The organism is Veillonella sp. VA141, from assembly GCF_003992175.1.
Taxonomy (GTDB): Bacteria; Bacillota; Negativicutes; order Veillonellales; family Veillonellaceae; genus F0422.
Genome location: NZ_RQVM01000005.1, coordinates 1 through 179501, shown reverse-complemented (window position 1 = coordinate 179501; position 179501 = coordinate 1). Strand labels below are relative to the sequence as shown.

Here is a 179501-nt window from a genome sequence, read left to right as displayed (position 1 = left end):
TTCTAATAGTCGTCAAGAAATATTAATAAGCTTATATATTTTATTGATGCATCTAATAAGCCATAAAAAGGAGCTACTATGCAAATATTTGATATAAAAAATACAAATTTTGAATAATTTTTAATTTAAATTATATCATATACCATAACTCTTATTGACGGGTATATTTTCCTATAGTATACTGTTACTAGAGAAAACGTACTGACCTTACGAGCGAAGTACACCACTCGTCAACCTAAGGGTTGGCGAGTTTTTTTTTGGAGGTTTTATCTATGTCGAAACCATTTACATCTCTCAACTCTTTATTGCGCTTAATGCGTAAAAGAAATATTTCAATAAAAAAAGGGACTGAAGGAAGCAAGGTTAAAAATATTCTTTCAAGAGAAAATTACTACTCCGTTATTAATGGATATAAGGATATATTTCTCGATCAAACGATTACTGAATCTTCTGGTGATGATTATTATATTTCTGGTACAACATTCTTCCAAATTTATGAGGTATATTGTTTCGATAGAGAATTACGTCACCTACTACTTCGGTATCTATTGCAAGCTGAAAAAAATCTTGCTACTAAACTTGCCTATCATTTTTCTGATGAGAATAAAGCGGAATTTAGCCATTTAAATATTAATAATTTTTCTAAATCAGATCTCCACACTACAACAAGACTTATATCCATATTATCAACAGTTACTCAGAAAAACTCTAAATTTCAAGACTCTGGATTTTATCACTACCTAACAAAACATCAATCCTTGCCTTTATGGGTCTTAGTCACTAAGCTAACTTTTGGTGAATTAACCTATTTTTACAAGTCTATGCTTCCAGTTCTTCAAGAGAAGGTACTAGGAAATATCCTAGATGACTATCATTCAGAGTTTGGCTTTGAAGTTTCTTTACCAACATCAACATTAATCAATAATTTCAACGACATGCTAGATACATTAGTTTCCTATAGAAATATTTGTGCTCATGGTGATAGGCTATATAATCATCGTGTTAGAAAAGGTAAACATACTCGTAAACTCTTATTTTTTCACCTAACTACCCCAAAAGGTAGTGAAACATCATTATGGGGTCTCATTTTAACATTGCGACTATTTTTGCCTTATCATGATTATAAATGTATGATACAAAATATGGTAAATAGCCTAGCTACTCTTTCAAAAGCTATTCCACAACAACAATTCAATTCGCTTCTTAATAAAATGGGACTTACACTGCAATGGAAGGATTCACTACTTTCATTAATTTAATATCCAGATAGATAGTATCCCTATTGATATATTTTATGGGCCTATATATAATAGAGACAAGATAAGTGCAATCATCCCTCAGGGGACCTGTATGGAAAATAACCTTCTCTATTATGTAGAGAGGGTTATTTTTTTACAGGAGTTATATTATGGCAATGAAACGTGCAAATGGAACTGGGTCCGTTTATAAAATGAAGCATAAGAAATTACGCAAGCCATATCGTGCTATGGTCTATATTGGACAGGATTCTAACGGTAAAAACATCCGTAAAACGATTGGTACCTTTGCTACACAAAAAGAAGCCTATGACGCTATTTCAAATTATGTATACGACCCTATGAAAGTGCATCGTGATACAGTTCCCTTCTATCAATGTTGGGACTGGATGTTACTAGAAAAGCAACGCCAAGGTATAGATATAAAGAAAGGAAAATTTGAAGCTGTGAAACCTAAACTTTCCAGTATTTGGTCTATGCCTATAAAAGACATTCGATTAATTCACTTACAGAACATCATTGATCAATACAAACATTTAGGACGTTCTTCCCATGATGCTATTTATAAAGCTATCAATGGTGCTTTCAAAGAAGCTATTAAGAATGATATTATCACAAAGAACTATGCCCTAGATATTACACTTCCTCCTGCCATTAAATCAAACATACATAAACCATTTACACCAGAGGAGATTACCATATTATGGCAACATACTGATGATATCCTTGTACGTGTAATCTTAATCTACATCTATACTGGAATGAGACCTATTGAGCTCTACCAGGTGAAGCTAGAGAATGTTAATCTAAAGGAACAATATCTAATTGGCGGTTCAAAAACTACTGCTGGTAAGGATCGTATCATCCCTCTAGCTGATTGTATTATGCCATTTATAAAAGAAATTTATAGCAAAGCACATTTCTCACGTTCAGAAACATTACTACCACCCAAATTAATCCCTACACGCTTATCAAGGCCTATAGAGCGCCTATGTAAATCATTAGGACTCTCTGACCATAAGCCACACGATACACGCCATACGTTCATCACCCTGGCTCGTAATGTCGATATGGATATATTCATTCTAAAATCCATTGTGGGACATACTCATAGTGGAGATGTAACCAGTGATGTATATACACATAAGACAAGAAAACAATTTGTAAATGCTGTTAATACACTACCAGTGAAGTTTAGCGAGGAAATGATGAGTATGGTTGAATAACAAAAAATGCCACCGCATAATACGGTGGCTTTCTTCGTGTAGTATGCTATTGTCAGCAGATAGCTTACTGTTTCACTATGTGCCTCAAGTTATCTTAAGAGGCTTTCTTTTTCTTAGATGGAACCCAAAAGCGCCAACATGTATAGCCATAATCACTGGCTACCATTCGCTTGCCCCATCGGTTTGTGTATTCTTTACAGAATATATACATAAAGGCCTCCCTTCTGGGCTGTTGCAAAACCTTTATGTAAATGCTAAAATGAATTTGGTTATATTTATTTTAGTCTGACACATTTACGTTCAGATTTTGGAATCCATTATAGATTCCACTGCACAGCCCCAAGTAATCAGCCACTTGGTGGCTGTTTTTTTATTCTAATCATTTATTTCCTCCTATTCTTTTGAACTGAAGCCGCCTCTATACTAACTCCATACTGTGTCGATATATCAAATATATCCATATGTTTTATATATTGGAATGGAGCTAGTAATTCTCCAGCAAATGCATTCGCTTGCCATTCTGGATCCATATATGGTGGAATCGTACCTTCGCTTCTTGTAAGAACTATGTCTTCTTTTTGATGTAATAATATATGACCTAACTCATGTGCAATGGTAAGTCTATCTCGACCATAACCTTCACAGGCTCTATTGTATACATCCTCTCGTATTCGTATTATATTTTGTCCTAAGACAGACTCACCATGCCTCCTCCCCAATTCAGATTCAGAGGTAACTTCAAACTCTATCCCTAATGAATGAGCCTTATGTTCCAATAGTCTTACGATATCTATAGGCTCATCTACTGGAATATCTAATAGTGTTCTTAGATTGCTACAAATAGTTCGAATATTCTTTAATGTTAATGGTTTTACATATAAGCCTGCCATATATTACATCACCTACTCTTCTAAAATTTGGCGGATTTTCTCAAGCTGCTCATCAGTCAACTGTTCAAATTGTCTTGCTAAAGATAAAACCACAGTCTTCTGCGATTGATTTGCTGTATTTAAATTAATTTCTACATTTTTTCTGATGCTATCTTCTGCTGCAAATAACTTACCTTCCATTAAATCATCTAAGTCATATTCAGCAACAATTGTTCTTGTCATATTAATAGGAATCGGACGGTTACCATTTTCAATTGATGATAAATAAGCTGATGTAATTTCTAACTTACCAGCCATGTCTTTTAATATTTCATCATGATCTATCCTTATTTTCCTTAATAGCTTTCCATACTCCGTAACCATACATATACTTCCTCCCTAGAGCGATATTTATTTTCTCGCTTGCTCACCAAATTTACTACGTTGTTAATTTTACAATTTTTATTGTTAAATGTCAACTAATCATATTGTATTTTCACTATAAAAAAAGAGCACAGCTTGTAGGCTGTGCTTTTTACGTTTAAAATAAGTTTTCCTCTATTGGCTCTTCTGTATGGATGACATCAAGTACTTTTATAATTTTAAATAGGGTACAAATTAAATCATAACCTTTTCCATATTGCATTTTTACTTCCATTAATACTTTCAGAGAGTCACCTGGCACTAATACAATCTTACCTGTTTTATACCGCTTTAACCAATCATCATCTTCTATATGTGCAGAAATTTTACTTTTTCCTAATCTAAACTCCCACTTAGAGTTTCCCATAAAATCTACCTTGTGTATTTTTAAAATAAAGGTGTTCTGATTAATTACTTCATGTTTAGCTAATGAATCCGTAACATCATCATCCACGTGCAACTCTTTAGGAATTGAGATAGTATGTACGCTACCACCTATTTCCGCTTCAAATTTAACACGATCAGTTGGTCTCATTGTATCCACAGCATCTGTAATCCTTGCCATACTAGTGATAATACTTTCTCTGTCTACTTGAGTATAGCACCCCAATGTACTTGTACCTGTATCCTGTGCATATGCATCAATTTCTTTTTCTAATTGATCTAATTGATGAGTTTGTATTGGTTCATTTTGACTAATGGCTTTCAATATAGCATACTTAGTTTTCACCAAGAATGCTCCTATAATACGTTTAATATCACATTTTTCTAGTCCTTCATCAGGTATAGACTCAATAACAGACCGTAAAAATATCTTAATTGAACCTTGTTCAATATTATCTAGTAATACAACTGGCTCTATATCTTTTGCTATACACCCAACTAGTTGTTTATCCGTATACTGTAACCCTTCTATTAATTTTGCTATCCCTAAAAAGATTTGTTCTGGGTTTGATTCCAACTTTTCATACTCTACAGTAATACAAAATTGATTATCCTTATATCGGTTATCCATAATTACCAACACCTTTCTAGATATAATTTTAGTACTCATAAGCCATTTTGTATAGAGAAATCTAACATGATTCTATAAAATAAAAAAGCACAGCCTTTTATAGCTGTGCTCTTTCATTAATGCTCATTAGTTAAAATTTTTGTTAATTTACTTATCCAGACAGAAATAAGATACTCTAAAATTCTTTGCATCACAAATAATCTAATTACTATGAATTATTAAAACAAATCCCTAATAATTAGATGTGTAAATTTAATTATTTTTATATTCATTCTGATTTCTGTAATATTTATCATATGAAAAGGTTGTGCAACGGTTGTGCAACCGTTTTATTTTTCACTTACTTTAGGGTATAAGTGAGAAAAGTAGCACTCTCAAAAACCTTTGTAGAGTGCTACTTCATCACATCTCTAACTACTCAATATTGAGAATTGAATTGTGATACACATCTTGTACATCATCTAAGTCTTCCAGCATGTCTAGTACTCGTTGCATATTCACTGCATCATCACCCGTTAATTCCATATTTGTATCTGGAACCATTGTGATTTGTGCCATGTCTGTTGCAATGGATGCTTCTGCTAAGGCAGCTTCTACAGCATCGTAATCTTCTGGCAATGTGTAGATAACGAATACATCGTCTTCTACTTTGATATCTTCTGCGCCAGCGTCAAGAGCCAATAATGTCAATGTTTCTTCATCATTGCCTTCTTGGGGAATCACGAATACACCTTTGCGTTTAAACATCCAGTTAACAGAGCCACTTTCACCTAGGTTACCGCCACGTTTGGAGAAGGCATGACGCACATCAGCTGCTGCACGGTTACGGTTATCTGTCATCACTTCTACAAGGATAGCAGCACCGCCTGGGCCGTATCCTTCATAGGTAATTTCTTCGTAATTGTTCGCATCCCCTGCACCGGCACCTTTATCGATGGCACGTTGAATATTATCCTTAGGAATGTTATTTTCACGAGCTTTTTGTAGCGCCAACTTCAAGCGCATATTACCTGTTGGGTCTGTACCACCAGCTTTCACAGCTACTGTGATTTCACGACTAATTTTTGTGGTAATTTTTGCTTTTAATGCATCATTTTTACCTTTTCTATGTTTAATATTTGACCATTTAGAATGTCCTGACATTGTGTCCTCCTATTTATTCCACCACGCTTCGCCTCGCAAGCGGTCTAATATAATTGATACGGCACTACGAACTGAAAGGTGATTGTACTCTCCATGTCCATAGATGGGTTCTAAGATATAATCGAAATCTTCCATTGTTTCTTTCGTCATACCATACCCCGTTCCAAATAATACTACCACAGGACGGCTCTCACTTTCAAGTGATTTACGGAGCGATGCATAGGTAATAGTATTATCATAGGTCCGTGCATCCGTAGTACACACGATTGGCGTCTGTCCTTCTAATTCCGTCACCATATTGATGGCTTGTCGAATGGAATTGACAAGTTCCACATGTTTGAAAGCATCTTTTCTATCCGGATTATAAGTACTGCCAAATCCCGTTTTCCAATGACTCATCACGGTTTCTGCCAATTCACGTTGGCTCGGTACATTGTGAATGATGAAATACCGTTCCACATCGTAGGTTGTAGATGCTCTGGCAATATCATGGATATCGTAGTTTGTGATGGCCGTCGTGATCACCTCACCATGTTTATTCATAATGGGATAATGAACGAGGCCGATATATAAATTCGCCATTTATTTCCTCTTTTCCTCTGTGAAAGTAGACTGAACTAAGATTCTTTCTAATAGCGCTTGCTCTTCTTTAGATTTGGATCTTTCCAGCAATCGATGTAATGTTTTAACTTCTTCTGCTGTTAACTTACGATGTAGTAAATCTTCTCGTAGCAGAGCTGTTCGTTTGATTGACTCTTCTAGTCGCCACTGCTCAATATTTTTATGATGACCACTCAGCAATATATCAGGTACTACCATACCTTTGTATTCCTGTGGTTTAGTGTATTGCGGACACTCAAGAACAGGATGATAAAAGGAATCTTCTATAGCCCCTGAAGTAGCACCTAAAACGCCAGGGATCATGCGAGCCACTGCATCGGCTACCACCATAGCTGGTAGTTCACCGCCAGTTAACACATAATCTCCAATAGATATAGTTTCATCCACTAAGTGTTCTTCTACTCGATAGTCAACTCCTTCGTAGTGTCCACAGACAATGACAAGTTGATCATAGGTGGACAATTCCCTTGCTTTTTCTTGTGTAAATGGTCTCCCTGTAGGCCCCATAAACACAACATGGCGTTTGTGGCTCCCCTTTGTACAACGATGTTCTTCTATGGGAATCTGCAACACATGCTCTACAGCCTCAAAGAGAGGAGGTGCTTTCATGAGCATGCCCGCGCCACCGCCATAAGGAGTATCGTCCACTTGACCATGCTTGCTATGAGAAAATTCTCGTGGATTTGTCACTTTCATTTCTAATCGATTTGCCTGTAAGGCACGTTTGATGATGGAATGTGTAAAAAAGGCATCAAAAAACTCTGGAAATAGCGATATAATATCTATTTTCATGGACTATGCACCTCCTTTCTAGTCAATACAATACTGTATAACATATTAATTCTATTCAGACTTATGCTACTTATTTATAAAGTGTTACGGTGTACTACCAATCTATCTATAGATACTCTTTTATAATTAACATGGATGTAATAATAACATCGTGTTATACATAAATTCCGACTAATAGATATAATTTCTTACACCTTAATTATACTATTCGTCACCGTCATATGAGATAACAATCGATCTGTTTCATCAAAGATATTAATCATCCATACATGATTTCGACCACCTTTGTGTAACAATTGCCCACGTGCTACGACATATCCTTCACATCGTTTCGGTTTCACATGATTAGCCGTTATGGATTGACCTACAGCTACTTTTCGTTCAGCCGAATCTAAGTCCACGCTTTTATGGCTCGATGTTGATTCTTGTGCCAATATAGCATTAGATGCCATGCCTGCTAATACTTCTCCATAGGCTAAATACACGCCACCGTTAACGAATCCAAAGGGTTGTGCATGAAACGATGAAAGCTTCATAGTACTTTGAAAGGCCTGTTCAGTACAGTGAAATGTCTCTATCTGTAATTGTTCTAATAAAGAGGTTTCCTTCATACTATGTCCTTTCTACTGTGTGAATCAAGTCTTGTCGCAATATTTTCCCCATGCTATTTTTCGGTAATGCATCAAAATATATCATTCGTTTCGGTACTTTATACTTCGCTAAACGACTGAGTAGATATTGTGATATATCTTCTTCGGAACAATTTGTTACCACGCATAATACAGGTACTTGTCCCCATTTAGGATCTGATACTGGGATAACTGCACATTCTAAAATACCGTTCATTCCATATAGGACATCTTCGATTTCCTTAGGGTAAATATTCTCGCCCCCAGAAATGATGATGTCTTTTCTACGGTTTAAAAGATATAAAAATCCATCTTCATCTACGTAACCAATGTCATCTGTATTAAAAGCTCCTTTAATAGGTTCTTTATTAAGGTATCCTTTCATCAGCATCGGGGATAAAAGCCACACTTCTCCTACACCTTCTTCATCAGGATTGCGAATTTCAATAGTAACACCCTGTAAAGGATAACCCACAGAGGCTAATTTATTTGGATGCTCCTGTATACTAAAGGTAGTACTTTGAGCAAAAGTTTCTGACATGCCGTACGTCTTATAGACTGGTAGATTTCGTTGTACGCACTCTTGTAACAGTGGCATAGGAATAAACTCACCACCTAGTAAGATAGCCCGTAAAGTTGGTGCTTGTATGCGTTCTACTATGCGTTGTAACACTGTGGGCACCAAAGATACCATGGTCACATCTTCTGTTTCCAATGCCTCTAGTACGACTTGTTCCGAGAACTTTTCACGAATTATGGCTCTTGTGCCATTATACAAAGTACGCAAAATAATAGATAAGCCGCTGACATGGAACATAGGGAGCACTACAAGCCAATTGTCATGTTCCTCCACACCAAGCACATTCGCAGAAGCTTTCACATGAGCCTCTATCTGTAACCACCGTACAGGGACTGATTTGAATTTGCCTGTTGTAGCACTAGTGTTGATAATACAAAATACTTTTTCATCAGTTGGATTCCAGTCTAGATTTTCGTCATTATGCATAGGAGAAATAGCCTTGAAGTCAGTGTCTATGCATGTAGAAAAGCATAAATACTGTCGGTCCACTTGATTATGGCTATACTCATAAGTAGAAACATCCGTGATCTCCATGTCATCGGCTACCTTCTGTGCTCGCAACATCTGTGTCATTTTTTCTGACATCAATAAAGTGCGAACTCCTGTGCTTTCCATCTGTTCTGTTACTTCTCGTTCAGTCAGATTCGTATTCAGCAACACTGTTTCTATACCCAATGCAGAAAGAGCAAATAGGTGTATCGCCATGGATACTGAATTTTCAGCCCATAAAGCAATACGACTCTCCCCTCGAAGATGAGGAGCGAGTCGTTTTGCTGTAGCTATTGTTAGAGTAAACACATCACCATAAGAATATTCATTTAAGAAAAGCCTCTCTCTATGGGTGTGTGCTCGTTCATATAACCACTTCATAGCCTAATCCATTAAGGGAATTTAGGAAACTGTTTGAAATTAGGCTTACGCTTTTCTTTAAATGCATCGCGACCTTCTTTACCTTCATCAGTTGTGTAGAACAATAAAGTCGCATCCCCTGCAAATTGTTGTAAACCAGCTAAACCATCTGTATCCGCATTGAAGGAAGCTTTCAAGAAACGAAGTGCCATTGGAGATAATTGAAGAATTTCTTCACACCATTTCACTGTTTCTGCTTCTAATTGATCAAATGGTACTACTGTATTTACAAGCCCCATGTCTAAGGCTTCTTTTGCAGAATATTGACGGCATAAGAACCAAATTTCACGAGCTTTTTTATGGCCCACTAAACGAGCTAAGTAACCTGCACCGTAACCAGCGTCGAAGGAACCTACGCGAGGGCCTGTTTGACCAAATTTTGCATTTTCAGATGCGATGGAAAGGTCACACACGATGTGCAACACGTGACCACCACCGATTGCAAAACCATTCACCATAGCGATAACAGGTTTTGGAGTGATGCGGATCAAATGTTGCAAATCCAACACATTTAGACGAGGAATTTTGTCATCCCCTACATAACCGCCATCACCACGAACACGTTGGTCACCACCGGAGCAGAACGCTTCTTTATCTTCTCCTTGACCGTGGTTAGCACCAGTTAAAATGATAACGCCTACTTCTGCGTCTTCACGAGCAATCGTGAAAGCATCGATTAATTCCATTACTGTTTTAGGGCGGAATGCATTGCGCACTTCTGGACGATTAATTGTAATTTTTGCAATTCCATTATATGTTTCATAAATTACATCTTCGTAATTACGATCTAATACTTTCCAATCGAATTGACTCATAGTTACCTCCAAAATGATTAGCTATTGTCTATAAACTCTAAAGAATATTATATCAAATCTAGTAATAAATTTATAGCACTTCTACAGATTTGGTACAGCACGATGTGCCATAGCCACAGCAATTTCATCTAAATGCAATACGCCGACCCCTAAATAGATGGCTACACTTAGATGCTCTTGACTACGTGCAATGCCTACCTTGCCACCTACATTAAGACCGACACATTTATTTTTTAGTTGCTCTAAGGCTTGTGCCGTAGCACCTACAACAGCACCTTTGCTAACATGATTATCTTGAATCAACTCTTGTCGCTCCGCTGCTACTACGGCCCGTTCAATTATTTTAGGAATAATCTCTGTGAAAGGCCCTCCAAAATCTACAGCACAGCTACGAATCCCAAGAGATTCAAATTCTTTCCTCAAAGTCATCTCTTCAGCTCGGCTTTCAGAAATGGCAACATGTAATGCAGCTCGCCCAACACCAATACTCGTTTTTTCCATACCCTATGTCTCCTCTTAAGAATTATTCTATTCTTAAGTATATCGTATATTGATGTATGTTACCATAACATTTTTATGAACTACATACTATATTCTTTAAACATACATGAAGAAGCAATTAACTCTCTTACATATAAAACAGCTGCACAAGATATACTTCTTGCACAGCTATTCAAGAGACATCGTAAATAACAGAATAGGATATAAAGGATACTATCACCAAGTAACTCTGTCATACATAGGAGTTACCTTAGAATACATTACTATTAGTTACCCACAGCTTCTACCATAGAACAAACGTACTTATATAATTGTTGTTCACCATTAGGACCCCACTCTCCAATTTGTTTCACAATGGCACTGCCTACGATGGCTCCATCAGATACTGCGGCCATCGCCTTTGCTTGTTCCGGCGTGGAAATACCAAAGCCAACAGCTACAGGAATATCTGTGTATTGACGAACTTGTTCTACGATGCTAGCAATGTCTGTTGTAATGTCACTGCGCATACCTGTTACACCAAGAGATGACACACAATACACAAAGCCTTCTGCTTGACTAGCAATCTCCTCAATTCGTTGCTCTGAAGTAGGTGCAATTAATGAAATGACAGCAACGCCATGAGCTTTTGCTTGATGGGATAATTCTTGTTTTTCTTCCAATGGACAGTCTGGCACAATGACACCTTGGATTCCCACTTCTTCACAGCGTGTCATGAAGCTTTCAACACCATACACATAGATAGGGTTCAAATAGGTCATGAACACAAGTGGTATGGTCAACGGCTCTGTACCGGTGCGCAAACGTTTTACCATATCAAAGATATCATCTGTTGTAATGCCTGTGGATAGAGCGCGCTCACTGGCGGCTTGAATGACAGGACCTTCTGCTACAGGATCAGAAAAAGGAATGCCAATTTCAATCAAACTGGCCCCCGCCTTCGCCATAGTACGAATGTATTTCTCTGTGGCATCAATCCCTTGGTCACCGGAAGTAATGAAAGGGATAAATGCTTTCTTTTTGAAAGCCTCTGCTATTGTTATCTTATTCATGTAAATTCACCCCTCTATATCTCGCCATAGCTGCTACATCCTTATCACCACGTCCGGATAAGCAAATGATGATACTTTCATCAGGACCTAACGTAGGTGCCAATCGCATAGCATGGGCTACGGCATGAGCACTTTCAATAGCTGGAATAATGCCCTCCATACGAGACAGATATTCAAAAGCATCCACTGCCTCATCGTCTGTTATGGGCACATATTGAGCACGGCCACTGTCATGTAAATAGGCATGCTCTGGACCTATTCCTGGATAATCCAAACCTGCTGAAATAGAAAATACAGGTGCGATTTGTCCATAGGAATTTTGACAGAAGTAAGATTTCATACCATGGAAAATACCTACTGTACCTTTTGTCATGGTTGCTGCATGTTCTTCTGTATCAACTCCTTTGCCAGCCGCTTCACAACCGATGAGTCGTACACCTTCATCCTGAATGAAATGATAGAACATACCAATGGCATTACTACCGCCACCAACACAAGCTAATACGGCAGCAGGTAATTTACCTTCTTTTTCTAAAATTTGCTCCCGTGCCTCACGACTGATGATGGACTGAAAGTCACGTACCATCATAGGGAACGGATGAGCCCCCATAACAGATCCTAAGACATAATGGGTGTCCGCCATTCGATTGGTCCATTCCCGCATCGTTTCAGACACAGCATCTTTCAGGGTACCTGTTCCAGAAGTAACCGGATGCACCTTAGCACCTAATAGTTCCATCCGGTATACGTTTAAAGCTTGTCGTTCACAGTCTTCTTGACCCATGAAAATTTCGCATTCCATGCCCATTAACGCCGCCACTGTGGCAGTGGCTACACCATGTTGACCGGCACCCGTTTCTGCAATCACTCTCGTTTTACCCATTCGCTTAGCCAGTAACATTTGACCTAACACATTATTTAATTTGTGCGATCCTGTATGATTTAAGTCTTCCCGTTTTAAATAAATTTTAGCACCGCCCAAATCTTTTGTCATTTGTTCTGCAAAATATAGTAGGGACGGACGTCCGGTATAGGACACATGTAAATCTTCTAATTCTTTAATAAATTCAGGATCATTTTTATACATTTCATAGGCTGCTTCCAGTTCAATGATGGCATTCATTAATGTTTCAGGCATGAATTGTCCACCAAATTCGCCAAAATAGCCATGGCGATTTGTTGTCATAGTCTATCTCCTTATCTGTTTGTTACTATCTTAACGATCTGTTCCATAGTTTTCATTTTCTTAGCATATATTTGTTACCGTCTTAATAATCTGTGCCATAGATTTTATTTTCTTCACATCTTTTTGTCCATTTGTCTCTAGACTACTACTCATGTCGAGCCCATAAGGCTGCAGTCGACGAATGGCACGAGCTACATTGTGTAATCCTATACCTCCTGCTAGGTAGTATGGAACTTGCACATCATCAAGTAATGACCAATCGATAGTCTTACCGGTGCCTCCACGTTCTTCCTTAGAGTAGGCATCTACCACCAGTCCATCGATGGGAGCTTGTTTCCATGGCAAGATATCTTCTTTACCTTGCACTTGTATAGCTTTCCAAATCTCAATGAATTCTAATTGTTCTTCCTGTAATTGGATCCGTAATGTTTCAATATATGTTACAGTTTCATCTCCATGTAATTGCACTACTGAAAGTGGTACTGCCTTTGCAATCTCTACAATAGTACGTATCGTTTCATTCACAAATACGCCTACCCGTGAGCAGCATTTGTTACCGCTTGTAGGGTTTACGCTATCTTGCAAACTTTTCGTAATAGATTGGGCTTGTTCTACCGTCACTTGTCGTTTGCTGGGTGCAAAGACAAAACCCACATAGTCTGGTTGTGTCTCCAGTAATACAGGAACTGTATCTTCTTGGGTTATGCCACAAAATTTGACCTTAACCTCATAGCTAGATTGAGTAGCTTCATCTACTGTTGGTGCACTTGGTACCTCTATGTTAGATGTATCTTCTGTTCCGAACCTGTCTCGTTCTGTATTATTATGTATAGAGTATTTCGGTCTGATAGGTCCATACAATTCAGCTAATTTAGCAATTTTATCGTTAGATCGCATAAAGCTTTCACCCATAAGTGCAGCGTGAATCTTGTTGTCTCGTAACCGTTGGATATCTGCGGCTGTACCTAGGCCACTTTCAGAAACGAAAATCACTGAATCATCCACTAGCTTTCGTAGGCGAATGCTATTGTTCACGTCCACCGTAAAATCTTTTAAATTTCGGTTATTGACCCCAATGATGCGGGCCCCTATATTCACTGCTCGCAATACTTCCGTTTCATCGTGAGCTTCTACCAAACAAGATAGACCCAAACTATCTGCCAACTTATGAAAGCGAGCCATTGTTTCATCATCCAAGATAGCGGCTATGAGTAAAATAGCTGAGGCACCCCACAGTTTTGCTTCATAAATTTGATATTCATCGATAATAAAGTCCTTTCGTAATACAGGAATTTGTACCGCTTCAGCAATTTCTTTTAAATATTGAGGGCTACCTAAAAAGAAATCTGGTTCTGTCAACACGGAAATAGCAGCCGCCCCTACCATTTCGTACTCCTTGGCTATCTCTAAATAGGGAAAATCTTCTGCAATTATCCCTTTTGATGGAGACGCTTTTTTCACTTCACATATAAAATTAAAATCTAATTCTTGTAATGCCAGTTCAAAAGGAAAGTCCTTCGTAATAGGCATTCTTTCTACTTGCTGTTGCAACTCTGACAAGGGTAAATTATCTTTTGCGTCATAGACCCGTTTTTCAGTAGCTGCTACAATCTTATCTAATATCATAACTATTTCTATCCTATTATTCTGGAATAACCTTATTATCATAGTATGTATATGCCAAAACACTTTCCGTAGCATTCATATATCTAAATGATATGGGTAGGAATTACTATATTTGTACTATTTAGTTACCAAGATACCTAAATACGTTTTAGAATCTACTATTCCTAAAGAATATCTCCCGCTTTATAAATATATTGACAATCACGGCCTATTAAGCATTTTGTGATGCTTTCACAAATTTTGAAAGTGCCTTTGCTCCAGCACCAGAATACAATAACTCTTGCACCGTTTTAAACGCATTCTCTAAGGTTACCTCTCCCTCTTTGGCTAAATAGTATGCCATCCCCGCATTAAGTATCACTGCAGTAGCACGCCCACTTCTATCTTTACCCTCTAGTAAAGTACGGGTGATCTCAGCATTCACCTGTGCATCACCGCCCACAAGTTCATCTGCTGTAGCATAAGTGAATCCATAATCCTTTGGATCTAATTTATAGGTCTTGAATTCGCCATGGTCAATTTCACATACTGTGGTTGTCCCTGTGGCAGTAATTTCATCAAGTCCGTCACTACCATATACCACGGCACCACGATACACACCTAAGTTCGATAAGACCTGTGCCAATGGTTCTACTAGGGACCGATCGTACACACCCATAAGCTCTACCGTAGCACCCGCAGGGTTTGCCAAAGGCCCTAAAATATTAAATACTGTTCTAACACCCATAGCTTTTCGTACAGGTCCAGCATATTTCATAGCTTCATGGTACACAGGGGCAAACATAAAGCAAATATTCGCTTCCTCTAAGACCTTTTTATTTTGCTCTCCATTGAGTTCCAATTTCACTCCCAATGCTTCTAGCACATCAGCGGCACCACAGTTACTAGATACACTACGATTCCCATGTTTGGCGATAGGGATACCCGCTGCAGCTAATAGGATAGCAGATGTGGTAGAAATGTTGAAAGTACTACTGCCATCGCCACCGGTACCTACGATTTCTATCACTGTATTGTCATGTGGTACGGACCCTGCTTTTTCTCGCATCACTTCAGCAAAGGCTGTAATCTCTGTCACGCTAGGTCCTTTCGCTTGTAAGCCACCTAAAAAAGCTGCCATAGGCACTTCCTGTACATCGCCGCTCATAATCGCATTCATCGTTGCTTTTGCCACTTCATAGGGCATATCTTGCCCCTCTGTGACGAGGCATATTGATTGTTGAATCATACTCTATCTCTCCCTTATATAATCTTATGGTGTTCCAGGAAATTCTTAACCATTTGCGTTCCCTGCGGTGTCAAAATAGATTCTGGATGGAATTGCACTCCATACATCGGATGTGTTCTATGTTCCATGGCCATAATTTCTCCATCTGATGTGCGAGCTGTTACCACTAGTTCATCTCCTAATGTATCCTCCAAGACCGCTAAAGAATGATACCGTGCTACTGGGAATTCTTGAGGAATATCTTTCCATAATATGGATGGATAACATTGGGTCGCCACACTTTGTTTACCGTGCATCACTTCTTTCGCATACCCTACGGTAGCTCCGAACACTTCGCCCATAGCCTGATGGCCCAAGCAGATACCTAAGATGGGAAAATCACCTCGGCATGTTTCTAGTAATTCTTCGTACACACCTGCATCCTTTGGTCGTCCCGTTCCTGGTGAAAGGATGACACAGTCTGGTGCAAGCTCTCGAATCTCTTTCACTGTCATTTCGTCACTGCGGATGACTTTAATGTCTTTCACTAAAGAACCGATTAATTGATATATATTGAAAGAAAAACTATCGTAATGATCGATAAGTAATACCATGTTACACCTCCTGCGCCAATGTAATGGCTGCTACCATAGATTGTGCCTTGTGAATAGTTTCATTGTACTCATTTACTGGTACACTATCTCGCACAATGCCACCACCAGACCGAACAAAGACACGCCCCTCTTTTGCCATAGCCATACGAATGCCAATACACACATCCATATTGCCGGAGAAATCTAAGTATCCTACGGCACCGCCATAAACACCACGAGGGCTTTTCTCTAATTCTTGTAGAATCTGAATGGCACGAATTTTAGGAGCTCCCGATAAAGTACCTGCCGGCAAAGTAGCGCCAATAGCATCTAAAGCATCAAACTCTTCTCGTAAGGTCCCTTTCACGGTGCTTGTTAAATGGATAACATGAGAAAATCGTTGAAGTTGATGAAGTGCTTCCACTTGAACGGATCCGAATTCACAAACTTTACCAATGTCATTACGACCTAAATCGACGAGCATATTATGTTCTGCTAATTCTTTTTCATCTTTGCTTAACTTAGCCTCTTGTGCTCTATCTTCCTCTTCATTCTTGCCCCGTGGTAATGTGCCCGCAATCGGGAATGTGTAAACGTTTCTATCTTGTAATTTCACCAGTGTTTCTGGAGATGCCCCAGTTAATTCCACAGACTTACCACTCATGTAGAACATATACGGAGAAGGGTTCATCGTTCTTAGTACACGGTATGCATTGAGCAAACTACCCTTGAACTTAGCTTCTCTACGGTTGGATACGACCGTTTGAAAAATATCTCCTTCGGTGGTGTAATGTTGCGTTTTTCGCACCACCTCTTGGTATTCTACGGACGTAAACTCAGAGGTGAATTCACTTTCCAGTACACCACGTTCGATATCAGCTTCTTCGCCATCTTTCACCAAGTCTGCCAAGGCTTGTAGTTCTAATTGAGTTCGCTCATAATTCCGTTCTATATCATCTGTACGTACATGACCGATAATATAGATTTTATTTTTATAATGGTCGAAAGCAATGACTTTATCGAAGAGCATAAGATCTACATCGTTCACCATACTAGTATCTGTATCACTAATATGTTGATCTAAAGTAGGCTCAATGTAACGTATGTATTCATAGGCGAAGTATCCCACAAATCCACCTGTGAAAGTTGGCAATTCTTCTACTCTAGGGCTTTTATATTGACTCAATATATTTCTAATCTCTTCCGCTGGATTATGACATGTAAATGTACGTGTCATATCTCCTTTGATCGTCATCGTATGGTTTTTGCATGTTACTTCTAACAATGGATTATACCCTAAGAAAGAATATCGCCCCCAGTGATGGGTGTTGTCTGCACTTTCCAATAAGAATGTATGAGCGCTCACTTTTTTTAATGCTTTCAGTACGGAGATAGGTGTACGAATATCCGATAATAACTCCACATACACCGGTACTATATCATATCCTTGTCCCAATTGTTTTACGCTTTCTAATGATGGTTTCATAAATCCTCCTGCAATAAAAAAACTCGCCCTAGACGTAAATGTCAAGGACGAGTTCATATGCTAAATAACTGCACAAATGCGCAGAAAGATTCATATAAATCGCGGTACCACCTTGTTTGAATGCATGCATTCCCCTTTGCAGGATACTATCATATCCCTCACGATTAACGCTCATGACACGTTATGCTATACTAGGACAATTGTCCGTTCCCCATACCCTCGGTGGTCCATTTAATAGACTGCGTTCTGCGGGGCTCTCAGCTACCCCCACTCTCTGGAAGTGCACGTTCTATTTTTATCTCCACCTCATCGGTTTGTTAGGCGAGTATTAAATTATGTATCAAATATTATCACACTAAAATACATTTGTCTATTGAATAATAACAATTTTCTATAATTTTTATAGGAGTATCCTGTATAACCTATAGATACTCCCTATAGATACGGAAATACTAACTCTAAAAGCTATTTATCTAATATCTACTTTTTACATTTTCTAGCATTAGAAATATAACTTGTAGATACCATAATAAAGTAGTTGTAAACCCTTATATTATCTCATTGATCCTATATCTTATACTAATCGCTTTAAAATATCTACCTCTACCTGTCCAGGTGCTGATGCTTGTCCCAGTGTGCCAAAGGTCAAACAATTTCCAAACACATGGCCACAAGCCCGTGTCATCTGTCCTAATTTTCCCATAGACATAGTAATCCGTGGCAATTGTGGATACCGTTCACTTAACTCCTTTGTAAATTGTAACACTGAAAGTACATCATCACTCGTAGTTGGCATCAAGGCAAACTTAATCACTGCGGCTCCTGCTGATATCATTTGTTCAGCATAGAGATGCAATGTATCTCTATTCAAGGTTTTATGGAAATTATGATAACTCATCACCATTTGTATCTCTTGTTGATGGGCTTGCTTAATAACTTGGCCCATTGTATCTGTATAGGCAAACAACTCAACATCGATAGCTTGCACTAGGTCTTGATCCACAATTGCTTGTAAAAGGTTACAGTAATTCTCGTTACTTAAGGACGTTTTTCCGCCCTCAGCTAAGGTACGCCATGTAAACAATATCGGCATTTTTTCATATCTGAAATGCACTTCTTCTACCAAGTTTACTATTGTTGGTATGTACTCTTGTTCAGATATATGGGAATCCTTCATCCACATATCTGGACGCAACTCAATGAGGTCTACCTCTGCTTGCACTGCCTCTTGCACCTGTGAAAGAATCTCCTCGATACTCGGTCCCACAATAGGAACACAAATACCATATCGCTCTCCTTGTATAGGGCCTTGTTGTTTTGATTTCATAGTATTCCGCTCCTAATTATGATCTATGCATATATATAACAATGCATTACTACAAGTATTTTTTAACAATAAAAGCATATGTCATCAAGTAGATCGAATCATCCTTAAGGAATAGCTCGTAATGCTTACTATGTATGGTAACTATAGATTCTATAAAATAACTTCTACCAATACACCCAATAACTAAGTTATCTTTGGACATGTTTATTGTTACTACTACTATACCACATAAGCACAATACACTAAAAGCCAAATCAAGATGAGCATTCATTCATGATTTGGCTAATACAACTATTCTATCTGTATGTGTACATCATATTCAGTAAAATACAAACATGATAAACTTGCACTACTACTAAAATAACTATTGCTCTGCTTTAGTATCAGGTGGCGCCGTCTTCACAATAAACGCAAGGGCTATGACATGGCCTATCCACACGGCTCCCATAATATACAATGCTACAGGCATATTGCGCATACTATAAGCTCCAATACCCAGTAAAATCGACACGGACACTAAAATATTAATTTTAGTGCGCAGTGGCATGCCACTTTTATTTTTAAACGGCTCTACGTAATTTGCATAAAGTTTAGAGTTTACAAACTTCTCATGGAATCGTTTAGAACCTCTAGCAAAACAAAATACAGCAAATAAATAAAACGGTACCGTTGGTAATAATGGCAATACAATTCCCAAAGACCCTAAGCCAAAGCTAATAGCACCTAATACAATCCAAATATAACGAATCACACCCGTTGATTCTTGTACTTCTTTTGTTACTGTTTCTTTCACTTGTCACCCCTATATAACGTATATTCTAATACGTTTATTCCATATTTAAAATCCCTATTCCAATAGCCATTCTATCACATTTTTTTGTTGTATTCCCTCATAAGATGCATTGCTATTAATCTCATCCAAAGTAAGCAAAAATTTCGGATGATAGTCTTTCACCTCAAATAAAGGCGTTAGTTCTCTGTCTAATGTGGTAGGATCTAACACACTTTGACTCACTTGATAATACTCAAATAGTCCATGTTTCTGAGCTACAAAATCTATTTCACCATTTTTTAGGATACCGACATGAACCGTATAGCCTCGGCGCAATAATTCTAAATACACCACATTTTCAAGAATGTGACCTGTATCTCGTCCTGTATTAGGTACGAAAAATCTTCTCAGCCCAGGATCAACTAAATAAAATTTAGAATATAATCTAAGCAGTTCTTTCCCTCGCACATCAAATCTAGACGCTTCATAAATTAACAATGCATCTCTCAGTGCTGCTATGTACCTTTCTACAGTACGACTATCTACCTTTCTACCCATACTAGTAAGAGAATCAGCTATCTTTTTAGGTGTTAATAAACTTCCCACGTTGGCTGCAATATACCGAATAATACTTTCTAATATTAAAATATCGCTTCCCTTTAAGCGCGTCATAACATCTTTCAACACTACAGAATTGACTATACCTTCTAAATAGGTACGTAGCATTTCATCATGCCCAGCATATTCTAGTGTCCCTGGAAAACCACTTTGCTCTATAAATAGACGATACAAACCATTCAAAGATAGATTCGTTGTCTCTTTGTGTGCTTCAACAAACTCTTTAAATGATAAAGGTAACATATCTAGCTGAACATATCGACCCGCTAATAGTGTAGCCATTTCTGAAGACATAAAGTACGCATTAGATCCTGTAATATAGATATCTACATTATCTTTAATATAGAAACTATCTACCACACGTTCGAACCCTTGCACATGTTGGACCTCATCCAAAAATATATACATTTGTTGATTAGGAATTATTTTGGACTTTATGTATTCATACAACTGTATATAATCCGTTAAGTCCCTGTATTCCAAATCTTCAAAGTTAATGGCGATGATTTGATTTTCTTTTACCCCTTCTTGTAGTAACTCTTGTTGAAAGAGATAAAATAGAGTTGATTTACCACATCTGCGCACGCCAGACACAATTTTTATAACGCGTTTTTCTCTGTGATTTCTCAGAAACTGTATGTACTTTTCCCTATTAATTAGCTTCATGTCTACTCCTCTATCATTTGTGATACCTTTCAATACAATGAAAGTGTTATTCATACTCTCAGCATATTGCAAAAATACATTACAATGCAATCTTTAGTATAATTTTAACTAAGATTGCATTTGATTGCAATCTTTATTTTAAATAAATTACTTTTTGCATTCCGATGTAATTTTTATTCTATAATAGACAATTTTTGCGTTTCAATGCAATCTTTAATCGCAATGTAGTTATTATATCACAATATAATTTTGGATACACAGAGAATGACCCATACCATTAGATAGCTTGCAATCCCTTGTTCCCATACTAGTACACATAGCACGATAATAGAGGATAGCTAACTTACATCGTTAACTATCCTCTATGGTTTATCATAATGTACTGAATGCCAGTCTATCTTCCTATGTAGTTATACACAGGCATAGTCCAACATCTATAAGAATTCTATTCCTTTATCTTAGAACTTGTACGTACCTTGGATACGAGTGTAGTTACCTAATTTAAAGTTTTCTCCACCGTATAATGTATCACGTTGTCCAATACCTTTTGCATCGAATGTGTAGAATGCTTCTACTAAGAAATCTTTTGCTGGTACATATCCACCACCTAATGTGAAGCTTCGAATACCATCTAAGTAACGATCTGGTACAGCCCCTGTGCCATTACCACCTAAGAAAGCACCATGCCCGAAGTATTTGTAGTCAATAAATGCATTCCAGCTACCAGGACGATAATAATCAGATTGACCTACATCGAAACGAAGTGCCCAGAAGTGTGGAGTACCACCTGTTCTATGACCTTTTAATTCAAATTGAGGGTTACCTGCTGGATTATCATATACTTTACCTGCTGTAGATTGATAGATACTTCCGCCATTCATATAGCGACCGAAGTCAGTTCTATTTTGACCATAGTCGAAAGATACAGCTGTATTATCACCAATTTGGTATTTTAAGCCTAAACCAAATACATTTGCTAAACGACCAAAGCTGCGAGACTCATTTCCGTTATCGCTTGTATAATGTACAGTATGATTTTCATGGCCCGTAGAGCGTAAGTACCAAGCTGTGACACCTAATTTATTATTTACTTGTTGACGATATTGGATAAAACCAGCACGTTTAACCGCAGGAATCACATCACGTTGGATGACAACACCCTCTGTTGGAATCACTTTACCTGTCGCATTACCTAAGGCTTCACGAGGAAGTTTACTATAGTGGTCAGCTTCTGTTAAAGTTTTTCTCATATTATCAAAAAATGATACTACCATTCTTGAATATGTATTAGAAGTTCCTGTTAACAGACCTCGTTGACCAGAATGAGCTTTATAAATGTTCTCATAAATAAAACGCTCTTTTAAGTTACTAATAGCTTGATCATCAAGTACTATAGATTTATTTGTAGCTGATTTATAAATAGAAGCTATTTTATCTTTATTAGTATCAAACCATTTTGTCAGATATGTAATACCACCATTATCTAATAACCCTGGAGTATTTAATGGTATATCAAATAATGCTTTATCTTTATCACTTAAATACCCAGTTGGATCAACAGAAACTTTTTCATCCATATTGCCATTTTCTAATACTGGTAATTTGACTTCAGGAATCTCAATTTTAAGTTTATTTTTTTCTGATAAAGCATAACTATATCCTTGATTAGCTAAATCAGTCATTCGTTTTAAAACTTCAAATTGTTTATCTATAAATGGCTTACGTATTTCATTTCTTTTCGCTTCTTTACTATCTTCTTTACTATTCTCTAAATCATTACGTTTACTTATAAATCTATTTTCTTCATCAATCACAGATTTATATTTTACTTTTAAATCTGACTGCTCTTTAACTAATTCTGTTCTTTTTTCAAGCAATGCATTGTATTCATCTTCAGGTAGTGGTTTTCCTCCCCACTCAGGATCTCCATCTGGGTCTCCCACTTCAATGTCATCGTTAAGCTTATTAATCTTAGTCTCTAAATCAACTTTTTTATCGTTATATTCCTTGTAAGCATTAGATTCTTTAAATGTATTTAATTCATTAGTTATCTCATCAATTTTAGAGTTTATTTCTTCTCCCGCATTATTAATAACATCTGTAGCTGCTTCTACTGCTTTTTTCTCAGCTTCTTTTATGACTTCTAACTGTTTATGGAATCCAATGGTATCTCCAGCATTTTCAATATTAAGCTCTTCATTACCGCCACCTGAGCTAGTTTTAACTCCCATAAATTCATCAACAGTTGGAGCTCGTTTAAACGAGTTATAAATAGCATGTGTATAGGCAGAATCTGTTACCCCTGTGCTATGTGAGAAATCACCGTAGCCCACACGAACTTGTTTTGTATCATTTGTCCAAACACCACGAACACCATCATATTCTTTACTAAACCAATATCCTGTGACGCCCATTGGTTCCGTCATACGACCAGCTGTTAAGTCCCATTTATTGGTATGTTTAGTTACTGTCGCTTCATCAATACGTTGATGATTGAATCCTTTTGTCACTTTTAATTGGTGATCTGTATCTACACCACGTTGACCACTGGCACTAGCTACCACGCGCACATCTACATCTTTGCCAATACGAGCATCCACTCCTGCACGAACTCGTGATGTAATACCGTGATTATTTTCATCACGAAGGTTATCTGCTGCGTCATCCTCAATATAGCTTGTAGCTGTTACACGACTAGTTGGACGATCAAAACCTAAATGGCTATCCCAACGATTTCTAAAATCACCAACAACCTCTACGCCGGCTTTTTTATCTACATTAAAGTCACGATGAATGAAAGTATTCAAATGGTCTACCACTTGTGTTTTCACTTCTACTTTCGCCATATTTGGTTGACTCTTATCTGTAGTCGCATCTGCACCAAATTTTAAATTAATACCCATACGGAATTGACGTGTAGACAAGGCACGATCATCATCTCGATGGTTGAACAAGTTGTTAATACCAAAGTATACACGAGAGTCTTTATTGATTTTCTTTTGAACGATCATATTCCAAATTCCATATGTTTTACGTTCATACATATCGCTAGTACGACGATCGGAGCCAGAGTAGGAAATTTCAGATTTACCTTCAATTTTCTTAGCTTCTTTTATAACGGGATCAAGTACGATAGCATTTGTATTTGGATCTCTTTCGTAGGCAGTACCAGACGTCATATATCCGCCACCGCCAGATACGGAATTACTATCTAACATATTGATGTAGTAATCACTCCAAAGACTACCTGACCATCCTGTTTTTTCATCTTCGTAATCCACGCCGATACCAATTTTGTGAGTCGGTTTATCTAACAATTGACGTGGCATATCTGGATTACTCTTATTCACAGCATGCAAGAATGTATATCCAAAACGAGCTTTCCATTTATTGGAAAGTTTTTGTTTCAATTCCCATTCAAGACCAGTAATTTCAGCTTTACCAATGTTTTTAAAGCTGTAAATCATATCAGGCGCATATAAGAATTTATAGATACCACGTTCCGTATTTTCATTCAAATCTGTGTGGAAATCTAACACATGGCCTGTATTATAAGCAGTTATATAGTTTTTGATATTATTTCTAAATACAGTCAATTTACTGTACGTATTTTTATTTTCCCCTTCAATGGAGGCATCAAAATTTAAGGATTTCTCTGGTTTTAAGTTAGGATTTCCTTGCCAGTACCAACCTAATCGTGCTTGACCACCATTTAAACTGAACGCCGTAATATGGGATGGGAACATTTCCCAGTTATAGAATAACTCACCCATCCCTGGTTCTACATAGCTACTACCTACGTTTGCTTTGAAACGACGATGTGCATTTCCATTCAAGTTATGAGTTAAACCCATATTGAAAGATACGTTAGAACCAAATAAGCTACTATGATCTAAACGCGCAATTGGAGTTAACATTGTGTTTTTATTCAACTGCCAAGTATCTTGCACAAATAGATATTGTTTGTTAATCGTACCAGTACCAACCGTTTGTTTATTAATACGCTTGTTCTCTTCTTCTTTGAAAGTTGCACCATTTAATTTGATGATAGCACTGAGTTTAGGATGTACTGTTTTATCATAATAATACAATGGTAATTTTTCTACATCAGAGCTATAAATTCTATCTCTCCAACTAGTTGCTGTCGCATTATTTTCATCAATGGCTGCTTTATTTTCTGCCATTAATGTGGCAGCAAACTCCATATATTTGGCATAAGCTTCAGGATATTTTTTCTTTAATGTATTATCTGTTGTTCCAAAAATCCAAGCTTGAGAGTTTGCCGGATCTCCTTCCGTCAACTTCTCTTTATAATTCAAGAAATCTTCATAGGTAAACTCAGGTACTTTACTGTTTGGATTGGATTTATCAGTGTTGTACCACTCTTTTTCCTTATTTCGTTCAATAATGCCATCTTTGCCTTTACTGAAAGAATAGTCATAAATATTAGATTTTGGATTACCATTACGATCTACAGATAAGCTCTTATCATAATCCCATGGATCTATATCACGCACATAGGTATGCGGTGCATTTTTCAAACGGCTACCTGTACCTGTTTCACGAGACATACCAACACCATAGGATACTAGGTGATTATCGTTAGCTTGGATATCTCCAGAAACTCCAAAATTCCATTGTCTGTGGTCAATATTATCTGTGTATTCTAAAGTGTTTTTACCTTCATAGGTACTTTTTCCATAGTCACTGCTCAACGTTAAATCGTTTTCATTGGTACGAGTATAGTTAACTTCCGCTTTCCAATTGGAAACATCGTCTCTACCTTCATAGGTCAAATTCATTGTATTACGATTTAGGTCACGTTTATAGTGCATTTGTGGCACCATGAAAGAATCACTATTTTTCACATAGCGCTCTAAATCTTCACGATAACGATCTAGCTTCATACTGATCGTTTGATTATCTTTCACATCTATAATACTAGCCACACCTACATTGGCATTTGTACCATAATACCGTAAAGAATTTTTTAGGAATCCATGATCAACAGTATCATCAGCTCCTAGTGCAGATTGTCTAGGGCTTTCACTAGCATAGATTGGCATAATATCTCGTTTGCTACCGAAGATATTCACTTTAACCTTACCGATTTTACCAGAGTCAGCTCGGACAAATACATTATTAAAAGGTAGAATATCGCTATTCCCTTTTTCACGAATACCTTCAAAGTTAAATTGTAAACCTGCTTTATTGCGTGGTTTATTCGTGATAACGTTAATAACACCACCCATAGCATCAGAGCCATATTTAGCACTAGCAGCACCTTGTACGATTTCAATATGGTCTAGATTTTCTGTACCTAAACGTTGCAATTCATCGCCTGCACCTTGGTATTTTGCCAAATCACCCATCACAGGCTGACCATCTACCAAAATTAATGTATGACGAGGTTCAGCACCACGAATGGATACACCAACTCGACCCATAGCATCTACAGTACGACTCACACCAGTTTCACTAAATACGATATCCTCGGCAGATTTCGCTTGCTTAGCTTCAATATCTTTTTTAGTAATAATTTGCACTTGTTGCGAATTATACTTCGCCTCTTCTTGTGCACGATTCGCTGTAACATATACAGACCCTTCTGCATGTGCTACAGTCGGAACTAGAAAACTTGCGCCCCCAATCCATGTAGCAATGGCACAGGAAAGCATAAAATATTTATTTTTTGCTTCGCTTTTCCTTGTCATTGGTATCCTCCTATTAGAACAAAACTCTCTTAGTAATGAGAAAATAAGTCAAATTATTACAATTGTACCTTGTATTGATAATCTTTTTCTACTCCAAAAAGCTCCTAACTAATCCATTGCGACATTTGAAGAATTATTTTATTAAATTTTTGATTTTTATACTTTAATAAATAAATTCTTATAAAACTGTAATAATTTTTCATTTTAACAAAAAAATATTGATATTATTTTAACTTTATCTATTGAATAAGTAAGATAGACTAGCTTTATAACATATAGAAAAGCTATAACTAATTGAGTATATACCTCAAATAAGTTATAGCTTTTCCTATAGGTATTTCACTCTTTATTCAATAAATAACTGTTATAATATATACACTTAGCTATCATTGCATGTAATTTAAGCAAAATACTATGTTGTTGTTAATTAGAATTTGTAAGTACCTTGGATACGAGTGTAGTTACCTAATTTAAAGTTTTCTCCGCCGTATAAAGTATCACGTTGTCCAATACCTTTTGCATCGAATGTGTAGAACGCTTCTACCAAGAAATCTTTGCGAGGAACATAGCCACCACCCAATGTAAAGCTACGGATACCATCTAAGTAACGATCTGGTACAGCGCCTGTACCATTGCCACCGAAGAAGGAACCGTGAGCGAAGTATTTGTAATCCATAAATGCATTCCAGCTACCAGGTCTTGTGAAATCAGATTGTCCAAGATCAAGACGAGCTGTCCAGAAGTGTGGTGTACCACCCATGGAGTGACCTTTTACCGTAAAGTCTGCAGTACCACGAATATGATCGAAGTTGGTATGACCGTTCATGTAACGACCAAAGTCACTGCGGTTGAAACCATAATCTAAGGAGATAAGAGCATTATCACCGACTTGATATTGTGCACCGATGGCAAAGATATTAGCCAATCGTTTGCTTGTGTATGTATCATTAGTAAAGTCTGGAACTTCAGATGTTACATCGCCATAAATTGGCTCTGCATACCAACCAGTCGTGTAACCAGTGATTCCAGTATGCGTTTCCATCTTAGTTTTCGCATGACCGGCTTGCATTGTGTGTTCATTATTGTTCAAGGAACGTAAGAACCATGCTTGAATACCTAATCGTGGATTGATTTGCGTTTTATACTGAGCAAATAATGCCTTATCAATGGCTGGAATTACATCACGTTCCAATTTCAAACCAGTTACTTTTATTGGTTTGCCCACTACTTTTTCTAAGGCAGCACGAGGTAATGTATTACCTTGTTCAGAATCTTTAACTGCAGATAGCAATTCTTTTAAGTATTCTTTCGCGATAGCTGGTAATGTAGTCTCACCATATTCACTCTTATCGGATTTAAAGTTACCACCTTTTAATTCTTCTACTACATTATAGTCAAGAATTTTATCACCTTTAGGCCACTCAGATTCGCCTTTTTTGAACACTTTTACTACACGTTTAAATTTGTAATCTTTTACTGGATTAGAGTATTTGGCAGCTTCTGGTTTCCATGAGTAAATCTTCTTGTAATACCCATTTTCCATACTAAAAATATCCATATTTTTCATAGCAGAGTTGTTATTATCTCTGTCATATACATAGATTTCATTCCAGTTAGTTTTAGCTAATAATTCAGCTGCTGCTAAATAGCCCTCTTCTAACTGTGCTTTATGTGCATCAATATAGTCTGGTGTTAAAATCGTCGGATCAGCCAATGGAGATGCCATTTTTTTATTTAACGCTTCTTTTTCTGCAACTTTTAATTCATATAAGACTTTATTTTTTTCTGTTTTGAATTGTTTTTCAGCATCAGAATCATTAGGACGAATTTTATCTTCACTATACGTAATATTAGGAGTATAATTGTTCATATTTACTTCTAATAAAGCTGTATTATGATTAGCGTCTTCTACTTCATATAAAACTTTCATGGTTTCAGGATCTTTTTCCATTCTGTAACCCATGGATTTACCTTTTAAAAGTTCTGGATACGCTTGATTTAGAATCTTAGCCATACGTTGGATGATTTCAACTTTTTTTGCATCTTTTTCTGCATCCGTTGCATTCGGCATAGATGCATCTACGTTTGCCAATTGCTCTACAAAATATAGATTTTCATTTTTACCTTTAAATTCTTTGAGGTATGTGTCCATTGGTGATCCTTCACCAGGTACTTTTTTACCATCTACTTCAGGTACAATACCCCATTTATCGGCTAACATTGCTTTATCATTGTCATATGCATATAAATGATTTAATCCGATAAACTCTTCTAATGTTGGAGCTCTAAAATATGTAGAGTACGTACTATGGTTATAGGCGGAGTCTGTAATACCCGTACTTGCTTTAAAGGAACCAATACCTGTGCGGAATTGACTTCTTTGGTCCGTCCATACAGCACGAACTCCATCAAATGTTTTATTAAACCAATATCCAGTAGCACCCATGGATTCAGATAAGCGACCAACAGAGAAATCCCAATGTCCACCAGAATGTGTAACATCTAAGTTTTCTAATCGTTGTTTATTTAATCCTTTAGAATTAATTGTCGTATTAGCTGTATCAATGGAATGAGTTCCACTAGCACTAGCAAGAATTTTTACATTTGTATTGTCATTAATTCTTGCATCTACACCAAAACGGATACGTTGTTCTAATCCATGTTCTTTTTGATCTTTTAGATTATATTCTGCATTACCTACATAGGATGTACTTGTGTACAAGGATTGTGGACGTTCAGAACCTCCGTGCGCCATTAAACGTGTACGATAATCACCAATAAATTCAGTACCTTTTTCTTTTTTAGCATCAAATGGTCTTTCTAAGAATTGATGCTCACGTCCCATATCATCGCCATTCACAGTAGCTATAGCTTTATCTGCATGAACTTTTGTAATAGGAGTTGTACCATTTATACCATTTGTTGATGCAGGATTTTGCATCTTCGCATCTTGAGCTTTACTATCTCCACCTGCGCCGAATTTAAGATTTACACCAAAACGATATACGCGAGATTGTGTTGCTCTATCATCATCACGATGATCAAAGATATTATTAACCCCGAAATACACTAAGGAATCATTACCAAACTTACGTTGTACCATGGCATTCCATGTACCGAATGATTTCTCTTCGTAGTCATTAGATACATTATAGATGGCACTATCGGAATCAATACCACTAATCCAGTAGTTGGAACGATTTTTTTGTGTATTACTATCAAGCATTTTATGATAATAGTCTGCCCACAGTTGTGCATTCCACTTCTTAGTTTCATAAGTAATACCGAAATCGATTTTGTTAGTTGGACGGTCTAATAAATGGGCCGGCATTGTAGGATCAGATTGATTCAACGCTTGCAAACGAGTCCAGCCAAAACGTGTACTCCATTTAGAACCAAATTTATGTTTCCATTCTAACTGCACACCTGTAATTTTTGCTTTACCAATATTTTTAAAACTATAAATTAAATCTGGTGCTTGCATCCATTTATCTTGTTTTGATAATTGTGGTGCCCAGTCTTGTAATTCTCCTGTAAAGTATACGGACATATAGTTACGAATACGGTTTTGGAAAACGCCAATGCGAGCGTAATCATTTTTACCTTCCCCTTCAAAACTAATGTCGATATTTTTAGATGTTTCAGGTTTTAGGTTTGGATTACCTGCCCAATACCATCCCATTTTTGCTACACCTTGTGCTACTGGATTGGATGCGAACATTTGCCAGTTATACCATAATTCACCCATGCCAGGTTCAGAATAACCAGTACCAATATTCGCTTTCAAACGACGATGAGCATTAGAGTTTACATTATAGGTAGCACCAAAATTCCAAGATACATGGGAACCAAATAAACTACTCTTATCGATACGAAGCGTTGGTTGAACTAATAAATCTTTGTTCACTTGCCATGCATCAGATAAGTAATAATTATTTTTTTTAACACTGCCTTCACCTTCCGTGATACGTTGTTCACGTTCACGATATTTTTCTAAGAATTTGACACCTTTATATTTTGGGGCTTTCGCACGTTCTGCTGGATCTAAGGATTCTCCTTGTGTAAAATATTTAACATATACAGAAGATGCATTCAAGTTATTTTCTTTTTTGAGAGCATCATTGAATTCGACAATTTTCTTCCAATGCGCATCATCTACACCAAAGTCGGATAAATTATTATAATAAGAAGATGGATCTGTAGATCCATTACCATCTAACTTGTGCTCCCGCAAATATTCATAGGTAATCGGTGGAATATCGCTTTCTTTTTCTGCGCCATAGTATTCATAATCTTTATCCCAGATTGGTAAACCATCTTTACTTGGTTTAAATTTGTAATCATGGATATGAGAATAAATACGCAAGCTATTGTCACCAGGTCGACGTTCTAAACGATCCACGCCTGCTACTAATAAATTTTTATCATAATCCCATGGATCAATATAGCGAGTTTTCACATTAGGAGAACTTTTTAGTCGACTACCAGAACCTGTTTCTTTAGTTTGTGCAATACCCCAGCTTAAAGTGTGTTTATCCCCAATTGCAGAGTTTGCATTGAAACGGATATCTGTTTGACGATGGTCTACATCATCAATATAACGTAATTCGTTTTTACCTTCATATTGGGAACGACCAATATAGTTAATTAAAGAAACATCATTTTCATTGATACGAGAATGATTTAATTCTAATTTCCAATCGCTGGCACCACCACGACCATTCCAAATCATGTTCAATGTGTTACGGTTACTATCACGTTTAAAATGACGTTGAGGCTCCATTGGTGAGGTACTATTTTTAACATCTCGTTGTAAGTCTTCTGTATAACGATTTAAACGTACCTGAATGTTGTGATCTTTATTGATATCATAAATACCATTAAAGCCGATATCAGAAGTATCACCGTAGAAACGAAGTGCATTAGGTTTGAAGTCGCCTTCTAGTTTATCACCAGTATCTCTTCTTTCTTTTGTAGCATATACTGGTAAAATATCACGTTTACTACCAGAAATAGCTACACGAACCTTACCCATTTGTCCAGAGTCAGCTCGCAAGAAGAAGTTGGAATTACCATAACCAGTTTCTCCACCTTTTGCACGAGATCCTTCTCCATTGATTTGGATAGTTGGTTTTTTAGCCGCTTTTTTAGTGATGATATTAACAACACCACCAATAGCATCAGAACCATATTTAGCGCTAGCAGAACCTTGTACGATTTCAATACGTTCTACGTTCTCTGTGCCTAAGCGCATAACTTCATCTGCTGCGCCACTAAATTTAGCCAAGTCGCCTAGTACGGCTTGACCATCTACTAAAATCAAAGTATGGCGTGCTTCTGCACCACGAATGGACACGCCTACACGACCCATAGAATCTACAGTACGAGATACACCACTTTCAGTGAAAATGATATCTTCTACTGATTTAGCTTGTTTTTGTTCAATATCCTTTTTAGTAATAATGCTCACTTGTTGTGAGTTATATTTAGCCTCTTCATGAGCTCTATCAGCGGTAACATATACAGCCCCCTCAGCTTGTACTGAATTAGAATACATTAAACCTGGTAGCGCTATCCATGTAGCAATCGCACATGATAGCATGAAGTATTTTTGTTGCTTTCTACGATTTGTCGTCATTGCAATCTACTCCTACATACAAAAAAAATTAACACAAATAATAACACAAATGACAAAAAATATCATTTTGCTTTTATTTTATACTAATTTATCTATCAAATCCACTCCGAAACGTTTTCAATTAGCCCATTTAGTTATGTTTTTTGTAAATATTTCTCATTTTTATAATGAGCTACGTATATAAATTAGGTTTATTAGCATATATTTCTATCGCTCAACAAAGGGTACATATAAGTCTACCTATATACGTATAACCATTACATACTCTTATAAGTTGATCCATTAAAGAGTATTATAGTCCTTTCTATTTTAAAATCACATGAGTGTCAATACATAAAATGCCTAATGAGTACTAGATACGCACTCATTAGGCATCAAAAATAATCATTTACATTACATCATGGATGTATTGAATAAGATAATATTAGAATTTATATGTTCCTTGAATTCTTGTATAATTTCCTAGTTTAAAGTTTTCTCCACCATACAATGTATCACGTTGTCCAGTCGCTTTTGCATCAAATGTGTAGAATGCTTCTAGTAAGAAATCCTTACGAGGCACGTAACCGCCACCTACGGTAAAGCTACTAATGCCATCTAGGTAGCGATCTGGCACAGAACCACTGCCATTACCACCAAAGAATGAGCCATGATCAAATCGTTTATAATCGATAAAACCATTCCAACTACCTGCACGTTTATAGTCAGATTGACCAATATCAAAACGTACTACCCAGAAGCTTGGATTTCCACCCATTGTACGACCAGTTGGTGTAAAGTTAATACTACCTGGAACATAGTTATACACGGTGCGTCCATTCATAAATCGACCAAAGTCAGTTCTGTTTTGACCGTAGTCAAAGGATACAGATGCATTACCTGTACTATATTTTGCCCCAATACCTACTACATTAGCCACACCTTTGAAAGTTGTACTTGATGTACCTAAGCCACTAGCAAATTGTACTGTGTTTGTATCATTGCCCATAGAACGCAAGTACCACGCAGTAAGGCCTAATTGTTTACCTACCATATGGCGTAATTGTACGTATCCTGCTCGTTTAATCGGTGGAATTACATCACGTTGTAGTACGATACCTTCCGCTGGAATGATAGCGCCAGTGTATGGAGTGAAAGCTTCTCGTGGTAATTTACTATGTCCATCTGTTGCTTCTAAAGCACTTACAATTTCATTGAAATATTGCGCTACAAGATATGGATACATGTCAGATTGATATGTTTTAGCAATAGATGATTCACCAGGAGTACCGATAGCAAGGTAATTCATTTCATAAAGTTTATCGCCTATGTTATCTAACAAGCTACTCTCTGCCTCAACTTTTACTACCCCTGCATTAAATGAGTTTTTAGCAATCGCTTCTGCTTGCTCTTGATAACCTTTTAGGATGGATTCTTTATTCGCTTTAAACCATTCTTTTAAAAATTCTTTTTTATTATTTCCCAAAACCTTCATATCAGTTAATTTTAATTTAAAGATAGGGTTATCTAAGTTTGCACCACTCGGACTGATTGCTTTAGTAAAGGAACTTTCCTTATCTGGCCCATCCACTACAGGTTGATCATCTGGTCCATATACTAGTTCTCCATCATCATCATACTTATAGCTTTTTTCTTTACCAGTTAGTCTATAAGTTATTTCTGGCAACTTAATCGGAACCGTAATTTCTTCATCCGCCTTTTTAGCTACATTATATTTCTTAAAGCCTTTATCATGTCCATATGCTTTAAGGACAATCTCTTGCATACGTGCTACTACATCATATTGGGCATCGATATTGGCATCTAGTTTAGCAGTTACTTCTTCAAGTTCTTTCGTTTTAGCTTCAATATCTTTACGATACTGCTCTTTCTTTTCAGGTGTGTCGGCAATGTATTCATTATCCATTTCATCCTTCAACGCAACAATATCGCTAGCAAATGTTACTTTTTTCTCACTTAAGGATTTGTAATCTCCTTGTAAGGCTTTTAACTGTTGATAGAAATTAATCGTATTCGGCGCATCTTTCACAACTTTTTCAATTTTTGCACCACCTACTAATTTTTTCTCTTCTTCAGAAAGACCCGTGTAATCAAAAGTTGTTCCTACGAATTCATCCACAGTTGGAGGACGTTTGAATTTAGTGAAAATTGCATGGGTGTATGCAGAATCTTCAATACCTGTACTATGACGGAAATCACCATAACCAATACGCACTTGATCTTTATCGCTAGTCCAAACACTGCGTAGTCCATCAAATTCCTTATTAAACCAATAGCCGGTCATACCAAATTTCTCAGTCAATCGACCGACACTGAAATCCCATTTAGCATGATGGTTTGTGACATCTATTGTTTCTAAACGGCTATGAGAAAGTCCTTTAGACCCTGTTGTGACATGCGATGCATCGACGCCTTCTTGACCTTGTGCTGTAGCTACTACTTTTACATTCGTATGATCGCCCACACGAGCATCAACACCTAAGCGTAAGCGACTATGGAAGCCATGTTCATTTTTATCTTGTAAGTTTTTCAATGCTCCATCACTAATTGAACTTACTGCTGTCACACGGTTTGCTGGTCTATCACTGCCTAAGTGACTGTCACCACCAAAGCGGATATCTCCCACTACAGTAGCCCCTTTTTCTCGATTTTGGTCAAATTGAGATTCTAATACTGACGGCGTTAGAGCTTCTTGAGCTTTAGATGCACCATGTTCTGTGATTGGAGTTGTTCCATTCATTGCTACAGCCTTCGCATCAGTATGTTTAGAAGTACTAGAACCATCGGAACCAAATTTTAAGTTCATACCAAATCGGAACTGACGTCCTTGTAGAGCACGATCATCATCACGATGGTTGAATACATTGTTCATGCCAAAGTATACAAGAGAGTCTTTATCGATTTTTTTCTGTACAATCATATTCCAAATACCATAGGTTTTCTTCTTGTACATATCCGCTGTTTTTTTCGTATTGAACTCGTACGTGATAATAGACTTATCGTTATTTTCTGGATTTACCTGTGATGTAATATAGTTACCACCACCAGCAACAGAGTTGCTATCTAACATACCATAGTAGTAATCAGTCCAAATATTGCCACTCCAGCCACTTACTTTATCTTCTAATTCCAATCCTAAATCGAGTTTATGCATTGGTTTATCCAACAATCGTTTCGGCATATCTGGATTTGTTTTATTTACTGCATCTAAATATGTATAACCTACTTTCAATTTCGCATGGTCATTCAACCGTTGTTTGACTTCCAACTCAACACCATTGACACGAGCTTTTCCGATATTGCGGAATGTATAAAGCATATCTGGTGCATGCGCATATTTTGTAGCACCAAAATAAGTACTTTCATCTAAATATGGATAGAAATCCATTAAATGTCCAGTATTAGCAATGGTCATATAGTTGCGAATTTGATTGCGGAAAGCCGTCAATTTCATATAGGTATTTTTATTTTCTCCTTCAAAGGAAATATCTATATTTTTCGACTTTTCAGGTTTTAATGTTGGGTTGCCAATCCAATACCAACCTAAACGAGCACGTCCACCAGACAATGGAGCCACATTCGTTACCGTAGGTCCAAACATTTCCCAGTTATAGTATAATTCACCCATACCTGGCTCTGTATAACTAGTACCAACATTGGCTTTCAACCGACGATGTGCATTCCCATTGACATTGTGTGTAACACCCATATTGAAAGTCATATGAGACCCAAATAAATCACTATGATCTAAACGTACAATTGGTTGTAACAAAGTATCTTTGTTGATTTGCCATGTGTCTTGCAAGAAGAAGTGCTGTTTCCGTAATCTTGCACTACCCATGGTTTGTTGGTTAATGCGTTTATTGTATTCATCTTTGAAATGACCGCCATTAAATTGAGGTCGTACAATTTTGAAAGACGGATCTTCCATGTAATAGAATAAAGCTAAATAATCTTTATTTATTACAGGTGGTTTGACCCCATCAATGGTTTCAGTACCTTGATGACCTGGTCCATATTTAGCAATCAGTTCTTTATTGTACGGAATTTCATTTAATTTATCATTAAATGCCTTGAATCGTTTCAATGCTTCTGGGTTACGGGATTCCATATTGTTTGGTGTATATCCAGAGTTATACACAAGTCCATGGAATGCAGCTGGATCTAATCCTGCTTCTGGGTCAAGATAGTTTTTGAAATCTTCATAGGTAAATTCTGGTATACTTGTTTTATCTGTATGATCATAACCATACCACTCTTTTTCTTTATCCCAACGTAATACGCCTTCTTCATTTTCTTTGAAAGAATGACGATAGATTGTACTCTCTGGTTTACCATGTTTTACAGCTAAACTTTTATCATAGTCCCATGGATCAATGTTTCTAACCCATGTATGAGGTGCACTTTTTAGACGGCTACCTTCGCCACTTTCAGTAGTATATCCAAAACCATAAGAAAGTAAGTGATTATCATTAGCCTGTGTGTCTCCAGTGATATTAAAGCTCCATTGTTTATGGTCCACATTGTCCACATAGTTCAATGTGTTTTTACCTTCATAATTACTACGACCATACTCACTTGTTAAGGTTACATCATCTTCTTTTGTACGAGTATAGTTTAATTCAACCTTCCAATTGCTTTTTTCATCTTGTCCTGCATAGGAAAGGTTACTTTTATTTCTATCTAAATCACGTTTGTAATGAACTTGTGGTTCATCTTCGGAGTTTGTACGTTTTACAAAACGTTCTAAATCTTCGTTATAACGGTCTGTTGTAAAGGTAAACGAATTATTTTGATTCACATCATAAATTGCAGACAATCCTAAATTGGAGTTTGTCCCATAATATCTTAGGGAGTTTTTAGGAAATTGTTCATTGACAGTAGCGTTACCAAATGGAACTTCTTTTCTTTCTTTTGCAGCATATACAGGAACGATATCACGTTTACTACCATGAATATTGACACGTAATTTACCTTGTTGACCAGAGTCAGCACGCATAAAGAAGTTACTATATGGGAACAAACCTTGATCGCCACGGGAACGAATGCTTTCACCATTGATACGGATATTCGCATTTTTATTTGGTTTATTCGTAATTACATTGATAACACCACCAATAGCATCGGATCCATATTTTGCACTCGCAGCGCCTTGGATAATTTCTATACGTTCTACATTTTCTGTACCTAGTCGTTGTAATTCATCACCTTGACCTTGGTATTTTGCAAATTCACCCATCACTGGCTGCCCATCTACAAGAATTAATGTATGACGAGGTTCAGCACCACGAATCGATACACCGACACGACCCATGCTGTCCACTGTACGACTCACACCAGCTTGTGTAAATACAATATCTTCCACAGATTTAGCCTGTTTTTGTTCAATATCTTTTTTAGTAATGATTTGCACTTGTTGAGAGTTATATTTTGCTTCTTCTTGTGCACGGTCTGCTGTAACAAACACAGATCCTTCTGCCTGTACAGGTGCTAATCCACCAAGTAGATACCAAGAACAAGCCATCCAACTCATGACTGCACCAGTAAGTAAACGTTTCTGATACGGCTTAGAATAATGCATAGCATTCCACCATCTTCCTATAAATACAAATAAATTTGATAATATTAATCATTTGTATTATAGACCTAATCAATTATCACATCTACTCCATATGGATTTCAAATGCTCCATTTGATTCACGAATTGTAAAATTATATTTATATTTTAAACTATAAGTTCATGATATATACTTAGATCATATCTAACTTTCATGATTATATATTTATATTTCATTGACACTTATCACAGTTGAGATTATAATAATAGTAAGTATGAATAGGGAAAATAAGTATTCATGCTTTTGGGTATATTCTAGTTTTAGGTAAGGAGAATTATTATGAAGTTCTTTTCTAAAAGCGCTATGGTTGCAGCATTAGCCGTAACTGCAGCTTTCGGCGTTTCTCAATCTACTGATGCGGCGTACATGTTAAACTCTGAAGTAAAAGATGCAACTCCAGCATTACAAGAAGCTGCTTCCATTGGTGTTCGTACATATGAAAATCCAATGATGAAAAACGCAATGAATAAAGATGCTATCGTAGTTATGTCCTTTGGCACTACTTTCAAAGATACTCGTGCAAAAACAATTGATGCAACAATCAATGAAATCAAAGCACAACATCCAAATGTTAAAGTAGTCACTGCTTTCACATCCCATATAATTATTGATCGCATTAAAGCCCATGAAGGTATTACATACCCTACTCCAGAAGAAGCATTAGACCAATTAAAAGCTGATGGATACACTCGTGTTGCTTTAACAACATTAAATATGATTCCAGGTATGGAATATAACTATGCTGGCGCTGTATTCAACCATCATAAACAAGATTTCAAAAAAATGACATTAGGTTTACCTTTAATGTACTGGATGGGACAAGAAGAACAACGCGATGATATTGAACAAGCATTAAAAGCATACTCTTCCCAATTCCCTATGATCCAAACAAAAGATTCTGCTGTATTGATCATGGCTCATGGTACTCCAGATCCATCTAATGCGTACTATGCAGTAATCCAAGATCGTATCGATTCCATGGGATTCCAAAATACATACCTTTACACAGTTGAAGGATGGCCAAACCTTGAAACAGTAATCCCTCAATTAAAAGAAAAAGGTATCAAACACGTTACATTAATGCCATTAATGATGGTAGCTGGTGACCATGCAAATAACGATATGGCTGGTGACGAACCTGATTCACACAAAAGCATCCTTATGAAAGAAGGATTCACTGTAGATACTTATATCCATGGTGCTGGTGAAAACCAACAAATCCGTGATATCTTTGCTGAACGTGCTTCTGAAGCATATGATGCATTAGTAAAATAATCGCAATCACAATAGTATAGTATTAAAATTTAGGGGGATACGATTCGTATCCCCTTATTTGAAAGTTAAGACCCATGAAAACATATTTAAAAATTTGTAGTGCTGTTCTACTCTCCACTTCTCTTTTACTAGGTGGATGTACGAAAACAGGTCCTACTACAACAGAAACAACTCGTACTGTATCTTACCAAGATCAGTCCTACACAATTCCTACTAACCCATCCAAGGTGGTAGCGCTATCTAATTCTATTTCCAAAATGATCTATGCTGTAGGTGGCAAAGCCATCGCTCGTGTTGAAAGTAATGAAAAATTACCTAGTGAAATTGAATCATTACCAAGCATAGGCCATACAGCCAATCCTAATATGGAACAATTAGTAGGATTACATCCTGATTTAGTATTGGGTTTACCTAGCCAACATGAAAAATTTAAAGGGCAGCTAGATAGCAATAATATTCCATCTATTCTAATTAATTACGATGGCATCAATGATAACATTCCACTATTAACATTATTGGGCAATATTTTCCATACAGAAGATAAGGCCAAATCTGTCATCGAAGATTACAATAAAAAAATCGATACAGTGAAAGCCTCGATTCCAAAAGACAAACCAGTCAAAGTTGCTGTATTACGAGCTACTGGTAAATCGGTAACAGCAGAAACTCCACTAGCAATCACGGCATCTATGGTTCGTGAATTAGGCATCACCAATGTAGTAGAACAACATTTGAAAGATAATGTGACTTCTAAAACAGTGCCTTATTCCTTAGAAACATTAACAGTAGATAACCCGGACATAATCCTTGTTGTTACCATGGGTAAAAAAGATGAAATTAATGCAACCTTTGCCAAAGAAATGACTAGCAATCCAGCTTGGAATCAATTACAAGCTGTGAAAAATGACAAAGTTATTTTCTTACCAGCCCAATGGTTCTTATTGAATCCAGGACTAGAAACACCAGAAGCTATGGCTGAATTAGTTAATATTATCTATGGTGTGAAAGTACAATTATAAGCGATAAAATGCATGCTAACGTATATAGTAACCTATATACTGTATAGCATGCATTTTAATTTGCAACTCTATCTTCTCAACAGTTATTTCTTCATGCAGTACCAATCCAACCATATCCTTGCACTGCCATATCTATAAAGTGATTCATGAGCAATGTTCCAAAGAGCGAATCGACCCTAGAAGCAAATCTCTAATGTTTACCTCACAATATACATCTCTACTTCTTTGACTTATCTCCTATTCTTTTCATTTCTATCTTATTTAATTTTTCAAGTGATAACATTTGATTTCTTGCAAGCTTTCTTAGTTCTATCATTCTTTCTTTTTGTTCTAAACCTTTCTCAATGAGGATTGCATTGTAACTTTCCATATTAGCTAAAACTAATAATTCATTTAAGGTTGCATAATCTCTCATATTACCTTTAAAGTTTTTATTTTCATCTCGCCACTGTTTAGCCGTTTTATCAAATAAGGAAACATTTAACATATCTGCTTCACTTGCATATTTATAACCTAACTGACTGTCCGTTAAATCATTTAGTAAATATATTTGAATAGCATCAGTATGAATTTTATAGTTTATTTTTGATATTTCACGATGTAAATTCCAAGTGAGTGATAATTTTGAAGTTTCATCTTCTTTTAGTCTTTGGTAATCTTTAATGATATAAAGTTCAAATTCAGCTGAGATCCAAGAAGCGAATTTAAAAGCAATATCTTTATGTGCGAACGTACCACCACCTCTACCAACTTTTACAAATAAGCCTTTGGCATTTGTAGTCGTTGCCCATTTCTGTGGAGATAATGTAAAGGCATTGCTACCTGCTTCTTTTAAAAACCCCTCGAATTCGAGGGGGTTAAATTCTGGATTATTTAACTTCTCCCAAATTCCTAAATTTTACAATCATCTAAATATTAGATAACTCTAAACAACACATAGATTATTTATTTTAAGAGTTTAAATTTGTAACGTTATTGTATCATACAATTATTGATTTATATACTAACACCATCAGTACATCTCCCAAATCACAAAAAATCGACATAGCCATGGTTATGACTATGCCGATACACAAAATGATAGCTCTCTTGTTAAGTTTTGCTCAAGTACTACAATAACCCCTGTATGCGTATATAAGGAAACTCCCCTACTTCTACATCTGTTCTAACAGCAAATACTTTTTCTAGTAATTCTTCTGTCATCACATCTTTTGGTGTTCCATCGGCCAAGATATGACCTTGATAGAGTACACCGACTCGATGGGAATATTGTGCGGCCTGGTTCAATTCATGAAGAACCATTACAACTGTTAACCCTTCACGGCGATTTAAGCCTTGTAATAACTCCATAATCTCCAACTGATGATTAATATCTAAATATGTGGTTGGTTCATCTAAAATCAATACCTTCGGCTCTTGAGCTAATGCCATGGCAATCCATACACGTTGCCGTTCCCCACCAGACAAGGAAGATACTAGCTGATTCCGCAAATGGCTCACTTGTGTGGCCTCTAAAGCAGCATCTACTACTTCTTTATCATGAGACCCTTGTTGCTTCCACCAAGATTGGTAAGGGAATCGACCACAGTTGACGAGTTCTTCTACTAACATATCTTTTGGGATAGATGGTACTTGTGGTAAGAATGCCATATATCTAGCTAATTCTTTATTAGAATAGACCTTTGCTTCTTTCCCTGCAATTTGGATAGTTCCCGTACTTTTAATAGCACTAGTAATAGCATGTAATAAGGTACTTTTACCACAACCATTAGGGCCGATTAAGGTAGCGATTTCACCTTCGTACACAGTCCAATCGATGCCTTTTAAGACTTCTTTTTCACCGAAGGAGACACGACAATCTTTCACAGAAATTACTGGTTTCATTAGTCATCCCTCCTCAATAAATACAAGAAGAATGGAGCCCCGAAGAAGGCCATAATAATGCCTACTGGAATTTCAATAGGACTAAATATAGTGCGCCCTACAGTATCACTTATGACAAGAACAAAAGCTCCTAAGAAGGCAGATCCTGGCAATAAGAAGCGATAATCTGTGCCCAACATCATGCGTGCAATGTGCGGAATAATCAATCCTACGAAACCAATTAAACCCGCTACTGAAACGGCACTGGCTGCTAATAATGCTGCCACAGCAGTCATCATAAACCGTGTTTTTTCAACAGCTAAGCCTAAACTGCGTGCTGTTTCATCACCTAAGCTGAGTATGGTCAATCGTTTTGCCCCTAAGAAAGCAAATATCAAGCCCCCTATGGTATATGGAATTAAGACATACACTTGTGGCCAACTACGAGCGGCAAGACCGCCTACCATCCATAATAGAGCCCCTTGTACACGATCTCCATAGAATACGAGAAGGGCAGATATCATGGACCCTAGGAATGCTGCTACGGCTACCCCAGCCAAGATAATACGACTTGGACGTATACCCTGTTTCCAGGCTAAGGCATACACAAGTATGGCCGCTGTCAAAGCGCCAATAAAGGCAATAAATGGCACCGCATATTCTAGGTAAGGAAATAAAATTAATACTATGACACCAGCTAATCCTGCGCCTGAGGAAACCCCTACAATTTGCGGATCTGCTAATGGATTTTTCATAACTGCTTGTAAGATAGCACCTGCTACAGCTAGATTCGAGCCTACTAGGGCCGCGACTATATTTCTCGGCAAGCGAATGTTCCATATAACTAGTGAGTTCGTATCAGATAATGTGGGAGACCACAATGTATGCCAAATTTGAGCCAATGTAGTCTGGGCGGACCCAAATACTAATGATAAGATGAGGGCAGCAATCGCTGCTGCCCCAAACACTAGAACGAGAAACATACGCCATGCATTGCGTGTTTGACTCGTTCTATTCATTATTTCTTTTCTTTTCCTTCAACAAATAACATGTCGTTACGTTTTACATCTGTGTAGAACAATGCGTTAACAACGGATGCAGCAATGGAGCTACCACCTTTGTTACCTTGAATTGTAATGTAAGGAACTGGAGATACTTCTGCCAAATAATCTTTAGATTCTGCAGCACCTACGAAGCCTACTGGAATCCCGATGATTAAAGCAGGACGAATACCTTCTTCTAAGGCAAGACGCAATACTTCGTATAAAGCAGTTGGTGCATTACCAATTGCCACGATTTGGCCTTCTAACTGTTTACCGAATGTACGCATCGCAGCAATAGAGCGTGTTACGCCTAATTCTTTTGCCATTTCAGCCACTTTTTCGTCACGAATTAAGCAATGTGCTTCACTGTTATGAAGTTTCAATGCTGGTTTAGAAATACCTGTACGCACCATTTCTACGTCAGTGTAAACATGAGCGCCATTGTTAACAGCTGCAATTCCTGCCGCTACAGCACCTTCACTAGTACGGAATAATTTTGCATATTCTACGTCACCAGATGCATGAATGGTACGAGATACCACACGAATTTCGTCCTCAGTAAATTCCATATCTTTAACATATGGATAGATAATTTCCATACTTTTATCTTCAATTGCTTTAGGGTTTTTAATGTAATCCATCGTAATCCTCCCATAGGGTTTTAAATTCTTCTACTGTTGAAATCGTCACTGCTCCTTTCGCCGGTGTTGGGCGATCGATAACAATGACATGAACATCTAAATCGATAGCAGCTTGTAACTTAGTGTCTGAACCTCCTACAAGGCCAGAGTTTTTCATGACTACTACTTCTGCTTTTGTATCTTGGAACATGACCTTATTCATGTCATAAGAAAATGGTCCTTGCATAGCAATGGTATATTTAGGTGATACTCCCAAATCTTCCATCATTTGTAGCACTTCCGCCGTCGGTAATACACGGGTCCATACTTCTTTATCTTGTAAAGCTTCAGACTTGGCAAAGACATGCATCGTCTTACTACCTGTTGTAAGATATACCACCTTACCTAGTTCACCTGCTAAAGTAGCTGCCTCTTCTTCATTGCTCACATGATGTAATTTATCATACTCTGGCAATGGCACTTCTTTCCGTTCAAATCGAATGAAAGGAATTTCCATATCTGCGGCAGCTTCGCGAGCTGTGGCGGTCACAATCGCCGCATAGGGATGGCTCGCATCAATGAGCATCGTTATGCCTTTATTTTGTATGAGAGCTTTCATCTCCTCTAAATTCAAGCGTCCTTCATGGACTTCAATGCCTGGATGGGATGCTAATTGTGCCCCGTATTGGCTAACCACAGACACCAACACAGGTAATCCTGTATGCTCTTGTACTGCTACCGCCAAATTACGGCCATCTAGCGTACCCGCTATGACCCAAATCACAGTTTATATCCTCGCGGCGTAATGATTTTACCATTTTCCACATACGTTTGGCTGTTACCAATGATAACTAATGTTTGCATATCGATTTCTTCTTTGTGGAAATGTTCTAAATCAGAAATAATAATATGTTGACCTACACGACCTGCTTTTTGGACAATGCCTACTGGCGTTTTAGGGTCACGATGTTGCAATACTAGTTCACGTACTTCATCTAAATGTGTGACACGTTTTTTACTGCGTGGGTTGTATAAAGCGATAACCATATCACCTTCGGCACATAGAGCTGCACGTTTTTTGATTAAGTCCCATGGTGTCATCAAATCGCTCAAGCTAATAACAGCAAAGTCATGCATCAATGGAGCACCTAACACAGCTGCTGCCATGTTTACAGCACTTAAACCTGGTACGATATGTACAGGAGGGCGTTTTTCCTCTGCCACTTTATTAGCCAATTCGATAACAAGTCCAGCCATACCGTACACACCAGGGTCACCACTGGATACTACCACCACTTTATAACCTTCTACAGCTAAATCCACTGCTTGTTGGCAACGATCTACTTCTTGCATCATGCCTGTTCCTACAGTGACTTTGTCTGCTACAAGGTCTTTAATCAAATCTAAATAGGTAATGTAACCTACTACACGGTCAGCTTGTAGAATCGCTTCGCGTGCTTCTGGTGTCATGAATTCTGGGTTACCAGGTCCGATTCCGATGACTTGTAATGTACCTGTGCAATGGCTACGGTTGTTCTCGGAAATATTGTTTTGTGTTGCAGTAGCTCCTGCCCCTGCGCTAGTAATAGTGCTGTCGTTTCGCATACGTTTCCTACTCCTATTGTTTGTTTAACAAAATTTGATTCAATAATTTGTGCCTCTTCAATACAAGGGGCCATTTCTTCTTGTGTATAAAATTGAATAGGCCATTTGAGCTCTTCCATGGCTTCCAATAATCCTATTTCATCGGCTTTTACGATAACTGAGGCCGCTCCCTTAACACTTAATGGGGATCGTCCTACATTTTGCAATGATTCTGCTACAGCTGAAAGTATCAATTCTTTCGGTGTATCACGGCGACATCCGATGCCCACCGTCATAGTCGGTGGTCGTAGCACCAGTGTAACACCTATACAATCAATAGTTCTATCTGTAATGACAACCTTTGGCTCATCCCCCCATGGGAATGCTTCCTCTGGATGAAAGAGAACATAGTCCACTTGATGTGCTTGTACAGCCCTTTCAAAGTCATCTGCTAAAGTACTATCCAAATAATATTTAACAGCATCACCATTGACGATAGATGCATTCACCTTGATAAGCATAGAGAAGTCTTCTACCTTGGCGCCTATCTTACGAGCCAATACATCTGGTGCGGGCAACTGATTTACGTCTGTAGCTGTCGTAATCACCGGCGTAGCGCCAGTAATCATTGCCACTTCGCTAGTCCATTCATTGGCACCACCTAGATGTCCAGATAATAGGCTAATCACAAAGTGACCACCTTCATCTATCACCAAGATAGCTGGATCTTCCGATTTATGCTTGATGAAAGGTGCAATCATACGCACTACAATGCCTGTGGCCATAATGAATAAGATACGGTCATAGTCTTTCCATAACTGTTCTATATGCATTTTCAAAGAAGAAAAGGATATGGCTGTGTCTCCACTTTCGCGCTCTACTTTTTCATAACAGTCCACCACATGTTCCTGTATATAGGCACTGCGTACTTGTTGGCCTAGTTTAGCCCCACGTTTTGTAACAGATACGATAGCAATCTTCATTACTTAGCATCTCGATACATATGAGCAAAGCCTTTGTCATAGAGTTTAGATAATTCATAATCTGTATCCAGTACACGGCTTACTACAATCATAGCTTGGCGGATAACGCCTTCTTCTGCCACCACATCAGCAATCGTTTCTAAAGTACCACGAATGATGCGTTGGTCTGGCCAAGATGCTTTCACAACGATAGCCACTGGTGTCGTTTTATCGTATCCACCTTCAATTAATTCTGCTGCCACTTTATCAATCATTTGTACAGATAAGAAAATGCACATAGTAGCGCCATGGCTAGCCAACATAGATAATTTTTCTTTTTCTGGCATTGGCGTTCTGCCTTCCATGCGAGTGATGATCACAGTTTGGGTTACATTTGGCAATGTGTACTCTTGTTGCAAGGCTGCTGCTGTTGCTAAGAAGGAGCTTACCCCAGGTGTTACATCATAAGTGATCCCCATTTCTTTCAAAGCATCCATTTGCTCTTGGATCGCTCCATAGATAGCTGGGTCACCTGTGTGTAAACGCACTACCGTTTTACCTTCTGCCACTCTAGCTTTTGTGACTGCTAATACATCATCTAAGCTCATAGACGCAGAATTATGTATTTCACAGCCTTCTTTACAAGCTTCTAAAATTGCTGGATTCACCAAGGAACCTGCGTAGATGACTACGTCTGCTTCTTGTACTAATCGATATCCCTTACGAGTAATTAACTCTGGATCGCCAGGACCTGCGCCTACGATATGTACTTGTGCCATATTATGCCTCCTGTTTTACTGCAGTTACGATAAAAATAGGGCTCAATGGATTTAACAAATGGTACGGGCCAGCCTTTCTAAAACGGCTCACTTGCATTTGAAACCCTTCATAAGTATACGGTCTACCTTTTAGTTCTTTTAAAATGGTATATCCTGTTTCCATAGTCACAGCGGTTACTACAAGACGACCTCCCACTTTTAACAACCGTGTGGCTTCGTCCATAATCGTCCCCATACCACCAGCGCTACCACCGATGATAACAGCGTCTAATTCTGGTAAATCTTCCATACCTTCTGGCGCTTTTGCCTCAATAATTGTTAAGTTTTTCACGCCAAATTTTTCTTGATTTTGGCGAATTAAATCTGTCGCTTTTTCAAAGCGTTCAATCGCATACACATGTCCTTTAGGAGCTCCTAAAGCGGCCTCGATAGAAATCGAACCTGTACCGGCCCCTACATCAAGGACAACGCTATCTTCTTCAATGCGAGCTTCATTCATGACAACCATGCGAATTTCTTTTTTCGTCATCGGCACATCGCCACGAATAAATTCCTCGTCTTCAATTCCAAAAAAATGTCTCATCCTAATACCACCATTACGGAGTGGCCAAAGCCCTCCAATGTCTGTAATTCTTCTAATGTACCGCGTTCAATACGCTCATCTTCATAACTCAATCGTTCACAGGCTGCCGCTTTTGTATCCTTCGGCCAACCATGCTCTTCGATTAAATATCTTGCAATATAGGCAGGATTTTGTTCAGGATCTGTTAAGAATCCTAATTTACGTCCTTCTGCATAATACAAATCTTTTTCCTCTGGTCGACGACCGTGAAAGCTCATTAAATCTGCATTGTGCCATACTTCTCCAAGTCTAGCAAAAGCAAATGTCATGGAACTAATACCCGGCGTCACATCGATAGGATTGTTAGGGAATTTAGTTTTTAAGTATGGCAATAAAGAATAATATCCTGTATCACCGCTGACTAAGACTACAATGTCATTGGATTGTAGTTGCTGTCCCATCCACTCTGCCATAGGTGCTAGTTTCGCAATAGGAAAGGTTTCCTGACCTGGCTGAGCAAAATCTTCTAATGCTCGCTCACTTCCTACCAGAACTTTAGCCTGCTTGATTAGATGTAATCCTCTAGGTACTACATACTCTGGGTTCCCAGGGCCAATACCTACGACATACAAGGTATGTGCCATGATTCTTCTACTCCTATTTTCTTCGCTACCTCATCGATGGCTAGTATAGTGCCATCTAAGGTAGATATGATAATGCCAACCTTTGCATCTTGCGCAATATAACGCATAGAGCGCAAAGACGCTCGATCCGCTACGCGCTGGTAAATGCCCTCCAAGTGTTCTCGTTCGATAATTGGCATGGCAGCCTCTGTTGTGCGACAGTCCATCAATTCTTCACAAACTTCTCTAGATGCCCCTTCTAAGGCCGCATAAGCTACAATCGTTTCCATACGTCCATCACTCATACGATTATGGGTATGAAAGCTACCGCTAGCTAATTTAATAATTTTGCCAATGTGACCAATGATAAGGATATTTTTAAATCCAATTTTGACACATTGTTCTAACATAAAACCAATAAAATTACTTGTTTCTGCCATTTGATTGATAGAAATTCCTAGTTGTTCTTTTGCGATCTCTTGACCAATACGCCCCGGCACCAGGATGGCCGTTGTATAGCCTGCTTCTTTCATGACACGCAATTGCGGCACTAGGGAGTTTTTGAACCCTTCTTCACTCATTGGTTTTACAATACCTGTTGTACCAATGATGGAAATACCACCTTCAATACCAAGAGTGCCATTCAAGGTCTTTCTAGCTAAGGTCTCCCCCGCTGGTACGGATACTTTCACATGAATGCCCATGCCCTTTGGTACGAGCTCTTCGAACACATAGAAAATCATCGTTCTAGGCCCGGGATTGATAGCAGGTTCTCCTACAGGTAAGGCTAGACCCGGCTTGGTCACTATACCCACTCCAAATCCAGCTTCATACGTAATATTTCCCGATTGATTTAATGTTACCGTGGTCACAATATCTGTACCATGTGTGACATCTGGGTCATCCCCACCATCTTTCACAACGGTTACCATAGCCTCAGTAGGCGATATTACTTCTACCTTCGCAATAGGCACAGTAATGAATGCATCTTGAGGATTTCGTATAGAAACTTGATCTACAATTTCTTCTTCAATGAGAGCAAGGAGTCCAGCTTTTACCCCTGCTGTTGCACAGGAACCAGTGGTGTATCCACCACGCATATCTTCTACGTTCATAGTCCCTCACATGATAAAATAGGAGCATCCATTGGGTGATGCTCCTTTATTTAATTAAGATCGGAAATTCACAAATTGTAATTCCACAGGTAAATCTTGTTCACGAAGCATAGTAATCACTGCTTGCAATTGATCTTTATCTTTTCCCGCTACACGTACTTGGTCTTCCATAATTTGAGCCGTCACTTTTAATTTCATATTTTTAATTAATTTGACAACATCTTTAGCCACCTCTTTAGAGATACCATTCTTAATAGTCACAACTTGACGTACAGTGCCACCAGATGCTGGTTCGATTTTACCATACTCTAAATTTTTAATGGCTACATTACGTTTTACCATTTTACCTTTTAGGACATCGATAATGGCTCCTAATTTGTACTCGTCATCACAATGAATTTTAATGGTATCCCCATCATGTTCTATATCTGCTTTGCTATTACGGAAATCATAGCGTGTACCGATTTCTTTCTTCGCTTGATTTACTGCATTATCTACTTCTTGCATATCCACTTCGGATACAACATCAAATGAACAATCTTTAGCCATATAAACCTCCAATACATATTTACATGAACAGTTTAATTATACCCTACTTCCCTTATATTTTCTACCTTTGTAGTACCTTTTATTATAGCTTTTAGGAATGTAGTATACGTTAAAAAAATACCTAATGAATACAGCTTTGATTCCTCTATTCATTAGGTATCTTATCATCATGATATAAACTTATTTTACACCGTCTTTAGTGCGTTCGAAACCTACTTGCTCTGCAGCGATTTCATATAAAGCAATAGATACAGGATTTTCTGTTCCTACTTCACCTACAAGGGATGGATCTCCATCTGTCAATTCACGAGCACGCTTAGCTGCTAATGTTACCAACGTGTATTTGCTGTCCACCTGTTTTTCTAAATCTTTTAAATGCGGTTCTACCATCATAATGAAAGTCTCCTTTATCTACTTACTATATTATTGTTGTCCTTGTTCATTGCTATACCGTTTATAAATATATTGAATCTTTTCTTTGTTACGGCTAATCTTGCATGTTTCAGCCCGTAAGATAGAAGCTGTTCGTTCAATGGCATCTTCCAAATCGTCATTCACCACAATGTAGTCATAACGATGTGCTAATGCTAATTCTGAACAAGCTAAAGATAAACGTTTATGAATCACTTCTTTATCATCCGTACCACGACCATGCAGACGAGATGTTAACACATCTAAGGATGGCGGCACAACATAAATAAAGACAGCATCGCTGTAAGATTCTTTTACCTTCATAGCTCCTTGAATATCAATCTCCAAAATCACACTCTTGCCTTCTTCTAGTAAGTTCATGACGTGCTCTTTCGGTGTACCATAGTAATTATCGTACACTTTTGCATATTCTAAGAATGCATCTTCTTTGATTAATTTTTCGAATGTATCTACATCTCGGAAGAAATAGCTAACGCCCTCTTCTTCCCCTACTCGTGGTTGACGTGTGGTCATTGATACAGAATAGACCAAGTTTGGCATTTGTTTACGGAGTTCTGCACAAATCGTGCCTTTTCCTGCCCCAGATGGTCCTGAAATGACGATTAATATTCCTTTATCAGACATGATAACTCCAATACTACTTACACATTATTCTTTATTCTATATTCTGAATTTGCTCTCTTACTTTTTCTAACTCTACTTTCAACTGTACAACTGTATCTACAATTGTAATTTCATTCCCCTTAGATCCCATTGTATTGACCTCACGGTTCATTTCTTGTAACAAGAAATCTAACTTGCGTCCAATAGGTCCTTCTTCCTCAAGGATTTCCTTTAATTGTACCACATGTGAGGCAAATCGGGCAATCTCTTCTGAAATATCTACTTTATCTGAAAGTATAGCCACCTCTTGCATAAACCGTTCTTCTTGAAAATCTACGCCCACTTTATCTAGCATAGTTTGGATTCTTTGCAATAATCGCTCTTCATGGTGCGCTAAGGCTACATCTCTTCGACTTTCCATATAAGCGAATAATGTTTCAATCCCTTGTAAGCGTTTCGTAATATCCTCTTTCATCGCTATGCCTTCTTTGGCACGCATTGCAAGAACACCGTCAATGGCCAACTTTGTTGCCTCTTCTAAAGATCGTCCCATCGCCTCTTCATCAGTAGGCGGTTCTTCTACAGAGATCCAATCCGAAGAAATGGACATAATTGCCGATAGAGGAACCTCTTTCACATCTGCATAGAATCCTTCATCTACCAAAAATTGTTTAATCTGTCCACATAAGGCACGGTTCATAGATAATTCTTTCTCTTGCTCGCCGGACTCTTTGTATAAAATAGACACCTCTACCTTACCACGTTGAAAAGCAGATTGGATTAGGCGTCGAACTTTGTCTTCAAAGATATTAAATTGTTTAGGACTTTTAATTGTAATATCACAATATCTTGTGTTTACCGTTTTAATCTCTACTTGGAAACTTCCTGTTTCTGTAGTCACTATGCCGCGACCAAAGCCTGTCATACTGTTCATGGATTTACCTCGCGCTTCCGTTCTATTTCTTACCTTTCAGTATAGCACGGTAAGAGTAAAAATAAAACGTTTTATTTGCTCTAATCTATATCTACCATAATGTTAATATAGCTAGAAATTTTATTTCACTGCTAATTCAAATATGCATTATTCTTCTCTTATATATCGCTCTCAGTGAAACATTAAGTTTAACGATGTCTCTATTCATCTATATTTTGGGTGTCATACCTTTAATTCAAAACCTACCTATATCTCCTAGTACTAGATTAGTGTATACTAGTATAGTGATAGTTTTTAAATTTTTCTCTTACTAATAGATAGTATAAGAATATGGTATCCTTAGTAAGGTACCATGTAATGCCAATCATTTTTGTAATCTTATAAATAGCTATGTCTTTTGTATAATATCGAAGTATGATTTCACTGATACGTTACACTTTCAGATATAACAATACACCTATAATGAAAGGATTCCCATGAATTTAGATGGTTTAACCTTGTCTGTATTAATACGAGAACTGAACGACCAAGTTGGTAATGGTCAAATTCAACGTATTCAGCAGATTGATAAAACAAGTATACTTTTAAAAATCAATACACCTACCACAAGTCCATACTTAGTGATTACTGTAGGCAGTGCTCCATCCATCTATATAACAGACAAGATTGTAGATGCTCCCAAGGAGCCCACATCTCTTATAATGTATTTACGGAAATACATTGAAGGAGCTCGTATCACAAATATTGAGCAACTACACGGAGACCGTATCATCCGCATCACCGCCGACAAATTAGGCTTAGATGGTTCCATCCTTGTAAATGAAATCTATGTAGAACTAATGGGCAAATATTCCAACTGTATATTTGTGCAAGATGGCACCATTTTAGAATCCCTTGTTCATGTCACACCACTTATGAATCGTGTTCGGTCAGTAGCTCCTAAATTACCTTACGAGCTACCTCCTAATACATCTCGTGTGGATCTTATGCAGTTCTCCGGTCCGGAGATAACACAATTACTCCAATCTTTTTCACAAGACACAGTGGGCAATACCATTCGTCATATCTTCAATGGCTTTGGTCCTGTCCTATTAGATGATCTATGTTATCGTATGGGGCTAACTCCTACGACACCGATGACAGCGGAGCTCATCAATAGCATCACCGAAGGACTTACTAATTTGCAATCCCAACTTCTTAGGGCACAAGGATTATTGCAATACACCACGGCTACTGGTAAACGTTTGTTAACGCCTATTCCACTCTGTGAAAGTTCTCCCCACACCATTGTTGATACTATCCAGTATCCAACAATTTCTGAGGCCCTTTCACAGGATGTGGCAAAGCTAGGAGCTATTCATACAGCAGGAAAAGAGTTAGAAAAAATTATCTCCGCCGCTATCAAAAAAGAGGAAGGTCGTCACGAAAAAATAAAAGCTGAACTAGACGACACATCCAAAGCGGATATGTATAAATCCTATGGGGATTTGCTCATGATTTATAGCTACTTGCCCCACCACTATGAATCGGAAGTGACAGTACAAAATGTATTATCTGACTCGGCTGAAGATATTACAATCCCATTGGATCCCCCATTATCCATTACAGAAAATGCGCAGGCCTATTATAAACTATATCGTAAGATGAAAAATCGTACAAAAAATGGTCAATACCGACTAGAACAAAGCTCCATGCGCCTTTCTTATTTGGAATCCATTCAATACAGTTTATCTTTGGCCACGACCAAACAGTCTGTTCAAGAAATTCGCAGTGAATGTGAAAGTGCAGGCATCTTGCGTCAATCTAAAAAGCCGATTCCTTTCAAGATTAAAAAAGACAATTTCTTGCATTTTACCATTCCTAATGGTGACGTATATGTAGGGCAAAACAACCAGCAAAATGAGTACCTTACCAACCGTTGGGCTAAACCTAATGACCTATGGTTACATACACAGCATATTCAAGGATCTCATGTTATCTTACGTTCAGATATAGAACCAGATATTAAAATGATTGAAGCCGCTGCGCAAATCGCTGCGTACTTTAGCAAAGGAAAAGATACATCTAAAGTAACCGTGGACTACACCTTAGTGAAGCACATTAAAAAGCCACCTGGATCTCCTTTGGGATATGTCATATTTAATACCCACAACGACATTGTGGTAGAACCGAAAGTACCTAAGGGGTATACAGAAAATCACTAGTTTATCTTATGTACAAGTTTGAATATTCCTTTGTAATCTAATGGTAACCAATGATTTTAACAACATAATCAAAATATAGAAAAGGCTGTAAGCATTCATATCGTTTGCTTACAGCCTTTTTATTATTCTAATTCATATCGTATGAACTTCACTATCACTCTCGTACATCAGACTATATTCAGGTTCTTTTCCATCTATATAATCTAAAAAATATTTTAGAGGGTTAGATATTATCCAAATTATAGCACAAAGATGATAGTTTAACGAGTTATATATAATAACTTAATAGTTTATCCCAATACATCCGCCATGGCTTTCACTGTTCGTTCGATGGCGATATCTATGGTCTCTTTATCAATGGTTAAAGGGGGATTAAAGTAAATGACATTCCCCAATGGTCTAAGTAGTAATCCTCTATCTAATGCTTTTTTGTAGATTTGATAGCCCATGCGCAAGGAGCCATCAAAGCCTTCTTTTGTTTCTTTATTGGTAACAAGTTCGATGGCATTTATTAATCCCATACAACGGATTTCTCCTACATTGGGGTGATTCCCCAAGGCTTTCACTAAAGCATCATGTAAATAGTTACCCATTTCCTCAGCTTGTTCCAAAATATGTTCATCTCGCAACGTATCTAGTACTGCCAATGCTGCGGCACAGCCCAATGGGTTACCACTATAGGTATGACTATGCATGAATGCTTTCATCGTATGGTAATCATCGTAGAAGGCCTGATAAATTTTTTCAGCTACTACTGTAATTGACATCGGCATATAGCCACCAGTCAATGCTTTAGAGACAGTCATAATATCTGGAGAAACTCCTGCATGATCAAAGGCAAATAACTTGCCTGTACGACCAAATCCTGTGGCAATTTCATCAGCAATCAGTAACACTCCATAACGGTCGCACAGTTCACGTAGTTTACGTAGGTATTCTGGCGGATACATTTTCATACCTGCACACCCTTGAATCAACGGTTCTACAATCACCGCTGCTAATGTGGAACCATGCTCTGCGAAATCTTGTTCCATATGCTCAAAACATTCACAGGAACAAGTTTCACGAGTTTTATCATAAGCACAACGATAACAGTCTGGTCCTTGAGTGTGAACAGTTTGATCCATCAACATTGGCTTATAAATTTCAGCAAACAAATCCATACTGCCTACCGATAAAGCACCAATGGTTTCACCATGATAGCTCTCACTGAGGCATAAAAATTTCTGACGCTCTGGGTGACCTGTTTGATAGTGATATTGGAACGCCATTTTCAAAGCACATTCTACAGCACCAGACCCATTATCACTAAAGTGAAACCTTGTTAGTCCTTCTGGTACTACTTCTTTCAATCGTTCGGACAAAGTGATAGCCGGACGATGACTAAAGTTAGCAAAGATAACATGTTCCAGTGTATCTAATTGGTTTTTAATCGCCTCATTGACCTTTGGATGGCAATGACCCAATAAATTACACCACCAAGAACTGATAATATCTATGTATTCTTTTCCATCTACATCATATAAATAGCAACCTTTTGCATGGTCGATTACAATGGGTGGCAATGTTTCATAATCTTTCATTTGAGAACATGGATGCCAAATTAATTCTAAATCCTTTTTTGCCCAATCTTTCATGTGTATACCTATACCTCTCTTATAATTATCTAATTATGCATGAGGATTCACAACATCCTCGTAACAATTTAACATAGTGTCCACATCCATATGCAAGGATGTTTCACCTGGTCTTATTCGATCTAAGACAGGAATCCCTGTCAATCGTTCTATCATTATACAATTATCTTCTTCCATAGGATTTCCTGTATATTGATTTACGATAATTCCTTTTACGGAAAAACCTTTGGATTGCAAATAATGGATTGTTAACACTGTACTATTAATCGTGCCAAGTGCTGCGGTAGCTACCACAATGGTTGGCAGGCCTAAATCTTTTACTATATCTTCTAGCATATATAGCTCTGTATCTGTTACATATAGAGGACAAATTATTCCCCCACTACCTTCTACAGTTGTATAAGCATGTGACCTAGCGACGTTACAGAAATTTTGGTTCACTACGGTTCTATCGATAATTTTTCCTTCATGACGAGCCGCTAAATGGGGAGATACGGCCTCATCAAATACATAAGATAGTAAACTTTCATCCTCCTGTGAAAGTCCTGCCACTTGTTTTACATAGCCTGCATCGCTTTCAGAAATGCTAGGAGCTCCACTAACCGCTGCTTTATAATATGCCACATCATGGCCAGCTTCATGAAGTTTTTTGAGCCATAAAGCAGTGATATATGTTTTACCTACATCTGTTCCTGTACCTAATATATAAAGGCCTTTTGGGCTTTGATTTGTTGTCATGATTTTATCCTTTCCTACATTATTCATCACCTATGTGACTTTTACAAATATCAACATAAGGTGCATACCAACGTGTATATGCACCTTATATCACATCTGTTATGTATACTATCGTTTTAAAATCGGAAGTAATCGTTTTGCAATCACTGCTGCCAAGATACAAAGGAAAATATCTGGAATCACTGGCAATGCAAAACAGTAGATAAATAATACATCTAGTCCAATTGGTTTTGCTAAGTATAGATCCATAATTTCATATAAGTAGACCATGCCTAAGGCATATACTATAGCTAAATTCACAAAAGAAGCGGTTAACAATGTTTTGAAAGTCACAACTGTTGCTTTTTCTATCATACGACCCGCCATAAAAGCACCAATAGCAAAGCCTACAAGATAGCCAAAGGTAGGTTTGAAGATGTACATAAATCCACCACCTTCAGTAAATACCGGCACCCCTACAAGACCAAGAATGATGTACATCGCCACACTCATACCGCCTAATCGACTTCCCAAGATTAAACCAGCTAATGTGGTAAAGAGCAATTGCAAGGTAAATGGTAAATTAGGAATAGGAATCTTAATAAATGCCCCTACTGCTACCAAAGCCACAAATAATGCGGTCATCGTAATTTGTCTTGCACTCATCGCTCCTGTTACATTTGTTTCTTCTTTCATGATAGGACCCTCCCTTGAGCCACAACATAAGATGATAAAAAATGTCTTTCAAGTAGTATTAAAACACTATTGCTTTTTATTGTCAACTCCAATATAATTACTAGGAGTTTACAATAAAAAGAAACGACCTATCCTATCATATATCATGATAGATAGATCGTTTGTATATTATTAGATACATCAAAGATTTATAACTATACTATACTAAATATATCCAAAAGTTAATACTTCCTCCACGGGGTTGTAAAGATTTAATGACTGCACGCTATTTATTTGCAATTAACCGTTCCACCACAGGAATTTGAGCCGTATCTTCTTGTTTCCACGTTAAAGGCACCACAGATATATATCCTTCTTTGATATGTCCCACATCGGTTGGTTTATCTTCCTTATGGAATCCTTGGTCGCCTACAATCCAATAGTACTCTCTACCCTTAGCATCTTGGCGCACATCAATGACATTCGTATACTCTTGAAAGCCTTGATGGAATACTTTCACTTGCTCCCAACCAACAGGGCCTTCTTTTAGGAAATTGACATTTAACAACCCTTCATATTTTCCTTTTTCGTATATAACTCTGATAAAGTCAGTAATAAAAGGCAATATTTCCTCCATACGTTTGACGGTATATTTCTCAAGAGATAAAGCCAAAGATGGAATATCGTACATCAACCCTTCTAATGCGGCACCTACAGTACCTGAATACACCGCATCAGATCCTAAGTTAAATCCATGATTAATACCAGATACAACTAAGTCAGGACGATCATTTTTTAATAAATAAGATAAAGAAAACTTCACGCAGTCTACTGGCGTGCCCTCTACAAAGAGCATTCTTGGGTTGTCACCCTCTTCACTCATCTCTTTTGCTCGAATCGGCACTTGTACCGTTAACGCACTAGATTTTGCACTTTGCTCCACCTTAGGTGCCACCATTGTTACTCGATGGTGCTTTGCTAATTCCTGTGCTAATCCTTGTATAGCTGGGGCCCATAAGCCATCGTCATTTGTTAATAAAATATGCATAGTATCTCCTATCTAATAGTAATATTACATATACTATTGTATAGTAAATTGACTAATATTTCTATATTTGTAAGATTCCGAATATATTTATTTTAGAATTATATCGAACATAAAAACGGCTAGTCCAATCTCAGGACCAGCCGTTACTTTGTTCGATATTATTCTATTATTCTTCAATAGCTGAGATTTTATCCACACGTTTTGCATGGCGACCGCCTTCAAATTCAGTGTGCAACCAAATGTCAACGATATCTAATGCCAAACCTTGACCGATAACACGTTCACCCATAGTGAGTACGTTAGCATTGTTATGCTCGCGACTAGCATGAGCAGAGAATGTATCATGACATAATGCCGCACGAACCCCTTTTACTTTATTCGCTGCAATACCGATACCGATACCTGTACCACATGTCAAAATACCACGATCAAATTCACCAGCTGCTACAGCTTCTGCCAATGGTTTTGCCACATCTGGATAATCCATAGAATCTGTAGAGTAAGTACCAAAATCTTTGTACTCAATACCTTGTTTTTCTAGTAAGCCTTTAATAGCCTCTTTTAAATGAAATCCACCATGATCACAACCAACTGCTACTTTCATTTTGTCCTCCTTTATTTAAAACGTTGTTCACCTTTTAATTACTTATGTAATTCAATCCCTTTTCGTATATGACGTACAATCTGTTCCGCTGTTTTAGTATATATTTCTTGAGATTGTCCAAATGGGTCTTCCACATCCCCAACTTCTCCACCAAATTCAGCAAGGGTCATAATTTTTTTGCTATCAAAAGGAAATTGGCGAAGTAATATTTTTTTATGATCTTCTGTCATTGCCAATACATAATCTGCGGCTTTCACAAAATCTACTTTTAATGGGCGAGAGCTGTGTTCGCTAATATCTTCGCCTACTAATTCACGAACTGCCTCCACAGCTTCGTCGCTCACCTTAGCTCCAGGAACACAAAATAATCCTGTGGATAAAGTCACTACCTCTATACCAAGCTCACGCCCTACAGCACGGGCAATTCCTTCTCCCATAGGACTACGACAGGTATTTCCTGTGCAAACAAATAATAAATTCATAAGTACCTCTACTATACTTTAAAGCTGATTACACTATTTAATGTAGTCTAGCCAACACTTTTACAAAACAATTAATAGAAACCATATCTGATATATATCAATACACCAATATTCACAACTAATACACTCATCCCATCAAGCGTTTCAAACATCCTTAGATATATTGTACATGACCACCACTAGCCTTCTCTAAGCGATTCATAACGGCCACGCCAAGTCCTACCGGTGCACAGCCTTCTACAATTAATGTATCCACACCAATATCATTGAACTGTAATAAACTATCGTATAAACGGTTGGCCAATGCCATAGGTTCTGCATGTTCACCATATACAATGATATCTACTGACAGTGTAAAGTTGGAAAGAACTACATTTAAATTTTCCAAGGTTTCCTCTGACAGTAATAACCCAATTCTCGTTTTTCCCTTACAATCTTCTTGTAAAACAGGTTCTTGCTGAACCATCTTATCTATGATGTCTTTCATATGTTCTGCTACTGTTAATGACTGTCCCACAAGTACTTGTACAGGCATATCAGGGGCATAATGGCGATATTTCATCCCTGGCGCTTTCGGCGCCTCTGTAGGATCATGCAATGCCGTATCATATACCACATGATCCGCCACCATTTCTAGCATCTCTTTTGTGACACCACCGGGACGTAGGATAATTATCGTATCATCTTCGACTTGTACGACTGTAGATTCTACGCCAATTTCACAAGGCCCTGCATCTACTACAGCATGAATACGTCCTTTCATATCGTGTAAGACTGCTTCTGCCGTAGTCGGACTTGGCCGACCTGAACGATTGGCACTAGGCGCTGCAATAGGCACACCCGCAATACGTATCATCTTACGACACACCTCATGGTCTGGGCATCGTAATGCCACCCGAGAAAGTCCACCGGTCGCACGCTCTGGCACTAGCGCAGACTTTTCAAAGGTAATCGTCAAAGGACCTGGCCAAAAGGTATCCATTAATCTTTGTTCTAAAGGAGAGATATGTTTAACTAAACGGTGTACCATAGACTGATCACATACATGTAAAATTAAAGGATTATCAGAAGGTCGCCCCTTTGCAGCATAAATGCGATCCATCGCATCTGCTGCCAGTCCATTAGCTCCTAAGCCGTAAACCGTCTCCGTAGGTATAGCTACTAAATCGCCTACACGAAGCAAAGTGCCCGCTAACTCCATATCATTTGCAGTTAATAACTGTGTCTCAATATGATCTAATGTTTCCATATCGTACCTCCTTTCCTATGCACTATTATATCACTATTTACGTTGTATCTTCCAACGCACTTCACGAATAATACCAGCTATATCATGTTGATACACTGGTTCTCCATAGCATCCTGTTTCTACGGCTATCTTTGATACAGCGTCTTCTTGACCTTGTCCAATTTCGATGGCAAGGTATCCACCGTCTTTCACAAAACGCCAACCTTCACGAATGATAGGAATATAAAACTCTAATCCTGTAGTTCCTCCATGAAGGGCAATATGAGGTTCATGTAATACTTCTTGAGATAATGTGTTCATCTCTGCGGTAGTAATATATGGTGGGTTTGATACAAGCACATCAAATATACCTTCTAAGAATGTTTGTTGCTCATCAAATAGAGACTTACAAGCATCCAATACCGCACTATATTCAGTACCTTTGCCTACTTTCACCTGTTCTAATAGTTGCTTTATATCACTTTCACAGAACCTTGAAACATCGGCTAATTCTAAGGATACGCGATTCTCCTCAGCTACTGCTAATGCTTTGTTGGAAATATCTACACCTACACCAGTGGCATTGGGCAAATAATGCAATAGACTTAACAAAATGGTCCCGGGACCAGTGCATAAGTCTAAGATGCGTGGCGATGCATCCACATCATAAAGAGCTAGTATATCCTCAATTAATGTTTCCGTATCAGGACGGGGAATCAATACATGCTCGTTCACATGAAAGTCTAACCCCATAAATTCTTTATGCCCTGTAATAGCGGCTACGCTATACCCCTTCGCACGCTGTACCACTAGAGGTCGATAGGCATCTAATTCAGCTTTGTCCAAAGGGCGGTCAAAGTTGACATATAAATACATGCGGTCACATCCCAAACTATGAGAAAGCAGTACTTCCCCATCCAAGCGGCTTGATTCTATGCCTTTGGAGCGAAAATACTGCTCTGTCCATTGGAGCATGCGACTAATAGTCCATAACTCATTATCCATGTTGATTTGCCTCTTGCATTTTAGCGGCTTGTTCTGCTGTAATGAGGGCTTGAATTAATTCATCCATATCCCCATTTAATACTGCATTTAATTTGTATAAAGTTAAGTTAATACGATGGTCTGTCACACGACCTTGTGGATAGTTGTACGTACGAATACGCTCGGAGCGATCCCCTGTACCCACTTGGCTTTTACGGTCTGCTGCCATAGCGGACGTCGCTTCTTGCTCTGCTTTATCTTGTAATTTAGCACGCAATACACGCATTGCTTTTTCACGGTTTTTGAGCTGAGAACGCTCATCCTGACAAGCTACCACAATACCAGATGGTTTGTGTGTAATACGGACAGCTGACTCCGTTTTATTAATGTGCTGTCCACCTGCACCAGATGCACGGTATGTATCGATTTCCAAATCTTTTTCATTGATTTCGATGTCGATATCTTCTGCTTCTGGTAATACCGCAACAGTTACAGTAGACGTATGGATACGTCCAGAAGATTCTGTATCTGGAACACGTTGCACACGGTGTACGCCACTTTCAAATTTTAACTTAGAATATACACTGTCGCCTTCGATGGAAAATACGACCTCTTTGAAGCCCCCTAATTCAGGCTCGTTCGCATCGATGATGGTACATCTCCAGCCTTGTGTTTCTGCGTACTTTGTAAACATGCGGAATAAATCTCCTGCGAACAAAGCTGCTTCATCACCACCGGCACCACCACGAATTTCGACGATAATATTTTTATCATCGTTCGGATCTTTTGGTAATAGCAAAATATGTAATTCTGCCTCTAATTCATCTCGACGAACTTTTAATTCATTCAATTCTTCTTGTGCCATAGCACGGAAGTCTTCATCTAGGCTTTTATCACCTAGTACTTCTAACGCTTCTTCAATGCCGGCTAAGACTTGTTTATATTGACGGAATGTGTTCACTGTATCCGTCAATGACGCATGTTGGCGAGTCAGTTTACGCCATTCTTCTTGGCGAGCAATCACATCTGGGTCAGAAATGCGCTGTTCCAAGTCTAAAAATTTATCTTCAATCACTTGCAGTTTATCTACTAACACGGTGACTCCTTTCTAATCTTCTTCGTAAGCATCTTCTTCACTAGGTCGCACAGATTGTAAGGCACGAATGGCCACTTCAATTTGGTCATCCTCTGGCTCTCTCGTAGTCATATATTGTAGGGCCAAACCAGGAGCAATGATGGCTTTCATGAGTGGATGCTGTGTCCGTCCAGCTAGGCGAATCAATTCATAGGAAATTCCAGCCACCACTGGCATCAAGGCTAATCTAGATACTATACGTTCCACTAAATTAGGCCAACCTAGAAATGCGAATACAACAATACTCACTACCATGACGAATAATAAGAAATTAGTACCGCACCGTGCATGTAATCTAGAATGATTTCGCACATTTTCCACGGTTAATTCCATATCATTTTCATAGGTGTGTATCGTTTTATGCTCTGCTCCATGATACTGAAAGACACGCTTAATATCTGGAGTGAGTCCAATAGCAAAAATATATAATAAAAAAAGGATTAAACGAATAATTCCTTCATATAAATTCAATATCATATGATCTGTGCCTGCACCTGGCATAAATTTTGCCAACCATGTCGGTAAGGCGATAAATAATGCTGCTGCAATGAGTACAGATACAGCCATAGTGATGGCAATTTCTTTGTTGGATACCTCTTCCTCTTCTTCTCCAGAGGCCTGTGCCGAAAAGGATAAGGCTTTCATACCAATCACTAAGGATTCAAATAAAGCTACTACTCCACGCAGAAATGGCAACTTTAATACGGGATACTTGTCTTGGATAGATTTCGTAGGTTCTTCTTTAACCGTGATGGTTCCATCTGGTTTTCGACAAGCTGTGGCCATAATCTTAGGACCACGCATCATAACCCCTTCAATGACAGCTTGTCCACCTACATATTTTTTTACTCGTTCCTGAGTCATAGGGTCTCCTGTAAAACAAATATAGGCAGAGCCTTAGCTCTGCCAATTAATTTGTATAGGTTATTTACGTAATTATTTGCCGTAACGTTTGTTAAATTGTTCGATACGACCGCGAGCTTTAGCCGCACGTTGTTGGCCTGTGAAGAATGGATGGCAGTTGGAGCAAACGTCCACGCGAAGATCACCTTTAACAGAACCAGTTTTGAATGTGTTTCCACAACCGCAAGTTACAGTTGCTTCCGCATAATTAGGATGAATTCCTTCTTTCATGTATATACACCTCTTTTCAACGTCTAAACTTTTCCTATAGATTATATCACGAATGCTATACTCTATGCAATACTAGGGACTATGACTTATTCAGATTTTTCTGCTTCTAATTTTTTAGCCTCTGCTCGTTCTTGTTTTGCTTCTTCTAAAGCTTCTTCTAAATCTACAGAGTTTAAGATTTCTTTTAGTTCTAAAATCTCTTCTAATGTCAAGGTTACACCTTTTGTCATTTGTGAGTAATCTTCATCCCAAGCGCGGATATCGAATTTAGGATTGTAACGTCCCCAGCTTGTGCATGTTAATTGCTTTTTCATGCCATCTTTATTTTCTGAAAGTGTACCTAGTACTTTATAAATTGAATAATTAACCACAGCCATGATTAGCCCTCCTCTGCTTCTGTATTCGTTTCTGTTGGCACTGGTACAACCACACTAGCTAGTGTAGCTAATGCATTGACCCAGTTTGTTTCAGCTTGCGCTTTTTCTGTTTCATATTGTTCTAATGAAGTGCTAAAGCTTGTCGTAAATGTAGCCAACGCCTCTTCTTTCACCACTTGACGACGACAACTACCCATTAATTGTAATAATGCAGGTGTGGTAGTTACCATGGACGCTAATGTACGTACTACTTGTTTTCCTTCTTCACTATTGAAATACGTATACCATAAGAATGGTGCACTTGGATGGTTAAAATACCAACGATATTTTACCGTATCATCTTGTAAAATAGATTGTTCCATCGCAGTTTGTACGGCTTCATCCTCTGGGGATGCCCCTAAAGGAATCCCCCCCTTTTGTTCCAATGTAACAGACACATCGATGCCTTTCATAGATACTTGTAAATAATATCCCTCCAATGCTTCAAACATGCGTTGCATGTATGTTGGAATACGATAGTCTCCATGCATATATCCATCTTCACCCATGGTTGGATGTTTTGGATTCATACTTACTTGTACACCATATAGTGAAAGTCCATAGTGAGCCAAACTAAATGTTTCCATAGACGCCAAAACTTCGTGAGGCAATGGAATGAAGTTGGTTTGCTTATACCCATCTTCAACGATTTCACAAATGGACAAATCTACTTTTTTCACAGGTCCTAAGCCATAGCGGAATTCATAGGTTTGCAATGGGGCCCATTCTCGAACGACTTCTAAATGATTTTGAAGAATCATGAACTGTAAGGCTACTCGATTCATATTCAATTGATCTTGTACGGCAGACACTGGAATGAAGTAACGTACAGTGCCTTTTTCGCTTACATTATTCACACGAGCCGCCATTTCTTCCATCGTCGTTACTGGTGCTGTGAACATGCCAGATGTAGCTGCTACAATGTGGTCAAAGATGACATCTTCTGGCCATTCATTGATAACAGGCGCTAGTGGGTATAAACTGCGGAATAAATCATAGCAACTTTCAGAAGCTGTATAGAAGAGCAAACGATCTGTGGGAAGTGTTTGCATGATTTCTTCTGCGATAGCTGCGTATTCCTCAAAATAGGCAAAGAGAATGATTCCCTCTGTATTCTTATGGAAGTCGATAACTTCTTGCATCGGTACAGACCACTGGCGACCGGCAGACACTCCTTCATAATAGCCAGTAGCACTGATGAAGTCCATCAATTCTACACTAAAGGAAATGCCGTAAATTTCCTTAAACCCTGCTTCATCATAGGGCAAGGGGCCAAACATATCTACTGTAGATGTTTGAGCAAGCTCAAATAATTCTTTCGGTGTAATGCCCCACTCACGGACTTCACCACTTTGGGAAATGATTTGATCTAATACTCTAAATCTTGCTATTTCTTGTACGATAGCTGGTCCTGTAATACCTACTTTTGTAAAAGTCTCAATGAGACGTCTCATTTGTTCTGTCATATTATACCTTCCCCGCCGATTGGCATACATCATATAAAGGGCATTCGTCACATAATGGTTTTCGTGCTTTGCAAATCTTTCGGCCATGCCAGATCAGCCAATGATGTGCGGCACTCCAGTGTTCCATAGGAATTGCTTTTTTCAGTTTCTTTTCTACTTCGTCTGGTGTTTTACCCTTGGCTAAACCTAACCGATTGGACACTCGGAACACATGAGTATCTACAGCAATGGCTGGTGTATCAAATAGAATGGACACTAATACATTAGCAGTCTTACGCCCTACCCCTGGCAATGTGACTAAGGTATCAAAATCTCGGGGCACTTCACTATTATATTGTTCCACTAAAATTTTGCATGTTTCATGAATATGTTTAGCTTTAGAACGATATAACCCGCAATCTTTAATGAGCGCCTCTAATCCAAGTATACCTAATTCATACATGTCTTTAGGATCGCTATATTTCGGAAAGAGTCGTTTTGTTACAATGTTGACTCGTTCGTCAGTACATTGTGCAGATAATGCAACTGCTACTAGTAATTCAAAAGGCGTAGTAAATTCTAGTGCCGGTTTTGCATCATGGTAGACTTCTCCCAATATTCGTATTTGCTCTGCCTTGATGGCTTTTGTGATTCGCATCGGAGTCTTCTCCTCTAAGATGAAAAAACTATATAAATTGTGTTATAATATAAATCTACAATGAATATCATCAGTTAGATACTTTCATCTAACACTAATATATAGTGTATCATACCATAAAGAAAGTCTAGTAACAAATAAGGAGATTATCTATGACAGAACAAGAAAAAAAAGAAATGACCATGGAAGAAGCATTAACACGCATTAATGCATTGGCAGCGAAAAAAAAATCTGGTCAAAGCTTAACAGAAGAAGAGTTAGCAGAAAAAAAAGATTTATATGAAGTGTATTTAGGTTTTATCCGTGCCCAAGTGGTACAACATTTGGAATCTATTGAGTTTGTAGATGCTGAACCTGAAGCAGATACTGTGGAAGTGGATGTAGATTTAGACACAAAACACTTACGGAAGAAGCATTAATATGTCTCAATACACAGAAAAGGATTTGCGCATTTTAGAAGAACCCTTTGTGGAAATCAGAAAAAAGGTAAAAATTCTACTTCGTATGGGCTGTTTATTATCTGAAAATGGAGCCAATGCGAACCAAATTGTTCGAGATATGCATCGCGCAGCCGCATATATGGGAATTCCAGCAGATCATCTTCATATCCATATTGCCTACTCTAATATTTTGATTAATATTCATAGTCCAGAAGATTGCTTTACATCCTTTAGAAATGTCCAATATTTAGGAGCTAATATGGATATTATTTCCTCCATTAGTGTCTTAACTTGGACTGCATTACGTAATGAGTATACTCTTGATGAATTTTCCCAAAAACTCGAAGAGATTGCTAAAAAAGATCCTCCCCATTCGGACGCCACATCTGCCATCTTTGCAGGATTTGCCTGTGGTGCTTTTCCTATCTTATTTGGGGGTACTATTATCTCTGCATGGATTACAACATTCTGCGCTCTCCTTGGATTTATTATACAATTGATATTAAAACGTTTTCAAATTAATGGCTATATCAGTATCGCCTGTGCTGCTGCGGTATCTTCTGGATTAGCCTTTCTATCCGGATGTATTTTTGACTCTGCCGATGTGATCTATGCTATGATTGCTTGCACATTGTTTATGGTTCCTGGCATTCCTCTCATTAATACAGTCGATGATTTGCTAAACAACTACATTTTGGCAGGAATATCTCGAGCTGTACATACGTTACTCATTGTGGGTAGTATGACTGTAGGGATTAGCATGGCTCAATACTTCAATCATTCTTATGATTTCACCCATTTAAGTATTGTTCCAGACAGCATTTCCATTGTTTTATTAGGTGCTGCCGTTGTGGGTGCTGCGGGCTATGCTGTGATGTTTTATACTCCAAAGCGTCTACTCCCACTCATAGGTATTGGTGGCCTCATTGCTATTTTAGTAAAAAATATGCTCATATTATACTTAGGATTTTCTGTGTTTGGCGCTACTTTTATCGCTGCTGCTATGGTCAGTTTATTTTCTCTGAAAGCAGCTCGTTATTCCCATACATCCTCTAAGGTATTGGCGATTCCATCAGCGATTCCTCTTGTACCTGGCGTATTTATCTATCGATTTTTATATGCCATGTTACATATTAATTCTCTCACATCTGCAACCTTAGTCGAAGCCATTCAAAGTGGAGTCACTGCCATCCTAATCATCATATCCATCGGTGTAGGCGTTGCTATTCCTTCTATTCTAGCTGGTAAAATATTAGATGCTAGAAAAGAGAAAAAACTAGAAAGTTTATTAGATAAACGGTATACATAAGAAAAGGACTGATATCTCAAAGATATCAGTCCTTTTTGTGTATTATAGATGAGCTTCTACAGCTGCTTTTAATTCTTCTAATGGAATGAAACCGATTTTGCGATCTACGATTTCACCATTTTTGAAGATAGCAAAAGTAGGAAGAATTTCAATTTTGAAGAATTGTGCCAATTCAGGTTGTTCATCAGTGTTTACTTTTGTTAATGTCACTTTGTCGCCTAAGGCAGCTGCCAATTCATCATATACTGGCATCATGCGAACACAGTATCCACACCATGGTGCCCAGAAATCTACAACAGTTACTTTATCATTTGTTGCTACTACTTCTTTAAAATTTGCAGATGTTACATCAATAATTGCGCTCATATAAGCCTCCTATTAAATTTGAATCAATACACAGTCTTGAATCACTTCAAGACCTAATTCAGTTGCCTTTTTCACTACTGCCGGTTTATCCGCACCTGGTTGTAGCCAAACGGTCTTAATCCCTAATTCTTTACAACTATCTAGAGCTTCTAAACCAACTTTTTCTGGCACAACAAAGTCCACTACGGTAGGTACTACTGGCAACTCATGCAAGCTTGGATAGCATTGTACGCCATCGATAGATGTAATATTAGGATTCACTGGATACACTGTATATCCTTTATTGACAAGATGTTTGAAAATCTTATATCCGAACTTATCGGTTCTTGTTGTGGCACCTAAAACGGCCCACGTTTTTTCTTGGATCGCTGTTTCCATTGACATACGTATCACCTCGTTACTGTACTATCATACCATAATATCGAAATTTGTCAATTTAATTGTATCTTGTTTTAATAGTTTCTTTGGAATTGTAATCTCCAATAGTTCTGAAAGCCCTATGTGACCGCTAAGAGGTAAGTCCCCCTTTGTGAGTAATCCTGTTTCTAATGCAAACCATGCCCACAATCTCTCTGGTGTAGCCCCTTGGTTCTGCAGATCACGTATGGTTATACTTTGTTGCCGTTTAGACAGACGATACCCTTCTGCATCCACTAGCATAGGGGCATGACCATATTGCAAAAAAGGAAACCCCAAGGCTTGGGCCAGCGCAATTTGATGACCCGTCACAGGCAGTAAATCATTACCACGAACTACTTCTGTGACACCCATTTCATAATCATCAATGACCACCGCCAAATGATAGGCAATCATTCCATCCCATCGCTTTAACACGATATCATCATTACAAGATTGGATTTCATAATCTATCGTGCCTCGATATATGTCCAGAAAGGATCCTTTTATATTCTCCATATGAAATCGCCAAGAAGGAGGTCTTTCACCTATGGTCGGCTCATGGGTTAAACAATATCCATCGTACACATGATGGGCTTCACCTTGATGAGGAGCACTACTGATTTCCTGTAAACGCGCTCGATTACAATAACATGGATATAACCGTTTTTGGCTACGTAATTCTTGTAAATATCTCTCATATATATCCAAACGTTCGGATTGATACGTAGGTGCTTCGTCCCAAGTAAAACCAAGCCAAGATAAATCTTCTAGTATATGATCTGCATAGATTGGTTTAGATCGTTGTGTATCTACATCTTCTATGCGCACTATATATTCACCATCTTGATGCCGTGCAGACCAATAGGACAAAAATGCTACCCACAAATTCCCTACATGCATATGGCCTGTAGGACTGGGTGCAAAACGACCTTTCATAGAAACCTCCTAGGCCTCTTCGCTAAGGTGTTCCCACCTCTCATAGAGAGCCTCTAACTGTGATGTTGTATTGGCTAACTCTTGAGACAATCGTTCATATTCTGATATATCTCCTTGTATAGATGGGTCCTGTAGCTGTACCGTATACATTTTAACTGTCGCCTCATACCTTGCAATATCTGATTCTACTTTGGCTAATTCCTTTTCCAGCATAAAAGAATTCGTTTTCTTTTTAGGGGCTGTCACTGCTTCTGAATAGCTAGTATCTTGTTCCTCTGTTATAGCAGCCTCAGATATACCTTTATGTATCTCACCATTAGAATCAGTACTCACTGCTGTACCTCCAGCATTGTCGGCCTTTCCTGCTGTATTGCTGGACATATTGTTGCGTTTCATCTGCTCAACTTCTAATCGTTGGGCTGCTAACACTGATCGTTCCAACATTTTTTCTTTATAATACGAATAATTGCCATGAAACTCTTCAATGCCACCATTATCTAAGACCACAATGCGTTTTGCCACAGCATCCAACAAATATCTGTCATGGGAAATAATGAGCAATGTGCCCTCAAACTGTTGTAAGGCTTGCTCCACTGTTTCTCGTGTAGGGATGTCTAAATGATTTGTCGGTTCGTCAAGGATTAAGAAGTTACGGCCTTCTAAAAATAACTGTAATAAAGCTACCCTAGCACGTTCTCCACCAGATAAATCTCCTATTAACTTGAATACATCATCACCTCTAAATCGAAAGGCACCTAATACGCTACGAGCAGATTCTTCTGACATATCATAAGGAGCCATGATCTCTTGTAACACAGACCAACTAGGGTGTAATTCTTCATGTTCTTGCGAGAAATATCCTGTCTGTACACGATTTCCAGTTGTAATCGATCCATCCAGTGTATTAAGTTCCCCCATAATTGTTTTTACAAAAGTCGATTTTCCAGCTCCATTCGCACCAATTAAGCCTACCACATCTCCTCGACGTAAGGTCGTTGTAATATGTGTAGCCACTGGATGTTCTACATCATATCCAATGGACACATCTTCCACCATCAACACTCTGTCTGCACTCATTTCTGCCTTAGGAAAGGTAAAAGCAAACTCTCTATCTTGGTCTGGTGCCTCTAATCTTTCTAGTCTATCTAACTGTGATTGACGACCACGAGCCATTTTAGATTTTATGCCTGCTCGATATTTGTCAATATATTCTTCCGTTTTACGAATGTGTTCCTGTTGCTTTTCATACGCACGTTGATACGCCACTCGTTGCTGCTCTCGTTGTTTCAAGAACTGGCTATAATTACCTTTATAGGTATGCACTTTATGATGAGATAATTCTACCACTTCTGTCGCCACTTGATCTAAGAAATATCGGTCATGACTGATGATGACAATGCCACCTTTATAGGATTTTAAATATCCCTCTAACCACTCTAACATTGGCATATCTAGATGGTTAGTAGGCTCATCAAGAAATAAAAAATCAGGACGACGCACCAAGGCTTTCGCCAAGTTAATACGCGTTTTTTGTCCCCCAGAAAATTCACTGGCTTTCTTCTTTAAATCTTCGTCACTAAATCCTAACCCATAAGCAATACGTTGGCTTTGTTTTTCATAATCATAGCCACCAAGCCATTCTAATCGCTCTTGTAAATAGGATAAACGACGCAAGTCCTGTTCTGTGGCATCTCGATTTTCTAATTCTGTCGTTAACGCTTCTAACTGGGATTCTAAGTGCTGTACATCAGCCCAAGCCGTTTGAATTTCTTCTTCTAAACTAGCATCACCTAAATTTACATCTTGCTGTAAATAGCCTATAGTGATACTACTGTCTTTCACAATGATCCCCTCATCATGTTCTTCTATGCCTAGTATGCATTTCATCAACGTCGATTTACCTGCCCCATTCGGGCCAACTAAAGCAAGACGCTCTCCTTGTCGTATGGTAAAAGATACATTAGAAAAGATTTCTCGTATCCCAAAGGATTTCCCTAGTTTTTCTATTCGGATCTGTTCCAAAATACTTCCCCTATCCTATTTCTGTTCCCTATACAAAAGTATTACCATTACATGGTATCTAAAAAATATACCATTTATCTTAGTAAATAATATAGGTAGTTTATAAACTAAGTAATACTTCTTGTAAATGATTCGTCAAAGCTTGTTCAAATTTATCTATCGTAGTTGCGTCCAAGTCATGTGTAATTCCTGGATAGCCTTGTTGTCTAGTTTCACCAAAAAATTCATTGCGGAATGTATTATAAAATAAGACCACTCCTGTTTCCTCATTATCTTTGATATAGGTGCCAATAATATAGGAACCATTAATCATATCTAATGCAGTATGAGGTGTCACATCTAAATGATATTCTGCGATTGTTTGTGGCAATGCCTCTGTATAATTCCACTGATGTATACCTTTTTTCTTGTATTCGTACACAAATCCTTCTTGGGGCGCCATAAATCGTGTCATCATAGATGCTTTATAGTTGGCCTTTAGGTTCTCCATAAATGGGGTTAAAGACTCACGTATAAAAGCAATATCTACAAACTCTACTAAAGGTACTGTAATACGTACCATATAATCCCCTACTTCCGTATCATAGAGAACTGACCAACGCCAATTTCTATCATTTGTATAATAAAAGATACTATATACAGTAGATGATAAGGCTTTTTGTTCCACCACTAAGTGAAAGTCTCCAATAGTGGATTCTAACCATGATAAATCGAGGGTTTCACATTCTTTTATGATTGTATCCATGAACTCTTTCCTTATCGTAGTTGACTATATAATGCTTGATACTGTGATTCATGAGCTATCACGCGTTTTACGTAATCTTTTGTTTCTGGAAATGGTATTTTGTCTATATCATCAAAATTATCATCCCAGCCATAGGTCTGCATCCATTCCTCCACATGACCACGTCCTGCATTGTAGGCTGCTAAGGCTAAGATTTCGTTACCTTTAAATTCTTCTAATAAATATGATAAATACCAAGTCCCTAATTGTATATTCGTGTTCGGTTCCTTAATATCTTGGTCAGACAGGCTAGACTGATTTAATTGTTCTCCAATCCAGTGCGCTGTTTCTGGCATTAACTGCATCAATCCTATAGCCCCTGGTAAAGATTTTGCATTCGTATCAAATTTACTTTCCGTATAGATAACAGCCGCAACCATAGATGGTCTTACATGGTAAGTAGATGCATTTTTCATTACCGCGCTTTCATATACTAACGGATACGCATACTGTCTAGCTAAATAGGGTTGTCCATATTGCACATAATAGGCCGTAAGAACAACGATTAGCCAAGCAAATGCTGTGGATACCCTCATAGTTCCTCCTTCTGAAAGTGAATTTTCGCTGTTTTCCACAATTTACGTAATTGTTTTTCTAATTCTTTCATAGTCCCAGAATTATCGATGACCACAGTACTTAAATCACGTTTTTCATCTAAACTCATTTGACTACGAATTCGATCCAGTGCCTCCTGTTCAGAATAAGCGTTTCGTTTCATCAAACGCTCTAGTTGTGTCACAGGGTTTACGTACACAAGCCAAATCTCATCCATCTGTGTATGCCAATCTGTTTCAAACATCAATGGTATATCATAAATAATAGCCTGCTTTCCTTTTGCTTCCCATTCTTCTGTCAATTCTTGTATACGATGTCTAATATGGGGTTGCAATATAGAATTGATGGTCTCCAAGGCTTCTGGATCAGAAAATACAAGGCTACCAATATAGGCACGATGTAACGTACCATCTTCTAGCACTGTATTAGGTCCAAAGGCCTCTACCAATTCCTGTAAACCTGGTGTCCCCGGCTCTACTACTTCTCTAGCCACTACATCTGCATCAATATAGGGAATACCTTTTTTTTGTAACCATCGTAACACTGTACTTTTACCAGAGGCAATACCTCCTGTGAGTCCGATTTTATACATATTTACCCCCACATTTGATTCTAGTCATACTCAACTATTATTATACACAAATACATTGTATAGAAATTCTATAAACCTACTATTTTACATCTGCCCAGTTCTGTGCACTGTGCACATCTACCTGCAATGGCACTCGTAATGTCACTACTTGTTCCATACAATTACGCAACAGAGTTTCTACTTGCTCTTGTTCCGATTCTACTACTTCTAGCACTAGTTCATCATGTACCTGTAATAAAATACGAGATTGCAAGCCTTGCTCTTCTAGCGCTTGTTCTACTTGGTTCATGGCTAACTTAATAATGTCGGCCGCTGTCCCTTGAATTGGTGTATTCATAGCTGTACGCTCCGCAAAGGATCGACGGTTAAAGTTACGGCTATTAATATCAGGTAATGGGCGAACACGGCCAAACATAGTGCGTACAGATCCAGTTTCATGGGCTTCTTGCACCATGCGGTCCATGTACCCTTTAATTTGTGGATAACGACTGAAATATAACTCAATATATTCTTTTGCTTCTGCTCTCGTAATACCTAAGTCACGCGACAAACCAAAGTCACTAATACCATAAATAATACCGAAGTTGATCGCCTTTGCATGGGAACGCTCCAGCGGCGTTACTTCTTCTAAGGATTTACCTAATACTTCTGCTGCTGTAAAACGGTGAATATCTTCACCATTTTGGAACGCTTGAATTAAGGCAGGATCTTCTGACAAGTGCGCCAAAATACGTAATTCTATCTGAGAATAATCGGCACTGACGAACATATCATATCCATCATGAGGTTTAAATAAAGCTCGAATTTCTCGGCCTTTTTCACTGCGTACAGGAATGTTTTGCAAATTTGGATCAGAACTACTTAAACGACCAGTAGCTGTTACCATTTGATTAAAAGAAGTATGAATTCGATTAGTATGAGGATTCACAAGTCCTTCAAACCCTTCTAAGTAGGTAGATACCAATTTTACCACTGAACGATAGGCCAAAATTTGTTCAACAATTTCATGGTCATTTCTGAGCATGTCTAGGACTTCAGCATCCGTAGAATAACCAGTTTTTGTTTTCTTAATCACTGGCAATTGTAATTTTTCAAACAAGATAACACCCAATTGTTTTGGAGAATTAATGTTGAAAGTTTCTCCAGCCAATGTAAATATCTTTTCTTGTAGTTCACTAACCTCTACTTTGAAGCGTTCCAATGTAATGTGTAATTGGTCTACATCCATGTAAATACCATTTTTTTCTAGTACACATAGAGTACGTAATAATGGCAATTCAATATCTCGATATAAGTCCCACACACCTGCTACTTCCATCTCTTCCGTAGCCTTCTCGTGCATATGGTATAAAGCTTGTGCTTGTAGAGCCCACTCTGTTTCATTTTCCGTAGCAGGAATGGAAGGTTGTCCAAAACGTTCGCATAAATAAGTCATACCATAGTTTGCTCGTGTAGGATCGAGTAAATACGCCATTAATGTGAGATCTTTGATATGAACAGTTTCTTCTTTCAAAATTGAAATGCGACCTGTTGTTTCAGTACCTAATACTTCAAATAATAATTTTGCATTATCTGTAACCAGTTCCCTGGCCCCTTCAAAGACTGTTTCTAAATGCCCTACATCTACAAATCCATTTACAACTAATTGGGCATCCCCATTATATAGATATAAGGCTTCTATCGTCCTAAATGGATGTTTTCCAGCTTCTTTCAAGACAAGGCTAATCACTTTATCTTCGTAAAATTCTCGTGGCACTTCTGTGACATGAGTTAATTCAATTTCTTCTGCTGGTGGAGCTAAGAATTGATCGAATAGAGTCCCTTCTTCTGCCACACCCATAGCCTTTAGTAGTCTTGGTGTTACTGCGTGAAAACCTAACTTTTCAAATAAAGGTGTCACTTCACCACGATGTACAGCAGGAACAAATTGCTCTAGTTCATAAGGCATATCCATATCTGTTTTGATGGTAGCTAGTTGATGCGAAATGAACGCTAAGTCTTTGTTGTCTACTAAGCGTTCTTTCAGTTTTCCCTTTTGTTCCTCAATATGCTCATATACACCTTCTAAAGTACCATATTGATTTAATAGTTTAAGGGCTGTTTTTTCACCAACGCCAGGTACACCTGGAATATTATCTGAAGAATCTCCCATAAGAGATTTCATTTCAATAACCATTTGAGGCCCATACCCATACAGTTCTTCCATATTAGCCATAGTCACATGAAGCATATCAGTGATGCCCTTTTTCGTTAAAAACACACTGGTATACTCATCGACTAGTTGTAGGTTGTCTCTATCACCAGTAATGATATGAACAGCAAGGTCTGATGAGCCCCATTTTTTGCTCAACGAGCCAATGATATCGTCGCCTTCAAATCCTTCTTCTTCAATGACAATGATACCTAAGGATTCTAAGACTTCACGGATCAAGCTAAATTGTGGACGCAATTCATCTGGTGCACTTTGACGAGTTCCTTTATAGTCTTCGTAAATATCCATACGGAATGTTTCTTTACCTTTATCAAAGGCAACTGCAATGTAATCGGGATTGATTTCTTCATACAGTTTTGTAAGCATTGTTAAGAATCCATACACAGCATTGGTAGGAACTCCTAGAGCATTTTGCAGTGGTGGAAGTGCAAAAAATGCACGATATAATAAACTACTGCCATCTATAACCATTAATTTTTTCATATAAGCATCTCCTATTAATAGATTTATGTATCCTTAATTATATCATATTTCCTGCTCTCATGAGTGATGAAAATAGAGGTTATTTCTGTGTAAAGCCTTGCTATATAAGCCAATATTCCTTAGAGTAAATATAAAAATAGTTGCAAAACTGTACGCCCTATGATATACTACTTTAGTAATAATACAGTAAATCACAAGGAGGTGACTCAATTGCCAAATATTAAATCCAGTATTAGAAGCGTAAAAACGGATGCTGAACGTCGTGCGAAAAACTCTGCTGTAAAATCTCAAATTCGTACAGCTACTCGTAAGACTGTAGAAGCTGCTCAAGCAGGCGCTGTAGAAGAAGCTAAAAAAGCACTAGTTCATGCTACAAGCGTAATTGATAAAGCAGCCTCCAAAGGCGTTCTTCATAAAAATACTGCAGCTCGCAAAAAATCCAATTTAGCAGCTAAAGTAAATGCTCTATAATGAACTCTAAAAGAGGGTTAACAAGGAGAAATACCATTTCTCTTAGTTAACCCTCTTTTTTATATATCACCTCAATATTCTAGATCCACCGTAAGATACTAGTATGTATGCATGTATCTACTGATTCTAGTATTCCTCTATAAAATTATCAAGGCAATTATAACAAAAGGAGCTACTTTCATAGCTCCCCTCGTCGCATTCGTTCAAGTTTTTCCGCCACATCCCCATCAATATGTGCACCTAATTCATTACGTTGTAATGTCATAGCATCACGTTGATGATAACCTGTATATCGTTTACGTTCTTCTTGTTTAGCTAAGTCAATTTGATGACGTAATTCACGTGCTGATATGCGTAATCCTCCAAATCCTAAAATTTGGCTTTGTTCTTCCCCATCACTTGTTACGACGTAGATTGTCTTATATTGACCCTTTTTATTAAATACTTCACGCTCAATATAGGCATCTGCCGTCTCATGAGTACCCGTAAAGACCTCAATAAAATCTGCAGATATACGCTGTTCATCTGCTGTAAAAGGTGCGTGCTTACCATCAAATACAAGAATAATTTTATATCCCTTATAGGTCCCATAATTGAGTAATCTATGACGTAATTCTAATCGGGCATGTTCTAAAGACTCCTTACTGAGTGATTTCAAGTCAGCCCAATCAAAAATAACATTATACCCATCTACAATTAAAATATCTTTTTTCATAGTATACCTATTATCGTTGACGTCTCGCTTCATATAAAAGAACCGCTGCTGCTACCGATGCATTTAATGAGTTAATGGTTCCAAACATGGGAATCGTTACCAATACATCACACAATTCCTTTGTCAATCGACTTAGACCTTTTCCCTCATTACCAATGACCAATACAATAGGACCTGTCATATTGACATCATACATCACAGTCCCATCCATATGAGCTCCCATCACCCAGAAGCCTTGACTTTTTAATTGCTCAATGGTCTGTGCAACATTGCCAATTTGTACCAATGGAATCGATTCTACAGCCCCTGCAGATGTTTTGCTAACGGTAGCATTAATAGGCGCATTATGACGTTTAGGAATCAATACAGCTGTAGCACCTACACATTCAGCCGTACGAATGATAGCACCCATATTATGAGGGTCTTCCACACCATCCGTTAAAATCAACAACGGATGCTCTTCCGTACACTTGAGCAATACATCTTGCAGCTCTTGAAACTTCACCGCATTCACCAAGGCTACCACACCTTGATTCGGCACATCACTAGGATACTTCTGTAAATCCCCTTCCTTCACGCGACGAACCTCAATACCCTTAGACCTTGCCAAACCCAATATCTCCGAAAGAGAGCCACCTTGCTTACCTTCTGCCACTAAAATACGATGAATCCCTCGATCCGACTTCAGCGCCTCACGCACAGCATTACGACCTACAATAAACGTATCCATGAAAACCTCAAACCTTCCCAACAGTAATACCACCTATATTGGTTAATCTATTACCATTACATAGCATCTATGTCATATCATTATAATCTATAAAAAATAGCCACTACTAGCTATTACTTTATTATACCACTAAAACAAGACAACTCCCAACATAACACATGAGCGCCCCCCTGAAATGTTGTCACACCCACTAGTACAACGAAAAAAAGACATATTCTATGCCATGTCACGTTCAACTGTCGTTAATTAAGAAAATACAAGAAGAGCACGGTGTGCCCCTGAACAAACATCATGAAATGCCGTTTGAGAGGAGGTATACCGTGCTCTTCCCTTTCCTCTAAGCGACACCCGCTGAAACGTTGTCATCCTATATACTTTTAGAGAAATACGCCATAGACTTCCAAGAAGATATATTTGTATCTGCTATAAGAAGTCTGTAGCTTTTTGATGATTAGCTAAAGACCTAGAAGAGCACGGCGTGTTCCTGAAGAAACATCATGAAATGCCGTTTCTGAAGGAATATGCCGTGCTCTTCCATTCCACAGATTAAGAAAACGCCACAGACTTCAATACAAGTTAATTAATGAAAGCCTATGGAGTATTTATATTCATGCTACATATGTGACAACGTTTCAGCAAAAGCGAATTCCATGAGAGTAGTAAGTCTCTCCTCATCCCCCTTGCGATAGGTATACCCCAACAACGCCTCAAAGGCTGTACTCATGCGGTATTCCTGTACACTGGCACTTTTCGGTACATGCACATTACTATTACGAGCCCGTTTTGCCACTAATAACTCTTCCTCTGTCAGAGTTGGCTCTAATGCCTGTAATACTTTCGCCTGTGCTTTTGCATTGATAAATGACGTCACTACATCATGAAGTATTTGTGTTTTTGTAATGCCCGTTTCTACTACACGATTTCTGATAAATAAGGTATATACACCATCCCCAATATAAGCAAGCATAAGAGAGTCCTCTAAAGGACCCTCTTCATTTGCTTCTACTTTCACTGAAGATTTTAATTTATCAATCGCCATAGATCGTAGCTGTTTATATCGATTAAAGTTCACGTTTTTTCCACCGTGCCCCTTGTGGGGAATCTTCGATGACAATTCCAATATTGGCCAATTCATCACGAATGGAGTCTGCAATGCCCCATTGTTTTTGCTCACGAGCACATTGACGAATATTCAAGATTACTTCCATTAATTGATTATATTCTTCGTTACTAGTTTCTTGACCTTTCCAGCCCTCTTCTAATAAACCTAGAATATCTAACATCATTTTAAAGATTTCTTTAACTTCACCAATAGTGCTATGGCATACAGTGCCATCACAGCTTTGAACAGATTGGTAATAGATGTTAATTTCTTTTGCCAAACCATAAATTGGTGCTGTTGCTAACGCTGTATTGAAATCATCGCTCATAGCTGCTTCAAACTCTTCTTTATAATTACGAGCATTTTTCAATAATTCTGCTGCTTCCAGTTCACACAATCCTTCTGGACGACTTTCTAAGTACAGTAAGTTGTCAATCACGGTTTGGAATCGTTCAATAGCCTTAGTCGCTTCATCTAAGCGTTCATCACTGAAGTCCAATGGACTACGATAATGTGTGCTCAACAAGAAAAAACGCAATGCATCTGCACTATATTGTTCTAAAATATCTTTCACCAAGAAGAAATTGTTCAAGGATTTACTCATTTTTTCTTGATTAATGGTAATGAAACCATTGTGTACCCAATAACGTACAGCTGGATGGTGTTCAGAGCATCCTTCAGATTGGGCAATTTCATTTTCATGATGAGGGAAGATTAAGTCAGATCCACCGCCATGGAAGTCAAATTCTTCGCCCAAATATTTTTGACTCATGGCAGAACATTCAATGTGCCAACCTGGTCGACCTTGCCCCCAAGGGCTTTCCCAGAATGGTTCGCCTGGTTTTGCCGCTTTCCATAAAGCAAAGTCCATTGGATTTTCCTTACGGTCATCTACATCTACACGAGCACCAGCTTCCATATCGTCTAAAGTACGACCAGATAGTTTACCATAATGCTCAAATTTCTCTACACGATAGTACACATCACCATCTACTGCATAGGCATAGCCATTGTCGATTAATGTAGTGATCATGGAAATAATTTCTTCCATATGCGTAGACACACGAGGATATACATCGGCACGACGCACATGTAATGCATCCATTACATCATAGTATGCATCAATATAGCGATCAGAGATTACATTCCATGCTACCCCTTCACCATTAGACGTATTAATGATTTTATCATCCACATCTGTAAAGTTTTGTATATATGTTACTTTATAGCCTACATGGCTCAAATAACGACGAATGGTATCCCATGTCACAAAAGGACGTGCATTACCAATATGAGGATGATTATATGGTGTTACACCGCATACGTAGATGCTAACTTCCCCTTCTTTCACAGGTTGGAATACTGATTTTTCACGAGTCATCGTGTTGAAAACGGTCAGTTCTCTCATTAGAAATAGCCTCCTTGTATGCACTTAGCCTAAACGGCGAAGTACTTTTTCTTTGCCAAATAAGGTAATAATATAATTCAAGTCAGGACCATGCATTTGACCTGTGGTAGCAATGCGAATTGGCATAAATACAAATTTGCCTTTTAATCCTGTTTCTTTCATAATCGCTTTGATTGCTGCTTTCACAGCATCTGGGGTAATCTCATCCATAGCTTCAATTTTTTCTTTGAAAGCCTTAATTACTGTTGGATACGATTCTTCTGCTTTCACAGCTGCAATCTCTTCTGCATGTTCTGCATCTTCTAGGATATCATCTTGGAAGAATATATTTACTTCATCTACGATTTGAGCACCATAACTAATATGGTCTTTCACGCAAGTACAAAGCATCGTGAGCCATGCTTGTTCCTCTGTAGACGGACTTTCACTAGCGTAGCCAGCTTTTACCAAATGAGGTAAACATAATTCATATAATGCATCTGGTGTCAATTGTTTCATATAATTGAAATTAATATAATTCAATTTATCAATATCAAAGACAGCTGGATTTTTTGCCACTCGATCCATAGAGAATTTTTGACACAACTCTTCCTTAGTGAATAGTTCTTCCTCACCTTCAGGAGCCCAGCCTAGTAAGGCTAAGAAGTTCACAATTGCTTCTGGTAAGTATCCCAACTCACGGTATTGTTCAACAGAGGTAGCACCATGTCGCTTACTCATTTTTTTGCCATCTTTGCCCATAATCAAGGAAATATGACCAAATGTTGGTACATCCCAGCCCAAAGCTTTATAGATCACGATTTGACGTGGTGTGTTAGATAAATGTTCTTCCGCACGGATAACATGAGAAATACCCATTGTGTGATCGTCTACCACAACGGCATAGTTATAGACAGGAATTCCATCGGATTTAACAATAACGAAATCTCCAATACCATTAGACTCAAAGGATACATGACCACGAACCATATCATCAAAAGCTACTGTTTCATGCAACGGAACACGTAAACGGATGGTTGGTTTACGTCCTTCTGCTTTGTAGGCAGCTTTTTGTTCTTCCGTTAAATGATGACAATGACCATTATATTTTGGAGTTTCACCACGACCTAATTGCTCTTCCCGAACGGAATCTAATTCTTCTTGGGAACAATAACATTCGTAAGCATGACCAGATTCTAACAATTGTTGTGTTACTTTTTCGTAAATATCTAAACGTTCTGTTTGGCGATATGGACCATGTTCGCCCCCTACGTCAACACCTTCATCCCAGTCCATACCAAGCCATTTAAGAGCAGCCTTAATGTTTTCTTCGCTTTCACGAGTAGAACGAGCTTGGTCAGTATCTTCCACGCGCAATAAGAATGTACCTTGCTCCTTGCGAGCTAATAAATAGTTAAATAATGCGGAACGAGCTCCACCAATATGAAATGGACCGGTTGGACTCGGTGCAAAACGAACTTTCATGAGTTATAACTCCTCTCTTTCATACATTGAAACAACAGCTTGTGCGGCTATACCTTCTGTTCTTCCCAAGGCACCTAACCCTTCATTTGTCGTTGCTTTAATACTAATTCTACTAAGAGGGATACCTAAATCCACACTTAGATTTTCTTTCATTTTTTCAATATGAGGTTTCAATTTTGGAGCTTCTGCAATGACCATGATATCTGCATTGTAGATTCCAAAATTTGAGTCCTTTAATAATTGTACCACTTTTTCTAATAATAGCCTACTAGAAATCCCTTTGAAAGCATCATCTTCTGGAGGAAAATAATACCCAATGTCTCGCATACCTGCAGCCCCTAGCATAGCATCCATAAGGGCATGAATCAACACATCCGCATCAGAATGCCCATCAGGACCAATAGGGCTATCGATAGTTACCCCTCCTAATACACAAGGTCGTCCCTCTTTGAAACGGTGGATATCATAACCATAACCAATACGCATCATAGATTCTACTCCTAAATACTTCTTAGCAATTGCCACATCTTCAGGGACTGTTAATTTAATATTTTTTCTATCCCCTTCTACAATGTGCACTGGGTTTCCTTGAAACTCTACTAAAGACACATCATCGGTTCCTTTATATCTGTGTTCTTCCGCATATACATAAGCATCTAACAAAATAGCAGTTTGAAACCCTTGTGGTGTTTGCATTCCATATAATTCAGAACGTACTAATGTTTCTTCTACATATCCCTCTGCATTCACACGTTTTATCGTATCTACTACAGGAATGGCTGGCACTGCAGCTCCATATACTTTAGCCCCCTCAACCACTCGATGAGCTAACTCCTTGTTCGCTAATGGTCTTGCACCATCATGCACTAATACAATCTCTGCTCCATTCGATACTTGTGAAAGTCCAGCAGCTACAGAGTCTTGTCGTTCTGCACCGCCAATCACATATTGTACCATCCACGGTACCTGCATAGCTTCCACTTGTTCTTGAATAGAGAGTTGATCTTGTTCCGATACAACCACAATGACTTCTTCTAAGCCTTCCCATTGTTTCATGTGATGTAAATTCCATTGTAACACTGTATACTGTCCCAACGGCATACACACTTTATTCTCTGTATAGCCCATTCGGCGTCCTGCACCTGCTGCTAATAAGATACAACTAATCATGGTACTCCCTTTCTAGGAATTTGATTCCTCTACACGGGCAAAAATCATTCGTCCCGCACTGGTTTGTAATACAGAGGTAACTACTACATTTACTGTTTGATCCACATAGTCTACACCATTTTCCACAACAATCATAGTACCGTCATCTAAATAGGCAACTCCTTGATGTGGTTCTTTACCAGCTTTCATAATACGTACTAGTAAGGTTTCACCACTCGTCATTTTTGGCTTAATAGCATTTGCCAGATCATTCAGGTTCAACACCCCAACTCCTTGCAATGTAGCTACTTTATTCAGATTAAAATCATTAGTTATGAGCTTCCAATGTTTATCCATACTAAGGCGAATCAATTTCAAATCTACTTCTGATAGATCTTCATAATCAACATCTATGATTTCCATAGATTCTGTTAATTTTTCACGCATTGTCTGTAGTAAGTCTAACCCTCGTCTGCCTTTATTACGTTTCAAAGTATCCGCAGAATCAGACAATTTTTGTAATTCTTCTAGTACAAATACAGGCACTATGAAAGGACCTTCCAAAAATCCTGTATTCACAATATCTAAAATTCGACCATCAATGACAACCGATGTATCTAAGACCTTAGCAGAACAAGTTCGGATTTCTTTTACTTTTGATTCTTTAGGTGATCTACCCTTATTGAGCAATCCTCTAAACGTATAAGATACCATAGCTTTATATAAGTCTGGCCCTTTATCCATCCCCAAACGAATCCCTATATATCCCAATACAGCACTAAGCGCGATAGGTAAATATGAGCCAATAATTGGTACACGCTCAAAAGCCATACTAATTAAATTAGCAATAATGAGTCCAAATAATAATCCTATCGTGCCAGCTACTAGTTGTTGACTAGGAACTCGACTTAAAATACGTTCAATTTGTTTTGCTACTCTTAATCCTATACGCAAAATAAACTGGGACACTAAATAACCGATAAAAGCTGCTAGTAAGATACTTATGGTATAGTACAATATCATCACTGCAGAGATTCCAAATACACCCATTTGCAGCATCTTTTCATCCCATATAGATACCATAAGTGTTGATAGTGCATCTGCTCCGACGTACCCCATACTGCCAAATAAAATAGCAATAGCATAGCGCAATAATTTATAAATCATATGGTCACCTCCTCTTTTTTTAGTATACTATCCCTACGTGTAATTCTAATGAATACTTCATAGTAAAGACTTCGCACATAGGGTTAGAAAATACTTTTCATCACTTCTTGAATACTAGTCACCCCTTGTATGGAGATACCTTCTTGTATTCCTTTTAATTGTTTTACATTCCCAGCAGGAATCACAAATTGTTTAAATCCTAATTTCTTAGCTTCCGCAATTCGTTGTTCTATACGTGGAATACTACGAATATTACCTGTCAAGCCTACTTCGCCTAATATCACCATATCTGGAGGTACAGGCTTGTTTTTTAAGTTAGAAATTATGGCTACTGCCATGGCTAAGTCACAAGCCGGTTCATTAATTTTTAAGCCCCCAATAATAGTAACATACACATCTTTGTTACCTAAGGTAAAGCCACAGCGTTTTTCTAATACTGCTAGTAGTAAAATCAGCTTATTTAAATCATACCCAATAGCGGTTCTCCGTGGCATACCAAAGGCAGTGGATACCACTAAACTCTGCACTTCTACCAAGATAGGTCGTACTCCTTCTAAGTATGCCATTATGGCAGAACCCGTCTCTTCTTCTGAGCGCTCTGCTAATAGAGTAGCTGATGGGTTGAGGAGTTCACCTAACCCTTCTTCTTCCATGGTAAATAATCCTGATTCCGATGTAGATCCAAATCGATTTTTAATTCCTCGTAAAATACGAAATTGATAGGACCGTTCTCCTTCAAAATACAATACTACGTCTACCATATGCTCTAACATACGAGGTCCTGCGATAGTACCATCTTTGGTAACATGACCAATGATGATGACTGGAATGTCTTGATCTTTTGCAAAGCGTAACAATCTAGCTGTACATTCACGAACTTGACTGACACTTCCCGGTGCAGATTCTACAGAACCTACATACATAGTTTGGATAGAGTCAATAACAAGTAACATTGGTTGACTTCGTTTAGCTTCATTCAATATGGTATCTAAATTAGTTTCTGCTTGCACTAAGAGATTGGAAGAATTGATACCTAGTCGATGAGCTCTCAGCTTTAACTGCATATCTGATTCTTCTCCAGATGCATATAGGACTTTACCTGACTCTTCTGCAATACGACCAGACACTTGTAACAGTAAGGTAGACTTACCAATACCTGGGTCCCCACCTAGCAAGATTAACGCACCAGGTACAATACCCCCGCCAAGAACACGATCAATTTCTCCATATCCAGAAGTAATTCGGGCAATAGCACCTACCTCAATCTCTGTCAAAGCCTTGGGCTTGTTATCCTCATCTTCTACCGGTCGATAAGACGCTACATGCTTTGTTTTAACTTCCGGTTGCAGTTCTTCCTCCACCGCCGTATTCCAAGCACCACAAGCAGTACAACGACCAAACCATTTTGATGATTCATTTCCACACTCTGAGCAGAAAAAAACTGTTTTCTTTTTAGCCATATATACCCTTTCTTATAAAAATAATGCGCGTCACTGAAAAGAAACGCGCACTACTCTTCGGGCAACACCGTTTATTTCGTACCGAAAATACGATCTCCCGCATCACCAAGACCAGGTAAAATATATCCATGGTCATTTAATTTTTCATCTAATGCAGCTACATAGATGCGTACGTCAGGATGCGCTTTATTCACAACTTCTACACCTTCTGGGGCTGCTACTAGACACATTAATTGAATTTCTTTAGCACCTTTTTCTTTCAATAAAGAAATCGCTGCTGCTGCACTACCACCTGTAGCCAACATTGGATCTGTCACGATAATGCGACGATCAGCCAAATCAGATGGTAATTTGCAATAGTACTCTACTGGTTGCAATGTTTCTGGATCACGATACATACCTACATGACCTACTTTTGCCATTGGCATTAATTCCAACAAACCATTCACCATACCTAAACCAGCACGAAGGATAGGCACAATACCCAATTTTTTTCCTGCAATTTGTTTACCAATTGCTTTCACCAATGGGGTCTCTACTTCTACATCTTCTAATGGCAAATCACGTGTGATTTCATAACCCATTAACAAAGCGATTTCTTCTAATAATTGGCGGAAATCTTTTGTCCCAGTTTCTACGGATCGAATCAACGTTACTTTATGTTGAATCAAAGGATGTGTCATTACATTTACGTTCATCTTACTTACTTCCTTTTTATTAATTACGCATACATTGGATATTTTTCACAAAGTGCTGCTACACGTTGCTTAGCCTCTGCTAATACAGCAGTATCTTCTGGTTGTTTCAATACTAAAGAAATGATGCTTGCAATTTCTTTCATATCTTCTGCATGTAAACCTCTAGTTGTTAACGCTGGAGTGCCTAGGCGGATACCAGATGTAACAAATGGGCTTTCTGGATCAAATGGAATTGTATTTTTATTACATGTAATACCTACTTCATCTAGTACATGTTCAGCTACTTTACCAGTTAAGCCAACAGTACGTAGGTCTACTAATAATACATGCGTATCAGTACCACCAGATACGATAGTAAAACCTTCTTCTTGTAACGCATCAGCTAATGTTTGGGCATTCACAATGATTTGTTTTGCATATTCCTTAAATTCTGGTTGCAATGCTTCACCAAAAGCAACTGCTTTGGCAGCGATGACGTGCATCAATGGACCACCTTGAATACCAGGGAAGATAGATTTATCAATCGCTTTAGCATATTCTTCTTTGCACATAATCATACCACCACGTGGTCCACGCAATGTTTTATGTGTAGTGGTAGTTACAATATCAGCATATTCCACTGGATTTGGATGCAATCCTGCTGCCACTAAGCCAGCAAAGTGTGCCATATCCACCATGAAAATTGCGCCTACTTCATGGGCAATATCTGCCATGGTTTTGAAATCAATTTGACGGGAATAAGCACTGCCACCACCGATAATCATTTTAGGCTTATGCTCTTGCGCAATTTTACGCATTTCCTCATAATCAATGCGACCTGTTTCTGCATCTACGCCATAAGGAATAATATTAAAATACTTACCAGATACATTCACTGGAGATCCATGTGTTAAATGTCCACCATGGGATAAATTCATCCCCATAATAGTGTCGCCTGGCTCTAATAAGGCAAAGTACACGCCAAAGTTTGCTTGAGAGCCAGAATGAGGTTGTACATTCACATGTTCTGCGCCGAATAGTTGTTTCGCTCTTTCAATAGCCAACTCTTCTACCATGTCGACATATTCACATCCACCGTAATAGCGTTTATGTGGATATCCTTCTGCGTATTTATTTGTCAATACGCTACCTTGTGCTTCCATCACAGCTTGAGACACAAAGTTTTCCGATGCAATCATTTCTAATTTATTGCGTTGACGACCCAACTCTAATTCAATCATTTCTTGAACTTTAGGGTCTTGCTGTTTTACATAGCTCATGGTAACCTCCTGTGAAAGAAACATTTTAATCTATCTTTTATTATAGTAATAATCACAGCCTTTTGCAAGGTAAATTAGTGAATCACCTAACCGTGCTTAGAAGGCAGTACTCATCTGTATTCCTAGGACTCGATATGGCACTGTAAAACCGTTTGGCACTTGTAACGGGGTGGATAAGAATATATTATAGTTAGCACTTCCATAGTGTCCTTTCATACCAATCGCTCCGCCCCATAACGCTGTACCCAATATATCTTCCGTAGATTTTCCGTATACTTTACCATAATCTAAACCTACATACACTGTATGATTCTGATTTAATGATACATCTAAGGTGTTCCGTACATAGAACCCTCGTTCTGCGGCTAGATTTCTATCGCCGGTAAACCCACGCACCGTATACCATCCACCAATGGTAAAGAACTCACTACTGTAAAGATTACTATTCGTATACTGTCCTTTCGCTTCCATTGTATAGGTTGCTTTCCGGTTCCAAAGAGTCATTGTACGCTGATAGTTCACTTTCCCCGTATATATATGATATTGTGTAGTGGCTTCTCCTAAATGATCAGTAGGACCAGGGCTAGCCCACCAAGGAACACCCTTTTCATATTGCACTAACCAATCTAGACTTCCATTCTTGCTATATCGTTTTTGGTGTATTCCTATAGACCAAGACGTGGTATTTCTCCGTTGCACATCAATTTCACTACCATTGATAAAAGAATGCCTTGTCTTATGCGTAAGACCTTGCACTAATTCTGTAATCTGTTGACTATTCCTGTGCAATACGTGTTTCCATCGTAATTCACTGCTAGTAAAGTTACCGCTAGAAATAAAAGGTTTAATGGCATAGCCAACCCGTTGTTGATAGTCTGAATTAGAATGGCTAAGGGTAATGCTATCATTTCCAATAGGTAGTTGGTATGATACATAACTGGATTTACTTGTATTGATGCTATCTGAGTATCTAGATCTAGTTAAGCTATAGTACAAGGTATCACTACGGTCTAATGGTCTACCTACCGTGATGGACACATTCCCTTGAAAGCGTCCTGTTCCTTCATTACCGAAATTATCAAATCCTGTGGTGACCTCTACTTTAGACCTATTTTCTATCTGAAATACCACTATAGATGTACCTAACTTACTTCCCGGTTGTAACTGTACCGTAGCCTTCTGATGGGGCACTGTATTTAGATTATCTACCGTTTGTTCTATCTTCCTTATATTTAAGATATGCCCCTTATGAAAGGCTATTGCGTTTGTATAATTACCTGCCACGCCCTTAAATTGTATTTCTTCCACGGTTCCTACCAGCAAGGATAAGCGAAGTGTGCCACTTCCTATATTTTGAGGCTCCATATAGACCTTAGAGGTAACGTAACCTCTATCTAGTAATGCTGTATTAAGTTCCTGCAACAAGGTATTAATTGTTTCTACCCCATACGATTGATGTTCTTTCTTAGCCACCATGGTTTGCAGAAAACTAAACTCTGGTGGAACCTGTGAAAGTTCAATATGATGAATTAAAAATTCTGGTGCATAATTGGATAGTAGATTCACCTTTTCAGATACTTTCTCTTCTGTAATAACTGTGAAAGCTGGGGGTGTCTTTTGCTCTACATGAGATATAGAACGCTCCATCTGCTCTAGCAGTTTACCTTGCTCGTCTATAGTATTAGCATGAACACTATGAGAAAGCGCCCCTATACACAAACAAGCAAGGCCTGTAACTATTTTATGATTTGTCAATCCTAGACTCCTTCATATTAAAATTTGGCATACTCATTTTCTGGAACAATAGATGCTATCTTCTCTTCAGACAAGTTAGGACTCTTAATTCCTAATTTTTCATAAGACCAAAGGTCAAAGAGTTCATTGTCATAGGCTTGTTCTGCTAATACATCGTAACCAAAGTTATTGGAAATATGCATTTCTTCATCTAACATATAGGAGAACACCGTCCACGGTTCAAGATGGCAAGCAATAAATGCATTTCGCATGTAATTTGACCACAGTGCCAGTTGTTCCATTGTCGCATCATAAGTCGCCTTGGAAACCACTTTACGGTCTACCATATCCTCAAAAGTAAGGTATTCACCGTCCACAATGATATACCCTAGTTGACGACATACCGTTCCATCATTCTCTACATATAGATATACCCGATGATATGTACCTGGTAAGATAGAATACAAAATATCGTAACTATTTTGAAGATATTGTGGAATCAAATCATGAATATCTTCCCCTGTAAATTCTATAGCTGGATCTACACTAACCACTTCTTCTTCCTCCTCTTCAATAAACTGAGACATATCTATGTGCATAGTCCCTGTGATACATCCTTCATGGGGTGCTACTGCATGCGTAAGCAGTGGTTCCCCATCTGGGGAGAAATATCTTTTTTCCCAAGCTTCTACTAAAGCTAGCTCATCAGTAAAATTATCTTCTGTGACATTGTCATATACATAAGAGAGTTCACCGGTGGAAACGTCGAAAATGTAGTCAATAGATGTATACATTTTGCTGCAAATACGATGCAACTCATCAATTTCATCAATACTTCCTTTTAATGAGATAATTAACTCTTGATATGTACACATCTTATCATTAGATTGTATATTTCTAATTCGTGTCCAGTTATTATCTATAGTATTAATGTAAAGACTAAGTTTCCAATTTTCATGCAGCCTATCTAAATGAAAGTATAGTTTTTTAGTTTTACTAGGCAAATACCTATTGATATACATAATTTGTTTATAGAGCAAGTTCTCTAGCAAATCAGGTATTTTAAGAGTTTTTGTTCTACGCTGTAATATTCTTTTAGGTTGTAAACTGTACTTATCAATATACTTTTCTGCTTCTATTTCCTCCTCCCTTATAAATCCCTTTGTATTTCCTACCTCTACATATGACCATAAAATATACGGTGTATGTGGATATTCATAGTTACCATACAAATCTTCGCTATATGTATATCTAGAATCTCCATTTTTTCCAATCTCAATATTCAGTATATTAAGAGTGTGCACATTATCCTTATTCTTAAACTTATATACTTTGAGAAAATTATCCACTAACATATTAAAAAATGACCTATCTCCAATACGTTCAGAGGAAAAACAAAATAGCTCTCCCTCCATGATATATGTTCCATCCTCAAAAGTAATTATGTATCTTGGTGCTAAACTTGACCTCCAGCACTGTCCAAAAAAAACTAAACTTTCCCAATTATCTTGTAACAAAATATTTAATCTATCTTTTAGTAAGTCAGTCAACTTAATTGCTACTTCATCTTTCATTTCTTTTACAAACATATATTCATCCTCCATTAGGAAGAAACTGAATAACCTCAGGATTGTCATCTACTTTATATATAACATCAAATCCCGTTGGTCGCTTATTAACTTCTTCGTATTTAACATCAATTGTAACTTCTACTTTTTTACCTTCATTTAATCTTTTATACCAAACCCTTTCTAATTCTCTATATTCTACAGTGTTCACAATTTTATCCATCGCAACTAGATTATCTAACTCTCCTGATCCTCCAAAGATTTTAGCTATTAGATGCCCACCATGGTCACCTGGTAATCGGTCATCACCACCTGCTTTTAATTGATCCCCCTTATTTCTCACGCCATCTTCTAATCGCAATTCACCTTGGGCAGCCTTTATACGCCCTAATTCATCGGTTTGGTAATAATATCCTTTACTCTCATATACAATATTCTCTTTTAATTGTCTAGTTCCCACTCCTGATTTATATTGTTCACCATTTCGATAAATATCTGGACTATCAGCTAAGCTTGTTGTGTTCGTAGTAGAGCTTGCTGTTTCAGTAGTAGATTGTTTAGGGGATACTCATAGATTTCTATATAACATCTAGGTTTTAACTATTATTTAGAAGTATTGTTTATTTTCCATTCCTCTTCATATATTCTTTAATTAAGGAATCATTTAATTCACGGAGTCCTTGTGCTACTTTTTTTCCATCTTTATAGTATAAATGAGATTTTTCTATAGGCAATAAATATTCTTCAATATTATTCAATTTCTTAAATAACAAATAAAAAGTATTTAGATCTTCATCATCCATATCTTCAAAACTTCTTAAAAGAGTAATATCATCTAAATACCCATATCTTAATTCCTCTATACTAGAATAAAATGTGCCTCTTCCTTCTACATTAGCAATATAATTTTTTTCATATTCCACATTTAAGACTTTAATGATATGTATACCTACCCCTAATTTTATCTTTGTATATCCTGATAATCCATAAGTATATAAATAATCATCTTTTACAACATATCTATATATATTATTTTCTATAGTAAGATTATTAAAATAATCTCTTAATTCATAGAAATAGTTTATTTCATATCGAAAAAATGTTTTTGTATCCATATACCGATGAATATTTATATAAAGATACAGTGGAGCAATTATAGCTATAATTATTAAAATCCAAGCATATACCTTTCGCATTTCTAATTACCATCTAAAAATAACTTGCCTAATATTAAATGTTACATCATACGTCGTTTTATAGGCAAAAATTTTTTTCCTTTTTGACTGTTGTAGAATATATGCATCTTTAAGAAATGCAAATTTAGACTCCTTCTTATCATGATCCCAATTATCTACAATAGCAATGTTTGCATGTATTTTATCTCCTTCAATTTGATACGATACTATTGAGATTGCCCTTCCATATGCTAAAGCATTATCTAAATTATCTAAATAAAATGACCTAGAGTCATTATAGGTAGGCATAGTCACCTTAGAAAAAGCTGTATTAATCCATGCATGATGGAGTATATCCAAATTTAATTCATCATTTTTAGATAACGTTTTGTTAACTATTGATTTGTTATTTAAAACATACACACGAAAATCTGGCTTAATCTCTTCAACATGATCTATAATATCTTGATAATTTTCAGGCTCCATAAATAATCCTAATAGCTCCGTTGCTTGCGGAAATATATTTGCCTTTTTATTCCATCGGTATGTGTTCCACAAGTCATTTTCTGCTCGATTTATGGTCTTTTCATCATATGGATTGCCTTCCTCTTCCATAGCTTCATATTGTGTTTTAAATGCTGTAACTATAACATCATATTCATTCTTACGTGTGTCTGTTGCATGTTTATCTAACAAAAATTCATTCCACTTAATCCCATAATGACTGATGCTTCCACCTAGTTCTCCCGTGCCTCCAGCAAGTTTATCTGTTGCATATCCCAAGGCATAAGCTAGCCATTGTGCTTTTGCTGGATCATGATTAGACGACTCTAGTATAGCTGGTGCTAGGAGTTCAGATAGTCCACCTGTTGCAGTGCCTACACGTGTATTACCATTCACCATATTAGCACTTATATTACCTACTATGGCATGTAATGCCACTTTTTCTGATGAGCCTTCCTTCCAACCGGCCATATCAGAGATATGATGAATCGCTTCATTGGCATATTTGTTAAATAATTTAGTTAGTTCTTGTCGTTCTTGTATGTCTTGTTTATTGAAAATAGTATCCAATGCTTGAAGGCTGTGATTAATGTCTCTATTAATTTGACTTACATCCACCTTAGGATTCTCTACATCAATCGTTCCAGGTGCAATAGCAGATCTAGTCACACTGTGTACTTCTTTTCTTTCACCTGGCAACATATTAGGTAATAGACCTACTTGATTATGCAAGCTATTGACATACTTGAGGTAGCTTGTATACTCCTTATCTTGATTCAACTGTTGTAAACGTTGTATCTTAGCTGGAATGCTAAGATTTTTATCTGTGACTATAGCATTCTTTCTATCTTTAATATGTTGCAAAGACTTCCTGTATTGTACGTCAGATAGATATGACACTCCCTTAGACCCATAGGTATACTTCGCCCTATTCTCCATATCCTTCATAACTAACTGTTTTGTTTTCAGTGTATTCGTATCTGTTTTACTAGATAACAGAGCTCCTTCTAATGTGGTCGTGTTGCCTACAGATATGTTGAATCCTGTATGTCCTGCATAGAGTCCAGACTGGTGGATTACAGAGGTGTATTTGCTATCTATATCCGTCCGTTGCAAAGAACTTTGTAACGATTTGAATGCACCTTTCTTGGATAGGTTAAGCCCCATGCCACCAGACGTAGTATGGTCTGTATAGTCATGTATGTCTTGTACCGAGTGAATCTCTAGATTTCCACCCACATTTGCCTCAATAGCCTCTCCTTTAAGAACACCATCCTTGATGTTCAAATCCTGTTTTGTACTTACTCCGAGGGTATTCGTTGCAGTTATCTTCGTAGGATCATGAACTATGTCTGTACCTGCTATACTACCTTTACTACCACTGGCATTAACGGATATATCGGAGAATCGATGTTGTAATACATCATAGGAAATACCTAGAGAACCTTGCTTCTGTTTCACATTCTGTGTCATCTTAGAGGTTGTTTCTTTGCCCTTCACATAGATACTATTTGCCGACTCTAAGGTAATGTCCTTGCCTTGTACATCGCTTCCTTCTATGCGGATATCATTCTTCTTAGTGGTAACACGAATATGTCCATCGGATACAACGGTCGATCCTTTTGCTATCTTACTATCTACATTCGTAGAAGCTTCGCTTCGTTCTGTGCCTAAAGATAGATTGAGGTGTAAACTCTTGGCTTGGTCTTTCAGTTTAGATTTTTCTATAGATGTCTTAGCATCGTCATAGGTTTTGTAGGCTAATAAGGCTTGCAATCGTTCGTCTTTTACAGAGTTTGCTCGTGTGAGTGTACCTACTGCATTGGTTGTGGTATCTACTAAGCGATTCGACAAAGAGAGAGTAAGCCCACTTTTAGAAAATCTATGTGTTTCTCCTGTATGGGATGTGGTATAACCATTACGGATTGTCACACCAGATCCTTGAACCTGAATATCTCCTTTAGATGTTACATCACTAGCTTCTATTTGTGCCGTGCCTATAGCACCTAAGGTGACAGAACCAAAGCGACTTCCAATCACACTGCCTTTGGCTACACTGCTCTTAACATCATAGGTATCTGCTTGTTTTTGTGTACCAATGGTAAGGCTAAGACCTCCATTACCAAAAATACCAGATTTATGTACTTCCTCACGATGAGTGGCACCAGATTCTTCCTGTGCTGATGTAATTGTCAAATTACCTTCACTCGTAACCATAACATCTGCATCCCCCACTATATGGCTGGCTTTAACTAGTACGTCTTGCTTACCATCTACCTTAATAGTACCGCTGGAAATCGTAGAGCCCACTACCGTATCTGTACGTCTATGGTCATAGGTATCCCTTGTAGTAGATGACAAGAACCCTCTATCTTTTTGATGTACTTCAGATAGTGTTTCATGGTGCTCAGTACCATGTTCAATAGAGACTCGACCAGCTTGTACGTCTACAAGCCCCGTTTTACTATGTATGGTGCTTGCTTTCATGGATACATTGTTATCCATACGCACCTTAACACCAGCTTCTCCTTCAATGGTCGCTCCTAAATTCTGTTCATCTATGACCATCTTACGGTTGAAATAGTCACTACCTCTAGCACCCACAGCTACATCCGACAAAGTTCTATCTGTTACATTCGTAAGGGTTAGAGAGTTCCCTGTAAGGTCCACTGTGTGTCCTATCATGCGAGAGCCTTGTAACGTGATTTGTCCCCCTTGCACTTGTACCGTATGTCCTTGTACGGTACTGCCTAGGTACTTAGTGGACTCTAGGGTCACTCCATTACCTATGTAGCGATTTTGTAAGGCACGAGCAGAGACTTGTATATCTTTCCCTACTAGACTCACCGTACTACCACCTTGTATAGTAGCCCCTACAGAGTGTATGGTATCTCCTTGGATATGGATACCGCCATCACTAGTGATACTTGCTGTGCCATGTGCTGTATCTTGTTGACTTCCCAATAAATTATTAGTCGTTACCTGCGTTTCATTACGGATATCCTTTCCTTCTATGTGAACACCATCTTTACCATGTATACGACCCGAAATATTTTCTAACATATCTGTTCGTATAGACACTAGATTACCATTCATAGACCCACTGAGGTTTCGTACATGATTTCCTGTAATGGATAGAGAATCCTTTGCTTGTATGCTGCCTGTATTATCTACTTTTTGGCTTATTACCTGCACATCTTTACCTAAGACGATACTACCATCTTTGCGCAAATCTCCCGGTTGTAACATGCTGTTAGGTATCCCTGAAAGTAAAGACTGATCATGACCTGTATATTTCATAAGGGTATGACCACTTTGACGGAGTTCTTCTTTCGCTATTTCTTGATCTTCATATCCATTGCGCAATCGATTGTACACTCGTTCTGGGTCTGCTTGTAATCTAGCAACCATATAGTCACTAGACAAAAATTGCTTTTTATCTGTATATAAGGGATTCTCTTCTACCTTAGCTACAGCAAGAGGGTCCGTCGTCATGTAGAGTTGTTTTGATGGTTCCAACACGGGGGTCACTAATTTGGAAACATCTGTAGGTGCCACCGCAGTTTCAACTTTTTTATCTCGTATGGCATAAGTTGTTCCATCTGCCTCAAGTGTTGTATTGGTAAATGCATTAGACTGGATGCTCGTAGTTCCGTGACTGCCTAATACGGCAATACGTTCACTGGATGGACTACTTTCAGCATCAAAGATTGTATGATGTTCATAGGGAATATCTGTATGTCCATAGACCCACTTTTTACGTTTCCACCAACGCTTTTTCTGTTTATATTTCCAATAATGTCTATCGCGGCCTATATCATCATAATGAACTGTCCCTTGGTATCCTGTGTTGGTAATGGAATCTGCCGTAACTTGTAAGCCATCCTTCGCCATAATCTGGCTGTATGTATTTTGAACAGTTTGCCCCGTAATATGGATGGTGCCATCGCTAAGTATTCTAGATGTAGCGGTTTCTTCTTCTATGGTTCCTATATGAATCGTTCTATGGTATTTTCTATCTGCCTCATAATAGTTAGGCTGGTCTAGATGCGGTATGCCCTCATACTTATCTTCTTCTGAAATGGTCCACCCAGTCTTAAACACATCCTTATGATTCTGTATCTTAGGGGCTGATATAGTAAGATCACCTTTGACAATGACATCAGAGGACCTATTTTCAAAGCTCTCTTTTCCCAGTACATAGGCGTTACCTTTTATATACATATCTGAACCAAAATAGGAACCCTTGCTGTTGATATTCCGAATGTGGCGCCCTTGCACACGCAAATTACCTAACACATGCCACAACCCATCTGTATTCGTCACATCTTCTTTCATATCTATCTCTGCATCGTTTTTTGCAAAGAGAATGCCTTTTGTATTAGCAAAAGTATTCCCTTGTATCTGCAAGGTATCCTTCGCAATGATTGCCCCTGTATTTGTATTTTCTAAGGCGTTCACACCTAAGCGTATCGTACCATGACTAACTACATGAGATGCATCATTTTGTAGCGCATCTCCCGTGATATGTAAACTGCCACCAGCTTCTAATACAGAGGAATTGCTATTACGAATATGGTTTGCTGAGATATGTACACTCTGATTCGCCTTCATAATACCCTTATCTTGTACAAGCTCGTTTCCAGTAAATTGGAGCGCGTCTTTACTTTCCACAAAACCTGCATTGTGCATTGTTTTGGCAGATATATGCATAGTATCTGCTGCTATATTCCCTGTATTCTCTAAGGTATCTGTGTCAATACGAAGGTGACGACCCCATAGTTCACTGTGGCGGTTACGTAGATGGTCACTGATAAACGTACTATCTACTTGTTGTCCCCCATAGCCCTTTCCTACTATGTCTATGTAAGATTTTCCTTGTAAGGTCATGTGAGTGCCATTAATTACACCAAATCCGTTGACGGTCATACCATTGGGGTTCACGATGACCACATCCGCTGGATTCCCTGCCACTTCTATATATCCCTTCAACGTAGATGGGTTCGTAGAAGTGACCTCATTGATGATAGTTTTAGCCCCATTCCCAGATAAGAACATATTTTTATCTATGTAACCAGCTAACTGAGTTTTTGTATATTTCGTAGCATTATTAAGAATAAGACCTCGGTCTTTCACATTAAACTGTGTATATGCATTGTGAGAAACACCGTTTCCATCAACACCGGTAATGTGTAGGATATCTATGCCATTCCTCGTCGTATCTAGAATCGGTTGACGATTCTTGGGGGCATTCACATCTACAGTAATGGGTAACTCTTCTTGTGTATCCTCTACGACAACCTTGCTAGGTATATGAGGGATAGGTTGTATAGTAGGCGTATGTAAAGGATTCTCTAGTGTTGGTTTTGGAATATCTACAGGCGTTTCAGGCGTAGGTATTTGCGATTCTATATGCAGTTTATCTTTTGATACTACTTGTATATGGTTTCGATCTACTTCTACCTGTTTCCCACGTACAGTGATCTCCCCAGACTGAGAGCGTATGCCGCCTTGATACACAATAGAGTCAGTACCTTGAATCGTTATATTCTCCGTACTGGAAATCACTCCCTGTCCACGAAGATTGGTCACATTCGCCTCAATCTGTTTTCCTTGAAGATTCCCATCGTTGGTAAGTGTACCGCTTTGTACTGTCACTGTTTCATCACCCACAAGGGTGCCACGATTATGGAAGTCTTGGCTACGAATCACTACTTCTTTGGCACTGTGAATACTTGTAGGCTCTTGCTGTGAACCACCTTGTTCAATGGTGAGATTTCCCGCTGTATCAATATGTAGGTTCCCCGCTATGGCATCGATAGAGCCACTGATATTAACACCTAATCCAGATTCTGTACCGATTAAAGAAATGGTATTTCCATACATGCCACCAAGAGCACCTACATCTAAGGCAACCCCTGTAGGTGTACTTTCCCCAGATTTCATGGCTGTTACAGTTCCATCCGCATAGTTCACTGTGTTACGTCCTGTGACAGCACGAATAGAATCTTGTGCCACCACATCTGCATTGATACGTATCGTCTTTGCTAATAGGTCTACCTTTGAAATAGGGGTATATGAGTTAGCTCCACTTTGTTCTGTAGGTGCATTGATGGTCCCTGTTACCTCAATGTTTCCTTTCTCAATAACAAAGTTTTCTAACCGACCATCTACCATGTGTGGGACACCTGTAGTAAGCGTAGCTTTTGGGGTGTTAATAAAATGAACTCCTTTAATAGAAATCCCGTTAGGATTAGCAATGACCACATCTGCTGGCTGTCCTACTACTTCAAAAGTTCCTGCTAACTGTGATGTAGAAGTCCCTACTACTTCGTTGACAATAAGGCTCGCAGACTCTCGTAAGTTAGGGTTTGCATTTACAGGACCAATCTGAGTGCTAACTGTAGGTGTAGTGGCGTTGTTAAAGATAGCCCCCGTATCTGTAGAAAAGGACTCATACCGATTATGGGATACACCATGTACTGGATTGGCAATCTGTAAAACGGGGACAGACTGACTATTGTCCACCATGACCTCTTGACTGACAATACCCTGCGCCGCATAGGTCCCTAATTGCAAAGACAACGTAATCCATAACGTTAAGAGTTCTTTTCTTTCTTTTTTCATATCAATACCCCTATTATATAACGACCATATCCCAAAAACCTGATATGTTCTATGCTTTCATCATATCATACATAAAAGGATTTTTGGAATAGTGAATGCGTATATATGGTATTTTGCCTTTCTTATTTACTGAATTACCCTAGCGGTCACTAAAATATATAATTCTACTTCATCTTTTGTTTTACGACTATGTTGAAATAGTTTCCCAATCAAAGGAATATCTCCCAAAATAGGTACTTTTTGCCATTGTCGCACGGTACGTCGATCCATCAATCCACCAATGACCAATGTTTCTCCATCAGGTATGCGCACTCTTGTTTTCGCTTGCCTTGTGGTAATGCGATAAGCTTTCATTTCAGGGACCAAAGTAGGGTTACTCACTTCAGCTTCCACAATAGTATCAATGTGATTCCCCTGTAATACATAAGGTTTGCATAATAACCGAATACCCGCCTCTTCATAGCGAATACTGGTTCTCGTGACACCATTTTGAATAGATTCTACTGTCACCGGCACGCGTTCACCAATAAGTATGCTTGCTTCCTCTCCATTAAGAGCTACAATACTAGGTCTTGCAATCAATGCCATACGACTACTTCCTTCTTTAGCAGATACTGTAGGGTGCGCTAAAAACGAATACGATGTGCCCTTAGGAATATGACCGATATGAACATTTCCTTCCACACCTGATTCAGATTTTCCATGCATGGAAAGCCCTGAACTTTGTAATCCAGGAAATGACCATTGTATCCCTAGTTCTTTAGCATAGCCTTTTTCCATTGCCAATACCGCCACATCTAACTGTACTTGTTTTGGCATAGCATGCCAAGATCGTAGTAATTTTTCTACTTCTAAAATTTCATGAACCGTTCCATAATAAATCACTTCATTCGTGCTTGGCATCACTTGTACATGTTCTTTAGGTACTACAGACAGAATCAGATTGCTCAATTCCTCAGGCGTTCCTATCTCCGCTACGATTCGACGCACATGTCGACGTTCTTTTTCTTCATGGCGCCCCTCTACAATGAAGGTACCACCTTCTTCATAGACTAAAAAACCTAACTGTGATCCCAACTTAGTAATGGCCTCTTGTCCTGAATTTTCTTGTACTTCTAAAGTAACCTTCCCCTCTAATGTATCTAATCCTACTACTGAAAGTTTCTCCGTCCTAGCTATGGTTTGCACCAATGTTCGTAAAGGCATATCTTTAGCCATAATATGTACTGCCTCTGCAGGGAAAATTCCTAAAACTATCATTATCACCGCATAGGCTATTCCCCAGCGATAGATAGCTTGATGGATATGGATTGCTACATTCCTTTTAAAATAATTTACTGTTTTAATCCACATATGTATCTCCTTCCTTTATGTTTCTACTTCTTACTCAACATATTTTTTACCCTTCCTTTATTCTATCCATTGAACAGAACTGTTTACTTGAACTTGTACCTTTGTATCACGAATCGTATGCACCTGTACCTCATCAACTACATCTCCTTCATACACAGTATGAGTATTTCCATTAATATCTAACACAGCTACAGGTACCTCTCCTTGTATAATGCCCAACAGTTGTACTTGCATCTCTTTTACATGTCCTACCTCATGTCTCGCATGCGTGTTTCTACCAATATCGTTGCTATAGGCATGTACAGCGTATCCTTCCATACTATTTTTATTACCTTTTCCTTTCCTGTTCATATTGTCCATGTTACTTCTATCTGCACTTAGTACCGCTGTTGGAGTAACTACAGACAATTCCTTTGAAAAAGTATCTAGTAAAGGATAGGGTCGTACTACATTCCGTATTGGAAAGACAAGTTTCCCCTTATCTGTCTCTCCTTCTAGAGATTCGCTCTTTTTTTCATGTTTCTTCCCCCTATATTTTTTCTCACCTTTTTCAGATGTATGAGTGACTGTTACTGAAGAATCTTCAAATTTCTCTTTTTTATTTTTTCCTAATGCATCATTTTCACGATGTGACTGTATAGGACTTTCTAATTGTTCAACCTCCGACCAAACAGACTCTCTCCAACCTAGATAGCAAATGAGGCACAATAAAACGGTCGCCCCGAAAACGAGACGACCGTGTGTACTTATATACTTCATTATGCAATTGTAGAGGTCTTGTGTAGATGATACTTTCATCATGCCCTCCTATATACGATTAATATCCTTTAGGATGTAATTGATGCCAATTCCAAGCATCACGAATCACTTCTTGTACTGTACTGTGAACTGGTTTCCAGCCTAATTTTGCATGAATCTTTTCTGAAGATGCAATTAATGTACCTGGATCCCCAGCACGACGTTCACCGTAATCAACACGGAAATCGACACCTGTTACTTCTTTAGTAGCCGCTACAATTTCATTTACACTAAAACCATTACCTGAACCTAAGTTAAATACGTCTGATTCTCCACCATTATACAGATATTCCATAGCTAGAATATGAGCAGAAGCTAAATCATTTACATGTACATAGTCACGTACACAAGTACCATCCGCAGTATCATAATCTGTACCAAATACAGTGATGGATTCACGCTTACCTAAAGCTGCATCAATAATAAGTGGAATTAGATGTGTTTCTGGTGTATGATCTTCACCAATTTCACCAGATGGATCAGCACCTGCTGCATTAAAATAACGTAGTGCTACAAATTTAAATCCATAAATTTTGCTATAGTCACGTAGCATATCTTCAATCATCAATTTTGTGCGACCATACACATTGGTTGGACTCCATTTCGCATCTTCCGTAATAGGTACTACTTCTGGTTCACCATAGACAGCCGCTGTAGAGGAAAATACCAAACGATTTACACCATGTTTACGAGCAGTTTCTACTAAACGATAGGACCCTACTACATTATTTTCATAATAGATAGATGGATTTACCATGGATTCACCAACTTGGGAATGAGCTGCAAAGTGCATAATGCCATCAATTTTATACGTATCTAGAACCTCACCTAATGCAGGGTCTGTAATATCCATTTCATAGAACGGTACTCCTGCAGGAATCGACTCCTTATGACCTCGAGATAAATTATCTACAATCACCACTTGATGACCTGCTCCTAATAAGGCACGTACTGTATGGCTACCAATGTACCCTGCGCCACCTGTCACTAAAATATTCATTCTTACTTCTCCTATGCTTTTGAAAGTTTAGGTCCTAATAATTTTTTATACACTTCTACGCCTGGTTGATTGAAAGCATCCACCCCTGCCAATTGTCCTTCAAAGTAGATGGCCCAGCACATAGTAAACATCAATTCTCCCAAGTGGAAGGCATTCATGGTTGGAACTTGGTAGGTCCCATTAAATCGTCCATCACTGGCTAAGGACTCTGCATTAGATGCCAAGGCCGCACGATTGATAAATCCTAAGTCAAGACCGGCTAAAGCTTCTAGTTTACTATATTGGTCATACATATGTGGCACTGTTAGATTCACATGCCAATTTTCTACATCTACAAAAGATACAACTTTATCATAGCGACCTTCTTGATGTTCCTGTGTTTGGGCATGCATGTCTGTAGTACCTACCGCTACAATTGGAGTACGACCATAGTGTCCAGATTTATCATCTTTTTCTTTACCTAAGGATTCCGCTAATAATTGTACATACCATTCAGATAAGGATTTCAAACGATCTGCATAAGGCATAAATACTTCAATATGACGACCATATTGTTCAGAGCCAATATATTTTAACACAGCACTTAACAAGGCTGGATTCTTCCAGACATCTTGTTCTTTAGCTGCTATATCTGCTGCTTTAGCCCCCTCTAAATAATCATGAATGTCAAATCCTAATAAAGCACCGATTACCAACCCTACTTCTGAGAACACAGAGAAACGACCACCAATGCCATCAGGTACAGCGAAGATGGAGTCTCCCCAACCTTCTGCAACAGCTAACTTATGTAACAACGTTTCTTTGTCATCATCTCTTGGATCTGTCACTACTAGCACTTCATAATTAATCATTGCTACTTCTAGAGCTTCTTTCACAATCATGAAATTTGTCATTGGTTCAATAGTAGAACCAGATTTAGAAATTAGCACCAATAGCACTTTATACTCATTAGGTACATGGGCATGGTCTTCTAAAAATTGTTGCTCTTTCCATTCTCTTTGTAATTGCTTGATTAATTCTTGGGTACGTACAGGGTCAACATTATTACCACTGAAATACATACGTGGGCGGTAATTACGTTCTTCATCACTCATGGAGTTCCAAAACTCCCCACAATGTACGTCAAATAATACTTTTCCACCTAGGAAAGAACCACCAATACCAAAGCTGACTACAGTACTAACCTTCTTTTCTTTCAAAGCATCAAGGCGAGCCATCACTGTTGGGTTGTTAATATGGCCTTCCACTACATACGGCAATTGTGGAAAAAGTACTAATTCAGGCTCTCCATCTTTGGATAGATGGCCTTTTACAACACCATGATGACGAGTTTCTTCCGCTGCTGCTAAGGCATCAGAAATCGCAGTGCCTAAGTTTGTTACATCTGCTTCCGTCACCCCACCAGGTAACATCATATTTGTATAATCATAAACAAAACCAGAGTCTAATTGAATCCGTTTCATAGTTTCCTCCTATGTACAGTATGATTGTAATCGTACTTTTATTGTACATCAAATCATGGAGAGATTAAAGGAATTTTATGAGAAATTTCCTACCAGTGTTATTTTAGTAGCGTTCCTTTCTTTGCTAATGCATCTGCACGGTCGTTATAGGCGATACCAGAGTGAGCTTTTACCTTATGAAAATCGATACGAAGTTGTTTGCTAGCTTCTTTCATTCGTTTCGCATAGTTAGTTGTTAATGGATTATTTGTTTTCCATCTACCTGTAGCCCACATTTCAATGCCCATATAATCATAATAGAGAGAGCATGATGTATACCCATGGTCTAGTGCATAATCCACTACATGAAGTGCTGCTAATAATTCCCCAGACACATTCCAATAGGCCACATGATTCGGTTCTGTACTCGAAAGAGAAAATTCTACTTCTTCTGCACCAAGAAGAATAACCCCTCCAGAGCCAACCACACCTTTTCGCTTATCAAAACTGCCGTCGATAAAAGCACGAATTTCACAAGGATCTGATTCTACGATTTGACTTATGTTATCAGTCTGTGTCTTAAGGTATTCACCTACGCTCATACCTTTAGACGCACTAGCAGATGTTTTCTTTGTACCGTTTCTAGCCGCTTTAATCTCTGCACACTTAGGTATATCTATAGAGCCCATATAGGCTTTTGCTTCTGCTTCTGTAGGGAATGATTTATACTGCGCCCCAGGAAAGCCTTTTACTTGCACTTCACAATCAGACCAAGTCACATAGATTCCTGGATTATGCCCTACTCGAACAGCATAATATTTCTTTGCCATACTTACCCCATTGTCAGTGGCGCTATCGTGCCACCTACTACGTCTACTAATGCTTGTGGATTGACTTTCACTTGCATTCCTCTAAGGCCTGCACTGACATAGACCATAGGAATGGATGTAATGCTATCATCAAAATAGGTAGGAAATGCTTTTTTCATCCCTAATGGAGAGCAACCGCCACGTAAGTATCCTGTTAACGGTAATAAGTCTTTTACCGCAATCAATTCTACCGATTTATTTCCGCTCACTCGTGCGGCTTGTTTCATATCTAGTTCCCCTTCTACAGGAATACAGAATACTACATGACCTGTTACATTGCCTTTCCCAACCAATGTTTTAAACACTTGTTCAGGCGGAATATGCAAAGATTCAGCAACATGTATACCAGCTCCGCGTTCTTCAGACCATTCGTAGGTGAACACTTCATAGTCAATATGGTGAGTATCTAGTATGCGTAATGCATTTGTTTTTTTATGTCCTTTTTTACTCATTAGACCCCCTATTTGTTGGTAATCTTTGAAATATTTTTTAATTCAATGCGCAAGGTACCATTTTCATTCGTTGAAATTTCTATAAACTCACGATCATTCATATATTCTACTGGAAATGAAAGTTCAATACCAGTATCTGTTTTAATTTTATGTTGCTTGCCCACTTTTGTAGCATAGGTCCGACTCACTGGCAATGGTTCAAGTAAATCTTCTTCTGCTAGCTCTTTCATAGCTGCTTCTCGCTGAATGGGGTTCGTACTAAACACTTGCTCAATAATATGTCGTGCTTCTAATGTGTCAGATACTTCTGCATTCTTAGCTAGTAATTCTTTTGTTTTAGCCATAGCTGCCACACCATCTTGCTCATGAGCTTTAGAAATTCGATCTACCACAGTGCGTACTTTTTTCACTGTATCTTTAGAAGACGGATTCGTGGTCACCTGAAAGATTCGTTCTTCTAGGAAGTTCATTTTCTCTCCATCATATTCACCTTTCGGCTCAAAGAGACGAATGGATAAATCAGAAAGTTTAATACTTACAAAAGCATATAGTTTTTGTGTCACTGTTGGTAATACGACTCTATGCTCTACTAATTTTGTTGCTAATGAACCATCCTCTTCTGAATATAATTGGTGAGTATATCCATCATGGGCTTTACAAAGAAGAACGCAAAGGTAAGCTTGCTCTCCTTGTGCTTCACAGACAATCATATCTAGTACACAAGGGTCCATTGCTTGTGCCATATAGGTAAATAAAGTCTCACCTAGTTCTTTACCAAACTCTACAAGGCTTACTTCTTGATTCTCCAATTGTTTGATCTTTCGCCCCCATGGTGTTTGATCCGAGATATAACCAGTTCTGGCTCCAGGGTCTTGTAACGCTTTCATTACATGCATTTCAAGATAGCTTTGTATCTCTGGTTCAGTAATATCCATAGGATGATCTGAATAGGCCGACATAGACGACGTAAAGTCAAACACTTCTAGTACAGCTGCATTAATTTGCATAGTTCCTCCTCAATAACAAAGAGCTTTGCCTTCGCAAAGCTCTTATGATGTTATCTATTATCTTTCACATAGTGATAGGTATTTTCCAGTCCTTTTTGTAATGTCCATTTAGGCGTATATCCTAAACATTGTTTTGCTTTTGCAGTACTCAATAAAGAATGTTTAATATCACCAATGCGCGGTTCTTCATAATGACGTTCTACCGTAGTGCCAGCAATGTGCTCTAATGTGTCGATTAATTCATTCACAGAAATTCCAGTTTCTGTACTCACATTGATAACCCCTGTTACATCATTATTCAATCCCAATATATTTGCTTCTACTACGTCATCTACATAGACAAAGTCACGTGTTTGTTCTCCATCGCCAAAAATTTTGATAGATTCACCATTCGCCACATGTTCGCAGAAAATACTAACAACTCCACCTTCACCGCCATTGCCTTGACGTGGTCCATATACATTAGAATAGCGATAGCAAATATAGGGTAATCCAAAAGATTCTTGGTAAATACGCAAATAGCCTTCCGTAGTTAATTTTGTCAATCCATAACAAGAACGAGGCACTCCTACCAATTCCTCTGTCAAAGGTAATACCTCTAAATCACCATATACTGCAGCAGAGGATGGCATAAGGAATTTTTTTACACCCACTTTAACTGAGGCTTGTAATAAATTCAATAGTCCCATTAGATTGATATCACAATCTTCTGTTGGATGTACCATGGATTCTGCTACTACTGTTTGCGCTGCCTCATGAAATACATAGTCCGGTTGAAAGTCTTCAAACACGTCATGTATCTTTTTATCTCGTATATCCAATTCTAAAAATTCAGCTTGTTCATTCACAAATGTCCGCAATCCACTGCTTAAATTGTCAATGACAAGTACACGATGTCCCTCTTGAATCAATCTGTCTACTAGATGTGATCCAATGAAACCGGCACCGCCTGTTACAATTATATTCATGTTCCTCATTCCTGTATCAATGACTGTCTTAGTAATATAAATTATACACCGTATCTAGTATATCGCAATAGTATGTACCCTATGGTGCACTTAAGCGTCTATATACTGAACTAATTGCTCACAGTGTTCTTTTGCTTGTCTATGAATCACTTGTAGCTGTGCATCTTCACCTGTATACAGCATATTGCCAGTGAAAACACCACCTTTAAAATTCATTTTACAGAACTTACAAGTAGCTTCACAGGTTTTAAATATTTCATCAATAGTAATGCCTTTATCACCATACAACGCATATTCATCATTACCACAAGCGGCGGTAAGACCAACAACCATATCCTTACCGGCTACTGCATAGGTATCTGCTCCATAGGCCCAACCATAAGCAAACACTTCTTCAAACCATCTCATAATCAGCGATGTTAAAGAGTACCAAAATAGAGGAGACTGTATCACAATCGTATCTGCCCACAGCAGCTTTTCACGTTCTGCTTCTACATTGATCTTGTAATCTCCGTAGAGCACTTCCAAACGATCAAACTCAGCCTTAGGATATTTTTCTTTAAGCAACGCGAGAATCTCTTTGTTTGCCACAGAATTTTCTTCGTGGGTATGACCTGTTACAATTAAAATGTTTTTCATTTCTATACCTCCCCTAATTTAGACCCTTATATAATACACTCTATTATCGTTCTCGTTGGATATCATAGTCTGTACCATTTGTCCGAATGGTAACAGTCCCCATCGTATCTGTACGATAGATATCTACATGTTCCTCCAATAAACGTGCCATAGCTTTCTCACCAGGATGTCCATAAGAATTATGTAAACCTGCAGAAATAACAGCTGCTTCTGGTCGAACAGAACGAATAAAATCTTTTTGACTAGAACCATTACTACCATGGTGTCCCACTTTTAAGACTTTACTAGACATTTTTGTATTTTGCTCTTTAATAAGACGTGCTTCTTCTTCTTTTTCCGCGTCACCAGTCATAAGCATAGAAAACTTACCAAATGTCAGCTTACCTACAATGGAGTTATTATTTTGATGAACTTCACCTTTTTTGTCAGTCATAATATCCCCACTCCAAGGAGCAAAAACCTCAAAATAAGCGCCATTCCCTAAATCTAAAAGATCTCCTGTATGAAGTGTTTCACGATGAATCTGTTTTGTATCAATAGTTTTTAAATAGGTTCTATACGTTCCACTATCAATGTCGATGCCATTATCGTAGACATGTTTAATAGGGATTGCTTTAGCGATGGCATAGAAACCACCAATATGGTCCGCATGAGGATGTGTCAAAATGACATTTTCTAATTCTTTCACACCATATTTTTTTAGTAAGGCTACCACCTGTGGTCTATGTTCAATATCACCTGTATCAATCATGGAAAATCTATCCCCAATTTGGAGTAAAATTGCATCTCCTTGTCCAATGTCTAATACATGAACCTTCATAGTTCCTGTCGGTGCTTGCAAAGATTGGCTAATTTCAGTCTTTGCAGCGTTTACATTAGATTGCGAAAGTTCTTTTCCACACCCTAATAAACTTAGCAAGGCTACTACCAAGGCACCTAACAAGAGCAGATATTTATATATTGTTTTTTTCATTTTTAAGTACTTTTTAACCTATATATATATTACAACAGTTATTACAGTGGTTGAATCTGATTGCAGCCCTCTATCGTTCGTAGTACACGACCAATTCGTTGTGCCACCTCTGTAGGCGTAAACCCTGGACCACAATCATCTAGTGCTAGATCTCCAGCACGACTATGGGCATAGATAGCAATATTTATAGCATCTATAGGGTTTTGATCTTGATTTAACATAGAACCAATTATGCCAGCTAATACATCACCCATGCCACCAGTTCCCATATAGGGATTACCTCTCGTTGTTAGATATATTTTACCAAATGGAGTGGCAAGAATCGTTGGTTGTCCTTTTAGGACAACATATACACCGTGTTCTTTCGCAAATTCGTTAGCATATCCAATAGGATCTTTGTTAAGCTCTTCTATACTTTTCCCCGTAAGAACAGAAAATTCACCTAAATGCGGTGTCAGTACAATAATATAATCATCTTTTCCTAATTCATAGGCGCGATACTTCAATAGCAATAGATCACTAGCAATAGCTATAAGCCCATCTGCATCAAGTACCATATGGTTACCTGTAACAGATTGTATCCATTGAAGTAAATGTTTCTTCTCACTATTGCTTCTGCCACCACCAGGGCCAATGACTACTGTGCTATTCCCATCTAGTTGTTCTACATCACTACTATCACAAATCATCATTTCAGGGCGACTCAAGGAACGCAACGCATCTAACTCATTTATACCAGACAGTATAGTGACTTTTCCAGCTCCACTACGTAAAGCTCCTTCAGCGCTTAATATGGGTGCCCCATAAATCCCCGGAGAACCACCCACAATATAGACATGACCATTGGTCCCTTTATGAGCAATAGGTGAACGAGGCTCTACATTCAAGGAATCTGCATTGTTCCAATAGAGTTCGGGCCAATTATGATCAGACTTCCTCAATGCATGATGCGGAAAAGGATATCCGATACTGCCTATACTCATATGTCCTACACATTGTCTTGCCGGATAGAAAAACATTCCCACTTTAGGGGCTAATAATGTAATCGTTTCATCTGCTTTAAATGAAGATATATCTGCACTACCTGTCAGACCATTAACCCCACTAGGAATATCGATGGCAATACATGTTCTAGTATCACTATATGAACGCCATTCTCTACATTGTTCAAACATAGATCGTATTCGTTTGGGTAGTTCACCATGAAATCCTGTGCCAAACACGCCATCTACCACAAGACTGACATTCTGTAATATATGGGAGGGTATTAGATTTCTATTAGACTGCATCATCTCATCAATCACAATCGTAATCGTATCTTCTAGAGTATGTACCACCTTCCATTGTTGTTGAAACAAAGGAGACCCTTCTTCTGGATTCCCACATACAACAACATAGGGAGTCACTTCAGGAACTTCTGTTAGCAATCGTGCTGCCACTAAGGCATCACCACCATTGTTACCAATGCCAGAAAGAAATAAAACTCCCTTTGGCCCCTTTATTTCTTGTATGTATCTATGTACTACCTCAAAAACAGATCGTCCCGCTTGTTCCATTAAATGAGATACTGGAAGTCCTAAACTTTCAATATATTGATCTACTATGTTAACTTGCTTTGGTGTTAAAAGTCGCATAGGTCTATCCTCTAATATACAATGACAGTACTCGTAGCATATTCATGACAATGGCTAATAGAAACTTGCAACGTTTCGTATCCTAAGGCTTTTATTTGTTGTCCAAAATAGCCTGTACAAGTAAGAACAGGGGCCCCCCATGCATCGTGAGTAATTTCAATATTCTGCCAAGAGCCATGACGAAATCCTGTTCCTAAAGCTTTTACACAAGCTTCTTTCGCCGCAAAGATACCCGCAAAGGATGCAGCTGCCTGTTTGTTACGTCCCCACGCATAGTTTCGTTCGTATTCTGTAAATACTCGTTGTAAAAAGCTATCCCGTTCAATCGCTTGTTCCATGCGATGAATTTCTATAATATCTGTGCCTACTCGAATCATATTAGCCTCGTAATTTGGCAATCATCTCTGCACGATCTGCTGCACCAAATACAGCAGAACCAGCTACTAATAGGGTAGCCCCTGCTTCACGCACTAATGGAGCTGTTTCCAAGTTAATACCACCATCTACTTCTACAACAGCTTTTATATTACCTACAGAATCGAATAATTCTCGAGCTTGTTTTACTTTTTTCACTGCATTATGAATAAACGATTGACCTCCAAAGCCTGGATTTACACTCATAATTAGAATTAAATCCAAATCTTCTGCAATATCTTCCAGTAAGGATACTGGCGTAGATGGATTTAAAGAAACTCCTGCTTTCATACCAGTTGCTTTGATAGCTTGAATCAAACGATGCGCATGTGGCACAGCTTCCCAATGAAAGGTGAAATACTCCACACCTATCTTGGCATACTCTTCTACATAATCGTCTGGATTTTCTACCATTAAATGTACATCAAAGGGCAACTTTGTATGTGGACGTAATGCTTTTACCACAGGAGCACCAAATGTTAGATTTGGCACAAAATGTCCATCCATCACATCAATATGTAATAAGTCAGCACCACCTTCTTCGATAGTACGAATATCTTCTCGCAAATTAGAAAAATCTGCCGATAACATAGATGGGGCAATTTGAATCATCTTATCGTCTCCTTTGATCTTCAAGTTCTGATTTAATCGTCAAATAGGATTGGTATCGTTGCTCACTAATCTGCCTATTAGCTAAGGCATCTTTCACAGAACAAATAGGTTCATGACTATGGGAACAAGGACTAAACTTGCATCCCCTATCATGGTCACCAAACTCAGGGAATGTATGCACTAACTCTTCTACAGTCATCCCTGTATGCTCTAGAGCTGAAAATCCTGGTGTATCCATGATAAAGGAACTTTCATCCAAGCTGTATAAAGAGGCATGGCGCGTCGTATGGCGACCACGTTTAATCTTATCGCTAACAGCCCCTGTTTGAAAGGCAAAATTCGGATCTACTGCATTTAGCAAACTACTTTTACCTACGCCAGAAGGGCCGGCAAAGGCACTGATTTTACCATGTAATACATGGCGTAACTCCTCAATCCCTTCACCAGTATATGTGGACGTGCAGAGTACAGTGTAACCGATATTTTCATAGATAGATTTCAGTTTCATCGTATCTTCTGTATGCAAATCATATTTATTAATCACTAGTACTGGAGGAATATGACTATGATGAATCATCACTAATAAACGATCCAATAATAGAGGATGAATATCTGGCTCTCTAGCTGCTACCACTACAATGACTTGGTCAATATTGGCAATGGCTGGTCTACGCAAAGAATTTCTTCGTGGTTCAATCGTATCAATCCAAGAATCTTCTGTAATTGTCACTGAATCACCTACTAAAAGGGAATATCGTTCTTTTTTTAATCGACCACGCACTTTACATTCATGCACATCTCCATTTGGAGTCTGCACATAAAAGTAGCCATTCATATTTTTAATTACAACACCTTGTTCCATAGTCTCTCCTATAAGGATTGTTCTTGCACTAATGCATTGTTTAAGTACACCTGTACGCGTACATTTCCAGATCCTGATACACTTTTCACAATACGATCTCCAGGCGCATTTGTACCATCATAGACAACACGACCGCCATCGTCATCAATAACCACTAGCTTGATATGCTGGGAGGCACGTCCATTTGGTACGGTTATATCTACTACACCTTTTGTAGTACCATTTTGTTTACTATTAGTAGTATCTTTTTTGGCATCTTTTGCTTGCCCTACTAGAGAAATACTTTCATCACGTTTTACGGAAGATCCTGGTGCTGGGCTTACTTCAGTTACAATTGCAGAATCCTCATTAGAGCCTGATATTTTACTAATGCTTAATCCTAAATTTCCCAATGCTTCTTTCGCTTCTTTAATTGTCATACCCACTACATTAGGTATCTCTACCATGGTAGATTTTGTTTCATTAATCGTAATATCTACGGTTGCATTTTTAGAGGCTTTACCGCCTGGCTGTAAGCCTTGACTAATAATAACTCCATCATCTTTACTAGTGTCACTTACATAGGATATCTTACCAATTGATAGGCCTAAGGCTTTCAACTTTTCTCTTGCCTGATCAAAACTCATCCCTTGTAGATCTGGTATTGTTATATCGCCAGCACCTTTACTAACCACCAAATGAACCATCCGTTGTTCTTTTACTGTTTCACCTGGCTCAGGACTCTGTGAAATAACCTGCCCTGCAGGTACATCAGAGTTAGTTACCTCTGAACTAGAGACTCGAAGATGTCGTTCTTCCAACAATCGTGTAGCCACACTTAATTGTTTGCCCACCACGTTTGGCACATCTACTGTGGAATTACTCCAAAAGTTACCAAAACTCAAGAAGGCCCATAAAAAGGCAAGCAAAAAGGCAAAAACAGCACCACCAATGACATATTTTTGTGGTAAGTTTCCAAGTTTTGCCAATATTCCTTCTTGTGAATCAGCCTCATCTTCCATAGTGTCTGTCTCCATAGGAGGTAATACTTGTGTAGCAAAGTCATGCTGTAATGGTCGTGTCGAAGTACTACCACGATAACCTAAAGACATCCGTAAAGCTTGAATCATCTCAGAAATAGAACCAAATCTCTTACCAGGTTCTTTTTCTAATGCTGTCAAAACAACTTGCTCTAACTGTGCTGGAATCTGTGGATTCTTAATACGTGGTGCCAATACTCGATCACGTACATGTTGTAAGGCTACACTAACTGGTGTCTCTCCTCTAAAAGGAACTTCTCCCGTTAATAATTCATAAAGCACAACCCCTAATGAATAAATATCTGTACTCACATTAATACTTTTTCCACTAGCTTGTTCTGGAGAAATATAATGAGCTGATCCCATTACTGAATTTGTATACATCATCGTAGCTGCTGTATTAATTGCACGAGCAATGCCAAAGTCAGTTACTTTGATACGGCCAGAATCTGTAATTAAAATATTATGCGGTTTTATATCACAATGTACTATGCCCATCATGTGTGCATGCTCCAAGCCCTCTGCAATAGCTACTACTATTTTTACAGCCTCTTGCACAGATACTTGATTACCATGATGTTGAATATACTCTTTCAATGTACATCCAGATACATATTCCATAATAATGTAATGAAAGCCTTGATCAAAGCCTACATCATACATACTAACAACATTGGGATGATTTAATTTACCAGCAGCTTGCGCTTCTCGCTTAAACCGAGCCACAAAATCTTGATCACTACCAAAATTTTGATGCAAAATTTTAATGGCCACAGGTCTTCCTAACAATGTATCTTTTCCAAGATATACGTCGGCCATGCCGCCAACACCTATTTTTTGCTGTACTTCATAGCGATGGTCAAAGACCAATCCTACTAATGTAAGTCTATCCATAAGTCACCTCTTTATATACGTCCTAGTACGATTGTCACATTATCTCGTGCTCCCGCATCATACACAAGGTGCACTAAATCTTCTAACGCTCTATTTTCATTTTGTTCTTCAGAAAGAACTTGTTCAATCTTGGATTCTTCAATATAACCAGATAAACCATCACTACAAAGTAAGATTCGGTCATTTTGAAATAATTCTATCATCCCTGTATCGACTTCTACCGATTCATAGACGCCAATCGCACGGGTTAACATATTCCGATTAGGATGATGAAGAACTTCTTCTTCTGTAATCGTTCCAGCTTCTACTAACTGTTGTACCATAGAATGATCTTTTGTCATGCGTTGTAAACCTTTTTCGCCATATATATATAAACGGCTATCTCCTACGTGAGCCCAATATAAAATATTATTTTGCACATAAGCCACAACAGCAGTAGTTCCCATACCTTCTAATTCCTTATAAGATTGGCTTTTTCTATACACCATATGATTCGCCTCTAGTATGGCATTTCGCAATACATGAGCAGATACTTCTTTAGACTTTTCTACTACATTTACAATAGCATCTACCACCATAGTACTAGCATATTCTCCACCAGTATATCCACCCATACCATCTGCTACAATTAACAGCGGTCCTTGTGCATAAAAGCGATCTTCGTTTCGCTGGCGAACTAGCCCAGTTTTACTAATTCCTAAACTAATCATACCCTTCCTTCTTTCAAAGATTGTTGATGTTGTATTTTTAATTGTCCACAAGCTGCTTGGATTTCATCTCCCATTTCCTTACGAATCGTTACAGACACACCATAGGATTCTACAATAGACTTAAACTCTTGCATTGCTTTCATAGACGGTTTATATAAATTAATATGTTCATTTCCATTGACAGGAATTAAGTTGACATTACAATGAGGAAATTGTTTTGCAATACTACCTAGTTCATGAGCTTCTTTTTCAGATGTATTCACATCTTTAATTAAAATATATTCAAAGGTTACACGGCGTTCTGTCCGTCGATAATATTCTGCCACAGCATCTAGCACATCTTGTAAAGCATACGTCGCCCCTATAGGCATAATTTCTTTTCGTTTTTCATCAGTAGTAGCATGCAATGATAATGCTAATGTGATAGGTAGTTCCAGTTCTGCAAAACGATAAATATTGGGTACTAAACCACATGTAGATACAGTCATTCGACGATAACCTATATTAAAGCTTTCTTTTTCATGAATAAATTGCAATGCTTCCATAGTGTAATCGAAGTTTTGTAATGGTTCTCCAGATCCCATGACAACAATGGAGTTGACTTCTTCTTTGATGATGCTTTCAAACAATAATAACTGCCCAACAATTTCAGCTACCGTCAGATTCCGGAATAGGCCTTCTGTAGTGGATGCACAAAAAATACATCCCATAGCACATCCCACTTGAGATGACAAACACACAGAATTCCCATAGTGCTGCTTCATCAGTACCGTTTCTACTTGATGCCCATCAGAAAATCTGAGCAATAATTTCTTCGTATTTCCATCAGAACTAGTAGATTCTCGCACCACCGTAGGAAGTGTAATTGTACAGTGTGTAGCAAGCCATTCACGCATTGCCTGTGGAAGCTGTAACATATCTTCCATAGAGAATACGTGACGTTGATAAATATAATCCATAATCTGTTTCGCTCTAAACTTTGGAAACCCTCCATCTGTCACAACTTTACTTAATGCTGGCAATGAAAGGCCAAGTAATTCTATCATGCTCTCTCCTTACGTAAACGGGCTATAAAAAATCCATCCATATCATATACATGCGGTAATAAAGTAACCATAGGACCTTCTGCTGCAAACGGCAACAAGGGAGCCACATCTTCTAAGACAAAATTAGGGTTTTCTCGTAAAAAGTTTTCTACAACCCTTTCATTTTCCAATGTATTTATAGTACACGTAGAATATACCAAATGTCCCCCTACTTTTACATAGGAACTAGCATTATGCAATATTTGTTGCTGTAACATTGGCAATTCTTGTAATTGGGATTCCTCTTTTCTCCAACGCATATCTAATTTCTTCTGTAAGATTCCTAGTCCTGAACATGGTGCATCTACTAGTACCGCATCAAAAGACTCTTTCCATTGTTCTTCTTTAACTGTAGCATCCCCTTGCTGTGGTTGCACATTAGATATTTTCATGCGTTTTGCATTTGCCTGCAACAATTCTACTTTATGTTCATGAATATCCGTAGCTACGATAGTTCCTGTATTATCCATAAGGGTTGCCATATGTAATGTTTTACCACCCGGCGCTGCACAGGTATCTAAAATATGCATATGTTGTTTAGGTTGTACTGCATAAGCCACAGCCATAGAGGCTTCGTCCATGAATGTCATCAATCCCTCTTGTACCCATTTTGCTTCCTGCAATTGTCCTTTGTGAGATTTGATGATAATTGCATCTGGAATCATATGACTAGGCTCTACCACCCAATTTGCCTGTGAAAGCTCTTCTAATAAATCATACCGACTAATTCGTAAAGTATTCACTCGCGCTGTCAATAATGGAGTTTCATTGAACCATTCACAGAGATCAATTGTTTCTTCTAGACCTCGTTGCTCTATCCATAAACGGACTAGCCATAAAGGTTGATTATAAATATAGGAAATTCTCTCCGCTTCCGAAGTGGCTAAAGCATCTACTCCAATATCTTCGCGCTGTCGATCTACATTACGAAGCACAGCATTGACAAAACGGTCTGTACCAGGTGCCACTTTTTTGGCAAGCTTTACACTTTCATTCACCGCAGCACTAGAGGGTACCTTATCCATATAGAGCAATTGATACACTCCGAGTCTAAGAATTTCTAGTACAAAAGGAGATAATTTTTTAACCGGTTTCTTGGTAAAGTGAACGATAACGGCATCCAAGTAGTTTTTGCGTCGCACCACACCATATACCAATTCTGTAAAGAATCTACGATCTAAATCCTCTAGTCTTTCTTGCATCATATACTGAGGCAATACAATATTGGCATACTTCTTATCTCGATGTATATCTACTAAGGCTTTCATAGCTAGGCGCCGAATGTTTTTATATTCTTTCTTTTGTTTCGTTTCCATAGAGTAACCTTTCTATGACAAGTCTAATGTCTTCTGTATTGACTCGCGTATTACAACAAGGACCACAAGGTCGTTCATTTAAGACACCAATCACAGGAATAGGAAATACATCTGCCATGCCACTGACTAAGTCTCTTTCACAGGCGATAGCCACAATCGCTTGAGGACGAATTTCCTTAATTTTTAAACGTGCTAATGTACCACCTGTGACTACCACAAAATGACATCCATAGGTATCTGCAATATCTAGCAAGGTTCCTACTTGGCATCCCCCACAGCGCTTACAATTATGTACATCTGTAGTCACTTTATGTACACAGCTAGATAATTGTATGCAATGCGGTGTAAGCAATAATAATCGTTCTGGTTCCACGCGATACACTTGGGTGCTCACGAGATGATTAATTAACGCAATCAAGGATTGACTCACTTCATCCTTTGTATACCCAAAACATCTAGCTAAGACCGTGACCAAAGGAAATAAAAGATATAACCCACGATTGGATAGTCGCAATAAAATCGGATGTTGTATAGGATATATTGTGACTAATGCCATGTATATCCACATGGACCACCCAATCAATATAGGTAGTAGTAGCGCACTCTCTACGATAGGCCCGACAACAGGTCCCCATTGGGATAAGCTAAGATGCATCATCCAGACTATCCAACCCCATACCATGGAAATCAATAGCATTGCCACAGCCGTCACTGTTAAATATAGACGATAAGATTTATTCATCGCCAAAGCAAGCTCCTACTGCTAACTGATGACCACGAGCAAAATCACCTGCATTCATTCGTTTTTTATTTTCAGGCTGCACTTCTGTGACACGTAAGACCCCGTGACCAGTGAAAATACTGAAAGACTCTTTATCTACATGCACTATTGTCCCCTCTTTAGGATAGCCACAAGCCCCTTGTAAATGTTCAGGAGCATACTTGGAGGTAGGGTCTACTTTCGCATGCCAAAACTTAATCCGTTTACCCTCTAAGAATGTATAACATCCAGGACTGGGATTGAAAGCTCTTATTTTCGCAGCTAATGTATGTGCTGGTTCTGTAAAGTTAAGATGTCCCATCTCTTTCGTAATTTTTCCTGTTTCAATAGCTTCTTCATGATTTTGAGGGACTCTTGTTAACGTACCTAATTGTAAAGCATCTACAGCTGGTACAATCATCTGTGCCCCTAATTTTGCCAAAGCTGTAAAGATTGTACCAGATGTATCCTCTTCTGTAACAGGAATGCGTTCCATGAGCAGAGTATCACCTGTATCTAATCCTTCGTCCATATGCATAATAGTCATACCAGTTTCTGACTCTTCATGAAGAATCGCATATTGAATAGGTGCTGCACCTCTAAATTTCGGTAATAAAGAAGCATGTAGATTAATACACCCCAAAGGAGGCTGATGAATAAGCCAAGGAGGCAAAATTTTTCCATAAGCAATGACTACCACAATATCAGGAGCCAAGGATTGTAATAGTTCTTCCGCTTCTTCATTGCGCAAGGATTTTGGTTGATACACAGGAATATCATGCTCTAATGCCAACTCTTTCGTCGGCGGCATTTGTAATTTATTACCTCGCCCTTTCGGCTTATCTGGTTGACAAAATACACCTATTACAGTGTGTGGACTATCGATTAAAGCCTGTAACGTTGGGACTGCTATATCTGGAGTACCCATAAATACTATACGTAATGGATTCATTATTGTTGTTCCTTTTTATGGATAAAAATCTCATTGGGATTCACTAACTTTTCCACAAATAAAATACCATTTAAATGGTCGATTTCATGCTGAAAAATACGAGCTAAAAAGCCTTCTGCCTTAATTTTTATCTTTTTATTATTTCGATTGATACCATGTACTTCAATTTTGTCATATCGCTCTACATCGCCGAATAGTTCTGGTACGCTCAAACAACCTTCTAAGCCTACTTGAGAACCTTCTTTTTTCACGATTTCTGGGTTGATGACTTCAATTAAACCATTTCCATCATCTAGTACAATAATTCGTTTGGATACGTTGACTTGTGGTGCCGCCAAGCCTACACCATCTGTTTTATACATAGTTTCAGCCATATCATCTAATAATTGACGAATCTTTTTATTTACGAACTCTACCGGTTCTGCTATTTGTTTTAACACAGGATGCCCTGTTTTCATGACTTCTAAAACTGCCATAGTCCCTCCTATACTGGATCCACATCTATATAGATATGGGGCAATGTAAATATATCTGAATGATACATGTGTGATTTTAAATTCGATAAATCAATACCACGAATCATAATACAAAGTCGATACATATCTCGTATCTTTGCGGCGCCATTTTCATAGGGCCCTAGTATATCAATGCGCTGACCTTCACAAGCCTGGCGCAAAGTGTTGGCTAATTCTGTCGCTCTTGTTCGTACTACTGAAAGCTTTTCATCTAATAAGGTAATTTGTATCATTTCACCAATTGGTGGATACAACAAAGCTTTACGAGCCTCTATTTCTTCCTCATAAAAGCTAACATAATCATGGTGCGTGCTGTGCTGAATAGCATAATGTTCAGGACTATAGGTTTGTACCACTACTTTTCCTGATTTATTACCACGACCAGCACGACCAGCTGCTTGCGTTAGCAAATTAAATGTTCTTTCAGAAGCCGTATACACAGGAATATGCAATACAGAATCAGCAGTAATAATTCCCACTGCGGTAACATTTGAAAAATCATGTCCTTTTGCCACCATTTGCGTGCCCAACAAAATATCATATTGACCAGCACCAAAGGCTTCTAAAATACGCTGAGATTCTCCTTTTTTAGAAGTTGTATCTTGATCTAGACGAGCAATTCTAGCTTGTGGAAAACGTTTTGCTAATTCTTCTTCTACTTTTTGCGTGCCTGTACCAAAAAATTTAATTTTATGGCTACCACAATGCGGACAAATTTGAGGCACTTTTTCATGATGATCACAGTAATGGCAACGCAAGTCCTTCCCCGCTTGATGATACACCATAGATATATCACAGTGAGGACAATGGATAGGTTTACCACAGTCACGACACATGACAAATGTACTATGACCTCGACGATTCAGCAAAAGAATGATTTGCTCACGTTTCTGTAGTGTTTCTTGGATTAAAGTATCTAACGCCATAGAAAATACAGAGTAATTCCCATAGAACATTTCTTCTTTCATATCCACAACAGTCACCTTAGGCATAGGTTGATGAAAAATACGATGCTCTAAAGATAGTAACTCATAGATACCTTGGCTCGCTAAATAATAAGCCTGTACGGACGGTGTAGCAGACCCAAAAATAATAGGACATTCATGACTTTCACTACGCCATCTAGCCACCATGCGTGCATCATATCGAGTCATATCTTGTTGTTTGTAGGATGGGTCATGTTCCTCATCAACTACAATAAGCCCAATGTCTTCTGTTGGAGCAAACACTGCTGAACGAGCACCTATGATAATATGGCTATCTTTCCGACGTAAACGCTCCCAATTGTTATAGCGTTCCGCTTTTGTTAACTGGCTGTGAAAAACGACCACTTCTTGACCAAACTTCTCTACAAATCGTCGCACTATTTGCGTAGTTAAGGCAATTTCTGGAACTAGAATAATAGCAATCTTATCTTGTTGAATCGTCTCTTGTGCAGCTTTTAGATATACTTGTGTTTTTCCACTACCTGTCACACCATGGAGTAAAAACGCTTTACTTTTCTGGTTAGCAATACACTCCTGAATAGGTTCGTATACAGCCTGCTGCGACTCAGTTAAAGGAATGTCTATACTATCCACAACTTCCTCATACCGTGTTTTCGTCATTTCATACCGCCAATCTATGTCGATATGAGAACATTCTTTTACTTGCTTAATGACAGGCAAACTAAATCCTGCCAATCGTAAGGCACTTACTGAGATTGCTCCATGTTCTAATAAGTATTCCGCCAACAAACGTTGCTTTTGTTTCCTCACTCCAAATAGTTCTACATGAAAGGAATCCTTAGGCACAAGCCATTCAATTTTAGGTCTGTCATAAGATTTTAATTTACTTTTATCGACAGTAAATAAGCTTAATGCTTCTGCAAGGGTACATAGATAATACTCGCTAAGCTTACGAGCTGTTCTCAGCATTTCCGTTGAAAACCAAGGTGTTGGATCTAATACAGCTAATATGGGTTTTATCACAAATGATGGATTTTCTATGTCACAATAACCTATAAGGATTCCCTCTTCTTTAGAGGCTCCTAAGGGAACTGCTACGCGAGTTCCAATAGGTACATTCCCTAATGAATCAGGGATTTCATAGGTTAAAGGTTTATTCAATTGTTTCGCAGGACGATTAATAATAATTTCACCTAAACGCATCATAACCTCCTGACTAAACACTCTTCATTATACCACGTTTGTACCTTCGATTCATACTATTTCATACCCTACTTCTACACATTTGCATATGATGAAATTTCTTTTAGGAGTAAGATGATAGGACAAAATCACTTGGTAGTATAATTACATCTTCTTATAAGATGTAAACCCATGACAACCTAGACTCTTATAATTTATATACATGACAACTGGGGTAACAAAAATAGAGGACAAAGACATACGTCTTTATCCTCTATATATGTATCATTCAAAAGCGAAGGGCAAATTAATCTATTATAAGCCTGCTTCTTTACGAAGTACTTCTGCTTTATCTGTGCGTTCCCATGGAAGGTCTACATCTGTACGACCAAAGTGTCCATATGCAGCAGTTTTTTTATAATGTGGTTTCAACAAGTCTAACATTTCAATGATACCTGCTGGACGAAGATCAAAATGTTTACTTACTAATGCAGAGATTTTTTCTTCTTCGATTTTTGCAGTACCAAATGTTTCCACCATGATAGATACAGGTTTCGCTACACCAATTGCGTAAGCTACTTGTACTTCACATTTATCAGCAAGACCAGCTGCTACGATATTTTTAGCTACATAACGAGCTGCATATGCTGCGGAACGGTCAACTTTTGTAGGATCTTTACCGGAGAAAGCTCCACCGCCATGACGAGCCATACCGCCATAAGTATCTACAATAATTTTACGACCTGTCAAACCAGCATCGCCTTGTGGACCACCGATTACGAAACGACCAGTTGGATTGATAAAATATTTAGTATTTTCATCGATGAATCCTTCTGGAAGTACTGGATCGATAACATATTTTTTAATATCTGCTTGGATTTGTTCCAATGTTACTTCTGGACCATGTTGTGTAGAAATAACGATAGTTTCAATACGTTTTGGTTTACCATCAACATATTCTACAGTTACTTGTGTTTTACCATCTGGACGAAGGTAATCCAAAGTATTATCTTTACGAACTTTTGTTAATTGATGAGATAAACGGTGCGCCAAACTGATAGGCATAGGCATTAATTCTTCTGTTTCATTGGATGCAAAACCAAACATCATACCTTGGTCACCAGCACCGATTTTATCAAAGGCATCACTACCACCTTCACGAGATTCTAATGCTTCATCAACACCCATCGCAATGTCTGCAGATTGTTCGTCAATCGCTACGTTAACGCCACAAGTATCAGCATCAAAACCGAATTTTGCACGAGTATAGCCGATTTCACGAATTGTATCGCGAACAATGTGAGGAATATCTACATATGTATTGGTAGTAATTTCGCCTACTACATGAACTTGGCCTGTTGTTACTAATGTTTCACAGGCAACGTGCGCTGTTGGATCTTTTTCTAAAATAGCATCCAATACAGCATCTGAAATTTGGTCAGCAATTTTGTCTGGATGACCTTCTGTTACAGATTCAGAAGTGAAAAATACATGTTTTTCTGCCATGAATAAACCTCCAATAAAAAAATTCCTCATCCCAAGATGAGGAATTATATCCCCATCTTCCGATCAAATATCGTTGGATTTAGCACCTCTTCCATCAGGAATGGTTGCTGTAGCTTCACAGGGCCTTTCCCTCCACTACTCTTGATGAGACTTGTATCATACATATAATACTTAGTTTAAAATCACTAACATGTATTATAGCATAGATTTATAGGTCTGCCAAGGCTTGAATGATGCGTTCTGCCACATCAAGTTTCGACATATTAGGTAAACTTACAATTTGATCTCCAGGATAAATAAATGTCACTTCGTTTGTATCTACATCAAATCCTGCATTTAATTTACTCACATCATTAGCCACTAACATGTCCAAATTCTTTTTGCGCACTTTTTCTTTTCCATAGGTAATAACATCTTGTGTTTCCGCCGCAAAACCAATTAATTTTTGTTGCTGTTTACGCTCTCCTAAGCTTGCTAATATATCTGGATTTTTTACTAGCTCTAATGTCATAGTTTCTTGTTTTTTTATTTTATTGTCCGCTACTTCAGCTACACGATAGTCCGCCACAGCCGCAGCCATAATCACCGCATCTGCAGAGTCATAGTGACTATCTATAGCCTCTTTCATCTCTGTAGCAGAACAAACTATAATACGCTCTACACCAATTGGCACAGCAAGATCTGTGGGAGCAGATACCAAGATTGTCTTAGCTCCTGCCTGGGCCGCTTTTAGAGCCACTGCATAACCCATCTTCCCACTGGAACGATTCGTAATATATCGAACTGGATCAATTGCTTCTTGTGTGCCACCAGCGCTGACGATAACAGTTTTACCTTGCAGTAGTTCTGTTTTCCCTAAATGAAAGTCCACCCAGTCCATAATTTTTTGCGGATCTGGCAAACGCCCTTTTCCTTCTACCCCACATGCTAGGAGTCCACTGTCAGGTTCTAGCACATGAACACCTCTACCACGCAAGATAGTTAAATTTTCTTGCACAGTTGGATGGGTATACATGTTACTATTCATAGCTGGACATACAAATACAGGGGCCGTAGTCGCCAATAATTGGGTAGATAACATATCATCTGCAATACCATTGGACATCTTAGCAATCATATTAGCCGTTGCAGGTGCTATCACATAAGCATCTGCCCAAGTTGCATAGGCAATATGCTCTACATTCCAATTCTGTACATTTTCAAACATTTCCACAGCCACTTTGTGTTTACTAATTTCACCAAACACAAGGGGACTCACAAATTTAGTGGCATTTCTCGTCATTACCACTTTTACTTCTGCTCCCGCTTTATATAAACGGCTTACTAAATCCACTGCTTTGTAGGTTGCTATTCCTGCTGTTACACCTACTACAATATGCTTACCCTTCAAAGGTCTCACCTTCCTATAGAACTAATGCAATTAATAGACTTTCTATACTCACCCTATTATACAGTATCTGGATAAGTAATACATCAATATTTTTATCCATAAAGACTCAAAACATCTTTATCCACGAAAAAAGCTGTATACAAATTAAAAGGAGCATAATTTGTTACAGCTTTTTACATATTTATATGATGAATATAAAATCCATCAATGATTGACCTCTACAGAGGTAATGATAAATGAACTACTGTCTTTACCGGCTTCTTGGTACCATCTAATTTTTTAAATCCTAAGCTTGTATATAATTCTTTTGCATTTTCCATACTTGGCAAGCTATCTAGTAGCAATGTTTTATATCCAAATTCACGAGCATCTTCTACTACCATTTTAGCCATATTTGTACCTAAAGAACTGTGCCTAAATGCTGGACGAACATACAACCGTTTCATGGCCGCTGTTTTACTATCTACATAACGCAACGCAACACAGCCTGCTGGTTTGTTATCGATAAAGGCAATATATAAGGCTTCACCTTCACCTTTATATTTTTCTTCCAGTCCATGAAACTCTCTTAAATTAGCAGATACTCCTAATGATCGTACATACTCTACAAACAAATCTTTTACTTCATCAATATAATCGTGGCCATTACGAATTTCAAAATTCATAGTATACCTCCTCATAGTATTACATGAAACTGATATTGTTAGTATTCGACGAAATTATAAAAACTCCTTTTATTTTTTTAATTTTGTATGACTAGCAAATATAAAAATCTCTAATTTTAATAAAAAGCACCTTTTAAGAGTACCTCTCAAAAAGTGCTTAATTAATGTTATTTGTGCAATGTTTGACGATTTTCTTGCAATGCTTCTAATGTACGCTCTAAATTAGATTCTACATATTTGAATACATCACTAGCATATTGAATAGAACTATTTTTGAGTTCTTCCGAAGATTTATTAGCCTCTGCAATAATATGATTAGCATGTTCTTGTGCTTGTTTTACCAATTCACTTTCTTCTGTTAATTTTTGAATGTATTCTTTCGCTTGTTCAATTAATGCATCCGCTTGTTTTTGACCTTCCGCTACAATACGATCACGCTCTGCTACAATACGACGAGATTCTTCTAATTCAAGGGGCAAAGATTCTGTTAATGCATCTACAATACGCATAATTTCTTCTTCTTCAATTAATTTTTTATTTGTCATAATCATATTGTTACTAGTAACAATTAAATTTTCCAACTCTTCTAATAATTTTTCTGTTCTCATGATGTCCTCCTATTTATCTTGTTTTCTATGAAATTTATCTTCCAATGCTTGTTTCACAACTGTAGGTACTAAGCCATCTAACTTACCACCATACCTAGCCAATTCCCGTATACCTGTAGAGCTTACAAAGGCATATTTATTATTGGTCATAATAAAAACAGTTTCAATCTCATCATCCAAATATTTTGAAAACAAAGCACGTTGAAATTCATATTCAAAGTCACTTAAAGCTCGAAGTCCACGGATGATGATATGACTATCTCGTGATTTCACATACTCATTCAACAAACCGCTTCCAAAATCAACTTCAATGTTAGAAATATGTGATACAGATTGACGAATTAACTCTGCCCTCTCATCCAAAGTGAATAAATACTTCTTATTTGGATTTTCTAAAATTACTACTATTAACTTATCCACTAATTTACTAGCGCGCTCAAATATATCTATATGTCCATTTGTAACAGGATCAAAACTACCTGGACAAACTCCAATTCTCACAGTATAAGCCCCTTTCTATGGTTCTCGACAAAGAATGTCAACGCGAGTATACCCAAAGGATAAAGCTTTCACAACCACCCACTTAGGCAATAATTCTAGAGTTTCATTCTTATGGCGTTCTATAATTAAAAAGCCATCTTCGGTAAGTAATTGTAACTCGTCCACTAAGTCCAAAGTTTTTTGAACATACCCTTTTTCATAAGGGGGATCTGAAAATATTAACTGAAACTGCTTTCCTTGTAACCGTGTAAGTGCTGATTCCATAGTACATTTCATAATTTCTAATTGATCATCTACTTTACAGTGTCGGCTATTACTTTGGATATAATCAACAGTGCGTGTATCTACTGCGATGGCATGACTAGCACCTCGACTTAAGGACTCTATGGCTAATGCGCCAGTACCCGAAAACAAATCTAGCACCTGAGCTTCAAAAAATCCTCTTCGACTTTGTATAACATTACAAATACTCTCACGCACTCGATCTTGTGTAGGTCTTGTATCCATACCCTTCGGAGCCTGTATAGTATGCCCTTTGGCTGTTCCTGAAATAATTCTCATATAATTTACTACCTATACTTGTATATTCTACATGATTTTACTATGGGGTACAATAGATTTTTTATAAAATCTTCCTCATAATCTATTACTTATTACAAACTTCTTGTTTTACATCTCGCATCATTAACTGCATCAACACCTCAGCAGGAGAAACTTGATGATATAATACCTCATACAAAGCATTAGTAATAGGCATATCAATCCCTTTTACTTTAGCTATGTCATATATAATACGTACTGCAAAAAAACCTTCTACCACCATTTGGGATCGATTAATGATATCCTCCATAGTTTCTCCATTTGCCAACTTTTGTCCAGCTCGCCGATTCCGACTATGGGGACTCATACAAGTAGCGATTAAATCTCCCATTCCTGAAAGCCCTGCATAGGTTTCTGATTTTGCTCCCATGGCAACACCAAACTTTGTCATTTCATGAAGACCACGAGTTAATAAGGCTGCTAACAAATTATCTCCTAATTGCATGCCATGTGCAATTCCCGCTGCTAAAGCAATAATATTTTTTGTGGCTCCTCCTAGTTCTACGCCGATTACATCTGTATTCCCATACACTCGAAAACTAGGACCTCCCAAAGCACGTTGCAAACTACATATAGCATCTTCATTTTGACTTGCTACAACTGTGGCAGCCGGCAAACCACGGCCTACTTCTTCTGCATGATTAGGCCCAGATAAAATAGCCGTTGCTTTCACTAAGCCCTGTACCTCTTCTTCAATAACCTGAGATAATCGCTTTTCACTATCTTTTTCCAATCCTTTAGAGCAACCTACTATAATCATAGAAGGTCCTAGATAGGGCTTTAATTCTTGTAGAGTACGCCTCACATAAGTTGATGGAGTAACCATCAATACCACTTCTGCATCTTGTAAAGCTTTGCTATAAGAATGTTGAAACTCTAAAGTAAGTGGTAAAACTACATCTGGCAAATAAGGGTTAATACGATATTCACGCAAATAATTTGCTTTTTCTTCCGTGCGACAATACATCGTCACTTGATGCCCCGCCTCTAGCCCTTTTAGAGCTAATGCAGTGCCCCAGCTACCTGATCCAATGACTGCAATTTTCATAATTACTTATCCTTTGTAATACGTTTAACAGCTAATTCTTTTCCTTGCAAAAGACGTACAATATTTTCTCTATGACGGAATACGACAAATAATGCCGCTATAGCGCCAAAGATGATGTATGGTAAAGGTTCAGATAAACAATACATCACAATAGGCACAAGAGTAGCTGCTACGATAGATCCTAAGGACACATAGGAAGTAAACTTGACAATAATGCCCCATACAGCAAAGCAAATTATAGCCGCTATAGGAGATAATGCAATGAGTACCCCCAATCCTGTCGCAACCCCTCTACCGCCAGAAAAGCCAAGAAAAATAGACCAATTATGACCAATCATAGCACATAAGCCACCTACAATCATCCATTCTGGATTCGGCGAAAATAAGAGAACTCCTATGGCACCCTTTCCAGCATCCCCTAGGAAAACAGGCAAAGCAGCTTTCATCCCTAGTACACGATACGTATTGGTAGCACCAATATTTTTACTACCATATTGACGTACATCTGTATGAAAACATAGCTTTCCAATAATTAAACCTGTAGGAATAGAACCTATTACGTATGCAAGTAAAACTAATACAACAATTTCCACCGTTATCATTCTTCATCAGATCCCTTCTTACCACGAAGTACTAAGCGAATTGGAGTTCCCTCAAATCCAAAGGATTCTCGAAGTCGATTTTCTAAGAAACGCATATAGGAAAAATGAATCAATTCAGGTTCATTCACAAATAATATAAATGTTGGCGGTTTTACACTAGCCTGTGTCATATAATAAATTTTAGGAATACGTCCACCACGAGATGGCACTGGATTAACTGTTTGTGCATCCGATAACAATTGATTCAACACACTTGTAGAAATACGCATATGTTGTTGCTCAGATACGTATTTAATTAATTCTGCTAAGCGATGAACACGTTGTTTCGTTAAAGCTGAAGCAAACAAGATTGGAGCATAACGTAAAAATCCCATTTCATCATATATATCTTCTGTGAATCGCAATGTAGTTTTATCGTCTTTTTCAATCAAATCCCATTTATTGACAACAATCACTAAGCCTTTTCCAGATTCATGAGCATAGCCAACAATTTTTTTATCTTGTTCAGTCACTCCATCTGTAGCATCTAATACTAAAACAACAATATCAGAGCGATCAATAGCACGGAGAGAACGAACAATACTATATCTTTCTACAGGTGCATCAATACGAGATTTACGTCGCATACCTGCTGTATCGATTAATACAAAATCCTGTCCATCATGACTCCAATGGGTGTCGATAGAATCACGTGTTGTACCAGCCACATCACTAACAATAACACGTTCTTGACCTAATAAGGCATTTGTTAGAGATGATTTACCCACATTAGGACGCCCAATCAAGGCTACATGGATTGTATCTTCATCTTCCTCACCAGCACTTTGTGGAGGAAAATGTTTCACTACATCATCAAGTAAATCACCTAAATTCATCAAATTTTTAGCAGAAATACCAATTGGGTCACCAATACCTAAATTATAGAACTCATAAATATTAGCCTCTTGATTTACACTATCGATTTTGTTAACTACTAAAATCACAGGCTTACCACTAGCACGCAACAAGTTGGCCACTTCTTCATCAGCAATGGTAATCCCTTGCTTACCATCTACAACAAAGAGAATCACATCAGCTTCTTCAATCGCTAGTTGTGCCTGAAAACGCATCATTTTAGGAATTTCATGACTTTCTGCAGTAATAAACTCAATCCCACCAGTGTCAATCATAGTAAATTCACGTTGTAGCCATTCTGCATCAAAATAAATTCTATCACGTGTAACACCTGGAATATCTTCTACGATCGAAATTCGTTTATTAACAATGGCATTAAATAATGTAGACTTTCCTACATTCGGTCTTCCTACGACCGCAACTAATGGTTTTGACATGCTTTCACCTCATATTTCAACTTCCTCAAAGGAAGAGTAAGAACACATAGTTTATCAACTTATATTGTATCACATAAACGAAAGCAAAAAAAGAACAGTAAGTCCATTGGACCTACTGTTCTTCTATTATCTAGAAATTATTCAGCTTCTTCTTCAGTTGCTACTGGTTCCATTAACTCAGTTAATTTTAAACCTAATTTCTTTTCATCTTTGTTGAAAGAAATTACTTCTACTTCTACTTCTTGACCGCGGCTCAAGTAGTCTTCTACTTTTGCATTACGTTGTTTAGTCACTTGAGAGATGTGAAGTAAACCTTGGATATCATCGTTGATAGCAACAAATGCACCGTATTGTACTGTGCGAACTACTTTACCAGTTACTACATCACCTACATGGATAGTTTCTTCTGCAACGTCCCATGGGCTTTTGGATAATGCTTTTAAAGATAAAGAGATTTTGCTGTTTTCTTCATCAAAGGATTGTAATTTAACATCGATTTCTTGACCTACCGCTAACACGTCTTCAACGCGTTTAATTTTTTGCCAAGAAATGTCGGAAATGTGAAGTAAACCTTCGATTCCTCCGATATCAACAAATGCGCCATAAGGCATGATTTTACGAACAGTACCTTTGTAAGTACCGCCAACTTCTACATTTGCTAACGCTTCTTTTAATTTAGCTTGGCGTTCCACTTCAAGTACTTCACGACGAGAAAGAACTAAACGGTTTTTCTTTTCTTCAACTTCAAGTACTTTAGCTTCGAATTCTGTACCTACTAAGTTATCAAGGGATTTCACGAAGTGAATGTCACCTTGGGAAAGTGGAATAAAACCACGTAAAGACTTAACAGTTACGACTAAACCTGCAGGAATTGCATCCACACCTTTACAGATGATTGGTTCATCTTTTTCTTGTGCTTCAATAACATATTGCCAATCTTCATCTTTAGCCAAACGAGTGATAGAAAGATAAATTGGGCTATCTTCTTTGATGTGGTTAAGGATAACAGCTTTGATTTTATCGCCTTCCTTTAATACATCTTTAGCAGAAGCTGGTGTAGGGTATGCCATTTCTTTTCTCTCTAGTTGTGCTTCTGTTTTGTAGCCAAAGGATACATATGCACGTTCGTCATCGATTTGTACAACTTCCCCTTCAATCACATTACCTTTCTTAAATTCTTCTGCTTGCGCTTCTGATGCTGCAAATAATTCTGCAAAATTTTCCATCGTCTGAATGACCTCCTTAATTATCCAGTCTGGTGTCGATGCACCAGCCGTGACTCCTACTGTTGTGACGTCTTTCAACCACGTCATTTGTATTTCAGTAGCAGTTTCGATGTGGTATGTAGTACACCCTACATCACGACATACTTCTGCTAATCTAGTCGTGTTGCCGGAGTTCTTCCCACCTACCACGATCATAAGATCCACTTCTTTCGCCAAAGCTACAGCAGAATTTTGACGTTCCTCAGTAGCCTGACAAATTGTCTTGAAGATCTTTTGATCATTAGATTTTTGTTCTAATATTTTTATTATACTTTGAAACTTAAATTGTGAAAAGGTAGTTTGTACTACAACTCCAATTTTTTCCACGAATTGAATATTTCTAGCATCCTCTTCTGTTTCTACTATAATACCTTTATTACCTGCCCATAGATTAATACTCTTTACTTCTGGATGTTTCTTTTCACCCAAGATAATGAGCGTAAGCCCTTCATCAACAACTGACTTCGCATCTCTTTGTGCTTTTTGCACATGAGGACAGGTGGCATCTATAACTGGTAAACCTCTTGTTTCTGCCTCTTCATATACTTCTGGACCAACCCCATGGGAGCGAATGATAATAGTACCTTCTTCTACATCACTCAATTCATTAATGGCATAGACACCATTATCTTCTAACCGACCTACTACTTGAGGGTTATGAATAATTGGTCCCAATGTATAACTCAAATCTTGTGAGTCTGCTGCTTTTTCTGCCATAGTAACAGCACGCTTTACGCCGTAGCAAAACCCACAATTTTCTGCTAATCGTATTGTAAACATAGCATTCCCCTATTTATACTTACCTGCTTTATATTCATCAATCATAGTTTGGATAGCTGTTTTTACCACATCATTCACGTCTGCAATAGCCTCTACAGTTGCTTTTGCTTTTGCTACTACAATCGGTTTTCCAATAATAACAGCTACTTCTCCACGAATCATTTTATCGCTTCCTACAATGGCTATCGGTACTACTGGCACCCCTGTACGCAACGCCATCGAAGCTACGCCATCGTGAAAGCGCCCTAAAGAATCACCCTTTTGTCGTGTCCCTTCTGGAAAAATACCAAGCATTAAATTATCCTTCAATAAATTCATAGCATGACGAATAGCTAATTTATCGACTCCACCTCGTCGCACCGGAAAGGCTCCTAGCCAAGTACAAACTAATTTAGAAATTGGATTTCTAAATAGCTCTTCTTTTGCCATGAAGTTCACATGACGTGGTAATGCAAAGCCACATAAAGGAGGGTCATTATTACTCTTATGGTTTGGAGAAATGATGACCGGCCCTTCTTTAGGTACATTTTCTTTCCCATATACCTTTGTGCCATACCACCATCCATAAACGATGGTAAACGCAGATCTCCATAAGCATTCAGAAAATTTATCCATGATGCCCTCCTAGTTCCGCTTTACGAATTAAGTCAACAAGAGTTTGAACAGTTTCTTCTATACTAAGATGATCCGTTTCTACAACCACTGCATCATCTACGCATACAAGAGGAGATTCCTTTCGATTCATATCCATGGCATCTCGCTCTGCTACAGTACGACATACTTCTTCCAAAGAGATATTCTCGGAATCTTTCAACTCCAACCAACGTCGATGCCCACGAGTCTCCACAGATGCTGTTAGATAGACTTTTAATTCCGCATTAGGTAACACAACGGAACCAATATCCCTACCATCAAGAATCACACCGCCCGCTGATGCCATGTGACGTTGCATTTCTACCAACTTAGTGCGCACTGCTTTTTGTGCAGCCACTTGAGACACGTGACTTGTCACATATTGCGTACGGATATCTTGGGATACATCTGTTCCATTTACCCATACAGATAAACCCGTTTCTTCTACACGTAGTTCTAATTGAATCTTAGACAAAGCAGCTTCTACTGCATCTACATCATCAATAGATATACCCGCATTCAGTAGTGCCCAGGTAATGCCACGATACATAGCTCCTGTATCAATATATAAATACCCTAATTTCTTGGCTACTACTTTAGAAATACTACTTTTACCTGCACCAGCAGGACCATCAATGGCTACGGAAATTCGTCGATTCATATTAGACTCCTCCTTCTGCTGCATGAGTAGCAGCTACGTAGGCTGTAGAAAACGCAACTTGCAGATTATATCCCCCTGTGAATGCATCCACATCCAAGACTTCTCCTGCCATATATAAGCCATGCACCAATTTAGACTGCATCGTTTTGGGATCTACTTCTTTTACAGAAATGCCACCAGCTGTCACAATAGCCTCTGCTATAGGGCGAGGTTTATGTACGGTGAGTCGCATATGTTGAATCGTATCTACCAGTCGCAAGCGCTCCTCTTTGGTAATATCGTGAATCGCCTTGGTTCCTTCTAATTCTGCTAATTGACATATAACTGGAATTAACTTGGATGGCAATAAACCTTTCAATACGTTCACTAATTGCTTATTTTGAGACTCACTGAAATCACGTTGTACCCGCTTATCTAAAACCTCTTTAGTTAATGCTGGTTTTAGATTAATTTCAATAGTAATGGGATCTACCTTTTTCTTCAATAATTTGGTCACTGTATGAGAAGCTGATAAAATAATCGGTCCTGTGACCCCAAAATGGGCAAATAGCATTTCTCCAAATTGTTTTGTCTGCACTTTATTTTTCGCAATAATAGAGACTTCTACATTTTTAAGGCTCAGCCCCATTAAATCTTTCACCCAATGTTCTTTTGTTTCTAAAGGAATTAAAGATGGTCTCAATTCCACGATAGAATGTCCCACAGAAGAGGCTAATTCATAGCCATCTCCAGTGGAGCCAGTCAATGGATAGGACATCCCACCTGTTGCGATGATAGCTGCATCGCACTCATAGGTTCCTTTATCTGTAATCACACCTGTAATAGCGCCATCTCGTACGATTAAATCCTTAACACTTTCTTCTAAATGAAGTTGTCCACCTAATTTACGATACGTGTCTATAAAAGCATTGCGCACATCCGTTGCTTTATCAGACTCTGGAAACACACGGCCACCGCGCTCAACCTTAGTAGGGACACCCCAACTATTGAGCAAATGAATCATATCTTCATTTGTCCATTGTTGGTACGCACTATATAGAAATTTACCATTTCCAGGCGTTTGCTTAATAAAATCTTCTATAGGAGCTGCATTGGTCACATTACAACGCCCTTTTCCTGTAATCCCCATTTTAAGGCCCACCATCTTCATTTTTTCAATGATACGCACAGAGGCACCTAATTGTGCAGCTCGGACGCCAGACATAAGACCTGCAGCGCCACCACCGATGACAATAATTTTTTTCATATGTATCCTTATTTTATCGCTTGTAATTGTTTCACTTCTTCACGAGTTAATTTACGAAAAGCCCCACGTTTCAACCCTTTCAAATTCAATCCCGCATAATTGATGCGTTTCAAATTATGAATAGAGTACCCAAAGTGTTCAAACATACGGCGTACTTGACGATTACGCCCTTCATGGATGGTAATTTCTACAGTGGTAAGACCTGTTTTTCCATTAAATCCGTAGTCTGTAATTTCGCAAGGCGCCGTCATACCATCTTCTAGTTTGATACCTACTGCTAACTGTTCTAAATGTTCATCAAGCACACGATCTTTTACTTTTACTTCGTAGGTTTTCGTCACACCTTTTGATGGATGGGCTAAATTTTGCGCCATAGTTCCATCATTCGTCAATAGTAATAATCCTTCTGTATGGTAGTCTAATCGGCCTACAGGATAAATACGAACTTTTACAGAGTTAATATAATCCATAACAGTTTTGCGTCCTTCAGGATCTGTAATGGATGTAATCACCCCTTTTGGCTTGTTAAAAATATAATATTCCAATGCCTCTGGCTCCAATAGTTGTCCATCCACTTTAACGCGGTCCCGTGTAGGATTTACCTTTGCACCCAGTTCTTTTACATATTTACCATTCACAAGTACTTTGCCAGAAGTAATCAATTCTTCTGCTTTTCGTCGTGATGCCACACCACAACGGGCAATATATTTTTGCAAACGTTCTAGTTCCATATTAATCTCCTTCTATATCTATGGATAACCCCGCTGAAAGAGGCATAGACTGTTGCAATTCTTCAATAGAATTGGCACCTACAGTCCTTAAAAAGTTATCCGATGTTCCGTAAATCACAGGACGTCCGATAGTTTCCTTTCGTCCTAACTCTACAATCATGTCACGGGCCAATAATTGTTTTAATACTTTTTCACAGTTCACACCACGAAATTCTTCTACTTCACCTTTTGTGATAGGCTGTTTGAAAGCAATTACAGCCAACGTTTCCATAGCCGCTCCAGATAGTTTTTCATCTCTATGGCGAATTTTAGTAACAAATTCACTGCATTCTTGGGCGCTCACTAGTTCTATGCCCGATGCACTTTTACGAATCCTAATTCCTCGCCGTTCCTGTACTAACCTTTCTTCGTAACCTTTGATAGCTTTTTCAACTTCTGGTGCATAGACTTCAAAAATATCTGCTAATGTATCTATCGTTAAAGGGGTAGCTGCTGCAAATAATACAGCCTCTAACTGCTGAAATTCAATGCTATTCACAGCGCATCTCCTTCTTCTATACCTTCTACAATCACGTTATATATATCGTGATTGCCCACTATAATTCGCAATAGTTGACGTTTCATTAACTCTAATAACGCCAAAAATGTAACCACACTTTCTTCCTTCGTCTGTACCGAAGCAAATAAATTTACACAAGGCACTTGTTGATTCCTCGTCGCTAATAATACATCTTCAATCCCTTGTTCCAATGTATATTCTTCACGTTCCATCATAACTTTGGGAGCTTCTATCTCAGGTCGATCATATCGTTCCTGCACTTTCTGAAAGCATGCCACTAATGCATCCCACTCTACAGTACAAACAAGATCTAATCCCACTTGGCTAAGCTCTTCCGGTCTATTAAATACATAGGCCCCACCGGATACACGTTCTTCAAGAAGACCCGTCAATTCTTTGATGCGTTTAAACTCCACCAATCGATTCACCAATTCGTCTCGTGGATCTTCTGTATCACTTTCATCCTTATGATTTATCTTAGGCAATAAAAGGCGTGACTTAATCTGCAACAACGTAGCTGCCATCACTAAAAACTCACTACTATAGGCAATATCAAATTGATTCCAAGTTTTGAGTATATCCATATATTGTGAGGTGATATGCACAATGGGAATATCGTATATATCAATCTGATTCTTTTCAATCAAATGCAACAAAAGATCCAAAGGGCCTTCAAAAATATCCAGTTTAAAATCGTAGGTATTCATGAAAACTCCTTTCTACCAAAAATAAAGGTATGGCTTTCACCACACCTTGTATGAAAAAATTGCATTTCCTATTAGAAACAGTTAGAATAATACATAGACATACCAACGTATGTATCTAATAAGTATTATAAATGAAATGGGCGAAAATTGCTACACCCAGAAAGAGAGGCGACACTATGCATCGTCAAAGATGGAAACAGTTGGGACTGTATACCATCGTGTCCACTATCATCGCAGTGGCACTATTTTACATCTACGAACCAATTACTTTAGGGTTTGACATAGAAGATATCCTTACCTTATTCGTTCCTACTATTGTAGGCTTAACAGTCTTACAATCGATCATTCGTAGTTCCTTTACAAAGGGATATATCATTGGTCATGGCATCGTAGGTATCAGTTGGGCATTAACATTCCCGCTCTTATTTCACTGGTCTTATGAAAAGCCTTTTTACTTCTACGAATTCGCCAATGATTTTTTATTTGGTCTAGTCTTATTCTGTGGTCTTAGTGTCACCCACTATTGGCTACTACAATGGGGAAAGGCAAAACGTATTTGGTCTGCTCTATACAGCATCCTTGACGTAGCATTTCTCCTTATCCCAGTTGCTCAAATCGGGTACTATCTATCCACTTGGCATTGTATTACTCCTGCCACTATGATGGCATTGTACCAAACCAACCCCGAGGAAGCCTTAGGCTTTGTGAAAAACATCATCGGTGTTGGTGGTATTGGTGGTGCTGTTGTTGGCATCGCTATCATACTTGGTCTTTTATACTTTGCCAATATGAAAGCTCAAACGAACGATGAGCCTACTGTGTTCTATTCCTCTTTCTTTCAGCGGTATCAAAATGATATAAAGTGGATTCTATCCATCGCTCTCATCGTGTATGGTGGATATTATCTTTTCCCTCGTACAGATATTGTCAGCAATTGGCTAGAAGTTCGAGCCTATATGAAAGAGTTGCAATCTTATAATGATAAGCATGTGAGTGTATTTAACAATTTACACTTAAGCACTACGGAAACAGCGGCACAAAAAACTCCAGGTACTGTCATCTTAGTCATTGGAGAATCTTCTTCTAGAGATTACATGAAAATGTATACTCCTGACTTCCCTTACGATGATACACCATGGCAAGGTTCCCTGTATCAAAATCCAAACTTTAATGTTTTTAAACACGCTTACTCTTCCTATGTGCAGACTGTACCAACCTTGGAAAGAGCCCTAACAGAGCGCAATCAATATGACGACAAACCATTCTTTGATGCTACTACCATTATCGATGTGGCGAAAAAAGCTGGGTATCACACCTCTTGGCTGTCTAACCAAGGTGTGTATGGCGAATATGATACGGCTATCTCCCTCATTGCTAAGGCTAGTGATACCCCTCGATGGGCTCACGAATCCTATGCTTTCTCCGATCAATATGATGGCGCTTTGTTACCACTGTTAAAAGACGTACCAAAGAACCAAAATAATTTTATTGTCATCCATATTATGGGTAGTCATATCTACTACAACGATAGATATCCTCACGAGTTCAGCAAATGGAAACAAGGTCCAAACCCTGAAGGTATTGAAGCCTATGCAAATAGCCAACTCTACACTGATTGGCTGTTACAAGAAATTTACACCTATGCTAAGGATAACTTAAACTTACAAGCCATGGTATACTTCTCTGACCATGGAGAAAATATTAAAACATCTCACAATCCAGATATCTTCAATTTTGGAATGACACGGATACCAATGTGGGTTTACTTATCTCCTACATATCGTAATGCGTATCCAGAAACAGCAATTACCCTACGCAATCATGAGCAACAATATTTCACCAATGACTTATTGTATGATATGCTCGTAGGCATCATACATGCTCCATCTGGTAACTACGATGTAACACGAGATTTCTCCAATAAAGCCTATCGCTTTAATGTCAATAACTTAACTACAATGTTAGGTACACAACCATTGTCCTTAGATCCTGAGGCGAAATAAACTACTACAAGCACAAAACAGGCGCCAGCTATTGCGTTGGTGCCTGTTTCATATCTATTTTTTGTATATAAACATAAGCCTTTTAGAATCGCTTTCTCTGTCCTCCTTCATTTATTATCGAGTCATACAATATTCCTTGAATGTAGGTCTCATGCCGCCTGTCCTATAGTAACAGAAACTTATTGGGGATACTCCCTAGGAGCATCCCCAATACTATAATTACCATTATTTCGCTTTGTAAAAGACTCCTAGAGAATTTCTTTCTACAGGTTGAACCTGGTCATATAAATTTGTTTCTTTAAAATACGTTGCGTATTTATTTGGCACATAAATCAAAGCACGTGATAGTTTCTCTGTATCTTTTGCCAAGTCAGTAGGTTTCACCATAGGCATGATATTTTTCACATTTTCCCAAACACTTTCATGTTCTTTGTAATGTATAAAGGAAGTAGTTCGTCCCAAATAATAGGATAAAGACGTACGATAATTACCATATTGATACACCTCTAATGGCGTAGTGCCTTCCAATGTCATCACTTCATTGGCTAATACTTTTCCAGATTGGTCTTCCATAACTGGCACTAAGTTAGGAACTAATGCTAAATAAAAAATGATCGCACTCGTTGCCATACTGTACACTAAGACAGACCCTGTTCGTTTACTAGCGGCATAAATAAACGTCAACACAGTCACTGCCAAACTAATCCAAAGATACGCACTATGTGACAAAGACACACTCAATCCCACTATGACTAATCCTAGTAAAAATGGAAATCCACCCAGTGCATATAGGGTAAACACCCTCCATGTCATCTTACGTTCTTTGTATCCTTCTATACCAGCATGAATGCCCATGCCTGCCCATAATGCCAAAGGAATCAGCATAATAAATGTATAGGTAACATATTTAGTGGCCATACACGTGTAGAACAGAACGGTTCCTACAAACCAAAAAATCGACCAATACCAAATATAGGCGTGTTTCTGTTCATTGATACCACGAACTACAAAGCTAGTCCATGGCATCATGCATACTGGCAACAAGGCAAAATATAAATACCACCAATTATGTTCGGGATGCTCTGGTACCGTCGCTCTCGTCACATTATGTAGCCCTAAAAATCCTTGGATAAAAGCATCACCATGAACATAGTACATATATCCATACCACGGTGCTACAACTAGGATAAAAGCAAGAATACCTTTCCAAGAAAAGACATATTTGAACCAATCCATACGACGATTCAAGGCCACATATAGAATTAAAATAATCCCTGGTAGCACGATCCCTACAGGGCCTTTGGTAAGCACCGCTAACCCAGCAAACATATACGCATAGACCATATGGCGATGACTTTCACCAGTGATACCACGATATAAATAGTAAAAAATACCCATAGAAAAGAGAAATAAATATCCATCCGTCACGACAGCATGACCAATGTACCAAAATTCTAACGCCGTTCCTAGGGCAATGGCACTCCACATAGCAATCCGTTCTACTTGATATATACTGAAAGCCATCCGATACATCGCTAATACTGTACAAGTAGAAACGACAATGGATGGCAATCGAGCAGCTAAATCAGAGATACCAAACAAAGAGTAGGACAGTATAAGCCCCCAATATGCCATAATTGGTTTATCATACCAATACATGTCATAAATCATAGGAGACAAAAACTCTCCATGTTTCATCATGGTCACGGCAGACAAAGCGTAGTTTGATTCCACTGTATCCGTCACAGGCAGCGCCCATGCCATAAACAGATAGAACAAAAACGTTCCTATCCCTAGCCATGCAAACCGCTTCCATGAAAATGTTTGTTCCATAGTAATACAACCTCTGTATTTACATTTAAAAAAATAACTTTCCCAACAAGCGCATTACTAGCCAAGCTAAAATAATCACAAAGGCACCAGCAATGATAAATTTAGCTAGTGCAAATAACACTATAATAAGCATCACGACGCCTACTGCTATGCCTAGTTTCCACTTCCAACTAAGAGCATTCCACAAAAATATCTTCATATTAGGAATGGTTTGAAATTGGTCTTGTTCCTGTTGAGAAGATTGATGATGAGGAGCATCGTATGCTCGCCCCTCTTCATCAATAGTTGTTCCGTCAAAATCACGTAATTCTTCTTCTGAAAGAACGCGCGTTCCTTCATCATACTTTTGTTCTTGACTCATAGTCACTCCTATAGAGCTTGTAAATGTTTTTCCAACAATTCATTCACTACGCCAGGATTGGCTTTACCTTTAGAGGCACGCATCACTTGGCCCACCAAGAATCCGATAGCTTTACCTTTACCAGATTTGAAATCTTCCACAGATTTTGGATTATCTGCAATGACTTGTTTTACAATTTCTTCAATAGCTCCTGTATCGGTAATTTGAACTAAGCCTTCTTCTTCTACAATTTTGTCTGGATTTTTACCAGTTTCAAACATTTTGACAATCACTTGTTTTGCAATTTTACCAGAAATCGTGCCTTTTTCAATTAGGCTAATCATATCAGCCAATTGTTTTGGTTGTACTTTGCTATCCGCATAAGAAATACCAGCATCGTTCACAAGTTTTGCCAAATCACCGATGATCCAGTTAGATGCCGTTTTTGCATCTGCTCCAGCCTCTACGACCGCATCGAAATAGTCCGCTGTACCGCGTTGGCTCGTCAATGTACGCGCATCTTCACTAGACAATCCATAGGATTCCATGAAGCGTTGTTGTTTCGCTTCTGGCAATTCTGGTAAGGATTGACGAATTTCTTCTACATAGTTAGGGTCTACCACAATAGGTACCAAATCTGGTTCTGGGAAGAAACGGTAGTCATTTTCCTTCTCTTTCTTACGCATGGAAAGAGTGATACCTTTACTATCGTCCCAAGTACGAGTTTCTTGAACAATCGTTTCTCCATCTTCCAATGCTTCTGCTTGACGAAGTGCTTCGTATTCAATGCCTTTTTGGATACCTGTTAAAGAGTTCATATTCTTGATTTCAGTTTTTGTGCCTAATTTAGTTTCCCCTACTGGTCGAATAGAAATGTTCGCATCACAACGCAAACTACCTTCTTCCATACGTCCGTCAGATACGCCTAAATATTGTACAATAGCACGAATTTTATCCACATATTGGCGCGCTTCTTCACCAGAACGAAGATCAGGTTCTGATACGATTTCTAACAATGGTACACCTGTACGATTGTAGTCTACATTGGAGCTATCAGAGCTAGAAATAGTAGCACCACTATGCACTAATTTACCAGCATCTTCTTCCATATGGATACGGTTGATACGAATGCGACGAGTTTCACCATTCACCTCTACATCAAGATGACCGTTTACGCAAATAGGCAAGTCAAATTGAGAAGTTTGCCAGTTTTTAGGCAAATCTGGGTAATAATAGTTTTTGCGGTCAAATTTATTGAATAGTACGATTTCACAGTTTAATGCTAAACCGACTTTGATAGCATATTCCAACACTTTTTGGTTAAATACAGGCATTGTTCCTGGTAAACCTAAGCAAGTTGGACATACATGTGTATTATGGTCGCCCCCGAAGGCCGTTGTACAGGAGCAGAAAATTTTTGAATTTGTTTTCAGTTCAGTATGAACTTCAAGGCCTACGACTGTTTCATATTTCATAGTTTCAATTCTCCCATAGTTGGCAATTTTGTAAATTCAGGACATTCTTGTTCAAAACTATAGGCTGCTTGCAACAATGTACTTTCACCCATAGCAGGCGCCAATAATTGCATACCGATTGGCATACCATTAGAACCAAATCCAGCAGGAATACTGATACCTGGGATACCTGCCAAGTTAACTGGCACTGTACATACATCCTCTAAATACATAGTCAATGGATCGTTGATTTTTTCACCAAATTTAAAAGCTGTATTCGGAGCGGTTGGTGTTAATAATACATCACATTCTTGGAATGCTGCATCAAACTCATTTTTAATCAAACGACGAGCTTTTAGAGCTTTTAAATAGTATGCATCATAATAACCAGAACTCAATACATAGGTACCTAACAAGATACGGCGTTGTACTTCTTCACCAAAGCCTGCCGTACGAGTTTTAGTGGACATTTCCACTAAATTATCTGCTGGCACGCGAAGGCCGTAGCTAACTCCATCATAACGAGCTAGGTTAGAACTAGCTTCTGCTAAAGCGATGATATAGTACGCAGACAAGGCATATTTTGTAGTTGGCAAGGAAATATCTACAATAGTGGCACCCATATTGCGATACGTTTCAATAGCTTTTTCCAGAGCTGCACGCACTTCTGGATGTAAACCTTCACCAAAATATTCTTTAGGCACACCGATGCGCAAGCCTTTTACATCTTTCACAAGAGCTTTTGTATAATCGACACGATCTCCTGGGATGGATGTAGAATCATGGAAATCATGGCCTGTAATAGCATTCAACACGATGGCTGCATCACGTACATCTCTTGTCACAGGGCCAATTTGGTCCAACGAAGATGCATAAGCAATTAATCCATAGCGAGATACATTGCCATAGGTTGGTTTCAAACCAACCACGCCACAGTAGGATGCTGGTTGACGAATGGATCCACCTGTATCGGAGCCTAATGCCCAGATTGCGCTACCACTGGCAACCGCCGCTGCACTACCACCGGAAGATCCGCCTGGAACATAATCTGGATTCCATGGGTTTGTCGTTTTGCCTAAAGCAGAATTCTCTGTGGAACTACCCATAGCAAACTCGTCCATGTTTAATTTACCCAAAATAACAGCATCTTGAGCTTGTAATTTTTCGATAACCGTTGCATTGTACGGAGGCACAAAGTTTTCCAACATATGGGATCCACATGTAGTGGCCACACCTTTTGTACAAATATTATCTTTAATCGCCCCAGGAATCCCTGCTAATGGCGAAATAGTTTCTCCCTTGGCGATTTTTGCATCTACAGCCTCTGCTTGTGCTAACGCCGCTTCATGAGAGTCAGACAAGTACGCATGTACTGTTGGCTCTACATTATCTTTATGTGCCAATACAGCTTTTGTAAGCTCTAGGGCAGAAATTTCTTTATTTACTAATTTTTGATGTAATTCAAAAAGAGTCATGTATCTTCTCCTAGTTCTGTACAACACGAGGTACTCTGAAATACCCATTCTCTTCTTCAGGTGCATTTTGTAATGCCGCTTCACGTGGCAATGATGGTTTCATCTCATCTGGACGATACACATTTTGTAATGGCACCGCATGAGCCATTGGCTCTACATCTGTTAAATCTAATTCTTCTAATTCCTCCACATAGGTAAGGATATTACTGAGGGCTTTTTCAGCAGCCTCTAAATCTTTAATTTCTAATCGGGATAATAAGGCAATATTCTTAATTTCCTCTTGACTAATTTTCATAGACACACATCCTTTCAATTTATATATTATAACATACTTTCATGATGAAAGTACCTATTCATAATGTAAGGCATCAATAGGATTTAACTTAGCTGCTTTTCTAGCCGGATATAAACCAAATACAAGACCTATCGTCATAGAGAATCCAAAGGATAATAAAATAGGTCCTGTGGTCACTACAGTTTTTAACTTAGCTACTGTAGCAATCAGCTGTGACGCACCAATCCCCACTAAAATACCGATGGCACCACCTACGAGAGAGATGACGATGGCTTCAATTAAAAACTGTGTAATAATCGTACGATACGTAGCACCTAAGGCTTTACGAACACCAATTTCTCGAGTACGTTCCGTAACAGACACAAGCATGATATTCATAATGCCAATGCCACCAACTAATAAAGAAATCGCTGCCACAGCACCTAGGAATAAGGTCATGGTAGCTGTATTTTCTTCTACCGCCTTCATAATGGACGCCATATTGTTCACATTAAAATCATCGAGATCAGGATTTTTAATGCCATGACGGACACGCAAGATATTTTCTATATCTGCTTGCACCCGTTCTAAGTCTTCGCCTTCTTTTGCTTGAATGTAGATCATACGCAAATAATCAACACCCATCACACGTTCCATCATAGTTGTATACGGTACTACAATAACATCATCTTGATCATTCCCCATAGTACCAGAACCCTTTTCATCAAGGACACCTACTACTTTAAAAGAATTTTTATGAATCCGAATATCCTTACCAATGGGATCTTCATTACCAAACAAGTTTTTTGCCACTGTGGCACCTATGACTGCCACCCGTTCACGGCGTTCAATTTGACTATCTGTAATAAAACGACCTGATTTCATAGTCCAATTGTTTACATACTGAAAGTCAGCGTTAGCACCATTCACAGTTGTGGTCCAATTCTTGCTCATGTACACAGTTAAATACGAATTAGCTGCTACTGGTGAAGCTGCTTGCACGCTATCCATCTTCGAAATAGCTTCATAGTCGCCCATTTTTAACGTTTTATTAGCACCAGATACCGGGCGTACCCCTGGTGTTCTAGGAGCCCCTGGATAAACCATTAATAGATTACTACCCAAACTGGAAATAGATTCTGTGATTTGTTGACGAACCCCATATCCAATGGATACAAGTGCAATCACCGCAGCTACACCAATGATGATACCTAGCATCGTCAATAATGATCGCATCTTATTGGCTATTAGAGATGACCAAGCCATTAAGAAACCTTCCTTATACATGGCTTTCACCTCCTACCTGCAATCCTTTCATATGGGGATTTATTCTATCTTCTACAATAAGACCATCTTTTAAAACCACATTGCGACCTGCATATTCAGCAATATCTGGCTCATGGGTGACTAAAATGATGGTACGCCCTTCTCGATATAATTCTGTGAAGATATGCATCACATCTAAACTTGCTTTTGAATCAAGGTTACCTGTAGGTTCATCCGCCATAATAATCGCTGGGTCATTTGCCAATGCCCTCGCAATAGCAACACGTTGTCGTTGTCCCCCTGATAATTCTGCTGGCATATGATCCAACCGAGTACCGAGCCCCAAATCTATCAATAACTGACTAGCCCTAGCTTTACGTTCTGCTTTAGACACTCCTGCATAGACCATCGGTAATGCTACATTATCTAGAGCCGTTAATTTAGGCAATAAATTAAAACTTTGGAACACGAACCCAATTCGTTTATTTCGTACATAGGCCAATTCATCGTCCCCCAGATGGGCTACTTCTTCTCCATCTAATCGATAGGAACCACTGGTAGGTCTGTCAAGACATCCTAAGATATTCATAAACGTAGACTTCCCAGATCCTGAAGGTCCCATGATAGAGGTAAACTCCCCTTCATAAATGGACAAATCAATACCATGTAATACTGGTACCGTTAACTTTCCATTCACATAGGTTTTCGTAATCCCCTCCAAGGTAATGACTGCTTTTTTTGGAGTTTCCATTAGAATGGCCCCCTCTGTTGTTGTTTTTTTGTCGTGCTTACATCACCACTGATAATGATTTCATCACCTTCTTCTACTCCAGAAATAATTTCAATTGTAGAATCACCAGTCATACCAGTTTTTACACTGGTTCTAAGAGGTTTACCATTTTTGATGACATACACAAATTCTCCCACTTTATCAGAACGAACAGCAGCCAATGGAACTACCAATACATTTTGTCGTTCTTCTCCATGAATCGTAGCACGTGCGGTCATACTAGGAAAGAAATGGCTTACATCACCAGCAGGAATTGCTACGCGCACTGTATAATACACTACGGATGAACTGGTCGTTCCCATACTACCTTTTGTACCTAAAGAAATACTTTTAACAGTACCCGTGAAAGTCTTACCAGGATGTGCATCGACCGTGAAATCTACTTTGGCACCTTCTTTTACATTTCCAATATCTGTTTCGTCAACTGTTAAATAAATTTCTAAATCAGACAAATCAGCGATAGTGGCAATGATCATTTGTGTAGAAATACCAGTGGCGATAGTTTGACCTGCTTTCAAAGGTTCTCCAATAATGGTCCCATCCATAGGAGCTGTAATAGTACTATCTGTTAAGTTTGCTGCTACTTGATCATAACTAGCTTTTGCTTTTTCATAGGCTGCTAAGGCATTATCATAGGTTTGCTGTGAAATGGCACCTTGTGACACTAACGTACGGTATCGATCCAAATCTGTGGCTGTTTGGTTGAGTGTGGCCCTTGCATTATCTACAGAAGCCTGTAATTGACGAGAATCAATAGTAGCGATGACCTGACCTGCTGTTACATGCTGATTGGCTTTCACCAAAACAGATTCTAATTTGCCAGGAATATTGGTAGATACATCTACATAGCGAACAGGATTAATCGTTCCCGTTGCATTAATAGTAGATGAAATACTACCTTTTCCTACTTTTCCCGTTGTATAGGTAGGTGCCTCTTTTGTTTGGCTACTACTATACCATTGCCATCCACCAATAGCTACCACTAAGATAGCCACAATGGCAATCCATAATTTTTTATTTTTCCACATAAAATATCTCCTTTTGTCCATCGATTACATATAGAATGCCACCAAAATGGTGTTTCCTTACTCTAATAGGCCCCAACTCCAACATATAGTATAGACTTTCATCTCCTTAAACTGGTTTACGCCTGCTGATAGCTTCCTTTTATAAGTAGCCCTTTACTATAGTATAAAACAAAACATACCATAGATAGAGGATAAAAAGAAAAGAAAACTAAAGTTAGTTTTCTTTATCTTATACAATACAATAGCAAAACAACTATGAAATTATTGTCCTAATACTCGTATTAATTGGTATAAAGAAGTATCTAAAGGATACTCACATATTACAGCTTCCTCATAGGCTATCGCATCAATATGATTGCAATGAACCCCTATTAGATGATGTGTATGTCCCTCTAACAAGGCACGTACTCCTGCCTCTCCTAAGCGAGCAGCCATTAATGCATCATAAGCAGACGGTGATCCACCACGTTGTAAATAACCTAACACTGTCACAGAGGGTGCATAGGATGTATGTGCTTTAATATATTGAGCCACTTCAAAAGCACTATAGGCTCCTTCCGCAACGATAATAATACTATTCTTTTTACCATTACGAGTAGTATTTTCTAATGATTCTTTTACCTCTTCTAATGTCATTGGCACCTCTGGTGTCAGTACCACCTCAGCACCGCATGCGACGCCAGCGTACACAGCAATATGACCTGCATGTCGTCCCATCACTTCTACAATAGCTACACGATCATGAGCTGTAGAGGTATCACGAATTTTGCTCACCCCATCAATGATGGTATTAAGAGCTGTATCAAAGCCGATTGTATAATCGGTACCATTCATATCTTTATCAATAGTGCCTGGAATTGTCACCGTAGGTAATCCTAGGTCAGACAACACCTTAGCACCACACATAGAACCATCTCCACCAACAACGACTAATCCGTCAATACCATGACGACGTAAATTATCATAGCCTCTTTGTTGATGTTCAGGTTCTTTAAATTCAAGACAACGGGAAGATTTTAAAATCGTCCCTCCCTTGTTCACAATATTCCCTACACTACGCCGAGTCAAAGAAATAAAGTCTTCTTCTAAAACGCCCAAAAAGCCTCGTTGTATTCCTACTACATCGAGGCCTTCATATATTGCACTTCTTGTGATAGAACGAATGACTGCATTCATTCCTGGTGCATCTCCACCACTTGTTAAAATAGCTATACGTTTCATATTATTCACCTTGGTGTACTTTTCGCCGTTTAAAATATATGCCTTTAGACTTTATGGATCCGTCAATACTCGTCACCAATTCATCCGTATGACTGTATGTAGTATCTAACACATGGTCACATTTGCGATATAAGGGTTTCCACCGTCGCATCATCCATGCTACATACCCAGATACATCATCATAATTCATAGTCGGCCGCTTACCAATCCACCGATTGACACGATTTACAATCCGATAATGTGAAGCGCGTATACCTACAATAAAAGAGTATTTTTGCATATATCGTAATGTACGCATGTCAATAGGGAAGTTTCCACCTACAGAAATCACCGCTTCATGATACATGGCCACCTTTTTAATTACTTCAAATTCTGCACGACGAAATGCCTTTTCACCTATTGTCTTAAAAATATCAGCAATAGGCATATTATATCGTTTTTCTAAGATTCGATCCGTGTCAACAAACTGCCAGCCTTTGGCATCCGCTAAATTTCGACCTAAGTGACTTTTTCCGCTCCCCATAGAACCAATGAGGATAATGTTTCTCTTGATAGTCGTTTTCATGTTTTATAATATCTCATTCTTCCATCTAGTAGTAAATTTTAACTTTATTTTACTATACTCGACTATACTTTGACAAACCATTAAAGCTAATTTTTAGTATTTTCATAAATCTTACATTGTAAAGTAGTCACACCTTGTACATGAATAATTTTCTCTATCCTAAAACGCAAGGTAGGATGTGCCTTTTGCATACCTACCAACCATTGCACCATATCTAAGGTAGACCCTTGCACTACCACATCTAGGGATTCTGCTTCTTTGTGCGTACTGACCACCACTAAAGGTGTGTCTCCTATAGAGGACAATACCAAATGATACAAGCCTTCTAGGTCTAACACATTCTCATCTAATTGTTTGACAAATTGATAACTTTCACTATTTAAAAATGTTGTTTCTGCTTCCTGTAAAAGTATCTCTTCATCAATCTCTGCAGAGATTCGTTTCTTCTCTCCTTGAAAGTACACCATCATACTAATACCCGTAACCACTACACAACAGTACACACTAACGACTAGAAGTAGACTTCTTTTGGGAATTGGTAAGGCTTTCCATAGTGGCTGTAATACGACTACGATATAGTGCAGTTCCGGATTCTTTTTCCACCACTTCATCATAATGACGGTGACCTCCTAATCGACTCAACACTGAACTAAACTGATGCAATTCAGTTTCAGTGCTTCCTCTAGCTTCCACATACCATTGGTTCATAGTAGACCACTCGACCAATTGAATGTGATATGTATTCGATGCATCTAATACATATATACATTCCTTTAACGTTCCCTGTGGCAACGGTTCTTCTTTTGTATTCTCATGAACCATAGAATCATATACACTATGAGCCTCTTTAGCATCAATATGGCGAGATATTATCTCTTTCTGTTTCTCTACAATGTCTTGATACTGTATATATACTTTTGTGCCTATCGCCACAGAACCCACTAATATAATGATCACTAGAGCTAATAGGGCCCACCATATGTTTTTGTACCGAATATACCAACACATCCACTGTATATCCGGTTCTATAAAATTAAGATTTTCTTTATTTTCCATCGACAAGTAACCTAATCGCTAAACCATATGCCATTTCATGATTTATATTCTCTGGGTTATAAGCTTCTCCTTTATCTACTATATGAAGGGGTACCTGATCTATTGTTCCATAGGTTTCTAAAATAGACTCAAAGGCTTTAGATCTTGTTTCATCAAAACCAACTACAATAGCTCCCTTAGGATAGGGCACTTGAAATTGTTTGCTATCTTCATAGACCGTTTTACAGGCTTCCAATACTTCATTCACATCTAATGATACTAAGGTATGCGCCGTACAGAATTTATCATTCCATAAAGATACTTGCACCTTATCTTCCTCTGGGGTGATACAAAGCATAGACGATTCTCGACCACGGCTGAACGCAAGAGGTGCTGGCCAGTAATCGATAACACGAAGATCTCCTCCGCCTTGTTGAATCCCTTGCGCCACCTGTTTCACTTGTTTTCGTTCTAAGGCTACGATGAGCATACACATTAGCTCCTCCGTTGTACCTGGTCTAGAGGCAAAATCGATAGCATTAGGGAAATCTTCATTCTGAAAGATTCGTTTTCCCTCACGGTGGGCAAATAAGTACTGATCTATTTTATGCATCATCGGTGTTTCCATGTATACTGATTGAAGTGGCGATTCAAAAACACAACCAATAGATATACCAACTTCTCCATAATAGTCAAAAAACTCTTTCACATCAGTTCCCTTATTACTGTGTCGTTTTTGAACGATTACATCTTCTAGCACAATAGTACCTTCAATTTTGTAGGCTTTTATCCCAACAATTTCATCATGTCCAATGGCAATACCCATCACTCGTTTACTTTTCACTACAAACCTCCTTACTCTCTGACCCATTCTATTTGTATCGTCTCTAGTATGTCATTTTTATATATGGTCTTAATGTATACATCTTTTTTTATATTCGTTTCTGTTTCTACATCAGTACATAAGAGCCGTAAACAATAAAGTTGCTCTTCTTGTTCTTTATATAAAATAGCCTCAATCCGTTCCGTATCCGTTTCTTCTAGTACATATTTCGGTGAACCACTACCAGTTATTTCCTTTTGATGAGCTAAAAAGAATTTTTTATTTGTACCTAATACTATGCCTCGCTCTATGCCATATTGACATCGAACAAAACGATATTCATCCATCATGCTTTGATACGTAATCTGCATCGTATGTAGCCAAGCCACCCAAGTACCAATGGTCATCATCGCTATTAGTAATATCATGTATGATACAAAGCCATTTTTCTTTTGCCCTTTCCAGCGCAACATAATAGTTAACCTCGCATACATTACCTAATATAAGTGCTCTACAAGCATCTATTTCTAACTAACTGTTTTTTGTATATATTTTACGGCTTCTGACATAATTCATAACCCTATAGATAGATTATGCATATTAACATGTATGCTTAGTATTTCTGCTCATATGCGTATTTCTATCTATTATGACAAAGTACCAACTTACTTTGCTATATGTTGTAATCTCTGAAGATAGGTGGCATACGGCAGAATGCCTGTCTGTACATGATATCGGTTCTGTCCACCTTCCATAAGTTGAATATGATCTCGCCGCCAATAGGGACGTACCTCTGAATACCAATGTAAGTCAACAAGACCATCTGATCGTTCCTGAAAAAATGTAGACCCTTGCGGAAATACATGTATTTTTCCAATCTTGGGACTAATTTCATTTTCTGTAATATCCTGCAATTGTCCATCAGATAATATGGTCACAAAGGCATCTTGATAGACGCGTATCCTCCAGTTTGATGGAGATACTAGCCATGACCCATCTTTACTAACTATCGGTCTTTTCTCACTATAGCGAAGGCGATTCATAATCTGTATACGACTAAACCTAGCATCTAACAGCAACTCATGACGATGATGCAACATATGTATCCACTTCACACTATGTGATGTGATTAAGAAAAAACCTGTTACGATGGTCATTAATAACAGACTTCCTAATACTGCTTCCACCAGTAAAAATCCTGCTGTTCCCTGTTTACCCTTGGGTATCCAACAAAAAGTCCTCGTCTTTTTCAAGCGTAATACCATACCCATGCATTTTACCTCGCCATTGCACATCACAATTTTTTATATACTTATCTCGAAATCATAACAATTCGTTTTTTAATCTATATCAGATAACTGCACTATATTTTCAGTTTGCCTCTTTCGTCATCTTGATGATGTATCTCATTGGCTAGAAGGCAATAAATAAGTAGTGAACCGATGTATTTCTTCACCATGACGATAGGCTATTACCATTAATATACGTACTCCTTCTTGATTTATTTCTGTCTTACGCTGAAAAGTAGTTGTTCCCACAGTTGGTGGTTCACCAGACTCCGGAATCTGTCCATGTGCCCAACTAGCCTTCCCCTCTTCCATATACAAAATCATAGCTTGTAATATTCTATCTTCTTCCATCATTTTTCCATATTGTTGGATACTGCTCATCATGAGTACGAATAAAGTTGAACATAATAGACTCATTACAAACAACGAAGCTAATACATCCATATAGAGAAATCCTTCCTCTTTTAGTTTCAAAATTTTGATTCCTCCCAACGTATACGCCCTGATTGACGGGCAAAAATGAATGTACGTTTATAGCGAACTAGATCATCTACTAATGTAACAGTAAATACTTTCCCAACTCCTTTATGAGCTATAAATCGAATACTGGGGTAAGTTCCAGTAAATTCGATATGCATAGATTCTGGTAAATTACGGTACACTAAAGAGTTATTTGTATTAATATATCCATATCGCATACGCTCTAGGACAACACGATTGGCACCATTATTATTCTGTAAGTTTCCATACAAAGTAGCAAGTTGCATACGTTTCACATGGGCAAATAAGATACGACCTTCTCGATCAAATACATGATACTCTCGTTGCTCTTCATTATGTAATAATAAAACCATGCCTATAACAAGAGAAAAAATAGTCATATATAGTACAACTTCCACTAATAAGGACCCTTCTATATTCTCTTGGCTTTTCACCAAAGCCACCTCCCTACAGGGCATATGAATAGTAATATGGTTGCCATACTGAAAGAAGGGCCAAAGGGAATATAGGTATGATTCGGAGATGTAACACGCCACACACAACTGTACAAGATGCCAATGACAGAGGAAAGTCCGCATAATGCCAAACATTCCACTGATGTGAGCCAACAACTAATGGCAATCAACCATTTGATGTCACCTAATCCCACACCACCACGGCTAAACCACCGCAATGAGCACCACAATCCGCCCATACAGAGGGCATTGACTACTATCATCAATACATCACCATTACCTATCCACTGGTAAACAAATCCACATATACAAATTAGAATAGCTCCCTCATCGGGAAGAATGTAATATAGCTTATCGATGGTTGATCCCCAAAAGAGCGTTACCTCCAGCATATAAAGAAGTGCCAGTTCATAGATATTCGTAATGTATCCAACTTGATAGGTATAGCAAAGCCCTACTGTCCCTATGACATGAGCAAAAATGGACATAAGGCACCACATACTATGTGTTTTCATATAGGTCCAAGAAACAATGAGATAGAGGCTTGCAACTCCTGTGATACCAGCAATACCTCCTAATACATACTCCATATTTCCCTCTTCCTTCAACTAATTAATTAGCCGCATCAGGTGCAGTGACAGCAATATGTTTACCTTTACCGCCTTCATTTTGTACACTGGTGACTGTATATTCTCCACCCTTAGGAGTTTTCACATGTTCTGTTAAATAGCCTTCTTTGTACAATGTCTCTACCGTAGGTACTGTATCGGTAGATTGTTCCATCATATACAACTGTGCTGCATTAGAAATCGTTGTAACATCTGATTTAATTTTCGCTTCCTTCGCCTTGTTTGAAGCATTTAAAAACTGTGGCATTGCCAAGGATGCTAAAATAGCAATGACTGCTACCACAACCATTAATTCCACTAAGGTAAATCCATCTTGTTGCTTCCGTTGTCGTAAAGACAAACGTTGTCGTACTGCTTCCATAATTCCTCCTATTGAATGGCTGAAATTGAATTAAACATCGGTAACATTACCGCTACCACAAGTAAAGCGATTATACTGCCCATAATGCTAAGCATAATAGGTTCTAATAATTGTTCTCCTCGTTTCACAGTCCGGTCCAAAATCCCCTTATAATACGCATGCCCTTGGTCTAACATACTTTCTAGGTCACCCGTTTCTTCTCCGATGTGAAGCAAATCCCATAAAAAAGAAGTTCCTAATTGCACCTTTTCTAATGAATCCGTAAATCCATGCCCTTGGGAAATACGAGTTTTCACCTCTTTTTGTAGCGCACTTGCCCAGCGGTTGCCCCACAGCGATTCTGTCATATCCAACAGTTGTAACAAAGGTATACCGCTTTTTAAAAGTAGCTTCCAAATCTGACACATGCGTACCATCGTATACGCCATAAGCCATTCCCTTTGTGCCATACATAGCCAAACCTTACGATGCACACTGAATTTCACAGATTCTCGTTCGTACGATTTCCAGAAAACCATACCGAATACTAGCAAGGTAATCAGGAGATACACCCCTTTTTGTTGTAACCATGTACCTCCTGCAAAAAGAGCTGCTGTAAGCGGTGGCAATTCAATTTGCATGCTCTCAAAAACTGATTTAAATTGCGGTAAAATAAAACCCACTGCAACGCCTACAAATACTATCATAAGTACCACCAAAAATGATGGGTATGTAATGGCTGATACTAATTGTTGGCGTAATCGATGCTCTTCTTCGTACATACTTTGAATCATGCCTAACGATTCAACTAGGGTTCCTGATGCTTCCCCCGCCTGCAGTATAGTGGTGACAATGATAGGGCACTGATACTTGGATAAACTCTTTGATAGTGCCATACCACGTCCTACATCTTCACGAATATCTCCATAAGGAATAGTGGCCCCTTTTGTATTGACCATCATATCCAAGGCTTTTCGTAAAGAAATACCTGCGCCCAACAACATATGTAATCGATAGGCAAAGTGAATCATATGAGCTGCTTTCCATTGCTGTTTTCTTGACTTCACAACAACACATTCCAAATGAATCGGTGTTATCGATTGATAGGCTAGCTTTGCCTGCACTTCCTCTTCAGAGTCGCCCCATACTTTGCCTGACACTATTTTTTTATCCGTCGTAAATCCTTCATACGTATACCAACTCATAGATATTCTCCACTAATTTACCTGTAATACAGACTCTAACACTGGCGATGAACCATAGATTGACCTTAACTCGGCAACTGCCATTTCCAGTGTTTTCATGGGCCTTTGCGTTTCTTGTATGGATACGATTTGTGGCTCCTTTCGTTGCCGTATCAAATTAGCCACTGCAGGGGTATTAATCAAAATGTCTCGTACCGGTATAAATCTATCGTCGATAACAACCAGTCGTTGACAGATGACGGCTCGTAATATCTGTGAAAGTTGTGTCCGCACTTCCTCTTGTTGGTGTGCTGGAAACATGGAAATCATCCGATTAATGGACATAGTAGCACGTTGCGTATGCAAGGTAGCAAATACGAGATGCCCCGTTTCCGCCGCATGTAGTGCCGCTTCCAATGTTTCCTTATCCCGTACCTCACCGATTAAAATCACATCTGGATCTTCTCGCAATGCATCTCGAATACCGTCTGCCATATGATGAAAGTGTGTATGCAATTCCCGTTGATGTATTAAGGACTGTTGATGGTCCAATACATATTCTATGGGGTCTTCTAGTGTAATAATATGGCGTCGCATACTTTCATTGATGTGCATTAAACAAGAGGTAAGAGTGTAAGATTTTCCTGAACCAGTAGCACCAGCGATAATAACTAAACCTTCTTTGAAAGAAGATATACGGCGCAATAAATTGCCCTCTTCCGATGTATCTAGCCCTGTTTTAGGGGGATACAAAATACGTAAGGTACCGCCCCAACCAGAACGCCAACGGAATAGATGAACCCGAATGCGTAAGCCTTCAAAGGTCATGGCTCCATCATAGGACATCAAAGTATCCGATATGGTATGTACTTGGTCGGTTAGAAACGTTAGCATGTCTTCATCAGATAAGTGGTACTCTGTAGGTACTACATCCATGCCCAAGCGCCAAAAGACCGTACCACTTTGTACATGAATATCTGTAGCCCCTCGCTTGATAGCTTCGTGTAATACTTGTGACCAAATCATAGTACTACCCCCACACGAAGTACCTCTTCTTCCGTAGTCAAACCTTCCTCGATGGCTCGCCGAGCTGACTCTTCCAAAGAACAAAGCAGATAGGAATCTAGCTGTTGCCAATGGCAATCATGGTTCGGAATGGCTAGTAACTCATACAATCCACAGCGACCATGATACGCTCCATCTACTAGCGTTCGTACCAATCGTTGCGAGATAACACCGGTTAAGGTGGCACGTACAAGATAGTCTTCTACACCCATATCCACCAATCGTTCCACCACACCTAGGGCATGGTTCGTATGAATTGTGGAGAGCACACGATGCCCCGTAAGCGCTGCCTGTACCGCTAGCTGCGCCGTTTCTTGGTCACGAATTTCACCAACTACTATGGTGTCTGGATCATGCCGTAAAATAGCACGTAATCCCTTACTAAAAGTCATACCAATTTGTGGCTGTACACCAATTTGAACGGCTTTTTCTACGATACGTTCCACTGGATGCTCCAAGGTAATGATTTGCTCCTCTTCTCCATTAAGTTCTTGTAATAATGCATACAAGGTAGAACTTTTACCAGACCCTGTAGGCCCACACACAAGCAGTAATCCATGTGGGCGTGCCAATAACCTGCGTACCTCTGCACTGATATGAGCAGGCATCCCTAATTCTTCTAAGGATTTTATTTGTTCATCATGCCAAAAGAGTCGGCATACAAGACTTTCACCATACACAGATGGCAAGGAAGACATACGTATCGTTCCTGAGTGATTTCCATGGGTCCACACATACCGCCCATCTTGAGGTAATCTTTTTTCACTAATATCTAAAGATCCTAAGACTTTCAAACGATTCATCACTTGCTCACCTTCTGGCATGGGAATCCGAGCTATCTCTTGCAAACGACCATCCAAGCGGAATCGAACTTGCACCTCTTTTTCTAAGGCATCAAAATGCATATCACTGGCTCCACTTTCATAAGCACGCTGAAAGAAATGATCCAGCTCAATCTCCACATGGTACATAATTTCACCTCCTTTACTTGCGTACTTAGGATTTCTCTATGCACCCTCTAAAACCCTAGAAAACACTCCTACCAGTCAACGTTGACTAGTAGTGCTATTTTAGGAGAAATTAATCAAAAAAGGGTCATAACAAAGATGTAGAATCTACATATTGTTACAACCCTTATATATTGGTATGTCTAGCTAATTCCCCTTATCATATGATAAGTACTTATCGCTTTTTCTGTTTTTTATTTATTTCTTCTTGTTGGAGTAATACTTTTTTTACTTCATCATGGATAAATTTAGAGTATTCTCTCACACCTGTATCATTCGGATGGATACCGTCATCTCCAAGCCAGTCACGATGTTTTGCTGCTAGGCTAGCCCAGTCGATGATATGCACATTCGGATGTTCTTTGGCAAGCTTAGTTAAGTATGTATTATTGGCTTCAATCCATTGGATGCCTGGCGCATAATTGTTGATCCAGAAAATCTGACGATTGGACCCTAAATACTGCACCAATGCTTTTGTTTCATCTTCATAATAGCCTGTAATGGGACCATTCGTACCAAGGCCAATAAGGACCGCATTGCCTAATTGTTGCTTAGCATCCATTTGCTTTGCAATCCCTAAACCTGCTCCTACATAGCGAGATACTTTGGCATCAATTTGTATACCTGCAAAGTCCTTTCGTAATGCATGCGCGGAACCAAGCATGACGGAATCACCAATGGCTGCCATATGCACCATATCTTGTGGATCACTGACAGTAGACAAATCGATTACCTTCGCATTTTCTGCAGCTTGGGATTCTGCATTCTTCGCCAATCGCACTTGCAATTCTGTCACATCTTGTTGCTTCTCTTCTGATGCTGTAGCAAATGCATACATACCTAGGACAATACAAATAGCCCCCACGATAGAAACAACTTTCACATAGTAGGAACGAACGACATCCACAATAGCACGGACACTATGTTGACGGACACACCAATTCGTCACCGCTTCAGGCCAAAGTGTAAGGCCTATGATAGCCGATACTAAGACGATATAGTAGGCTATGGGTGATGCAAAATATTCCATGAAACCCATATGTTCAAAGAGATAAATCATTGGATATTGCCATAAAAATAATCCATAACTATGTTTACCAAACCATGCGAGGAGTGGCACATCAATCAGTTTTCCAAGTGGCGTGTTAGGACGTTCTACTAACCACACCATGAACCCAAATAGACAAGTAAATGCTACCATGCCATAGGTGTAAAGAGAAGGGCTTTGCCCATCTAAATAGATGTACCCTAGCACTGTTACAATGATACCTACCAGTAGGAGTACACTGCTGATAACATTTCCTTTCATAGTGCCCAAAGGATATAGTTTTTGTTCACTCCGGTGCAATCCCAAAAAGGCACCCAATAGCAATGCGAATAGCCGTGTGTCTGTGCCGTAATAAAAACGAGATACGTCCATACCCTCTGTATATAGTAGAGGCATAATGACAGAGGAACCTAATGCTAACACCAACATCCATACTAGACCGATGGTATAACTCCATTGTCTTTTCAGTGCTGTATAGATCCAAAATAGAATTGGCCAAATGACAATGTATTGAATTTCTACCCCTAAGAACCACATATGGGTGAATGGCGATGTGTTTAATAAACGGGTAAAATAGTCCGCATTTTGTGCGATTTGCCACCAGTTATTATAGCCCAGCAAAATGGAAATCACTTCTGGGCGTATGCCCGCTAGTTTTTCAGGTAATAGTAAATGCCATAGCCCTAATATGACCGTCACCATCAACACTAAGGGGATAAGAATCCGCTCTGCTCTACGCTGAAAAAATTTGGAAATGCTATAATTTCCCACCTTCCATTGTTGATTTGTGGTGAAAGCTAATAAATACCCCGATAAGACAAAGAAAAGGGAAACCCCCATGAACCCGCCACTGGCTGCATGGGGAAATAAATGAAAGATCGTGACCCCTAGAATGGCTAACCCTTTTAGCCCGTCAAGGCCTTTCACAAACTGACCTGGTTTGACTCCTATAATACGTTTTTTCTGTCTTGAACCGAGCCCTTGATGCGGTTCTTCTAACTCTGGTGGCATCATTTGTCTTCCCTTCCATTATGAATAATATATACTACATTATTTGATACGTAATATACATTATAGCATAGAGAATGGGCACTGCGTAGAGTAAATTTTAAGAATAGTAAGCACTTTCTTATTACAAAAAAAGCAACAGAATTTTCACATCCTGTTGCTCTTATCATATCTTATTCTTTTGTTTTTCGACTGGTATCGCCCATACGGGTTAGTTTCACTTCCCCTAGTTCTACCCCACGAGTATGTTGTGTATGAGACCATACTTTATCGTGGCGATTCAAATATCCTAAGAAGGTAACGGGTACCCAAGAATAGATGAATAGTGGATACAATAGATAATAGATCCAAACTTTTGGTGGCACTTTAATTTGTGCTAACACAATAAGTGGAAATAAATATTGTCCAATACCAATAATCTGCCATACTTGTACTGGCAAAATTTGGTAAATAATATTCGTATACAACGGTACAATACCATTGATATAGGTCATAATAATATAAAAGGCTGACAATAGCAAGAAATAGGGCTGTGTAATCTGCACAATCCCATCTAGAATCGTCCATTTTCCTTTCTTAATACCTTGTACAAAAAGTTTCGGAATATACCGTTCTCCTGTGTCAAAATGCCCTTGCGCCCAACGTTTCCGCTGATTCCAAGACTGCATAAAGGTCAATGGCTTTTCATCATAGACGATAGCATTATGCGCCCATGTTGTTTTCACGCCATGGATTAACAGTTTCAAGGAAAATTCCATATCTTCCGTCAAGCTATTACATGACCAACCATAGTCGCGGATAATATCTGTACGAATACACATACCTGTACCACCCAAGGCTGTGGAAAGTCCCAAGTTATATTTAGCCAAGTGCCACATATGATTGACCATCCAAAAGGCAATGGCAAAGGTACCCGCTACCCATGTATCGGTTGGATTCTTCGCATTCAAATACCCTTGAATCACTGGCTCCCCTTTTTCCAAATGACGATTCATTTCATAGAGGAAATGAGGATGCACTAGATTATCCGCATCAAAAATTACGAATGCATCATACTTGCGTTCCATGGCGAATACTTTGTCAAACATCCAGCCCATGGCATATCCTTTACCCACTTCTTCTGTGTTAAAACGTTCATACACTTCAGCACCAGCTTCACGGGCAATCTTGGCAGTGTCATCTTTACAATTATCTGCCACCACAAAGATATCATATAAGTGGCGAGGATAATCTAAGACCTGTAGATTATTCACCAATTGACCTATCACGGCACTTTCATTATGGGCACAGACAATAATAGCAAAGGAATGTTTCGGCGGACATTCTGTTTTATCACTTTTATGCCACATGCCACAGACCATCAACACAAAGTAATACAAGGTATAAAATACGATAATTACCTGTATGGGAATCATAATTAGGTCAAACCAAACGTAATTCATCCTAGTTCCTTCCTATTTACGAATGTTGTTGATGATAGTATTACTAATACCATATACAGCATATAATACAAAAATCAATACCGGCCAGGAGCGATAATCCATTAATAAGCAAAATACGCCGCAGCCTACGGTAATACCTACGGCAATGGGTTGCACTGGATCGCTACCTTTCCCTTTGAAATCTGGATGATGCACATTGCTGACCATCAAGTAACCTACGATAATCATAGCCAACATCAATGCCACATCAGGAATACGAACACCACTTAACACATAGGTAGCTGCCATACAACCTGCTGCAGGAATCGGTAACCCTTGGAAGTAACCGTGCACTTCTTCCGTCATAATATTAAATCGTGCCAATCTGAAAGCCCCTAATACAGAGAATACCAACAATGGCACATAGCCTAACCAACCATAGTGATCCAAGCTCATCATATACAGCATAAAAGCTGGAGATACGCCAAAGCCAACTACATCGGCTAAAGAATCTAATTCACGGCCAAAATCTCCAGAAACACCCAAAGCACGAGCAATACGTCCATCTAAACCATCGGCTAATAAGGACAAAAGCACACATATGGCTGCCCAAGTAAAATTACCTGTAGCAGATAAACTAATGCCTATCACACCGAAGGCTAAATTTGCTGCTGTGCAAAGATTGGGAAATATAGACTTATTCATCTTTCACCCTCCCAATAATCGTTTCTCCACCAACTACATGTTGCCCTTTTGTGACGCAAATCTCTACGTCTAATGGAACAAATAGCTCTGTGCAAGAACCGAATTTAATCATACCATACAAGGTACCTTGCTCCAAGGTATCTCCTACATCTGTCCAAGACACGATACGTCTAGCCAACAAGCCCGCAATCTGTGTCACCACAATTTCCATCTTGTCATTTTTAATGCTAATTGTATGACGTTCATTTTCATATCCTACTGAATCTTTATAGGCAGGTAAGAAACGACCTTCTGTATATTGTCGAAACGTAATTTCACCTGCCATTGGAGCCCGATTCACATGGACATCAAAAACAGATAAAAAAATCGTTACTTTTTTACATTGTTGATGTAAATATGTGTCCTCAAACACTTCTACTACTTCCATCACTTTCCCATCCGCAGGTGATACTAACACCATTGGATCATGAGGAATACGGCGGTTAGGATTTCTGAAAAAATAAGTAAAGAATAATGCCAGTACAAATGGTATAATTCCTAACCACCATGATAGAAAGTAGCCTACCAGTGCTGTCACAACAAGACAAGCACCGATTAAAGGATATCCTTCTTTAACAATCAAACCCATACTAAACCTCTCTTAACTAGTGATGGCTCCAACAAGATACAACTTCTCTGTATCAATGTTTATGGCGCCATACAGTCCACATAAATTTAGGCAATGCTAACATACGAATGATACGTTTCGGTTGTAATGCCAAGCGATATAACCACTCTAAGCGGTTTTCTTGCATCCATAAAGGAGCTCGTTTCAACATGCCCGCTAATACATCGAAAGAACCGCCCACTCCCATGGCGACTACACCATCTAATCGGGCTAATTTTTCTTGAATCCAAAACTCTTGTTTCGGCACCCCAAAGGCAACAAACACTAATTGAGCGCCACTACGTTGAATCTCATCAAGAATGTCTACTTCTTCTTTCTCTGTAAAATATCCAGAATGATACCCCACCACTGGCAATTCTCCAAGTTCTGCTGTCATATTTTCTAAGGCTTGTTTAACAACTCCCTCGGCTCCGCCTAAGCAGTATATCTTAATATTATGTTCTTTACCTGCTTTCAATAACTCTTGTAATAGATCACAACCTGTAACCCGCTCTGGAAAACGCTGTCCCTGCTGCTCAGCTGCCCATAAGGCGCCTGCTCCATCAGGTACAACGAGATCAGCTTGTTGCAGAACCTCTAACAACCTTTGATTATCCTGTGCCATCATAATCATTTCTGCATTGGCCGTTGCCACCATATGTAATTTTGGCTGTCCCACTAATGAAAGCACTCTATCTACGGCTTCCGTCATCGTTACCGCATCAATTGGGACGGATAGCACATGTATTTGATTCTGCACCATTCACCTCATCTACTCTAGTATGTAAACAAGAAGGACAGGACATATGAAAGAGACTACACCCTATCATAGACCTATCCTTCTGGTAGGTAATTTTCCTAATTATTTCTTTTCGCAGCGCATAACGCCAGCTTCCATATAGTTATCAGCTTTCATGTCCACGAAAATTACTTTTACCGCTTCTGCCGGTACTTTTACAGTTTCTACAGTTGCTTTTGTAATCGCTTCGCCAAGAGCTTTCTTTTGTTCAAAAGTACGACCTTCAACAAGTTCTACATGAATAATAGGCATGAGTCTTTCCTCCCTCACCACTAGACATCTATAGCACCATGCTACAGATAAAATCTCACCTTATTGTATCATAGATAGCCCTTAATAAACAACTTTAGCTATACAAAATACGCATATATTGTGGACCAAAACGAGATTCCATTTGATGTCGTAATATTTCTTGCACTTCATCAAAGCCATGAGCTTGCAAATAAGCCTTCGCATCTTCACGTGCCTCTACAAGAATCGGTATATCTTTGATAATGTTCGCAACTTTCAAATCTGGCAGACCTGACTGAGCCAAGCCAAATAATTCCCCTGTGCCACGGATAAGCAAGTCTTGTTCTGCTAGTTCAAATCCGTCTTGCGTTTGTTCCATCAGTGAAAGTCGAGTTTTGCTATCAGGATTTTTACTATCACTAATCAGAATACAATAGGCCTGTGCTGATCCACGACCTACACGACCTCGCAATTGATGCAACTGGGATAAACCAAACCGCTCCGCATTATGGATACACATAATCGTCGCATTCGGCACATTCACGCCTACTTCAATCACCGTAGTCGATACTAACAAATGAATCTCTCGACGATAGAACGCATCCATAATTTCTTCTTTTTCCTTTGGACGCATGCGACCATGCACCAAACCTACACGATAGTGTGGCTCAAAATATTCTTTATATTCATAAGCAATCTGTTCCGCAGCTTGCAAATCCATTTTTTCAGACTCTTCCACTAATGGGCACACGGCATAGACCTGACGACCCGCTTGCATTTCTTTTTCAAAAAAATGTAACAATCGCTCTTTATAGGAAGAATCCACAGCGTAGGTCTTCACTGGTTTACGACCAGGAGGCATTTCCTTAATCAAAGAAACTTCTAAATCTCCATAAATGGATAAGGTCATAGTCCGTGGTATAGGGGTTGCCGTCATAATTAGCACATGAGGATGGTCTCCTTTTCGTTGTAGTTTCGCACGCTGCTCTACACCAAATCGATGTTGTTCATCCACTACAATCAAACCTAATTGATGAAATATAACCCTATCTTGAATCAATGCATGGGTACCTACTAAGACATCGATATCTCCTCGTTCTAAAGCTTCATAGAGATCTTGCTTTTTTTTCGTTGAACCCGTCAACAATGCCATTCGTATCGGAGCATCTTGAAAGAGTTCCTGAAAGCTTTCAAAATGTTGTGTGGCTAAAATTTCCGTCGGCGCCATAATCGCCCCTTGAAATCCATTTTCTACTGCTTTAGCTAACGCCAAAGCAGCTACTACCGTTTTACCAGAGCCTACATCACCTTGTACTAACCGCTGCATAGCTTGGGGCTGCTCCATATCCTTAGCAATCTCCCCTAATGCTTTTTCTTGATCCCCTGTCAAAGTAAATGGTAAGCCTTGCCTAATTCGTTCCACCAAAGATCCATTCTTTGTCATAGGAAAGCCTCCTTGACCTTGCTCGTGAGCTCTTAGTAGTAACAATCCCATTTGCATAATCCATAGTTCTTCATAGGCTAATTGTTTGCGTGCCTCTTGGTAGCGTTCCCACGATGTAGGAAAATGCATTTCTCGAAAGGCATCATAACGGCTCATGGTAAACTTGTCTCCCATCACATCTTGAGGGACCACGTCTTCTAACGTGGAGTTATGGTCAAACCAATTTTTAATGGCTACGCGAATCCCCCACTGTTTCATGCCTTCCGTCAAACCGTAGACAGGTACAATACCACGGTCTATGACTTGCCCTTCTTCAATCATTTCCACTTGTGGTGTATTCATTTGGTACGCCCCATAAGTATGTTCTATCTTCCCATAGGCATATATATGTTGACCTGGTTTATAAAAGTTTTTCTTATAGGCTTGGTTAAAAAAGGTCAAGTTTAATTGACGTATCCCATCAGATAGAGTAACCGTTAGAATATGCATACGTGGTCTTGGGCGTTTTTCACTGACTCGTACTACCTGCCCTGTCACCCCTACCATCTCTCCTATAGGAGCTTCACAGATTGTATACACTTGCCGTCTATCTTCAAAAGTGCGTGGAAAATAATGCAACAAACCTGTTACCGTATAGATGCCTAATTTATTCAATTGTTTCACTCGTTGCGGTCCCACGCTCTTTATCGATTGCAATTGTTCATTCATATTCTATCCGCACTCTTTTCTATCCACGCCGTTTTAGTAACAATTTTTATTCTATCAATTCTGAAAGTTCACTACATGACGCATTCATATTAGCTAGTTAATACATAACGAGTGCTATCCTGTAACTATGTAAGATGACGAATTTATAGCGACTGGTCAAAAGATAAGAAACGCCATACTACCAGCACGTGCTAATACAATGTCATAACTAATATCACTGGATCTATCTGTGTATCTATGTATTATGACACGCTACTATGTGTAGTAGACACTTGATGCTTTCTATTATACCATAGAAAAACCATCTAATATGAATCTCACCTAAAAATGGACACAAAAAAGAAGGACACTTTTTTTAAGAGTCACGTGTGTTAGGCGTTGTATCAAAGTGTCCTTCTTATATTTAACTATATTCAAATTATACATCTTGTTAAAATTAAACGCAAGCTGTTTTTTGTAAAATTTGACAGATTTTACAATTTTAGTATATATTTAATAGGCTAGTATAATCTTATCTAAAAGAGAGAAATACACTTGCATTGCTCTGCCCTTTTATGATAAAATACATATATTATATTAGTAGTAAACACTTTGGAGGTGGAAACAAATGGCAAACCTTTGCGAAGTATGTGGTAAATCCACTACTACGGGTATGAATGTTTCTCATTCCCATATCCGTTCCAAACGAACTTGGAAACCAAACATCCAAAGAGTACGAGCAATTGTAGACGGCGAAACTAAACGAGTTAACGTTTGCACACGCTGCCTTCGTTCTGATAAAATTACACGCGCGTAAGATTTTGAAGGTACATGTACTCAAAAAAGAGGCTATCAGTCAGGAAGAATTTTCTTCAGTACTGATAGCCTCTTTTGCTATGCAACGATTTATTGCTATTCACAATTTCAATTATGTCAACAGTGTTGTCACTTTTTTATTGTCCTTATACAATTCATCATGTGTACTCCTTAAATACTTCTTGAATTGCATCATCGCCTGCATGAATATCATCTGTAGTTTTAAACAATCCTTTTCCCAAACCAAATTGTATCGGTTGTGGAATATCTTTTACTAGTTCACACAAGAAACTTTCCCCCACAAAAGATTCGGTAATCCCAAAGTTTTCCAATATAGTTTGTCCAATATCCGCAAAGCTCCGTCTATCACCTAGCTCAATAGGTCCTGTAAAAGCTGGTGAATATGCCAGAATTGGCACTAGTTCTCGTGTATGGTCTGTCCCCTTCCAAGTCGGATCGTTACCATGGTCCGCTGTGATAAGTAGCAAATCATCTTTGGTCAATAGTTCCAGTAATCCCCCTAGTTGATAGTCAAACATTTCTATCTCACGGCCATACCCTTGTACATCACGACGATGACCATACAAGCTATCAAACTCTACTAGGTTCACCATTAGATACCCATGCGTAAATCTACCATCCACCGCAGTATTAGGTATAGTACCTGTATCAGGTGTACTATGAGTACTATGTGTATTATCCGTACTATCTGTATTATGTACACTATCTACACCATTTGCACTATGCCCCAACAAAGCAGCCACTACATGCATACCATGGGAATTAGATTTCGTTGGATAGGACTGATCCAAACCAATATGAGCGTAAATATCACCAATCTTTCCTACCCCGATGGTCGGCACGTTCGCATCTTGTAAGGCTTGCAATACGAATCGCTCTTCTGGTAAGCGACTATAATCATGACGATTTGAGGTGCGTACAAAATGACCTGGTTCCCCCACAAAAGGACGAGCAATAATGCGCCCCACGTAATAGTCCCCAATACACACACGTTCTCGTGTAATTTGGCACATTTTGTATAGGTCCTCTAAAGGTATGATACTTTCATGGGCGGCAATTTGAAACACCGAATCAGCAGACGTATACACAATGGGTTTCCCCGTTTTCATATGCTCTTCCCCTAGGCGCTCAATGATTTCCGTTCCCGATGCCGCTTCATTACCTAAAAATCCATAGCCAGTTTCCTTCGTGAAAGTATCCATCAACTCCTGTGGAAACCCATCATAAAACGTTGGGAAAGGAACTTTCACAGGGTGTCCCATCATCTCCCAATGACCACTGGTCGTATCCTTGCCAGTACTTTGTTCATGCATGCGACCAAAGGCGCCTGCCACTGTATCTTGTTGCGGGGTTATATCTGCTATCTTACCGATACCCAATTTCCGTAAATTTGGAATCCGTAAAGGCCCCATAGACTCTTCAATATGGCCCAATGTATTGGCACCCATGTCCCCAAAGCGTTCTGCATCTGGACTATGACCAATGCCTACACTATCTGTCACAATAGTTATAATTCGTTTAAACATAGAGACCTCCTCTCTATCACCGTTCATATACAATCTATGCCTAGGAAGTGAGACTCCTAGGCATTCTTTCACTATTTTAAATACGGCATAGCTAATAATAAGGCAGATAAAGTTTTGCTATCTTTAATTTTTTCTTCACTAATGCGTTGTAACAATTCATCGAAAGTATAGCGCTCTACTTCCACATATTCATCTTCATCCCAATGGATTTCCCCTTTTGAAAGTCCTCTTGCCACATATAAATGGATGACTTCATTGCAAAATCCAGGAGATGTGGCAATTGTACCAAGGCTAATCCATTCCGAGGCGATGATACCCGTTTCTTCTTCTAGCTCACGTTTGGCGCACACTAACGGATCTTCACCAGCATCTAATTTTCCTGCTGGAATTTCTAACAAATAATCGTTCAAAGCATAGCGGAACTGTTTTTCCATAATGATACGATTATCTTCATCAATAGCTACAATAGCACTCGCACCTGGATGATGAACTACTTCACGCCAGGATTCCTTGCCATTAACCTCAGCAATATCGTACGTTACTTTAATTAATTTACCATCGAATTTCATCTCCGATGAAAGTTTACATTCTTGCATAGTTCCTCCTTAATCTTCATACACGATGAACCCTCCATAGGATTCTTCTGTTAACTTAATAATTTTTCCGTATTTACGGCTTATACTCATATTCCAAGCCACTGTTTTATCTATTGCTGCAAAGTATTCCTGTTTAGCGTAATTCTCGTCAAAGTTTACTGCCCAATCACCCAGTAAGTCTTGCAACTGTAATAATACAGCATATTCATGCTTGCAATGGCCCTCACAATAACAATTGCAAAGTATGTCATGAATTTTATCATCTATATAGGTGAAAGTGACCTCATAATACTCAGATCCTTGGACGATAGCATAGCCTTTACCCTTATCTAAGCAAATATAGACCACACGATGCTCTTCGTAGTAACTTTCACCACGCTCTGCACGAATGTCTGAAATTTTGAAGTTATCTAAATTATGCAAAGCAAATGGAATAAATCCACAAGAGTCCATGCATTCCCCATCCGTCAAAGGTGACAAGAACCAAAGACGCATCTTATCCTTGTCCATACAGTCACGGTCAAAAGTAACCCATAAATGCTCAAGAGGAATAAATTCACCATATAAATCGGTGTCAATCTTTGCCACTACACGCTCATATTTAGAAGGGCGAATTTTGCAATGATAGGTCACATCGATGACGGTCCCCACCTTCTCCTGCATAGGCCCCGTTACATACACCAAATCGCCTTCATAGAGCTCCATGTGCTCAACAATGAAAGTTCCGGTCTCTCTAGCATTGTCAAAACGGACCTCGGCTAAGTACATATCTGGGATGGGAAGGCAGATTGCGTCAGTTTGAATTGATTCCATGGGAGTCCTTTCTGGGGGGGACTAGTAAGGATAGTTTTCTAGAATGATATCCTTAACTTCCTCACGAGATAATGTGTCTAGAATACGAATACCACCAACTTTATTGAGTAGCACCGTAGCTTTGGCATATACATCACGGTTATTAGTAACGCCTTTTTCCTCTACCAGTTCACGAATCGCTTCCAAAACACCTAGTGCAATATCTTTTGTAGAAACAATATTGCTCGATAATAGTACTACCGCATTACCTCGATATGGTTTACTCACTAAAAAGTCTAATAAATGGAATGGATTACTATGCTTCTCATCAATAAAATAATAAGCTAACCACCAATAACTCGCTAAATTATGAATAGCTAGTGAACGTTTTGCCCCATTCGTAAAATATGTTCTTGACTTTAAGCTTTTAACTTCTTTTTCTTGATCATCTGTTTTTACAAATGCATTATAACACCCAATGGAATACTCGATATAGTCTGTATGTGCTAATGAAACCCAAATCTTTTCTAATTCCGCCTGTGTTCTAGTTAGTACATGTAGGCTATTCCAAATAGCTCTCATATTATGTTTAACAATTTCTGCATCATACTCTGCAGTCTCTAATTTAAGTGGAATATATTCATACTCTATATCTGTTTCTACAACATTATTGGCACTACATACAGATTTAGTTAATTCTTCAGCTTTCCCTAATTTGTATAAAGGATAATAACGCATTTGAAAGTTTTGCTTGAAATCTTCTAAAGCACTATCTTTTAAGTATGTAAGTTTTTTAACCGTAGTTTCACTCATCTTTGTTCTCCCCATTAAATTCATTTTGAATCACATCATCAAATGGTTGTTGTAATAATTTTTGAGCAACAACAAATAACGATTGATTACCCAAATCTATATTCTCACGCTCTAAAATATCAGTAATCGATGACACCCATTGTAATTCTGGGCTAACCCTTTCATTACTAATTTCTCCCAAAGCTTCTATTAAAGCTGGCATAATAATAGAAGAAATAAAAAGTGATTTTTTATCTCGTACATTTCCCCAAGTTTTATAGGTATTGAACATATTTTGAGGTAATATAATCTCGATTTTATCACCCGTTAGCTCTAGCCCCATATATGGTTCATTATGCTTTGAAACAGTGAAGATAGAGTCTTGTCCCAATGCTGCATTATATATATCAAATTCAAAAGTTTGAGTCGGTAAAAAAGCTACAATATCACCTTTATACAGTGTATCTACTACATAAGTATCATCATAATATAATGAATTAAATGTTTCATTTCTATAATTTTTTATAGTCGTATTGGAAAGAATTAAGCAGTTTACAAATAATTTTTTTGGTAATACATCATTTTTTATACTTACATTGAGAAATGGATTTTCTCCTGAAGTAGTAATTAACTTTCTATAACTACTTGCTTCTCCTTCTAAATGTAGGGCGTACACAAGTTCGTTATTTTCTAATAATCGTTGCAACTGTTTATTATGTACTGCAAACATGCAGCGTATAGATACAAGATCAGAACCTTCTATATGTGCTTCAAGATTACTAACTTCAAAACTTGTATTATCACTATAATCATCTAGTTCTGGGGTAAGCACTGGATAGGGAAACAAATCAGCCTTTAACTTCATAGATTATGCCTTTCATTTTTACTCTACCTCTTGTATTCACTTTAAAGTCTACTTGAATACGTTCATTTTTTTTAATATTTCTGACAATAATTTTTCGTTTATCTTTAAGTATTTGATGAGTTGAGGATGTACAGACTTCTATATCCGTTTTATATGGTGATCCATTTTCTCCTACAATCTTCCACTCAAAGGCTAGTGTATTCTTAGGAATACTGGATAACGCAATAAAACGATACTCTCCATTTTTTGAATTTAATTCCATTACTTTTAACTTAAGAAACTTAGGGCTATCAATTTCCCGATATGTGTGTCCAATGACTTTTTCTCCTCCTGGCTCTTCCCCCTTATCTCCTGGTTCACCACCAGTACCATAGATTGCATCTCCCTTTGCTCCTCCTGAAGCTCCTGTTTTACTACTTCCACCACCACTTGTATTTCCCTGACCAATTTCCATTTCAGCAGCTAACTTATCTATCATTTTTTCATCACTATCACCATCAACCCTAGTAGATTTTGAGCTAATCTGGCCTTTTTTAACCGCTTTGACTCTGCGGTTAATACCGCCTTCTGTGCGTTGTTCATTCCCCTCTTCTTTTCCCACAACTGGTAATAAATCATTTAATCCAAAAGCATTGATACTTTCATCAGATTGAGTTCCAAAAAATTCTTCTACAGAAGATTTATACCAGTGCTTTAAATCTAATAAAAATTCAGCTGTCACGTTTCTTTCTTCATCGCTAGCTCTATCTAAACTCCATTTATCATGGTTGGCATTCTCTAATTTTCGTAAGAATTCATTTATCTGATTTCCAGTCGCCATAAAGACACCTGTAAAAGGAATACTTCCACTAATTCTATTTTGTTCAAATATTTTCATGCCGCTGCGACGAGTTTGTAATACACATCGAGTTGCATCTTCATCATCTTTATAGAGTATTAACTGTCCATCATCAGTACTATCAATAAAAGAATACTTTTCTACCCATTCATTTGGTAATTGGATAATCTGATGATTTTCAGAAGTGAGCGTATTAAAATAAGAGTAACTTTTCAAAAATTCATATTTATACTTTCCTTTAAGTTTAAAGCCCCCTACTCTCATAACTTCATAGATAGATGTAAAAAGATTATTCAATGTATCCTTTTGAATTTTATACTTCCCAATCTCTACTTCTAATAAACCATTATGTAAGGATACTAAGAAATTATTGAGTACCGCAAGAACTATTTGTTCTTCCCAAAATTCAATGTTTTTTAAACCTAGAATATATAAGTCTGTACCATGTTCAGTACGCTCTTTAATAAACTCACACTCTGTATAATGTGAATTTTCTAATAGACCTCTAGATTGCGTAATAAACTCTTTACCATACTCATTCATATATTCATCTACGCTATCATCCGCATAGGATACAAAGTTAATGGCTCCTGCAAACTTTTCTGTAGGATCCATATCTCCTTTTTCGGTGGCTAAACTATTGTATAAAACCATTCTCAACTTAGATGCTGCAAAAGGCGCTGCCTTTCCAATACCTTTACTGCCACTAGCCGATGTATCAGCTTTTTCTGAATAGCCACTTCCTTCGATAAGAGAATCAAAATTAGCCTTTCTCAAACCAATGGTATTATAATCACTAATTTTTAATACCTTCATATATCGTTCTTGAAATACATCTTTAAACTCTTTCAGATACTTATGGGTATCACCAGCATTTTTCTCTTGCCAAAAGTTAATTGCCTTTGGGAGTACTCGTTCTAATAGGTCAACTTTACCGATAATCTTATTAGTTTCTTCCTCTGAAACGCTAAAAACGACACGTACTGGGTTAGGATTATCTGGATCGTGTGCATCCATAGAGTTTTGTATAACTTCCCTCGCTAAGGACATAGGAATATCATCTAAAAAAGCTTCTATGCCAGCTTCATTTGCACCTTTAGGCATTAGCCCATATCCACCGGGAAAATTCCATGTATTCATATATTTTTACCTCTATTAATCTATTGAAAGCAGTTCTTAATTCCTATTACCACTACTTAATATATCTACTAACAAATCTGTTAATAGTTGACTTCGTTCTTCTATCTGTGCCTTACTCCAAATATCAATTGTATTAACACATTCTGCATTGAAATAGTGATTTTGTAATTTTACGTGCGCTTCCTCTTTCCTTATCGGTGTTGATAATTTTTCTACTATACCTTTTGTAATTAAAAATTCTGATGCTCTATAATGTTCTTTCTTATCAGAAAACTGTTTATTCGTAGCCGAAATATTATATTTTTTTGTGAGTAATGTTAAATTTCCTAAACGATTTAAATACTCATCAAATTCATCAGAGTTTTTGAAACCATAATCTTTTATATCAGACTCTAGAGGCATAATATGTTCAACTTCGATTTTCTTCAGCGTTTTAATGTTTTCATTTTGGTTAAAGTATAGCTCGATAAACTTTAAAATTCTTCCACCCTTATCCGGCTTTCTCTTGTTACGCCCTGCTAAATTTTTTGTCGGTAAAATAGCTTTTAAAGTAGTAATGTATTTTTTAGTCAACATTTGTAATTCAGACTCAAAAACAGCTACTTTATCTTCCATAGTATTCTTAAGTAAGATTTTTTCCATTAAAGCTGGTAGGTCTTTTTCAATATTATTAGGATGGGTAAAGGAAAATATAACAGATGCTACATATTTTACTAGCACATCTAATACTCTTTGTTTCTGCTCTATGGATGCATTATAAAAAGGGATTAGTAAAGCATGACTTTGCTTTGTTTTTAGTAAGTTAAAAATAATATACATGTTAGAGCTATCATTAATAAAACTATTTTTGATAGCCGAACCCTCGATACTACTATAAATTTTACTAACTTCATTTAATTGCTTTGCCAACGATAAAATCTCGTTACTTTCCATTGTACCTTTTTCTTTAAAATATTTAAAAATATTTTTTCCTGTTACCTTCTTACCAAGAGTACCAAGTAAAAAGTGTTTCACAAAGGTTGTCGTATCTACTTTCTTTTCACTTTCTTTTAAATGATCACAAAACTGTTTCCAATTTAGAATAAAGTAATCTATATCACTTTTGTCATATTTTTTTAAGTTTCGCAAAAGATGATTCTTTAATAAATCAATGGGCTCAAGCATCAGTCCACGATTATTTAGCACTTCAAATAATTGGTACGCTCGATCAACATCGGGGGCTTTAGTTACAATTAGATATACCTTTACTTCCAAATATTCTTTTAAGTAGAATAGCTTATTCATATCATCTGCTATGATAGTATCTATTTGCTCATCTATTGCTTGATAGACCTTATTGATATTAGACTCCTCATCAAGATCTTTACCACTATAATTTGCCTCAGTATTTCTAATGATCGATTGGTAGACATTTTTATTTGCAGATTCTTCTTCATGTTTGATTCTAAAATCATCAAACTGTGAGTATGTATTTAGAACTCTAAAGTATTCGCTAAACTTAGATGACTGTAGCATCCACCGTTCGTCTCTTGTTACAGTGTATAGATTATTGAACTTCTCATACAATACACAAAAAATCAATGTCAATGTCGTTAATCGTTGCTGACCATCAATAACTTCAAATTGAGAGGCAAGATTCATATCTTGTTCATCATTAATAAACACTATATTACCTAGTAAATATCCTGGTAGTTTGTTAAGATCGATTGTAAAATTATCAGTGTCTTCCCTAAAGTCATTAAACAGTATATCAATTTCATTCTTTGCCCAAACAAATCCTCTTTGAAAGTCAGGTATAATAAATTGATCTTTGTTATCTAATAAGTCTTTGACTCGTTTTAATTCAGAAGTAATTTGATGTGCCATATGCTATCTCCTAACAAGTATTCTATATATTCTATTAGATCATATCTATAAATAAAATTCAAGGAGATAAAGCTATTACAAAAAAGCTATACATGAAATCGAAATTTCAAGTATAGCTTATAATTGTCTTAAATATTTAGTTAGAACCATTCTGTTATTATTTATAGAAAAACTTATTCAATAAAGTTAGATCATCATTTTCCATATATGAACCATATCGATTTTGTAACTTATCTTTATTTAATTCTCCTGTTTCAATACTAATTAAAGCTTTTATGAAAGAACAGTAGTCTGTGTCCATCATTTCTTGGATTTGTTGTTTGAATATATCAATTGTATTCATTATGCTACCTCATTTTATTTTCACTCAAACTCAATCTCTTCATTCATCTTCTGATGAATATTAACCCGATTCTTCACATCTATTACATTCACGTTCCAGCCGTTTAATATACAGTTACGAATAAACTCATCCATACGATTGACTCCATTCATTTCTTTTAATGTCACTACAACACCAAATCGTACTCCCCTTCCATCTTTTGGATCTAATCGATTATTCGTTTTTATTTCCATACCCCAATTTTTGTAATCATAGGAATTTTTAGGTCTCATACGCTTTGTGATTCTTTCAGAAATATATTTAACATTGTCCCACTTTCTAAATTGCTTTCTCGCTTCTTTCTCGTTCAAATAGGATATACCCTCATCAAATACAATATCTGAGTTTTGTTTATCACCTTTTATATCTACAATTTTTCTATTATTTCCTATTCGTCCAAAGTGTAAGTTAAGCTCCGTATTGGTATAATCAACCCCCTGTAATCGATCACATAATGGAAAATAGCACATAGTTGCTTTGGCAATGTAGGGATATTTATCATCTTCAAGAGGGACTGGAAAGTGATAATTATAGGTATTCCACTTTTCACTAATGTCCGATACCAAAAATTTAATCTCATCGTCTTTAGTTTGAATAATATCGTTAATATGAATTGGTACAATACCATGTCCATAAGTAGCTATTACATTAGGATCTAAATTCTCCTCCCAACCTCGAGCGGAATCAATAAGTAATGCTTTCGCTACTTCCTTCTGTAAGCCCAGTATATCGATTAAGTAAGATAGTTTTCTAGCTATCCACGGCGATGCATACGACGTGCCCGCAACGCTCTGAACTCCATTGGGTTCACACACTTGAATATAAGCCTCTTTACTTCCACCATAATAACTTACATCAGGTTTGGCGAAGAAAGATAACACAGGACCTCTTCTTGTATAGGCTGTAGATAAGCCCTCCTTTGTAACTGCATTTACAACGACACTATTAATAGAGTCAGCTGGTGCCCCTATTTTTGTAACATCTTCACTAGATTTATTTGTACCTGCTACCACAAAAATAACATCCTCTTCAAATTGAATCCTATCTAATGTAGCTGCTTCCACTGATATAAAGTTATCATTAATTTCATAACTACTTCCTAAAGATATGTTCCAAACCTTTATATCTTTATTGTTAGCTATAATTTTCTTTATATTTTTAATTATAGTATATGATGAAAAACTTTTTCCTACAGCGACGCCAAAATGACGAACCCTAAACCGACCACAACCATCATCTAACCATGGATTTAATCTGGGACCATCTACAATAATAGACGATACCGCTGTGCCATGATTATAGTCAAGTGATGATTTCTCGATATCGCTAGAAACCATCTCATGATATTCTACCCACTCAGAAAAATATACCCTTTCATCAAATAATGTATCGATGACTCCTATTATTGGCTCAATTGTTGGTTCTGGAATGCTAACCCTATAACTTTCATATGTATCTATAAATTCATCTGGTGGTAATTGGGATACATCAAAAGTAGCCATTGCCACCAAATACGCCGCATTTTCAAATAAAATTTGTACTTGTATATCTGTTAAATATATAGTTTGATCATCTAACATAGTCACATGTAAAGGGTCAATTCCTATTTCATCTAACAATTCTTTGATATCTTTTTTTACATCATATAAAGTAACAATACTTTGGCTTTTGACTAGCTTAGGTTGTTGTACTTCAAATGATTCAATATATGAAACATCAGCCAGCACACTTTTAAATACAGACATACTAATCGGATATTTTATAAAAATATTTGAGTGCACCTTTTCAGCATTATCAAATATTTTTTTACTCATTTTCCCGTCATATATATCAATTAGAACTTCTTTTACTTGTAAAAGTAATTTAATGCTGTTAGTAAGGTCTACATCTTCTAAAAAATACGTAATAATATGTTTAGACTTATCATCATTAAACTTGGCTCCTACTACAGCATCATTAGAATCTATCCCTTTAAATAATCCAGAAATACGATTACTTTTTGCCGCAATTTTATTATACTGAACACTGACTAAAAGTCCTGTAAATAGTTTATTTTCTCTCTTCCAAAACTCTTGGATAGAACGCAATTGCTTTATCAAAGCCTCTAAGTGCGTAACGGTAACATCTACTTTACCATTCATTGTAATCCCACCGTCTGCATTTTTCTTATCTGCTTGTATAAAACGCTTCCCTTTTAACTCCAAAACATAATTCACACTATACTACCTCCTTTTGTAGTTTCCTAGATACAGTACTTTTAGATTCTCCTTTCAATTTTTCAATTTCACGTACTGTAAATCCTTCCAGATGTAAGTCTGAGATATCTTTTTGTTCGAGTTTTCCTATTAATGCATTATATAACCGCTTTAAATAATCATATTCTGATGATGCATCACTAAATGCGATAGATGTTTTAATAATATTTTTAAGTTCACCCGGATACGGTAATTTCTCACTTACTTTTAAAATTTTACGTAATAGTCGAATGTCTTTTGTAATTCCTTTAAAGTTCTTGATAAAAGAAGAGAAATAAAACTCACTAATTTCTATTAAATCTTCTTTTGTATATCGATTAAAGTTTATAGTAGCATCAAAGCGTCTAAGTAGAGCTTTATCAAAATTATTGAATAAATTTGTTGTGGCAATTAAAATAATATCCTTGTTAATATCAGATAATCTATCTAACTCTCGTAATATAGTTGAGGTAACCCTTCCCATTTCTCTCACATCGTTAGAGTTCACTCGGTCAAGTGCAATAATATCAATCTCATCAAATAGTATTACCGCTTGTCTAGCATTAGGAAGAGAGTGGATTTCATCAAAAACTTGAATAATATTTTTATTAGTTTTTCCTAATTTACTATCAATCAAACTTTCCAAATCTACTCTATATAAACTTCGATTTAATAATCTTGCCACTTGTTTAGCTGCCTCGGTTTTACCGCTACCAGGATAACCTTCAAAAAGAAACTTATTTATTCCGACATTATGCCCCACTGCGTTAATAATACCTTTTATATCATTCACAATTTCTATTGGTAAATGTAAAGGCTCTAATTTAGTCGTATCTAATTGTTCTAAAAATTCACTATTAACCTCTAGATTTTGAGGGCTAAATTGAGGTAATTCAGATAGTAACCCTAATATATATTCTGCTAAATCCTGATCACCAATACTATCAAAATATCTAGCAATAGAAATGCTCTCATTTCTGAAGGCACTATCATTCTTCTCTACATGGTATTTTATTAAATTAAGTATATTCTTTTTCTTCATGACCGTCCCCTCCTATTATTTATATTATTTATATTGTTTATATTATACTACAAACTGGGACATTTTTGTATATAATGGGACAAAAATATAAAAAACTATCTCATTAGGAGATAGTTATATATGTTATGCTGTTGTTAAATTACTTCTGATATTTTGGCTGGAAACGGCTTAGGCAAATTTAACCTTGTCATTGGCGACTCCCTGTTCCTGACTGTGGGTTTTATACGCCCTTCGGGCTTCAAAATCTTACGCCAGGAACTAAGCGATGCTCTATGATTTGCGCGTCACTTCGTTCCTTCAAATCATGAGCCCTGCTTATCCCAGGCCTTATCATATATAGCATTGTTACTACTTTATCAATTTGGCTGAAAACGGCGTAGTAAATATAGCCTTATCATTAGCAACTTCCTGTTCTGCCCTGTGGATTTTCTTTACTCCCTTCGGTCGTAGAAAACCTTACGTTAAGGACTTTTATCCCTTGTCCTTTTTGTTCCTAGCTGTGGGTTTTGTTAGCTCCTATAGAGCTACAAAACCTTACGCTAGGAACTAAGCGATACTCTATGATTTGCGCGTCGTTTCACTCCTTCAAATCATGAGTCCTGCTTATGCGCGTGCTTCGCTCCTTTGAAAGTGGTTCACTGGGGATCCCAGTGCGGTCTGCTCGTATGTAAACTCACTAAGTAATAAAAAAAGAACACCCTACTGGGTGTTCTTTTTTTATTAATCAGCAACTTCCTATCCTCCCAGGCCGTTTCCAGCCAAGTACTTTCAGCGTTTACGAGCTTAACTACTGTGTTCGGGATGGGAACAGGTGGTTCCTCGTAGCCATCGTCACTGAATTTGTCAGG

At 38.2% G+C, this 179501-nt stretch carries 160 protein-coding genes, 1 rRNA gene, 2 pseudogenes and 1 riboswitch; of the genes and pseudogenes, 10 read left to right on the top strand and 153 right to left on the bottom strand.

Annotated features, from left to right (window positions below):
• Positions 1 to 272 precede the first annotated feature (272 nt).
• Together EO112_RS06835 and EO112_RS06830 are read left to right on the top strand one after the other, a co-directional pair.
• Positions 273 to 1259, top strand: coding sequence for an Abi family protein (locus EO112_RS06835; protein ID WP_127163588.1), 987 nt, complete (start codon positions 273 to 275; stop codon positions 1257 to 1259).
• 149 nt (positions 1260 to 1408) lie between these two features.
• Entirely contained in the window at positions 1409 to 2482 is a 1074-nt protein-coding gene (locus tag EO112_RS06830; RefSeq protein WP_127163586.1) for a tyrosine-type recombinase/integrase, read from the top strand.
• A 383-nt stretch (positions 2483 to 2865) separates the two neighbouring features.
• Here the strand turns inward: EO112_RS06830 and EO112_RS06825 are convergent, their stop codons facing one another.
• The 22 genes from EO112_RS06825 to EO112_RS06720 all read right to left on the bottom strand — a co-directional run bounded on the left by EO112_RS06825 (position 2866) and on the right by EO112_RS06720 (position 38245).
• Entirely contained in the window at positions 2866 to 3372 is a 507-nt protein-coding gene (locus tag EO112_RS06825) for an ImmA/IrrE family metallo-endopeptidase (protein ID WP_127163584.1), read from the bottom strand.
• A 12-nt stretch (positions 3373 to 3384) separates the two neighbouring features.
• Entirely contained in the window at positions 3385 to 3735 is a 351-nt protein-coding gene (locus EO112_RS06820; protein ID WP_127163582.1) for a helix-turn-helix transcriptional regulator, read from the bottom strand.
• Between the two features lie 157 nt (positions 3736 to 3892).
• A complete protein-coding gene (locus tag EO112_RS06815) occupies positions 3893 to 4789 on the bottom strand; it encodes a hypothetical protein (RefSeq protein ID WP_127163580.1) in 897 nt (298 codons plus the stop codon).
• A 414-nt stretch (positions 4790 to 5203) separates the two neighbouring features.
• Complete coding sequence (locus EO112_RS06810; RefSeq protein ID WP_127163578.1) at positions 5204 to 5932, bottom strand: YebC/PmpR family DNA-binding transcriptional regulator; 729 nt, start codon at positions 5930 to 5932, stop codon at positions 5204 to 5206.
• 9 nt (positions 5933 to 5941) lie between these two features.
• On the bottom strand, positions 5942 to 6514 hold the full coding sequence (locus EO112_RS06805) for an RNA methyltransferase (protein ID WP_127163576.1): 573 nt from the start codon (positions 6512 to 6514) through the stop codon (positions 5942 to 5944).
• Positions 6515 to 7345, bottom strand: coding sequence for a tRNA (guanosine(37)-N1)-methyltransferase TrmD (gene trmD / locus EO112_RS06800; protein WP_127163574.1), 831 nt, complete (start codon positions 7343 to 7345; stop codon positions 6515 to 6517).
• A 188-nt stretch (positions 7346 to 7533) separates the two neighbouring features.
• On the bottom strand, positions 7534 to 7956 hold the full coding sequence (locus tag EO112_RS06795) for a PaaI family thioesterase (protein WP_127163572.1): 423 nt from the start codon (positions 7954 to 7956) through the stop codon (positions 7534 to 7536).
• Between the two features lies 1 nt (position 7957).
• Entirely contained in the window at positions 7958 to 9424 is a 1467-nt protein-coding gene (gene menE / locus EO112_RS06790; RefSeq protein WP_127163570.1) for an o-succinylbenzoate--CoA ligase, read from the bottom strand.
• 11 nt (positions 9425 to 9435) lie between these two features.
• Positions 9436 to 10278: a 1,4-dihydroxy-2-naphthoyl-CoA synthase gene (gene menB, locus EO112_RS06785; protein ID WP_009352753.1), complete on the bottom strand. Its 843-nt coding sequence runs from the start codon at positions 10276 to 10278 to the stop codon at positions 9436 to 9438.
• 81 nt (positions 10279 to 10359) lie between these two features.
• Positions 10360 to 10779 carry a HutP family protein gene (locus EO112_RS06780; RefSeq protein WP_127163568.1) on the bottom strand — a complete coding sequence of 140 codons (420 nt, stop codon included), beginning with the start codon at positions 10777 to 10779 and terminating at the stop codon, positions 10360 to 10362.
• Between the two features lie 266 nt (positions 10780 to 11045).
• Positions 11046 to 11831: a tryptophan synthase subunit alpha gene (gene trpA / locus EO112_RS06775; RefSeq protein WP_062402616.1), complete on the bottom strand. Its 786-nt coding sequence runs from the start codon at positions 11829 to 11831 to the stop codon at positions 11046 to 11048.
• Complete coding sequence (gene trpB / locus EO112_RS06770; RefSeq protein WP_127163566.1) at positions 11824 to 13017, bottom strand: tryptophan synthase subunit beta; 1194 nt, start codon at positions 13015 to 13017, stop codon at positions 11824 to 11826. The genes trpA and trpB overlap by 8 nt, the downstream gene beginning before the upstream one ends.
• Positions 13018 to 13077: 60 nt before the next feature.
• Positions 13078 to 14643 (bottom strand): indole-3-glycerol phosphate synthase TrpC, encoded by a 1566-nt coding sequence (trpC, locus tag EO112_RS06765; protein ID WP_127163564.1) that lies wholly within the window; start codon positions 14641 to 14643, stop codon positions 13078 to 13080.
• Positions 14644 to 14854: 211 nt separating this feature from the next.
• Complete coding sequence (gene trpD / locus EO112_RS06760) at positions 14855 to 15871, bottom strand: anthranilate phosphoribosyltransferase (protein WP_127163562.1); 1017 nt, start codon at positions 15869 to 15871, stop codon at positions 14855 to 14857.
• Between the two features lie 14 nt (positions 15872 to 15885).
• Positions 15886 to 16464: an aminodeoxychorismate/anthranilate synthase component II gene (locus tag EO112_RS06755; RefSeq protein WP_127163560.1), complete on the bottom strand. Its 579-nt coding sequence runs from the start codon at positions 16462 to 16464 to the stop codon at positions 15886 to 15888.
• Between the two features lies 1 nt (position 16465).
• Positions 16466 to 17929, bottom strand: coding sequence for an anthranilate synthase component I family protein (locus EO112_RS06750; RefSeq protein ID WP_127163558.1), 1464 nt, complete (start codon positions 17927 to 17929; stop codon positions 16466 to 16468).
• Between the two features lie 574 nt (positions 17930 to 18503).
• Positions 18504 to 19256: a type I 3-dehydroquinate dehydratase gene (aroD, locus tag EO112_RS06745; protein ID WP_127163555.1), complete on the bottom strand. Its 753-nt coding sequence runs from the start codon at positions 19254 to 19256 to the stop codon at positions 18504 to 18506.
• A 364-nt stretch (positions 19257 to 19620) separates the two neighbouring features.
• The gene (locus EO112_RS06740) at positions 19621 to 20049 is read right to left on the bottom strand and encodes a YbaN family protein (RefSeq protein ID WP_127163553.1); all 429 of its coding nucleotides are present in this window, start codon (positions 20047 to 20049) and stop codon (positions 19621 to 19623) included.
• Between the two features lie 54 nt (positions 20050 to 20103).
• Positions 20104 to 21312 carry an ATP-binding protein gene (locus EO112_RS06735; RefSeq protein ID WP_127163551.1) on the bottom strand — a complete coding sequence of 403 codons (1209 nt, stop codon included), beginning with the start codon at positions 21310 to 21312 and terminating at the stop codon, positions 20104 to 20106.
• A 458-nt stretch (positions 21313 to 21770) separates the two neighbouring features.
• On the bottom strand, positions 21771 to 27026 hold the full coding sequence (locus EO112_RS06730; RefSeq protein WP_127163549.1) for a TonB-dependent receptor domain-containing protein: 5256 nt from the start codon (positions 27024 to 27026) through the stop codon (positions 21771 to 21773).
• Positions 27027 to 27453: 427 nt separating this feature from the next.
• Positions 27454 to 32664, bottom strand: a complete 5211-nt coding sequence (locus EO112_RS06725) for a TonB-dependent siderophore receptor (RefSeq protein WP_127163547.1) — start codon at positions 32662 to 32664, stop codon at positions 27454 to 27456.
• Positions 32665 to 33088: 424 nt separating this feature from the next.
• Positions 33089 to 38245, bottom strand: coding sequence for a TonB-dependent siderophore receptor (locus tag EO112_RS06720; RefSeq protein WP_240629358.1), 5157 nt, complete (start codon positions 38243 to 38245; stop codon positions 33089 to 33091).
• 340 nt (positions 38246 to 38585) lie between these two features.
• On the opposite strand from EO112_RS06720, the gene EO112_RS06715 reads away from it, so the two are divergent.
• Positions 38586 to 39557: a sirohydrochlorin cobaltochelatase gene (locus EO112_RS06715; protein ID WP_370106697.1), complete on the top strand. Its 972-nt coding sequence runs from the start codon at positions 38586 to 38588 to the stop codon at positions 39555 to 39557.
• A 74-nt stretch (positions 39558 to 39631) separates the two neighbouring features.
• Positions 39632 to 40576 (top strand): ABC transporter substrate-binding protein, encoded by a 945-nt coding sequence (locus EO112_RS06710; protein ID WP_127163543.1) that lies wholly within the window; start codon positions 39632 to 39634, stop codon positions 40574 to 40576.
• A 217-nt stretch (positions 40577 to 40793) separates the two neighbouring features.
• On the opposite strand, the gene EO112_RS08380 is transcribed toward EO112_RS06710, so the two are convergent.
• The 16 genes and pseudogenes from EO112_RS08380 to EO112_RS06635 form a co-directional block, all read right to left on the bottom strand.
• Positions 40794 to 41063, bottom strand: a complete 270-nt coding sequence (locus EO112_RS08380; protein ID WP_240629357.1) for a hypothetical protein — start codon at positions 41061 to 41063, stop codon at positions 40794 to 40796.
• A gap of 165 nt (positions 41064 to 41228) precedes the next feature.
• A pseudogene (locus tag EO112_RS08375) lies at positions 41229 to 41465 on the bottom strand (KilA-N domain-containing protein); the annotation flags it as partial.
• 221 nt (positions 41466 to 41686) lie between these two features.
• The gene (locus EO112_RS06700; RefSeq protein WP_127163541.1) at positions 41687 to 42460 is read right to left on the bottom strand and encodes an ABC transporter ATP-binding protein; all 774 of its coding nucleotides are present in this window, start codon (positions 42458 to 42460) and stop codon (positions 41687 to 41689) included.
• Positions 42460 to 43422, bottom strand: coding sequence for a FecCD family ABC transporter permease (locus EO112_RS06695; RefSeq protein WP_370106695.1), 963 nt, complete (start codon positions 43420 to 43422; stop codon positions 42460 to 42462). The genes EO112_RS06700 and EO112_RS06695 overlap by 1 nt, the downstream gene beginning before the upstream one ends.
• 35 nt (positions 43423 to 43457) lie before the next feature.
• Entirely contained in the window at positions 43458 to 44123 is a 666-nt protein-coding gene (locus EO112_RS06690; RefSeq protein ID WP_127163537.1) for a precorrin-8X methylmutase, read from the bottom strand.
• Entirely contained in the window at positions 44110 to 44886 is a 777-nt protein-coding gene (cobK, locus tag EO112_RS06685; RefSeq protein ID WP_062402572.1) for a precorrin-6A reductase, read from the bottom strand. The genes EO112_RS06690 and cobK overlap by 14 nt, the downstream gene beginning before the upstream one ends.
• Positions 44883 to 45572: a precorrin-3B C(17)-methyltransferase gene (gene cobJ, locus EO112_RS06680; protein WP_240629359.1), complete on the bottom strand. Its 690-nt coding sequence runs from the start codon at positions 45570 to 45572 to the stop codon at positions 44883 to 44885. Before cobJ ends, cobK begins: the two co-directional genes overlap by 4 nt.
• Positions 45569 to 46669 (bottom strand): cobalt-precorrin 5A hydrolase, encoded by a 1101-nt coding sequence (locus EO112_RS06675; RefSeq protein ID WP_240629356.1) that lies wholly within the window; start codon positions 46667 to 46669, stop codon positions 45569 to 45571. Before EO112_RS06675 ends, cobJ begins: the two co-directional genes overlap by 4 nt.
• Positions 46669 to 47427, bottom strand: coding sequence for a precorrin-4 C(11)-methyltransferase (gene cobM / locus EO112_RS06670; protein ID WP_062402564.1), 759 nt, complete (start codon positions 47425 to 47427; stop codon positions 46669 to 46671). Before cobM ends, EO112_RS06675 begins: the two co-directional genes overlap by 1 nt.
• A 1-nt stretch (position 47428) precedes the next feature.
• On the bottom strand, positions 47429 to 48010 hold the full coding sequence (cbiT, locus tag EO112_RS06665) for a precorrin-6Y C5,15-methyltransferase (decarboxylating) subunit CbiT (RefSeq protein ID WP_126938775.1): 582 nt from the start codon (positions 48008 to 48010) through the stop codon (positions 47429 to 47431).
• Complete coding sequence (cbiE, locus tag EO112_RS06660) at positions 48007 to 48633, bottom strand: precorrin-6y C5,15-methyltransferase (decarboxylating) subunit CbiE (protein WP_127163535.1); 627 nt, start codon at positions 48631 to 48633, stop codon at positions 48007 to 48009. The genes cbiT and cbiE overlap by 4 nt, the downstream gene beginning before the upstream one ends.
• Positions 48609 to 49727, bottom strand: a complete 1119-nt coding sequence (gene cbiD / locus EO112_RS06655; protein ID WP_127163533.1) for a cobalt-precorrin-5B (C(1))-methyltransferase CbiD — start codon at positions 49725 to 49727, stop codon at positions 48609 to 48611. The genes cbiE and cbiD overlap by 25 nt, the downstream gene beginning before the upstream one ends.
• A 54-nt stretch (positions 49728 to 49781) precedes the next feature.
• On the bottom strand, positions 49782 to 50276 hold the full coding sequence (locus tag EO112_RS06650; protein WP_062402554.1) for a YajQ family cyclic di-GMP-binding protein: 495 nt from the start codon (positions 50274 to 50276) through the stop codon (positions 49782 to 49784).
• 180 nt (positions 50277 to 50456) lie between these two features.
• On the bottom strand, positions 50457 to 50669 hold the full coding sequence (gene rpoZ / locus EO112_RS06645; RefSeq protein ID WP_009354099.1) for a DNA-directed RNA polymerase subunit omega: 213 nt from the start codon (positions 50667 to 50669) through the stop codon (positions 50457 to 50459).
• Positions 50670 to 50699: 30 nt separating this feature from the next.
• Positions 50700 to 51332 (bottom strand): guanylate kinase, encoded by a 633-nt coding sequence (gmk, locus tag EO112_RS06640; RefSeq protein ID WP_127163531.1) that lies wholly within the window; start codon positions 51330 to 51332, stop codon positions 50700 to 50702.
• A 31-nt stretch (positions 51333 to 51363) separates the two neighbouring features.
• A complete protein-coding gene (locus EO112_RS06635) occupies positions 51364 to 52245 on the bottom strand; it encodes a YicC/YloC family endoribonuclease (RefSeq protein WP_127163528.1) in 882 nt (293 codons plus the stop codon).
• Positions 52246 to 52721: 476 nt separating this feature from the next.
• On the opposite strand from EO112_RS06635, the gene EO112_RS06630 reads away from it, so the two are divergent.
• Entirely contained in the window at positions 52722 to 54449 is a 1728-nt protein-coding gene (locus EO112_RS06630; protein WP_127163526.1) for an NFACT family protein, read from the top strand.
• Positions 54450 to 54739: 290 nt separating this feature from the next.
• On the opposite strand, the gene bioA is transcribed toward EO112_RS06630, so the two are convergent.
• The 14 genes from bioA to nth all read right to left on the bottom strand — a co-directional run bounded on the left by bioA (position 54740) and on the right by nth (position 66612).
• Positions 54740 to 56086 (bottom strand): adenosylmethionine--8-amino-7-oxononanoate transaminase, encoded by a 1347-nt coding sequence (gene bioA, locus EO112_RS06625; RefSeq protein WP_127163524.1) that lies wholly within the window; start codon positions 56084 to 56086, stop codon positions 54740 to 54742.
• Between the two features lie 33 nt (positions 56087 to 56119).
• Complete coding sequence (gene bioD, locus EO112_RS06620; protein ID WP_127163521.1) at positions 56120 to 56824, bottom strand: dethiobiotin synthase; 705 nt, start codon at positions 56822 to 56824, stop codon at positions 56120 to 56122.
• 108 nt (positions 56825 to 56932) lie between these two features.
• On the bottom strand, positions 56933 to 57499 hold the full coding sequence (locus tag EO112_RS06615) for a biotin transporter BioY (protein ID WP_127163519.1): 567 nt from the start codon (positions 57497 to 57499) through the stop codon (positions 56933 to 56935).
• Positions 57500 to 57764: 265 nt separating this feature from the next.
• Complete coding sequence (gene surE, locus EO112_RS06610) at positions 57765 to 58526, bottom strand: 5'/3'-nucleotidase SurE (protein ID WP_127163517.1); 762 nt, start codon at positions 58524 to 58526, stop codon at positions 57765 to 57767.
• Between the two features lie 166 nt (positions 58527 to 58692).
• Complete coding sequence (rpiB, locus tag EO112_RS06605) at positions 58693 to 59130, bottom strand: ribose 5-phosphate isomerase B (protein ID WP_127061067.1); 438 nt, start codon at positions 59128 to 59130, stop codon at positions 58693 to 58695.
• 38 nt (positions 59131 to 59168) lie between these two features.
• Positions 59169 to 59612: a low molecular weight protein arginine phosphatase gene (locus tag EO112_RS06600; protein ID WP_127163515.1), complete on the bottom strand. Its 444-nt coding sequence runs from the start codon at positions 59610 to 59612 to the stop codon at positions 59169 to 59171.
• A gap of 154 nt (positions 59613 to 59766) precedes the next feature.
• The gene (locus EO112_RS06595; protein ID WP_127163513.1) at positions 59767 to 60861 is read right to left on the bottom strand and encodes an L-threonylcarbamoyladenylate synthase; all 1095 of its coding nucleotides are present in this window, start codon (positions 60859 to 60861) and stop codon (positions 59767 to 59769) included.
• Between the two features lie 33 nt (positions 60862 to 60894).
• Positions 60895 to 61845 carry a peptide chain release factor N(5)-glutamine methyltransferase gene (gene prmC, locus EO112_RS06590; protein ID WP_127163511.1) on the bottom strand — a complete coding sequence of 317 codons (951 nt, stop codon included), beginning with the start codon at positions 61843 to 61845 and terminating at the stop codon, positions 60895 to 60897.
• Positions 61838 to 62920, bottom strand: a complete 1083-nt coding sequence (gene prfA, locus EO112_RS06585) for a peptide chain release factor 1 (RefSeq protein ID WP_062402531.1) — start codon at positions 62918 to 62920, stop codon at positions 61838 to 61840. The genes prmC and prfA overlap by 8 nt, the downstream gene beginning before the upstream one ends.
• A gap of 12 nt (positions 62921 to 62932) precedes the next feature.
• Positions 62933 to 63823, bottom strand: a complete 891-nt coding sequence (locus tag EO112_RS06580; protein ID WP_127135208.1) for a DUF1385 domain-containing protein — start codon at positions 63821 to 63823, stop codon at positions 62933 to 62935.
• A gap of 72 nt (positions 63824 to 63895) precedes the next feature.
• Positions 63896 to 64093 (bottom strand): 50S ribosomal protein L31, encoded by a 198-nt coding sequence (rpmE, locus tag EO112_RS06575; RefSeq protein WP_009354094.1) that lies wholly within the window; start codon positions 64091 to 64093, stop codon positions 63896 to 63898.
• An 86-nt stretch (positions 64094 to 64179) separates the two neighbouring features.
• Entirely contained in the window at positions 64180 to 64470 is a 291-nt protein-coding gene (locus EO112_RS06570) for a YdbC family protein (protein ID WP_009354108.1), read from the bottom strand.
• Positions 64471 to 64472: 2 nt separating this feature from the next.
• Positions 64473 to 65975, bottom strand: coding sequence for a hypothetical protein (locus EO112_RS06565; RefSeq protein WP_127163509.1), 1503 nt, complete (start codon positions 65973 to 65975; stop codon positions 64473 to 64475).
• Between the two features lies 1 nt (position 65976).
• The gene (gene nth / locus EO112_RS06560) at positions 65977 to 66612 is read right to left on the bottom strand and encodes an endonuclease III (RefSeq protein WP_127010825.1); all 636 of its coding nucleotides are present in this window, start codon (positions 66610 to 66612) and stop codon (positions 65977 to 65979) included.
• A gap of 152 nt (positions 66613 to 66764) precedes the next feature.
• Between nth and EO112_RS06555 the strand changes: the two genes are divergently transcribed.
• Together EO112_RS06555 and EO112_RS06550 are read left to right on the top strand one after the other, a co-directional pair.
• Positions 66765 to 67031: a DUF896 domain-containing protein gene (locus EO112_RS06555; RefSeq protein ID WP_240629355.1), complete on the top strand. Its 267-nt coding sequence runs from the start codon at positions 66765 to 66767 to the stop codon at positions 67029 to 67031.
• A gap of 1 nt (position 67032) precedes the next feature.
• Positions 67033 to 68361 (top strand): threonine/serine exporter ThrE family protein, encoded by a 1329-nt coding sequence (locus EO112_RS06550; RefSeq protein WP_127135206.1) that lies wholly within the window; start codon positions 67033 to 67035, stop codon positions 68359 to 68361.
• Between the two features lie 42 nt (positions 68362 to 68403).
• Here the strand turns inward: EO112_RS06550 and trxA are convergent, their stop codons facing one another.
• From trxA to polA, 8 genes are all read right to left on the bottom strand, one after another.
• Positions 68404 to 68727, bottom strand: a complete 324-nt coding sequence (gene trxA / locus EO112_RS06545; protein WP_009354160.1) for a thioredoxin — start codon at positions 68725 to 68727, stop codon at positions 68404 to 68406.
• 12 nt (positions 68728 to 68739) lie between these two features.
• The gene (locus tag EO112_RS06540; protein ID WP_009354162.1) at positions 68740 to 69111 is read right to left on the bottom strand and encodes a CoA-binding protein; all 372 of its coding nucleotides are present in this window, start codon (positions 69109 to 69111) and stop codon (positions 68740 to 68742) included.
• Between the two features lie 24 nt (positions 69112 to 69135).
• Positions 69136 to 70062 (bottom strand): tRNA glutamyl-Q(34) synthetase GluQRS, encoded by a 927-nt coding sequence (gluQRS, locus tag EO112_RS06535; RefSeq protein ID WP_127163507.1) that lies wholly within the window; start codon positions 70060 to 70062, stop codon positions 69136 to 69138.
• A gap of 9 nt (positions 70063 to 70071) precedes the next feature.
• Positions 70072 to 72084, bottom strand: coding sequence for an ABC-F family ATP-binding cassette domain-containing protein (locus EO112_RS06530; RefSeq protein ID WP_062402510.1), 2013 nt, complete (start codon positions 72082 to 72084; stop codon positions 70072 to 70074).
• Positions 72085 to 72184: 100 nt separating this feature from the next.
• Positions 72185 to 72829, bottom strand: a complete 645-nt coding sequence (locus tag EO112_RS06525) for a hypothetical protein (protein WP_062402507.1) — start codon at positions 72827 to 72829, stop codon at positions 72185 to 72187.
• Between the two features lie 11 nt (positions 72830 to 72840).
• Entirely contained in the window at positions 72841 to 73404 is a 564-nt protein-coding gene (locus tag EO112_RS06520; protein WP_062402504.1) for a lytic transglycosylase domain-containing protein, read from the bottom strand.
• Positions 73401 to 74015 (bottom strand): dephospho-CoA kinase, encoded by a 615-nt coding sequence (coaE, locus tag EO112_RS06515; protein ID WP_062402501.1) that lies wholly within the window; start codon positions 74013 to 74015, stop codon positions 73401 to 73403. Before coaE ends, EO112_RS06520 begins: the two co-directional genes overlap by 4 nt.
• Positions 74016 to 74094: 79 nt before the next feature.
• Complete coding sequence (gene polA, locus EO112_RS06510) at positions 74095 to 76710, bottom strand: DNA polymerase I (protein WP_062402497.1); 2616 nt, start codon at positions 76708 to 76710, stop codon at positions 74095 to 74097.
• A gap of 210 nt (positions 76711 to 76920) precedes the next feature.
• On the opposite strand from polA, the gene rpsT reads away from it, so the two are divergent.
• Positions 76921 to 77181, top strand: a complete 261-nt coding sequence (rpsT, locus tag EO112_RS06505) for a 30S ribosomal protein S20 (RefSeq protein ID WP_009354152.1) — start codon at positions 76921 to 76923, stop codon at positions 77179 to 77181.
• A 178-nt stretch (positions 77182 to 77359) separates the two neighbouring features.
• Here the strand turns inward: rpsT and EO112_RS06500 are convergent, their stop codons facing one another.
• The 53 genes from EO112_RS06500 to EO112_RS06240 all read right to left on the bottom strand — a co-directional run bounded on the left by EO112_RS06500 (position 77360) and on the right by EO112_RS06240 (position 137177).
• Entirely contained in the window at positions 77360 to 77896 is a 537-nt protein-coding gene (locus tag EO112_RS06500; RefSeq protein WP_127163505.1) for an NYN domain-containing protein, read from the bottom strand.
• A gap of 10 nt (positions 77897 to 77906) precedes the next feature.
• The gene (gene rlmB, locus EO112_RS06495) at positions 77907 to 78626 is read right to left on the bottom strand and encodes a 23S rRNA (guanosine(2251)-2'-O)-methyltransferase RlmB (protein ID WP_127163503.1); all 720 of its coding nucleotides are present in this window, start codon (positions 78624 to 78626) and stop codon (positions 77907 to 77909) included.
• 613 nt (positions 78627 to 79239) lie between these two features.
• Positions 79240 to 79698, bottom strand: a complete 459-nt coding sequence (locus tag EO112_RS06490) for a Mini-ribonuclease 3 (protein WP_164723961.1) — start codon at positions 79696 to 79698, stop codon at positions 79240 to 79242.
• On the bottom strand, positions 79688 to 81136 hold the full coding sequence (gene cysS / locus EO112_RS06485; RefSeq protein ID WP_127163499.1) for a cysteine--tRNA ligase: 1449 nt from the start codon (positions 81134 to 81136) through the stop codon (positions 79688 to 79690). Before cysS ends, EO112_RS06490 begins: the two co-directional genes overlap by 11 nt.
• A 24-nt stretch (positions 81137 to 81160) precedes the next feature.
• Complete coding sequence (gene gltX, locus EO112_RS06480) at positions 81161 to 82600, bottom strand: glutamate--tRNA ligase (protein WP_127163497.1); 1440 nt, start codon at positions 82598 to 82600, stop codon at positions 81161 to 81163.
• A 3-nt stretch (positions 82601 to 82603) separates the two neighbouring features.
• Positions 82604 to 83770 (bottom strand): 2-C-methyl-D-erythritol 4-phosphate cytidylyltransferase, encoded by a 1167-nt coding sequence (gene ispD / locus EO112_RS06475; RefSeq protein ID WP_127010834.1) that lies wholly within the window; start codon positions 83768 to 83770, stop codon positions 82604 to 82606.
• 12 nt (positions 83771 to 83782) lie between these two features.
• Entirely contained in the window at positions 83783 to 84916 is a 1134-nt protein-coding gene (locus tag EO112_RS06470) for a PIN/TRAM domain-containing protein (RefSeq protein WP_127163495.1), read from the bottom strand.
• 83 nt (positions 84917 to 84999) lie between these two features.
• Positions 85000 to 86376, bottom strand: coding sequence for a DNA repair protein RadA (gene radA, locus EO112_RS06465; RefSeq protein ID WP_127163493.1), 1377 nt, complete (start codon positions 86374 to 86376; stop codon positions 85000 to 85002).
• 71 nt (positions 86377 to 86447) lie between these two features.
• The gene (upp, locus tag EO112_RS06460; RefSeq protein ID WP_062402476.1) at positions 86448 to 87074 is read right to left on the bottom strand and encodes a uracil phosphoribosyltransferase; all 627 of its coding nucleotides are present in this window, start codon (positions 87072 to 87074) and stop codon (positions 86448 to 86450) included.
• Positions 87075 to 87097: 23 nt separating this feature from the next.
• Positions 87098 to 88333, bottom strand: a complete 1236-nt coding sequence (gene glyA, locus EO112_RS06455) for a serine hydroxymethyltransferase (RefSeq protein WP_062402473.1) — start codon at positions 88331 to 88333, stop codon at positions 87098 to 87100.
• A gap of 96 nt (positions 88334 to 88429) precedes the next feature.
• A complete protein-coding gene (locus EO112_RS06450) occupies positions 88430 to 90088 on the bottom strand; it encodes a ShlB/FhaC/HecB family hemolysin secretion/activation protein (protein WP_127163491.1) in 1659 nt (552 codons plus the stop codon).
• Positions 90089 to 90105: 17 nt separating this feature from the next.
• The gene (locus tag EO112_RS06445) at positions 90106 to 91656 is read right to left on the bottom strand and encodes an immunity protein YezG family protein (RefSeq protein WP_164723960.1); all 1551 of its coding nucleotides are present in this window, start codon (positions 91654 to 91656) and stop codon (positions 90106 to 90108) included.
• 4 nt (positions 91657 to 91660) lie between these two features.
• The gene (locus EO112_RS06440) at positions 91661 to 92095 is read right to left on the bottom strand and encodes a DNA/RNA non-specific endonuclease (protein WP_164723959.1); all 435 of its coding nucleotides are present in this window, start codon (positions 92093 to 92095) and stop codon (positions 91661 to 91663) included.
• Positions 92096 to 92255: 160 nt separating this feature from the next.
• Entirely contained in the window at positions 92256 to 92831 is a 576-nt protein-coding gene (locus tag EO112_RS06435) for a hypothetical protein (RefSeq protein ID WP_164723958.1), read from the bottom strand.
• 6 nt (positions 92832 to 92837) lie between these two features.
• On the bottom strand, positions 92838 to 99941 hold the full coding sequence (locus EO112_RS06430) for a filamentous hemagglutinin N-terminal domain-containing protein (protein WP_127163483.1): 7104 nt from the start codon (positions 99939 to 99941) through the stop codon (positions 92838 to 92840).
• 126 nt (positions 99942 to 100067) lie between these two features.
• Entirely contained in the window at positions 100068 to 101294 is a 1227-nt protein-coding gene (locus EO112_RS06425) for a type II secretion system protein GspD (protein WP_127163481.1), read from the bottom strand.
• A gap of 57 nt (positions 101295 to 101351) precedes the next feature.
• The gene (locus tag EO112_RS06420) at positions 101352 to 102092 is read right to left on the bottom strand and encodes a hypothetical protein (protein ID WP_164723957.1); all 741 of its coding nucleotides are present in this window, start codon (positions 102090 to 102092) and stop codon (positions 101352 to 101354) included.
• A 19-nt stretch (positions 102093 to 102111) separates the two neighbouring features.
• Positions 102112 to 103092 (bottom strand): UDP-glucose 4-epimerase GalE, encoded by a 981-nt coding sequence (gene galE / locus EO112_RS06415; protein WP_126940741.1) that lies wholly within the window; start codon positions 103090 to 103092, stop codon positions 102112 to 102114.
• A gap of 11 nt (positions 103093 to 103103) precedes the next feature.
• Positions 103104 to 104555, bottom strand: a complete 1452-nt coding sequence (locus EO112_RS06410) for a glucose-6-phosphate isomerase (protein ID WP_126940742.1) — start codon at positions 104553 to 104555, stop codon at positions 103104 to 103106.
• Positions 104556 to 104653: 98 nt separating this feature from the next.
• Entirely contained in the window at positions 104654 to 105364 is a 711-nt protein-coding gene (locus EO112_RS06405) for a viroplasmin family protein (RefSeq protein ID WP_126940743.1), read from the bottom strand.
• 2 nt (positions 105365 to 105366) lie between these two features.
• The gene (gene ybaK / locus EO112_RS06400; protein WP_126940744.1) at positions 105367 to 105855 is read right to left on the bottom strand and encodes a Cys-tRNA(Pro) deacylase; all 489 of its coding nucleotides are present in this window, start codon (positions 105853 to 105855) and stop codon (positions 105367 to 105369) included.
• Between the two features lie 8 nt (positions 105856 to 105863).
• The gene (locus EO112_RS06395) at positions 105864 to 106862 is read right to left on the bottom strand and encodes a nucleoid-associated protein (protein WP_127163479.1); all 999 of its coding nucleotides are present in this window, start codon (positions 106860 to 106862) and stop codon (positions 105864 to 105866) included.
• Between the two features lie 50 nt (positions 106863 to 106912).
• Positions 106913 to 107830 (bottom strand): NAD-dependent epimerase/dehydratase family protein, encoded by a 918-nt coding sequence (locus EO112_RS06390; protein WP_127163477.1) that lies wholly within the window; start codon positions 107828 to 107830, stop codon positions 106913 to 106915.
• 90 nt (positions 107831 to 107920) lie between these two features.
• Entirely contained in the window at positions 107921 to 108469 is a 549-nt protein-coding gene (locus tag EO112_RS06385; protein ID WP_127062208.1) for an NAD(P)H-dependent oxidoreductase, read from the bottom strand.
• A 43-nt stretch (positions 108470 to 108512) separates the two neighbouring features.
• On the bottom strand, positions 108513 to 109442 hold the full coding sequence (locus EO112_RS06380) for a ComEC/Rec2 family competence protein (RefSeq protein WP_127163475.1): 930 nt from the start codon (positions 109440 to 109442) through the stop codon (positions 108513 to 108515).
• A 41-nt stretch (positions 109443 to 109483) separates the two neighbouring features.
• A complete protein-coding gene (locus tag EO112_RS06375) occupies positions 109484 to 111076 on the bottom strand; it encodes an NAD(P)H-hydrate dehydratase (protein ID WP_127163473.1) in 1593 nt (530 codons plus the stop codon).
• 11 nt (positions 111077 to 111087) lie between these two features.
• The gene (acpS, locus tag EO112_RS06370) at positions 111088 to 111450 is read right to left on the bottom strand and encodes a holo-ACP synthase (RefSeq protein WP_164723962.1); all 363 of its coding nucleotides are present in this window, start codon (positions 111448 to 111450) and stop codon (positions 111088 to 111090) included.
• A gap of 4 nt (positions 111451 to 111454) precedes the next feature.
• Positions 111455 to 112102 carry a ribulose-phosphate 3-epimerase gene (gene rpe / locus EO112_RS06365; protein ID WP_126940750.1) on the bottom strand — a complete coding sequence of 216 codons (648 nt, stop codon included), beginning with the start codon at positions 112100 to 112102 and terminating at the stop codon, positions 111455 to 111457.
• A gap of 1 nt (position 112103) precedes the next feature.
• Positions 112104 to 112964, bottom strand: coding sequence for a ribosome small subunit-dependent GTPase A (gene rsgA, locus EO112_RS06360; RefSeq protein WP_126940751.1), 861 nt, complete (start codon positions 112962 to 112964; stop codon positions 112104 to 112106).
• Between the two features lie 8 nt (positions 112965 to 112972).
• Positions 112973 to 114877, bottom strand: a complete 1905-nt coding sequence (gene pknB, locus EO112_RS06355) for a Stk1 family PASTA domain-containing Ser/Thr kinase (RefSeq protein WP_127010851.1) — start codon at positions 114875 to 114877, stop codon at positions 112973 to 112975.
• 11 nt (positions 114878 to 114888) lie between these two features.
• The gene (locus EO112_RS06350; RefSeq protein ID WP_062402425.1) at positions 114889 to 115587 is read right to left on the bottom strand and encodes a Stp1/IreP family PP2C-type Ser/Thr phosphatase; all 699 of its coding nucleotides are present in this window, start codon (positions 115585 to 115587) and stop codon (positions 114889 to 114891) included.
• Positions 115584 to 116633, bottom strand: a complete 1050-nt coding sequence (gene rlmN / locus EO112_RS06345) for a 23S rRNA (adenine(2503)-C(2))-methyltransferase RlmN (protein ID WP_127010852.1) — start codon at positions 116631 to 116633, stop codon at positions 115584 to 115586. Before rlmN ends, EO112_RS06350 begins: the two co-directional genes overlap by 4 nt.
• Positions 116630 to 117988, bottom strand: a complete 1359-nt coding sequence (gene rsmB / locus EO112_RS06340) for a 16S rRNA (cytosine(967)-C(5))-methyltransferase RsmB (RefSeq protein WP_127010853.1) — start codon at positions 117986 to 117988, stop codon at positions 116630 to 116632. Before rsmB ends, rlmN begins: the two co-directional genes overlap by 4 nt.
• Positions 117960 to 118730, bottom strand: a complete 771-nt coding sequence (locus EO112_RS06335; RefSeq protein ID WP_127010877.1) for a DUF116 domain-containing protein — start codon at positions 118728 to 118730, stop codon at positions 117960 to 117962. Before EO112_RS06335 ends, rsmB begins: the two co-directional genes overlap by 29 nt.
• Entirely contained in the window at positions 118723 to 119700 is a 978-nt protein-coding gene (fmt, locus tag EO112_RS06330) for a methionyl-tRNA formyltransferase (RefSeq protein WP_127010854.1), read from the bottom strand. Before fmt ends, EO112_RS06335 begins: the two co-directional genes overlap by 8 nt.
• Positions 119700 to 120176, bottom strand: a complete 477-nt coding sequence (def, locus tag EO112_RS06325) for a peptide deformylase (RefSeq protein WP_009353453.1) — start codon at positions 120174 to 120176, stop codon at positions 119700 to 119702. The genes fmt and def overlap by 1 nt, the downstream gene beginning before the upstream one ends.
• An 8-nt stretch (positions 120177 to 120184) precedes the next feature.
• Entirely contained in the window at positions 120185 to 122365 is a 2181-nt protein-coding gene (gene priA, locus EO112_RS06320; RefSeq protein WP_127010878.1) for a primosomal protein N', read from the bottom strand.
• A 294-nt stretch (positions 122366 to 122659) separates the two neighbouring features.
• Positions 122660 to 123850, bottom strand: a complete 1191-nt coding sequence (metK, locus tag EO112_RS06315; protein ID WP_126940757.1) for a methionine adenosyltransferase — start codon at positions 123848 to 123850, stop codon at positions 122660 to 122662.
• Positions 123851 to 123899: 49 nt separating this feature from the next.
• Positions 123900 to 124001, bottom strand: a riboswitch (SAM riboswitch).
• Positions 124002 to 124058: 57 nt separating this feature from the next.
• Positions 124059 to 125240, bottom strand: a complete 1182-nt coding sequence (gene coaBC, locus EO112_RS06310) for a bifunctional phosphopantothenoylcysteine decarboxylase/phosphopantothenate--cysteine ligase CoaBC (protein ID WP_127010855.1) — start codon at positions 125238 to 125240, stop codon at positions 124059 to 124061.
• 218 nt (positions 125241 to 125458) lie between these two features.
• Complete coding sequence (locus EO112_RS06305; RefSeq protein WP_009353257.1) at positions 125459 to 125905, bottom strand: GNAT family N-acetyltransferase; 447 nt, start codon at positions 125903 to 125905, stop codon at positions 125459 to 125461.
• Positions 125906 to 126072: 167 nt separating this feature from the next.
• Positions 126073 to 126513 carry a hypothetical protein gene (locus tag EO112_RS06300; RefSeq protein WP_009353256.1) on the bottom strand — a complete coding sequence of 147 codons (441 nt, stop codon included), beginning with the start codon at positions 126511 to 126513 and terminating at the stop codon, positions 126073 to 126075.
• Between the two features lie 9 nt (positions 126514 to 126522).
• Entirely contained in the window at positions 126523 to 127014 is a 492-nt protein-coding gene (gene coaD / locus EO112_RS06295; RefSeq protein WP_062402407.1) for a pantetheine-phosphate adenylyltransferase, read from the bottom strand.
• 15 nt (positions 127015 to 127029) lie between these two features.
• The gene (gene rsmD / locus EO112_RS06290; protein WP_126940759.1) at positions 127030 to 127575 is read right to left on the bottom strand and encodes a 16S rRNA (guanine(966)-N(2))-methyltransferase RsmD; all 546 of its coding nucleotides are present in this window, start codon (positions 127573 to 127575) and stop codon (positions 127030 to 127032) included.
• Positions 127576 to 127660: 85 nt separating this feature from the next.
• Entirely contained in the window at positions 127661 to 128662 is a 1002-nt protein-coding gene (locus EO112_RS06285) for an NAD(P)H-dependent glycerol-3-phosphate dehydrogenase (protein WP_062402402.1), read from the bottom strand.
• 2 nt (positions 128663 to 128664) lie between these two features.
• Positions 128665 to 129264, bottom strand: a complete 600-nt coding sequence (plsY, locus tag EO112_RS06280; protein ID WP_370106658.1) for a glycerol-3-phosphate 1-O-acyltransferase PlsY — start codon at positions 129262 to 129264, stop codon at positions 128665 to 128667.
• On the bottom strand, positions 129261 to 130595 hold the full coding sequence (gene der / locus EO112_RS06275) for a ribosome biogenesis GTPase Der (protein WP_127010856.1): 1335 nt from the start codon (positions 130593 to 130595) through the stop codon (positions 129261 to 129263). Before der ends, plsY begins: the two co-directional genes overlap by 4 nt.
• Positions 130596 to 130732: 137 nt before the next feature.
• Positions 130733 to 132640: a bifunctional 4-hydroxy-3-methylbut-2-enyl diphosphate reductase/30S ribosomal protein S1 gene (locus tag EO112_RS06270; protein WP_009353850.1), complete on the bottom strand. Its 1908-nt coding sequence runs from the start codon at positions 132638 to 132640 to the stop codon at positions 130733 to 130735.
• Between the two features lie 9 nt (positions 132641 to 132649).
• Positions 132650 to 133255 carry a 1-acyl-sn-glycerol-3-phosphate acyltransferase gene (locus EO112_RS06265; RefSeq protein WP_126940761.1) on the bottom strand — a complete coding sequence of 202 codons (606 nt, stop codon included), beginning with the start codon at positions 133253 to 133255 and terminating at the stop codon, positions 132650 to 132652.
• Positions 133248 to 133934, bottom strand: a complete 687-nt coding sequence (cmk, locus tag EO112_RS06260) for a (d)CMP kinase (RefSeq protein ID WP_009353847.1) — start codon at positions 133932 to 133934, stop codon at positions 133248 to 133250. The genes EO112_RS06265 and cmk overlap by 8 nt, the downstream gene beginning before the upstream one ends.
• A 1-nt stretch (position 133935) precedes the next feature.
• Entirely contained in the window at positions 133936 to 135180 is a 1245-nt protein-coding gene (locus tag EO112_RS06255; RefSeq protein WP_126940762.1) for an NAD(P)/FAD-dependent oxidoreductase, read from the bottom strand.
• An 8-nt stretch (positions 135181 to 135188) separates the two neighbouring features.
• Positions 135189 to 135911: a pseudouridine synthase gene (locus tag EO112_RS06250; protein ID WP_062402389.1), complete on the bottom strand. Its 723-nt coding sequence runs from the start codon at positions 135909 to 135911 to the stop codon at positions 135189 to 135191.
• 1 nt (position 135912) lies between these two features.
• Entirely contained in the window at positions 135913 to 136449 is a 537-nt protein-coding gene (gene scpB, locus EO112_RS06245) for an SMC-Scp complex subunit ScpB (protein WP_009353824.1), read from the bottom strand.
• Positions 136446 to 137177: a ScpA family protein gene (locus EO112_RS06240; protein WP_127163469.1), complete on the bottom strand. Its 732-nt coding sequence runs from the start codon at positions 137175 to 137177 to the stop codon at positions 136446 to 136448. Before EO112_RS06240 ends, scpB begins: the two co-directional genes overlap by 4 nt.
• Positions 137178 to 137353: 176 nt before the next feature.
• On the opposite strand from EO112_RS06240, the gene EO112_RS06235 reads away from it, so the two are divergent.
• A complete protein-coding gene (locus tag EO112_RS06235; RefSeq protein WP_127163467.1) occupies positions 137354 to 139180 on the top strand; it encodes a phosphoethanolamine transferase in 1827 nt (608 codons plus the stop codon).
• Between the two features lie 225 nt (positions 139181 to 139405).
• On the opposite strand, the gene EO112_RS06230 is transcribed toward EO112_RS06235, so the two are convergent.
• The 29 genes from EO112_RS06230 to recG all read right to left on the bottom strand — a co-directional run bounded on the left by EO112_RS06230 (position 139406) and on the right by recG (position 165764).
• Positions 139406 to 141013 (bottom strand): glycosyltransferase family 39 protein, encoded by a 1608-nt coding sequence (locus tag EO112_RS06230; RefSeq protein WP_126940767.1) that lies wholly within the window; start codon positions 141011 to 141013, stop codon positions 139406 to 139408.
• 25 nt (positions 141014 to 141038) lie between these two features.
• Positions 141039 to 141374: a hypothetical protein gene (locus EO112_RS06225; protein WP_126940768.1), complete on the bottom strand. Its 336-nt coding sequence runs from the start codon at positions 141372 to 141374 to the stop codon at positions 141039 to 141041.
• 8 nt (positions 141375 to 141382) lie between these two features.
• Positions 141383 to 142828, bottom strand: a complete 1446-nt coding sequence (gene gatB, locus EO112_RS06220) for an Asp-tRNA(Asn)/Glu-tRNA(Gln) amidotransferase subunit GatB (RefSeq protein ID WP_126940769.1) — start codon at positions 142826 to 142828, stop codon at positions 141383 to 141385.
• Positions 142825 to 144282, bottom strand: coding sequence for an Asp-tRNA(Asn)/Glu-tRNA(Gln) amidotransferase subunit GatA (gene gatA, locus EO112_RS06215; protein WP_126940770.1), 1458 nt, complete (start codon positions 144280 to 144282; stop codon positions 142825 to 142827). Before gatA ends, gatB begins: the two co-directional genes overlap by 4 nt.
• Before the next feature lie 10 nt (positions 144283 to 144292).
• Complete coding sequence (gatC, locus tag EO112_RS06210) at positions 144293 to 144577, bottom strand: Asp-tRNA(Asn)/Glu-tRNA(Gln) amidotransferase subunit GatC (protein ID WP_126938694.1); 285 nt, start codon at positions 144575 to 144577, stop codon at positions 144293 to 144295.
• Between the two features lie 54 nt (positions 144578 to 144631).
• The gene (locus EO112_RS06205; protein ID WP_126940771.1) at positions 144632 to 145843 is read right to left on the bottom strand and encodes an ABC transporter permease; all 1212 of its coding nucleotides are present in this window, start codon (positions 145841 to 145843) and stop codon (positions 144632 to 144634) included.
• Complete coding sequence (locus EO112_RS06200) at positions 145836 to 146573, bottom strand: ABC transporter ATP-binding protein (RefSeq protein ID WP_062402368.1); 738 nt, start codon at positions 146571 to 146573, stop codon at positions 145836 to 145838. The genes EO112_RS06205 and EO112_RS06200 overlap by 8 nt, the downstream gene beginning before the upstream one ends.
• On the bottom strand, positions 146573 to 147640 hold the full coding sequence (locus tag EO112_RS06195) for an efflux RND transporter periplasmic adaptor subunit (protein ID WP_082717795.1): 1068 nt from the start codon (positions 147638 to 147640) through the stop codon (positions 146573 to 146575). The genes EO112_RS06200 and EO112_RS06195 overlap by 1 nt, the downstream gene beginning before the upstream one ends.
• 261 nt (positions 147641 to 147901) lie before the next feature.
• Positions 147902 to 148861 (bottom strand): 6-phosphofructokinase, encoded by a 960-nt coding sequence (pfkA, locus tag EO112_RS06190; RefSeq protein ID WP_062402363.1) that lies wholly within the window; start codon positions 148859 to 148861, stop codon positions 147902 to 147904.
• 1 nt (position 148862) lies between these two features.
• On the bottom strand, positions 148863 to 149426 hold the full coding sequence (locus EO112_RS06185; RefSeq protein ID WP_009353844.1) for a shikimate kinase: 564 nt from the start codon (positions 149424 to 149426) through the stop codon (positions 148863 to 148865).
• 86 nt (positions 149427 to 149512) lie between these two features.
• Positions 149513 to 149896 (bottom strand): hypothetical protein, encoded by a 384-nt coding sequence (locus EO112_RS06180; protein ID WP_126940772.1) that lies wholly within the window; start codon positions 149894 to 149896, stop codon positions 149513 to 149515.
• Positions 149897 to 149930: 34 nt separating this feature from the next.
• A complete protein-coding gene (locus EO112_RS06175) occupies positions 149931 to 150482 on the bottom strand; it encodes a hypothetical protein (RefSeq protein ID WP_164723956.1) in 552 nt (183 codons plus the stop codon).
• Positions 150472 to 151305 (bottom strand): hypothetical protein, encoded by an 834-nt coding sequence (locus tag EO112_RS06170; RefSeq protein ID WP_062402352.1) that lies wholly within the window; start codon positions 151303 to 151305, stop codon positions 150472 to 150474. The genes EO112_RS06175 and EO112_RS06170 overlap by 11 nt, the downstream gene beginning before the upstream one ends.
• Before the next feature lie 11 nt (positions 151306 to 151316).
• A complete protein-coding gene (locus EO112_RS06165) occupies positions 151317 to 151757 on the bottom strand; it encodes a hypothetical protein (protein WP_009353848.1) in 441 nt (146 codons plus the stop codon).
• A 192-nt stretch (positions 151758 to 151949) separates the two neighbouring features.
• The gene (locus EO112_RS06160) at positions 151950 to 152555 is read right to left on the bottom strand and encodes a hypothetical protein (RefSeq protein ID WP_038144945.1); all 606 of its coding nucleotides are present in this window, start codon (positions 152553 to 152555) and stop codon (positions 151950 to 151952) included.
• A gap of 135 nt (positions 152556 to 152690) precedes the next feature.
• A complete protein-coding gene (locus tag EO112_RS06155) occupies positions 152691 to 153047 on the bottom strand; it encodes a hypothetical protein (RefSeq protein ID WP_038144948.1) in 357 nt (118 codons plus the stop codon).
• Positions 153044 to 153508, bottom strand: a complete 465-nt coding sequence (locus tag EO112_RS06150; RefSeq protein WP_127163463.1) for a hypothetical protein — start codon at positions 153506 to 153508, stop codon at positions 153044 to 153046. The genes EO112_RS06155 and EO112_RS06150 overlap by 4 nt, the downstream gene beginning before the upstream one ends.
• Positions 153505 to 154119, bottom strand: coding sequence for a prepilin peptidase (locus EO112_RS06145; protein ID WP_127163461.1), 615 nt, complete (start codon positions 154117 to 154119; stop codon positions 153505 to 153507). Before EO112_RS06145 ends, EO112_RS06150 begins: the two co-directional genes overlap by 4 nt.
• Before the next feature lie 22 nt (positions 154120 to 154141).
• The gene (locus EO112_RS06140) at positions 154142 to 154519 is read right to left on the bottom strand and encodes a competence type IV pilus major pilin ComGC (RefSeq protein WP_009353863.1); all 378 of its coding nucleotides are present in this window, start codon (positions 154517 to 154519) and stop codon (positions 154142 to 154144) included.
• 8 nt (positions 154520 to 154527) lie between these two features.
• Complete coding sequence (locus EO112_RS06135) at positions 154528 to 155703, bottom strand: type II secretion system F family protein (protein WP_127163459.1); 1176 nt, start codon at positions 155701 to 155703, stop codon at positions 154528 to 154530.
• A gap of 12 nt (positions 155704 to 155715) precedes the next feature.
• Complete coding sequence (locus EO112_RS06130; RefSeq protein WP_127163457.1) at positions 155716 to 156708, bottom strand: type IV pilus twitching motility protein PilT; 993 nt, start codon at positions 156706 to 156708, stop codon at positions 155716 to 155718.
• Positions 156705 to 157718 carry a GspE/PulE family protein gene (locus tag EO112_RS06125; protein WP_127163455.1) on the bottom strand — a complete coding sequence of 338 codons (1014 nt, stop codon included), beginning with the start codon at positions 157716 to 157718 and terminating at the stop codon, positions 156705 to 156707. Before EO112_RS06125 ends, EO112_RS06130 begins: the two co-directional genes overlap by 4 nt.
• A 211-nt stretch (positions 157719 to 157929) precedes the next feature.
• Complete coding sequence (locus tag EO112_RS06120; protein WP_127163453.1) at positions 157930 to 159816, bottom strand: acyltransferase family protein; 1887 nt, start codon at positions 159814 to 159816, stop codon at positions 157930 to 157932.
• 167 nt (positions 159817 to 159983) lie between these two features.
• Positions 159984 to 161252 carry a glycosyltransferase family 2 protein gene (locus EO112_RS06115; protein ID WP_009353839.1) on the bottom strand — a complete coding sequence of 423 codons (1269 nt, stop codon included), beginning with the start codon at positions 161250 to 161252 and terminating at the stop codon, positions 159984 to 159986.
• Positions 161253 to 161264: 12 nt separating this feature from the next.
• Positions 161265 to 161936, bottom strand: a complete 672-nt coding sequence (pssA, locus tag EO112_RS06110) for a CDP-diacylglycerol--serine O-phosphatidyltransferase (RefSeq protein ID WP_127062279.1) — start codon at positions 161934 to 161936, stop codon at positions 161265 to 161267.
• Entirely contained in the window at positions 161929 to 162564 is a 636-nt protein-coding gene (locus tag EO112_RS06105; protein WP_062402326.1) for a phosphatidylserine decarboxylase family protein, read from the bottom strand. The genes pssA and EO112_RS06105 overlap by 8 nt, the downstream gene beginning before the upstream one ends.
• Before the next feature lie 52 nt (positions 162565 to 162616).
• Entirely contained in the window at positions 162617 to 163342 is a 726-nt protein-coding gene (locus EO112_RS06100) for a WecB/TagA/CpsF family glycosyltransferase (protein ID WP_127163590.1), read from the bottom strand.
• Between the two features lie 102 nt (positions 163343 to 163444).
• Positions 163445 to 163633, bottom strand: coding sequence for a 4-oxalocrotonate tautomerase (locus tag EO112_RS06095; protein ID WP_009353866.1), 189 nt, complete (start codon positions 163631 to 163633; stop codon positions 163445 to 163447).
• Between the two features lie 94 nt (positions 163634 to 163727).
• Entirely contained in the window at positions 163728 to 165764 is a 2037-nt protein-coding gene (gene recG / locus EO112_RS06090) for an ATP-dependent DNA helicase RecG (protein WP_127163451.1), read from the bottom strand.
• A gap of 607 nt (positions 165765 to 166371) precedes the next feature.
• Between recG and rpmB the strand changes: the two genes are divergently transcribed.
• Positions 166372 to 166560 (top strand): 50S ribosomal protein L28, encoded by a 189-nt coding sequence (gene rpmB / locus EO112_RS06085; protein ID WP_038144954.1) that lies wholly within the window; start codon positions 166372 to 166374, stop codon positions 166558 to 166560.
• A gap of 286 nt (positions 166561 to 166846) precedes the next feature.
• Here rpmB and EO112_RS06080 read toward each other — a convergent pair.
• From EO112_RS06080 to rrf, 11 genes and pseudogenes are all read right to left on the bottom strand, one after another.
• Positions 166847 to 168106, bottom strand: a pseudogene (locus EO112_RS06080) (phosphopentomutase); the annotation flags it as partial.
• A gap of 71 nt (positions 168107 to 168177) precedes the next feature.
• Positions 168178 to 168702 (bottom strand): NUDIX hydrolase, encoded by a 525-nt coding sequence (locus tag EO112_RS06075; protein ID WP_127163449.1) that lies wholly within the window; start codon positions 168700 to 168702, stop codon positions 168178 to 168180.
• Between the two features lie 9 nt (positions 168703 to 168711).
• A complete protein-coding gene (locus tag EO112_RS06070) occupies positions 168712 to 169515 on the bottom strand; it encodes an SWIM zinc finger domain-containing protein (protein WP_127163447.1) in 804 nt (267 codons plus the stop codon).
• Positions 169516 to 169536: 21 nt separating this feature from the next.
• The gene (locus EO112_RS06065) at positions 169537 to 170307 is read right to left on the bottom strand and encodes a DUF6339 family protein (protein WP_127163445.1); all 771 of its coding nucleotides are present in this window, start codon (positions 170305 to 170307) and stop codon (positions 169537 to 169539) included.
• Positions 170300 to 171151 carry a hypothetical protein gene (locus EO112_RS06060; RefSeq protein WP_127163443.1) on the bottom strand — a complete coding sequence of 284 codons (852 nt, stop codon included), beginning with the start codon at positions 171149 to 171151 and terminating at the stop codon, positions 170300 to 170302. Before EO112_RS06060 ends, EO112_RS06065 begins: the two co-directional genes overlap by 8 nt.
• Entirely contained in the window at positions 171135 to 173129 is a 1995-nt protein-coding gene (locus EO112_RS06055; protein ID WP_127163441.1) for a hypothetical protein, read from the bottom strand. The genes EO112_RS06060 and EO112_RS06055 overlap by 17 nt, the downstream gene beginning before the upstream one ends.
• A gap of 36 nt (positions 173130 to 173165) precedes the next feature.
• Positions 173166 to 174995, bottom strand: a complete 1830-nt coding sequence (locus EO112_RS06050) for a DUF262 domain-containing protein (RefSeq protein WP_127163439.1) — start codon at positions 174993 to 174995, stop codon at positions 173166 to 173168.
• Positions 174996 to 175152: 157 nt separating this feature from the next.
• On the bottom strand, positions 175153 to 175338 hold the full coding sequence (locus EO112_RS06045) for a hypothetical protein (protein ID WP_127163437.1): 186 nt from the start codon (positions 175336 to 175338) through the stop codon (positions 175153 to 175155).
• A 20-nt stretch (positions 175339 to 175358) separates the two neighbouring features.
• Positions 175359 to 177593 carry a S8 family peptidase gene (locus tag EO112_RS06040; RefSeq protein WP_127163435.1) on the bottom strand — a complete coding sequence of 745 codons (2235 nt, stop codon included), beginning with the start codon at positions 177591 to 177593 and terminating at the stop codon, positions 175359 to 175361.
• A 1-nt stretch (position 177594) separates the two neighbouring features.
• Positions 177595 to 178653: an ATP-binding protein gene (locus EO112_RS06035; protein ID WP_127163433.1), complete on the bottom strand. Its 1059-nt coding sequence runs from the start codon at positions 178651 to 178653 to the stop codon at positions 177595 to 177597.
• Positions 178654 to 179375: 722 nt separating this feature from the next.
• A 5S ribosomal RNA gene (rrf, locus tag EO112_RS06030) occupies positions 179376 to 179492 on the bottom strand.
• Between the last annotated feature and the right edge of the window lie 9 nt (positions 179493 to 179501).

What these genes read in the sequence shown, in the direction of transcription:
- EO112_RS06835 (WP_127163588.1), top strand. Translation starts at nt 273, where the DNA reads ATGTCGAAACCATTTACATCTCTCAACTCTTTATTGCGCTTAATGCGT.
- EO112_RS06830 (WP_127163586.1), top strand. Translation starts at nt 1,409, where the DNA reads ATGGCAATGAAACGTGCAAATGGAACTGGGTCCGTTTATAAAATGAAG.
- EO112_RS06825 (WP_127163584.1), bottom strand. Translation starts at nt 3,372, where the DNA reads ATGGCAGGCTTATATGTAAAACCATTAACATTAAAGAATATTCGAACT.
- EO112_RS06820 (WP_127163582.1), bottom strand. Translation starts at nt 3,735, where the DNA reads ATGGTTACGGAGTATGGAAAGCTATTAAGGAAAATAAGGATAGATCAT.
- EO112_RS06815 (WP_127163580.1), bottom strand. Translation starts at nt 4,789, where the DNA reads ATGGATAACCGATATAAGGATAATCAATTTTGTATTACTGTAGAGTAT.
- EO112_RS06810 (WP_127163578.1), bottom strand. Translation starts at nt 5,932, where the DNA reads ATGTCAGGACATTCTAAATGGTCAAATATTAAACATAGAAAAGGTAAA.
- EO112_RS06805 (WP_127163576.1), bottom strand. Translation starts at nt 6,514, where the DNA reads ATGGCGAATTTATATATCGGCCTCGTTCATTATCCCATTATGAATAAA.
- trmD (WP_127163574.1), bottom strand. Translation starts at nt 7,345, where the DNA reads ATGAAAATAGATATTATATCGCTATTTCCAGAGTTTTTTGATGCCTTT.
- EO112_RS06795 (WP_127163572.1), bottom strand. Translation starts at nt 7,956, where the DNA reads ATGAAGGAAACCTCTTTATTAGAACAATTACAGATAGAGACATTTCAC.
- menE (WP_127163570.1), bottom strand. Translation starts at nt 9,424, where the DNA reads ATGAAGTGGTTATATGAACGAGCACACACCCATAGAGAGAGGCTTTTC.
- menB (WP_009352753.1), bottom strand. Translation starts at nt 10,278, where the DNA reads ATGAGTCAATTCGATTGGAAAGTATTAGATCGTAATTACGAAGATGTA.
- EO112_RS06780 (WP_127163568.1), bottom strand. Translation starts at nt 10,779, where the DNA reads ATGGAAAAAACGAGTATTGGTGTTGGGCGAGCTGCATTACATGTTGCC.
- trpA (WP_062402616.1), bottom strand. Translation starts at nt 11,831, where the DNA reads ATGAATAAGATAACAATAGCAGAGGCTTTCAAAAAGAAAGCATTTATC.
- trpB (WP_127163566.1), bottom strand. Translation starts at nt 13,017, where the DNA reads ATGACAACAAATCGCCATGGCTATTTTGGCGAATTTGGTGGACAATTC.
- trpC (WP_127163564.1), bottom strand. Translation starts at nt 14,643, where the DNA reads ATGATATTAGATAAGATTGTAGCAGCTACTGAAAAACGGGTCTATGAC.
- trpD (WP_127163562.1), bottom strand. Translation starts at nt 15,871, where the DNA reads ATGATTCAACAATCAATATGCCTCGTCACAGAGGGGCAAGATATGCCC.
- EO112_RS06755 (WP_127163560.1), bottom strand. Translation starts at nt 16,464, where the DNA reads ATGGTATTACTTATCGATCATTACGATAGTTTTTCTTTCAATATATAT.
- EO112_RS06750 (WP_127163558.1), bottom strand. Translation starts at nt 17,929, where the DNA reads ATGAAACCATCATTAGAAAGCGTAAAACAATTGGGACAAGGATATGAT.
- aroD (WP_127163555.1), bottom strand. Translation starts at nt 19,256, where the DNA reads ATGAAATCAAAACAACAAGGCCCTATACAAGGAGAGCGATATGGTATT.
- EO112_RS06735 (WP_127163551.1), bottom strand. Translation starts at nt 21,312, where the DNA reads ATGAAGCTAATTAATAGGGAAAAGTACATACAGTTTCTGAGAAATCAC.
- EO112_RS06730 (WP_127163549.1), bottom strand. Translation starts at nt 27,026, where the DNA reads ATGACAAGGAAAAGCGAAGCAAAAAATAAATATTTTATGCTTTCCTGT.
- EO112_RS06725 (WP_127163547.1), bottom strand. Translation starts at nt 32,664, where the DNA reads ATGACGACAAATCGTAGAAAGCAACAAAAATACTTCATGCTATCATGT.
- EO112_RS06720 (WP_240629358.1), bottom strand. Translation starts at nt 38,245, where the DNA reads ATGCATTATTCTAAGCCGTATCAGAAACGTTTACTTACTGGTGCAGTC.
- EO112_RS06715 (WP_370106697.1), top strand. Translation starts at nt 38,586, where the DNA reads ATGGTTGCAGCATTAGCCGTAACTGCAGCTTTCGGCGTTTCTCAATCT.
- EO112_RS06710 (WP_127163543.1), top strand. Translation starts at nt 39,632, where the DNA reads ATGAAAACATATTTAAAAATTTGTAGTGCTGTTCTACTCTCCACTTCT.
- EO112_RS08380 (WP_240629357.1), bottom strand. Translation starts at nt 41,063, where the DNA reads ATGTTAAATGTTTCCTTATTTGATAAAACGGCTAAACAGTGGCGAGAT.
- EO112_RS06700 (WP_127163541.1), bottom strand. Translation starts at nt 42,460, where the DNA reads ATGAAACCAGTAATTTCTGTGAAAGATTGTCGTGTCTCCTTCGGTGAA.
- EO112_RS06695 (WP_370106695.1), bottom strand. Translation starts at nt 43,422, where the DNA reads ATGTTTCTCGTTCTAGTGTTTGGGGCAGCAGCGATTGCTGCCCTCATC.
- EO112_RS06690 (WP_127163537.1), bottom strand. Translation starts at nt 44,123, where the DNA reads ATGGATTACATTAAAAACCCTAAAGCAATTGAAGATAAAAGTATGGAA.
- cobJ (WP_240629359.1), bottom strand. Translation starts at nt 45,572, where the DNA reads ATGACACCAGAAGCACGCGAAGCGATTCTACAAGCTGACCGTGTAGTA.
- EO112_RS06675 (WP_240629356.1), bottom strand. Translation starts at nt 46,669, where the DNA reads ATGAAGATTGCTATCGTATCTGTTACAAAACGTGGGGCTAAACTAGGC.
- cobM (WP_062402564.1), bottom strand. Translation starts at nt 47,427, where the DNA reads ATGGCACAAGTACATATCGTAGGCGCAGGTCCTGGCGATCCAGAGTTA.
- cbiT (WP_126938775.1), bottom strand. Translation starts at nt 48,010, where the DNA reads ATGAGACATTTTTTTGGAATTGAAGACGAGGAATTTATTCGTGGCGAT.
- cbiE (WP_127163535.1), bottom strand. Translation starts at nt 48,633, where the DNA reads ATGGCACATACCTTGTATGTCGTAGGTATTGGCCCTGGGAACCCAGAG.
- cbiD (WP_127163533.1), bottom strand. Translation starts at nt 49,727, where the DNA reads ATGAACGTAGAAGATATGCGTGGTGGATACACCACTGGTTCCTGTGCA.
- EO112_RS06650 (WP_062402554.1), bottom strand. Translation starts at nt 50,276, where the DNA reads ATGGCTAAAGATTGTTCATTTGATGTTGTATCCGAAGTGGATATGCAA.
- rpoZ (WP_009354099.1), bottom strand. Translation starts at nt 50,669, where the DNA reads ATGATGGTAGAACCGCATTTAAAAGATTTAGAAAAACAGGTGGACAGC.
- gmk (WP_127163531.1), bottom strand. Translation starts at nt 51,332, where the DNA reads ATGTCTGATAAAGGAATATTAATCGTCATTTCAGGACCATCTGGGGCA.
- EO112_RS06635 (WP_127163528.1), bottom strand. Translation starts at nt 52,245, where the DNA reads ATGAACAGTATGACAGGCTTTGGTCGCGGCATAGTGACTACAGAAACA.
- EO112_RS06630 (WP_127163526.1), top strand. Translation starts at nt 52,722, where the DNA reads ATGAATTTAGATGGTTTAACCTTGTCTGTATTAATACGAGAACTGAAC.
- bioA (WP_127163524.1), bottom strand. Translation starts at nt 56,086, where the DNA reads ATGAAAGATTGGGCAAAAAAGGATTTAGAATTAATTTGGCATCCATGT.
- bioD (WP_127163521.1), bottom strand. Translation starts at nt 56,824, where the DNA reads ATGACAACAAATCAAAGCCCAAAAGGCCTTTATATATTAGGTACAGGA.
- EO112_RS06615 (WP_127163519.1), bottom strand. Translation starts at nt 57,499, where the DNA reads ATGAAAGAAGAAACAAATGTAACAGGAGCGATGAGTGCAAGACAAATT.
- surE (WP_127163517.1), bottom strand. Translation starts at nt 58,526, where the DNA reads ATGCATATTTTATTAACAAATGACGATGGCTTATGGGCCCCAGCTATA.
- rpiB (WP_127061067.1), bottom strand. Translation starts at nt 59,130, where the DNA reads ATGAAAGTAGCAGTTGGTTGTGATCATGGTGGATTTCATTTAAAAGAG.
- EO112_RS06600 (WP_127163515.1), bottom strand. Translation starts at nt 59,612, where the DNA reads ATGAATTTATTATTTGTTTGCACAGGAAATACCTGTCGTAGTCCTATG.
- EO112_RS06595 (WP_127163513.1), bottom strand. Translation starts at nt 60,861, where the DNA reads ATGGAAACATTAGATCATATTGAGACACAGTTATTAACTGCAAATGAT.
- prmC (WP_127163511.1), bottom strand. Translation starts at nt 61,845, where the DNA reads ATGGATAATGAGTTATGGACTATTAGTCGCATGCTCCAATGGACAGAG.
- EO112_RS06580 (WP_127135208.1), bottom strand. Translation starts at nt 63,823, where the DNA reads ATGACTCAGGAACGAGTAAAAAAATATGTAGGTGGACAAGCTGTCATT.
- rpmE (WP_009354094.1), bottom strand. Translation starts at nt 64,093, where the DNA reads ATGAAAGAAGGAATTCATCCTAATTATGCGGAAGCAACTGTAACTTGC.
- EO112_RS06570 (WP_009354108.1), bottom strand. Translation starts at nt 64,470, where the DNA reads ATGGCTGTGGTTAATTATTCAATTTATAAAGTACTAGGTACACTTTCA.
- EO112_RS06565 (WP_127163509.1), bottom strand. Translation starts at nt 65,975, where the DNA reads ATGACAGAACAAATGAGACGTCTCATTGAGACTTTTACAAAAGTAGGT.
- nth (WP_127010825.1), bottom strand. Translation starts at nt 66,612, where the DNA reads ATGCGAATCACAAAAGCCATCAAGGCAGAGCAAATACGAATATTGGGA.
- EO112_RS06555 (WP_240629355.1), top strand. Translation starts at nt 66,765, where the DNA reads ATGACAGAACAAGAAAAAAAAGAAATGACCATGGAAGAAGCATTAACA.
- EO112_RS06550 (WP_127135206.1), top strand. Translation starts at nt 67,033, where the DNA reads ATGTCTCAATACACAGAAAAGGATTTGCGCATTTTAGAAGAACCCTTT.
- trxA (WP_009354160.1), bottom strand. Translation starts at nt 68,727, where the DNA reads ATGAGCGCAATTATTGATGTAACATCTGCAAATTTTAAAGAAGTAGTA.
- EO112_RS06540 (WP_009354162.1), bottom strand. Translation starts at nt 69,111, where the DNA reads ATGTCAATGGAAACAGCGATCCAAGAAAAAACGTGGGCCGTTTTAGGT.
- gluQRS (WP_127163507.1), bottom strand. Translation starts at nt 70,062, where the DNA reads ATGAAAGGTCGTTTTGCACCCAGTCCTACAGGCCATATGCATGTAGGG.
- EO112_RS06525 (WP_062402507.1), bottom strand. Translation starts at nt 72,829, where the DNA reads ATGGATACAATCATAAAAGAATGTGAAACCCTCGATTTATCATGGTTA.
- EO112_RS06520 (WP_062402504.1), bottom strand. Translation starts at nt 73,404, where the DNA reads ATGAGGGTATCCACAGCATTTGCTTGGCTAATCGTTGTTCTTACGGCC.
- coaE (WP_062402501.1), bottom strand. Translation starts at nt 74,015, where the DNA reads ATGTATAAAATCGGACTCACAGGAGGTATTGCCTCTGGTAAAAGTACA.
- polA (WP_062402497.1), bottom strand. Translation starts at nt 76,710, where the DNA reads ATGAAAAAATTAATGGTTATAGATGGCAGTAGTTTATTATATCGTGCA.
- EO112_RS06500 (WP_127163505.1), bottom strand. Translation starts at nt 77,896, where the DNA reads ATGAAAAAAGATATTTTAATTGTAGATGGGTATAATGTTATTTTTGAT.
- rlmB (WP_127163503.1), bottom strand. Translation starts at nt 78,626, where the DNA reads ATGGATACGTTTATTGTAGGTCGTAATGCTGTGCGTGAGGCGCTGAAG.
- cysS (WP_127163499.1), bottom strand. Translation starts at nt 81,136, where the DNA reads ATGAGAGAACTGACCGTTTTCAACACGATGACTCGTGAAAAATCAGTA.
- gltX (WP_127163497.1), bottom strand. Translation starts at nt 82,600, where the DNA reads ATGAAAGTTCGTTTTGCACCGAGTCCAACCGGTCCATTTCATATTGGT.
- ispD (WP_127010834.1), bottom strand. Translation starts at nt 83,770, where the DNA reads ATGATTAGTTGTATCTTATTAGCAGCAGGTGCAGGACGCCGAATGGGC.
- EO112_RS06470 (WP_127163495.1), bottom strand. Translation starts at nt 84,916, where the DNA reads ATGATTTATAAATTATTGCGCTATGCTATTGCTATTTTATTTGGCAGT.
- radA (WP_127163493.1), bottom strand. Translation starts at nt 86,376, where the DNA reads ATGGCTAAAAAGAAAACAGTTTTTTTCTGCTCAGAGTGTGGAAATGAA.
- upp (WP_062402476.1), bottom strand. Translation starts at nt 87,074, where the DNA reads ATGAACGTAAATGTAATGACACATCCTTTGATTCAACATAAAGTAACG.
- glyA (WP_062402473.1), bottom strand. Translation starts at nt 88,333, where the DNA reads ATGAGCTATGTAAAACAGCAAGACCCTAAAGTTCAAGAAATGATTGAA.
- EO112_RS06445 (WP_164723960.1), bottom strand. Translation starts at nt 91,656, where the DNA reads ATGTTTGTAAAAGAAATGAAAGATGAAGTAGCAATTAAGTTGACTGAC.
- EO112_RS06435 (WP_164723958.1), bottom strand. Translation starts at nt 92,831, where the DNA reads ATGCGAAAGGTATATGCTTGGATTTTAATAATTATAGCTATAATTGCT.
- EO112_RS06430 (WP_127163483.1), bottom strand. Translation starts at nt 99,941, where the DNA reads ATGAAAAAAGAAAGAAAAGAACTCTTAACGTTATGGATTACGTTGTCT.
- EO112_RS06425 (WP_127163481.1), bottom strand. Translation starts at nt 101,294, where the DNA reads ATGTGGATTAAAACAGTAAATTATTTTAAAAGGAATGTAGCAATCCAT.
- EO112_RS06420 (WP_164723957.1), bottom strand. Translation starts at nt 102,092, where the DNA reads ATGAAAGTATCATCTACACAAGACCTCTACAATTGCATAATGAAGTAT.
- galE (WP_126940741.1), bottom strand. Translation starts at nt 103,092, where the DNA reads ATGAATATTTTAGTGACAGGTGGCGCAGGGTACATTGGTAGCCATACA.
- EO112_RS06410 (WP_126940742.1), bottom strand. Translation starts at nt 104,555, where the DNA reads ATGAAACGGATTCAATTAGACTCTGGTTTTGTTTATGATTATACAAAT.
- EO112_RS06405 (WP_126940743.1), bottom strand. Translation starts at nt 105,364, where the DNA reads ATGGCAAAGAAATATTATGCTGTTCGAGTAGGGCATAATCCAGGAATC.
- ybaK (WP_126940744.1), bottom strand. Translation starts at nt 105,855, where the DNA reads ATGAGTAAAAAAGGACATAAAAAAACAAATGCATTACGCATACTAGAT.
- EO112_RS06395 (WP_127163479.1), bottom strand. Translation starts at nt 106,862, where the DNA reads ATGCAAATTAATGCAGCTGTACTAGAAGTGTTTGACTTTACGTCGTCT.
- EO112_RS06390 (WP_127163477.1), bottom strand. Translation starts at nt 107,830, where the DNA reads ATGAATATAATTGTAACAGGCGGTGCCGGTTTCATTGGATCACATCTA.
- EO112_RS06385 (WP_127062208.1), bottom strand. Translation starts at nt 108,469, where the DNA reads ATGAAAAACATTTTAATTGTAACAGGTCATACCCACGAAGAAAATTCT.
- EO112_RS06380 (WP_127163475.1), bottom strand. Translation starts at nt 109,442, where the DNA reads ATGAAAAAAACAATATATAAATATCTGCTCTTGTTAGGTGCCTTGGTA.
- EO112_RS06375 (WP_127163473.1), bottom strand. Translation starts at nt 111,076, where the DNA reads ATGCGACTTTTAACACCAAAGCAAGTTAACATAGTAGATCAATATATT.
- rpe (WP_126940750.1), bottom strand. Translation starts at nt 112,102, where the DNA reads ATGATTCAAATTGCCCCATCTATGTTATCGGCAGATTTTTCTAATTTG.
- rsgA (WP_126940751.1), bottom strand. Translation starts at nt 112,964, where the DNA reads ATGGAACAAGGTGTTGTAATTAAAAATATGAATGGCTACTTTTATGTG.
- pknB (WP_127010851.1), bottom strand. Translation starts at nt 114,877, where the DNA reads ATGGATAGACTTACATTAGTAGGATTGGTCTTTGACCATCGCTATGAA.
- EO112_RS06350 (WP_062402425.1), bottom strand. Translation starts at nt 115,587, where the DNA reads ATGATTAGTTTAGGAATTAGTAAAACTGGGCTAGTTCGCCAGCGAAAC.
- rlmN (WP_127010852.1), bottom strand. Translation starts at nt 116,633, where the DNA reads ATGATAGAATTACTTGGCCTTTCATTGCCAGCATTAAGTAAAGTTGTG.
- rsmB (WP_127010853.1), bottom strand. Translation starts at nt 117,988, where the DNA reads ATGGAAACGAAACAAAAGAAAGAATATAAAAACATTCGGCGCCTAGCT.
- EO112_RS06335 (WP_127010877.1), bottom strand. Translation starts at nt 118,730, where the DNA reads ATGAATAAATCTTATCGTCTATATTTAACAGTGACGGCTGTGGCAATG.
- fmt (WP_127010854.1), bottom strand. Translation starts at nt 119,700, where the DNA reads ATGAATCCATTACGTATAGTATTTATGGGTACTCCAGATATAGCAGTC.
- def (WP_009353453.1), bottom strand. Translation starts at nt 120,176, where the DNA reads ATGGCAGTTTTAGAAGTCATGAAAACAGGGCATCCTGTGTTAAAACAA.
- priA (WP_127010878.1), bottom strand. Translation starts at nt 122,365, where the DNA reads ATGCGTTTAGGTGAAATTATTATTAATCGTCCTGCGAAACAATTGAAT.
- metK (WP_126940757.1), bottom strand. Translation starts at nt 123,850, where the DNA reads ATGGCAGAAAAACATGTATTTTTCACTTCTGAATCTGTAACAGAAGGT.
- EO112_RS06305 (WP_009353257.1), bottom strand. Translation starts at nt 125,905, where the DNA reads ATGAATTTTGAAATTCGTAATGGCCACGATTATATTGATGAAGTAAAA.
- EO112_RS06300 (WP_009353256.1), bottom strand. Translation starts at nt 126,513, where the DNA reads ATGAGAACAGAAAAATTATTAGAAGAGTTGGAAAATTTAATTGTTACT.
- rsmD (WP_126940759.1), bottom strand. Translation starts at nt 127,575, where the DNA reads ATGAGAATTATTTCAGGAACAGCCAAAGGGCATACTATACAGGCTCCG.
- EO112_RS06285 (WP_062402402.1), bottom strand. Translation starts at nt 128,662, where the DNA reads ATGAAAATTGCAGTCATTGGATCAGGTAGCTGGGGCACTGCATTAGCT.
- plsY (WP_370106658.1), bottom strand. Translation starts at nt 129,264, where the DNA reads ATGATAACGGTGGAAATTGTTGTATTAGTTTTACTTGCATACGTAATA.
- der (WP_127010856.1), bottom strand. Translation starts at nt 130,595, where the DNA reads ATGTCAAAACCATTAGTTGCGGTCGTAGGAAGACCGAATGTAGGAAAG.
- EO112_RS06270 (WP_009353850.1), bottom strand. Translation starts at nt 132,640, where the DNA reads ATGTTTACAATACGATTAGCAGAAAATTGTGGGTTTTGCTACGGCGTA.
- EO112_RS06265 (WP_126940761.1), bottom strand. Translation starts at nt 133,255, where the DNA reads ATGGATAAATTTTCTGAATGCTTATGGAGATCTGCGTTTACCATCGTT.
- cmk (WP_009353847.1), bottom strand. Translation starts at nt 133,934, where the DNA reads ATGAATCGACGAATTTCCGTAGCCATTGATGGTCCTGCTGGTGCAGGT.
- EO112_RS06255 (WP_126940762.1), bottom strand. Translation starts at nt 135,180, where the DNA reads ATGAAAAAAATTATTGTCATCGGTGGTGGCGCTGCAGGTCTTATGTCT.
- EO112_RS06250 (WP_062402389.1), bottom strand. Translation starts at nt 135,911, where the DNA reads ATGGAACTAGAACGTTTGCAAAAATATATTGCCCGTTGTGGTGTGGCA.
- EO112_RS06240 (WP_127163469.1), bottom strand. Translation starts at nt 137,177, where the DNA reads ATGAATACCTACGATTTTAAACTGGATATTTTTGAAGGCCCTTTGGAT.
- EO112_RS06235 (WP_127163467.1), top strand. Translation starts at nt 137,354, where the DNA reads ATGCATCGTCAAAGATGGAAACAGTTGGGACTGTATACCATCGTGTCC.
- EO112_RS06230 (WP_126940767.1), bottom strand. Translation starts at nt 141,013, where the DNA reads ATGGAACAAACATTTTCATGGAAGCGGTTTGCATGGCTAGGGATAGGA.
- EO112_RS06225 (WP_126940768.1), bottom strand. Translation starts at nt 141,374, where the DNA reads ATGAGTCAAGAACAAAAGTATGATGAAGGAACGCGCGTTCTTTCAGAA.
- gatB (WP_126940769.1), bottom strand. Translation starts at nt 142,828, where the DNA reads ATGAAATATGAAACAGTCGTAGGCCTTGAAGTTCATACTGAACTGAAA.
- gatA (WP_126940770.1), bottom strand. Translation starts at nt 144,282, where the DNA reads ATGACTCTTTTTGAATTACATCAAAAATTAGTAAATAAAGAAATTTCT.
- gatC (WP_126938694.1), bottom strand. Translation starts at nt 144,577, where the DNA reads ATGAAAATTAGTCAAGAGGAAATTAAGAATATTGCCTTATTATCCCGA.
- EO112_RS06205 (WP_126940771.1), bottom strand. Translation starts at nt 145,843, where the DNA reads ATGTATAAGGAAGGTTTCTTAATGGCTTGGTCATCTCTAATAGCCAAT.
- EO112_RS06200 (WP_062402368.1), bottom strand. Translation starts at nt 146,573, where the DNA reads ATGGAAACTCCAAAAAAAGCAGTCATTACCTTGGAGGGGATTACGAAA.
- EO112_RS06195 (WP_082717795.1), bottom strand. Translation starts at nt 147,640, where the DNA reads ATGTGGAAAAATAAAAAATTATGGATTGCCATTGTGGCTATCTTAGTG.
- pfkA (WP_062402363.1), bottom strand. Translation starts at nt 148,861, where the DNA reads ATGAAACGTATAGCTATTTTAACAAGTGGTGGAGATGCACCAGGAATG.
- EO112_RS06185 (WP_009353844.1), bottom strand. Translation starts at nt 149,426, where the DNA reads ATGAAAACGACTATCAAGAGAAACATTATCCTCATTGGTTCTATGGGG.
- EO112_RS06180 (WP_126940772.1), bottom strand. Translation starts at nt 149,896, where the DNA reads ATGATGGTGTACTTTCAAGGAGAGAAGAAACGAATCTCTGCAGAGATT.
- EO112_RS06175 (WP_164723956.1), bottom strand. Translation starts at nt 150,482, where the DNA reads ATGGAAAATAAAGAAAATCTTAATTTTATAGAACCGGATATACAGTGG.
- EO112_RS06165 (WP_009353848.1), bottom strand. Translation starts at nt 151,757, where the DNA reads ATGTTGCGCTGGAAAGGGCAAAAGAAAAATGGCTTTGTATCATACATG.
- EO112_RS06160 (WP_038144945.1), bottom strand. Translation starts at nt 152,555, where the DNA reads ATGGGTATGGTATTACGCTTGAAAAAGACGAGGACTTTTTGTTGGATA.
- EO112_RS06145 (WP_127163461.1), bottom strand. Translation starts at nt 154,119, where the DNA reads ATGGAGTATGTATTAGGAGGTATTGCTGGTATCACAGGAGTTGCAAGC.
- EO112_RS06140 (WP_009353863.1), bottom strand. Translation starts at nt 154,519, where the DNA reads ATGGAAGCAGTACGACAACGTTTGTCTTTACGACAACGGAAGCAACAA.
- EO112_RS06135 (WP_127163459.1), bottom strand. Translation starts at nt 155,703, where the DNA reads ATGAGTTGGTATACGTATGAAGGATTTACGACGGATAAAAAAATAGTG.
- EO112_RS06130 (WP_127163457.1), bottom strand. Translation starts at nt 156,708, where the DNA reads ATGATTTGGTCACAAGTATTACACGAAGCTATCAAGCGAGGGGCTACA.
- EO112_RS06125 (WP_127163455.1), bottom strand. Translation starts at nt 157,718, where the DNA reads ATGTACCATGTGGAGATTGAGCTGGATCATTTCTTTCAGCGTGCTTAT.
- EO112_RS06120 (WP_127163453.1), bottom strand. Translation starts at nt 159,816, where the DNA reads ATGATGCCACCAGAGTTAGAAGAACCGCATCAAGGGCTCGGTTCAAGA.
- EO112_RS06115 (WP_009353839.1), bottom strand. Translation starts at nt 161,252, where the DNA reads ATGAATTACGTTTGGTTTGACCTAATTATGATTCCCATACAGGTAATT.
- pssA (WP_127062279.1), bottom strand. Translation starts at nt 161,936, where the DNA reads ATGAATAAGTCTATATTTCCCAATCTTTGCACAGCAGCAAATTTAGCC.
- EO112_RS06105 (WP_062402326.1), bottom strand. Translation starts at nt 162,564, where the DNA reads ATGGGTTTGATTGTTAAAGAAGGATATCCTTTAATCGGTGCTTGTCTT.
- EO112_RS06095 (WP_009353866.1), bottom strand. Translation starts at nt 163,633, where the DNA reads ATGCCTATTATTCATGTAGAACTTGTTGAAGGTCGTACTTTTGAACAA.
- recG (WP_127163451.1), bottom strand. Translation starts at nt 165,764, where the DNA reads ATGAATGAACAATTGCAATCGATAAAGAGCGTGGGACCGCAACGAGTG.
- rpmB (WP_038144954.1), top strand. Translation starts at nt 166,372, where the DNA reads ATGGCAAACCTTTGCGAAGTATGTGGTAAATCCACTACTACGGGTATG.
- EO112_RS06075 (WP_127163449.1), bottom strand. Translation starts at nt 168,702, where the DNA reads ATGCAAGAATGTAAACTTTCATCGGAGATGAAATTCGATGGTAAATTA.
- EO112_RS06070 (WP_127163447.1), bottom strand. Translation starts at nt 169,515, where the DNA reads ATGGAATCAATTCAAACTGACGCAATCTGCCTTCCCATCCCAGATATG.
- EO112_RS06065 (WP_127163445.1), bottom strand. Translation starts at nt 170,307, where the DNA reads ATGAGTGAAACTACGGTTAAAAAACTTACATACTTAAAAGATAGTGCT.
- EO112_RS06060 (WP_127163443.1), bottom strand. Translation starts at nt 171,151, where the DNA reads ATGAAGTTAAAGGCTGATTTGTTTCCCTATCCAGTGCTTACCCCAGAA.
- EO112_RS06055 (WP_127163441.1), bottom strand. Translation starts at nt 173,129, where the DNA reads ATGAATACATGGAATTTTCCCGGTGGATATGGGCTAATGCCTAAAGGT.
- EO112_RS06050 (WP_127163439.1), bottom strand. Translation starts at nt 174,995, where the DNA reads ATGGCACATCAAATTACTTCTGAATTAAAACGAGTCAAAGACTTATTA.
- EO112_RS06045 (WP_127163437.1), bottom strand. Translation starts at nt 175,338, where the DNA reads ATGAATACAATTGATATATTCAAACAACAAATCCAAGAAATGATGGAC.
- EO112_RS06035 (WP_127163433.1), bottom strand. Translation starts at nt 178,653, where the DNA reads ATGAAGAAAAAGAATATACTTAATTTAATAAAATACCATGTAGAGAAG.